The sequence below is a fragment of the Gordonibacter sp. 28C genome (genome assembly GCF_003339845.1).
Taxonomy (GTDB): domain Bacteria; phylum Actinomycetota; class Coriobacteriia; order Coriobacteriales; family Eggerthellaceae; genus Gordonibacter.
Genome location: NZ_PPTR01000005.1, coordinates 1 through 227,471, shown reverse-complemented (window position 1 = coordinate 227,471; position 227,471 = coordinate 1). Strand labels below are relative to the sequence as shown.

The window sequence follows — 227,471 nt, the reverse complement described above, 5'->3', positions numbered from 1 at the left end:
GGATCGCGCTCGCGTAGAAGCTCCCAAAGGGCCTGCGCGCCCCTTTCGCGCGCGATGCGGTCGTAGCGCTCCCGCACGGCGTTGCCCACCTGCTCGCCTTTGGGGAACTCGTAGGCGTCGATGGCCGCGCGCACGTACAAGCCGGTGCCGCCGCAGAGCACGGCGCGCTTGCCGCGCGCGTCGATGTCCCGGAAACAGGCGCGGGCGTAGTCTTGGAACAGCGCGGCGGAATAGGGCTCTCCGGGATCGACGAGATCGAAGCCGTGATGGGGCACGAGGCGCTCGGCGGACGGGAGCTTGCCCGTCCCGATGTCCATGCCGCGGTATATCTGCATGGAGTCGGCGCTCACCACCTCGCCGTCGAGAGCCTGCGCCACGGCCTGCGCGAGCGCCGTCTTGCCCGACGCCGTGGGTCCGACGATGCAGACGACGGGCGATGCGAGAGGGAACGGCTCCGAAGCGGATCGTGCGGGGTCAGCGCCCATCCGCCGCTCCCGAGCGATCGTCCGCATCGCAAGGACCTTCTACGACCGTGCCCGCTAGGTACCAGGTCTTCGCCTCGTCGACGCGCACCCGCACCGTGGTTCCGGCCAGATCGTCGGCCGAGAGGCCGTCGGGCAGCGGGGCGTGCACCGTCTGGTTCTTCGGGCTCTTGCCGGCGAGCAGGCCGGCGTCGCGCTTGGACGCGCCCTCCACGAGCACGTCGACCGTCGCGCCAAGATCGGCTTGGTTGGCCTCGTAGGCCCGCTCCTGCACCAGATCGACCAAGCGGTCGAACCGTTCCTGGACGACCTCGTGCGGCGTGGGGTCGTCGATCGAGGCGGCAGGCGTGCCTTCCCGCTTGGAGTAGATGAACGTGAACACCTGATGGTAGCCCACCTCGTCGACCAGGCGGTACGTGTCCTCGAAGTCCTTGGCCGTCTCGCCGGGAAACCCGACGATGACGTCGGTGGACAGCGCGATGCCCGGCAGCGTCTCGCGCAGCTTGCGCACGAGCTCCAGGTAGTGGGCGCGCGTGTAGCGCCGGTTCATGGCCGCCAAGACGGCGTCGGAACCCGACTGCACGGGCAGGTGCAGAGCCGGCATGAGCGAGCGCAGCGTGCCGAACCTACCGATAACCTCGTCGGTGAGGTCCTTCGGATGGCTTGTGGCGAAGCGCAGGCGCTCGATGCCGGTGGAGTCGAGCGCGTCGAGCACGGCCGCGAAACGCGGACTGCCGTACAGGTCGCGTCCGTAGGAGTTCACGTTCTGCCCCAGCAGCGTGATCTCCTTCACGCCGGAGGCCACGTAACCCTCGGCTTCGGCCACGATGTCCTCGAGCGGGCGCGACTTCTCGCGGCCGCGCACGTAGGGGACGATGCAGTACGAGCAGAAGTTGTTGCAGCCCACGGTGATGGGCAGCCAGGCCGCCCAAGCGTGCTCGCGGGCCGTGGGAAGCTCCGTGGGGAACGACGAGGCGGCGTCGAGCACCTCCACCTGGTGCCCCCCTTCGTCGAGCGCCGCTTCCAGCAGGTGCGGAAGCGACCCCGGGTTGTGCGTGCCGAACACCACGTCGAGGTGCGGAAGCTCGTCAACGAGCCTTTCCCCGTCACGCTGGCCTATGCAGCCCCCCACGGCCACGATGCGCTTCGAAAGCGGCGTTCCGGGGCGCAGCGGCGTGTTTTTGAGGGAGGCCACCTGGCCGTAGAGGCGCGTATCGGCGGCCTCGCGCACGCAGCACGTCATGAACACGACGACGTCCGCGTCCTCGATCGTTTCGACCGGCAGCGCGCCCAGGCCCTCGAGCATGCCGGCGATGCGCTCGGAGTCGTGCTTGTTCATTTGGCAGCCGAACGTGCGGATGCAGAACGCGAGGTTCGTGAAAGGGGTATGGGTGCGCATGGGTGTCCTCAGAGTGTCGAGTCGGACGCGGCGGTTTCGGCCTCCCCGCCCGTCGCGGGCACGGGGACGCCGCGCGTGTAGCGGGGCTCGACCGCGAAGCGGATGGCCGTGCGGTACTCGCCGTCGATGACGATGTCGGCGAACGAGGGGACGCAGGCGATCTCGATGCCCACCGGAGACAGGAACCCGCGCGAGATGGCGATGGCCTTGACGGCCTGGTTCACGGCACCGGCCCCGACGGCCTGTATCTCAACGCTCACGCCGTCCTTCACCATGCCGGCGATGGCGCCGGCCACGGATGCGGGCGATGACTTCGACGATACCTTCAGGCAGCCGATGTCCTGCTTGTGCTCAGGTGCGGTCATGCATATCCTTCGTCGTTTGAGTACGTTGCTCGTGCGTTTGCGTGCGTTCAATATGCGTGCGGCGCCTCGGCGCCGTTTTTTTCGGTACGGCTATTCTAGCCATTAATGGTATGGCTTGCAACCTGCGGATATGGCCGATCTGGGCATATGTTCCCACGAAAACACAGGCGGTCAGTCAAGTTTGCTCACGGGAATGCAGATGCGGATGCCGTCTTTGCCGACGCGCACCTCCGGCTGCACGTCGGGTTCCAGATAGTAGCGCCGCGCGATGTCGCGGTACGCGGCGACGACGCGGTCGGAGAAATCGCCGAGGTCCTCCGGGGCGATCTTGAGGCCGCGCGCGTCCTTGGCGGTGCGGGAAGCCTGCTTGCGCGCATCCGGGGGTTCGGCCGGGTCGCCTTCGATGCGGACACGGTCGAGCAAGGGAGGCAACGGCTCTATCTCCCCGTCCATCACGCGTCGCGCCGAGCGCTCGGACAGGCCGAGCCCCAAGCCGTCGGCGATGCGGGCGAGCTCTGCGGGGTCGGCGGCCAGCGCCAGGCGCTTGCACACGGGCAGCTCCTCGGCGCGCCCGAACGCGCGCGCCACCGCCGTGAGCGACGAGAGGCCGAACGCGTAGAGCGTGGCCACGACGTCGGTGACGGAGCCCAGGTAGACGGTGCAGTCGCGACGGCATTCGAGCGCGAACTCGCATACGGTGCGCAGGATGTTCTTGGGTCCCCGCACCGCCACGGTGCCGGTGTCGGTGCGCTCGAACACGGGGAAGCTTGACTGGTCGGCCTTCTCCCCCACCCGCCCCAGATCGGTCTCCACGACGAACGACGCGCCCTGGCCCTGGTCGGAAGCCGCTATGCGCGCCGTCTCGGCGTTCACGGCGATGGAGTACAGGGCCATGCCGCGGCCGTGCACGCCCCATTTGTCCAGGTGCATGCTGTCGAGCTTGGAGGTGACGCGCGGTTCGAACACGCGCTCGTGCAGGGCCGGCGGCACGCCGTCGCCGTCGTCCACCATGACGATACGGCGGCGGTCGCCCTCGCGCGACACCGCCGCGAACACGCTTTTGGCGTGGGCGTCGCGCGCGTTGCGCAGCATCTCTATGACGATGTCCTCCGTGGAGCGGATGTCGTGCGCGGCTTGGCGCCGTTCGGCCTCGGCGCTCCTCAAACGGACGAAGCCATCTCCGAGGTCGGCCTCGACCCGAAGATGGCTATCGCCGCTGACGTTCTCTATGAATGATTCAAGCGAGCCGTCGGCCATGCCGCAGCGCGCCTTACTTCGCGACGCCGACCGCGCGGCTCTCGCGGATGACCACGACCTTCACCTGGCCGGGGTACTGCATCTCGTTCTCGATGCGGTGGGCGATGTCGTGGGCGAGCACGGTCGTGGCGGCCTCGTCGACCACCTCGGGCTCCACCATCACGCGCACCTCGCGACCGGCTTGGATGGCGTACGTGCGCTCCACGCCCTTGTAGGAGTTCGCGATCTCCTCGAGCTTCTCGAGGCGCTTGATGTAGGCGTCGAGCGTTTCCTTGCGGGCACCGGGACGGGCGGCGGACACGGCGTCGGCCGCCTGCACGAGCACGGCGAGCACGCTCGAAGGCTCCACGTCGTTGTGGTGCGCCTCGATGGCGTGCACGATGTCCTGCTTCTCGCCGAAGCGGCGCGCCAGGTCGGCGCCGATGACGGCGTGGCTGCCCTCGACCTCGTGGTCGACGGCCTTGCCCAGGTCGTGCAGAAGACCCGCGCGCTTGGCCGGGATAGGGTCGAGGCCCAGCTCAGCGGCCATGACGCCCGAGAGGTAGGCCACCTCGAGCGAGTGGTTCAGCACGTTCTGGCCGTACGAGGTGCGGTAGCGCAAACGGCCGAGCGTGCGCACAAGCTCGGGATGGAGGTCGTGGATGCCGGTGTCGAAGGCGGCCTGCTCGCCGGCTTCCTGCACGCGCTGGTTCACGAACGCCTCGGCCTTGCCGAACATCTCCTCGATGCGCGCCGGGTGGATGCGCCCGTCGGCGACGAGGTTCTCCATGGTCACGCGGCCGATCTCGCGGCGAACCGGATCGAAGCACGAGATGGTCACGCACTCGGGCGTGTCGTCGATGATGAGGTTCGTGCCGGTGAGCTGCTCGAACGAGCGGATGTTGCGGCCCTCGCGGCCGATGATGCGGCCTTTGAGGTCGTCGGACGGGATGTGGATGGCGCTCACCGTGTTCTCGGCCGAGTGGTCGGCCGCCACGCGCTGGATGGCCAGGCTCAGGATGGAGCGGGCCTTCTTGTCCGCCTCGGCCTTCGTGCGGGCCTCGGAATCGCGGATGATGGCGGCCGACTCGTGCACGACCTCGTCCTTGAGCGTGTCGAGCAGCTCGGCCTTCGCCTCTTCGGGCGTCATGCCGGCCACGCGCTCCAAGCGGCGGTTGATCTCCTGGGCGGCCTCCTCGAGGTCGCGCTCGCGACGGTCGAGCTGTCCCTGCTGGGACGATATCTGATGCTCTCGGGCGTCGAGCGACTCGACGCGGCGGTCGAGCGACTCCTCGCGTTGGGACACGCGGTTCTCGGCCGCGCGCACCTCGCGCAAACGCTCCTTGTTCTCGGCTTGGGCGTCCTGCTTCAGCTTCAGCACCTCGTCCTTGGCTTCGACGATAGCCTCGCGGCGCAGTGTTTCGGCTTGTCGTTTTGCGTCGGCCACCACGGTCTCGGCTTCTTGCGCCGCGCGTTTGGTAGACGCGTTGACCAGGAAACGGGCGACGACGAAGCCGAGGACGATGCCGATCACCATGCCGACGAACAGCCAAATGATTTCAGGCATGCCTCCCCCTTTCGTTGCGTTTCGATTGTGTGTGGTTCAAATTGCTCGTTTACATGAAAAAACCGGTTCCACGAACCGGGCATGAGCGATGAGCACGCAATACGGGGCTGATCATATGGAGTTTTATCTATATGAAATACCCTATCGGGTACGTCTCACTCAAGCTGTACCACATGATAAGGCTTGTTCGCCATTTGGTGAAGTACCGTCAGAAAAATAGCGGAAATCGAGGTCGCCGACCGGTTTCCCGCATGACGGAACAACGGCGAAGAGCAGGAACCCTGCCAATGGGTGTATTCAGCGCTGCGCTGTCATCGAGCCAAAAGAATGGTTTTGTCGGGCCACTCGGCGCTGACGACCAGCGTCCCTCCGAGGCTCGCGACGTAACGGGAGAGCGTGTCGACTCTCATCGTTGCCAGCCGGCCGCTTTCGAGCTCGGAAACGCGACATTGGGAAACGCCCATCTGCGCGGCCACTTCGCTTTGCGTGAGATCACGCTCCTTGCGCGCCTGCGCCAGACTGTAGGCATCGATCTTGGCCTGAGTGTCTCGATGCGCTTGATCGCGCATTTCCTGGGTAACCCCGCGCATTGAGGCGTACTCGTGAATGTCCATCTTCTACTCCCCCTTCCCCATATGCTCGAAGTATAGTTCTTCTGCTCGGGGAATAGCCGTTTTATACCAACCGCTCCATGTATCCCGATCGCCCTTTCCGGACGACTTGTCGCCGGCGAAAAGCATGATCGCACGCCTTGTTGGATCGAAAGCGAACAAGATGCGCAATTCGGATCTGCCGGGCGAGGCGGGACGCAGCTCTTTCATGTTGTGCACACGCGACCCTTTTATGTGATCGACAAGCGGCCTGCCCAGCTGCGGCCCCTTCCTCTCGAGTTCGCCGATCGCATCTTCGATACAGGCGATAGTGGCGAGATCCTGATTGTCGAGCCAAGGCTTGATAAGATCGATATCAACGATCCAGCTCATTGATCCTCCGTATAAGGCAAAGCTAATAATATAGGGTATTTCAAATATTGTCAAGCGAGCAAGTGCAGCTGTCTGACAACAAACAAGGGAATGCTTTGGGAAGTGAGACAGCCGACTGCGGCCCGGAATGCTTGGAAAGGCTAATCCGGGTGCGCCTCCGTCCACAGGCGCGCGGCGGTGGACGACACGGAGGCTCCGAAGCCCTTTTGCGCGAGCCGGCGGTAGGCGGCGTCGCGCTTGTTCTTCGCACGGGGAGGTTTGCGGTCGAGCAGGGCGAGGGCCCTCTCCACCTCGCTGTCGCGATCGACGGGGAACTCGTCGGGCCATCCGGGCACGACGGCGATGTCGATGCCCAGGCCCTCGAGCTCGGCCGAGATGCCCTGGGCTCCCCGGCCCTGCGAGACGCGGCTGCGCACGAGCACCTCGGCATAGCGCGCATCGTCCACGAGGCCGCAGGCGACCGCCCGGTCGACGGCGGCGGACGACGCTTGCTCCGAGAAGCCGTCGTGCGCAAGGCGCGCCCGCAGCGACGCCGACGCCTGCTCCCGCATGAGGGCGAGCCGCTCGATCTTGCGGAAGGCCCGCTCGCTTTCGGCGGCCTCTCCTTCGCCTGCGGCGGTTCCGTCGAGGTCTGCCGGCGCGTCTCCGACCGGGCTCTCCCCTGCAACGCCAAAGGGTTCGCGGGACTCGCTCCCGCGAGCGGAGGCGGCTCCCTTGCGCTTGGCAAGCTCGTCCAGCCGAGCCGCCGCGGCGGCGACGGGGTCGCTTGGGGAAAGCGGGCCGTCCAGGGTCGGACGGCCCTCCCCATGTTCTTCGACGAGGGGTCTGCGACCCGACTCGATGGCGGCGATCTGAGCGCGCAGGCGCGCCTTCACCTCGCGGGCGTCGGCCATGCTACTTCTTCTTGGTGGGCTTCGCCACGGGCGACATGGCGTCTGCCTCGTCGGCCGAGCGGGTGATGACGGGGATCTCGAACGCCTCGCGCACCTTCAGCTCGATCTCCTCGCGCAAATCGGGATTCTCCTTGAGCGTCTGCTTCGCCGCCTCGCGGCCCTGTCCCAGGCGCTCCTCGCCGTAGGTGTACCACGCGCCGCTCTTCTTGGCCACGCCCGCCTCGACGGCCATGTCGACGATGCAGCCCTCGCGCGAGATGCCCTCGCCGTACATGAGGTCGAACTCCGCCTGCTTGAAGGGGGGCGCCACCTTGTTCTTCACGACCTTGGCGCGCACGCGGTTGCCCACGATGTCGCCGTCCTTCTTGATGGAATCGATGCGGCGGATGTCGATGCGCACGCTGGAGAAGAACTTGAGCGCGCGACCGCCCGTGGTGGTCTCGGGATTACCGAACATGACGCCGATCTTCTCGCGCAGCTGGTTGATGAAGATGCACGTGGTGTTCGACTTCGAGAGCGATCCGGCCAGCTTGCGCAGCGCCTGCGACATGAGGCGCGCCTGCAGGCCCACCGTGGTGTCGCCGATCTCCCCTTCGATCTCGGCGCGTGGCACGAGCGCGGCCACGGAGTCCACGACGATGCAGTCGATGGCGCCGCTTCGCACGAGCATGTCGCAGATCTCGAGCGCCTGCTCGCCGGTGTCGGGCTGGGAGATGAGAACCTCGTCGATGTCCACGCCCAGGCGCGCCGCGTACACGGGGTCGAGGGCGTGCTCGGCGTCGATGAACGCCACGATGCCGCCCATGGCCTGCGCTTCCGCGATGATCTGCAGCGCGAGGGTGGTCTTGCCGCTCGACTCGGGACCGTATATCTCCACCACGCGCCCGCGCGGCACGCCGCCGATGCCGAGCGCGGCGTCGAGCGGCAGCGCGCCCGTGGGTATCACGCCGATGTTGAGGTTCTTCCCGTCCTCGCCGAGCTTCATAATGGAGCCCTGCCCGAACTTCGACTCGATGGAATCGGTCGTCAGCTTGAGCATCTTCGCTTTTTCGTCGTTCATGGTCCTTCTTCCCCCGGCGTAGCGGCTTTTCGTCATTTCCCTATTATGCGTACAAATGTTTGTCTGTCAATACTCGACGCGCATTTTGCCGCGTGAAAAGCATAGCACCGCGACCTTGCGCGCCGACCGTAATCGAGCCGTAGGAAAACCGGCGAAACCTTGCACGCATCTAACGAAACGACCGTCGGTTTTTGAACGGATATCCAACGCGTTTCCAACGGTTCCCCAACGCGAAGCCAACCGACCGTGAAATCGAGCGCGGCGACGTCACGCCTCGACGGCCTCCAGAGCTTCTTTGAGGCGCTGGAGCGCCGCGCGCACCGTTTGCAGGCGCACCTGCGATCGATCGCCCGGGAACTCGTGCAGGCGCGCGTCGACGAGCCCCTCGCTCGCCAATCCGATCCACACCGTGCCAACGGGCTTGCCCGACTCGGCGCCGCCCGGGCCCGCGATGCCGGTGACGGACACCGCCACGTCGACCCCGAGGTCGCGCCGTGCGCCTTCGGCCATGGCCCGCGCCGTCTCCGCGCTCACCGCGCCGTGCCGCTCGAGGGTTTCGAGGGGCACGCCCAGAACCTCGCGCTTCACGTCGTTCGCATAGCTCACCACGCCGCCGCGCACCGTGTCGGAGCTTCCCGGCACGGCGGTGAGGGCGGCTGCCACCAGCCCGCCCGTGAGGCTTTCGGCCGTGCCGACGACCGCGCCCGTCCGGCGCGCCGCGTCGAGCACCTCGCCGGCGAGCGTTCCCAGGGCCGCGGGCTCGATGGCCGCGATCTCCTCGGCGGTGATCTGACGGACGGCGGTTTCACCTTCGCCCTCGGCCGCGACCGGGCGCCGCGCCTTCGGGCCGAAGCCGATGAGGTGGCGCGCCTTCGCTATGTAGTCGAGCATGGACACGACGGTCAGCACGAGCGCGATGAGCATCACGCCCCAGCTCAGCAGCCACAGCCAATCGGAAAAGGCCGCGTTGAAGCTGCCCACCATGTACGATTCCTTGATACAGAACAGCACGATGGCGGCCATTTGGAACACGGTTTTGAACTTGCCGTACCAGCTGGCGGCGATGACCACGCCTTCGGTGGCGGCCACCATGCGCACTCCCGACACGATGAACTCGCGGGCCAGGATGACGAGCACGACCCAGCTGGGCAGCGACCCCAGCTCGATGAGCGCCAAGAGCGCCGCGCAGACGAGTATCTTGTCCGCCAGGGGGTCCATGAACTTCCCGAAGTCGGTGACCTCTCCCCTGCTGCGCGCCAGATAGCCGTCGAGCCAGTCGGTGCACGATATGAGGATGAATATGCCGGCCGCGATGAGGCTCTTCGCGTCGTCTGCCACCTGCGGCAGTCCCAGCCACTGCGGCCAGGGGCTGAGAAGCGCCACCACGAACACGGGCACGAGGCAGATGCGCACGAGGGTGACGATGTTGGCCGGCGTCCACAGCTTGTCGGTCGACTTCGATTTCGCCTGGTCGGATGAAGCCATGGCGCCTATCACGCACCTTCCATCTCGTAGAGCAGTGTGTCCTCTATCCTCACGCGCACGATCTCGCCCACGTCGCCGCGCTCGAGGTACGTGACGCCGTCCACCTCGGGCGCCTGGCACATGGCGCGGCCGAACAGCTGCCCGTCCTCCTCGCGCCCCTCCACGAGCACGTCCAGCTCGCGTCCGATGCGCTCGGCGACGCGCGGGGCGCACACGGCGTCCGCCAAATCGCGCAGGCGCTGCGCGCGGTCGAACTTCTCGTCCTCGTCGATCTGGTTCGGCAGGTCGTGCGCGCGCGTACCCTCCTCGCGCGAGTAGGGGAACACCCCGATGTAGTCGAAGTCGGCGTTCTCCACGAAGGAGCACAGGTCCTCGAACCGCTCGTCGGTCTCGCCGGGAAAGCCTGCGATGAGCGTCGTGCGCAGCGCGGCGTGGGGCATGCGGCGGCGCACGCGGTCCGCGAGCGCCTCGAACTCGGCGCGCGACCCCGTGCGGTTCATGGCGCGCAGGATGTCCGCGTCGACGTGCTGCAGCGGGATGTCGAAGTAGTCGCAGACGTTGTCGTGGGAGGCCACGGCCTCCAGCAGCTCGTCGGTCAGACCCTCCGGCTGGATGTACATGAGGCGGAACCACGTGTCGGGGTGCTCCTCGGCCAGCGTCGACACGAGCGCGGCGAGCGTGGAGGGTTCTGAGAAGTCGGCGCCCCAACGCCCGGTGTCTTGGGCGATGAGCACGATCTCGCGCACGCCGCGGTCCACCTGCTTGCGCACCTCGGCCCGCACTTCGTCGAGCGGGAAGCTGCGGTAGCGGCCGCGAATGAACGGTATCGTGCAGTACGAGCAGAAGCGGTCGCAGCCGTCGGAGATCTTCACGTAGGCCGACACGGGGGCGCACGCCGCGGGAGAGCCTTCGGCCGCGGCGTCTTCGCCGTCTGCGCTCGGGCCGCCGGAAAGGGGCGCGTGCCCGTTGCCCGCCTCTCCTATCGCCTCGGCCAGCACGAGCGCGATGTCGTCCTCGCGGGAGCACGGCACGAAGGCGCCCGCCTCCACGAGCTCGTCCTCGAGGTCGGCTCCGTAGCGCGCCGGCATGCAGCCGGCCACGACGAGCGCCGCGCGGCCGTCGGCGACGTTCGGCAAGTCGGCCGCCTCGAAAACGGCCTCGAGGCTCTCCTCGGTGGCCGCCTGGATGAACGAGCAGGTGTTGACGACGATCGCGTCGGCTTCCTCGGGATCGTCCGCGAGCGCGTAGCCCGCGCACACGACGCGCTCGCGCATGTGCTCCGTGTCGACCTCGTTCTTGGCGCAGCCCAGCGTGACGAACGCCACGGACTTCCGGCTTTCGGCCTGCAAGGCCGCCTTCTCCTCCATCGCGAAGCCTAGCGGTAGTTGACGTACTGAAGCGGCTGACCGTAGTCCTTGTCCTTCAAGAAGGCGATGACCTCCTGCAACGTGTCGCGCGAGGCGCTCGACACGCGCAGCTTGTCGCCCTCTATCTGCACCTTGACCTTGAGCTTCGTGGCCTTGATGTCCTTGTTGATCTTGCCGGCGGTGTCCTTGTCGATGCCCTCGACGACGTTCGCCGTCTGCCGCACGCTCTGGCCCGCGGCCGCTTGGGGGTCGCCCCACTTCACGGCGCCCAGGTCGATGCCGCGCTTCACGAGCTTCGTGGCGATGACGTCGATGACCTGCTTGGCCACGAAGTCGGCCGGGGCGGCCACCGTGATGGATTTGTTCGCCTTGTCGAGCGTGATCTCCGCTCCGGAATCCTTCAGGTCGTAGCGCTGCGCGAGCTCCTTCTTCGCCTGCTGGAACGCGTTGTCGACCTCCTGCATGTCCACGGTGGACACGACGTCGAAGCTGGACTCTTTCGCCATAGGTGGTTCCTTTCCTCGCTGCCCGCCGCATGCGCGGGGGGCCTCGTTTTCAGTTTCCGATCAGCATACCCCATTTCGCGGCGCGGGCCGCGCGATTGCAGGCGAGTTCCACAGAGACGAAAGGGAGTGGTGCCGAAAAAGAACCGCCCGCTGAAGTCGCGGGCGGTTCGAGTGGGGCGCATGCGGCGGAAGATTACGCGCCCGTCGAGGCTCCCGTTCCCGTGCTCGCAGCGCCGGCCGCGCCCGTCGTCGAAGCGGCGGGATGGTCGGCCTTCCATTGTTCGAGGATGACCGGGAAGTCCACCGTGTAGGTGTAGACGCCGATGCCCTCGTCGACCTCCGGCTCGACCTTCGCGCCGTCCACGGTGACGGTGACGGCGTCGGGGTTCGAGGTGACGAGCTTCCACACGGTCGTGACCTCGACCTCCTGCTTCGAAGGGCCGTCGACGGTGCCGCCGGACGTGATCGTGTCGTCGGTGTAGACGTCCATATAGGCCGACTGCCCCGAGGCGACCTCGTACACGACCTTGGCGCTTGTGGGAGCCGTCTCCACCGGGGTGGGCGCCGGCTCTTGCGTGCCCTGGCCCTCTTCGCCCTGCGTGGTGTCGTTGATGCCCGTCACCGGCACGGCGGGCACGTCGTCGCCCCCTCCGCCCTTGTTGCCGAACGCGAACACGAGAACGATGATCAGCAGAACGAGGATGACCGCGCCGGCGATGACGAACGGAAGCTTCGACTGCACGCCGCCCGGGGCCTTGGGTCCCGCATAGAAGTTCGTGTACTGGCCGTTCGGCAGCGCCGTATGGCGGCTCGTGTGCGTGCGGCCCTCGGAGTACAGGCGCCCGCCCGAGCCCGCGCCGCCGCGTTGCTGCCCGTAGTCGGAGCGGCTGTAGGACGTTCGGTCGTCGTAGAGCGTGCGGCCGAACGCGTTCTGGCGCGCCGGGCGCTCCTCTGGTTCCTCGACCTGCGACGCGCAGGGGCTGCGCTTCGTGCGCGACGTGCCGCCCATGTCGAAGCCCGACGGCCTCACGTCCGAGCGCGCGCGGCCCACCTGGTAGGCGTAGGCCTCGTCCAGGTACATGCGCGTGATCTCGGTGGGGTTCAACCCCAACAGGCGCGCGTAGGCGTTCACCATGTTGCGCGTGTAGCCGCGCGGGGGCATGCGCGCGAAGTCGTCGGCCTCGATGGCGCGCAGGATGTCGGGCCTGATGCGCAAACGGCGCGCCGCTGCGGACAGGTCCATGCCCTTCCGCTCCCGGGCATCCTGCAAAACCGTTCCGAATGTCATCTGTGCCACGTCGTCACTCCTCGCTTGAGTCCTGCGCCTCGAACGCCTTCAGCGTTTCCAGCTCCATGGCGTCGACCAGGACCTCGCGGGGCTTGCTGCCGTTCGGCGGCCCCACGACTCCCTTTTCCTCGAGCATGTCCATTATACGCCCGGCGCGAGAATAGCCAACTTTCAAGCGCCGCTGGATGTTCGACGTCGACCCCAGCCCGCTCGAGACCACGATCTCGGCGGCTTCCCATATGAGCGGGTCGTCCGACGTGCACGAGCCCCCGCTGCCGTCGGGCTGAGAGGCCCCCAGCGTGATGAGGTTCGTCTGCAGGATCTCGGAGTGGTACTCCGGCTCGCCCTGCTCCTTCAACATGTCCACCACGGCGTTGATCTCGTCCTCGGACACGTAGCAGCCCTGGATGCGCTGGGGCTTGGCCAGCTCCGGCTTCGAGAGCAGCAAGTCTCCCAGGCCGATGAGGCGCTCGGCGCCCGGCGTGTCCAAAACGACGCGGCTGTCGATGCCGCTGGCCACGTTGAAGGCGATGCGGTTCGTGATGTTGGCCTTGATGAGGCCCGTGACCACGTTCGTGGACGGGCGCTGCGTGGCCACGATGAGGTGGATGCCCGCCGCACGCGCCAGCTGCGCGATGCGGCTGATGGAGAACTCGACTTCCTTGCCCACGTTCATCATGAGGTCGGCCAGCTCGTCGATGATGATGACGATGTAGGGCATCTCCTCGCCGAGCTCCGCGGCGGGCGGCTCCTTGCCGGCGTCCTCAGCCTTCTTTATAGCCGCCTGCTCGGCCTGCACCTTGGCGTTGTACTGCCCGATGTTGCGCGCGCCCACCTTGGAGAACACCTTCAGGCGGCGCTCCATCTCCGCCACGCCCCACGACAGCGCGCTCGCGGCCTCGCGGGCCTCGGTGACCACCGGCACGTAGAGGTGTGGGATGCCGTTGTACGGCGTGAACTCCACGCGCTTGGGGTCGATCATGATGAAACGCACCTCGGCGGGCGTGGCGCGCATGAGGATGGACATGATCATGGCATTCACGGACACCGATTTGCCGGAGCCCGTGGTGCCGCCGATGAGCAGGTGGGGCATTTTCGCCAGGTCCGACACGATGGAACGGCCCTCGACGTCCTTGCCGATGGCCACTTGCAAGGGCCCGGCCGGCGCGTCCTTCAGCACGTCGCCCAAAAGCACGGTCTGGCGCGTGCGGTTCGGCACCTCGATGCCGACGTAGTTCGTGCCGGGGATGGGCGCGAAGATGCGCACGCCGGGCGCGGCGAGCGCGAGGGCGATGTCCTGCTCGAGCGCCGTGATGCGGCTCACGCGCACGCCGGCGGGCAGGTCCACCTTGAAGAGCGTCACCGTTGGTCCGGCCACCCAGCCCACGACCTCGGCCATGATGGCGAAGCTCTCCAGCGTCTCCTGCAGGCACTCCGCCGTCTCGGAGAGCTCGGCGTCGGTGGCCTTGTCCTTTTTGGCCGACGTGCTCGTGGCCAGGATGTCGAAGGGCGGCAACTGGAACCCGTCCTCGGGGCGCGGCGTGGCGAGCGGCGTGGACGCGGCCGACGACGCCTTCGCGGCGGCCGGGGCCTTCTTCCCGGCGTCGGCTTCGGCGCGCGCGCGGCCGAGTTTGCGCGTCAGGGGCTGCTCGACGGCGTCGGGGGCGTCGAAGGGCGCGCGTCGGGTGCCTATGACCTGCGTTTCGAGCGGGGACGAGGCGCGCTTCGGCTTGGCCTTCGAATCGCCGCCGGCGTCCTTGGACGCGCGCCCCTTCTTCGCGCGCGGCAGCAGGTTCGTGACGGCCGCGCCCTCGCCGGCCGTGAGAGGCACGAAGCCGCCCGCCCCCTCGGCGCGCTGCACGCGGGCGTAGGCCGGCGCGCCCAGCACGCCGTCGTCCTCGGAGGACGCCTCTACGCGCTTGTCCTGCACGCGCTCGATGAGCTTGGAAAGCGAGAAGCCGATGATCACCAGCCCGGCCACCACGACGCCGAACATGACGATGCATGAGATGACCTGGCCGAACAGCGTGAAACCGACCCAGGCGACGCCGGCGCCCACATAGCCGCCGCGCGCGGAGAGCTGCGCTGGGTCGAACAGGGCCGCAGGTGCGCCCGTCTCGCCGGGAGCGAACGGCGTGAACAGGGCCAGCAGCACGAGCACCGCCACCAGGATCATGACGAGGCCCACCGCCACGCGTGCGGGCACGCGCTCGCGGTCGAAGCGGATGAGGAAGCTCGCGCCGATGACGAGCAGGAAGAACGGCAGCAGGTAGGCTCCCAGGCCCAGCGTCAGGTGCAGCGCCGTCGACACGAAGGACGTGACCACGGCGTTCGTGGGCATGACGGCCGCCACGAACAGCACCACGGCCGCCACGGCGAACGCAACGCCGGTGATGTCGCGGCGCGCGCGGTCGTCGATGATGCGGTCCCCTTCGGCGGGATGCGCGGGCGCAGCCTTGCCGCCGCCCTTGCGGGCGCTCTTCTCGGCGGGGGACGCCGCCTTGCCCTTCGGCTTCGCGCCGGAGGACGGCTTCGACTTGTTCGATGCGGGTGCTGACTGTCGGGCCACGGCCCAGCTCCTTTATGCTGCGTTTAAAGTGCGTTTCTCGTTCGGTTGGGCGGCCGGAGCGCCGCATGCGCCTGCGCGCATGCGGCCATTATAGCTTAAACCTCCAGCAAGTTCACGATGGCCATGGGGCGCTGCTTCGTGCGCTCCCACAGAAGCGACAGCAGCGCGTCGCGCGCGGCCTTCTTGAGCTCCTTCTGGCCGCCGCCCTTGCCCAGCTGGCGCTTGAGGGCGTTCTTCACGGTGCTGCGCGCGTCGCGCACGAGGTAGTCGTCGTCGCCGCCCGTGATGCCGTGCATCTCCACCTGCACCTCGCCCACCACGTCCTTGCGCTTCGACGAGATGGCGGCCGCGACCGAGGCGAAGCCCTGGGATCCCAGCGCGTTGCGCTCGTCGAGCACGTCCTGCGACGTGTCGCCCACCGACAGGCCGTCCACGAACACGATGCCGCTCTGCACGGTCTCGCCGCGCCGAACGCCCTTGCTCGTGAGCTCCAGGCCCTCGCCGTTCTCGCAGATGAACACGTTCTCCGCCGGCACGCCCGTCGCCTCGGCGAGCTTGGCGTGCGCGCGCAGGTGCGTGGCCTCGCCGTGCACCGGCATGAAGGCGTTGGGCTGCACGATGGACAAGACCAGCTTCAGCTCCTCGGCGCCGGCGTGGCCGGACACGTGCACCATGGCGCGCTTCTTGTCGTAGACGTCCGCGCCGATCTTCGCCAGCGAGTTGATGACGCGCGTGACGGCCTTCTCGTTGCCGGGAACCGGCGTGGCCGAGATGATGACCGTGTCGCCCTGCTCCAGGTCGATGGTCCTGTGCTCGCCGTTGGCGATGCGGGCCAGCGCCGAGAGCGGCTCGCCCTGGCTGCCCGTGCACATGATGACCACCTGCTCGGGCGGGATGCCCTTCAGGTCGTAGGCGTCGACGATGTCCTCGTCGGGGATGTTCAGATAGCCCAAACGCCGCGCGATGTCGGTGTTCTGGATCATCGAGCGGCCCGTGACCACGACCTTGCGGCCGTTGTCGCGCGCGGCGTCGCAGATCTGTTGCATGCGGTGGATGTGGCTCGCGAACGAGGCGATGATGACGCGGCCCTTCGCCTGCGAGATGATCTTGCGCAGTTCCTTGCCCACCTCGGCCTCCGACGGCGTGAAGTTGGGGTTCTGGGCGTTCGTGGAGTCGCTCATCATGAGGTCCACACCCGTCTTGGAGAATTTGGCGAGGGCGCCGAAGTCCGTGGTCACGCCGTCGATGGGCGTCTGGTCGAGCTTGAAGTCGCCCGTGTGCAGCACGTTGCCTGCCGGGCTCTGGAAGAACACGCCCACGGCACCCGGGATGGAGTGGTTCACGGCGAAGAACTCGGCCGTGAAGCAGCCGAGCTTCACCTGGTCGCCGGGCTTGATCTCGATGAGCTTGGCGTTCTTGATCTTGTGCTCGGCGAACTTGCCCTCGATGAGGCCGAGCGTCATCTTCGTCCCGTATATGGGGATCTGGCGGTCGAGGTCTTTCATGAGGTAGGGCAGCGTGCCCGTGTGGTCCTCGTGGCCGTGGGTGATGATGATGCCGCGCAGCTTGTCGGCGTTCTCCAGCACGTACGTGTAGTCGGGCAGGATGAGGTCGATGCCCGGATGGTCGTCGTCCGGGAACATGAGCCCCGCGTCGTCCAGGATCATGTCGCCCTTGCATTCGAACACGGTCATGTTCTTGCCGATGGCGTCCAAGCCGCCCAAGGGGATGATCTTGAGCGTGGCGTTCGGATCCTTCTTGGGCGAATCGAAGTTGCGGCGCGCGTTCTGCTGGCCGCCCTGCTTCTGCTGGCCCGCTTGGCTCTGGCCCGCCTTCGTGAGCTGGGGCCGGTGGTGCTCGATCTGCACGTGCTTGTACGAGCGCGTCTTCTTCTCATCGCCTGAGCGCGCGGCGCCCTTGCCCCCGCTGCGGCCGTTGCCGCCTCTGGACTGCTCCTGAGCGCGACGCTCGGGACGCTGGTTGTTCTGTTGTTCCATAAATTCCTTGTCTTTCCGGTCTTGCGCGATCGGACGCGCATAGACGAAGAGCCGGGTATCCCGGCTTCGCCTCGGCTCCGTTTGCACAGCCCGCGCGTTTCGCAGGGTACTGCGCGCAAGGACGCACCGTATGGGGGCGCGTCCGATCGTCGCGGTTGTCTATCGCAGCGCCGCCCGAAGACGGCGCAACCTTGCATTGTCAGTTCGGACGCTCTTTACGCGTCCAGCACGCCGACTTCCCTCATGATGGCGGCCAAGCGCTCGGACTGCTCGGGCGTGGCGTCCACGAGCGGCAGGCGAACGCCTCCCACCGGGAAGCCCAAAAGCTTGAGCGCCTCCTTCACCAGGATGGGGTTCGACGTTTCGAACAGGCCCTTCATGAGCGGCATGAGCGCCTCGTTCGCCGCGGCCGCCGCCTCGAAGTCGCCGGCCGCGCACAGCTCCACGATCTCCTTCATGCGGGCGGGCGCCACGTTGCCGATGGTCGAGATGACTCCGGTGCCGCCCAGCTTCATGACGTCGAACGTGACGGCGTCGTCGCCCGAATACACGGCGAAGCCCTCGGGGGCGGCGTCGATGATGGCCTTGATCTGGTCCATCTTGCCCGACGCCTCCTTGACGGCCACGATGTTGCCGCATTCGCGGGCCAGGCGCAGCGTGGTTTCGGCCTCCATGTTCACCACGCAGCGACCCGGGATGTTGTACAGGATGATGGGCAGCTCCACCGCGTTCGCGATGGTGCGGAAGTGCTGGTAGATGCCCTCTTGCGGGGGCTTGTTGTAGTACGGCACCACGCACATGAAGCCGTCCACGCCGAGCTCGGCCACCTCGAGCGCGAAGCTCACCGTGTCGGCCGTGCAGTTGTCGCCCACGTTCGCGATGACGGGCACGCGGTCGCCCACGGCCTCCACCACGGCGCGGAACAGGTCGATCTTCTGCGGGTAGAACACGGTCGGGCTCTCGCCCGTCGTGCCGTTGATGATGAGCGAGTCGCTGCCGCCGTCCACGAGACGCGCGGCGAGCGCCTGAACCTTGTCGAGGTCGAGCTCGCGGTTCTCGTCGAACGGGGTGACCATGGCCGGGATCATACGGCCGAAACGGGGCTGCGACATGCTGACTCCTCACCTAACTGCGCGGCGGCGGGTGGAAACGCGTCCACGCGCCGAACCTTGCCTAACGTACAAACGTTTATTATGCCATGGACGCGACCTGCGGGCGCGCTCACGCCATGAAGTTCTCCAAACCTACAATCAGGCCCGATCGCTCCCCTACGCTGCGGATGCCCAGCAGCACGCCCGGCATGTAGGACTCGCGGTCCCAGGAGTCGTGGCGGATGGACAGCGTCTGGCCGAGCGAGCCGAACACGACTTCCTGGCTGGCGACGTAGCCCATCGAGCGCACCGAATGCACCGGCACGCCCGCCACGAGCGCGCCGCGCGCACCCTCGGCCCCGTCGATCTCGGTCTCTCGGCCGGGAGCCTCGCTCGCGCGGCCTCCGCGCGCCTCGGAAATGATCTCGGCCGTGCGCACCGCCGTGCCCGAGGGTGCGTCCTTCTTGTTGCAGTGGTGGAACTCCAGGACTTCGGCCTCCGGGAAGTACGGAGCGGCCGCCTTCGCGAACTCCATCATGAGCACGGCGCCCGTCGTGAAGTTCGGCGCGTAGAACAGGCAGGTGCCCTGCGGTGCCAGGGCCGCGAGCTCCGCGAGCACCTCGTTCGACAGGCCCGTCGTCCCCACCACGCAGTCGACGCCCGCGGGAAGCGCCGCGCGCAGGTTGCCGGCCACGACAGAGGGCTGCGTGAAGTCCACGAGCACGTCGAAGTCCGCGCCCTCGAGCGCCTCGGCCACGCTCGCGAACACGGGGAAAGCCCCGTCCTGCGCATGCGGGTCGATGCCGCAGGCAACCTCCATGCCGTCGGCCGCGCCCACGGCGTCCACGACGGTCGAGCCCATGCGCCCCGCGCACCCCGATACTGCGACTTTTATCATGTTCCAGCCTTTCGCTTTGCGATTCTATTTCCATCCTACCACGCAACGCCGAGCGCCCCGCGCATTGTTGCCCCGACGGCACCGAGGGTCGGAGTGCGGCGGACCGCGCTCGAAAGAAAAGGGCCGCTTGCGCGGCCCTCCCGTTGGTGCTTTCTAGCCTTCGTGACGGCGGCGCGGGGTGCGGTTGTTGCCGTTTCCGCTGCCGTTGCGGTTGCTGCGGCCGGGACGGTTGTCCTTGTCGCCGTGGTCGTCGCGGCGCGGGCGGTCGCTTCGCTCGCGGCTCGGCGCCGAACCTTCGGGGGCGTCCGGCTTGTCCAAACGGTCGAGCGAGATCTTGCCCGTCTTCGGATCCACCTCAAGCACCTCGACCTTGATGACGTCGCCCAGGGTGAGCACGTCCTCCACGGAGCCCACGCGGCCGTTGGCCACGCGGCTGATGTGCAAAAGGCCGTCCTTGCCGGGGGTAAGCTTGACGAAGGCGCCGAAGTCCTTGATGCCCACGACCTCGCCGTCGAACGTCTCTCCCACCTCGGGCTCTTTCACGATGCCCAGGATCATGGCCTTGGCCGCCTCGCCGGCCGGGCCCTCGATGGCGGCGATGTGGATGGTGCCGTCCTCCTCGATGTTGATCTGGGCGCCCGTCTCCTCCTGGATGCCGCGGACGACCTTGCCGCCGCTGCCGATGACGTCGCGGATCTTGTCGACGGGGATATGGATGGTCTCGATGCGAGGCGCGAACTGCGAGAGCTCCTCGCGCGGCGCCTCGATCTCTCCGAGCATGGCGGAGAGGATGTGGGCGCGGCCCTCGCTCGCCTGCGCAAGCGCGCGGGCGAGGATGTCGACGGACAGGCCCTTCGCCTTGTTGTCCATCTGCAGGGCGGTGATGCCCTTCTCGGTGCCGCACACCTTGAAGTCCATGTCGCCTAGGAAGTCCTCGATGCCCTGGATGTCGGAGAGGATGACCACGTCGTCGCCCTCCTTGATGAGGCCCATGGCGATGCCGGACACGGGCGCCTTGATGGGCACGCCGGCGTCCATGAGGGCCAGGGTGGAGCCGCAGGTGGAGGCCATGGAGGACGAGCCGTTGGACTCGAGCACCTCGGACACCACGCGGATGGCGTAGGGGAACTCGTCGGTGTCGGGCAGCACCGGGATGAGCGCGCGCTCGGCAAGGGCGCCGTGGCCGATTTCGCGGCGCTTCGGCGCGCCCATGCGGCCCGCCTCGCCGGTGCAGTACGGCGGGAAGTTGTACTGGTGCATGTAGCGTTTGCCCTCGGCGGGGTCGATGGTGTCCAGGCGCTGCCACTCGTTCAGCATGCCCAGCGTCACCACGGAGAGCACCTGGGTCTGGCCGCGCTGGAACAGGCCCGAGCCGTGCACGCGGGGCAGGTAGCCCGGCTTGATGTACAGCGGTCGGATCTCCTCGGGCGTGCGGCCGTCGGCGCGCTCGCCGGTGGCGATGACCATGGCGCGCATAGCCTTCTTCTCGAGCTTCTTGAGCTCGGCGGAGATGTCACCCTTCCAGGCGGCGCGCTCCTCGTCGGAGAACTGCTCGGCCTTGATGCGCTCCTTGAGCTCCTCGACCTTGCCCATGCGGGAGAGCTTGTCGGCGTCATGCAAGGCGGCGGACATCTCGTCCATGAACGGGGCCACGCGCTCGGCGATGGCCGGGTCGGCGACGTGGACGGGCCACTCGACGGGCTGGATGTTCGCGCGGTCGAGGAAGCGCTGCTGCACCTCGCAGAACGCGGCGATGGCCTCCTGGCCGAACGCCATGGCGGCGAGCATGTCCTCTTCGGAGATCTCGTCGGCGCCGGCCTCCACCATGGAGATGTAGTCGGCGGTGCCGGCGATGGTGAGCTCGAGGTCGGAGTTCTCGGATTCCTCGAACGTGGGGTTCACGATGAACTCGCCCGTCTCGACGTCGCGGCCTATGCGCACGCAGGCGGCCGGGCCGTCGAAGGGGGCCGCGCCCACCATGAGGGCGGCGCTGGCACCCATGACGCAGATGGTGTCGGGCGGGTTGACGCTGTCCACCACGAGCGTCGTGCACACGACGTGCACCTCGCGTTTGAAGCCGTCCACGAAGCCAGGGCGGATGGGGCGGTCGACCATGCGCGCCGTGAGCGTGCCCTTGTCGGAAGGACGCGCCTCGCGCTTCAGGTACCCGCCGGGGATGCGGCCGACGGCGTACATCTTCTCGATGAAGTCGACCGTGAGGGGGAAGAAGTCGTAGTCCTTCTCCTGTCCGATAACCGCCGTGACCAGCACGGTGGTGTCGCCTTGCGTGACGAGCACGGAGCCCGTCGCCTGCTTGGCCAGTTCGCCCGTCTCCAAGCGGTACTCTTTGCCGTACAGCTCGAAGGATTCGACGATTTTTTCCATATGCACGTTCTTTCTCTTCGCCTTGACCGCCCTAGTGCGACCAAGCTTCTTCGGCTCCGTCCGCTCCCTGCGGGCGGGCCGCGAGCAGAAGCGCCCTTGCGCTTCCGACCGCCTCTACGTTTTCAATCCCGTTGTCCGAACGGGATGCGACGCCTATGCGAAAAAGCCCGCCTGAGCGGGCTTTCGTAGCTAGATGTTGTCGCGGATGCCGAGCTTCTTGATAAGGCTACGGTATTCCTCGATGTCACGGCCCTTGATGTACTTCAAGAGGCCGCGGCGCTTGCCGATGAGCATCATGAGGCCGCGCTGCGTGTGCTTGTCCTTCTTGTGCACCTTCAGGTGCGCGGTGAGGTTGCGGATGCGCTCCGTGAGGATGGCCACCTGCACCTCGGGGCTGCCCGAGTCGCCCTCGTTCTTGCCGAACTCCTTCATGAGCTCTGCGGTGCGCTCCTTGGTGATGCTGAGCTTGTCTGCCATGTTCTCCACCTTTCCTGCAGCGCCTTTGCGCCGCCTTCCGCCGCATCCCGCCCTGTCCGGACCGGTGCGTGCTCGTTGCGCTCCCCTCTGGGTGGGCATGCGGTGAAACATGCGGACCAAGCGGGAAGTGCCTGCGTTTTCGCAGCTGACCCATTGTAGGCGAACGCGCGTCTGCGGGCAAGACGGGTCGGGAGCGCCCACAGGTTGCCCACATTGCGGGCGGTCTCGACGCGCGCGGATGCGCCCTTCGCCGCCCCGGCCGAGCGAAACGCACCCCCCCTGTGGCGTCACGCGAGGTCCAGCTCCATGAACACGTCAGCCATCGGATTGTCGTCGTAGCGCTCGATGTCCCGGAAGCCCAGGCGCCGGTAGAGCGCGATGGCGCTCGTGGACGTGGACATGGTGTCGAGGCGCACGACGCGGTAGCCGCGTTCGCGCGCGTGGTCGATCACCCGCTGCGCCAGGCGGCGGCCCAGCCCTCGACCCTGGAGCCGTTCGTACACGAACAGCGTCTTGAGCTCGCACGCCTCCGGGGAGAGCCGGCGGGCCCCCGCGCAACCCACTACTTCGCCGTGGTCGACGAGGCACCAAAAAGCCTCGAAGCTCGCGTCGACGTCGAGCAAGTGGGCGTGACGGCCCTCGGGGTCGAAGGAGCGGCCCGACTCGGGCAGGCAGTTCGCGAGGAACCCGAGAAGCGGCTCGCGGAGGGAGGGACGGTACGGCTCGAGATCGATCATGCGAGGGATCCTTTCTTGCACGGCGGGGCCTTTAGGACGCCGCGTTCGCGGGCGGCACGCTCGGGCCCTGCGGGATCCATACGGTGAACGAGGTGAGCCCCGCGTCGCTTTTCGCGTAGATGTCGCCGCCATGGGCGCGGGCGATCTCCCGGGCGATGGCCAAGCCGAGCCCCGCGCCCCCCTCGCCCGAGCCGCGCGCGGCGTCGGCGCGGAAGAACTTCTCGAAGATGCGCTCGAGGTGCTCGGGGGAAAGCTCCCGGCCCCGGTCGGTCACGGTGAGCTCCCACCACACGAAGCCGTCCGGGGCGCACACCAAGCCCGTCCGCACGCGCACCTCGGTGCCCGCGTCGGCGTAGGCCACGGCGTTCTTCAGCACGTTGTTCAGCACGCGCGCCACGCGGCCCGCGTCGGCGAACACGGAAAGCTCCTCGGGCCCGTCGTAGACGAGGGCGAGCGAGCGCCCTTCGGCCAACGGGTAGAACTCCTCTATCACCTGGTTCACGAACAGCGCGCCGTCGAAGCGAGAGCGCTCGATGGGAATGGTCTGCAGGTTGTAGCGCGTGATCTCGAAGAACTCGTCGAGCAGCTCCTCCAGGCGGTACGCCTTGGCCAGCGTGATGCCCGTGTAGCGCGCCCGCACGTCCATGGGCAGGTCGGGCGACTCCTCCAAAAGCGTGAGGTAGCCGATGATGGAGGTGAGCGGCGTCTTGATGTCGTGGGCCAGGTACACCACCAGCTCGTTCTTCCGCTCCTCGGCGGCCTTCGCGGCGCGCTCGTTCTGCTCGCCCTCGGCCTTGATGTTGTTCAGGAACAGGGCCGTGGGGGCCAGCTCGCTCGGCAGCATGACGGGCCCCTCGCGCTTGGCCAGCACGTCGGTCACGGAGTCGAGCAGCAGGTCGAAGTAGCGCAGCGCCCGGTTGATGCCGGAGCGCACCACGTACACGATGCCCACCACGAACCCCACGGCCACGCACAGCAAAAACAGGTTCGCGATGGTCGTGTGGGCCCAGTAGCTCTGCCCCACGAGGTTGTACACGAAGTTCGAGAGCGGCGAGCCCAGCGTGAACATGAAGCCGAAGAACAGCACGAGGTACACCACCGCAAACATAACGACGTTCACGAGCGTGCGCCGCAGCACGGCGTTCGAGAGCCGCCTCGTCTGGTCTTGCTTCGCCAGGTCGAACCCGTTCGAGTCCATCGCGCCCTCCTCATTAGCCCAGTTTGTAGCCCACGCCCCACACCGTCTCTATGAACTCCTGCGACGAGTCGACGGCGGCCAGCTTCTTGCGCAGATGCCTGATGTGCACCATGACCGTGTTGTTGCTCTGCGCGTTGGCCTTCTCGCCCCATACGGACTCGAACAGGTCGCGCGACGCCACCGGCCTTCCCGCGGCGCGCAGCAGGCAGACGAGGATGGCGAACTCCTTGGGCGTGAGCGCGAGCGGCTCGCCGTGGAGCGTGGCCGAGTACGCTCCCTCGTCGACCGCGACGTCGCGCGCTTCGAGCAGCCCCGCGCGGGCGTCGTCGGCCGGAGCCGCGCTACGCCGCAGCCGGGCGCGCACGCGGGCCAGAAGCTCGCGCGGCTTGAACGGCTTGACCACGTAGTCGTCGGCGCCCAGCTCGAAGCCCACCACCTTGTCGATCTCCTCGTCTTTGGCGGTGAGGAAGATGATGGGCACCGAGCTCGCGCGCCGCAGCTCCCGGCAGCAGGCGAACCCGTCCATGCCCGGCATCATGATGTCCAAAACGACGAGGTCGAACGCCTCGCGATCGTCCGCGGCCAGCAAATCGGCGGCGGCGTAGAACGTGCGCACCTCGAAACCGCTTCCCACGAGCAGCTGCGCCACGAGGTCGGCGATGGCCGCCTCGTCGTCGCACACCGCTATGGTCTTCGCATCCGCCACAGTCCGTCCCTTCGTCCTCGTGCCCTTGCGGCCATTGTATCGGCCTGCCGGGCGCCCGGGTCGCGCACGACGGCAATTTTAAGGAAAACTTAAAGGTTTCGTAGCCGGTTCTTCTGAGACACGGGCCCTCGACATGCGGATACTGGAGGAAGAGGCGGAAAGATAGGTTGCCTGCGTAGGGGCGCTCTCCAGAGTGTCGAACGATGGGGGCTCCTCGCCGTCAAAGAAGAAAGGAAAGCGCCATGACGTACACGAACTCGTATCGCTCGCCGCGTCGCGGGACGGCGGCGCACGCCGCGCGCACTTCCGCGACCGCGCCGATGTCCTACGTTGGGAGCCGCGATGCACGCAGCTACTCGCGCACGTCGTACCGCACTCCGACCGCCTCCGCATCGCGCCGGCGGCGCAGCCGGCTTGCGCGCGCGGCGCTGATCGTCTTTCTCGTCGCAGCGATCGCCGGGGCGGGCTGGTACGCCGTCGGCGCGCTCGCCGCGCTCGGGCACGGCGCCGCGGCCGGATCGACGTCTTCGAGCGCGCCCCAGAGCACGCCCAAGAGCGCCTGGCGTGCCGGCGAGGTGCCCGCGCTGTACCAGCGCGACCCCGCCTGGGCGCAAACGGGCTACGCGGGCGACGCCTTCGGCGAGAGCGGGTGCGGCCCCACGTGCCTGGCCATGGCGTACGTGGCGCTCACCGGGCGGACCGACCTCTCCCCCGCCGACGCGGGAGCGCTCTCCGAGCGGCTGGGATGCGCGACGGCGGACGGCACCGCCTGGGCCTTCATGACCGACGGGGCGGCCGAGCTGGGCCTGGTCGCCGAGGAGATCCCCGCCGACGAGGCGTCCGTGCGCCGGGCGCTCGTGGCGGGACGGCCCGTGATATGCAGCGTGGGTCCGGGAGACTTCACCACCACGGGCCATTTCATCGTGCTCGCCGGCGTGAACGAGCGCGGGCGGCTGGTGATACGCGATCCGAACAGCCCCGAACGCACGGCCGAAACCTGGGATTTCGACACGGTGCTCGGCCAGTGCCGCAACCTCTGGGCCTACTCGGCGGCCTGAGCGGCCCGCAGTCCGCGCACGAGCTGGTCGGCGCACGAGGTGGAGCGGCGGCCGCAGGTGTTGCCCTCCAGCTGGGCGGCTATCTCGTCGACCGTCATGCCCTGCACAAGCTTCGACACGGCCTTGAGGTTGCCGTCGCAACCGCCGACGAACTCGATGCGCGACACGCGGTCTCCGTCGAGCTCGATGTTGATGGCGCGCGAGCACACGCCGCGCGGGGTGTAGGTATGCATGCTGCTTCTCCTTTTCGCGAGCCCCCATTATCGCACAGCGGCGCGGCGGCGATCGATTCGATGCGGCGGGCGGGCCGTTTAGAACAGGCCCGAGGTGAACAGGAAGTTGAGGGACTTCAGGTTCGCGCCCACGTGCTCGCAGGTCCACTGCTGGCAGAAATGGAGCACCGCGAACGACGCGGACGGTTCGACGTCCATGGCTTCGATCTCGGCGAACGTCGAGCCCATGAGGGCCCTGCACCATCCGATGGTGTCCGCGGGCACGGCCACGGCCTCCGTCGAGGGCCGGCAGGCAGGGCACACGACGCCGCCCTCGCGGTAGGAGACGAACGTCGTCCCGTTCGGCGGGGCGGCCGCGACGTCCGCGCCGCAGCCCACACACGCCGCCAGGCTCGGCCGCAGGCCGGAGAGCGCCAGGGCCTTCAGCAGGTGCGCCGCGCAGACGGCGGGCGCCTGCGCGGCATCGACTTTGTCGAGCCGATCGAGCGCCGCCTCGGTGAGCGCGAACAGGCGCGGGCCCTCCAGCCCCGCCTGCGTCACGCGGTCGAGGAGCTCGGCCATGGGGGCCGCGCAGGCGGCGTGCTCCAAGTCGCGCCGCAGGCGCTCGTGGGAGGCCATGATGCGCGCCTCCTTCACGATGTCGAGGCTGCGGCCCTTCGAGCAAAGCACGTCGACGACCGAGTACAGCTCGAGGCGCGCGGCGAACGAGCTCGAGGGCTTGCGCGCGCCTTTGGCCACGGCGCGCATCTGCGAGCCGTCCTCGGCGAGCAGGGTGACGATGAGGTCGCTCTCCCCCAGCTTCGTCTTGCGCAGCACGATGGCGCGCGCCGTGTACGTCGCGCTGGCCACGCGCCTAGGAGATGCTCACGATGTTGTTGGAGTCGTCCCAGACGATGGTGCCGCTCTTCTGCTTGGCCGAGCCGCGCACCGTCTCGCCGTCCAACGTGGTCACGGCGGCCGCCGTGACGGTGAACGACGTCTGGTTGTACGCGGTGTACTCCACGCTGTCCACCGAGATGATCTCGTAGGTCGTTCCGCCGATGGAGAGGGTGCCGGCGCTGGCGAGGTAGTCCTTGGCCGCGGCCACGAGCACGCTCGCGCGCGACTTGGCCACGTTCACGGTCACCATTGAGCCGGAGGCCAGCTTCTCGCCGGCGGCGGGATTCGTGCCGACGACCGTGCCCTCGGGCACGTCCTCGGTGTAGTAGTACGCGACCTCGGGCACGTAGGCAGCCTCCTCGAGCGCGGCCTTCGCGGCGTCGAGGGTCTGGTTGGCCACGTCGGGAACCGTGAAGGGCACGGCGACCGTCACGGTGACGTTCGTGGTGGCCTTCGCCTTCTCGCCCGCGTCGGGGCTCACCGCGAGCACGGTGCCCTCGGCCGTGTCGGACTTCTCGTCGACGAAGGTCACGCGCTCGAAGTCCTCGGCCTCGAGGAGCTTGGCCGCCTCGTCCTTCGGCTTGCCCACCACGTCGGGGATGGTGCGCGCCACGGCCACGTGGATGACCACCTCGGTGCCCTTCTCGGCGCGCCAGCCCGCCTCGGGGTCGGTGAGCAGCACGAGGCCCTCCGTCTCGTCCGACTTCACCTGCGTGGCGCGGACGGTGAAGCCCTTGCCCTCCAGCTGGTAGGTGGCGTCGGCGCGCGTCATGCCCGTCACGTCGGGAACGATCTTGCCACCCCACATCTCCATCTGGTACGTGATGCCGGCTGCCGCCGCGGCGGCGACCGCGAGCAGCACGAGCACGATGACGACCACGCGGCCGCGGCCGTGCTTCTTCTCGCGCGGGTCGGGCGCACGGAACTCCTTTTGCTTCGGGGCGGCCTTGCCCTCGACGCGCGGCATCTCCATGGTGCCGCCCGAGCGCCAGGCCGCCTGGGGCGGCGTGTAGCCGGGATCCACGAGGCACTCGTCGAGACCGGAAAGGTCGGCCGTGACCGCCGCGCTCGGCACGCGGGCGTCCCTGCCTTCGTCCTCGGCGCGCGCGTCTGCCGGGTCGGCGTCGTCGATGTCGCCGAAGTCGAACTCGTTGCCGTCCTCGTCCACGTCGACGCCCGCAAGGCCTATGACCGGCAGGCTCGCTGGATCCAAGGGGCCCGAACCTTGCGAGGAGCGCGCTGCGGCGTCTTTTTTCGGCGCGGGCTCGGGAGCGTCGTCCTCCCCGGACGTTCCTTCCCCTGCCCCAGGGGCCTCGGCGGCCTCGGGGACGCCTTCCCCGTCGGGTCCCTCGTCGACCGAAGGCGCGGCGGCGTCTTCGTCGGCCGGCCCATCGGCAGCTATCGAGCGCAGCGTCGCGTCGCTCGTCGAGGCGGCGGCCACCGCGGCCATGCGCCCCGTCAGCGGAAACCCGCATTCGTTGCAGAATTTCGCGCCCTCTTTGTTGTCAGATCGGCAGTTAGGACAGATCATGCTCATGCGTCTCCCTCGCGAAGTCAGCTTCGCTGCGTATTGTACCGGAAAATCAGCGGATACGGAGGGGCATCCGACCGATAGCCGGTTTCGTGACAATACCTGCAAGAAGAGGGGCGGCGATCTTCGTGAGGGCGTTCCTGGGAACACCCTCACGGTTTCAATCCGAACGCAAAGCTGTGCGATCAGTCCGCAAGCTTCCTAAGCCGCAGAGCGAACACGAGCGCGCACGCCGCAGTGATGATGGACACCGTCAGCGCGACGGGCATGCCGTCGACGACGCCCATCACGCCCAAGATAACCGTATAGATGGCCGTTCCGATGGAACCGCCCAAGTTCTGACCCACCTGGATAAGGGAGTTGCCCTGAACGCGAATGTCGGCTGGCAGCTGGATCTGAGGACCGGCCGAGAACGCCGAGCTCTGCACGCTGTTGTAGCAGCCGGCTACGACCATGATGACGTAGATGACGAATATGTTGGCGTCGGGAGCGACGAACAGCAGAAGCGCGCCCGCGACCACGATGCGCATGATGCAGCCGAACGACAACACGCCTCGCGCGTTGCCCGCCTTGCCGATCATGCGACCCAGAATAGGGCTAAGGAACAGGCCGACGAACGAGTACACGGTGGTGACGAGCCCAGCCTCGGTGGCAGAGTGCCCCATAACTGTGATCACGTACATGGGCAGGAAGAAGAATACCGCCATGTTAGAGAACATGCAGAAGAAGTTCGCGATGCCGAAGCTCAGCGTGTTGCGGTTCTTGAGAGCCGTTGCCGGGATTATGGCGTCGCCCTGCTTCTTGCGGATGACCAAGACGAGAGCGACGAGGGCGACTAGGGCGACGGCGAACAGGGCATTGCTGGCCATGCTGCCGAACGGGGCGAAGCTCGTTCCCAACGAGAGTCCGGAGATCAGCGCCGCCAAGAAGACGACGACGGCGATGGTTCCTGACGTGTCGAATTTGCCACTCGCGCTGGCCATGCCCGCTGCTTCCTCCTTGGTCGCCTTAACGCCAAAGAACACCATGAGCCCGCCCACGAGCAGGATGGGCCAGATGACGTGGCATACGATTCGCCAGCTGGCGACGTCCATGATGAATCCGCCCATCACCGGGCCGGCCAACATGCCAATGGCCATCATGGTGCCGCAGGCTCCCAGGTAGGTACCCGCTCTCTTCTGATCGTACATGTCGCGAATCATCGAGTAGCCGAGTACGAAGATGCCGGCGCTTACGAAGCCCCACAGCGTCGACGGCACGACGAGTGCCATCATAGTCGGCGCAAGTGCACGGGCGAAGATGACCACCGCTCCGACGAGGAGGGAAGCCGTGAACAGCGGCCGTTTGATGGCCGGGTTCTTGGCACCCAGATATCCCCATAGCGGCATGACGGCGACGCTCACGATGCCTGACAATGTGCTTGCCAGCGAATAGTAGTCGAGGCCGCCTATTTCGCTCACAGCCACCGGCAGCAACGTCGACAGCGTCGATGATTGAACGATCGACCCGACAACGGCAATGTAGATGCCGACGAGCGTGAGCGTTTTTTTCGCCGACGATGCCGCCATGAACGGATTCGCGGCCTTTGAAGCTTGGCTTACCTGCTTTGATTCGTTTTCCATTACTCCCCCTCACGTGTAACGCTGGTTGATCCTTCAGGAGCTGAGCCCGCCATCGCGCCTCGTCGACGGAACGGCATCAGCAGCAGCACATTCCCCCATCAACCGATATCGCAGCTCCGTTGATATGGTCGGCATCGTCGCTGCACAGGAAGAGGCAGGCGCGTGCGATGTCCTCCGCATCGCCGAACCATCCTTGCGGCATGGCAGCGACGATGCTCGACAGTCGTTTGCCATCTGCATGGTATGTGCCGCCGGAATGAATGCCGATATCGGTACGAGTCCCCCCAGGATGGATGATGTTGCAACGGATACCCTTGCCCATGAACTCGAAGGCGATGCTCCTCGTCAATCCCTCCAAACCCGCTTTGGCGGCCGTGTAGCTTACGCCGTGGTTGCCGCGCAGGGCGGCGTACGACCCGATGTTGACGATGGAGCCGCCAGTCTCGATCATCAAGGGAACGGCGCAGCGACACAGGCGAAAGGGCGCCTTGAGGTCGACGTCCATAACCTTGTCCCAGCGCTCGTCGTCCGTGTCGACGAGCGGGTAGTTGAGGTCGTTGATGCCGGCGATGTTGCATAGCGCGTCGAGCCGTCCGAAGCGCCTCTTGGTCTCGGCCATCAGCCGTTCAACGTCCTCGGTTAGCGTCACGTCGGCAACCAGCGGAACAACGTCGCGCGCGCCATGCCACTGGGCCAAATCGTCTTCACGCACGTCGACAGCAACCACATGGGCGCCCTCATCCGCGAAGAGCTTGGCCGTGGCGCAGCCCATGCCGTTGCCGGCCCCGGTGACGATGGCGACCTTGCCTTGGAGCCGTCCTCGCGTTCGAGCGCTTTTGACCGCATCGTCCTTTCTCTCGTCGATCAGAAAACCTGCCAAACCTGCCGTTGCCATAAGGAAACCTCCTCGTGCGCTATCGTCTTCGCTCTACCAGGGAATCGGGGTCGCGCTCTCCCGCCTCTCCCATCACCTTTTCAAGCATCGCTTCCGCCTGCTTCGGGAACGTGCGGCCTCAAAGGCTCGCGATGATGGCCTCCACCGAAATCTTGGCGTCTCCGAGCAGCATGTCGGTGTTGTCGTTGAAGAACAGCGGATTCTGGACGCCCGCGTAGCCGGCGTTGCCCATGGACCGCTTGGACACGATGACCTTGCCCGCTTCCCACACGCGCATGACCGGCATGCCGGCGATGGGGGAATCGGGTTCGGTCTCGGCAGCGGGGTTCACGGTATCGTTGGCTCCGATGACCAGAACCACGTCCACCTCGCCGAAATCGTCGTTGATCTCGTCCATCTCGAACACGTTGTCGTAAGGAACCTTGGCCTCGGCCAACAACACGTTCATATGCCCCGGCATGCGGCCCGCAACGGGATGGATGCCGAACCGTACGTCGACGCCTATGTCGATGAGCTTGCGCGTCAGCTCGGCGACGGGATACTGCGCCTGGGCGACCGCCATGCCGTAGCCGGGCGTGACGACGACGCGCTTGGACTCTTTGAGGAGCTGTGCAACCTCATCCGGCGATGTTTCCGTGTGATCGCCGTAATCCCGAGCCTCGCCGGACTTCGCAGGCGCGTCTCCGCCGAAACCGCCGAGGATGACCGAGACGAAGGAGCGGTTCATCCCCTGGCACATGATGTAGGACAGGTACGCGCCCGACGAACCGACCAATGCGCCGGTGATGATGAGCAGGTCGTTGCCCAGCGTGAAGCCGGCCATAGCCGCAGCCCAGCCGGAATAGGAGTTGAGCATCGAGACAACGACGGGCATGTCGCCGCCGCCGATGGCGAGGACCAGGTGGGCGCCGAGAACGAGTGAGATGGCGGTGAGGATGCCCAGAGGCACCAACCCCTCCTCGACTCCGGTGGTGTTGATGGCCCAAGCGATCAACGCGACACAAGCGACGATCATGACCAGGTTGATGGCGTTGCGGCCCGGCAAGGTGAGCGGCTTGCCCGATATTTTCGCCGAGAGCTTCAAATAGGCCACGATGGACCCGGTGAGCGTCACTGCGCCTATGAAGACGGCCAGCCCGACCTCGCCCATATGGAACGCGTTCGACGCGTCCCCCGCCATGCCCGGCTCGGTGAGAAACGAATTGAAGCCCACGAGCACCGCAGCCGCACCGACGAACGAGTGGAGCATGGCGACGAGCTCGGGCATGGCGGTCATCTGGACCTTGGCGGCCTTCCATATGCCGATCGCCGCTCCGATGAGGACCGCGGCCAGAATCAAGGCGATGGTGAAGACCGCGGCCTCCTGATCTTGGAAGACCGACACCGCGACGGTGGCGACCAGCGCGATCGCCATGCCGACGATGCCCATGGCGTTGCCTTGCCGGGCGGTCTTTTGCTTGGACAGGCCGGCGAGAGCCAAGATGAACAGGAGGGCCGCTAGGATGTAGGCCAGCGATTGGAAACGCGTCAAGGCGTCGAGCACTCCGGCGGAGGCGTCGAAGCCCATAAGCAGGAAGGCGTCCATTATTCAGAGCTCCTCTCGAACATCTTGAGCATGCGGTTGGTGATCAGGAAGCCACCGAACACGTTGATGCTTGCGATGACCATGGCAACGAAGGATAGGGCGGCCACGATGGGGTTGCTCGACCCTGCGAGCAGGATGGCTCCCACGACGATGATTCCCGAAATGGCGTTCGTCACCGACATGAGCGGCGTGTGGAGCGTGTGGGTCACGCTCGTGATGACATAGAATCCCACGACGACCGCCAGCTCGAACACGATGAAGTGCCCAGCCATCTCGGTAGGGGCCGTCAGGACGAGCGCCACGCCCAGCACCCCCAGCGCCACCTTCCACCACCATTTCTTCCAGGCGGGCGCCTCGGCCGCTTCAGGCGCCTCGTCGGCGGGCGCCGCCTGGGCAGGCTGCTGAGCGGCAGACACCTTAGCTGGAGGCGGCGGCCACATGACTTTGCCTTCGACGGTCACCAGCATGCCCCGGATGACCTCGTCCTCCGCGTCCCATATGGGGACGCCGTCCTTTTTGGGTGTGGCGAGCTTGAACAGGTTCACGACGTTCTGCCCGAAAAGCTGTGAGGACTGTCCCGGAAGCCGGCTCGGCAGATCGCCGTAGCCGATGATCGTGACCCCGTTCTCGGTCGTGTAGGCCTCGCCAGGCCGGGTGAGCTCGCAGTTGCTTCCCAGCCCGGATGCGCCCATGTCCACGATGACGGAGCCGGGCCTCATGCCGGCGACCGCCTGGGCGGTGAGCAAGAGCGGGGCCGGGCGTCCAGGAACCTGGGCGGTCGTGATGACGATGTCGCTTTTGGCTGCCTGCTCTTTGTAGACCTCGAGAACCGCCTTCTGCTGTTCTTCTGCAAGCTCCTTGGCGTAGCCGTCCGAGGATTCCTGCCTGACGGGGATCTCTACGAAGGTGCCGCCGAGGGACTCGACCTGGTCGGCAACCTCGGCCCGCACATCGGTGGCGGACACTTCTGCCCCCATGGAGCCTGCGGCTCCGATAGCTGCCAAACCTGCGACGCCCACGCCGATGACGTAGACCTTGGCAGGCGGCACCTTGCCGGCTGCCGTCACCTGGCCGGCGAACAGGCGACCGAATCGGTTGGCCGCCTCGATGACAGCGCGGTTGCCCGCCACGTTCATCATCGAGGAACGCACGTCGAGCGATTGGGCGCGCGAGAGGCGTGGCACCATGTCGAGAGCCAGCGCGGTGACGTTTTTGACGGCGAGCCTTCCGATAAGCTCTGGGCTGGCACCCGGATTCATGCGTGCGAGAAGTGTCGCCCCTTTCTTGACCAATGAGAGCTCCTCAGCGGGCGGCGTGTCCAGGCACGTCACGATATCGCTGCCCCACGCCTCTTCTTTCCCGACGATCTCGGCGCCCGCCGCGAGGTATTGGTCGTCGAAGTAGCCGGCACGGGCCCCCGCGCCCTCTTCGACGGCGATCTCGTAGCCCAGCTTGATGAGCTTGGCGACGGTGTCGGGTGACGCGGCGACCAAGGTTTGCCCTTCGAAAGGCTCTTTCGGTATACCGATACGCATAATCATCCTCCTCCTTTTCTTCAGCCTGCGTGCGAAATCCGCAGGGCGTGCATGTTCGTCCGCGTCGACGGCCCTCGTACCACAGGCGATCCATCACGTGGTTCAAGCCAAGCCGACAACCCTATCGGCAAGGGAAGCGGTTGTTTGCCTGATTGTTCGAGAGACCCAGGTACGCTAATAGAGCTGGAAGGGAACGATGCCGGATGGTCCTGCCAGCGCGACCGAGATGCCGGTCTGGATATCCTTTGGGTCTTCGAAGAACGCGACCGGCGCCCCTCCTTCCAAAGCCGCTTCGTCGAGCTCGCCCAGCTCCACAAAGTCGTTGCTCTCGAAGCCGCAGGGCGGCACCCAAACGAGTGCGGGGACACCCAGACGTAAGCCCGATTTCAGCAACGATGCCGTTCGCCGAAGATCGCCTGCGCAGTCCACGAGCACGTCTGCACCCACATGGCCGAGCACGTCGGCGAACTTCGATTCGTCCTCGACGGGAAACCCCGTTGGGCCTATACCCGCCACGATCCCCATGTCTCGATCGTCCCCTCCCCTTCCGACGGCGCCGACCACCAGCACATCGGATCCATCGAGGTTCCGCAGGCTTTCCAGACCCGGCTCCGAGAGGGGCTCTATGAACACTGCAAACAAATTCTGATCGCGCATTGCGGCCCCTTCCCCTTCCGTGGACGCCCGCCGCAGAAGGATTTTTGCTTCTTGGGGAAGGCTCCGCCCCTTGAAGGGACGGAGCCGGTTCGCTTAATCGAGCTGCTTGACGACGGACATGGCGTACTTTCCGCCGTCCATGATGATGTCGCACCCCGTCAGGTAATCGTGGCCGGGGCCCATGAGCTTCACGACGAGGTCCGCCATCTCCTCGGGCGTGCCGAAACGCTTGAACGCGGTCCCCTCGGCGATGCTCGCCTTGTCGGTGCTGCCGCCTTGCAGCATCGGGGTGTCGAAGGAACCCGGGGCGATGGAGAAAATGCGAGCCCCCTTCTTGCCGAAACGAACCGTGTTGGCCATGGTGTAGTACATGACGAAACGCTTAGATCCGGCATAGTACGTGTAGCCGTCGTCGAGGAAGCTCGGCTTCGGATGCTTTCCGGCAGCCACCGCTGCCTTCCACCTCTCCCTGAAATCCTCGGCGGTCGGATCGTTCCAGACGGCAAGGTCTTCAGCGAAGGGAGTGTAGAAATAGCCCGTGATGGAGGAGTAATGGACCATGACGCCTTCGTCAAGATAAGGAAAGAAGGTCTCCGTGGTGTTGACGACGCCCTTCATGTTGACGTCGATGATCATATCGGGAGTGACGCCCTCCCAATCGACGCCCGCCGCATTGACGACGCTGCCGATATCGCCGATGGTTCGGGCGTACTGGGCGAATTCCTCGACCGAGCCCGCATCGGAGACGTCGCAGGTCTTGCCGTAAGCCTCGACGCCCGCCGCCTTCAACTGCTCAAGGGCGCCTTCCAGGCGCTTCTCGCTACGCCCGCCGACGAGCACGGGACCGTAGGCGCCAAGTCCTATCGCATTTGCGAGGCCCATGCCGGAGGTGCCGCCGGTTACGATTTGGAGTTTCCCTATCAGTGCCATTTCTCTTCCTTTCTCGATGATCCGGCATCCCCTCAGCGAGTGATCTCCCCTTGCTGCCGAGGAAGCTGCCGGATCGCTTTAACGGCTACTCGCCGTTCATCCTAAAAATGACCTTCATGCCCTTGTTCTTGTCGCAAGCGGTCTCGAAGGCCTCCATCGCCTGGTCGAGCGTGAACTCCGACGTTATGATCGACGCGATGTCGACGGCCCCGTCCTGGAGCACCTCGATGACTTCCTTGATGTCCTCTGGCGCATAGGCGCGTGAGCCCGTCACCGTGAACTGCTTGCTCATGAACTCGGCAGGGTTGATGGTGATCGGGCGCGAGTCAAGGCCGAGCGTCGCGAACGTCGAGTTGCAGCGGCCGTTCTCCATGTACTCGTTGATGAGAGCCCCGAGGCCGACGTAGTCAAGGTATCGGTCGACGTTGGCGCGCTCGTAGGAGTTGATGCTGGCGATGCCGAATTTCTCGCCGGCGTACTCGATGGCGCTCTTCTCGGTGTTGTCGAAGACATCGGCCCCCAGGTTGCGTGCGAACTCGATGCGCTCGGGCATCTGCTCGGCTATGAAGATGTTCTCGACGCCCTGGTGCCGCATGGCCGCCCATCCCATGAGGCCGATCGGTCCCGCGCCCCACATGAGCACGTTGTCCGTCGCCTGCACGCCGCCGCGGTTCTTCGTGTGCACGGCGACGCCGAACGGCTCGATGAGGGCGGCGCTGCGAAGCGGCACGTTATCGGGGATGACGAAGACCGTCTCGTCCTTGATCGCTTTGTAAGTGCCGCAGTACTCGCCGAAACCGCCCGCCATGCAACAGAAGCGCGGGTCCGTGTTGCTGAAGGTGGGGTCGATCCACACCCGGTCCCCCACGGCCAGCTCCTTCACCTTCGCCCCGACCTCGACGATGGTGCCGACGAACTCGTGCCCGAACTTCGAACCGTCTCCAATGCCGCCATACCTGCCGCCCTTGGTGAATCCGTGCACGTCCGAGCCGCATATGCCGGCGTAGGCGACCTTGATCAGCACGCCGTCGTCCCCGTATGAGGGAATGGGGACTTCGGTCAATTCCACTTCGCCTTTGGTCTTGAAGATCAGTTGCTTCATTGAGCCATCCATGGTGGTACTCCTTTCAGAAAACGTCCTGTCTTGCTTCTCGCATGGTATCCATGCGAAACGAAGGTTCGTAGCGGACGCGGGAGGCCGCATCCGCATACCAGCCCGTCAGCCTTGCTCTTGGCCTTCGAGCTTCTTTAGGAACAGCGAGCACACGAGCGCAACGCCTGCCGCAACGGCGGAGATCGTCAACGCGATCGGCATGCCGGCCACGACGCCGAAGCTTGCGAGGATGATCGTGTAGATAGCCGTGCCGACGGAACCGCCGAAGTTCTGGCCGAGCTGGATTACGGAGTTGCCCTGCACGCGGATCTTGGCAGGCAGCTGAATCTGCGGACCAGCGGAGAACACGACGCCGAAGGTGACGTTATAAAATCCGCCGACAAACAGGATCACGTACAAGACGAAGATGTTCAGGTCGGGCGCCAAGAAGAACATGAGCACGAGCGCGATCAGGATGCGAAGCAGGCTGCCGACCGCAAGAACGCCGCGTGCGTTGCCGGCCTTGCCGATCATGCGGCCCAGTATGGGCCCCATGAACAACCCGACGATGGAGAGCATCGACGTGGTCAATCCGGCCTCGGTGGCAGACAAGCCCATCGCGCTGATGGCGTACATGGGAATGAAGAAGAATATGGCCATGTTGGAAAACATGCTGAAGAAACTCCCCGCTGTGAAGAGCAGCGTGTTGCGGTTCTTGAGCGCGCTGAGCGGAACGACGGCGGAATCCTTCTTCTTGGCTACTATGGCAACGAGCGCAACGAGCGCGACACCGGCCAAGATGAAAACAATATTGCTGGACATGCCGCCGAACGGTAGGAAGCTCGTTCCCAAAGAAAGCCCGCAGATGAGGCAGCCGAGGCACACGACGATGGCGAGCGAGCCGGTTGCGTCGAACTTGCCCGTGGCGGTAGCCATGCCGGCGGCCTCCTGCTTCGTTGCGCCGACGCCGAGGAAAACCATGACGGTGCCCAGGGCGATGATAACCGCGATCAGCACGCAAGCGGCGCGCCAGCTTGCGAAGTCCATGACCAAGCCTCCGACCACGGGTCCGGCGAGCATACCGACGGACTGCATGGTCGCGCAAATGCCCAAATACGTGCCGGCCGTCTTCGAATCGTACATATCGCGCATCATGGAATAGCCAATGACGTAAAGGCCGGCGCTGGGAAGACCCCAGAAAAGCGACACGGCGATCATGAACGTCATGTCCCCCGCGACCGCGCGGCCGATCAGGCAGACAAGGCCGCATGCCATCGAAACGACGAACAAAGGCTTTTTGACAGCGGGGTTCTTTGCGCCGAAAAGCCCCCAAAGCGGCATGGCGATAACGCCGACGGCGCCCGAGAGCGTGTTTGCCAGCGAATAGTAATCGAGACCGCCGATCTCTGTGGCCGCCATCGGCAAAAGCGTCGATGCCGTGGATGACTGGAAGATGCAGCCGACGAGGCAGATGTAAATGCCGACGAGCGTCAACATCTTCTTTCTCTTCGGCGCCATAAAGAACGGGTTGCCCGCTTTCCCCTCTTCTCCCTGCTGCACTTCCGTTTTCTTGGTATCTGTCATATCCATTACCCCTCCTTAAGGTTTTGGATTAACAGGCCCGGGGATCCAGAGATGCCCCGAAGCACGTCACGTGCCCATTTTGCGGAACGGGTCCGACCCGTCCCACCCTTCAGCAAGCTTCCTGCACATGTCGACCAGGTACGGCTGGGGATTGTGTATCTCGACGTAATGCCCCCACAGGTCAAGGCAGTCGACGTAAGCGACCGTCAATCCCCCGCTCGACTTCATGAGCATGGCAACCTCGAATCCTGCTTCTTCGAAGTCTTTGACGGCGCCTTCGAAATCGTCGACCCACACCGAAAAGTGGTTGAAACCCAACCGCCCCGGCACGTTGTAGGGGGTGGGGTCGGTGCTCGTGGGCTTGATGAGCTCGATCTGCAAGTTGCCGTACATGCCGTAGGCCACGTCCACGGTGTTCTTTACCTCCTCGCCTCGGAATATCGTGCTCTCGGGCTCCGGGGCGGAGAAGTGGACGAACGGCCCTGACCCGAAGAGCCTTGAATGGGAAAGGGCCGCCTTTTCAAGGTCGTCCACCACGTAACCCAACTGGTTTATGGCGTACTTGTTCAAAAGCCTCTCGTACATGACGGAGCCTCCGTTCGCAAATTAGTCCGTAGAAGCTAACTCGATTTGTTGTTGTTGATACGTCTCTGTCGTCTCGGCGTCGTTGTTACGGGCGGGGCGCCCCCGGAGCCTTGGGGGCGGCAGGGGCTTTGGGGGCGTTCGGGATTTTCATCGCCGAATCAAGGTTCGCCTGGTCGGCGTCGAAGTCCTTGACCGCATTGTCTAATTCGGCTCCACACGCTTCGCACGTTGTCGCTATGGGCTTGTTGACCTTGCCGCATTGAGGGCATTTTTTCATCGATACCTCAGCTGGTCTGAAACACATGGTTCGCTCCTGCCTCTACCCGCCCGCAACCGCGCATTCGCCTGCCGTTCGGGCGCCTCTAGTTTCCTGTTCGGGCGGCTCCTTTCGAAGCCGCCCGAACAGCATCTTTACGCCAGGGCTACGTCGCCCAGGCCCAGGTCCTTCTCGGTTGTGCTCACCTCAAGCACCTTCTTCTTGCCGCCGGCCTCGATAGTCAGCGTCCAGTCGGCATTCGGCAGGCCTCGCAGCCAGAAATCGCCCCAGTCGTCGGTTTCGGCGGTGAAGGTTCCCCCTTCGCCCGTCGCCGTAACCGTTGCGCCGATGACGACCTCCTTGGTTTCGGGGTCGTACACCGTACCAGCGATGAACTTCTTGGGCAGGCCGCGATAGAACACGCGCGGCTTCGTACCCCACTCGGGGTGCAGCACCTCGGTGCCCTCGAGGTCGAGGTCCGCTTCCTCCCCGAACGTGATAACGTCCACATGGCAGTTGTCCACGCAGCGAGGCACGCTGATGGGATGCCCCCCGTCGAGCAGATGCGCGCAACCCGTGCACTTCTGCGGGATCTGCAGCTCTTCGTTCCAGTAAACGGCGTGGTACGGGCAAGCGTCCACGATGGCCTTCTGGCCTTTCGCCTTCGCCGGGTCGATGAGCACGAGGCCGTCCTCGCGGCGGTACACCGCACCGTCCTTGGCGGCGTCCATACACGGCGCGTTCTCGCAGTGGTTGCACATGACGGGCATGTAGGTGACCTTCACATGCGGGCGTGCGCCGCGCTCGTACTGGTTCACCTTGAGCCAGAACTGCCCCACTTCGGGCTGCGGCTTCGCGTAGGGTGACCAGTCGTTGCCCACGTGCTCGTCCTTGCAGCCTATCTGGCAGTCGTGGCAGCCCACGCATTTATCCAAATCGATGAGAAAAGCCTTCATGATGAGTCTCCCTTTCTACTCCACGACCCAGGAGCTGTAGTTGATGCCGATCGCCGGATCGTAGTCGCGCGCGAAGGCGTCGGGGTAGTCTTGCTTCCACTGGTCCATCTCGGCGTCCTCGACCTTGGCGGCTTCCACCAGATAGCCCGAGACCGCGAAGCCCTTGCAGTGCTTGGACACCTGGTTGTTCGGGCTGATAAGGTTGGCCGCTCCGCCGCGATCCAAGTGCGGGGCGATGGGATCGACGCGCGACCCCTTGTGGATCATGACCGCTCCCGGAATGACGCGCTCGGTGAGGTAGGCGGCCGTGAGGATAGTGCCGCGTTCGTTGTAGATCTTCACGATGTCGCCGGCCTCGATGCTGCGGGCAGCTGCGTCGGCGGGGTTGATCCATATAGGCTCGTAGTCGTAGCCGTCCTTGCCCTTTACCTTCACGGTCTCGATCTCGCGGAACCACTTGATATCGTCGCCCTGCACGTGCACGCGGAAGCGGGCGGGGTTCGCCACTAGTAGCAGCGGGTAGTCGTGGCAGCGCTCGCCCCATAGGGTCTCGTCATGGGACCAGCCGTCCTCCTTGGAGCCGCCGACGACCCACTTCGCCATGGGCTGGCGCTCCATGTCGTCGGGGAAGTTCTCGGCCAGGGCCTCGGACCAGAACTCGAGCTTGCCGGACGGTGTGTCGAGCGGCCAGTTCTCCGGGTCCTCGTAGAAGCCGCGCATACCGGGCAGCACCTGATCTTGGTCGGGGTCCTGCTTCGGAATGTAGAACCGCTTTTCGTTGAGCTCTTCCCAGGTGATCTCTTCGCCGAGGCGTGACTGCTCGAAGCCGTACTTGATCCACTCGTCCTGGGTCATGCCCATGTCGATCTGCTCGCGAACGCCGAAGCGCTCGCCAAGCTCGCAGGCGATTTCGAAGTCGGACTTCGATTCGCCGACGCGCTCGCAAGCCGGAGGCGTGAGGGAGTCGTGGCGCACCGAGACCACCATCGAGCCACCCATGGCGTCGTTGTCTTCGACGCAGGTCGTAACGGGCAGCACCAGATCGGCGAACAGCGAGTCGTTCTCAAGCCATTGATGGTTGGTCACGAAGAACTCGACCTCGTCGGTGCGGATGGCGTCCTGGTAGTTGAAGCCGCCGTCCCAGCAGTTCATATTGCAGGGCTTCTCGGACCACAGCATGTGGATCTTGTCGAACTTGGGCATGTTCTGGAGCTTCTCGTCGAGAGCCGCTTGCAGCTCCTCGAGGGACTTGCCCTGGGAGCGCGCCAGCTCGGGCGACACGGTGCCGAGCGCCGCAGCGTAGGTTTCCGGTGTCGTCGGGTAGCTGTTCATCTGGAACTGCTCGGCAGTCTCGACGTACACGATGGCGGGAGAGCCCCACCATTCCGTATGGCCGTTCTTCAGAGCGTCGGCGATGAGGGTGCGCGGGATCTTCTGCTCGCTAGGGTAGAACATGCGGCACTGGTTGATGGACGAGAAGGGCGCCGATGTCGAGCGGGCGATGGTCTCCTTGCCGATAAGCGACGCGTTCATGAACGCCTGCTGCACGCCGGGCTTGCCGAAACCCTGCATGCCCAACAGGTAGGCATGGGTGCGGCCGGGCTCGTGGGAGTAAGGACCCTTGATGGCGCCGGAGCTGAAGTGAACCGAAGCTGTGACCTTCTTCGCGCGATTGCGCGCGTACGCTTTGATGGTCCATTCAGGGATGCCGCAACGCTCGGCAGCCCAGGCGGGCGTCTTGGCGATGCCCTCTTCGTCCTCGCCAAGGACGTAGGCCTTGACCTTGTCGAACCCGACGGAGTGCGTGTCGACGTACTCCTTGTCGTACAGGCCCTCGGTGATCCACACGTACATAACGGCGAAGTCGAGCGCCGCGTCGGTGTTCGGCAGGATGGGGATCCACTTCATGGTATCGTGGCAGACCGCCGTGTAGTTGCAGAACGGATCGATGATCACGAACTCCTTGCCCACCTTTTCCCAGAACTTGAGCAGGCGCGACCACATCTGGCTGGCGTAGTTCTGCGTGAGCTCCCAGTCTCCTGCGGCGAACGCGATGAGCTCGGAGTTCTCGGAGATGTCCCTCAGGACGTGCCACGGGTTGTAGCCGGTCTGCGGAGGGGCCGGCATGCCGAGCCCCTTGTTGCAGCCCGATCCCCAGAAGTGCTTGGCGCCCCAATACCAGCCTTCGACTGAATCGGGGGTGCGCACCTCTCGCGTGTAGCCGCCCAGCTTGCTCATGAACGTCGAGTGCATGCCGCCGCCAGCATGAAGGTTCTTCGACTCGCGGTGGCCGTCCTCGCCGATGGTGAGCACCGAGTAGGGACCGTACTTCTCGACGATGCGCTTGACCTCGGATTCCATGATGTCAAGGGCCTCGTCCCAGGTGATGCGCTCGAACTTCGACTTGCCGCGGTTGGCGGCGTTGATCTTGGCGGGGTCACCGCCCGGCTCCCAGTCCACGCGCTTCAAAGGATAGCGTACGCGGTTCTTCGAGTACACGCGGTTTTTATAGGCCAATGCGAAGTAGTTTGGAGCCGACTTGTAGCCGGGTGTGAACACCTCGTCCCTCACCTTGATCTTCCACATCGAGGGCTCGAGCTCCTCCTCGGTGTAGGTGTCCAGGTAGTTGATCGGACGGATGCGGACAATCTTGCCGTCCTTGGCGTCAACTGCGGTCAGATCGCCTCCCGTGCCGCCGCAGGCGATGCTCTGCAACGTGGTCGTCTCCGGCTCCCCACATGCGCCGACGGCCGTGCCGCTCTTCTCTTCCTTCATCTGTTCTCCTTCCCACAACAGGAATCTCGACCCCCTCTTAGAGGTTCGCGTGATTGACATTGTAAGAAGGCCGCTCGCCGGCGGTAATCCTCCGCCGGCCCTAAACGGACGGTACCGTTCAGGTCGGATCCGAAAGGAAATGAAAGGGTGCTTGCCCCGATCGGCTCCCTTTGGGGCCGATCGGCCCCATGCAAGAAGGTGCGGTCAATCGACGAGGCCAGCACGAATCGCGTACACGGCGACCTGGACACGATTGGACAGATAGAGCTTCTGCATGAGGGCGCTCAGTTGCTTTTTCACCGTGCCGGCGCTCAGGTACAGCTGCGCGCCGATCTCCTCGTTCGAAAGCCCTTTTGCCACGAGGCGGAGTATTTGAACCTCGCGGTCGGAAAGCTGCGCAAAGGTGCCTTGTTCTCCGTCTTGCGTGGCGGAATAGCGTTGCGCACGGCTCAGCCCAAATTCCCGGAGCACCCGCGCTGTGACCGCATCGGAAAGAACCCCTCCCCCGCGTATGACGCCTTGCAGGCGGTTGCGAAGCTGGCGCGAAGGCATGTCTTTCAAAATATAGCCGCGTGCGCCGTTGTAGAGAGCTCTGAATAGATGCTCGTCATCGTCAGTTACCGTGAGCATGACGATAGCGATCCCGGGATGAGCACCGCAGATGATGCCCGTCGCCTCGACACCGTCCATGATGGGCATCTGGACGTCCATGAGCACGAGATCGGGGGCGATCCGGCGGCAAAACTCCACGGCTTCTTTGCCATTTGAAGCTTCGCCCACCACGTCGAACTCCGGCCAACGGTGCATCAGCTCGCACAGGCCCTCTCGGTAGAGCACCTGGTCGTCCACAAGAAGCACCCGTGCGGGTTTTTCGTGAGCCGCAGTTCCGGTTTTGTCCATGCACCTTATCCTCTCATGCCGTCCAACCTGTTCTTCGGAATGTCGATGCAGACGGTCGTGCCGCTCGCATCCGAAATAATGGTAAGCTTGCCGCCCACCACGGCGGCTCGTTCGTGCATGATCTTGAGGCCGAGTCGCTCTGGCGGCACGGTGTTTGGATCGAAGCCGTGCCCGTCGTCCTCCATCGTCATAGTGAGACAGCGGTTGCTTTCCTCCACCGTTACGACGATATGCGATGCATCGGCATGCTTGAGCGTGTTCGAGAGGCACTCGTTAAGAATACGCGTCAACTGCAGCGACGTCTGCAGGGACACGACGAGCGATTTGCTCAATGTTCTCCGGTGGAAGTCAACAGGAATACCCCAGCTGGACTCAAAATGGGCTAGACAGTCCTCGATGCCCGTGATGAACCCATCTGTGTGCTCGAGGGGGATGCGCAGCGACAGCATCTCGTCGCGCAGGATTCGCATGACCTTTCCGCTCATCGTCTCCAACCGCTCAAGATCGGCTCGCACCGCATCGTCGTCGTCCGCCTCGTAGGATGCAAGAACTGCGGCGACACTCAGGGAAAGCGAACCGACGAGCTGCGATATGTTGTCGTGAATCTCCGAGCTAAGGCGTTTTCGCTCGTCCAGAATCTGCAATTCGCTGGCTTTTTTCGTAATCTGAATCCGTTGGATGGCTACGCCCAGCACACGGCCGATCTGCAACAGGAAGGCAAGTCCGTCCTCGCTCCACTCGACCGCTGTTTCGTATACAATCGAGCACATACCCACCAACTCGTCACCTGCCAGAAGAGGAATGCTTACGGCACTTTTGAGGCCGCTCTCGTACGCCTCGGGCGGAATTTCATCCTCGCAGTTGGGGTGCTCGTAATCCATGACAATAGGTTTGTGTGTCCTCATCATCCATTGCGTACGCCCCGTCGTTGACAACAGCACGCTTTCATGGAATGCCTGTTGTTGTTCGGAGGTATGATAGGCGAGCTTGATGAACTGGTCTCCGTCCACCGTTATGAGGTGCAGGTGCGTCTGGCTGCAGTGCAGGACTTCGGCCACGACATCGGTCATGCGCTGGTAGACGAGGTCGGGCTCGACAGACCAAGCAGTTGCTTCGCAGATGCGCGCCAGACCCTCGCAGCGAAAACGCCATCTGCGAAGATCGATGCCTTCGCAGGTATGGAGCGAAGGCGGTTCCGCATCGTGTCGATTGTCTTCCATCGCGTTACCGATCCCTTCAGAAAGAACCAGCTGGCGAAGAACGCACACCCTCGCCAACTGCTGGTCAAACAGCAGGCAACGTGTCGAATGGCGCGGTGCGACCAGTCGACACGTTGAGCCACGTGCCATCGGCCAGCACATACAACGGTCTGAGCACGATACCCCCTCCGTGCCTTCCCGTTCCCAGATACAACACGTCCGGCACCTCACCCGCAGCCCAGATGTTAGTCTCGACTTCGCGGTATGCGCGATCATCAATTCCGATCAGCAAAGAGCGCTCATGGTCCATGTCGCGAACGGAAACCTCTCCGATCACGCGCTTACGTGCAAATACCCTGGGCTTTCCTGCTTCGTCCATACAAGCCTGCTCTCCCCGTCGCCTTCTTTCGCGCCACCTCTCCATCTCACGAAGCAAGCGATTGCTTCAGCCGATCGCAGCCGCATGCACATCCTGTCGGATGCTTTTCATGCTCGACTGCCGACTCATGCACGATGCATACAAGCTCGATAAAGAAAGTCAGATCGTTGCCGGCAAGCTTATGGTTGAAATCGAGGGTCAACGATCCCTCGTTCGCTTCGACGACCTTAACAGTCAGCGGTCCGGCTGGACTGGATAGTGCGACAATGTCGCCCGCATACAGCCGTTCGGCACCAGGCAGGGAGTCGATGGATACGGTTTGGATCAGAGCTTCGTCGTACGCGCCATACGCCTCGTCGGCCGGGATGCGCACGACGCGCTTGTCGCCGACTTCCATTTCGCTCACGGCTTTCTCGAACCCAGGCAACATCGTTTTCGAACCCACGACGAGTTCGAACGGCTCGCCGCGCCGCACGCTGCTGTCGAACTCGGTTCCGTCATCGAGCGTGCCCGCAAAGCGAAGGCGAACCTTTTGTCCGATGTCAACCACGATCTCCCCTTTCCCCAACGATCCGCCGTCATACGCAATGGCTGATCGCTTTCCCGCTCAAATGCCATTGTAGACCTCCATTTGACCAGAAAGGAAAGGTTCGGCCCAAATGGGCCGAACGAGGGGCGCATCAGGCAAACATGGTGGATCGCCTTTGTGGTTTCAACCGGCGCACAATGAAGGTTTACGCCCCCTCGCCGTAGCCGAAGCGGCGGATCTGGGCGGCGTCGCGGCGCCAGTTCTTCTTCACCTTCACGGACAGGTCCAAATACACGCGCGTGCCCAGCAACTGCTCGAGGTCGGCGCGAGCCTCGGTTCCGATCTGCTTGATGGCGGCGCCCTTCTTGCCGATGATGATGCCCTTCTGGCTGTCGCGCTCCACGTAGACGACGGCGAAGATGCGGTGGAGGTCCTTCTTCTTGTCGTACTCCATCTCCTCCACGCGCACGCCGATGGCGTGGGGCACCTCGTCGTGGAACGAGCGAAGGATCTTCTCGCGGATGAACTCGGACACCACCACGTCGATGGGCTGGTCGGTCTCCATGTCGGCCGGGAACCAGGAAGGGCCCTCCGGCAGCAGGAACACGACCTCCTCCACGAAGGCCTCCACGTTCTTGCCCGTGGCCGACGAGAGGCCCACCATGGCGTCCCATGAGCCCAGGCGCTCGGCGGCCTCGCGCTGGGCCTCGATCTGCTTCGGCGTGGCCAAGTCGACCTTGGACAGCACGCATATCTTCTTGGAACGCACGCGCTTCAGCTGCTCGGCCACCCATTCGTCGCCGCGGCCGATGGGCTGGGACGCGTCGATGAGCATGGCCGTCACGTCCACGTCCTCGAGCGCTTTGAGCGCCGAGGTGTTCAGCTCCTCGCCGAGCGCGTCATGGGGCTTGTGCAAGCCGGGCGTGTCCACGAGGATGAGCTGGAAGTCGTCCCGCGTGAGCACGGCGCGGAAGCGGTGCCGCGTCGTCTGCGCCGTGTCGGACGTGATGGCCACCTTCTTGCCCATGATGGCGTTGATGAGCGTGGACTTGCCGGCGTTCGGCCGCCCCACGAGCGTGACGAACCCCGACTTGAAGTGCTCGGGCGCGTTAGATTCCATTGATCGTTCCTTGTCGTCGAGCCGGTAGCCCCGGCATGCCTTGCTTCCTGTCGGGCGCGCCTCAGCCGAACACCAGCGCCCAGGCGGGCGGGATGAACACGACGCAGGCCACCACCACGGCCACGGCGGCGAATATGAGCACGGCGCCGGCCGCGCAGTCCTTCGCGCGGCGCGCGAGTTCGTGGTACTCGGGCGACACCAGGTCCACCACCGACTCCACCGCCGTGTTCACGCATTCGGCCGCGAACACGGCCGCGATGCACAGGATGACGGCGGCCCACGAGGCCGTGTCGATGCCGAACGCGAAGCCCAGGGCCACGGCGAGCACGGCTATGACCAGGTGTATCTTCATGTTGCGTTGGGTGCGCACGGCATAGGCGATGCCGTCCCAGGCGCACCTGAACGCGCAGACGAGCGGGAAGCGCGAGCGCGCGCCCTTGTCGGCGTCGTTTCGCACGAAGCCCGAGCCGCCGCAGCGGGCGCTCTCGCCCCGCTCGTCCTCGTCGTCCTCGTCGGGAGTGTTCACGAGCTCGTCTTCTATCGCCGTTTCAGCGGCCATGCTACACCGTGCGCTTCGACCACGCCTCGAGGATCTCGGCCTCGCGCTTCTCCATGACCTCGGCCTCGTCGTCCTCGATGTGGTCGTAACCGCACAGGTGCAAAAGGCCGTGCACCAGAAGCAGGCTGATCTCCTCTTCGAACGTGGTGCCGAACTCGCGCGTCTGGCGCCCGGCCACGTCGGGGGCGATCACCACGTCGCCCAGCTCGTAGACCGGATCCTCCGCCAGCGTCATGGCCGACAGGTCGTCGTCCACGCCGTCGCATTCGAAGGACAGCACGTCGGTGGGCCCTTCCTTCTTGCGGTACTTCTCGTTCAGCTCGGCGATGGCCTCGTCGGTGACGAAGCTCACGGAGACCTCCGTGTTGAAGGGCTTGTCCTCGCGGGCGAGCACGAACTGCGCCAGCTCGTGCAGCGGGAGCTTCTCAAGCTCGTCTTTACGGTAGTCGTAGTTGATCTGGATGTCCATGTTCCTAAGCCTTCCTGGTGGCTTCGTCGTAGGCGGACACGATGGCCGCCACGAGCGAGTGGCGCACCACGTCTTTGCCGGTGAAGTCGCAGAACGCTATGTCGTCGATGTTCTCGAGAATGGAGCGCACGCCCTTGAGCCCCGAGATGCCGCGCGGCAGGTCGAGCTGGGTCACGTCGCCCGTGATGACCATCTTCGAGCCGAATCCCAGGCGCGTGAGGAACATCTTCATCTGCTCGGGCGTGGTGTTCTGCGCCTCGTCGAGGATGATGAAGCTGTCGTTCAAGGTGCGCCCGCGCATGAACGCGAGCGGGGCGATCTCGATGACGCCGCTCTCGATGAGCTGGGTGGCGCGCTCCATGTCGGTCATGTCGAACAGCGCGTCGTAGAGCGGGCGGATGTAGGGGTCGACCTTCTCGGTGAGGGTGCCGGGCAGGAAGCCCAGGCTCTCCCCCGCCTCCACCACGGGACGCGTGAGGATGATGCGGCCGACCTCCTTGCGCTTGAGCGCGGCCACGGCCATGGCCATGGCGAGGTAGGTCTTGCCGGTGCCCGCCGGCCCGATGCCGAACGTGATGGTGTGGGTGCGGATGGCGTCCACGTAGCGCTTCTGGCCCGCCGTCTTCGGGCGGATGGCCCGGCCGCGGTACGTGAGCAGGATGTCCTCGCGCAGCGCCTGGGGCGAGAACTCCGCCGTGCGCAAGAGGTCGATGGCGCGCCGCACGTAGTCGGCCGTGGGCTCGTCGCCGCCCTCTGCGAGCTTGATGAGGTCGGAGAACAGCGCCGTGAGCGACTGCACTTCCAGCGGGTCCCCCTCGAGCACGATGGTGTCGCCGCGCACGGTGATGCGCGCCTGGAACGCGTCTTGCACGAGGTGGAGGAGTTCGTCTGCCTGCCCCACGACGAGCGCCATGTTCACGCTCGTGGGCGCCGTGAGGGTGATTTGCGTCTGGTCTGTCATGGCGGGTATTGTACCACGCTCAAGGCTCACCTGCGCCCCTGTTATCGAACCGACAGAGGGAAATGGTGCAGATGCGCAAAAGAAGGTCAGCTAAAGCGGAGACGGCTCGTCCGCTCGCCGAGCCCGCAGGCCGTCGTCAGGCGCGGCGGTAGGCGTAGAGGGCCTGGGTTTGGCCGAGGACTTGGCCGACGTCCCACCCTTTCGCGGAGCGTTCGGCCGAGTACGGGTCGTTGACGACGAGCGAGCCGTCGTCGTTCAAGCCCGCGATGACGAAGAAGTGGCCCGCCGAGGTGAAGTCCCCCGGGCCCACGTTGCAGATGACGAGCCCTCCGCCCGCGAGCGCCGCGGCGAGCGCGTCGGCGTTGACGTCGATCTGCGCGCACGACAAGCCGAGCGAGGGGGCCTCGTTCAGCAGGAACGTCGCGTCGGTTCCGTCGAACTGCGTCTCGTACCCGCCCTCTCGCGCACGCACGCCCAGGTCGTAAGGCGACAGGTCGCTCTTGCCGGTGAGGCTCTGGTACACCATGGAAAGCGACGTGGGGCAGCAGCCCGTGAGCGCGAACGTGGTGGAGCTGTACACCGTGTAGCCCCAGCGCTGGTCCCACTGGAAGAGCAGCGGCGCGCCGCCCTGGGTCCGCTCGCCGCCCGAGGCCTCCCCCGCGTCGGCTGGGTACCTCTCGGGAAAGGCGCGCACGAACGGCACGGCCTCGGGCTCGCTTGCGGCGAGTTTGAGCAGCTTGTACTGCACCGCGTCGCCGTCGACCGCGTACTCGTCGGCATGGTTGGCCACCCAGGCCACGTCGGCGTTGCCCTTGGCGGCTTCCATGAGCGAGGCGGCCAGGTCGGCATCGAGGTAGTCGGGCACCGACACCGTCTCGGGCGCCGGCTCCTGCCCCTGTTCCTCGGCGGTCTGGACGCCGCCGGCGGGCTCCTGCGCGTCGCCGGCGCAAACGCGCACGGCGAACACGACGACCGCGACGAGCACGATCGCGACCACGCCAGCGGCGACGAGCGCGCCGCGAGGGCCGAGGATGCCGAAAAGCCTCGAGGCGACATCGCGCATGACGGAGAAAGCCTTGCCGACGGACGACGAGATCGTCGAGGCGGCGGATGCCGTCCGGGATGCGGCGGGAGAAGACGAGCCGGCGTTTCGCGCGGGGCTCTTCGAAGGTCCGCGATCGACGGGCGCCACCCGGGATCGAGAGGGGCGTTCCTCCTCTTCGTGCAAGCGGGCCCGACGCGCCTCGAGGCGCGCACGTGCGGCCGCGCGTTCGTCCGCAGCCCCGTTTCGATGCTCGCGATCGGAGATGGCCCGCTCCTTCCCATTGCCGCCGATGCGCCCATTCTAGCACGACGGAACGCGCGAAGGCCCACTTGTAACGCAACGTGCTTCGCGCGAAACGCCGGGCTTTGGAGACGTTGTCGCCCGAGACGGTCGGAATTCCGCCCGAAACCGACCGTCTCGGGCGACAACGTCTCGGTGTTGGTTCGATGCGGTGCCTTCGCTCGCTGCGACGGACCGCGAAAGACGATTCCCGCCTAGCCCTTGGGAAACTCGACCTCCACGAGCGAGCCCGCCAGAGCGCCCGCGGGCGCGGGGAGTTCGAAGTAGCTCTCGGTGAGGGCCGTGCCGCCCGGCTCCACGACGGCGAGCTCGCGCGTTCCGGCGCGGCGCGCGAGCTCCTGGGAGCGCAGCTCGCGGCCCAGCTCTCGCAGACGGCGCGCGCGATCGGCCTTGACGGGCGCGGGCACCTGGTCGTCGCGCGCGGCCGCCGGCGTGCCGACGCGGGGCGAGTACGGGAACGCGTGGATCTTCGCGAAGCGGCACCGCCGCGCCGCCGCGAGCGTGGCGGCGAAGTCGTCCTCCGTCTCGCCCGGAAAACCCGCGATGACGTCCGTGGACAGCGAGAGCTCCGGAACGGCGTCGTAGAGCCCGTCCACGAGCGAGCAGAACCGCTCGGCCGTGTAGGGCCGCGCCATCTCGGACAGCACGCGCGTGGACCCGGACTGCAACGGCAGGTGCAGGTGGCGGCACACGCGCCCCCCGGCGGAAGCCAGCAGCGACACGAACGCCTCGTCGACGTCCATGGGCTCCACGCTGGACACGCGGAAACGCGCATCGGGGCCGCCGTGGGACCCCAGCCCGCGCGTCTCGTCCAGCAGGCGTTCCAGCAGCCCCGCGAGGCGCAGGTCCGCATCGTCGTAGGAGCCCAGATTGATGCCCGTAAGCACGATCTCCCGCACGCCCGCCGCAGCCAGGGCGCGCGCCTCCGCCGCCACCTCGTCGGCCGGCCGGCTGGTCGCGCGGCCGCGCGCCACGTGCACGATGCAGTACGTGCAGGCGTTGTCGCAGCCGTCCTGCACCTTCACGCCCACGCGCGTGCGGAAGCCCTCGCCCGCTCGCAACGCGGCGTCGGTCGGCGCGGCCGCCGCGAGCTCGCCCTTGGGCACGACCTCCACGCGCGGGTCCATGGACGAGAACGCGTCCGCGTCGAGCGCGGCGGCGCATCCCGTGACCACGACGCGCGCCGTCGGGTTCGCGCGCAGGGCGTGGCGCACGGCCTTGCGCGTCTTCTTCTCGGCCTCGCCGGTGACGGTGCACGTGTTCACCACGACGAGGTCGGCGTCCTCCTCGGCCGCCGCAACGCCGCCGCGGGCCATGAGCGCGGCGGCGAACGCGTCCGACTCCACGCGGTTGACCTTGCAGCCCAGGTTGACGACGGCGAACCTCATCGCACGCCCCGCATCTCGCCCGTCCCGTGCAGGCGTTCGCCCGCCTCCGCGCCGCATCGCGCCATGCGGGCGAGCTCGTAGAGGACGAGCGTCGGCGCCACGACGCCCGCCGTCTCGGTGCGCAGGATGGAGGGGCCCAGCGTGACGAGCGAGGACCGGGGGTTGCAGCCGAGAAGCGCCTCGACCTCGCGCTCCGCAAGGCCGCCCTCGGGGCCCACCACCACGGCGATCCGTGCGTCCTCGGGAGCCGCGCCCGCACGCATCAGCCCTTGCGCGATGGCCTCGTCTATATGCGCGGTGCGCGGGGCCTCCTCCCAGCACACGAGCAAGGCGGTGGCGTTCGCCAGCAGTCCGCACGCCCCTTCGACCGTCGTCGGCTCCGCCACCTCGGGCACGGCGCGCTGGCCCGACTGCATGGCGGCGCTCTTGGCCACGGCGCGCCACCGCTCGGCGCGCGCGGCGGCCTTCTTGGCGTCGAGCTTCACGATGGAGCGCTCGCACGCGAGCGGGACGAACCCGGCCACGCCCAGCTCGGTGGCGTGGCGCACGACCGCGTCCATCTTGTCGCCCTTCGCGAGCCCTTGCACGAGCACCACGGTGGGCCGGCCCCCTTCGTCGTCGAGCCGCTGCGCTATGCGCACGAGCGGCATCGCGTCGGAGAAATCGACCACCTCGCACTCGAAGTAGTCCCGCACGGCGTCCACCACCGCCACGTGCTCGCCGGGCGCCAGGCGCAGCACGCGCGCGTGCTTGGCGTCGCCGGGCGACAGGCGCAACGGGAACACGCCGTCGGCCTCGTCGGCGAGCACCTGGTCTTCCAGATAGAAATGAGGGAGGGACATGGGAACCTTTTCTCCGGCGGGTGTTGATGCCTGTCATCCTGAGCGCAGGTCGTAGGCCGAAGTCGAAGGATCCCGCGCGGCGTCAGCGGGAAGCGTTACGGCTATCGCCGCACGGGATCCTTCGACTCGCTGCGCTCGCTCAGGATGACATGGGTACCGCCTCGCTCGCTCAGGATGACAGGGGCGCTGCTGCGCTCGCTCGGACATAAAGGCAGCCGAGCGGCAGAGCGCCTACTGGAACGCGTCGCGCAGCTTCTGCAGGGGCGTGCGGGCGTCGGGCACGTCCTCGCCCATGTCGGCGGCCAGCTGCTCCAAGAGCTCGCGCTGCTTCTTCGTGACCTTCTTCGGCACCACCACGTTCACATGCACGAACAAGTCTCCGCGCGACTCGCTGCGGAACTTCGGCATGCCGTGACCCTTCACGCGCACCACCTGCTCGTTCTGGCAGCCCTCGGGAATGCGCACCTGCACCTTCTCGTCCTCGAAGATCCCGTCGATCTCTATCTCGGCGCCCAGCGTGGCCTGCACGATGGACACGTTCGCGCGCGCGTGCAGGCTGTCGCCGTCGCGCTCGAAGAACTCGTGGGGCTGCACGCGCACCGTGACGATGAGGTCGCCGGGCGCGGCGCCTTGCAGGCCGGCCTCGCCGAAGCCGGAGAGGCGCAGCTGCTGCGAGTCGCGGATGCCCACCGGCACCTCCACGGTCACGCGCTGGCGGTCGGGCACGCGGCCCTGGCCCTCGCACTCGGGGCACGGGTTCTCGACCGAGCGGCCCGTGCCTCCGCACGTCTTGCACGTCGTGGCCGTCTGCATGTCGCCGAGGAACGTGTGCTGCACGGTGACCACGCGGCCCTGGCCGCCGCACTCGGGGCAGGTGACCTCGTGGCCGTCGGGGCCGAGGCCCGTGCCGTCGCAGTCGGGGCACGGCGCCAGGCGGTCGTAGACGATCTCCTTCTTGGCGCCCGCCGCCACCTCTTCCAGCGTGACGCGCAGGCCCACGCCCATGTCGCGGCCTTCGCGGCGCTGCGCCTGGCGCCCGCCGCCGCCGAAGAACGAGCTGAAGATGTCGCCCATGCCGAAGCCGCCGCCGAACAGGTCCTCGAAGTCGACGTAGCCGCCGCCTCCGTAGGGGCTGCCGCCGCCGGCCGCGCCGGGAACGGTGCCGAAGCGGTCGTACTGGGCGCGCTTGCCGGGGTCCGAAAGCACGTCGTACGCTTCGTTCAGCTCTTTGAACTGATCCTCGGCGTCGGCGGCCTTGTTCACGTCGGGGTGAAGCTCGCGCGCGCGGCGTCGGAACGCCTTCTTGATCTCGTCTTCCGTGGCGTTCTTCGAAACGCCTAGAACCTCGTACAGATCCTTGGCCATTGCTATTCTGTGCACCTTCCTCGTGAACGGCGCCGCTTCCGCGCGGGCGCCGTGCAGATCCTATACGTCCTGAAGCGCCGCGCTCGCGATGCGCACCGCCTGCAATACCTTCGAGTAGTCCATGCGCGTGGGCCCGATGACGGCCACGACGCCGGCCGAGTCCCCGCGCCCGTAGCGGCTCGCCACCACCGACACGCCCGCCAGCTCCTCCGCGTCGTTCTCGCGTCCGATGCGCACGCTGGGCGTGCCGTCGGCCTGCTGCACCGCGTCGTCCAGGATGTGCAGCATCACCGTGTCGTTCTCGAGCACCTGCATGACGGGCAGCAGCGCCTGGGACTGGCTGAACTCGGGCTTCGTCAGAAGCGAGCTCACGCCCAGCCGGTGCGCGCGGGAAAGCTCGCTCTCCTGCAGGCACGACAGCACCTCGTCGAGCGCCATGCGCACGAGCGGGTCGCGGAACGCCTCGGCCATGCCCTGGCCCAAGCCGTCCTCGATCTGCTGGAGCGACTTGCCCGTGAACACGTCGCCCAGGAACATCTGCACGCGGGCGAGGTCGTCCGGAGCCACCTCTTCGGCGAACTCCATCTGGCGGTTGAACACCTGGCCGTCCTCGGTGACGAGCACGACGAGGGCGCGGTAGGGGTTGAGCGAAATGAGGGAAAGCTGCTTGATGTGCAGGTTCAACACGGACGGCGCCAGCACGATGGACAGGCAGTCCGTGATGCGCGTGAGCGCAGACGACGTCTGCTCCAAGAGCGCGTCGAGCTCGCTCGCGCTGCGGCGCAGCTCGTCCACCACCGGGCGATAGCGTTCGTCGTCACCTGCGAAATCGGTCGTGAGCAGGTTGTCGACGAACGCGCGGTAGCCGTGGTCGGTGGGAATGCGGCCGGCCGAGGTGTGCGGCTGCGTGATGTAGCCCCCGTCCTCGAGCACCGACAGCTCGTTGCGCACCGTCGCCGGGCTCACGCCCAGCTGGTAGCGTTCCGTGAGCGTGCGCGAGCCCACCGGCAGAGCGCGCGCGACGTATTCTTCAATGAGCGCGGCAAGCACCCGCTGCCTGCGATCCGATAGCACGCCTCTCCACCTTCTTCTCTCGCTTCAACCTCCCCGCCTCTCGCATCCAAGCCTTCCTCCGGCCCGTGCGAGCGGCGATGCCCCTCGTCCGAGCGGCACCAAGAAGACATTTTAGCAGCCGATGCAAGAGAGTGCTAAGAAAAGCGGAGGAAATATGCAGAACGGCTCCGAAACCCGCCTATTGAACCGCAAGCGGGGATTACGGCGGGAAAGCGCGCACCCTTTAGGCGCCGCATCGTCAGTCAGTCGCCCTGCGCGCGTAACCCGAACGTTCCACCAGCAACTGGCCCTGCTCCGAACGCGCCCAATCAAGCAAAAACGCGGCCGGCGCAGCGAAGGCGCCTAGCCCATTTCGCATAGCGGCAGCGGCTCTATCCCCTCGATCGATGCGCGGCCGAGGTCAAGGGAATCCCACAGGTCGACGTTGCGCTGGAGGTTCAGCCAGTACTGCGGCGACGTGCCGAAGAGGCGCGCCAGCCGAAGCGCCATGTCCGGGCTGACGGCACGCCGTTCGCGCACGAGCTCGTTCACCGACTGGCGCGACACGGAGAGCCGCTTCGCCAGCTGCGCCACGCTCAGCCCGAAATCGGGCATGAACTCCTCGCGCAGCACCTCGCCGGGATGCGTCGGCTTCCTCGATACGATCAACATGGTCTCAGTTTCTTTCATGACACGCTCACCTCAATGGTAGTCGCACAGTTCGACATCGTAGGCGTCCTCCCCTTCGAACCGAAAGCAGATACGCCATTGGGCGTTCACCGCGATGGCGTATTGTCCGAATCGCTCGCCCTGCAGGCGATGAGGTCGATTGCCCGGCGGAACGCGCAGATCGCCGGCCGTATGCGCCGCATCGATCATATCGAGTTTTCGAAGCGCGCGAGCCGTCACTTCCGAGGGAAGTTTCTTCGAAACGCCGTCGCAAAACAGCGCCTCCGTGTTGCTGTCGGCGAATGACTTTATCATGTCGATATTGTAACGCATAACGTGACGCGCTACAAGCCCTCCTTAGGGCGCCAAGTCGAACAGCGCGCCGTACAGGTCGTTGCCGCAGAGCCAGCCGCGCTCGGTGGGGCACCAGCGCGCGTCCTCGTGCGCGACGAGGCCCTCCCCCGCGAGCTCGTCCAGCACGGCCGGCGCGTCGGGAAGCAGAGCCGTCGCGCGCGCCACCTGCTCGTCGGACACGCCGCGCGTCATGCGCATACCCAGCATGAGGTCCTCGGCGGCCATGCCGCGCGCGTCCAGGTCGTCGGTCACCTGGCCGTCCTGCACGCGCATGCGGCGCTCCGCGTTCTGGGTCATCGTGGCCGCCGAGCGGCCGAGGCCCAGGTACGGCACGCCCGTCCAATAGGCGATGTTGTGACGGCATTGGAAGCCGGGGCGCGCGTAGCTCGCCACCTCGTAGCGCTCGTAGCCGGCCCCGGCCAGCACGCGCGCCGCGATCTCCATGTGCTCGGCCTCCACGTCGTCGTCGGGCTCCGACAGCTTGCCCTCCAGCACGGCCCGGTAGAAGGGCGTATGCTCCTCGATGGTGAGCGGGTACACGCTCACGTGCGCCGCTCCGAGCGCCACGGCCTCGCGCACGCCCGCCTCGAAGCTCGTCGCGCTCTGGCCGGGTATGCCGCACATGAGGTCCACGCTCACGTTCTCGAACCGCGTCTGCGCGGCCGCCACGGCGCGGCGGGCGGCGTCGGCGTCGTGAGCGCGCCCAAGCGTCGCCAGCACGTCGTCGTCGAAGCTCTGCACGCCGATGGACAGGCGGTTCACCCCGAGCGCCCATACGTCGCGCACCATGCGCTCGGTGAGGCTCTCCGGGTTCGCCTCCATCGTGCACTCCACCTCGGGAGTGAGGTGCATGGACAGGGAGAGCGTGTAGAGCAGCATCGACAGGCGCGCAAGGCCGATGTGGCTCGGCGTGCCCCCGCCCACATACACCGTCTCGAGCGCCCCGAGCTCGCCCTCCTTCGCCTTGCGGCGGATCTGCAGGCTCAGGTCCTCCACGTACGCGTCGATCTCCGACGAATCGGCGGGCACGGCCGACGTGGCGAAGTCGCAGTACCCGCACCGCTTCACGCAGAACGGCACGTGCAGGTAAAGCGCCTTGTAGGGATCGTGGGGCATGGGTGCAACCTTTCCGAGGGTAACCGTCATGCTAAGAAGCGTATCCGATCGTCAGCCGTCGGAACGCCCTCGTGCATCTTTTTCCACGCACCGTGCTCAAACGCTTCGTAAGAGGCGAAGGCGCACGGAAGGCCGGCGGCGCGCGTCAAATCAGGGTCGTCCATGAGCTGGAAATGCAGATGCGGGTAGTAGGAGTTGCCCGAATGCCCGACGGCGCCCAACGGCTCGCCCTGCGCCACGACCTGGCCGAGCTCCACCTTCACCGTGGAGGGACGCAAATGGCAGAAAGCAGCGTACACGCCTTCCCGGCAGCGCAGGATCACGTGGTTGCCCGCCAGCTCGCGCACGTCTCCGACCTCTGGGTCGAAGCCGCTGTTCCTGGCAGCCCGGCGCGCGTCTGAGAGCAGGCGCGCATGCCTGCGCTCGGGCCAATCGGCCTCCACCCCCACCACCGTGCCGTCGCAGGGGGCGTACACCGTCTCTCCGTAGCAATAGCAGGAATCGATGGGAACGCCCAGCAGGAGGTAGCGTAGGAAGCTGGCGCGGTAGCAGGGCCTGCCCGCGCGCCGCCAGTCCACCTGCAGGAAATCGTAGGCGAAGCGCGAGCCCAGCGCGTCGGTGCCGTGGCTGGGAACCCGCGTTCCCGGCGTGTTGGGAACCGCCCACTCACCCCTGAGCGGGAACTCGACGACGATCGGGTCGTCTGCGTCGTGCACGCTCAACGCCTCTCTTTCCACCGCGCGGGCGATCACTCGGCGTGCTCGCGTGCGCACGCGAGCAGCTCGTCGAACACCGCGTCGAAATCCTCCACCGACACGCAGGCGTTTATCCTCGCCCGCGCGGCGGCGGCTCCCGGAAGGCCGGCCAGGTACCACATGGCGTGCTTGCGCATGCGCACGATGTTCTTGCCCTCGCGCTCGGAGAGCAGGCGCGCGTGGCGGCGGGCCATGGCCAGGCGCTCCTCCACGGCGGGGGGCGCGGGTTCGGGCTCGCCCGCGAGCGCCGCCTTCGCCTGCGCGAACACCCACGGGTTTCCCTCGGCGCCGCGCGCGATCATCACGGCGTCGCAGCCGGTGCGCTCCGTAAGCGCCACAGCATCGGCACCCGTACGCACGTCGCCGTTGCCGATAACGGGCACGCCCACGGCCGCCTTCACGCGCGCGACGGCGCCCCAGTCGGCGCTGCCGCGGTAGAGCTGCTCGGCATAGCGCCCGTGCACGGCCATGGCGCACGCGCCCGCATCCTCCATGCGGCGCGCGAAGTCAACGCACGTCTCGTCCCCCTCGGCCCAGCCGCGCCGGAACTTCACCGTCACGGGATGCTCCACGGCCGCGCGAACCGCGCGCACGATAGCGGCGGCCAGCTCCGGGTCCTTCATGAGCGCCGACCCGTCGCCCTTCGACACGATCTTGCGCGCCGGGCAGCCCATGTTGACATCGAGGTAGGCCAGCGACGGGCCCATCTCGTCCTCGATCCACGCGGCCTGCGCGGCCATCGTGTCGGGTTCGTGGCCGAACAGCTGCACGGCCACCTGGTCCTCGCCGGGTGCCAGGCGCAGCAAATGCCGCGTTTTCTCGTTCGCGTAGGAAAGCCCTTTTGCCGAAACCATCTCGGTATACGTGAGATCGGCGCCCTGCTCGCGGCAAAGCGTGCGGAACGCCTCGTCGCTCACCCCCGCCATGGGGGCGAGCAGGAGCCTGTGCTGCCGGAAGAAGTCGAACATGGCGATGAGGGCCTAGGAGGCCAGCACGTCGATCATGTTGACGCCGACGAAGATCAGCAGCACCACGAAGCCCACCACGGCCACGAGGCAGCCGCACCCGAGCGCGATCTTCGTGCCGCCCGACGTGGCGGCCTGCACCTGCTCGCGCGCCGCCTTCTTCTCGTCGAACGGATCGTCCAACCAGTCGAAATCGTCTTTCTTGCCCATGTCGTTGCACCTATCAATCGCATGCCGGGAGCATCGTCCCGAAATCGTCTACACAGTCGCTCACACAATTCTCAACAGCACGTAACCCAACAGCATCGCAGCGGCCGCTATGGCCAACGAGCCAACCACGCGACGCTTCAGAAGGCTCCAGCCCTCATCGTCCAAGCTGCCCAAGTCGCGAGGAAGAGGCTTGCCCCACTGCCTGCCGAACAGGAACACCGCGAGCGCCAAAAGGGCCGCGATGGCAAAAACGAGTACGATGAGCATGCCTCTGTCCATTAGTCGTCCACCTTCAGAATGGCCATGAACGCCTCCTGGGGCACTTCCACGTTGCCGATGTTCTTCATGCGCTTCTTGCCGGCCTTCTGCTTCTCAAGAAGCTTGCGCTTGCGGCTGATGTCGCCGCCGTAGCACTTCGCCAGCACGTCCTTGCGCTTGGCCTTCACCGTCTCGCGCGCCAGCACGCGCCCGCCGATGGCGGCCTGGATGGGCACCTCGAACATCTGGCGCGGGATGATGGCGCGCAGCTTCTCCGTGAGCACGCGGCCGCGGTCGTAGGCCTTGTCCTTGTGGATGATGAACGACAGCGCGTCCACCGGCTTGCCCGACAGCAGGATGTCCAGCTTCACGAGCTTGCTGGGCTTGTACCCGTCGAAGTCGTAGTCGAGGCTGGCATAGCCCTTCGTGTTGGACTTCAGCTTGTCGAAGTAGTCCATGATGAGCTCCGAGAGCGGGATCTCCCAGAGCATCTCCACCGTGGTGGGCGACAGGTAGTTCATGGTGACGAACGTGCCGCGCCGCGCCGTGGTGAGCTCCATGACCGCACCCACGTAGTCGGGCGGGATGAGTATCTTCGCCTTCAGGTAGGGCTCCTCGATGTGCTCGATCTCGCCGGGGTCGGGCATCTCCTGCGGGGAGTGCAGCGACAGCATCTCGCCGTTCGTCTTGTACACGTGGTACTCGACGGACGGGGCCGTGGCCAGCAGGTCCAGGCCGAACTCGCGCTCGAGGCGCTCCTTGATGACCTCCATGTGCAGAAGTCCCAGGAAGCCCACGCGGAAGCCGAAGCCGAGCGCGTGCGACTTCTCCGGCTCCCAAGCCAGCGCCGGGTCGTTGAGCGAGAGCTTCTCCAGGGCCTCCTTGAGCGGCTCGTACTGGTCGCCGTCGATGGGGAACAGGCCGGTGAACACCATGGGCTTGGCGTCGCGGTAGCCGGGCAGCGGCTCGTCGACGCCCCGCGCGACGGCGGTGACGGTGTCGCCCACCTTCACCTGCCGCACGTCCTTGAGGCCCGTGACCAGGTAGCCCACCTCGCCCACCGACAGCTGCGGCATGGGAGTCTCGGCGGGGCGGCGCGCGCCCACCTCCTCCACCAGCACCTCGGTGCCCGTGGCCATCATGCGCACGCGGTCGCCCTTCTTGAGCGAGCCGTCCACCACGCGGATGAGCGCCACCACGCCGCGGTAGGGGTCGAAGTACGAGTCGAAGATGAGCGCGCGCAGCGGCCCGTCGGCGTCGCCCGTGGGCGCGGGGATGTTGTACACCACGGCCTCGAGCAAATCGTGCACGCCCTCCCCCGTCTTGCCGGAGGCGAGCACCGCGTCGTCGGCGGGGATGGCCAGGCCCTCCTCGATCTCCTCGCGCACGCGGTCGGGCTCGGCCGCGGGAAGGTCGATCTTGTTGATGAGCGGGATGATGTCGAGGTTCGCGTTCATGGCCATCATGGCGTTGGCCACGGTCTGCGCCTCGACGCCCTGCGTGGCGTCCACCACCAGCACGGCGCCCTCGCACGCGGCCAGGCTGCGGCTCACCTCGTAGGTGAAGTCGACGTGGCCCGGCGTGTCGATGAGGTTGAACTGGTAGGTCTGGCCGTCGTCGGCCGTGTAGTCCACGCGCACGGCCTGGCTCTTGATGGTGATGCCGCGCTCGCGCTCGATGTCCATGCTGTCGAGCAGCTGCTCCTGCATGTCGCGGTGCGCCACGGTGCCCGTGAGCTCCAGGATGCGGTCCGAGAGCGTGGATTTGCCGTGGTCGATGTGCGCGATGATGGAGAAGTTGCGGATGAGGGTGGGATCGGTGGTCATAGTCGCTTTCTTCTATATGGGCGGTGCACGAGCGAAAAACGTGTTTTCGGGAATTTCCTCGTGAAAACGTACTCAACGTTTGGTATTCTATCGCATTGTGTATCCAGCGATACGTGCGTGCGATGATCTTATCGCCAAATCTGCAGACGTGGCTGCATTACGGATTCGTCCCGCTGGTGACCGGTTGGTCTGCGAAACAGAGAAATCCCGCCTGTTTCCACATGCATCGTCAACGACCCGCGCGCTTGCCGCACGGGCGGCTCCTCCGGGGCCTTGTTGCGAGGCGATCGGTTACCGTGCGACCGCAGGGGCAGGCATCGCCCGCCCGTATCGCTGGAAGCGCAGCGCGATTAGTTTCGCATAAGACAAGGTATTCGATTTTTGGAGGAACAAAGCACATGGCGAACATCAAAAGCCAGAAGAAGCGCATCATCACCAACGAGAAGGCCCGCATGCGCAACCGCGCGGTGAAGAGCGAGCTCAAAACCGCCATCCGCCGCGTGAAGGACGCCGTGGCCGCCGAGAACGGCGCCGAGGCATACGCCGCCGCGCTGGCCGCCTGCCGCCTTCTGGACAAGGCCGCCTCGAAGGGCGTCATCCACAAGAACCAGGCCGCGAACCGCAAGAGCGGCGTCATGCTGCTCGTCAAGGACGTGGTGACCGACGCCGACCGCGCCGCCTACGTGAAGCCGGCCAAGAAGGACCAGAAGACCGGTTCCAAGAAGGCCGCCGCCAAGGCCGAGCGCGAGGCTGCGCTGAAAGCCGCCTCCGCCGAGAAGGCGAAGCGCCGCGAGAAGACGCAGAAGGACGAGGCCGCCGCTGCGAAGCGCAAGGCCAAGGAAGCCGAGGAGGCCGCCAAGGCCGAGGCTGAGGCCGCTGCCGCCGAAGGCGCCGAAGAGGCCGCCGAGTAGTTCGATGCAACGGGATCGCCCGCGATCCGTCCGCATATCAAGGAAGAGGAAGCCCCCGTTTTCGGGGGCTTCCTCGCGTTTGGGGAAGGGAAATGTCCCAAATGGGGACTGTCCCCATTTGGGACATTTTCGCAGCGAAGGCGATTCCCGTAGGGGCGATCTCCTGATCGCCCGTTCCGGCGCAGCCGGAAAAGCAACCGCGGGCCGCATTTTCGCGCTTCGCGCGAACAGGCGATCAGGAGATCGCCCCTACGGGAATCGCCGGGCTCGCGAAACCGGCCTCGGTTCAGCCGGCTTTGCGGACGGTCACTTGCAGCACCCAATCCAAGAAGGCGGCGTCCGGATCCGCGCCGCTTTTCATGGCGCGCTCGGTGTCGCGGGCGGCGACGATGGCGCGCCGCAGCTCCGCCCCGCTGAAACCGCGGGCCCAGGTGGCGTGGTTCTTGCACCGCCAGTCGGGCATCTTGAGGGCGGCGGCCACCCCGCGCGGGTTGCCGCGCTCGATGAGGGTGCGGGCGCATACCAGCTCGCGCAGACGCGACGTGCACATGGAGAGCAGCGCGTGGGGCGACACCGACTCCATGCGGCCCAGGTACAGCAGGCACTTGCCCGCGTCCCGCGCGGCGAACGCGTCGACGAACTCCCAGGGCTTTACCTCGGCCGTGCGCGTGACCAGCCCCATGATCTCGTGCTCGTTCACGGCGTCGGCCCCGCGGTGCGCAAGCGCTATCTTCTTCAGCTCGTTGTCCAAGTGGACGGTGTCCTCGCCCACCAGGTCGACGAGCTTGTTCGCCGCGCCCTCCGTGAGCGTGACGCCGTGGCCCACGGCCATGGCGCGCACCGTCTTGGGCAGCTCGTAGCGCTTGAGCGGGGCGCAGTCGATGACGGCGGTCTTGCCATGCGCGGCCACGGCCTTGTACAGCCGCGTGTTCTTCGCAAGCTTCTCGGCCACGAGCGCGAGCACGGTCGTCTCGCTCGGCGAGGACAGGTAGGACACGAGCGCCTCGGCGTCGGCCTTCTTGAGCTTGTCGGCCGCGCGCACCTCCACGAGGCGCACGGGGCTGGCGAAGGGGACGGTGTTGCACGCCGCGACGACGTCGTCGCCGACCGCCGTCTCGCCGTTAAACTCGTCGGAGTTGAACGAGAGGTCGCCCATCGCGGCCAGGCGGGCGCGCAGGCGCTTCATGACGGCGTCCCGCTTGAGCGCGTCCTCCCCCACGACGAGGTAGACGGGCAAAAGCGGCGCTTCTTGTTTCTTGTTCGTTGGCATGCCCCGCATTCTACCCCAGGGCTTTAACGACGATGCCCTGCGCGCTCAATTTGCACGAAACATCCCCCTCCTCGTCGGTGCGGCGCACCTGCGCGCCGGCATCGGCCAGCTCCTGGAGCGTCTTGTCCGCCGGATGGCCGTAGCGGTTGCCCGCGCCCGCGCTCACGAGCGCGATGCGCGGGGAGAGCGCGGCCGCCAACTCGGGCGTGAGCGCGTTCTTCGACCCGTGATGGCCCACCTTGAGAATGTCCACGCGGCCGACGAGGCCCTGTTCCTCCATCGCGGCCAGTTGCTCGTGCTCGGCGTCGCCGGTGAAAAGCGCCGTCCAGTCCGGGGTCCCGTCTCCGTCGGGGTCGGCGCGGGCCAGCAGGCACACGCTGTCGGCGTTGCCCCCTTCGTCGACGAAGGCGCGCGGCCACACCACGTCGAGCGAGAACGCGCCCACGCGCAGCTCGTCGCCCTGTGCGAGGCCCAGCACGCCCTCGTCCCCCACGAGGACGGCGGCGTCGGACCGCAGGTTCGCGCAGGCCTCGCACGGGCAGGAGAGCGCGTCGCCCGCCAGCAGCACGCGCTCCACCTGCACGACGCCCTTCAGCGAGGCGAGCGAGCCCATGTGGTCGTCGTCGCCATGGGTGACGACGACGGCGTCGAGCCGGTACACGGCGTGGCGGGCGAGGGCCTCGCGCAGCAGGCGGTCCTGGTTGCCCGTGTCAACGAGCACGGCCGCACCTTCGCTGCGGACGACGAACGCGTCGCCTTGCCCCACGTCGAGCATGATGATCTCGTCTCCGGCGAGGCGGGGCACGACGACGGCGCCTGCGAGGGCCGCCGCCAAGGCCGCGCCCGCGACGAGCGCCGCGGCGCGCGGGTTCGGGGCGGGCCAGACCGCCCACAGCAGCGCGGCGAGCACGGCCGCGCAAGCGAGCGCGGGAACGACGGGGACGTCCACAGGCACGCTCGCGTGCGGCAGGCCCGCGCACAGGCGGGCGACCGAGCAAAGCCCCTCGGCCGCGAAGGCCGCCGCCGCCAGCAAGGGCGGGCCGGCAGGCGGCACGGCGAGCGCCGCGACCGTCGCCGCCAAGCCGCCGGCGCAGGCGAGCGGGAACAGCGGCGCCGCGGCCACGTTCGCCAGCGGGGCCACGAGCGGCACTTGGGAGAACAGGGCGGCCGACAGCGGCTGGGCGAGCACGCTCGAGGCGACGGTGAGCCCGACGGCCTCGGCGGCGAAGCGCGGCAGGCGCGGTGCGAGCCGCCCGATCCAGGCCGCGGCGAGGCCCGCGAACAGCACGATACCCAGGGTCGAGAGCACCGAGAGGGCGAACGAGGCCGAGAGCGCCGTGACGGGGGACGTGGCCACGACGCCCGCCGCGCACAGGCCGACGGCGTTCAGGCTGGCGGGCCGGCGGCGCGCGAAGAACGACGACATGCCGGCGAACGTCATGAGAGCGGCCCGGACGGCCGACACCGGTGCGGCGGACAGGGCGAGGTAGCACAGCAGCAGCGCCGCCTGCGCGGCCACGGCCAACGCCCGCGGCGCGCGCAGCGCCTTGAACGCCGCGCCCGCAAACGCGCACACGAGGACGAGGTGCGCGCCCGACACCGCCACGAGATGCGCGAGGCCGGCCGTTTTGAAGGAGTCGTACACGTCGGTCCCGTCGAGCGCGGTGCGGTCGCCGCACACGAGCGCCCGCAGCACGGCGGCCCCCTCGCCGCCCGTGCCGGCAATCACCTCCACGGCGCGAGCCCGCATGCCCAGCAGCATTCCCAACGCGTCGCTGCGCTCCGCCGGAACCGCATGCCGCACAGTGGCCGTCGCGGCGATGCCGCGCTGCCAGCACCAGTCCGCCGCGCGCTCGTCCGGCGCGGCCAGCGACACGTCCGCCTCGAACACGTCGCCGTAGCGCGGCACGGCGGCTCCGTCGGCGAAGCGCAGCCGCACGTCCACCGCGCGCCCTCCCGAAAGCCGCGTGCGCCCGACGCACTGGGCGCCGTAGAGGCCCGCGTCGGCATCCTCCATCGCCTCGAACCTTAAAAGGCCGGAAGGCTCGCCGGCAGCCTCCTGCCAGGCGACGAGCAGGGAGGCGCCGCCCGCGCAACCGCAGGCGGCGCCCGCGAGCGCTCCCAGAAGCGCGCACCAAGCGAGCACGCGCCCGCCCCTTCGCAGCAGGAGCACCGACGCGACGACGGCCGCCGCCAGCGCCGCTGCACCGACGGCCAGGCACGCCCCGACGCCCCACCCCCGCGCCGCGGAGTACGCGGCGGCGCACGACGCCCACAGGCCCAGGCCGAACGCCAGCACCGGCGGCACGGCCGGACGAGGGGGCAGCCCGGGCGGCGGTCTGCGGGCCATGGGTCAGCCGACGCAGATCGCGTCGGCGAGCGCCGCGAACTTCTTGTCGCCGATGCCCGACACGCGCTTGAGGTCCTCGATCGTCTTGAAGGGGCCGTTCGCCGCGCGGTCGGCCACGATCTTGTCGGCCGTGGAGGCTCCCACGCCGGGAAGCGCGTCCAGCTGGGCGGCCGACGCCGTGTTGATGTTCACCTTGGCGTTAGCCGCTCCGGCTGCGGCGGAGCCGGCCTCCCCCACCGCAGCCGACGCCGCCGCGGCGGCGTCGGCCTCGCTCGGAACGACCACCTGCTCGCCGTCGGAGACGGCGCGCGCCAAGTTGAGGGCGTCGCGCGCGGCCCCTTCGGCGAAACCTCCCGCCGCCTCGACGGCGTCGAGCACCCGTGCGCCCTCGACCAGCTCGTACACGCCGGGCGCCGCCACCGCGCCGCCCACGTGCACGCGCATCGACGCAGCCGGAGCCGCTTCGGCACCTGCGGCCGCATCGTCGCGAACCGCCTGCTCCGCGCTCTCCGACCTCTCGACCGCGAAGCCCTCCGACGACGCGGCGTCCAGCAGCAGCTTTCCCGCCCCCGCGAGCACGACCAGCGCCACGGCGGTCACGCCCACCAGCACGGGCAGCCGCGCCCCCGACAGATGCATCCGCGCGCGCCACGACTCCGCGCTCCGTTGAAACGACATGGCCCCTCCCGTTCCCCACCCGTCAGATGCAGGCGGGCGGCGCCCGAGTTAGACCGCCGCGACCGCCTTGCGCCTCGATCATAGCTCCGCGACCTTGCACGGCGACCGTCGGAGTCCCAACGCGCAGCCAACGCGGACCTTGCGCGAATCCAGCGCCGCGACCGGCAAAACCTTGCACGGATCCAGCGCGCATCCAACGCGGGTCGAATAAAAGCCGAACGCCTGCGGAGTTTTCCACAGGCGTTCGGGCGGACCGAAGAGGGGGCCTTCGAGCGGGGCTTCGCAGGGCCTCCCTTTACGCCGGCCACGTGGCGAGGGGCCGCAGAACGACGAGCTTGGAACCTGCAGGTGCGTTCGCCGCATGGGTTTGCGAAGTCGGAGGTCGGGGCGCCGGGCGGGCGGCAGCCCGCCCCTGCGGCGACGATCGCGCATGCCGCTCAACCGTTCCGCAGGCAACCGGAATTTTCGGTTAGGCTGATCGGGCGGCTAGCGCGCCTTGGGCTTGTAGGCCGGGCAGGCGTAGTCGCGCACTTCGGCGGCCTCCGCGATCTCGGCCACCCAGCGCTCGATGGGCAGCGCGGCCTCGACCTCGCGCACCACCGGCAGCTTCGCGTGCGTTTCCGGGCTGCGGGGCATGAACAGCGTGCAGCAGTCCGGCGCGTCCTGCGAGGATATCTCGTAGGTGTCCAGCCGCTGGGCCTCGCCGATGATCTCGAGCTTGTCCGTGCCGATGAGCGGGCGGAACACCGGCATGTCCACCGCGTCGTCCGTCGCGCGGATGTTCTCGAGCGTCTGCGAGGCCACCTGCCCCAGGCTCTCCCCCGTCACGAGCGCCCCCGCCCGCTCGCGGGCGGCCAGGACCTCGGCCACCTTGAACATGAGGCGGCGGTACATGATCACGCGCAGCTCCGGCGGAACGGCGAGGGCGATCTCGCGCTGGTAGTCGCCGAACGGCACCGTGTACACGCGCGCGATGCAGCCCGTGCGCTCCAGAACGCGCGCGATGTCGTCGACCAGGTACTCGCTCGCATCCGAGGTCTGCGGCCGCCCGGAGAAGTGCACGCCGATGCACACCGCGCCGCGGCGCGCCAGCTTCCATGTGGCCACCGGCGAGTCGATGCCGCTCGACAGCAGGCACACCACCTTGCCCGAGCTGCCCACCGGCAGGCCGCCCACGCCCGGCACGGAGCGCGCGTACACGTACGAAGCATTCTGAACCACCTCCACGCCCACGGTGACGTCGGGGTTCTTCATGCGCACGCCCTTGTCCGGGTAGGCCTCGCAGAGCGCGCCGCCGATGATCTGGTTCATGTCCATGGAGTTCACGGCGAAATCGGTGTGGTTGCGCCGCGCCGCCACCTTGAACGTGGAGAATTCCCCGGCCTCGGAAAGCGCGAGCACGGCCGCCTCGGCCATCTCGTCGAGGTCGCGCTCGCATTTGAAGCCGCTCGAAACGCGGGCCACGCCCGGCACCTTGCCGGCGACCTCGGACGCCGCGACGGCCGTGTCCCAGTCGGCGCCCTCGCGCAAAAACACGCACAGCCGCCCCGATATGCGGTGGATCGTCACCACAGGGAAGCCGGCCAGCAGCGCTTCGAGGTTCTTCAAGAGCCGCGTCTCGAACGAGGCCCGGTTGTGCCCCTTGAGGCCGATTTCGTGGTAATGGACGAGGATGATGCGTTGGAAGTCAGTCATGGGAGTCTCTCGTATCGAACGGTTCGCGCGAAGCGCGAAAATTACCGCCCAGGTTGGCGTAGTAAGTCAGCGAGAAGCCCCACGGTCGCCCAGCTGCTCGCTCCAAGCAACTTTCACGTGCAGAAGCACGCTTCAAGTTGCTTTCGCGGCATCTGAACGACCGTGGGGCTTCGCAGCGTCGAGAGGTTCCGCTGGCCGAAGGCCAGCGGAACCTAGTGGTTCTTGATGTCGATGGAGTTCGGGTCGTACGACACTTCGCCGCGCGCGATCTCGTTGAACGCGAGCGACAGCGGCTTCTTGTCGGCCGCGCGCGCGATCTCCACGGCCGTCTGCAGCTGGATGGCGCGATCGCGCTGACCGCGCATCATGTCGTTGATGTCGTGCGCGCGCTTCGACGCCAGGGCGCACAGCAGGAAGCGGTCGTTGTCCGTCTTGTTCAGCAGCGCGTCGATCTTAGGTTCGATGATGCTCATATATCGTTTAACCTCGTGCTTTCTCAGCTTGCTCGTTGACGTAGCCCACCAGCGCGGCGGTCGCTTCGTCAAGGTTGTCGTTTACCAGCCGCATATCATACTCCATTTTGCGCGAAAGCTCCACTGCGGCCGCCCTCATGCGCTTCTCGACGACCTCGTCGGTCTCGGTGCCGCGCCCGCGCAGGCGCTCTTCGAGCACCTCGAGCGAAGGAGGCTCGATGAACACGAGGTGGGCCGAGGGCATCTTGTCGCGCACTTGGAAAGCGCCCTGCACGTCGATCTCGAGGATGACCTGCTCGCCGCGGGCCATGTGCTCCTCGACGGTCGCGCGCGGCGTGCCGTAGCGGTTGCCGGCGTAGGTGGCCCATTCCAAAAGCCCGTCGGTGTCCACCAGGTGCTGGAACTCCTCGGCGGTGGCGAACCGGTAGTGCACGCCGTCGACCTCGCCCTCGCGCGGGGCGCGTGTCGTGACGGAGCGGGACACCCAGGCATCGGGCACCTCGCGCAACAAACGGGCCACCAGCGTGCCCTTGCCGGCACCTGATGGCCCTGAGATAACGAACAGATTGCCGTGTCGCATACGGGGGTTTTAACCCAGACGCTCCAGAAGGGCGGTCTGCTGGCGCTCGCCCAAACCGCGCAAACGACGGCTCTCGGCGATCTGCAGCTCCTTCATGATCTTCTCGGCCTTGGCCTTGCCGTAGCCCGGCATGGTCTCGATGAGCGTGGACACCTTCATACGGCCCACCACCGGGTCGTTCTTCATTTCGAGAACCTTGGCCAACGTGAGCTTGCCGCTCTTCAGCTCGTCGCGAACCTCAGCGCGCTTGATGCGAGCCGCCTTCGCCTTCTCCAGGGCCGCCTGACGTTCTTCCGGGCTGAGTTGAGGAATAGCCATCGTGTTTCTCTCCTTCTTCTCCAAAGCGATTCCGTGATACTATCACGCATTTATCCGTCTTGCCTTGTCAATCGCTGTAATTCCAAAAAATTCTAACGCGACGCCACACATTGTATGAGCAGCTTCGCGAGAAAAGCCTTTTTCGTCGCCTAACCGTTACATTCCGTCCCGCCCGAGGTCGGAAGCGGGAAACAACCGAAGTGAACCCGCGCTCAGGTTACAGTTCCGCGACAATGGCCTCGAACGCGGCTGCCGGGTCGGGCGCTTGGGTTATAGGCCGGCCGATGACGAGATGCGACGCGCCGTTCGCGAACGCCTGGGCAGGCGTGGCCGTGCGGCTTTGGTCGCCCTTGTCGCTGCCCGCCGGCCGCACGCCGGGCGTGACGATGTAGGCGTCGGGGCCCAGGATGTCGCGCAGGCGCGCGGCCTCCTGCGGCGACGCCACCACGCCGGAGATGCCGGCGCGCTTCGCCTGCTCGGCCAGAACCACCACCTGGTCTGACATGGCGCGGCTCACGCCCGTCTCGGCCAGCGCGGCGTCGTTCATGCTGGTGAGCACCGTGATGCCGAGCGTGGCCGGCACGTCGTGGCCGTACTCGGCCGCCGCGCGCTCGGCGCCTCGCTGGGCCGCCTGCATCATGTCCACGCCGCCCACCGTGTGCATGGTGAGCATGTCGGCCCCGCTGCCCGCAGCGGCGTAGGCGGCACCTTCCACCTGATGCGGAATGTCGTGGAACTTGAGGTCGAGGAACACCTTGAAGCCGCGCTCCTTGAGCGCATAGACGATGGCCGGGCCGTTCGCGTAGAACAGCGTCATGCCCACCTTCATCCACGCGGCCTTCCCTTGAAGCTGGTCGGCAAGGTCGAAGGCTTCCTCGATGCCGCAGTCGAGCGCCACGATCACGCGGTCGCGCGCGGGGACCTTCTCGAACGAACTTAGCATTCCAACGCTCCTATCAGCTCGCGCACGTCCTGTACGCCCTGTTCCTCGCAATACTGCGCTATCCCGTCCGCGATTTCAACCGAAGCGCGCGGATTCACGAAATTCACCGTTCCCGCCGCCACGGACGTGGCTCCGGCCAACATGAACTCCACGGCGTCGATGCCGGTCGAGATGCCGCCCATGCCGAGCAGCGGGACCTGCACGGCTTTGTGCACCTCCCACACCATGCGCAGCGCCACGGGCTTCACGGCCGGGCCCGACAGGCCGCCCACCACGCGGGCGAGCTGGGGCCGGCGGCGCTTGGCGTCCACGGCCATGCCCAGAAGCGTGTTGATGAGCGAGAGGGCGTCCGCGCCGGCGGCCTCGGCGGCGCGCGCGATCTCGGCCACGTCGGTGACGTTCGGCGTGAGCTTCACGATGAGCGGGCGCTTCGTGGCGGCGCGGCAGCGCGACACCACGGCCTCGACGCTGTCCGTGCACGTGCCGATGGTCATACCGCCCGCGTCCACGTTCGGACACGAGATGTTCACCTCGTACGCGTCGACGGGCGAGTCCTCCAACGCCTCGATGACTTGGACGTACTCGTCGAAGCTGTGGCCCGACACGTTCACGATGACCGTGGCGCCGCGCTCGGCGAGCCACGGCAGGTCGTGCTCCTTCAGGTGGGCCACGCCGGGGTTCTGCAGGCCGATGGAGTTCAGCATGCCGCTCGGCGTCTCGGCGATGCGGGGGCTGGCGTTGCCCTCCCAGCCGTTCAGGGACACGCCCTTGGTGGTCACGGCGCCGAGCGAGGCGACATCCACGAAGTCCCCGTACTCCCGCCCCGCCGCGAATGTGCCCGACGCCACGGTGACGGGGTTCTTCATCTCCAGCCCGCCCAGGTTCACCGCCATGCCCACCTTCGTGGGGGCCGTCGTCTGCGGCAGCGCGTTTTCTATCTCGCCCATCTACCAAACCACCTTTCGCGCGTCGAACACGGGGCCGTCGACGCAGGCGCGCTTCTTGCCGTCCACCGTGTCGACCACGCACGACAGGCACGCGCCTACGCCGCAGGCCATGCGCTTTTCCAGGGAGACCTCGCAGGGCACGTCCGCTTCGGCGGCCATGCCGGCCACGATCTTCATAAGGGGCTCGGGACCGCATACGGCCAGGTAGTCGTATTGCCCGCCCGCTTCGGCGGCTTCCGCCAAAGCCTCGGCGACGAGCGAGGTGCAGAAGCCCTCGCGCCCGAAGCTGCCGTCGTCGGTGGCGCAGCGCGGCGGCGCGTCGAGCAGCGCCTCGTAGCGGGCGCGGCACGTGAGCGCTTGCTCGGTCTGCGCGCCCAGCACCACGTCCGTGCGCGCACCTGCGGCCACAAGCGACTCGGCCAGCATGAACAGCGGGGCCGCGCCCACGCCGCCGCCCACGAGCAGCGCGCGTTTCGCGCCGGCGGGATGCCAGGCACGTCCGACGGGGCCGATAAGCTCGGCGTCGCCGCACTGCCCCGGCACGAGGCCCGTCATGTGGTCGCTGCCGAAGCCGACCGCCTGGTAGAGGATCTCCAGCGTGCCGGTGCGCACGTCGCGCGCGTACACCGAGAACGGACGGCGCAGAATGTGCGCCTCCATGCCCGGCACCTTCATATGCACGAACTGCCCCGGCTCGATGGCTCCCGCGATGTCGGGCGCGTCGAGCGTCATGAGGTAGAGGTTCGGGCCCGCACACACGTTCTCGCGTATGCGCGCCCGTTCGTTGACCAGAGCCACGTAAGGACCTTTCCTCTCGCCGAACCGCCGCTTCGCCTGCGGCGGCGTGACCGTCTCTTCGGCGCTGATTGTAACATCACCGCTGTTGAGCGAGCGCCTAGCAAGCCGGAATGCGAAAGAAAAGACTACAGATGCCCCCGTTTCAACGTCGCGTGGAACCCCGGCGAAGGGAAGCGGGCCCATGGCGCCCTCGCTCCGTTCGGCGCGCTTCGATCAGATCGAGCGTTTTCGTCACGAGTAGCCATGCGACGACGGCCGCGAGCGCGCCCACGAGGAAGCCGGCCAGCACGTCGGAGGGATAGTGCGCCACAAGATAGCAGCGCGCCGCGCCCATGACCAGCATGACGAGCGAGCCGCCGAGCACCGTTTTCCAATTCCGATACGCCAGCATGAGCGCCACCATCGCCGCCGAGGCCGCGGTCATGTGGCCGGAGGGGAACGAGAACCCGTCCTCGGGCACGGCACCGACGAAGCGCCACCAGTCCAGGTAAAGCGCGGACGACTCGAACGGCCTCGGTCGCGCGACGAGGTCCTTGAGCACGATGTTCGTGGCAAGCGCGCCCAGGCAGACGGCGACGAACATGACCGCCCCCGCGCGTCGCGTGCGCTTGAACGCCATGAGCACGATTGCCAGCGCGAAGAAGCACGCGCCCTTCTCGCCTGCGAAGCTCACCGCCTCGAACAGCGGTGTGAACGCGAATCCCCCGTATTCGGCAAGCGCATGGAGCGCTCCCAAGATCGTCGTGTCGAACGCGGCGAACGCAACGTTGAGCCACGCGGCCGTCAAGGTCGTTTCCATCGAGCTGTCCTTTCGTCTCACGGATTACGTGGGCCCTTGCGAGTCCCGAGCTTCCATGAAACGATCCGTGCCGCCCGACGGCAAGCCACGATGCGTCGCACGGGCGACACGGTGCGTGGCAAAGCCGGCCACCAGGGGTTACGAGCGCAGGATGCGGTAGCCGATGACGGCCTTCGCCACGAGCAATGCGAACATGAGCGTGGCGGCGTAGGGTTGCATGGTCGCCGTGAACCCGACCACGGCGACCGCCTGCGCCGCGAATCCCGCGAGGGCGACGAAGCGCGAGCCCCTTCGCACGGCGGCTAAGGCCGTCGTCGCCTCCGCCGCGCCCACGAGCGCGAGCGCGGCGACGGTCGTCGCCATGACGGCGAACGACACGCCGAAGCCCACGGACGCGCCGTACTCGGCCAAGCCGGCCATGCGCACGAACGAGCCGTCGTCAACGCCGTACAAAGGCAGGAACGCGAACGCAATCGCCAGCATGTCGAGCAGTCCGAACGACAGCAGGCCGTTGCTGCGCGCCGACGAGCGCCGCTCGTCGCGCGCGAGCACGATGAGGTCGTCGGCGGACAGGAGGTCGTCCACCGACACGTCGAACAATCGCGCGACGGCCTGCAGCGAGTCGAGGTTGGGCGAGCCGCCTCCCGTCTCCCACTTCGACACGGCCGTGCGCGACACGTACAGCTTGGCGGCAAGCTGCTCCTGGGTCAGGCCGCGCTCGGTGCGCAGCGCCTTGAGCTTTTCTCCGAAATCCACGGGACGCGCCCCCTTTCAGGCCTCCAAGATGGCGGAGCCGCGGCGATCCGGCAAGACACGATTCGTGTCATCGCCCATCCGCGCTGGTTGTAGGCTTGCGCGCGACTGCGGCGATCGTCGGGCTCGCCTCGTCGAGCGGCGCGCCCGCCGCGTCGCCGACCAGCTCCGCCACCTCGAAACCGGCCTCTTCGAGCTCTTCCGAGAGCGTCTCGGGGGTGAAGTACGTGTTCCATAGATGGTAGGACGTCGCGCCCCCGGGTGCGATCACCGCGATCTGCTCGAGCGACACAGCGTCTGCGAAACGGCTGCAGCGCTGCACCTCGAAGTGAGGGCCCGCGTTCCAGAACCCGCCTGCGGGGTGCTCCTCCCACGTCGTGCGCTCCTCGAAGGCCTCGAGCTTGCGCCGCGAGAAGACGTCGAGCACGAGGGCACCGCCAGAACGCAGCCGCTCGAGGATGCAGCGCAGCACGACGCGACGCTCGCCAGCCGACAGCGCGCCGAAATCGCAGTAGATCATGACGGCGATGTCGAAGGTGCCGTCCAGGTCGAGCTCGAGATAGTTCTGGCGCCGGTAGTCGATGGCGAGCCCCTGCTCGCACGCGGAGCGGCGGGCGTGGTCGAGCGAGCGTGGCGAGAGGTCGACGCCCGTCACTGCGTAGCCTGCACGCGCGAAGCGCTCGGCGTACAGCCCCGGGCCGCAGCCCAAATCGAGCAGGCGCGGATGCGTCGCCGGAGGCGCCGCGGCGCGTATCCAATCGACGGAGCGGTCCATGAACGCGAAGCTACGGCTGGCCCCCTCGAATTCAGGGTCGAGATGCGCCGCCAACATGCCGCGCGATATATGCTCGTCGTCCCAGAACGCCGCATCGGTCCGCTCGTACAGCGCAGAAGGTTTCATCAGGTCGTGCAGATCGTCGTAAAGCGTCACGGGCGCTCCTTCTTCGACGGTTCGTCAGCATTCATGGCGATCATTCTACCATCTGATATCATGCCGTCTCTGAGCATGACGCCGCAACCGAAGGAGCACCGTGGAGAAGCTGCCGCCCATCGAGAAAGTGCACGAAGCATGGTCAGCCATAGCCGACGGGCGCGTCGAGCCGCATCCCGACGAGCAGCGCGCGACGGTCGCGTCCTCGAACGGCGCGAAGGCGTACACCGTGACATGGAGCGAGGACGGCTCGGTCTACTCCTCGAACGACAACGCCACGTACTGGCAGGGCTATGCGGGCTACCCCGTCATCGCCGTGCTCATGCTGCAGGGCAGGCTTCCGCTCGACCGCGCCGTGGCCGACGAGTTCGCGCACGTTGACTGGACCGAGCTCAACGAGCGCTTCCGGCGCGACTACGCGGCCGCCGTGCGCTCCGTCGTCGAAGAGCGCGGCCTCGACACGGCGCAGGTCGAAGCCGCGGCGCACGAGGCTTACGCCGCGCTCGGAGCGCTGGAGATCGCGATCAAGCGCGGGTCAGCCAGACCGCCGAAATCCCCAAAGCCGCAAGGCGAGACGTCGGCGAAGCAGGGTTCGTAAGCCCGTCCGTCGATTCCGTGATCGCCGGACGCGGCCGTCCCATCTGCGCAGCCGCGCATCTCACATGGGCTTCAAGTTGCGGTCGAGCCGATCCGTCATCCAGGCGAGCCGGCTCGCGCGGCCAGCGTCCGTCTTTGCGTCGAAGTACGCGCGGGCGTACGTCTTCCTCACCGAAGGGGGCATGGCCAAAAAGTTCGCATGGGCCGGCTCGCGTCCTTCGAGCAGCGACTCCAAGGCCGCGATATGCTCCTCGGTGACGTCCGGCGCCTTCGGGGCGTCCCAGCAGCCGTTTTCCTTGGCGGCTTTCACCGCCCTTCTGCCGGGATCGGCCATCTCGCCGCGCCGTTCGAGCTTATCGACGAGCGCCTTGTTCTTTTCCGACCACGCGCTGTTTTTCCGGCGCGGCGCGAAGTACTTGCGGTAGGAGCCCTCGTCGATGCGGCGCATCTGCCCGTCGATCCACCCGAAGCACAGCGCCTCCTCGAGCGCCTCGGCCGCCTTGAGCGTGCACGGGCCGCCGGGCTTGCCGAGCAGCAGCCAGACGCCGGAGGACGACTCGCCGTTGGCCTGCAGCCATGCCCTGAACTCGTCCCTGGTAGCGAACTTCAGCGGTTCGTCCATGCGATGCACCTTCCCCTTCCGTCAAAGTCAAACGCCGTTAGAACAAGGATGCGCCTGAATCGGCTCGCATCCATTATGGGCCATCGAGGCGCCGACGGGCGCGGGAGAGTCGACGTCTCCACGACTTCGCCGAGGCCGGGGCGGCACTCCGATCGCGCCGCATCTTGCTAGGAGCCGTCGTGCACGAGCTTGAGGCCGATGACGCAGGCGATGAGGCCTGCGATGAGCAGCACCTTCGCCACCGAGACCGGCTCGGTGCCCGAAAACATGCCGTAGACGACCGTAAGCGAGGCGCCGATGCCCACCCAGACGGCGTACGCGGTGCCGGTCGGCAGCGTCTTGACCGCGTAGGACAAGCCCGCCATGCTCAGCGCCAGCGCGACCAGGAACACGATCGAGGGCGCCAGCTTGGTGAACCCCTCGGCGCGTCCGAGCGCCGTGGCCCACACCGCCTCCAAAACGCCCGACACGATAAGAACGACCCATGCCATGAGAAGACTCCCTTCCGCAGGTTGCGCGCCGTCTTTGCGTTCCTGGTACGGCTGCCCTCGTCAGGGAATCATGGAGAATCACGAAACGCATCCAGTGTAGCAGACCGCCCGCCCTGAAGGAGAACCGTAACCTTCCGGTTGTTGCGGCTGGCCATTTCGCCGCGCCAAGGGTATGCTTGACCTCTGGTTTCGACGCGATGGGAACAGGGCGCGATGAGGGACGACATATACGTGACTTCGCTGTCAATCGATTGGGAGGGCGTCTCCGAGAGGGACGGCTACCCGTTCGACGTCCCGGCCATCGCCAGCATTGAAACGATTGACCTGGCCCAGTCCATCACGTTCTTCTGCGGCGAGAACGGCACGGGCAAGTCGACGCTGCTCGAGGCCTTGAGCATCGCCTACGGGCTGAACCCTGAGGGCGGCACGCGCAACTACACGTTCTCGGTGCACGACGACCATTCGGAGCTCTGCGACCACGTGCGCCTGCTCAAAAGCATCTTCCGGCCACGCGACAGCTTCTTCGTGCGCTCGGACACGCTGTTCAACCTCATATCGGAGATGGACGTGCTCGAGGACGACCGCCGCTACTTCGGCGGACGCTCGCTGCACAGCGTGTCGCACGGCGAGGGCATCCTCGCGCTCGTGTCGCGCCGCTTCGGCGGCGGCGGGTTCTACGTGCTGGACGAGCCGGAGACGGGACTCTCGCAGCTGGGGCAGGTGGCGCTTCTGGCCGAGATCGTACGGCTTGCACAGGCGGGCTCGCAGTTCGTCGTGGCCACGCACTCCCCCATCCTGCTCACGGCGCCCGGCGCGGTGATCTACCAGTTCGACGACGAGGTACGCGAGGTGGGCCTGCGCCAAACCATGGAATGGGACGCCCTCAACCGCTTCCTGAACGACCCGGAGGGCATGCTCGCGGAATTCCTGGAAGGTTGACGGAGGGAGCGCCGAACGTCGTTTGCATCCTTCTCGCAATCTTGCTACTATGTTTATACATAGTTTAGACGGAAAGGAGGCGGCATGGTATCCGCGACTCTGACGAAGTGGGGCAACAGCCAGGGAGTGATCATTCCAAAAAACCTGTGCGATAAATACGGACTGTCCGTTGGCGACAAGCTGATCATCGAGGAAGGAGCTGCGGGCATCGAGCTGAAGCCGCAGCGCCGAAAGATCGCGACGCATCCGGTCGATCTCGACGAGCTGTTCGAAGGATGGACGGGCACGTATGAGCCGCCCGAGGATTGGCCGTGCATCGGCGACGAGATCGACTGGGGAGAGCCCGCGGGCAAGGAGATATGGTGATGATCTGCGAGCAAGGCGACATCGTTGCCGTCGACTTCGAACCGTCGGTGGGACATGAGCCGAACAAGTACCGTCCCGCTCTCGTGGTCAGCTCGAACACGTTCAACGCGCGCTCCAGCCTGACCGCCGTCTGTCCCATCACCTCCGTGAACAACGGGTACCCCCTGCATGTGGGCATCGACCACGAAGAGGTGCGGGGCTTCGTATGCGTCGAGCAGGTGAGGACGGTCGACCTGTCGAACCGAAGGTGCAAGCGCCTCGCGCAAGCAAACGCGGACGACATGGAGCTCGTGCTGTCGTACGTCGCCTCGATATTCGGAGTGTAAAAAGCGGCGGCGTTCAGGCACGCGACGGCGACGGGAGAGCGAGCCGCCGCCCCCGTCGCCGTCTTTCCTTATCAGACTCCCTACCCCCACTGGGGCAGGTCCTGCAGGGCCACCACGGTCAGGCCGTTCTCGCGGGCCATCTCCATGCCGGCCACCATGGCCTGGGCGCCGGCCAGGTTCGTCACGTGGGTCACGCCGTGCTTCACGGCCTCCAGGCGCAGCTCGTAGCCGTCGGCGCGCGTGGCGTGGCCGAACGGGGTGTTGATCATGAGGGCGATCTCGCCCGAGGCGATGCGTTCGAGCACGTTGGGCGAGCCCTCGTGCACCTTCTTCACCTCTTCGCAGTCCACGCCGGCCGCGCGCAGGGCCCGGGCGGTGCCGGCGGTGGCCACCACCTTGAAGCCCAGGCGCACGATGTCGCGCGCGATGGACACGATGGAGCGCTTGTCGCGGTCGCACACGCTGATGAACACCGTGCCGCCCTCGGGCAGCGCGTAGCTGATGGCCAGCTGCGTCTTGGCGAACGCGGCCGGGAAGTTGCCGGCGATGCCCATGACCTCGCCCGTGGACTTCATCTCGGGGCCGAGCACCGTGTCGGCGCCGGGGAAGCGGCCGAACGGCATGACGGCCTCCTTCACGCTGTAATGCTCGAGGCGCCGGTCGTCGGGCGGCAGGTTCAGATCGGCAATCCTCTCCCCCGCCATGACGCGCGCGGCCATCTTCGCCAGCGGCACGCCCGTGGCCTTCGACGTGAACGGCACGGTGCGGCTGGCGCGCGGATTGGCCTCGATGATGTAGATGACCTGGTCTTTGATGGCGAACTGGATGTTGATGAGGCCCACCACGCCCAGGCGCAGGGCCAGCTGGCGAGCTATGGAGCGCAGCTGCGACACCAAGGCCTCCGACAGCGCGAACGGGGGCGTGCAGCAGGCCGAGTCGCCCGAGTGGATGCCCGCCATCTCGATGTGCTCCAGCACGCCGCCCACGTACACCTGCTCGCCGTCGCAAAGCGCGTCGAGGTCCACCTCCACGGCGCCTTCCAGGAACCGGTCGAGGTACACCGGGTGGTCGGGCGATATCTTGGCCGCCTCGGCCATGTACTTCTCCAGCTGCGCGCCGTCGTACACGATGCCCATGCCGCGCCCGCCCAGCACGTAGCTGGGGCGCACGAGCAGCGGGAAGCCTATCTGGTCGGCCACGACGCAGGCCTCTTGATACGTGGAGGCCATGCCGGCGGCCGGGTAGGTTATGCCCATCTCGTCGAGGATGGCGGCGAAGCGGTCGCGGTCCTCGGCCAGGTCGATGGCTTCGGGCTGGGTCCCCATGATGGGCACCCCCGCCTCGGCCAGCGCCGTGGCCAGCTTGAGCGGCGTCTGCCCGCCCAGCGTGACCACCACGCCGTCGGGCCGTTCCACGTCCACGATGTCCATGACGTCCTCAAACGTGAGGGGCTCGAAGTACAGCTTGTCGGACGTGTCGTAGTCGGTGGACACCGTCTCGGGGTTGCAGTTCACCATGATGGTCTCGAATCCCGCCTCGGCCAGCGCGTAGCTCGCGTGCACGCAGCAGTAGTCGAACTCGATGCCCTGCCCGATGCGGTTGGGGCCCGCGCCCAGGATCATGGCGCGCTTGCGCGTTTTCGGGGCCACCTCGGTTTCGGCGGCGTCGTAGGTCTTGTAATGGTAGGCCGTGGAGCTGGGGAACTCGGCGGCGCAGGTGTCCACGGTCTTGAACGCGGGCTTCACGCCCAGCATCTTGCGGCACGTGCGCACGGTGAGTTCGTCGGAGTTCGTGAGGTGCGCGATCTGCGCGTCGGACAGGCCGAAGCGCTTGAGCACGCGGAACGCGTCGGCGTCGAGCTCGTCCAGATGCGTGCCGCGCAGGTTCTCCTGCACGCGCACGATGTCGGCCATGCGGGAGATGAAGAACGGGTCGATGCCCGTGGCCTCGCACACCTCGTCCACCGTCCAGCCGCGGCGCAGCGCCTCGGCCAGGTAGAACACGCGCTCGGCCGTGGGACGCGCCACCAGGTCGGCGAACGCCTCGCCGTCGGGCAGCTCGCCTTCCTTCCCGTCGGCGCCCAGGCCCGCGCGCCCGTTCTCCAGCGAGCGCATGGCCTTGCCGAGCGACTCCTCGAACGTGCGGCCGATGGACATGATCTCGCCCACGGCCTTCATGCGCGTGGACAGCGTGTCGTCGGTTCCCTGGAACTTCTCGAACGCGAAGCGCGGCACCTTCACCACGCAGTAGTCGATGGACGGCTCGAAGCACGCCGGGGTGGCCTTCGTGATGTCGTTGACGATCTCGTCGAGCGTGTAGCCCACGGCCAGCTTCGCCGCCGCCTTGGCGATGGGAAAGCCCGTCGCCTTCGACGCGAGAGCCGAGGAACGCGACACGCGCGGGTTCATCTCGATGACGATCATGCGGCCGTTGTCGGGGTTGACGGCGAACTGCACGTTGGAGCCGCCGGTTTCCACGCCGATCTTCTCCAAGATGGCCAGCGACGCGGCGCGCATGCGCTGGTACTCCACGTCGGAGAGCGTCTGGGCGGGCGCGACCGTGATGGAGTCGCCCGTGTGCACGCCCATGGCGTCGAAGTTCTCGATGGAGCACACGATGATGCCGTTGCCGGCATGGTCGCGCATGACCTCCATCTCGTATTCCTTCCAACCCTCGATGCTCTCCTCCACCAGCACCTCGCCGGCCGGGGAGAGCTCCAGGCCCTGTCCCACGATCTCGTGCAGCTCGCAAGCGTCGTGCGCGATGCCGCCGCCCGCGCCGCCCATGGTGAACGAGGGGCGCAGCACCACCGGGTAGCCGAGCTCCGCCACGATGGCCTCGGCGTCGGCCAGGGAGTAGGCGTAGCCCGAACGCGAGGTCTCTATGCCCAGCTCCGCCATGCACTCGTTGAAGAGCTTGCGGTCCTCGCCGCGCTCGATGGCGTCGAGGTCGCAGCCGATCATCTCCACGCCGTACTTGTCCAGCACGCCGGCGCGCGCCAGTTCGACGGCCGTGTTGAGGCCGGTCTGGCCGCCCAGCGTGGGCAGCAGCGCGTCGGGGCGCTCCTTGGCGATGACCTGCTCCACGAACTCGGGCGTGATGGGCTCCACGTAGGTGCGGTCGGCCAGGCCGGGGTCGGTCATGATGGTGGCGGGGTTGCTGTTCACGAGAACCACGCGATAGCCGTCGGCCTTGAGCACCTTGCACGCCTGCGCGCCCGAGTAGTCGAACTCGCACGCCTGCCCGATGACGATGGGGCCAGAGCCTATCACGAGGATGGTTTGGATATCGGTGCGCTTCGGCATGGCTACCGCCCCCCTTCGGTCGCGGACGCGTGCGGCGCGGCACCCGCCACGGTGGCGGCCTGCTCGCCGAACGTCCAGCCGGCCAGGCGGTCGGCGGCGATGTCGATGTCCAGGTAGTCCTCGCGTCCGTCCATCAGGCGGCCGAACGCGGTGAACAGGTAGTGCGCGTCGGTGGGGCCGGGCGAGGCCTCGGGGTGGTACTGCACCGAGAACGCCGGGATGTCCAGGAAGGCCACGCCCTCGGCGGTGCCGTCGTTCAGGTTCACGTGCGTGAGGCGGATGCGGCCGAACCGCTCGTTGTCCGCGACCGGCGCGATACCGGCGCGCGCCCAGAAGCGCAGGTCGTCCTCGTGCCCCTTGAAGCCGCCCGACAGCTCGGACACGAGCGGCCCCAAGCTGGGGAACAAGAGGCCGAAGCCGTGGTTCTGCGCCGTGATCTCCACGCGCCCCGTGAGCAGGTTCATGACGGGGTGGTTGCCGCCGCGGTGGCCGAACTTGAGCTTCTCGATGCCCGCCCCGGCCGCCTTGGCGATCATCTGGTGGCCCAGGCAGATGCCGAACACGGGCACCTTCCCCAGCAGCTTCTCCACCTGGGAGTACGTGCCCTCCACGGCCTCGGGGTCGCCGGGGCCGTTCGACAGGAACACGCCGTCGGGGTTCGTGGCCAGCACGTCTTCGGCCGGCGTGTCCCACGGCACGGCGACCACGTCGCAGCCCGAGCGCACGAGGTTCTGCAGGATGGAGCGCTTCGCCCCGCAGTCGTAGGCGACGACGCGACGGCGCTTGGACGCGGGCGCGGCCACGGCGAACGCGTGGCTCTTCGGCAGCGACGAGAACGGGTGCGCGCCCGCGCACGACACGGTGGCCGCCAGGTTCTGCCCGACGATGGACTCGCTCGCGCGCACCTTGGCGAGGAGACTGGCCTCGTCGAGGTCGACGGTGGAGAGCACCGCGCGCTGGGCGCCATGGTCGCGCACGTGGCGCACGAGGGCGCGGGTGTCGACGCCTTCGACGGCCACCACGCCGTGCTCGCGCAGGTAGTCGGGCAGGCTCATGGCGCTGCGCCAGTTCGACGGAGCGGCGCACATATCGCGCACCACCAGCCCGCGCAGCGCGGGCTGGTCCGCCTGCGCGTCCTCGGGGTTCACGCCGTAGTTGCCGATCTGGGGGTACGTCAACGCGCAGATCTGCCCGGCGTAGGACGGGTCGGTGATCACCTCGAGGTAGCCCTCGAGCGACGTGTTGAAGCATATCTCGCCGTACACCTCGCCGGGCGCCGCGCACGCCGTGCCGCGGAACACCGCGCCGTCCTCCAGCACGAGCGCCGCCGGCGCGGGCGTGGGCTTCGAGGTGCCTTCCAACAGCTTGTTCGCTATCTCGCTCAAAATCTTCCTTCCGTTCGGGCAGCATATACGAAAAAACGCCTTCGTCGGGGACAAAGGCGCACGTGGTCCTGGGAAAGCTATGCTGCGCACCTTGTCGGTCTCTCCGTACCGCCTTAAAGGCTGCAAGCTAGTATACGACTATTTAGATGATTATGCCCGCTATTTGCATTATTTTCGGTGTTTAGATAATAAATATGCAGTTTTGCACTTGACAGGTCTCGAAGGACGGAACGGCTTCGGCATGTCCTTGTTGTTCTTTTGTTGCTGTCTCTTCCTTACCATAGGGCCCATATATCCAAACGGCTGGCGCACGAAGCGCCGATGAGGCCGGATATGGTCTTCGTCGTTTTCGAGGAATGGAGAGGCAACACGATGGAAACTGTTAGGAAAATCGGGTCGTTCGCCTGCGCGGGGCTGTTGACGTTCTCCCTTGGCGTCCCGCTCGCATGGGGCGATCAAACGGAACCGCGCGAACCGGGCGGCGAGCCGCCGAAAGCCGAGCAGGGGGCGCTGTCCGACAGCGCCGCCCCGAGCGAGAACAAAGCGGAAGAAGCGAGCGGCATCTCGGGCGATAGCGGTTCCACCGTCGAAACGACGTCGGTTCCCGCATCGAACGGCATCCGAACCGAGAAGCTGGACGGCGACGCGGACAAGGACGCCTTGGCCCCCAACGATGCGGGCTTCGACCCGTCGGCGATTCCGACCGCGACCAAAGAAGACACCCGGGACGTATGGGTGCACGTGGCCCAAGATCCTGACGATGCCTCCGCCGTAATCGTTTCGGCGATGCTTGCCGACGAAGCCCCCGCAGATTGGACCGAAGCCGTCGTCGTCACCAAGGAAACGGGTTTGGCGAACGCCGACCCCGCAACCCCTCTTGGCCGCAACCTGCACCTCGTGGTCGATGCCGTCCCGTCGAAAGCCAGCGAATCGAATGAGGAATCGGTCTCGCACGCCGTCGAGCTATACTTCGGCACCCTCGACTTGTCGGGCAAAACGATGTCCCTCGCGTTGAACGCGACCTTGCCCGAAGGAGAGGATCCAAGCCTCTCCTTCAACGCCGCGGGAGCGGGAACCGTCCAGATCGGGCGCCTCGAAGGGTTCGGCGGCGCCGGCGTCATGGTGGGCTGCTCGCTCGTGCTGGGCTCCGGCCTTGCCGGAACAAGCGAGATCGGCCAGCTCATAGTTATGGACCTCGCCGGCATGACGGACGCGATCAAGGACATGATCGGTGGCGCGGGCAGCACCGGTGGGGGCGGCGGTTTGGGCGACCTTGGCGACCTTGGCGGCTTGGGAGGTCTCGGCGGAGGAGACGGGTCGGGAGGCCTTGGCGATCTGAGCAGTATGTTCCCCGGATTCTCCGGCTCGCTCGCCAACAACGGGGCCCTGAACGTCGGTTCGGCCATATTCCTCGGCTCGCCGCTGGTGAACAACGGTTCCGTTGTCGTAAGCGGTGCCTGCCAGGCCATGATGGGCGGCAACATCGAAAACAGCCAAAACGCCCATTTCGTATGCGAGGAAGGCTCGCAGTTCCAAGCACAGCTCGCCAAGATAAGCAACAGCGGCACCATGCGGTTCTCCGGCAACGTGGCGCAACTCATGTACGCTCCGGTCGTCAACAACGGCGATCTGCAGTTCGCCGCGCAGATGCAATCGTTCGGCAGCGCGTCCTCGGGCGACATGACCACTATGCCGGAAGGATTCATGACGAGTATCCAGAACAACGGCATCATGACCGTGTCGGGCAAGACCAGGTTCATGAAGGACGCTCCGGTGACGAACGCCGCCGGAGCGGACCTGACGCTTGAAGGCGCCCCCTTGGACGTGTACTCGCTCCATTTCGCGAACAACGGCACGCTGCGCAACGCAGGCGAGATGAACCTGTACGGGCCGCTCGTTAACGCGGGCTCGTTCGACAACGCAGGGCTCATAACCCTCAAGCAGAACATCGACGACGAAACCGGCGCGCTCGACTCCGTCGGCTCCATCATCGACCAAGGCGGCACGTACGGCAACGGCGAAGGGAGAGGCCGCGTGGTGAGCGAGGTGCCGGTGACCGACGCCGAGCGCGCCATCCTCGAGCGCCTGGGCGCGTTGACCGCGCCCGCCGCCGAACCTGTCGCCGCCGCGAAGAAGCTGGCCTCCACCGGCGACGACACCGCCCCGTTCGTCGCCGGCGCATCCGCCGCCGCGGCCCTCGTTTGCGCGACCGGCGCCTACTTGCTCTCGAGAAGGAGCACGGGACACCTGCAAAACACGCGCCGATAACGGGCATCCTCCCACGCCTTTCGACGGAGCGGACGCCTTCGCGATCGCTCCGTCGGCGTTGCGGCGTGTTCACGCTGCTACAATAATGCCGGCAAAGGAGGTGGGATGAACCAGTTCAACATAGCATTGGACGTTTACAGCGCCCTTTTGTGCCTAGTGCTGGGAGCTTATGTGCTGGTCAGCGGAAACCGGCACGATCGAGCGAACCTCTGCTTCGCCGGCATCTGCGTCTGCAACGCCGTCATGGCCCTTGGCGACATGACGGCGTGGATGTTCGCCGCCCCGCTCGACGGCGTCGAGTATGCCGTGATGCTGGTAGGCACGTTCGCGTTCTACGTGGCGCCCGCTCCCCTGTTCATGTTCTTCACCGGCTACATCCAAACCTACCTCTCGAAACGCGCCCCGCTCGCGCGCAGCTACCTGCCCCTGTCGGTCGCGCTGTTCACACTCTACACGCTCGGCTGCACGGTCTCCCTGTTCAACGGCATGTTCTTCCTGGTCGACCCGGCAACCGGCTACGAGCGCGGGCCGTTGTTCTGGTTGGCGCAGGTGGTGCCCGTGGCGCTGCACCTGCGCAACGCGGGGATAGTCGTGCGCCACCGCAGCTGCCTCGAGCGCAAGGAGCTGCTGGGCTTCGCCAGCTACATCGCGCTGCCCATCGTAGCCGAGGTCGTGCAGGTGGCCTTCTTCGGCATCGCGCTCATGAACACGGCGGTGGCGCTGGCCATCCTGCTGGTGTTCCTGAGCATCCAATCCGAGCGCAAGGCGCTTCTGGCCCAGCGCGAGCGCGAGCTGGCCGAGGCGCGCTCCGACATCATGTTGAGCCAGATCCAGCCGCATTTCCTGTACAACACGCTTGCCGCCATACGCGAGCTGTGCGCGAGCGACCCTGCCGAGGCGGCTCGCGCGGTGACGGACTTCTCCTCGTTTCTGCGCGAGAACATGGCCTCGCTCACCAGCAAGCAGCCCATACCCTTCGAACGGGAGCTTCGGCACACGACGACCTATCTCAATCTGGAGCAGCGGCGCTTCGGCGGCCGGCTGCGGGTGGAGTTCGACATCGCCTCGCGCGACTTCGAATTGCCGCCGCTCACCGTGCAGGCTCTGGCCGAGAACGCCGTGCGCCACGGCGTGTCGCCGCGCGAGGAGGGCGGATGCGTGCGCGTGTCCTCGCACGACGACGAGGGCGGGCACGTGGTGGAGGTGCAGGACGACGGTGTGGGCTTCGACCCGAGCGCGGCGCCGGACGACGAGCGCATCCACGTGGGCATCCAGAACGTCCGCGTGCGGCTGGCGGAAGGCTGCCAGGGAACGCTCGACGTGCGCAGCGCACCGGGCGACGGCACGGTGGCCACCATCCGCATCCCCTGTGCGCAGGACGAATCCGACCGGCCCGACAGGAGGCTTCCGTGAACGTCATCGCCATCGACGACGAGCCGCTTGCGCTCAAAGACCTCGTCCGAACCCTGCAAAGCGTGCTGCCCGACTGCGAGCCCCGCACGTTCGCCACGCCCCGCGCGGCGCTCGAGCACGCGCGCCGCGAACCCGTGGACGTGGCGTTTCTCGACATCGAGATGCCGGGTATGAGCGGGCTTTCGCTGGCGAAGGAGCTCAAGGACCTGCAACCCGACCTGCACGTCGTGTTCGTGACGAGCTACGACCAGTACGCGGTGGACGCGTTCGCGCTCCACGCCACCGGCTATCTACTCAAACCGGTCCAGGCCGAAGAGCTGGCGCGCGAGTTGACGTTCATCTACGAGCACCGTGCGAACAGCCCGCGCAAGCTCGTCCGCGTCCAGACGTTCGGCGGCTTCGAGGTGTTCGCGGGCGACGCGCCGCTCACCTTCAAGCGATCGAAGTCGAAGGAGCTGCTGGCGCTTCTGGTCGACCGCCACGGCGGCAGCGTGTCGGCGCGCGAAGCCTGCGCCCTGCTGTGGGAGGACGCCCCGTACAACGCGTCCCAGCGCAGCTACTACCAAACCCTCGTGGCCGACCTTCGCTCCACGCTCGCAGGTGCACACGTGGAAGGCGTGCTGGTGAAGGCGTGGAACAGCCTGGCGGTCAACCCCGACGTCCTCGATTGCGACAGCTACCGCTTTTTGGAAGGCGACCCCGTGGCGATCAACGCCTACCGCAACGACTACCTGCCGTCGTACTCGTGGGCCGAGTTCTCGGTGGGAGCCTTCCGCAAAGGCGCGCGGCTGGGCATCTGACCCGCCTGCGTCCGGTTTGCAGCCATCGAGACGCCGCGCCGCTTCGCCGTCGTGCTGTGTTGCACTTTTGTTGTTCTCCGTTCTGTATAGTTGAGTCCGCGCATTAGACGAACAAGAAAGGAGACGACAATGAGAGAGCTTTCAGGAGCGGCGAAGGCAGGGTACTTCCTCATCGGTTTGTTCGGGAGCTTCCCCGGCGTGCTCTTCGCCTGGCTCGTGGGAAAAGACGGATGGGGCTGGAGCGAGGGCGGCAAGATGTTCGCCTGGATAGGGTGCCTGTTCTTCGTCATCCTCTCCATCATCATGATGCTGACCGGCGGCTTGGTGACCGCCTTGGCGCTGCTCACGGGCAACGGCACCGTGACTGTATCGTAGATCGGGTCCGTGCCGCCCCGCTACGGTATCGCGAAGGGGGGCAAGGGCGTGTGGCTCACCGGTCTTTTCCGATAGAAAAACCGTCCGCGAATCGGATTCGCGGACGGTTTTTTGCATAAGCACGCTGTGCGGGGCGGGCTGCAGGGCGGGCGGTCTCCAACCGCTCGCCCTGTTTGCGATGCGGTTACGCGGACTTGTCCACGCCGGACTGGAAGGCAACGCGCTCCATGGCCTTCCGGTAGTCCTTCGTGTCGGTGAACATCTCGTTGAAGTACGGGTTCTTCTTGAGCTTGACCGACCGATAGAGCACCGTGATCACGCAGCCTACGTTGGCGGCGAGGGCCAAGGCCGAGACGACGGTCATGGGCAGCACGTTCACCGCCCCGTTGGTCATAACGCCGTCGGCGTACATGGCCGGCAAGACCGCGAACGGGGAATCGCCTTCCATGAACAGGGGAAACACCTGGGCGAACATGCACCAGAACAGCAGCGTATGACCGCGGTTGGGAATCCAGGAGCCCTTGTTCCACACGAACGCCAAGACGGTGGGCGCCAGCAGCAGGGCCAGGCCGCAGTACCAAGCATGCGTGGGAAGGTTGTTGTAGGTGTAGGCGAAGTTCCACAGGTCGTAGGCGATGATCCATACCCAGATAAGGTCGGCCCAGATGAGGTCGCGGCCGTCCTTGCCGATGGGCTTGGAAACGTAGATGTGGTTCCATGCGGTGGTGCCCGCGATGCACAGCAGGCCGGCGATGGCGTTCATGACGTTGTGCCAGCCTCCGTAGAGCCACACGCCTTCGGACGACAGCTCCCATGCGTACCAAGCGTTGAGGGCATGCTCGACGTCGCTGGCGACGGCGATGAGGATGTTGATGTTCAACATGATCATGACGTTGTAGGCGAACCACTTCTTCTTACCCACGCCCCATTGGAAGCGGACCATGATGATGCCGATGCAGCTGCAGGTCGCGGCGTAGAGCTTTGCGTAGTGGAACCAACCGTTCATGTAAAGGTGGGTCTGGTTCCGCAGTGCCCAGTCAGCCCCCATGGCCGCCCCCACGTTCACTGCGACGCAGTACACCGTGACGAGCGCCGGCATGACCAGCAGCAAGAAGATGCCCGCCTTTTTGCTCTTGATGGAATAAAAGTTCAAGATCATGAGGATGGCGAAAACGGCGATGAGGCCGAGCCATTGGAAGATGGCGTTTTCACCGTACACTTGAAACAGCATAGGGTCCCCTTTCTTGTTTTGATCCGACCGGACTCCCCTAAGTCGTCCAGTCGTCCAACCGTCCCGCTCCGCGCATATGCTTTTCGGTATTACCACTACTGGTAATACCAGAAGTGAATATACCATAGAGGACTGACAAAGGAAAGAGTATTCTGCTCTTAACGTCGCATGTGCTTCCTGCTCTTTTATTTAGGGGCAGTTTGTGGTATTACCAATAGCCAGAGACACGCGAAAGGATCGTGCTACCATGGAATTCCAACCGCTCACTTCACCGAGCTTGAAAAAACTGTTCGTAAGCCAGATCGAGCGCATGATCTTGTCGGGAGAGCTCCAGCCGGGCACGCAGCTTCCCGCCGAGCGCGAGCTTGCCGAGCAGATGGGCGTAAGCCGCCCGGTGGTGAACGCCGGCATCACGGAGATGGCCTCGAAGGGCTTTCTGGAGATACGGCCGCGCAAAGGCGTGTTCGTGACCGATTATCGGCGGACGGGCTCGCTCGCGACCCTGATCTCCATCATGGAGTACAACGGCGGTCTGCTGCCCCAGCGCGAGATACGGTCGCTGCTCGAAGTGCACCTGGCCATCGAAGGGCTGAGCCTGCAGCGAGCCATATCCGAAATGAGCGACGAGGATACCGAATCGCTTCAGGAGAAGCTGGACGAACTGGAGGCGAGCACCACGCCCGAGGAGGTGGCCGCGCGATGCTATGCGTTCGACCACGCGGTGAGCTGCATGAGCGGAAACTCGATAACGCCGCTGCTCGTTAACTCGTTCAAGCAACCGAGCATGTCCCTTTGGGCAGAGTACGGGCGCAAGCACGGCGTCGAGCTGCTCAAGGAACATCGCAACCGCATCATGGACTACATAAGAAGGCGCGACGGCAAGGCGGCCCTTGCCTACCTGCGCAGCGTGTACGACGACACCATCGAAGGCGCCCACCAGATCTACCGCGAGCGGTGAGAGACGGCCGGGCGGCCATTTCGAAAGGCTCCGTACGCTCGAGTTCGCTCACTCGTATTTCGCAGGCAAGCCCAGTTGCCGTCGAAGCCGCAGCTTCCGCGCATGGTGATCAGGCACGCGCACCTGAGCGCGCTTTCCCAAGTGCCGACGTATCGTGTTCGCTATCGCATCGGTGGCGGCAAGGCTGTCGAGCTCGTCGTTGGTGATGCAGACGACCTTCCATCCCATGGCCGCGAGCGCGTTCGTCCTGCGAGAGTCTTCGAGACGCTTGGCCTCGCCTTCGTGCGCCCAACGGCTCTGATATTCCACGTCCAATTTCGCCTCCGGCCAGCAGAGGTCGCATCGGAAGAACGACTTTCCCGTAAGCGCCCGCGCCGCCGGGTTCGCACGCACCTCGTAGTTCATTCGGGGAATGCCCAGCCCGTAGCCGCCGCGCGCATGCGGCAACCCCAGCACGAGCGCCTGCTTCGTTTCCCGCGGAGAGGCGGATCCGTCTGCGACGTAGCGCAGAATGCGCGCAACCTTGCGCGCGCCGTCGAGCGACGTGTTGCGCGACATGAAATCCCGCACGTCGCGAACCGATGCGAGGGATGCCACGTCGTAACCTGAATCGACTCCCGTTCGGCGCGTTTGGTACGTTCCGCATACCTCGTATGTCAACTCCAGCAAGGCAACCGGACTCTGCTCGCGTGCGGCAAGATGCACGAGGGCAAAAGCAGGTGCCGCTACGAACACGCCTTCCATGAGGCGACAGAACGATCTGCCCGCCAAGGGAGCGGACGCCACATGCTCCCTGCATGCACTTGAAAAGCGACGGCGCTCGCTAGAGCCTACTAGAACATGGACAGGATGATCGATGCGAATGCTCGGATATGCCACCCTCAACCGTTCGACGATTTCAGCAAGCTCTTCGTCGCTTGGCACCTGGTCGGGCAGCTTGATCGAGCCGCTCCGCACCGCGAAACGAGAATCGCGCCGCACCGCGCGCAGGATTTGGAATGCCGTTCGATGGCCGAAATAGACTCGCGGACCGTTCATGGGCACAGGACTCCCCTCGCACGCCCTTAGGCTGAGAGGATCTTGCAAGCGTGGGAGGGGGAAACAAGGACGTCGGTTTCCACACTGGACAGCTTCTTGATACGAAGAGCGCCTGCATTGGCTCTTTGACGACAACATAGTAGCACATGCATCCGAAGCCGGGTCGAAGTCACGAAAATCACCGCTGTGAAGCTTCCGAACGGCATGAGAGGCATGGAAAAGGACAACTGAAGCGCCAACAGCGAAAAGCAACATGAGCTTTTCGAAACCGCAAGGCTTTGAGCTGGCATTTTGCAAATAGGAAGACAACAGGTTTTTCCATACGTCGCATCACAGCTTCACAGTGGTGATTTTCGTGCATTTCGAGGAGAAAGAGCTGCATGAAACCCCGCGAGACCGCATGGAAAGAGACGGTGAGGAAAAGAGGGGCGCGTCGAGGACTTAGGAGCGCATCAGCCCCCGGGTGCGCGAGAGACGGAGACGTGTGCGAGGACTGAACGAGCACGAGGACCGAGTATGCATGAGGGACGGAGGGAGCGCGAGAATGCAACGAGGCGGGTTTCGGGACCGCACGGCCCGACACCCGCCTCTATGAATCGCCATTCGATTTCGGGGCTTATGACCCATCCCCCTTGTCATGCGGTCGAACCGCGCCTCTACTCGACGATCGCGCCGTCCTCCATGGTGGCGTAGCCGGCCACGTAGACGTCGGTGGCGCGGCCCTTGAGCTCGGCGCCGATGAAGCCCGAGTTCACGGCCTTCGACTGGAAGTCGGCGGCGTCCACCGTCCAGGCGGCCTCCGGGTCGATGACCGTGAGGTCGGCCGTCGCGCCCGGTTCGAGCGCGACGCGCTCGACGCGCAGGATCTCGCGGGGCTTCGCTGCCATGAGCTCCACGGCGCGCTCCCAGGTGATCTTGCCCGGTGCGACCAAGTTCGTGATGACGAGGGCCAGCGACGTCTCCAGGCCGATCATGCCGAAGGGGGCCAGCTCGAACTCGGCGTTCTTCTCGAAGTCGTTGTGCGGCGCGTGGTCGGTGACGATGGCGTCCACCGTGCCGTCCACGACGCCCTCCACCAGCGCGGCGGCGTCCTCGGCCGTGCGCAGCGGCGGGTTCACCTTGAGGAAGGTGTTGTAGTCGTCGCCGATGGCGTCCTCGGTGAGGAACAAGTGGTGCGGCGTGACCTCGCAGGTGACGGGCAGTCCCTCGGCCTTTGCGGCGCGCACGAGCTCCAGGCCGCGGGCGGTCGTCAAATGCTGGATGTGCAGCGGGCAGCCGGTGAGGCGGCAGATGGCGATGTCGCGGGCGATCTGGATCTCCTCGCCCTCCGCCGGCCAGCCCAGCATCCCCAGGCGCGTGGACACGACGCCCTCGTTCACCTGGCCGGCGCCGACGAGGTCCTCGTCCTGGCAATGGCTCATCACCACGCGGTCGAACTGCGCGGCGTAGTCCATGACGCGGCGCATCATGCCCGCGCCCTGCACGCCGCGGCCGTCGTCGGTGAAGGCGACGGCGCCGTGCGCCACCATGTCGCCCATCTCGGACAGCGTGTCGCCCTTCAAGCCCTGCGAGCAGGAGCCGGCCACGTGCACGCGGCACTTGCCGACGGCCGCAGCGCGGGCCTTCACGTACTCCACGCCCACGGCGTTGTCGATGACGGGCTTCGTGTTCGGCATGCAGCACACCGCCGTGAAGCCGCCGTGCGCAGCGGCGCGTGTGCCGGAGGCGATGTCCTCCTTCAGCTCGTAGCCGGGCTCGCGCAGGTGCACGTGGATGTCCACGAGGCCGGGCACGATGATCTTGCCGCCCAGGTCGCGCTCGACGCCCTTCTCCATCGCGAGGTTCTGGCCGATCTCGACGATCTTGCCGTCGCGCACCAGGATGTCGGCCGTTTCGTTCAGACCGACCTGCGGGTCGATCACATGGGCGTTCTTAAGCAGTAAGGCCATCTTCGCTCCCTCCGAGCAGCAGGTACATTTCGGCCATGCGGGTGAGGATACCGGCATAGACCTGATCGAGAATGACCGAGCGCTTCGGGTGGTCGGCCATGTAGCTATCCAGTTCGACGCCGCGGTTGATGGGGCCGGGGTGGCAGATGAGGGCGTCGGGCCTCATAAGGGGCTCGCGGTCCTTCGTCAGGCCGTACAGCATGTTGTACTCGCGCAGCGACGGGTACGGCGCGCCCTCGAGGCGCTCGCGCTGGATGCGCAGCATGTACACCACGTCCAGGTCGGGCAGCACCTCGTCGAGCTTCGTGGTCACATGGTCGGCTCCCAGGACGTCGGGACGGGCGGGCAGCAGCGTCGGCGGCGCGACCACCGTCACCTCGCATCCCATGATCTTCAGCGCAGGGATGAGCGAGCCGCACACGCGGGAGTGGCCTATGTCGCCCACGACGCCCACCTTGAGGCCGGCGAGGTCGCTTTTGACCTCCCAGATGGAGTACAGGTCCAGCAGCGCCTGCGTGGGATGCTGGTGCTTGCCGTCGCCCGCGTCGATGACGTGCGCGCCGGAGACGTCGGCGATCTTGCGCGGCACGCCGGCGTGCTTGTCGCGCACGATGATCATGTCGATCTTGTAGGCGCAGAGCGTCTCCACCGTGTCCACCAGGCTCTCGCCCTTCACCGTGGAGGTGGAGCTGCCGCCGAAGTTCAGGCTGTTGGCGGAGAGGCGCTTCTCGGCGATCTCGAACGAGGAGCGCGTGCGGGTGGACGGCTCGTTGAACATGTTCACGACCGTGACGCCCTTGAGCGTGGGCACCTGCTTGATGCGGCGCTCGTTGACCTCCTTGAAACGGACGGCCGTCTCGAGGACGGTCATGATGTCGTCGGCGGAGTACTCCGTGATGTCGATCAGATGCTTGTGGTTGAAGGCCATGCCCTATTCACCTCCCAGCGGTGCCGAACCCGCACGGGAGCCCGGAGTCATTTCCAGAATCTCAACTTCGGACTTGCCGTCCGTCTCCTCAAGGAACAGGCGCACGTTCTCGTCGGCGGACGACGGGACGTTCTTGCCCACGAAGTCGGCGCGAATGGGCAGCTCGCGATGCCCGCGGTCCACCAGCACGGCCAGCTGCACGGTGGCGGGGCGGCCGATGTCCATGAGGGCGTCGAGCGCGGCGCGGATGGTGCGGCCGGTGTACAGCACGTCGTCCACGAGCACGACGTCCTTGCCGTCCAAGTCGAAGAAGATGTCGGTGGAATGCACCTCGGGGGCGAGATGCGTCGCGAAATCGTCGCGGTAGAAGCTGATGTCGAGCTTGCCGAGCGGCACCTTCGTGCCCTCAATGGCCTCGATCTTCTCGGCCAGGCGCTTGGCGAGCAAGTCGCCCCGCGTCACGATGCCGACGAGCGCGATGTTGCCCGCGCCCTTGTTGGTCTCGAGTATCTGATGCGCTATGCGCGTCAGCGACCGTTCGATCTCGTCCGCATCCATGCAGACGGTTTTGACCGTGCCTGCTTCGGTCATGCACCCACCCCTTTCGTTCGGGATGGTACAGGCGACCCTCACCCCGCCTCGCCGGTTCGCGCCCTCGCGCTCCCCGCCGTGCGGGCGTCCGTCGCCGGGCATGAAAAAAGCCTCCGCGACAGACAAAGGCTTCGACTCGTCGCGCCCTTGTTCGGGTGGGCGCTTGGGGTTCTACCTTGTCGGTCTCTCTGTACCGCTTTTAAAGGACTGAGGGCAGTATATGCGCTTTGTTGCCGTTTGGTAACCCCTTTTATGCAGAAATCTTTCGGAATATGCAAAACGGCGGCGGACTGCACGAGGTAGGGCATGCGACCCGAAACGAGCACCCCGCGCTGCGGCGGCTTGGGAACGGCTAGGCGTCCAGCTCGGCGAGGCGCTCCTGCGCGGCGGCAACGGCGGGCAGGCGGTTTCCGTGCTCCGCGACGAACCGCAGGCACTCGCGCTCTTGCGCGACGTCGCCGCGCCGCCGGTGCACGGCGGCCTCGTCGGCGGCGGCCAGCACGCGCATGCGCAGCGGATAGGCGGCTTGGGGGCGCACGTGCGCGAGCTTCTCCGCCAGCGCGCCGTCGTCACCGGCCAGGCGGGCCTCCAGAACGCCGCGCTCCCACGCCAGGAAGTTGCGGCGCTGGGCGCTCTCGGCGTCCTGCGCGCCGGCCAGCAAGCGCTCGGCCTCCTCCACCGCGCCGAGCGCCGCTTGGGCACCCAGCAGCCTGAGCACCACGGGCTCCATGTTCACGAGCAGCGCCGCCCGAACCTTCGGATCCTGCGCCTGCACGGCGCTCAAACGCATGCTCTCTCCGATGCGCGCCGCCTCCTCCGCCCGATCCTCGTCGGCCAGCGCGAGCGCGTAGAACGAGAGGAACCACGAGCCCGCCTCGGTGTACGGTGTCTTCACGGCGCCTGCGGGTTTCTCGGCCTGCTCCAGGAAGGCCGGCGGGTCGCAGGCGTCGTTGTACAGCGACACGAGGGCGTCGGCCTTCCTATCGGCCATCTGGCCCATGATCCGCGGCATGGCGTACAGGCAGGCGACGAACAGCATGAGCGACGAGAACAGCCCCGGCAGCGTCTTGACCACGTTGCCGCCCATGACCACCGAGAAAGCGGCCAGGGAGGCCACGGGTATCAGCACGGACAGCGCGTAGGCGGCGAACAGGTACTTCTTGAAATACGGCAGCATGGCTCTCCTCAAAAGCGGTTAGGAGCCAGTATAGCGGATGCGCAAACCGTTCGGCGAGGAGGGCGCGCCGCGCAGTCGAGCGCAGGCAGTGCGCCGCCTCAGCAGTTGCCCAGCAGCACGTCGTTCAGGTGGCGGCGCGCGACGGCGGCGAGCTCGCGCAGCGCGGGCACGGGCGTGGGCGCGCGGTCTGCCATACGATGGCAGGGGAAGAAGCGCGTGAGGTGGTACGGAACGAAAGGATCGAGCGAGGCGAGCCAGGAGGCCGCCGCGTCGATCTCGGCGGGATCGTCGTTCAAGCTGGGGACGACGAGCGTGGTCACCTCCACATGGCAGGTAGGGCAAGCGACCAGGGCCGCTATGGTCGCCTTCACCGTGTCCAAGTCGCCGCCCACGAGATCGTAGAATTCCCGCGTGAACCCCTTGAGGTCGATGTTGGCGGCGTCGATGAACGGCAGCACCTCGGCGAGCGGCCCGGGGTTGATCATGCCGTTGCTCACCACCACGTTCGCCAACCCGGCCTCGCGGGCGAGCCGGGCGGTGTCGCGCACGAACTCGAAGCCGACGAAGGGCTCGTTGTACGTGTAGGCTATGCCGACGCATCCGCGCGGCCGCGCCTCCGTCGCCAACGCCACGAGCTCGGCCGGCTCCAGCGCGCGCCATGACACGTCGTCCTCGCCCGCGCAGGCTATCTCGGCGTTCTGGCAGAACGGGCAGCGCAGGTTGCAGCCGTAGGAGCCCGCGGACAGCACGAGCGTGCCGGGGCGCCAGCGCGCGAGCGGCTTCTTCTCCACGGGGTCGAGCGCGAGCGACGTCACGCGGCCGTAGTTCTCGCAGGCCACCTCCCCGCCCCGCGCGACGCGGGCGCGGCATATCCCGCGGGCGCCCTCGGCGGGCGCGCAGGCGTGCGGGCAGACGCGGCAGACGGCACGGCCCTTGCGCCGCGATGCAGGCGCAGCCTCCTCGGCCGCCGCGTCAACGCTATCCACGCCGGGCCCCGCCTCCGCGGTCGTGGCGCACGACTTCGAAGCGCTCGAGCCGCACGCCGTCCTCGTCTGCGGCGATGCCCGCCTTGGCGCGGGCGATGGATACCTGCTCGGCCACGGTTTCCACGCCTTCCAAGCAGGGCAGCAGCAAGCCTCGCCGCCAACCCTTCGTGACGATGACGCCGTAGCGCGCGGGGTCGAGCTGCGCCTCGGAGTCGACGGGCTCGGGCGGGAACAGCACGTCCACCGAGTACGAAAGGAAGTCCAGCTCCTCCTCGCCCACCGGCGGGAAGCGCGGGTCCTCGCTTGCGGCGGCCACGCCGTTGCGGACGATCTCGTCGGCCACGGAGCCGGTAACGGGCTCTATGGTGCCGATGCACCCGCGCAGGTCGCCGCCCTCGTGCAGCGACACGAACACGCCCGCCCGCGTATCGGCGAGCTCGATGGGAAGCCCCTCGGGGCGCGCGATGGGACGCCCCGTGCGCACGAAGCCCTCCACCGAGGCGCGAGCCAGTGCGACGAACGGGTCGGCGCCGTTCTCGCCCACCGCGTCGTCGGCACCCCGCCTGTCGGCCGCCGCGTCCACCGCCGAGGCCACCGCTCCGTCGCCATCCGCTCCCTGAACCTCGAAAGCCGCCACCGCGTAGCCCACGCCGAACGGCCCCTCGTAGCTCAGCAGCTCATGGGTGCAGGCCACGCCGTCCAACGCGCCGGCCATGATCTGGAACGAACGAAGCCCGCACTCGGCAGCCTCTTCGAGGAACGCCTCGTCGAACGTGAACAGACCCTCGAGGTCGCCCGCATCGAGCAGGGCCGTGACGTTGCGGTCGAACACGGGGCCCTCGGGCGCGAAGCCGTAGGGACCGCTTTCCTTGAGCTTGTGGGAGAGGTCGCCCGAAGCCACGAGCACGCAGCTCCGATCCAGGTCGCGCGCCGCTTCGGCGATGCAGCGGCCGATCTCCCGGTGGTCGGCCGGCGGCAGGCCCGCCAGGCCCACGCGCACGAGCCGGTAATCCGCGTAGCGCTCGTTCACGAAGTGGAGCGGCACGAAGGTCGCATGGTCGAGCTCGCCGTCGCGCATGCCGCTGCCGCAGATGGGCACGCCGCGCGCGCGGGCGCAAGCCGACACCGCGGCGGCGAACGAGGGGTCGTAGGGCACGTTCATGGCGGCGTCCCAAGCCCCGAACTGCCCCATGTCCCCATGGGCGGCGTCGCCGGTGGAGATGTGGAAGCAATCGTAGTAGAGCGGGGCATGGGGAGAGACGACCACGATGGTGTCGGGCGCGTGGGCGGCGATGCGCCGGGCCACCTCCTCGTAGGCGTCGACGGTGCGCTGGATGGCGCGCTCCTCGCCGTGCCCGACGGCGGGCACGATGAGCGGCGGATGGGGTACGACGTAGGCGGCGACGATGCTCATGTGCGGCTCCTTCATGCAAGATCGGCCCGGAGCGCGAAGGCGACTGCACCACGCGAAGCGGGCGTTTTCCGCCATTGTACACCGCTCGGGCCCGACCCGCGAGCCGTGCCCGCCCCCGCCGCCGATCCGGCACGCAAGCGTTGCCGGGAACGCGGCGAGAACCCGCTGGAAAAGGCTCCCCGCCCGGCCCCTACCCCGCGATGCGGTCGGGGCAGGAGAGCACGCGCAGGCGGCCGTCGCGGCAGTGCGACACCAGCGTCACGCCCAGCTCCTCGGCGCGGCGGGCGGCCTCGTCGGTGGCGGACTTGCGCGACACGAGCACGGGGCAGCCGGCGCGATGGGCCTTGAGCGCCATCTCGCAGCTGATGCGGCCCGTGATAAACAGCGCCTTGTCGCCCACGCCCGCGCGGTCGAGCCACGCCTGGCCGATGAGCTTGTCCATGGCGTTGTGCCGGCCGATGTCCTCGCGCACGAGCAAGAGCCCGCCCGCACGCCCGTCTCCCAGGCCGCACCCGTGCACGCACTCGCCGGTGTTGCGGCGCGGGCTGCGCTCGCAGAGCTCGTCCATCTGGGCCAGCAGCGCGTCGGCGTCGAAGCGCGCGCTCGTTTCGAGCCGCGCGGGGGCCGGCACGTCGCCGCCGCCCGAGAGCAGCGCCGAGCGGGCGCAGCCGGCCGAGGTCACGCGGTGCAGCGGAACGTAGCCCTCCGCGGCGCGCTCGCCGCTGGCCACGTACACGGCAGCCGCCTCGGGGTCGGCCGTGACCTCCACGAAGCGTTCGCGATCGGCGATGAGGCCCTCGGACAGCAGGTAGCCCACGGCCAGTTCCGCCAAGTCGTAGGGGCTGCCCTGGCTCACCGCCACGGGGGCGTCGTTCAGGAATATGCGTATGGGCCGCTCGGCCGTGGTGCGCGGCGCGGATGCCCGGTACTCGATAACGGCCATGCGGCCTCCTTTCCTCGTAGGTTCTGCGGCGGCGCCTTCCCGCGGCGCCTTCTTTCTCCCGATGCTAGCGTTCAAGCGGCGGGAGCGCGGGGCTATTCGGCGGACGCGCCCGCTCCGCCGGCGAAGGCCGGGTCGGCCGCTATGGCGTCGAGGCGCGCCATGACCACGTCCTCCACTTCGAACGAGAACGGCGCGAGCGCGTCGTCGGCGTACACGGTGCGCAGGTAGCCGCCGCACTCGTCGCACGTGGCGATGCGGTGGGCGTCGTCGCCCTCCACGTTGAAGTAGTGCAGGCGCGCCTGGTTCTGCGTGCCGCAGCGCGCGCAGCGCACGCGCTCGATCTCCCACGTCGTGCCGCACTGCGCGCACCAGAGCGTCTTGCCGCGCCCCTGGGTGGAGTTCTCGCCCCCCACGCGGCCCGCGACCGGCGCGCCGCCGCACACCGGGCAGGCCAGCGGATGCGGAAACTCGCATCCGGCCTCGTCGAGCGCGCGGGAAACGGCGCGTGCGGGAGACTCCAACTGGGAGCGCAGCGCGAGCGACGCCACGAGCGCCGCCGTGCGGGCCTGGCCCTCCGTCATGCCGTCGTCCGCCAGCAGCCCCGCCAAAGCGTCGAGGTAGGCCGCCGGGTCCTTGCCGGCTTCGTCGAGCGGGCTCGCGGCCACGATGCGATCCCATTTCACGCGGCCGAGCGCCTCGACCGTGCCGCCTTCGAAGCCGCCGTGCTCGGCCGCGCAGGCGGCCGCGCGCTCGAGGGCCTCCGAGAACGAGGCGCTGTCGATCGCGGCCGGCGCATGCGCGAGCACGGGCTCTCCCGCCGCGTACCAGGCGCGCAGGTCGGCCTCGGAAGGGACGTCGTAGCCGGCGCCGGGCGCCGCATCCGCGCTCACCGCGTCCCACAGCTTGCGGAAGAACTCCAGACGGGCGGCATCGCCCTCGTCGAGCTTGCCGCGGTAGGCGGCCAGGGCCGCGTCGATTGCTTTCAGGTTCATAGGGTTCCTTGTCGTTTGGTCGTGTCGTTCGGTCGTTTTCCGATCGGCGTCAGCACCCCCGGGTGCTGGCCGTTCGCAGGGGCGCTTGCGGGAGAGCTCCTGCGAACGGCCAGCGGAGCCGCCGGCGCGCAAAGCGCCAGGCGGTCCCGCGTTTTTTTTGGTGCCTTACGCCTTCTTCTCGACGACGTTCTCGCCGCTGGCGATCTCCTCGCGAGCCCAGTGGCCCCAGTGGTACAGGGCGTCGGACTCGGAGACGGTGCCGTCGCCGAACATGAGCTTGTGCGTGCCCCGGTACGGCTGGAAGATGCCCGCGCCCAGGAAGATGTGAGCCAAGCCGAACACGGCGATCAGCAGAAAGCCGATGTCGTGCAGGAACAGCGCCACGCCGTGCACGCCGGAGCCGAAGTCGACGAGCGTCGTGCCCAAAAGCAGGATGACGCCCGTGACGCCCATGAGCGCCCCGGCAAACCACAGCATGCCGTCGGCGAAGCGCTGGCCGCTCTTGACCTCGCGCTGGTCGGGCATGTGGATCCACTTGGCCATGAACAGGTACGGGAAGAACAGCGCCATCCACTTCTTGTCGTCGGAGTCCCACCGGTCGAACAGGTTCTTGAAGATGTGGGCCACGCCCTTGGGTGCCGCGATGGCGCTGATCAAGGGCACGAGCACGAAGATGACGCCGAGCACGCGGTGGGACATGCGGATGACGAACACCGTGTCGGCCCCGGCCGCGGCGGCAAGCTGCGGCACGAACACGAACAGCCCCGAAATGCACAGCAGGATGCACGCGACGATGGTGATGCCGTGCGTCCAACGGGCCTGCTTGGAGTGGCGCTTGATGTAGCGCTCCGTGCCGCGCGCGGACATCTGCTCGAGGAACGCCTGGTTCTTCGCGGTCTCCTCGGCGGAAACCATGACTGGTCCCTTACTCATCACGGCCTCCTTTCTTGCCGCCCAGGTTCTCGGTGATGTGCTCCATCACCGACTCCTCGTCTTGGCCGTCGCCGTGCTTGACCACCTCGCCGGTGGTCACGGAGACGGTGTCCTCCGTATCCGGGTTGTAGGCCAGCTTGTCGCGCTTGTACCCGATGCCGAGCGCGAACATGGCGGCGAGGCCGGCCACGGTCACGCCCGTGGCGACGCCGGTGATCGGCTTCATGATCTGCGTCAGACCCACAACCGGGTTCGCCTGCGGGTTCTCCACCTGGCCGTGCGCGGCCACGCCGTACTTGAGAACCTGGATGACGTGCAGGCCGCCCATCTCGTCCTCGCCGTAGACCACCGCGTCCTCGTAGCCCTTGGCCTTGAGGAAATCGACGCGCTCGTGGGCGATGGCGATCATCTCGTCGCGGTCGCCGAACAGAAGCGCGTCCGGCTGGCACGTGGTGACGCAGGCGGGCTCGAGGCCCTGCTCGATGCGGTCGACGCAGCCCGTGCACTTATTCACCGTCGTGCGCAGGCCCTCCTGGTAATGCGGCACGTCGAACGGGCACGCCGTGGAGCAGTACTGGCAGCCCACGCACTTGGAGTCGTCTACCGTGACCAGGCCGGTGGCCTCGTGCTTGGTGATGGCGCCGGCCGGGCAGACGGTCACGCACCCGGCGTCGGTGCAGTGCTGGCACGCGCGGCGGCCGAAGGCCCACTTCACGCCCTTGCTTCCGCCCGCCTCCTCGTTGAAGGAGATGAGCAGGCGCGTGGTGGCGTTCAGGTCCATGGGGCTTTGGTACGAGCCCGTGGACGGGTTGCCGTTCTTCTCGAGCGTCGAGGGCAGGTCGTTCCAGCATTTGCAGGCCACCTGGCAGCCGCGGCATGCGCTGCAGCGCGAGGTGTCGAACAGTATGGCTTTGTCACTCATCATTCAACACCTCCCTAGATCTTCTCGATGTCGACGAGGAACGCCTTGTACTCGGGCACCCAGCAGTTCGGGTCGCCCACGTTCGGCGGCAGGTCGTTGACGATGTCGCCCGTGGCGTACTCGCCCGCCCAGCCGAAGTGGTGCGTCATGCCCACCTGGTGCACGGTCTTGCCGTCCACCGTGAACGGCTTGAAGCGCGGCGTGACCAAGGCCATGACCTCGACCGAGCCGCGGTTGTTGCGCACGCGGACCTTCTCGCCGTTCTTGATGCCGCGCTCCTCGGCAAGCTCCAGCGACATCTCCACGAACTGCTCGGGCATGGCCTCGACCAGGGCCGGGCACGTGCGGGTCTGGCCACCGGTCTGCCAGTGCTCGGTGACCGAGTAGGTGGTCACCGCGATGGGGAACTCGGAGCGGTCGCCGCGCTTGACCGACTCGAACTCGGCGAAACGCACGCACGGCGAGTTCTGACGGCCGTTCAGCTGGTTGTCGGCCGGGCTCTCGAAGGGCTCGAAGTGCTCGGGCAAGGGCCCGTCGCCCATGCTGTAGCTCTCCAGGCGCGCGTGCTGCTCCCAGAGCATCATGAACGCCTTGTTGTTCGGCGGCACGGGGGTTCCGTTGGACACGGCCACGAAGTCGCCCACGTCGTTCTGCACCCACTTCTCGCCCGTCCATTCCACGAGCGCGCGGTCCGGGTTCCACGGCTTGCCCTCCATGTCGGCGGAGGCGCGGTTGTAGATGATGCGGCGGTTGAGCGGCCAGGCGAACGAGAACTTCGGGTAAAGGCCCAGCCCCGAGGGATCCTCGGTGTTGCGGCCGCCGGCGGCCTGCTCGGCCGGATCGAGCGGCGCGTCGTTGTTGGCCCAGAAGCCGGTGTAGATCCACATGCCGCAGGCCGTGGTTCCGTCGGCCTTCAGGTTCGCGAACGAGGAGAGCAGCTCGGTCTTCGGGGCGGCCGAGGTCGTGTCGCACTCGGTGCCATCGTACACGTAGCCGTTGAGGGCCCAGTTCACGGGACGCGGGTCGATCTTGCCGTCCACGTAGTAGTCCCACTTCGTGTTCACGATGGGTTCGGGCGCCACGCCGCCTTCCTTCTTGTAGAGGTCGACGATGGCCGTCCACAGCACGTCGCAGATCTCGTAATCGGGCTTGGCCTCGTCCCACGGCTCGACGGCCTGGTTGCGCCACTGCAGCCAGCGGCCGGAGTTCGCGATGATGCCGGGCTTCTCGTAGATGAGCGCCGCCGGCAGGAAGTACACCGTGGTGTCGACGTCGGCCGGGTTCATGTCGGGGGCCTTCCAGAAGCAGGCCGACTCCGTCTCCACCCAGTCGGCCACCACGAGCCAGTCGAGGTTCGCCATGGCGCGGCGCACGTTGCTGGCGTTCGGGGCCGAGTGGCAGGGGTTCATGCCCCAGTTGAAGTAGCCCTTGATGATGCCCTGGCTCATGAGCTCGAACGAGCCGATGATGGAGTAGTCGGGGCTCTTCGGCACCTTCGGCCACCAGTCGTAGCCGTAGTCGTTGTCGACCGTGGCCGCGTCGCCGAACCATTCCTTGAGCGCGGACACGACGAACTTCGGCTTGTTGGTGTAGTAGCCGTCGGAGTACGTCTCCTTCTCGCACCACGCGCGCAGAGACGGCGTTCCGTACTCGGTGGGCCAGTTCAGGTAGCCGGGTTGGTTCGCCACGAGCATGCCCATGTCGGTGGCTCCCTGCACGTTGGGCTCGCCGCGCAGCGCGTTCACGCCGCCGCCGGCCACGCCCACGTTGCCCAGCAAGAGCTGCAGGATGCCCATGGAGCGGCAGTTCTGCGCGCCGTAGGTGTGCTGCGTCTGGCCGAGCGCGTACAGGATGGTGCCGGACTTGTCGGGGGCGCCGGTGGAGGCGTACGTGGCGTACACCTTCTCCAGGATCTCCTTGTCCATGCCGCACACGCTGGACACGGTGTCCAGGTCGTAGCGGGAGTAGTGCTTCTTCATCTGCTGGAACACGCACATCGGGTCCGTGAGCGTCATGTCGCGCTTCGGCACCTCGACGACGGGCGGCGTGAACTCGGGCACGCCCTCGGCCGCGGCCCAGGCGTAGGCTCCGCCCTCGGAGGTGTCCCATTCCTTCGTGGACTCCACCTGGTAGTGCCAGGTGTGGTTGTCGTAAGTGGCGGTGTCCTCGTCGAAGCCCGAGAAGATGCCCTCGTTCACGTCGAACGAGTACTGCTCGTCGAGCAGGTACGACGCGTTCGTGTAGTTCAGCACGTACTCGTGCTGCCACAGGTCGTGCTCGATGATGTAGTTGAACAGGCCGCCGTAGAAGGCGATGTCGGTGCCCGAGCGGATGGGGCAGTAGATGTCGGCCATCTCGGCGGAGCGGGTGTAGCGCGGGTCCACGACGATCCACGTGGCGCCGCGGTCGAGCGCTTTTTGAACCCATTTCGACGAAACGGGGTGGTTCTCAACGTTGTTGGAGCCGATGGTCATGATGACGTCGGCGTTCTGCATGTCGCAATAGTGGTTCGTCATCGAACCGCGACCGAAGGTTGCTGCCAGACCGGCAACGGTGGGGCTGTGTCAAACACGCGCCTGGTTGTCGATGGCGATGACTCCCAGCGAGCGCATCATCTTGTTGATGAGGTACTCTTCCTCGGAGTTCTGCTGGCTGCCGCCCAGGCTGGCTATGCCGTGGCAGCGGTTCACCGTGATGCCGTTGGCCACCGTCTCGAACGTGGCGTCGCGCGTTTTCTTGACCCAGTTCGCGATTTCGGCGACGGCGTCGTCCCAGGTGATGTCCTCCCACTCGGAGGCGCCGGGACGGCGGACCATCGGCTTGGTCTTGCGGTTGGTGTTCTTGATGATCTCGCGCGTGTCGGGGTCGACGACGTTGCGCAGCTGGAACATGGTGGCGCCCTTCGGGCACAAACCGCCCTCGTTGATGGGATGGTCGGGATCGCCTTCGATGTTCACGAGCTCGCCATCGCGCGTGGAGCAGATCACGCCGCATCCGCCCGAGCAATAGCAGCAGATGTTCGTGTACTCCTCCGTGTTCACGAGCTTCCAGTCGGCGGACGGCTCAACGGCCAGCGCCTCCGACTGCGAGGACAGTTCGAATGCCATGCTCGTTGCGAACGCTGCGCCGGCGGCTTTGAAAAAGCCCCTGCGTGACAGGTTCATGGTCCTCAGTTCCTTCCTACTCGTCTGATAGGGTTCCTGCATGGGGACCGTGCGCAGAGGCGAGGCGACCGAGGGCCGGAGGGTACGGCTCGTTTCGCGACGCGGTCCGGCCCGCAGCGGGCCGCCGGCACGGCGCCCTCCGCCGTCCGGTGCGAAAAGCGTACCATGGCAGCTTGAAGGAGGCTCCGCAGGGCGGAGCATGCTCTTCGTAAGGTTTTCGGCGAAAGGCTATCGATTGGGTTTCCTTTGCCGTGAGCGGTATGTTTTCGCAGGTGAAAGACAGTGTGAGGCGGCGAGCGGTCAGGAGAGCAAGCCACTGGGCGGCGGCCGGGTTTCGGCCTGCGCGCCCAACGGGTCGGCCACCGGCGCGGCGGCGCAGGTTCTCGCACCGACGGTAACCGCGAGGCCCCGGCTCGGCACCGCCCGTTCGCGGCGAAGCGCCGTCCTGCTATACTGGCTGCGGACGAGGAGCCGACCGCAGCCCACGCGTCGAAGACGCGGACGTGGCGAAGCGGCGAAGGCGGAACGGAAGGGAGGCTCCGTGGGCGAGCTCGAGCGCATCAAACTGACGAGGCTCACGTCGAAGGGCGGTTGAGCGGCGAAGTGGGGTCCGGGAGACCTCGACGACATCTTGGCGTCGCTCGCGGCGGCGACCGGCGCGGAAGGCGGCGGTCGGGAGGGAGTGCCGGGGGCCGACCGGCTGCTGCTGGGTTTCGGCACGTGCGACGACGCGGCCGTGTGGAAGCTTTCCGACGACGCGGCGGCCGTGCTCACCGTGGACTTCTTCACGCCCATCGTGGACGACCCGTACGAGTTCGGGCGCGTGGCGGCGGCCAACGCGCTCTCCGACGTGTTCGCCATGGGGGCCGTTCCGCACGTGGCGCTGAACCTGCTGGCGCTGGACTGCACGCTGGGACCCGACGTGGCCGGCGCCATCCTGCGCGGCGGCGCGGACGCCGTGCGCGAGGCGGGCGCGGTGGTGGCCGGGGGGCACACCATCGACGACGCCGAGCCGAAGTACGGCCTTGCCGTGTTCGGCACCGTGCATCCCGACCGTATCGTGCGCAACGCCGGCGCGCTTCCGGGAGACGCGCTGTACCTGACGAAACCCCTGGGAACCGGCATCATGGTGGCCGCGCGCGCCTGCGATTTGGTGGACGACGCGGGCCTGCGCCCGGCAGTGGAGTCGATGATGGAGCTGAACGCCGCAGGGGCCGCCGCGCTTGCGGAATCCGGCGTGCACGCCGCCACCGACGTGACGGGCTTCGGCCTGGCAGGGCACCTGCACGAGCTCTTGGAGGCGAGCGGCTGCGCCGCCGCGCTCGACTTCGCGGCGCTGCCGCTGTTCGACGGCGTGTGGGAGCACGCGAGCGCCTATTGCCGCCCGAACCGCCTGTTCACCATCATGGACCAAGCCGAGGGCTACGTGGCGCAGGGCGCGCTGGACGACGAGGAGTACGACAACCGCCTGGCCGTGATCTGCGATCCGCAGACCTCCGGCGGCCTGCTCGCCGCCGTTCCGCCCGAGGCGATGGACGCCTTCGAGCGCGCCTTCGAGGCCCGCACCGGGCGGCCGCCCGCGCTCATCGGCCGCGTGGAGGCCGGCGAGGCGGGCGCGATCCGCTTCGCGGGGTAACAGCGCGACGAGCGCCGGCTTCCCGGCGTCTCGAGGCCCGCGGAGGGCGCGCGGCGATTACCTTTCCCGTGCGCTTGGGCCGACTCCTTCGCGTCGGGTCTCACCTGGCACGCGTGGCGATTCGTCGCGTTTTTCGACCGCGAATCGCCACGAGTGCACCCGCAAGGTCGATTCCTGAGCAGAATTGACGGTAGGTACGGATTCCGCACGCCCAAACCCTCCCGAACGGTGTCTTCGGCTGCCTTTTCGCTCGCTTCCCCTATGCTTAGATTTCGCGAACTGGGAAAACGCGCTTCGATGCGCTCCAGCCCCTTCCATCTCGCGTACCCTACCGTCAATTCTGCTCAGAAAACGGCGTCTCTTTTGCTTTGAGACCCGACGCGAGATCTGCAGGCGGGCTTTCGCACGCCGGATAGCCGCGCGGAGGGGAAATCGCTACAACCTCTCCAGCAGACGGTACTCCCCCGCCTCGTCGGCGTAGAGGGCGGCCAGGCCGCGGGCCTCGTCGACGGTGGCGGCGAGCGCGGCGGCCGCCCTCTCGTCGTCGGCCTCGAAGCGCAGCGTCATGCCGCAGCTCGCGGTGATGGCGCGCGGCGTGGGGATAACGGCGGGACGCGCGGCGGCGAGCGCTTTGTTGGCGGCCATGGCCGCGTGGGTGGACTCGAACGCCAGAAGGAAGCGGGGCACGGGGCGGCCCTCCTACAGCGTGATGACCTTGGCCGCCTCCTGCATGCGGCCAAGGATGTCGTACATGTTGGACACCTCGCCCACGGCCAGCTGGTCCTTGCAGCCGTAGAAGTCCAGGCACGTGCCGCACACGAGCACCTCGGTGCCCTTCTCGGCAAGCGCGCTCACATGATCTGCCACCTGCTGCTCGCCGCCGGCCACGAGCTTCACGCCGGAGTTCATGAACAGCAGCGACGCGGGCACGTCGTCGGACTCGGACAGGGTGTACAGCGCCATCTTCATGAGGTTGTAGCCGAGCTCTCCGTCGCCCTCCCCCACGTGGTCCTTGCCCACGAACACGGCGTAACCGCAACCCGCGCCCGGCGCGCAGGCGGTGCCCGTCGGCGCGGGGGCCGGTGCCGGGGCTTCGCCGTCGCCTTCGGCGAACGAGACGAGCCAGCCGCCCTCGATGTCGTCCACGGACACGGCCAAGCCCGTCTTGCCGCCCAGGCGCGTGAGGTTCTTCACGGCCGTCTCGTTGTCCACCTGCACGGACAGCTCGCGGCAGCCCGCGTCGATCTCCTTCTTCGCCAGCACGAGCGGCTTGGGGCACTGCATGCCGAATGCGTCGATGACCTTCATGATCGGTTCCTTTCGTCGTGCGATTGAATCATCGTCAGTTGTTTGCCACATAGGGGCAGCCGCTCGCGACGGCCGCCAGCGCTTCCAGGCCCTCGTCAATCTCGTCCTCGGTGGTGAAGCTGGAGAAGCTGAAGCGCACTGCGCCCCGCTCCTCCGTGCCGAGCGCGCGGTGCATGAGCGGGGCGCAATGGGCTCCCGCGCGCGTGCAGATGCCGAACTCGTTGGACAGCCGGTCGGCCACGAGCGCCGAGTCGGCCCCCGCCACGTCCACGGCCACGATGCCGCAGCGGTCGACGCCGCCGTGGCCGCCCAGCACGCGCACGCCCGGAACGGCGAGCGCGCCGGCCTCGAAGCGCTCCGTGAGCGCGCGCAGGCGCGCGGCCACGTTGTCCACGCCTTCGCGCTCCAGGTAGGCCACCCCGGCCGCCAGGCCCGCCAAGCCGTGCGCGTTGAGCGTGCCGGCCTCCAGCGCCTCGGGCATGAAGCGCGGGTGCCGCTCGTCGAAGCTGTGCGTGCCGGAGCCGCCCTCCAGAAGCGGCGGCACGTCCACGCCCTCCGCCACGCAAAGGCCGCCCGTGCCCTGCGGGCCGTACAGTCCCTTGTGCCCGGTGAAGCACACGACGTCGGCGCCGAGCTTCCCCTGATCCAGCGGCAGCGCGCCCGCCGTCTGGGCGGCGTCGAGCACGAAGAGCGCCCCCGCCTCGTGGGCGAGCCGCGCCATGCGCGCCACGTCGTACACGTCGCCCGTGAGGTTCGACGCGTGCGTGGCCGCCACCACGTCGGCCCCGCCCTCCAGCAGCCGTTCGTAGGCCGCGAAGTCGAGCGCCCCATCCGGCCCGACGGGCGCGACGTCCACCGTGCAGCCCCGCTCGTCGCGGGCCTTGTACAGCGGCCGCAGCACGGAGTTGTGCGAAGCGGCCGTCGTCACGGCGCGCCCTCCCGCGGGCAGCAGCCCCGCGAGCGCGATGTTGAGCGCCATCGTGGCGTTCGCCGCGAACGACACGCGCGCCGCCGAGGGCGCGCCCAAAAGCCGCGCCACCTTGTCGCGCGCGTCGTACACGGCCATGCCGGCGTCGAGCGACGCCTCGTGCACGCCGCGCCCCACGCCGCCGAACGAGCCGATGGCCGCGGCCACGGCCTGGGCCACCTCGGGCGGCTTGCGCCGGGTGGTGGCCGCGTTGTCGAAGTAGATCATGTGCGAGCCTTTCCGTTTACTCTCCGCATCATAGCATCTCCCCGCGCCGCGTCCGCGATCGTTCCCGCGCGGCGCGGAACCGACAGCGAAGCGACACCTGCCGCGTCACGGCATCGCACTGAGCGCCGCGCCCAGGGCGCCGGCGAAGCGGGCCTCGGGGCAGGTGCCCACCGGCTTTCCCAGGTGCGCGGCCAGACGCTCCACCACGTAGCCGTTGTCGCACAGCCCTCCGGTGAGGAAGTACGCCTCGCCCGGCATCTGCGCGGCGAGCGTCGCCACGCGCGCCACCACGGACTCGACGACGCCGTTGGCTATGTTCTCGCGCGGCTCCCCCTTGCCCACGAGCGATATGACCTCGGACTCGGCGAACACGGTGCACATGTTCGAGATGGCGGTGGGGCTGCCGGCCCGCGCGAGGCGGGCGAGCTCGTCTTGGTCGACCGCCAGGCGGTCGGCCATGATCTCCAAGAAGCGCCCCGTGCCGGCCGAGCACTTGTCGTTCATCACGAACTTCTTCACCGCGCCGCCCTTCAGCACGATGACCTTCGTGTCCTGGCCGCCCACGTCCACCACCGTGCCGTCGCGTCCGAACAGGCGCGCGGCGCCGCGGCCGTGGCAGGTGATCTCGGTCACCACCTTGTCGGCGTACGGCACGGCCACGCGCCCGTATCCGGTGGCCACGCAGGAGCCGTCGCGCACGTCGATGCCCGCGTCGTCCAGCAGCGCGCGCACGCGCCGGGCGGCGTCCACGCTGCTGAAGCCCGTGGGGCACAGGAACGTGCGCGCAAGCGCGCCGTCGGCGTCCAGCACGGCGACCTTCGTGGCGGTTGACCCCACGTCGATGCCCACGTAATGCATGGTTCTCCCTTTCCTTGCGAGGACAAGGGCCCGGCTTTCGCGTTGCCGGACCCTTGCCGCGCTTCTTAGCAGTAACGGTCCCGGTCGGGACGTATCTGGCGCGCGAGGCGCGCCACGCCCTCCACGTGGGCGCCGCATTCCCGTGCGACGTCGCGGATGCGCGCCTCGTCGTCGCACGACACGAGCAGGCTCATGCCGCAGGTGGCTCGCGCAGCGCGCGGCGTGGGCGCGATGCGCGAGTCCACGCCGGCGTCCTTCAACGCGGCGAACAGCGCGAGCCCGTCGGTGTGGCCGCGGAACAGCACGTAGCAGTCCACGGGCCCCTCCGGCGCCCCTTCCGCAGGCGCCTCCGCCCGCCCGCCTCCGCGGCCGCCCGGACCGAGCGGGCCCGCATGCGCGCTGGGCTCGGCCCCCTCGCCGCGCTCGCGGCCTTCTCCGGCGGGTTCCACGGGCCTATTCCCCCAGCATTTCCACGAACGCGCCCACGCGCGTGCGCAGCTGCTCGGCGTCGTTGTCGGCGTAGTCCGTCTCCAGCGCCAGCACCGGAATGCCCTCGGCCTCGAGCGCCGCGGCCAGGCTCGGCTTCTCCACGTTGTAGAGCGTGCAGAACTTCAGGTTCGCATCGATCACGCCGTCCACGTGGTACTCCTTCGCCATGCGCACGACGTCGTCCACGCGGCCGGGGTTGGGCGTGAAGCAGGCGCAGTTATTCTTCATGTAGCGTTCGCTCAGGGCTTTGAACTGATCCTCCAGCGTGTCGGCGCGCTCGTCCACCAGGTTCTCGAAGTAGCGCGTGCCCGTGCACATCTCCTCGCACACCACGGCCGCTCCGCTCGTCTCGACGATGTGGTGCAGCTTCCAGTTCGGGATGGCCAGCGGCGTGCCCGTCACCAGGATGCGCTTCGTGCCCGCCGGGAACACGCTCACGCCGTCGGCGACGCGCTGCTCCAGCTCGTCGGCCAGCTTGTTCGCCATCTCGGCGCAGCGGGCCGGGTCGTCGAAGAACGCGATCTGCACCATGAGCAGGGCGTCCTTGCCGCTGATGGGAATGCAGTTCCTCGCCTTGCGCACCTCGAACACCCGCGCGAGGGCGCGGCGCTTCTCGTTGACCAGCTTGATGGCCGCACCCAGGTTCTCGGCCGTGAGCGCGCGTCCCGTGACGTCTTCCACCTCGGCCGCGAAGTCCGCGATCTCGTCCGTCCACTTGTCGACGTCCTTCTGCCGCTTCATCTGGGGCATGTCCATGACGTAGGTGCGCTTGTCGGCGCCGAGTATCTCGTAGGCCTTCTTCTTGGCGTCGCACGTCGTCTCGCCCACGTACATGTCGGCCACGCTGAAGTAAGGGCAGGTCTTGCCGAAGTGAGCGCCCAGCGACGCCTTCACCAGCGGGCACGTGTCGCTCGGCAGCACCTTCTCGCCCGCGGGCACCCAGAACTGCGAGCCGCCGCAGAGCCCCGTGACGGCGCCGCCGCAGGCGATGACCACCTCGTCGGGCACGAACACGCAGAACGTTCCGAACACCTTGTCGCCCTGCTTCTGCAGCTCGATGAGCTCGGCAGGGCGCACGCCGTGTATCTCGGACACGACGAAGTCGTAGAAGGCCATGTTCTCGGGGCGGTTGTCCTGGCTCAGGTACGTGTCGCCGAACGCGTCGGGCAGCACGGCGCACAGCTGGTCGTGCGTGTCCAGGTCCATGTCCAGGTCGGTCCACATCTGGCGGTAGTCGGTCATAGCGTCCTCCTCGCAGGGGTCTGCGTCTCGTCTTCTCGTCTTTCGTTGCAAAGCCGCTCGCAGGCATGCGGAAGCGCCGCCCGGAACGGCGGTGCAGAACGGGCGGGCGCGGGGCAGAGACGCGCTCGCCGGCTTCCCTTGAAGCACGGTGATGGGGCCGAACGTCCCTTTGCGCAGAAACGGGAGGTGCGCACGGAGGCAGAAGCGCGCACCGGGATCGTGGGGCCGTTAACGCAGATTATAGCGCGCTTCGGCCGCCTGGGCCATGACGTCCGCCATCGCGTCGGCCACGTGCTCCCATGACAGGCCGCTCGTGTCGCACGGGCGCGGCGGCAGCGCCAGCGCCTCCTCGACGGCGCGGGCGAGCCGGCGCTCGAACGCGGGCAGCGCCGCCGGGTCCGGCTCGTCGACGCCGAGCATGCGCGGCGGCTCCACGTAGACGACGGGCGCGGCGGGGACGCTCTCGGCGAGCCACGGGCGGATGCCCGGCAGGTCGGTCGCGACCACCTTGCAGCCGCAGGCCAGCGCCTCCACCACCACGAGCGGCAGGCCCTCGAAGAACGACGGCAGCACGAACACGTCTGCGCGGCGGTAGGCGCGGGCCAGCTCGCCTTGCGGGAGCTTGCCCAAAAACTCCACCGGGTGCCGGCACGCGCGGGCCCGCGCGCGGATGCGCTCGTACTCGTCCGCCGCGCCCGCGCCGCCTGCCAGGCGCAGACGCAGCCCCGCCGGCCCCGCGTCCATCCGGTCGATGGCCGCGAGCAGGCTCGCCACGCCCTTCTTGTCCGCGATCTTGCCCGCGTACACGAGCTCGGCCGGGCGCGGGCGCGTCTCCGCCGAAGCGGTCGGGCGCGCTTCGGGCCCTCGCGAGAACACGTCTTTGTTGTAGCCCGTGCCGATCACGTGGATGCGCGCCGGGTCGGCGCCGTAGGCGCGCTCGATTTGGTGCTTCTGCTCGCCGTGCAGCGCGAACACGGCGTCCAGGCCGCGCACGCCCGCCACGATGCGCTCGCGCGCGAGGTCGTGCGAAGCCATCTGGCGCAGGTCGGTGGAATGCGACACAGCGCCCATGGCCCGATGCGGCAGGCGCTCTCGCGCGACGGCGGCCAGCAGGTACAGGTGGTGGCAGACGACCGCGTCGGGCCGGAAGGCGGCGTCCACCTCGGCCAATGCCGCCGAGAACGCCGCGTTGAAGCGCGCCGCCATGTCCGGCGTCAGGTCGCGGTAGCGCGTGGAGCGGTACGGCATCTCGTCGGACATGCCGACCACCGGGAAGGGCAGCTCGGCCGTCTCGAAGCGCACGGGGCGCACGAGCACGCCCGGCGGCAGGGCCGGCTCGTCGTGCGGTCCGACGCCGCACACGACGGCGGCCTCGTGCCCGGCGGCCACCTGGCAGCGCACCGTTTCGGCCAGGTACACGCCGCTGCCGGTGCTGTCGGGTTTCTGCGCGGTGACGTTGAGGATTCTCATAGCGCCATAGTAGCGTCTTTCCGGCATCCGGTCTATCGCGGCTTGGTATAATGGCTCGCAATCGACGACCATGAGAAAGGCCCCGCCCATGCCCACCGAAGCGTCCCGAGAACTGCTCCGCTCCCTCCCGCAAGTGGAGGAGGTGCTGCGCGCGCCGCGCATCGAGGCGCTTCTGGCCGACCTCCCCCGCCCCTTCGTGGTGGAGGCGGTGCGGGACGCGGTGGATGCGCTGCGCCGGCGTATCCTGGACGGCGAGCGCTGCGACGTGTCGGCAGAGCGCGTGGCCGAGGACGCCGCCGTGCGCGCGCTCGCGCTCACGCGCCCGTCGCTGCGGCGCGTGGTGAACGCGAGCGGCGTCATCGTGCACACGAACCTCGGGCGCAGCCCGCTCGCCCCCTCCGCCGTGGAGGCGGCGCTCGGCGTGGCGGGCGGCTACTCCACGTTGGAGTACGACACGGACCGCATGGCGCGCGGCAGCCGCCACGCCCACTGCGAGCACCTGATATGCGCGCTCACCGGCGCCGAGGCCGCCATCGCCGTGAACAACAACGCCGCGGCCGTCATGATGGTGCTCTCCGAGTTCGCAAGCGGGCACGAGGCCGTGGTGTCGCGCGGCGAGCTGGTGGAGATAGGCGGCTCGTTCCGCATCCCCGACATCATGGCGCTCTCGAGGGCCGCCATGGTGGAGGTGGGCACGACCAACAAGACGCACGAGGCCGACTACGAGCGCGCCTTGGGGCCCGACACGGCCATGCTGCTGAAGGTGCACCCGTCCAACTACCGGCTCATCGGCTTCACGGAGAGCGTGGGCGTGCGCGAGCTGCGCGCGCTGGCCGACGCCGAGAACGCCCGGCGCGAGGCGGCGGGCGCGGCGTCCGAGGCCCCCGACGTGCTCGTGTACGAGGACCAGGGGTCGGGCGCGCTCGTGCGCCTGGACGCGTTCGGCGCCTACGCCGAGCCGGCCGTGGCCGAGTCGCTGCGCGCGGGTTGCGACCTGGTGTCGTTCTCCGGCGACAAGCTGCTGGGCGGCCCGCAGGCCGGCATCGTCGTGGGGGCGAAGCGCCACATCGACCGCCTGAAGAACAACCCGCTCGCCCGCGCGCTGCGCCTGGACAAGATGACGCTCGCGGCCCTCGAGGCCACGCTGCGCCTGTACCTGGAACCCGAGCGCGCGCTGGCCGAGATACCCACGCTGCGCATGCTGGCCGAACCGGCCGAGGACGTGCGCGTGCGCGCCGACGCGCTGCTCGGCGCGGTGGAAGCCGCGCTGCCGACCGGATGCGCGGAGCTCGACGTGGTGGACGAGGTGGCCCGCGCCGGCGGCGGGGCGCTGCCCATGTGCGACATCCCCACGTTCTGCGTGCGCGTGACGTTCCTGCGCGGCGACGCGCTGGGCTGCGAGCGGCATCTGGTGAGCGAGCGCGCCGTGCCCGTGGTGGGACGCCTGAAGAAGGACGCCCTGCTGCTGGACGCGCGCACCGTGCTCGGCGAGGACGAGATGGCCGAGATCGCGGCGGGGCTCGCCGAGTACTTCGCCGAGGTGGCGGCGTGACGGGGGCCGCGGGCGCGCCCGAGCGCCACGTCGTGCTGGGCACGGCGGGGCACATCGACCACGGCAAGTCGTCGCTCGTGCAGGCGCTTACCGGCACCGACCCCGACCGCCTGGAGGAGGAGAAGCGCCGCGGCATCACCATCGAATTGGGCTTCGCGCAGCTCGACTTGCCGGACGGATCCTCCATGGGCGTGGTGGACGTGCCGGGCCACGAGCGGTTCGTGCGCCAGATGATAGCCGGTTCCACGGGCATCGACCTCGCGCTTCTGTGCATCGCGGCCGACGACGGCGTCATGCCGCAGACCGTGGAGCACCTGGCGGTGCTGGAGCTTCTGGGCATCGACCGCTGCGTGGTGGCGCTCACCAAGACCGACTTGGCGGACGGCGACTGGGCGGCGTTCATGGCCGACGAGGTGCGCGAGCGCCTGGCCGGCACCCCCTACGCCGACGCGCCCGTCGTCGCCGTCTCGGCGCGCACGGGCGCGGGCCTGGACGACCTGCGGGCCGAGCTCGCCCAGGCCGCCCAAGGACTCGCACGCGCGAAAGAGGGGTCGGCGGCCCGCCTGCCCGTGGACCGCGCGTTCACCATCAAGGGGTCCGGAACCGTGGTCACGGGCACGCTGTGGAGCGGTTCCGTGTCGGCCGGCGACGAGCTGGAGATACTGCCCGAGGGAACGCGGGCGCGCGTGCGATCCGCGCAGATCCACGGCCACGCGGTCGAGCGCGCCGACGCGGGCAACCGCGTGGCCCTCAACCTGGGCGCCGTGGGAACCGACGACGTGCGCCCCGGCACATGGGTGGCCACGCCCGGCGCGGTCGAGCCCACGGACCGCTTCGACGCGCGCCTCACGTACCTGGGCGCCGAAGGCGTGCCCGGAGCGCTCGCCACCGGCACGCGCGTGCGCGTGGCCCACGGCACCGCCGAGGTGGCGGGGCGCGTGCTGTTCATGGACGGCCGCCAGGAGCTCGCGCCGCGCGAGAGCGCCTACGCCCAGATCAGGCTGGACGAGCCGCTGCCCGTCTGCGGGGGCGACCGCTTCGTCGTGCGCTTCATGACACCCGTGCGCGTGATGGGCGGCGGCCAGGTGCTGCACGCGCACCCGCGCCGGCGCACGAACCTGAAGCCCGGTGAGGAGGCGCTGCTCGACGCGCTGCGCGCTGGCGACGAGGACGCGGCCTGCGACGCGGCCCTCGCGCTGGCCGGGCGGCCCGTCACGGCCGAAGAGCTCGCGCGCGCGGCCGGCATTCCCGCCGCCTCCGCCGTCCGGCGGCTCGAGGAGCGGTGCGCCGCGGGCGGGCTCGAGCGCCTGGGCGCGGGAGCCGGCGGCCACTTCGCCGAGCGCGCCGTGCTGCAGAAGCTCGACGCCGCGCTGGAGAACGCGCTCGTTCGCTTCCATGCCGAGCAGCCGGCGGCCACGGGCGTGTCGAAGAAGGCGCTCGCCGCCCGCCTGCCCGGCGCGCTCTCGGACGCGTGCGTCGACGCGCTGGTCGAGCGCGCCCGCGCCGACCAGCGCGTGGTGGTCGACGGCGGCCTGATCGGCCACCCCCGGGCCGGCGGGGGCGCCCGCAAGATGGAGGAGCAAGCCGCCGAGGCGCTGGCCGAGGCGCTGGCCGCAGCCGGTTCCGCACCGCCGAGCGTCCCGGAGCTCGTCGCGCAGACGGGCGTCGACTCCTCGGCGGCCCACCGCGCGCTCGGCGCGCTCGAGCGGGCCGGGCGCATCCGGCGCGTGAGCGGCGACTTCGCGTTCGACGCGGCCGCCTACGAGGCGCTCGAGCAGGCCGCCGTGCAGCTGCTGCGAACGCGGGAGGGCGCCACGGCGGCCGAGCTGCGCGACGCCATGGGCACGACGCGCAAGTACGCCATACCCCTGCTGGAGCACTTCGACGCCCAGGGCGTCACGCGCCGCGACGGCGACGTGCGCACGCTGGGCCCCAAGCGCGCGTGAAGCGCGATGGCGCGCGGACGAGGGGTTCCGCGCGCCATCCGAGCTGCAAGATGACGGTTTTTCGCATTTTGCGGCGTTTCGGGCATTTTTACCGTATTATGTTCAACGTTGCATTTTGCTCGATGGAGATGGATGGGTCCTGGTGGGCCCCGCGGCCTTCAAAGCCGTTGTGAGGCGCGCAGAACGTCTCGGGTGTGTTCGATTCGCACGCATCTCCGCCACTTGCACCCCTCGGGCCCTGTTGCCGCCGGAAGCCGGGCGACGCCCGCCCCGAAGCTCATCCCCCTATCTTCACCTCGCGCTTGAACCCGTAGCGCAGCACCAGGTAGTACACGATCCCCGCCGCCATCCAGATAAGGCCGAGCACCTTGGCCGGCACGTCGAGGCTCCACCACGTGTAGCCGATCACCGCGATACCGCACAGGGGCGACAGCAGGTGCGCCGCCCAGCGCCCGTCGCGTTTCTTCACGAAGAAGTACCCGATGACGGTGACGTGCAGCATGAGGAACGCCGTGAGCGCGCCGAAGTTCACGAACAGCGAGATGGTGTCGGTTCCCAGCCGCCCGAACGTCAACACCAGCACGAGCGTGAGCGCGCCCACGAAGAGCGACGCCACGTAGGGCGTGTGGTACTTCGGATGGATCCTCGCCAGCGGCTTCGGCAGCCCGCCGGCACGGCCCATGGCGAAGAGTATCCGCGACACGGCCGTCTGCGCGGCCAGCGCGGTGAAGATGCCCCAGGCGAGTGCCGTTGCAACCGCGCACACGATGTAGAGCCAGCGCCCGCCCACGACCTGCGCCACGAGGTAGAACGCGTTGCCCGAGTCGCCGGCGAACGCGGCTCCGTCGGGGCTGATGCAGCCCGCGACGTAGGTTTGCAGCACGAACAGGCTGCCCACGATGGCCAACGACGCCATCATGGCGCGGCCCGGGCCGCGGCGGCCGTCCTTCGCCTCCTCCGACAGCGTGGCGATGCCGTCGAAGCCCAGGAACGACAGCACGCCCAGGGACACGGCGCTCATCACGAGGTTCGGGTCGAACGTTGACGGGTTGAAGAAGGGGTCGAGCGTGAACCCGCGCGAAGCTGGGTCGGCGAGCAGCCACCGCACGCCCAGCACGACGAAGACGAGCAGCACGAGGACCTCCAGCACGAGCGCCACGCGGTTCACGATGTCGGTGAGACCGACGCCGCGCACGTTCACGAACGTGTTGGCCACCACGAACACCACGGCGAACGCCCACGGGGGCACCTCGGGCACGAGCCCGGACAGCGCCGTGGAGGCCACCACGTACATGAGCACGGGTATCAGCAGGTAGTCGAGCAGGAGCGTCCAGCCCGTCACGAAGCCGATGCCCTTGCCGAGGCCGCGCGAGGTGTAGGCGTACACCGAGCCCGCCACCGGCCACTCGCGGATGAGCATGCCGTAGGACAGCGCCGTGAACACCATGGCCAGCGTGCCCACGAGGTACACGAGCGCGGGCATGCCGCCCGACTCGGAGAACACGCCGCCGTAGATGCCCATGGGCGCGATGGGCACCATGAAGATGAGGCCGTACACGACCATGTCCGGCACCGTGAGCACGCGCTTGAGCTGCTGCGTTCCAGAGGCGGACGACTCGACGGAAGCGGCGCTCGATCCGGAGGAGGCCGCGTTCGCGCCCGAGGAACGCCGATTCGCTTCGTGTGCGGCTTTTGCCATGGGGCGGCTCCTTTCGGGAAGGGAGAGAGGCGCGTTGCGCCCGCCGGCCCCGGCGGCCGGCCGTCCGTCCCACTCTATCCCTGCCTCGACGACTGCCGAAGCGCAAAAGCCCATCGTCAACGGCCCGAAGCGCTTCCGTTGCCAGCACCCCGGGCGTGCGGCAGAATCGCCCGACGACACCTGCGGAAGAAAACGGCGAAGGCGATGAAGGCCCGCCTACCCGGCAGCCAGGTTCACGTCCACCGGAGGGAAGAACTGCCCCGTCACCATGAACACCGCCAACCCTGCAAGAAACACGACGAAGCACACGGCCATATCGCGCTCTATGGGAATGCTCAGCAGCCGCGGGACGAAGCGCCCCAAGGGGCGGCGATCCGAAACGAGGTAGAGAACCGGTCCCACCACGAGCAGCACGAGGCTGCCGTACGAGAGGGCTCGCAAGCCGAGCGGCGCCGCCGCGTACTGCGCCGACCCTTGGGCGGGATCGATCGTCTGGATGACCGCCACGACGCACAGCAGCGCGAAGAACGCAGCCAGCAGCACGTCCCAGACGACTCCGAGCGCAAAGGGCACGCGGGACAGCATGCGCCCGAGCGTCGTGTGGGGGACCCTGCGCTTCTCCACGGAGCCCGTCCGCGGATCGCCGGTCGCCGCCTCTCGCAAGGGATCCTGCATAGGCGCGGGATCTGCGGCCTCCGAAAGCGCGTCCGCGATACCCGAGCACCTGGCCGCCGCGTGGAAGGCCCGTTCCAACTCGACGACGCTCCCGTAGCGGTCGGCCGGATCGAATGCGGTCGCCCTCACGATGACCGCGCGCATCGGCTGGGGCACGCGCGCATCGTGGAATCCGTTTTTGCGCGCCTTCGCATCGGGGGTTTTCTCCGTCAAGCAGAAGTACAGCAGCATCCCCAGTGCGTAGACGTCCGAGCGCACATCGGTCTGTCCGTAGCCGAACTGCTCGGGCGGCGCGTAGGCGCGGGTGCCGAAGCGGCGCGTGTCCTCGTCGGCTCCGTCGTTGAACGTGCGGGAAATGCCGAAGTCGATGACGGTGAGGCTGCTGCTCGTCAACATGATGTTCGACGGCTTGAGGTCGCGGTGAATGATGGGCGGGTCGAACCCCTCGTGCAGCTCGCTCACCGCTTCGCAGAGCTTGGGGAACACGTCGCACGCCAACTCGACGGAAGGGTCGCAGCGGTACACCACGTCTGCGAGCGTCTCGCCTCGCACGTACTCCATGACCACGGCTCGCCGCTCCCCCGCCGTATAGCAATCGACGATAAGCGGCACGTGGAGGAACCGGCGGCCGGAGCGCTGCGCTTTCATAATGCGCTCGTACGCCAAACCGAGCCCCGCATCGCCGTCGAGGTACTTGCGCACGTACGGGCCCTGCTCGGCGCCGTTCGCGCCCACGAAGAAGACGCGCTGGGTCGTCTCGAACGCGCTGTCTTTCAAGACGGCGTCGACACGGTAGCAATCGTCGCGCGCAAGGGCATCGAGATGTTCGGTAAGTTCGTCTGGCATAGTGGTGTCCATGGTACCAGATGATGTCGAAAGCGCTCTTGAACGATGCCGATTCGCTTGCGGCATCAGCAGATCGTGTCTTCACCGAACCGGTAAAGCTCCTCGTCGGTTTTCTGCAGCCCGTATCCGCGGTCGAGGCAGAAGATGATGATGGCGTCGCGCCGGTTCTTGCAGTACAGCTCGTTGACGCCCGCCGCCTGCAGCAACCGATCGGCCTCTTTGAGCGAGAGGCCCATGGCGAAAACCAACTGTAGCACCTTGTTGCGCGAAGCGCCGCGCTGCCCCATGAATATCTGGTACCCGAACGTCTCGTTGAGTCCGGCCTTTCGCACGACCTCGGCGCGTTCGAGCCCCTTCTCGTCGAGAAGCTGCTGCAGGTAGCTGGACAAGCTGCGCCCCTTGATGCGGTGATCGTCCGCGAATGTTTTGGGATCGGGAGCATCCAGCAGCTCTTGCAGCAACTCGTCGGTCAAGGGTTCTTTCACGCGGCGCTTCCTTTTCCTTTGCTTTGTTTTCCGACTCATAGTATCAAACTATGCCTAAACGGGGTTTTCCATAAAGAGGCGAATGCTGAACCCACGAGAAGACGTCACCAACCGCTCACATCAGTGAGCTTGTACGACGCCACTTCTACACCGTCGTTGACGAAGCCGGACGCCTCGAAGTTCCATGAATCTCCGTCTGCAAGGGTGCCGGTACTCGCCCAGGCATCTCCCACCTTCGTTCCATTCCCATCGTAGAGGGCGTATTCAAGCGAGACGTAGTTCATCTTCTTGCCCGACGTGTTCTGAAACGTGCCTGCGACCGAGGCAATTCCATATTCGTCTGTGGAGCCGCTTTCGTTGGTTACGACGTACTTCTGGGTCGGAGCCTCCATCGCGGCACCGGGCGAAGCCGATGAGCTTTGCGGGCTGGATTCTTGGTTCGAAGTAGAACCGCTTGATCCTTCTTCGATCGACACGCTGTTAAAACTCTCTTCGATAGCAGCGCTGTATATGCTTTGGGATGCCAACACAATGACAAAGGCGAGCGCGCTCGTCACCAATCCGGCTATCGCAAAAGCCCTTCCCTTGCGCGTTTCGCGCACGGTGGCGTGCAATCCGACAATACCGAAAACTATACCTAAAATAGCGAGAAGAAAGGAGAAATTGTTGATGATGGGTATGGCCGACGTGACCAAAGCAACAACACCCAGCACCAAGCTCGTCACGGCCATCGCCGAGGTAGAAAGCGCGGTATTCCGAGCAGGCGGCGCGTAAGGAAGATTGTTTCCTCCGCCCGGATAAGGATATTCGCTCATGTGGTTCCTTTCGTCGTATAGGCTTACGGCCTCTTTGTTGGAAGTACCATGCCTATGCTAGGAAAACCTCCCATCAAAAACATTAGCTGCCAGCTAAATAATGTGAGACTAAGAAAAAGGCCCGCGCAAGCGGGCCTGAACGAAGCGGTTTCGTGACGCGACGTATCCTAGAAGTCTATGGTGTCGGGGTCCAGGCCGCTTTGGCCCAGGGGGTCCAGCTCGTCGATGCGCTGCAGGTCCTCGTCGGTGATGTTGAACCAGAACACGCGGGCGTTCTCGGCGATGCGGCCCGCGTTCGTCGACTTCGGCAGCGGGATGGCGCGGCGCTGCAGGCACCAGCGCACGCACAGCTGCGCGACCGTGCAGCCGTAGGAGGCGGCGATGTCGATGAGCAGCTGGTTCTCCAGCACGCGGCCCGAGCCGAGCGGCGACCACGCCTCCACCACGATGTCGTTGCGGTTGCAGAAGTCGCGCGTGGCCTGCTGGTTGCAGCCGGGATGCAGCTCTATCTGGTTCACCATGGGCAGGATCTCGGCGGCGTCCATAAGGGGCTCCAAGTGGTGCGGCTTGAAGTTGCTCACGCCGATGGCGCGCACCTGGCCGTCGAGGTAGAGCGTCTCGAGGGCGCGCCACGTCTCCTGGTTCGTGCGCTGCCAGTCCTCGTCGGAACCCTGCGCGGCGGGCCAGTGGATGAGGTAGAGGTCCACGTAGTCCAGGTGCAGCTTCTTGCGCGACTCCTCGAACGCCTTGAGCGCGGGCTCGTAGCCGCGGTCGGTGTTCCACACCTTCGTGGTTACGAACAGCTCCTCGCGCGCGAGCCCCGACGTGGCCAGCGCCTTGCCCACCGTGTCCTCGTTGTCGTAGAACGCCGCCGTGTCGATGTGGCGGTAGCCGTCCTCGAGCGCCTGGTGCACCGCGTCGACGCCCACTTCGCCGTCCGGCATCTTGTACGTGCCGAAACCGACGCAGGGCACGCCGTAGCCGTTGCGCAGGGTTATCCGGTCTTGCTGGCTTTGCAGGTCTGCCATGAAATGCCTCCTCGTTCGCAGGCGGCGCCACCCCGAGCGCGCGGATCGCGTTTCGCCTTCGCTTTGTGTATGCGCACCACGATACCCGTTTGCCGCCGCCGCGTCCTCCGTGCTTCCGAATCGTCACGCGCCCGTAGGCGGGAGGTGCGGAAACGGGGCCGAGCGCTTTAGAGGCTCGCCTTGAGCACTTCGACCACCTCGGCGCGGTCGAGCGCGTGGTAGCCGCCCTCCATGATGAAGGTGGCGTCCGCTATGCCGTCGACCATGTCGTCGGTCACGCCCAGCTCGGCCAGTCTCATGACGCAGCCGATCTCGCGCATCCACGCCTCCAGCGCGTCGACGCCCGCGGCGGCCAGCTGCTCGTCGGACTTGCCCGACGCGTCCACGTCCCACACCGTGCGCGCGAACCGGGCGAACTTCTCCAAACCGTACGGCATGATCAGGCAGTAGTACGCCGGCGACACCGCCGAGAGCGTCATGCCGTGCGTGGCGTCGGTGTAGGCTCCCACGGCCTGGCCTATCATGTGCACCTCCCAGTCGGTGGACTTGCCCTTGGCCACCAGCGTGTTGAGCGCCCACGTGGCCGTCCACATGATGTTGCTGCGCGCCTCGTAGTCGCGCGGGTCCCGCACGGCGATGCGCGACGAGTGCACGAGCGAGCGCATGAGCCCCTCCATGAGGTAGTCGGAGGTGTTGTCGTCCTCTCCCGAGAAGTACTGCTCCAAAAGATGGGACATAACGTCGAAGATGCCCGCGACCATCTGGTAGCGCGGCACCGTGTAGGTGAGCTCGGGGTTCAGGATGGCGAACCTCGGCATCACCTCGTCGCCGAACACGTGGCCGATCTTGAGCTTGGCCTCGTGGTTCGTGATGACCGCGCCGGCGTTCATCTCGGACCCGGTGCCCACCATGGTGAGCACGCTGCCCACGGGCACGATAGCGCACTCCGGCTCCTCCATGCGCAGGTAGTACTTCTCCCATGGGTCCTCGTCGCAATGCACCGAGACGGACACGGCCTTCGCGTAGTCGATGACCGAGCCGCCGCCCACGGCCAGGATGAGGTCGACCTTGTTGGCGCGGGCCAGATCGCGACCCTCGAGCAGCTTCTCCACCGTGGGGTTCGGCATGACGCCCGCGTCCTCCACCACGGTTTTGCCGCAGTCCTCGAGGATGGCCGTCACGCGGTCGTACAGCCCCGTCTTCTTGATCGAGCCGCCGCCGTAGGCCAGCTGGACGGTCGGGCCGTGCTTCGCCAGCTCCTCGCGCAGCCCCTCGAGCGCGTCGGGGCCGAAGTGGAGCCGGGTGGGGTTCGCGTATTCGAAATTTCCGAGCATGTTCGCATCTCCTTATCATTGGTTCGCTTTGCGTTCCGCGCCATCGTAAGTCTTGAAGTTAACTCGAAGTCAAGCGGTGGGCGGACGGTTTCTCGCACTCCACATCTCCGCGCCCGCCTTCAGATGCGCAGCGTTCTCGGTCGCGGCCTCGTCTACAGCGGAGCATCTGCCGAGCTGCGTCGTCATGCCCAGCCCGGCGGCTCCCGCCACGAACGTGCGGCGGTCCAGCAAGCGGCCGCGCCTCAGCATCTCGTCCATCGCCCTCACGCCCGCTCGAACGTCACGCGGACGCTCGCCGCGTCGGCCACGGATGCCAGCGCGCTTGGATCGTCCACCCGCCCGAGGCGCGTGTAGCTGTACGAGCTGGAGAACGACTCGTAGAACAGCACCACGCCGTCGTCGCCGTACAGCATGAGATCGCCCGCCTCGATGCGGCCGGGAGCGGAGGCGTGCGAAGGCAGCGGGTCGGCCAAGGCGGCGAACTTCTCGTTGCCGTTGACGTCGAGCATGTCGAGCTCGAGCGGCAGCAGCGCGGCGAAGGCGCGCGCCGTCTCGTTGTCGTCGAGCGTGACCGCGATCTCCTGCCCGTCGATCGTGACCAGCATGCTTCCCACCGCTTCTCCTTCCGCGCCCTCGACGCCTTCCTGCGTGCCCGTCGTCGGCTCCTGCACGGAAGCAGCCCGCTCGCCGCCGGGCGCTTCCTCCGCCGCCGGCGCATCGCCCTGCGGCGCGGGCGCGTCGGACGCGGCGCAACCGCCCAGGGCAAGCCCCGCCGCGAGCAGCAGGGCAAAGGTCGCGGCCTTGCCGGCATTCGCCATATTCGTTCGCATCCTCGCGACCCCCCCCCTACAGCGCTTCGCCGAAGAACGAGGCCAGCTTGTCGAACGGAATGCGGTCCGTGCGGTCGTACAGGTCGATGTGCTCGGCGTCCTGCACGGTGTAGAGCTCCTTGGGCTCGGCCGCGGCAGCGTAGGCGTTCTCGCTGAAGAACCTGCTGTGCGCGCGGTCCCCCACCACGAACAGGATGGGGCGCGGGGAGATCTCGTCGACGAAGTCGAGCAGGCGGAAGTTCAGAAACGGGATATCGCTCGTGGTGGTGAAGCCGCCGCGCGCACGGGGGTGGTGCCCGCGCTCTACCGCGTAGAAGCGCATCCACTCGGCCGCCGGCTCGTCGACGTCGGCGGGCACCTCGTCGAGGGGCTGTTCGGGGAACGCCGGCACGTACTCGGGATACCCGTTCTCCGCGTCGATCCATCGCTGCGCGGCGAGCCGCTCCTTCGCCTGTTGCAAGGCGTCGCCGTCGAGCATCCCGCGCGCCGCCGCCGACATGTCGTACATGCTGCACGTCGCCACCGCCTTGATGCGCACGTCCACCTGCGCGGCGGACAGGGCGAACCCGGCCGATCCGCAGATGCCGATGGCGCCGATGCGCTCGCGGTCGACGAACGCCTGCAAGCCCAGGAAGTCGACGCCGGCGCTGAAGTTCTCCGAGAACAGCTCCGGCGACGAGATGCGGCGGGGATACCCGGCGGACTCGCCCATGAAGGACTGGTCGAAGGTCAGCACGACGAAGCCGCGCCGCGCCAGCTCGTCGGCGTACACGCACGGACCCTGCTCCTTCACCCCGCCGTAGGGCGCGCCCACGATCAAGGCAGAGTGCTGCACGGCGCGGTCCAAACCCTTCGCCGTGTAGAGGTCGCCTGCCAGTTCCAAGCCGAAGCGGTTCTTGTACACGACGGCCTCCCGCAGGACGTCGTCGCCGAGCGTCGCGATGTAGTTATCTCCCATAATGCTCTCCTATCTGCGGATTTTCTTTTCTGCGGAAGAACGTTCCGACGAGCGCCCGAACCCTGCGTCCACCCGGCGCCGAACGCGGCGCGCCGGGTCGTTCCCGCATCCTCCGCACATCCGTTATAGAGGCTGGAGCGCACTTCAGGTCAAAGCCAAAACGCTGCGCATCACGAAACCTCCACGTGCTTCGCAAGGCATCTCGCGCGGTTTTTCAACCTATACGTTTCAGGCATAATGAACGTTTCAATATAGGCATTGGCTATTATCAGGCACGCATAGTACGGTAGCGGAGGAAAGAATCATCGCTCGTCAGAAGGACCGCTGCCATGCACACCGCATCGAATTCCCACTCAACACTCGTCGCCGCGCTGCTCGTGGCCCTGGCGTTCGCGCTCGGGTTCGCCGAGTTCGTGCTCATCGGCATCACGCCGGACGTGGCCGAAGGGCTGGGAGAGCCCCTCACCCTCATCGGCGATATCGTGGGCTACTACGCGCTCGCCTGCGCCGTGGCCACCCCGGTGGTGGCTCTCGCCACGGCGCGCGTCAACCGCTTCAAGCTCACGGCCATGCTGCTCGTCGTGTTCAACGCCGGCAACCTGCTCACCTTGTTCGCGGACGGCTACGCCCTGCTGCTGGTGTCGCGCCTGCTGCCGGCGGCCACGTCCGGCACGCTGCTGGCCATCGCCCTCACCTACGTGCCCGAGATCGTGGACGCGGGGAAGGTGGCGCGCGTGCTGTCGTTCGTGCTGGCCGGCTTCTCGGTGTCGAGCGTCATCGGCGTGCCCATCGGCACCGCGCTCGCCGACGCCTTCGGTTGGAAGGCTGCCTACGCCTGCGTGCTCGCACTCGGCCTGGCGGTGAGCGCGGCGCTGCTGCCGACCCTTCCCCGCAAGGCGCACGCGGCGCACGAGACGGTAACGCTTCGCTCCCAGCTGCGGCTCTTGGGCGACGGGCGTGTGCTGGCCAACATCGCCATGATCTTGGCCGGCGCGGCGTCCACCTACGTGTTCTACACTTATCTCACGCCCGTCCTCGAGGACGTCATGGGCTTCGGCGGCGTCGCCGTGAGCGTCATCCTGCTCGCGCTGGGCGCGGCATGCGTGGTGTCGAACCTGCTGTCGGGGTGGGTGGCGAACCGCTTCGGCATGCGCGCCCTGCCGCTGACCTTCGCCTTGCACGCGGGCCTCTTGGCGCTGCTGGCCGTGACCGTGCCCCTGGGCGGCGCGGGCCTCGCCGACATCGCGTGCGTGTGCCTGCTCATGTACGTGATGAACTCCACCGTGCAGATGCTGTTCCAGGACGTGGCGCGGCGCGACTACCCGAGCGCGCTCACATTCTCCGCTTCGCTGCACCCCATGTCGTTCAACGCCGGCATCGCGCTCGGCTCGTTCGCGGGCGGCGTCGTGGTGAACGCGGGCGGCCTTCTGGCCACGGGACCGATCGGCGCGCTGTTCGCCTTGGTCGCCGCCGTGCTTGCGCTCGCGCTCGTGCGCTTAACGGCGCGAGGTGGCGCGCGGAAGCCCACGACCGTCGAGCATGGGGCACGTGCAACCGCGCCCACTGAAACCAAATAGACCAACTCTTTCACCCGCCGCCTGCCAGCATCCCTCCCTACTGCGGCAGGCGGCGCGGGAACCCCTTGGACGATTGAAACCGACCTTGAAAGGAAACGCCATGCAGATCGCCGAAGTTGCCAAGCGCTACGGGGTGTCCGTGGACACCATCCGCTACTACGAGCGCATCGGCCTCGTCCCCCGCGTCCACCGGCTGCCCAGCGGCATCCGCGACTTCACCGAGCACGACTGCGGCTGGGTGGAGTTCATCCGCTGCATGCGCGACTCGGGCGTGCAGATCGAGGCGCTCGTGGAGTACGTCGCCCTGTTCCAGCAAGGAGAGCACACGGCGGCGGCGCGGCGCGAGATACTGGTGGAGCAGCGCGAGAAGCTGGCCGCGAAGGCCGAGGAGCTGGCCGCCACCATCGAGCGCTTGGACCACAAGCTTGAAAGCTACTACGGCGAGGGCGAGTGCGGCGACGCGGGAGACGAATGGCTCCGCTAGCCGCGGCCCAAGGCGCCACACGCGCTCGCCGCATGGCATCGGTTCTTGCGATTCCTCCCACCGGGCGGGCGGCAGCCCGCCCCTACGGACAACCGGCACCCGCGAACCGCTTGACTTGGAGTCCGCTCTAGGGAATACCATGGTGCGGAATCGAACTTCAAGCGAGACGGCCAAACGAAAGGCAGCACCTATGACCATGAAATACCGCACCTTCCCCCACGGCGGCGAGCGCGCGAGCGTCATCGGCTTCGGCATGGGGTCCATCCACGAAGCGGCCGACGCGCGCGAGATCGAGGCCGCGCTCGAACTGGCGCTGGACGCGGGCGTGAACTTCTTCGACCTGGCGCCCTCCGAGGCCGCCCCCTATGCGCCCTACGGCCGCGTGCTGGCGCTGCGGCGCGACGACGTCCTCACGCAGATGCACCTGGGAGCGGTGTACGGCGCGAACGGCCAGTACGGCTGGAGCCGCGATCTGGACGCCATCAAGCGCCAGTTCGCGCGCGTGCTGGACACGCTGCAGACCGATCATACCGACTTCGGCATCATCCACTGCATGGACGAGGACGACGACTTCGACGCCATGCAGGAGAACGGCATCTGGGACTACGCGCTCGAACTCAAGCGCCAGGGCGTGATCCGCAACCTGGGCTTCTCCTCGCACAACCCCTCCGTCGCCCGGCGCTTCCTGGACACGGGCCTGGTGGACGAGTGCATGTTCAGCGTCAACCCGGCCTACGACTACTCGAAGGGCGCCTACGGGCGGGGCCGCGCGGACGAGCGCATGGACCTGTACTGCGCCTGCGAGCGCGACGGCGTAGGCATCGCCGTCATGAAGGCGTTCGCCGGCGGGCAGCTCTTGGACGCGAAAACCTCGCCGTTCGGCCGCGCGCTCACGAAGGCGCAGTGCATCGCCTACGCGCTGGACAAGCCGGGCGTGGTAACGGTGCTGCCGGGCTTCCGCGACGCCGCCGACGTGGCGGAGATGCTCGCGTTCTGCGACGCGTCCGAGGAGGAACGCGACTACAGCGTCATCGGCACGTTCGCGCCGCAGGAGGCCGAGGGCCGCTGCGTGTACTGCCACCACTGCCAGCCCTGCCCGGAGGGCATCGACGTCGGCATGGTGAACAAGTACTACGACCTGGCCCGCGCAGGCGACGACATGGCAGCCGGCCACTACCGCAAGCTCGCGCTGCACGCGGGCGACTGCGCCGGCTGCGGCCACTGCGACGACCGCTGCCCCTTCGGCGTGCGCCAAAGCGAGCGCATGCGCGAGATCGCCGCGTACTTCGGGGAATAGCTTTCCCCGCCCGCGTCCCCTTTCGGCACGGTCGCGGCGGCAGGTGGAAGGGGCGCGTCCAAGGTAGGAGAAAGCGGAGGGGGCAGGGACGCGCCCTGTGGTTCACCCCGCCAAGGGGGCAACGGATCGGCTTGTCGGCGCACGGCCCCTCGAAGCTTCCCGCAGCCGAGAACGCCGCCGGCCGGCCCGCCATCGGCAAGCCGGCCAAGCGCGAGGCTTCCTCGCGATTCAGGATTGCGCCTACCGGCACATCTTGTAGATGCTCACCACGTCGTCGACGCTCAGGCTGCGCAAACCGGGGATCTCGCCTCCGGCGCAGGCGTGCTTCGCCATGTCCTCGAAGTGCTCGTCATCGATGCCGAAGTGGGAAAGCGTGCTCTCCAAGCCCAGCGTGTCGAAAGCGAATTCGCTCACGCACGCGATCGCCTGGCGGGCGCCTTCTTCGGGGGCGAGACCCTCCTCCACTCCGAACACCGCAGCGCCCAGTCGGTAGATGGCGGGTGCGGTCTGCTCGTTCAAGATGTACTCGAGCCAACGCGGGGTGAGAATGGCCAAGCCGTGGCCGTGCGTGATGTCGTAGTACGCGGACAGCTCGTGCTCCATGAAATGGCACGGGCACGCATGCACCGTCCCCGCGTCGAGGATCGTGTTGAGCGCCAAGGACGACGCCCACATCAGGTTCGCGCGCGCCTCGTAGTTCTCGGGCTCGGCCAGCGCCACCGGCGCCCATTTCACCACCGAGCGCATGACGGCCTCCTGCATCTCCAGGACCACATCGAAGGTGGCCTCGCCGGCGAGGTAGTAGTTGTCCAGAACATGGCTGAAGATGTCGAACGCGCCGCATGCCGTCTGGTACGCCGGCAGCGTGTAGCTGAGCTCCGGGTTCTCGAAGGCGACGCGAGGGATCAGCGCGCTTCCGCCCAGGCCGATCTTCTCGTTGGTGTCCATGTTGGAGATGACGCCCCAGGCGTCCATCTCGGAGCCGGTGGCGGCGTTGGTGAGCACGGCTGCCACAGGCAGGGCGTCGGTCACCCACATGCCGCCCGCCACCAGGGGCCACACGTCGCCGTCCTCGGTCTTCGCCGCGGCGGCGACGCCCTTCGCGCAGTCGATGGCGGACCCGCCGCCCACGGCGAGCACCACGTCGATGCCGTTCTCCTTGCAGATGGCGGCACCCTTGTTGGCGGTCGTGTGACGCGGGTTGGGCTCCACGCCGGCGAGCTCGAACAGCTGCATGCCGGCGCCTTCTAAAAGACCGCGCACCTCGTCGTACAGGCCGCTCTTCTTGATGGAGCCGCCCCCGTACACCATCAGCACCTTCGTGCCGAATGCCGCGAGCTCTTCGGGAAGGTGCTCCAGCTGGCTCTTGCCGAAGTACACCTTATCGGGATTGTGGAAGATGAAGTCGTTCATGTTCTGTGCCTCCTATTGGTTGTCGTTGCTTTTCTTTTCGCCTGGTACCAGCCGAACAGCGATTTGCCGCCGTCGAGGGAGGCGATGTCCGCCATCTCGTCGGCTGACAACTCGAAATCGAATACGTCCCGGTTCTCGCGCATGCGTTCGCGCCGCGCGGTCTTGGGGATCACGCCGATGCCGTTCTGCACCAGGTAGCGCAGCGCAACCTGGCCGGCCGTCTTCCCATGCCCCGCTCCGATGCGGCTCAGCACCGGGTCGGCGAAGATGTCGCGACGGCCTTCGGTGAACGAGCCCCATGCCTGCATGCGCGTCCCGTGTGCTCCCAGATGGCCGCGCAGGCCCATCTGGGAGAAGTAGACGTGCGATTCCACCTGGTTCACGGCAGGGACCACGCTGCACTCGCGCACGAGCGCGTCATAGCGGCGCTCGTCGAAGTTCGACACGCCGATGGCGCGCGCCTTGCCGTCGCGTAGGGCCTCTTCCAACGCGAGGTACATCTCCGCTGCCTGTTCGTAAGGCTCGTGGATCAGCAGCAGGTCAACGTAGTCAGTTTGCAGCAGCTCGAGCGCGCGCTCCACCCCCGCCTTCGCCTTCTCGTACGACGCACAGGGGCGGTTGAGCTTCGTGGTGACGAACATCTCGCTGCGGTCGGCGCCGCTTCTGCGCAGGGCGTTGCCCACGATCTCCTCGTTGTCGTACATGCGCGCGGTGTCGATGAGCCGATAGCCCTCGTCAATCGCGTCGAGAAGGATCCGCTCGCCCTCTTCGCCGCGCACGTCCCACGTGCCGAACCCGACAAGCGGCATCTCCACGCCGTTGTTGAGCTTGATCGATTGCACTCGTGCCTCCTTTCGCGCGGCGCGCCTCTTCATGCGACGAGCCGGGCACTCGAGACGGTCGATGCGCCGCCGGTCGTTCATGGGCTATTCCTCTTTCTTGTTCAGCTCATGCAGCAGGTAGTCCAGACAGTCGATCTTGCGCTGCGCTTGGTGCAACTCGTCGAGCAGGGCGCTACGGTGCCCTTCCAACAGGCGATGCGCACTGGACACGTTGCACGCGCGCACTTGGGACATGCACTGCGAAACAAGCTCGGGGGCGCATCCGGCATCCATCAGGTTCTGGCGCAGGATGCTCTCAACGTCCGATGCCTCGACCATTCCACCACCTCCGTCACGTCGGCCTTGCATTCAACAGTATGTTTTCCCTCTCCAGTAATAGCAAATACTTGTTTTCTATCTCTGATTATTACAAAATGGAATAACTTTGAAATCAAGAGCGAGGAGCAGCCATGGAACTGCGGGTGCTGCGCTACTTTTTGGAAGTCGCGCGCGAGAAGAGCATGACGCGGGCGGCCGTGTCGCTGCACGTGTCGCAGCCCACGCTGTCGAAGCAGCTGAAGGAATTAGAGGACGAGCTGGGACGCAAGCTGTTCGTGCGCAGCAACTACGGCATCAACCTCACCGACGAGGGCATGCTGTTGCGCAAGCGCGCCGAGGACATCCTCGACATGGCGGACAAGACCGCCGAGGAGTTTCGCGCACTCGACGACATCGCCGGAGGCGACATCCGCATCGGGTGCGCCGAGTCCGATTCCATCAAGCACCTCGCCCGCTGCTTCAAGGCGCTGAACGAGCGCTGCCCGAACGTCCGCTACCACCTGTACAGCGGCGACACCGAGGAAGTGGCGTCCCGCCTCGACCGGGGGCTGCTCGATTTCGCCATCGTCGCGCAGGACGTCAACCTGTCCCGTTACAACCATCTGGCGGTGCCCGACCCCGACGTCTGGGGCGTCGTCATGCGCAAGGACGACCCGCTTGCGGCCAAAGAGGCGATCCGCGTCGACGACCTGCTGGACCTGCCGCTCATCTGCTCGCGGCAGGCCTTGACGGAAGACCTTCCCGCGTGGTTCGGCGAGAAGCTCGACCAGGTCAACATCGCGGCGACCATCAACCTCGTGTACAACGCGACGGTCATGGTGCGCGAAGGGCTGGGCTACGCCCTCAGCTTCGACAAGCTGGCGAACACCGGTGCGGACAGCGACCTGTGCTTCCGACCGCTCGAGCCCGCCCTCCGCACGGGCATGAACATCGTTTGGAAGCAGTACCAGCAGTTCACGCCGATTGCGCGACTTCTTCTGGACGAGATGACGAGCCGCTACGCTCCGGCAAGGTAATGGAAGCATCGTCGGCGCATCCCTGCGCTAGAGGTCACCGGCGCCCAGCGCCACACGGGCGAGGCCGGAATCGCCATGGTTGGCACCGCACGAGATCCTTCGGCTTCCGCAGCTCCGCCGCCAGCGCTCAGGATGACAGACTGGTCGACCGACTCGGAAGCAACCGCGCACCTCATAGCCCCTGTCGCGTGCAGGGCGGGGCGTTATCTTGTAGGATGGCATCAGGTTGTTTTTCCTCGAGAGAATCGACGTGACCATGCTTGCCGACAAGACCGCCCTGCCCCGCCCCGACCTGACGAAGAAGTCGTGGACGCTCATCATCCTGCTGTCGTTCTTCGGGCAGGTGGCCTGGGCTCTCGAGAACAACTTCTTCAACCTGTTCATCCAAGATGTGTTCGGCGCGTCGCTGTCCGACGTGGCGCTCATGGTGTCGGCCTCGGCGCTGACCGCGACGGCCACCACGCTGTTCGTGGGCGCATGGTCGGACCGCGCGGGGAAGCGCAAGGCGTTCATCGGCGCAGGCACGATCCTCTGGGGCCTGTCCATCATCGTGTTCGCCTACTTGCAGACCATCTCGTTCGCGCTGGCCGGCTCGACGGCGGCGGCGATGGCGTTCGGCGTGACGCTGACCATCGTGTTCGACTGCGTCATGACGTTCTTCGGCAGCCTGGCGAACGACTCGTGCTTCAACGCGTGGGTCACCGACATCACCACCGAGAAGAACCGCGGCAAGGTGGAGGGCGTGAACTCGGCCATGCCGCTGCTGGCGATGCTGGCGGTGTTCGGCGGCGCGATGTTCCTCATGATCGTGCGGCCCGACGGCACGGTGACCTACGACTACCCGCTGTTCTTCATCATCATAGGAAGCGCCGTGGTGGTGCTCGGCATCGCGGTGCTGCTGCTCATGCAGGACTCCGCTCCCGAGCGGCGCGAGGAGGGCGGCTACCTGGCCAGCGTGCTGTACGGCTTCCGGCCGCGCGCGGTGACCGAGAACAGGATGCTGTACCTCGTGCTGCTGGCCTACCTCGTGTTCGCCACCGCGCTGCAGGTGTTCATGCCCTACTACGTGCTGTACCTGCGGCTCCCCTACATCCTAGGCGAGAACTACGTGTTCGTGATGGCGCCGGGCATCGTCATCGCCGCCGTGTTCACCATCCTGTACGGCAAGCGGGTCGACCGGCACGGCTTTTTGCGCTCGGTGATCGTGCCGTTGGCGCTGTTCGTGGCGGGGTGCCTCGCGCTCACGCTGCTGACGAGCGCCGCGGGCGTGTTCGCGGGGTCGGTGCTCATGCTGTGCGGCTACCTGGGCGCGGTGGCGTGCTTCGGCGCCGAGGTGCGCAACAACACGCCCGCCGGCCACGTGGGGATGTTCCAAGGCGTGCGCATCTTCATGGCGGTGCTCGTCCCCATGCTCGTGGGGCCGTGGATCGGGTCGGCCTTGAGCGCGACGTCGGACGTCATCGGGTTCGGCGTGGTGGGCGACGGGTTCACGCCCTCGTCGCTCATATTCCTCGGGGGCGCCGTCGTGGCGCTGCTGACGTTCGCCGTGCTGCCGTTCGTCCGCGCGCAAAGGCGGCGCGAGCATCGGGAAACGTCCTAATTGGGGACTGTCCCCCATTAGGACGAAGACAGCGCGAGGGAGGAGAAGCGGCCATGCTGGACATCAAGCGCGTCATCGCGAGCGCGCCGCGCAAGCCGGAGCACGCGGAGCTGCGGCCGCTGACCACGCCGTGGAGCGAGCAGGCGGCCGCGGGCGGCGGGCGGGAGGGGCTGCATCCGCACCCGCAGTTCGCCCGCGCTACGTTCGAGACGCTCGACGGATGGTGGGACTACGCCATCGTCGGCGCCGGCGACGCCGCGGAACAGGCCTGGCGCGACGCCGCACCGCCGGACGCATGGGACGGGCGCATCCTGGTTCCTTTCTCGCCGGAGGCGCCGCTGTCGGGCGTCGGTCGGCAGCTTCAGCCGGATGAGCTTCTGTGGTACCGCCGCACGTTCGCCGCACCGTCCGACACGGACGCAGAGGGCGGGCGGCGCTGCATCCTGCACTTCGAAGCGGTGGACCACGCGTGCGCGTGCTACGTGAACGGCGTGCGCGCGGGCGAGCACGTAGGAGGCTACCTGCCGTTCGCGCTCGACGTCACCGATGCGATGGCCCCCGGCGAGAACGAGCTGGCCGTGTGCGTCTGGGACCCGAGCGACGCGGGCATGCAGCCGCGCGGCAAGCAGCGGATCGAGCGCGGGGGCATCTGGTACACCGCGCAGAGCGGCATCTGGCAGAGCGTGTGGCTGGAGGCAGTGCCGGACGCGCGCATCGAGCGCGTAGACATCGACGCGAGCGCCGAAGGACGGCTCGCGATCAAGGCAGAGGTGCGCGGCGCGGCGACGCACGGTGGCGAGCTGGCCGTGTGGGTGCTCGACGGCGGCGCGGAGGTGGCATGCGCGTCCGCAGCGCCCTCGACCGACGGGACATGCGAGCTTGCGCTCGACGTGGCGCGACCGCACCTGTGGAGCCCCGACGACCCGCACCTCTACGACCTGGAGCTAGCGTACGGCAGCGACCGCGTGGATAGCTACTGCGCGTTTCGCACGGTGAGCGTGGAAGCGGACGGGCGCGGCGTGCCGCGGCTGTTCCTCAACCGCGAGCCCGTGTTCCTGCGCGGCGTGCTGGACCAGGGCTACTGGCCCGACGGCCTCATGACCGCGCCGTCGGACGAGGCGCTGGTCTTCGACGTCCAGACGATGAAAGACCTCGGGTTCAACCTGCTGCGCAAGCACATCAAGGTCGAATGCGACCGCTGGTACTACCATTGCGACCGGCTGGGCATGCTCGTGTGGCAGGACATGGCAAGCGGCGGCGCGACCCCGAGCCCGTGGCACTCCAGCTACAAGCCGACGTTCTTCCGCGGCTCGTGGGGGCGCTACGCCGACGACGACCCGCGCCACTTCCCCGGGCTCGCCTCTGACAGCGCGGCGTTCCGCGCCGAGTGGACCGACGCGTGCGCGGGCACGGTGCGCCGCCTGGCGAACCATCCCTGCATCATGACCTGGGTGCTGTTCAACGAGGCCTGGGGGCAGTTCGACGCGCGCGCCGCCGTGGAGCTGGTGCGGGGGATCGATCCCTCGCGGCCCGTCGACGCGGTCAGCGGATGGTACGACCAGCACTGCGGGGACTTCCTGAGCGTGCACAACTACTTCCGGCCGCTCGAGGTGTACCAGGACGCGGCGCAGCCCCCGCGCGCGTTCGTCATCTCGGAGTTCGGGGGGCTGTCGTGCCACCTTGCCGACCACAGCTCGCTGGCCACGTCGTACGGTTACGCCGCCTGCCCCGACCTCGCGTCGTTTCGGAAAGCCGCACGGGAGACGCTCGCCCAGGCAGACGCGCTCGAAGCAAAGGGGCTCGCGGGCTACGTGTACACGCAGCTGTCCGACGTCGAGGAGGAGACGAACGGGCTGCTGACCTACGATAGGCGCGTGAACAAGCTGGCGAAGGAGGAGGATGCGCGATGATGGGCGCTCAGGAAGCAGGAGACCGGGTTCCCGCCCTCCTGCGCGAGCGGTTCGCCGAGCGCTTCGGAGGCGGAAGCGCCGATCCCCTCGTGTTCGCGTCCGCCCCCGGACGCGTGGAACTGGCGGGCAACCACACCGACCACCAGGGAGGACGCACGATCTCGGCCGCCATAGACCGCCGCGTCCGCGCGCTCGCGGCGCCGAACGGCACCGACGAGATACGCGTGAGCATGGAGGGCTTCGGCGACGTCGCCTTGCGCTGCGACGATCTGGATGCGCGCGGCGGCGAGCGCGGCACGTCGCTCGCGCTCGTGCGCGGCATGGCGGCGGCCTACGCGCGCGCGGGCGGAACGCTCGCCGGGTTCGACGCGGCCACGTGCTCCGACATCCCCGCAGGCGGCGGCCTTTCGTCGTCGGCAGCGTTCGAGGTGCTGTTCGGCGTGCTGCTGCGCGCGCTGTGCGACCCGGCCGGCTCCGCGCCGCCCGACCCCGTGGCGCTGGCGTTGGAGGGAGCTTGGGCGGAGCGGACCTACTTCGGGAAGCCCTGCGGCGTGCAGGACCAGCTGGCGAGCGCACACGGCGGCGTCGCGGCGTTCGACTTCTCCGATGCCATGCCGCGCATCGAGCCCATAGCCTTCGACTGGGACGCATGCGGCTACGCGCTCTGCCTGGTGGACAGCCGGTGCGACCACGCCGCCTACGCGGACGAATACGCGGCCGTTCCCGCCGACATGCGCGCCGTCGCGCGACGCTTCGGGCGCGGCCGATTGGAAGACGTCCCCTATCCCGCGTTCCTCGCACGGCTGGCCGACGTGCGCGAGCGCCTGGGCGACCGCGCGGCGCTGCGCGCGCTCCACTACTTCGAGGAGACGCGGCGCGCGGCCACTCAGAGGCGGGCGCTCGAGAGCGGCGATATCGAGGGCTTCCTCGATGGAGTGCGGCAATCGGGCGCGTCGTCGGCGCAGTTCCTGCAGAACGTGTCGGCGCGCGGCGACGGCTCGGGCGCGCGACAGCCCGCCATGACGGTCCTCGCGCTGTGCGCGCACCTGCTGGACGGGCGCGGTGCGTACCGCATCCACGGCGGCGGGTTCGGCGGCAGCGTGCTGGCCTTCGTGCCGGTCGGGGACGTCGACGCGTTCTGCGAATCGATGAACGGGCTGCTGGGCTACGATGCCTGCCTGCGCGTGAAAGCGGGCGGCCGCGGCGCGCACGCCGAGCGGATCGCCCGATGAGCGCGACGCTTCCTCCGCCCGACGAGGTGCGCGGCACCTTCGACCGCCTGCTCTCGCGCGACGCCGAAACGGCCGTCGCCTACCTGCACGATCTGGGCACGGCCAGCGGCTACCTCAAGACGGAAGCCGTCGCCCGCAACATCTGCTGGACGGGCGAGAGCGCCTACGGCGAGCTCGAGTGCACCGTCAACCTCTCGAAACCCGAGAAGGACCCGCGCGCCATCGCCGCTGCGGCGTCCTCCCCCGCTGCGGGCGCCAAGGCGCGAGCGAACGCCGACGCGCACGCGGGGCAGCCCCCGGCCTGCGGCCCTTCGCGCGTTCCGCAGTGCGACCTCTGCTGGGAGAACGAGGAGTTCCCCGGCGCGCCCGGGCACCCCGCCAAGCCCGGCCTGCGCATCGCCGCCGTCGAGCTGGGCGGCGAGCGGTGGGGGCTGCAGTTCTCGCCGTACGCGTACTTCCCCGAGCACTGCATCGCGCTTTCCGAAGAGCATCGGCCCATGAAGATCGACTCCTCCTGCTTCGAGCGGCTGCTCGACTTCGTCGACCTGTTCCCGTTCTACTTCGTCGGTTCGAACGCGGACTTGCCCATCGTGGGCGGCTCGATCCTCTCGCACGACCACTTCCAGGGAGGGCGTCACACGTTTCCCCTGATGCGCGCGCCCGTCGAACGCACCGTTGCGATTCCGGGATGTCCTGAGGTGCGCGGCGGCGTCGTGCGCTGGCCGGCGTCGGTGCTGCGCCTGGCCTCCCGCGACCGCGCCGCCCTCGCGCGCGGCGCGGCGCGGGTGCTGGACGCGTGGCGGGACTTCTCGAACGAGGCGTGCGGCGTGCGCGCGTTCAGCCGGGGCGCCGACGGCGCGCTCGTGCGCCACAACACGCTCAACCCCATCGTGCACCGCGAGGGCGGCTGCTACGTGATGGACCTCGTGCTGCGCAACAACCGCACGGACGCCGCGCATCCCTGGGGCATCTTCCATCCCGGCGAGGAGCTGCACCACATCAAGAAGGAGAACATCGGCCTCATCGAGATCATGGGGCTGGCCATCCTCCCGCCCCGCCTCGCCCGCGAGCTGCCGGCCGTGCAGCAGGAGCTCGCCCGCGCCGCACGCGAGGGGCGCACGCCGCAGAAGGTCGAAACGCGTCTGACGGCCTGCGAGGCCACCGCGCCCCACGCCCTTTGGGCCGCCGACGTCTACGCCCGCCGCGCTGCGGAATTCGCCGACGAAACGGCGACCCCGTCGCTCTGCCCCATCGTCAAACAGGAGGTCGCCGAAGTATTCGCCGCCGTGCTCGAATCCACCGGGGTTTTCAAGCGCGACGCAACGGGCGCCGCCGGCTGGAGCGCGTTCATCGACGAGCTAGGTACGACTTAGGCGTCCAAGTCCACCAGCTCGTAGCTCTGGCTGCCCAGGCCGATGGCCTCGGCGTGCTCGAGGACGTGCGCTCCGTTGCGCGACTCCATGCGACGCACGAGCGACGCGCCGTCGGGCGCGGCGTACACGAGGTCGACGCAGGCGCGGTCGAGCGCCACCGGGTCCGTCGAGGCCAGGACGCCGATGTCGGCCATGTCCGGCTCGACGGGGCTTGAGTCGCAGTCGCAGTCCACCGACAGGCGGTTCATCACGTTCACGTAGCTCATGCTGCCGGCCATGTGGTCGGCGACCGCCTTGGCGGCCTCGGCCATCGATTCCAGGAAGTCGTCTTGGGCAGGGCTTCCCCAGCTCGTGGTGGACGCGCCGGCGCTGTGGATGAGCAGCTTCCCTTCGCGCGAGGCAATGCCTATGGAGCAGTTCTTGAGCGCGCCGCCGAAGCCGCCCATGGCGTGGCCCTTGAAGTGCGCGAGCGACACCACGTGGTCGTAGTCCGCCAGGTGCGCGCCCACCAGGTCCTCGGTGAGGTGCGCGCCGCCCGCCACCGGCAGGCTCATCGAGCCGTCGGCGTCCATGATGTCCACCTCGGCGACGGCCGTGAAGCCGTGCTCGACGGCGGCCTGCCGGTGGCTCTCGGTGGTGCCGCGCCGCCCGCCGTAGGCCGTGTTGCATTCCACGATGGTGCCGTTCACCCGATGCACGAGGTCGGCTATCAGGTCGGGCTGCAGGAAGTTGCGTCCACCCGGCTCGCCGGTGGAGAGCTTCACCGCCACGTTGCCCTGCGGCTCGACGCCCAGCGCCTCGAAGGCGCGCAAGAGGCCAGCGGCGCTGATGTCGGCCGTGAAGTACACCTGCGGCGCGCCCTCCGCGGGCTGCGTCGGCTGCGGCGCTTCCTCTGCCAGCTCGGATGTGGCCTCTTGCGACTCCTGGGCAACCGGGGCCGGTACCGGCTCATCTTCGGCGGCGCACCCTGCGAGTGCTCCGCCCGCCATCGCGCTCAAGCCGAGGCCCGCCGACCCCATCAGGAACGTGCGCCTATCAAGTTCGTCCAACATAGTTAGAACTCCAATCTCCCAATCCACGGTTGCACCTTCTCGAGCGCGCCGGGAAGGCTGCCGCGCGTGAGCGCGAGGCTTTCCCGAAGGTCGGCCTCGGGGTACAGTTCGCGGACGTCGGCCAGCGCGCCCTCGATGCCGCTGCCGCCGCTCGTGCAGAACGGTGCGACCGCCTTGCCCGCCAAATCGTGCTGAAGCAGAAACGCGCGCATCACGTTGGGAAGGCGGCCCCACCAGATGGGATGGCCCAGGTACACCGCGTCGTACTCGTCCCAGTTCGGCACCGCACCCGCCAGCTCGGGCACGAAGCCCTCGGCGTTCTCGCGCCGCACCTGCGCGGTGAGCTCGTCGTAGTCGCTCGGATAGGCGTTCGTCGTCTCGATGCGGAACAGATCGGCGCCGGTCGTCTCCGCGATGCGCTCGGCCACCGAGAGCGTGTTCCCCGAAAGGGAGAACACCGCCACGAGCGCGCGCCCGCCGCCCGCTTCGGGCTCGAGTGCCGCCTCGGGCGCTTCGACCGGGCTCTCCGCACCGTCCGATCCCGGCGCTTCGAGCCGATCGGGAGCCTCGGGCGCCGCCGCCGACTCCTCAGCCGCGGCGCATCCGGCGAGCATCCCGCCTGCGAGCACCGCCATGCCGAACCCGACCGACCCCATGACGAAGGTTCGCCGGTCCAACTCGTTTCGCCTCATGTTCGCTTCTCCTCTCGCTTCCGTTCCTTGAGTCTACGACTTTGAGCTGGCTTCAAGTCAAATGGAGATCGTGCACAGCGCGCTCAGCGCAGGATGCGGACGAGCTCGATGCCCTCCGCCTCGCCGCGGTCGCGGCTGTACAGGCGCTCGATCGCGTTGTTCCAATGCTCGTGCACGCCGAGGCTCTCCACCGGGTTGCCCGCTCCGTCGCGGTAGGCGGCGCCCGATGGCGGCGCGGACGCAAGCGCGGCCTCGTGCAGGTAGTTCTCCACGCCCAGATTGCCGTCGAGCGCGGCGTTGCGGCTCGTGACGGCCGGCTGGTTGATGAGGAAGTCGGCGCCCACCGAGTCGATGGCCACCGGGTCCTGCGACATGAACAAGCTCGCCGCGAACCCGCCGTCGAAGGGCGCGCCCTCCCACAGTGCCGCCTCACGCGTGACGCTGGCGCCTTCGGAGGTTGCCGTCACCAGGCCGTCCAGCATCCACAGCACGGTCTTGCCGCCCAGCAGGTGGTTGGCTATGAGGTCGACGAGCACGGTGTAGCTGCCCATGGTCTGACCGGACACGTAGCGGTGGATGCCGGCCGCCTCGGGCGGGCGCAGGCGGCTGGAGTTCACGAGCGACCCGAAGTGGTTCTTCCCGCAGAGCGTGAGCCCGTAGCTGTGCCCCTTGAGGCTCGCGAGGTTCACCAGGTAGTCGGCCTCGGACACGCAGGCGGGCACGACGTTGGCCGCACCGGACACGTCGGCCGACCAGTTGACAGGCGCGGCCTCGTCGCCCGCGGCGTCGTTCGGGCCGCCCTGGTCGTTGTAGCGGAACCGCACGCCAGCAAGCGCGCCCCCTGAGCAGAGCTCCATCATATGCGCCGGGAAGATGCGGCACACGTCGTACACCGCGATATCGCCCGGCGCCACGCCCGCGTCCTCGACGAGCGACAGCAGCAGCGCCCGCAAAAGCACCGGCGTCGTGTAGCTCATGGCGCTGTCCTCGTCGGATCCGAAGGTGCCCGCGCCGTTCATGTTCGCCTTGACGGCGATCCTCTGTCCCGCCCGGTAGCCGCCTTCGCGCCCGACGCGCGCGTTGTACGCCTCGAACAGCCTGCGCCATCCGGCCGCCGCGTCGTCCGCGCCCGCCGCGGCGGCGACGCCGTCGGCCACCATCCGCCGCACCGCGACCTCGTCGAAGTGCTCGCGTTGCCACCAAAAGCCCGATCCGTCCCAGGTCACGGCCGCCGCGTCGCGCACCCACGCCACGCGCCCCGGCATGGCGCCCACCCCGCGCCCCAAGGGCTCGTGCGGCGGAAACGCCGAATCGTAAGGAAGATGCACGGCGCCCGGATCCTCGGGCCCGGGCGCCGGCGCGGCGGAGGCGCCCGGCTGCTCGGGCAGCGGCTCGGGCTGTTCCTCACCGCCCGCGCATCCGCCCATGGCCCCTGCCAGCGTCGCCGCGCCGAGCGCGGCCGCGCCCATGACGAACGTGCGGCGATCCATGCTCGCCGCCTTGCGCATGCCCTTCGTCTCGTTCACCGCGACCTCCTTCATCGTCGTTTCTCTGATACCATACCCATTGGAGCGCGCTTCAAGTCAAGCGGGAAAGGACGGCTCGCATGGAGAGATTGCTGCTCGTATCGATGTTCCAAAACGCCACGGGCCTCTTGCAGGAAATCGAGCCCGACCTCAAAGGCAAATCCGTCGCGTACATCCCCACCGCGAGCCGCGTCGAGCGCCTGGGATTCTTGGCGCGCATGACCCGCTGGGTGCTCCGCGGCATGGGCCTGCGCGTGAACGTGGTCGACGTGTCAACCGCGTCCCGCGAAACCGCGCGCCGCGCGCTGGCCGACTGCGACCTGGTCTTCGTCGCGGGCGGCAACACCTTCTACTTGCTGCAAGAGCTTAGGAAATCGGGAGCCGACGCGCTGCTCGTCGAAGCGGTGCGCGCCGGGAAGCTCTACGTCGGGGAGTCGGCCGGAGCCATCGTCGCGGCTCCCGACATCGCGTACTCGCGCGCGATGGACCATCCCGGCCAAGCGCCCGATCTGCACGACTTCACCGGCCTTGGCCTCGTGGACTTCTACCCGGTGCCCCACGAGCGCAACCCCGAATTGGGTCCCGCCGCCGACCGGATCATGCGCGAGCACGGCGGCACCCTCGACGTGCGCCCCTTCGACGACAAGCAGGCCATTTACGTGGAAAACGGCGTCGCGCGCATCCTAGGCGCGTGAGCGACCTGCCCAAAATGTCCTGAAAGGGGCCCGACCCCTTCCAGGACACCGAACGCTACAGGATGCTCGCGGCGTAGAAGGCGTAGCGAGCCACGGCCACGCCGACGAGCAGGCACGCGAACACGACCGGCGCCGCGGCCTTCCCGGACAGCTTCCCCTTCCACGCCAGCAGCGCGCACGCCGCGCCCGCAACCGCCAGCACGGTGCCGACGACAAAGGGCTCCATGCCGTGGCCGAGGCCGACGAAACGCGCCGCCACGGCTACCATGCCCGCTGCTGCGAGCACCGAGAGCGCGGCAGACGCGAAAGCGAACGCGCCCTTGCGGTACAGCCCGCTGTCGAACAGCGCGAAGAGCGCCGCGCCCATCCCTAAGTCGCCCGCAACGAACAGCACGAGCGTCGGCCACGCGGCCCAAGCCGGGTTGCCGTAGGCCGTGAAGTAGGCCCAGCCCATGATACACATGAGGCCGAGGGCCGCCACCGCGCCCAAGACGCCCACCGCGCGCGGGCTTTCGCCCTTGCGCGCCCGCAGCGCCAGATCGACCAGCAACAGCACGCCGAACGCTATGGACCAGTAGGCCTCCTCGGCGATCATGGAGGAGAGGTTGGACAACGCGAGCAGGAAGCGCTCGGGCCGCCCGAGATGGCCGAGCACGCCCAGCAGGCCCGCGCCCAGAAGCACGATGCAGGCGAGCGGGAACAGCCAGGAGCGCTTCGCATCGCGTCCGGCGCTCGGGAAGAACGCGCCCACCACGTACGCGCCGGCCGCCAGGCCGCCGAGCGTCGTGAACGCGAACAGGGGGAATTCGGAGATCATGTCCATCACCTTCCTTGCCCTGGATCCGCGCACGGACGCAAGGCCTCAAGTTCGTAGTCCTCGATGCCGAAGGGGCGCATCGCCTCGAGCGACGCGAGCGCGCCGCCCACTTCCGCGAACGCCGCGACCTCGGGGGGATCGATCGGCGCAGCCTCAGCCTGCTCGCCCGCCCCGTCGGTCCGACCCTCGGCCCAGTAGGCCGCCTCGGCCAGAAACGTGGCGTCCACGGCGCAGAACGCCGCCAACGCCTCGACCGTCTGCGGGTAGAGCACCGCCGTCTTCGACGCGCGCAGGCTTTTCGCGAACGCCGCCAGCCACGTGTTCATGTGCCCCTCGACGAACGCCCGCTCGCCGCGCAGCTCTGCGGAGAGCGCGGCGGCCTCGCCCGCCCGGAAGGCGCCCAGCGCCTCGCCCGCGCGTCGAGCCAGGTACGCGCACATGAGCGCCACATGGTCGTCGGGAACGCGCTGGACGCGCTTCGGCTGCAGGCCGTGCGCCCGGTAGGCCGCGCGCACGGCAACCGTGTTTTCTTGGAACAGCGTCATCTCCCGCGAGCGGTACGGCGACTCCCACGTGGGGGCCGGCAGCGCTCCCGGCCCCACGAACAGGCGCGTGTACTCGTCGCGCGCCGCGTCGAGCAGCCCCGCTCGGTCCTCGCGCGCGGCCAAGGCGGCCAGGAAGCGACCGAGGCCGCGCAGCGATTCGTCGTCGGCGGCGTACTCGTCCACCACGTCGGCCGTCGCCGCGCCCAGAAGAACGTCCAGCAGTTCCGCGTCCGGCGCTGCGCCGAACAGCTTGTGGAACAGCGTGTACAGATACGCGCGGGAGAGCAGCAGTCCCTCGAGCTCCAGCGCCTCGGCGCGCGCGTCGCCCAGATCCGCAGCTGCGTCCAGGGTCCCGGCCGCAGCCGGGACCGCGCCCTTCGCGCTCACAGCTCCACCCGGTTGAAATCGTCGCGCAACGAGGCGGGCGTCGGGTCGAGCAGCAGGTTCGGACCCGTGATGCCGGCGCTCGGAAGCACGGGCACCTCGCTCGCCGCGTCGCCGTGCTTCGCGCGCAGCTCGTCCATGTCGCCGAACTCGATGGCGCGCATGGGGCACGCGTCCACGCACACCGGGTTGCGGCCGTCCTCGCGCAGCGCCTTGCAGGCGTCGCATTTCACGATCATGTTCTCGGCCTCGTCGAGCTGCGGCGCGCCGTACGGGCACACGATCATGCAGTTGCGGCACACCACGCACCTGTCGTCGACGTGCTGCACCGTGCCGTCGTCGGATTTGAACATGGCGCCGGTGGGGCATCCGGCCACGCAGGCCGGCTTCTCGCAGTGGTTGCACGACACCGACACGTGGAACATCGCCACGTCGGGGTAGGCGCCGCACTCGAACGTCTCCACGCGGCGCGTGCGGGGGCCGGCGGTCTGGAGGTTGTGCCGATCCTTGCAGGCCACCTGGCAGGTCTTGCAGCCTATGCAGCGCTGCACGTTCACGTAGAATCCCAAGCTCATGGTTTACGCCTCCTTGCCTTCGTAGATTCCCTCGACGGTGTAGGCGGGCGTCCCCTCGGCGTCGACGCCGGGTGCCAAAAACGGCCCGCGGTCGCAGTCGGCAGGGATGGGCTCGCCGTCGTACTTCGCGATCTCGATGAGCAGGCTGTTGTAGCCGTCCACCTGCGGGAAGTAGTTTGACTGCCGGCCGTCGGAGAGCATCTGCTCGGACCCGCCGCGGTCGACGATGTTCTCGGGGTCGCTCTCGTCGAGCAGCGAGCGCACGCCGTGCGGAATGGCAACCGTGCCGGGCATCATGGACTGGAGGGGCTGGGCATGGCGCAGCATGCGTCCGAAATCGTTGTAGCACACGACCGTGTCGCCGGCCTCGATGCCGCGGACGGCGGCATCCTGCGCGTTCATGAACACCGGGTTCTTGAACGCCTCCTGAGTCCATGTCATGTTGTCGTAGCAGGTGTGCGCGCGGCGCATGTAGTGCGGCGTGTAAGCCTGCAGCGGATAGGCGCCCTTCACCTTGTTGTCCCAGTCGGCGAACGTCTCCTGGTAGCCGCGATAGGGAACGAAGTAGTTCGCGTAGGGCTTGATGGGCTCGGGGTTGAGGCCCGTGCGGTTCGCGTTGTCGGCCTTGAACTGGCAGTATATCTCCAGCTTGCCCGAGAGCGACGGGCGCGGCCACGCGGTGTCGGCCACAACGACCTCGCCGTTCTCGCCCATGCCCAGCTTGTCGTTCAGGTAGCCGATGTAGTTGCGCGCATCCCCCTCGGAACGCTGCGCCACGTAGCTTCCGTCGGCCATGAACCGGTCGAACGTCACCTTGCCCTGCTGCTCGGGGTAGTCCGCATGGTATTTCTCGTTGTCGGCGGCCGTCCAGGTGATCACCGGGTCCCAGCGCGACAGGTCGCTCGACAGCTCGCGCATCCCCAGGAAATAGCCCAGCCACTGGTCGTAGTTGCTCTTGGGGTACGCCTCGTCGGGGTCGAAGCCCATGCGCTCGACGATGTCGCGGCAGATGCGCTTCTCCTCGCGCGCCTCGTACATCGGCTTCACCAGCGGGCGCCAGGCCACCAGCGCGTCCTTGCGCTGCTTCTGCCCGTTGCCGTCGCCGAAGGGGCTTGGCCAGCAGAGCTCGCCCCACGCCTCGTCGTCGTTGCCCTCCCAGTGCGTGGCCACCGGCAGGATGACGTCGGCGAACGAGGCGGTCAGCGAGAACTTGATCTCCAGGGAGATGCAGGTGTCGGCGGCGCGCATCACCTCGATGGCAGTGGACAGGTCGCCGCGCGTCTGCATAAAGTTGCTGCACGTGGCGAACATGAGGCGCGGGTTGACCGGCATCTCGCGCGCCTCGTGGTAGGTGGGCGTGTTGGAGCGCAGCTTCGCAGGGTCGTCGCCCGAACCCAGGTCGTAGGGGCCCTCCGACGTGGAGAGGTACTTCCCCGCGGCAAGCGAGCTCCACCACGAGTTGCCCTCGATGCAGCGGTTCGGCCCGGTGGCCGCGGGAGCCGCCACCAGGTTGTCGATGTAGCCGTAGTCGCCGCCCGCATGCTGGATGATGCGGTAGCCCGAGTCGCCGGCGTCCCACGTGTAGATGGCGGCCGAGCCGTGGCCCGACTTGCCGTAGTGGCCTCCGAGCGCGCTCACGGTCATGAACGCCTGCGGCAGGTTCTCCGCGCCCAGAACGCGGGAGGCCGCGTAGCTGTGGAAGAACACCACCTTGTTGTCCTTGCCGGCCAGCTCGGCGTACCACGTGATGTCCTCCACGGGCGTGCCGCAGATCTCGCTCGCCCACTCCGGCGTCTTCGGCTGCCCGTCGTAGGCGCCCAGGATGTAGTCGCGGTAGTTCTCGTCGGTCGTCGCGTCCTCGGGCATGGTCTCGGGCGTGAAGCCCACCGTGCGCTCGTTCACGAAGTCCCAGTCGATGACGTTCCCGCGCTCTTCGTCCAGGCGGATCATCTCGTAGACCACGGCCAACAGGAACGCCGTGTCGGTGCCGGGGCGCACGCGGATCCACCGCGCGCCCAACTGCGAGGCGGTCACGTTGTAGCTGGGGCCCACGTACACGAACTCGGTGCCGGCCTCCTTGGCGTTGTTCAGCCAGTACATGCTGGAGTGCTGCGCCCACGCGGGGTTGCAGCCGTACAGCACGATGGTGTCGGCGTTCGGCAGGTCGTACTTGTCGGGGCCCATCATGATGTCGGGATGGTCGCCCCAGGAGTACAGGCCCAGCGCCTCGGTCTGGAAGGCCCAGCAGCCGAACGACTCGGTCTCGGTGTTGTACACGGCGCCGCCGATGACGGGGAACATGGCCGAGCCGGGCGCCCAGCGCCAGCCGTTGCAGATGACGGCGTCCTGGCCGTACTCCGCGTACACGCGCTTCAGCTCGCCCACCACCAGATCGAGCGCCTCGTCCCAGCTTATGCGCTCCCACTCGTCCTTGCCGCGCAGCTCGCCGTGGGCGTTCGCACCGCCGCCGGGCTGCCAGCTCTTGCGCTTCATGGGGTACTTGATGCGGTCGGCGTTGTACACCTGCTGGCGCAAGCTGCGGCCGCGCAGGCAGCCGCGCTGCTGCGGGCGGTCGAAGCTGTCCTCGCGGGCATCGTCGGTCTTCTGGCGCACCACCACGCCGTCCACCACGTAGCCCATGTTCAGGCACATCTGGTTGCAGTTCTGATGGCAGTGGATGGGCATCCACTCGCCCCTTCCGCCGACGACGCTGGCATCGGACGCCACGACGTGCGCGCCGTCGCCTTCGGCCGCCTGAGCGCCCGCAGCGCAACCGGACAGCCCGAAGGCCGCCGCAGCCGCCGTGGCCGCCGCCGTCCCTTTCAGGAAATCGCGCCGCTTCAGGCTTCTGTCGAGCAGTGACATATGCTCCCCCTTCTCCTCGATGTCAGAGGTTTCTCTCTAGCCCAGATGGTAAGACGCCTGCTACAATATGAAAAATGCCTATAGTGAAATGTTCTGTATGCATGTTTTGCATAGCTGGGCAACAGCCCGCCCCCACGAAATACCGGCGACGCGTCGCCTGGGGCCGCTCCGGGCTACAGCAGAAAGGGATCGACATGGAACTGAGGACGCTCGAGTACTTCCTGGCCGTCGCGCGCGAGGGCAACATCTCGAACGCGGCGAAAACCCTGCACGTGACCCAGCCGACGCTCTCGCGCCAGCTGTCGTCGCTCGAGAAGGAGTTCGGACGCGAGCTGTACACGCGGGGCCCCAAGGGCATCGAGCTGACCGACCAAGGGGCCATCCTGCACCACTACGCCGAGTCCATCGTGGAAATGGCGCGGAAGGCCGAGAGCGACATGATGCCGCCCGAGCGCTCCATTGGCGGCACCGTGCATATCGGGGCGGGCGAATCGCAGGCGATGGCCCTCATCGCCCAGGCCATGGACGAGACGCGGCAGAGCTACCCCGCCGTCGACTTCGCCATCCACAGCGGCACCACCGCGGAGTTGAAGGACGGGCTGGTGCGGGGGTTCTACGACGTGATGCTGGAGTGCGAGATGCGCGACCACGCCAAGATGAACACCATGCCGCTGCCGATCACCGACACGTGGGGCGCGATCGCGCTGCGCGACAGCGCCGTGGGCCGGCTCGAGGGAATAACCCCTTCCGACCTGGAGGGGCAAAGCATCGCCGCCTCGCGCCAGGCGCTCGCGGGAACCCTGCGCGATTGGGCGGGCGACGCGCTCGACCGGATGCACGTCGTCGCCACGTTCAACCTGCCCTTAAACGGCAGGTACCTCGTGCGCCAGGGCATGTGCTGCATGCTCACCTACGAGGGCCTCTTCGACACGAGCGAGGGCAGCGACCTCGTCTTCGTCCCCTTCGTCCCGCGCTTCGAGGCGCACCAAGGGCTCGTCTGGCGCTCGACGATGCCCAACCGGCAAACGCAGGTGTTCCTCGACGCCATGGAGCTGGTGTGCGAAGAACGCAGATGATCGGGCTGTTCTCACTTGCCCGCCGAACACTTGCCGGAACGGCAGAAAGACGGCCTTGCAACCGCCCTCGCCCGTCCGGTTGAACGGACCCGCCCTTGCCGCCTCCCAGCATCGCAGCCGCCCGGCCGCGAACGCTTCGCCGTTCTAGCGTCCCTCGGCGGCGCGCTTGAGCTCGTCGCGGCGGGAGCGGAACTCTATGACGGGACGGTCGCCGCGCAGCAGGTTCTCGCCCATCTGCAGCTCGGTCTTCTTCGGTCGCTGCGTGAGCACGACGCGGCGGTCCTGGTGCAGGATCACGCCGTTCGCCACGTTGCCGAGGGCGCACACGAGGCCGAGCAGGACGGGCACGCGCACCATGCGCTGGTAGAGGCGCAGGTATATCTTCACGTGGTCGTCGTCGATAGGCGCGAACGCCGCGAAGATGCGCAGGTCGTCGGAGATGCGATTCTGCCAGAGGTTCGGCACCCGGTACTGCAGGCTGTTCAGCTGCTCCCAATCCTCGATCTCGTCGGCCGTCTGCGGCGTCTGGCCGCGGTCGGGCTCGTTCTTCACGTAGAACGTGAGCGTGTCGGCGTCCCATTTCGTCACAGGTCCGTTCACGACCGTCTTATGGCCCCGCCCGATGGTGTTCGGATGCACGAACGGCAGGTGGATCACGTCGAGCTGGTTCTCGATGGCGCGCGAGTAGTGCACGTCCCACACCTCCGAGCGCTCGGCGTACGGGAAGCCGTGGCGAAGCTCCTGGAACATGGGCAGGTCGTCGGGGGCGTCGGCGGGCTTGCCGTAGAACACCCAGATGAAGCCGAACGCGTCCACCGCCAGCCACGGCCGCACGCGGAAGTTCTCGGGCACCTCGGCCCCAAGGCCGTTGGCCGGGATGGCCACGACGCGCCCGTCGGCCGCGTAGCGCAGGCCGTGGAAGGGGCAGTGCACGTGCCCGCCCTCCACGCGTCCCGCCGCGAGGTCCGCGCCGCGATGGCAGCAGGTGCCGTCCAAGCAGGCCACGTCGCCCTCCGCGTCGCGCCACAGCACGAGCCGCCGCCCGAAACGCACGACGCCCACAGGGCGGCCGGGCTTCACTTCGGAGGATGCCATGACGGCGTACCACTGGTCGGGGATCATGAGGGCCTCGCTTCCTCGCGCGCGGGACCGGGCCGCACGCGTGCTTGTCGTGGCCTTCATTGTCACGCCCTCGCAGCGCCCCGCGCAACCAACGGCTCGCCAGCCGCTGCGCAACGCGCCGGCAACGCGGGAACCCGTGGCTGGCGCGCCGACGATCGAAGACGGCCGCCACGGACGCAACCAGAACCCTTCCGCCTCGGTCGGGCGGCCGCAGCCGCGCCGCCTACCTCGATTCGGCCGAGCGATCCGCTCAGTCCCCTTCCACGCGCCGACGCTTGGCCTTCGTCTCGGCGCGGCGGCGCTTGTCGGCCAGGCGCGCCTCCTTGGCCCGGCGGGGAATCTTCGTGGCGCGGCGCACCTTCGGCGGGCGCGCCTTGGCCTCGAACAGGCGGCGCAGCTTCTGCAGGCAGAGCTGCCGGTTGCGGAACTGGCTGCGCGACTCGCGCGACGTGACCGCGAGGCCGCTCGGCAGATGCGTCATGCGCACGGCGGAGTCGGTGGTGTTCACGCACTGGCCGCCCGGCCCGCTCGCGCGGAACACCTGCACGTCGCAGTCGCGCGCGATCTCATCGAGCGGCTGCTGCGCCCAACGGGCGAAGTCCCGGTATGTCGGCTGATCGGAATCCATGGCAGGTATCATACCATTGCGGCAGGAGATCCTTCGACCTGCGCTCAGGATGACATGGGGCGAGCCCTTTCGGACTGCGCTCGGGACGACGCGGGGCGGGCCCCTACGGCGGCAGAGCCTATCCTACGATCCGCCGATAAACGGGAAGAAAGCCCTCCTCCAAACGGCGGCGGAGCAGCAGCTTGTGCGAAGATCGCACGCCCTCCGTCATGAGCGGTCGACCGAACGCCTCGGCGGGCACGCCGTCGATGACGGCGAAGACGGCGTCCAGGTCCACCGCTTCGACGAACCGGACCACGGCTGCGTCCAAATCGGGGTTGCGCGTGGAGGCGAGGTACTCGAACGGATGGATGGCGCGGCCCCGGCCGTCCTCGGTCGGCAACCGGTAGCACGACACGTTCGTGCCGAACGCATCCTGCTCGATCTCGTCCTCGTCGGACAGGCGGCTCTCGACGAGGGAGGGGCTTCTTTTGCTGAACAGCGAGCTGCCCAAATCGTACACCGGTGCCAGTTCGTAGGAGCGCGTCGCGTCCATGAGCAGGCCCCAGTTGCCGTTGTTGCGGTCGGGGTTCTTGATGAAGGCGTCCGTCACGAACATGTCCCAGAAACGCTCCCGCACGCCCGGCACCGCTCGCAGAAGCTCGGATGTCTCGATAGCGGCCAGCACGTCGCCCAAATACACGCTCTCGCCGTCCGACGGCGCCGAGCTGAAGCCCGCATCGTCATCCGAAAGCGCGTTCTTGATCTCCCTGAACTCGAACAGGCGCTTGTCAGGATACGTGAAGTCCTTGCATGCGCACACGACCTTGCCCGCCCGATAGCCGAGCATCGTCTCGTGGACGGGAATGCCGAGCGACGCGTAGATGCGCGCGCCCACGTATTCGGAAACAGGGCTCGATGTGTAAGGAGGCAGATGCCTGCCCTGCAAATCGCGCGTGGTGCGCGGGTACTTCGCGATCCACGGCTCGCCGTCGATGAGGATGCCCTCTTTCTGCCCTGCGCGCCCTCCGTAGAAAAGGCCGCTTTTCCCGCAATCGCGCAGATCGACGATCTCGACCATGCCTCGCACCTCCCGTCCTGTCTACACTGCACGCAATGTGCTTGATTGTACCAGAAGCAAGTTAAACGCGGTTGCCATGCGGAAAGAGCGGGGAGGTTGGTGCCCGCCGGAGGGTTCGCCGTAAAGCAAAAACGCCTTCGAAGAGCAACCCGGGGAACCTCAGTAAGGGCGGGCTGCTGCCCGCCCGGCGCGAACGGTCGCAACAAAAAAAGAAACGCGGCAAGCGCACCGTGCGCTCGCCGCGTTGTCGATCTGCTTTTGTCGTTTCGGCGTCGGGCGAGCGGCAGTCCGCCCCTGCGGGCAACCGGCGAGGTTTTCCGTCAGTCCTCGATGCCGTCGTTGTTGCGGATGAGCTTGCGCTTGATCTTGCCGCCGATGGTCTTGGGCAGCTCGTCCACGAACTCCACGATGCGCGGGTACTTGTAGGGCGCCGTCGTGTGCTTCACGTGGTTCTGAAGCTCCTTGACCAGCTCGTCGGAGGGCTCCCAACCCTTCGCCAGCACGACGGTGGCCTTCACCACCTTGCCGCGGATGGGGTCGGGCGCGGCCGTAACGGCGCACTCCACCACGGCGGGATGCTCCACGAGCGCGCTCTCCACCTCGAAGGGGCCGATGCGATAGCCCGAGCACTTGATGACGTCGTCGTTGCGACCCACGAAGAAGCAGTAGCCGTCGGAGTCGCGCCACGCCATGTCGTGCAGGTTGTAGTACTCCCCGCCCACGGCCTCGCGCGTGCGCTCCTCGTCGCGGTAGTAGCCCGTGAACAGACCCGGCGGGTACGCCTCCTTGAGGCCCGTGACGCAGATCGCGCCCTCCTCGCCGTCAGGAACCTCGTTGCCGTCGTCGTCCAGAAGCTTGATGTTCAAAAGCGGCGACGGTTTGCCCATGGAACCGGGGCGCGGCTCCACCCACGGGAACGTCGCCAGCAGCACCGGGCCCTCGGTCTGGCCGAAGCCCTCGCGGATGTTCTTGCCGGTCAGGCGCTTCCACGCGATGGTCACCTCGGCGTTCAGCGGCTCGCCCGCCGTGGCGAAGTTGTGCACGCTCGACAGGTCGTAGGACGCCACGTCCTCCTGCAGCATGAAGCGGTACATCGTGGGCGGGGCGCAGAACGTGGTCAGCCGGTAGTCCTGGATCTTCTGCAGCAGCTTCGCGGGCACGAACTTGTCCATGTCGTAGGCGAAGATGGTGGCGCCGGCTATCCACTGGCCGTAGATCTTGCCCCAGCCGAACTTCGCCCAGCCGCTGTCGGTCACGCTCATGTGCAGCGCATCCTCCTCCACCTGCTGCCAGTACTTCGCCGTGATGATGTGCCCCAGCGGGTGCGCGAAGTTGTGGCGCACGGCCTTCGCCATGCCCGTGGTGCCGGAGGTGAAGTAGATGAGCATGGTGTCCTTGCTCGTGACGCCGGCCTCTCCGCACGGACGCTCGAACGTCTCGGACTCACCCGCGATGAGCTCGTCGAACGGGGTCCAGCCGTCGCGCTCGCCCGCCACGATCACACGGTTGGCGATGGAGGGCGAGTCGGGCAGCGCCTCCTCGGCCTGCGCGCACACGTAGTCGTCGTTCACGCACACCATCATCTTCACCTGCGCGTTGTTGGCGCGGTACGCGATGTCCTTCTTCGTGAGCTGCAGCGACGCGGGGATGATGGTGGCGCCCAGCTTGCACAGCGCGACGGCGCACACCCAGTACTCCCAGCGGCGGCGCAGGATCATCATGACCACGTCGCCCTTGCCGATGCCGAGCTTCGCGAACGCGTTGGCCGCCTGGTTCGACAGGCGCGACAGGTCGGTGAACGTGAACGTACGCTCGCCGTCGTGGTCGTCGCACCACACGAGCGCCCGCTTCTCGGGCTCCACGCGCGCCCACTCGTCCACCACGTCGAACCCGAAGTTGAACGCCTCGGGCACGTCGATTCGAAAGTTCTCGAAGAAGTCCTCGTAGGAGTCGAACTCGATGCGGGGACAGTATTTCTTGAGTATGTAATCCACGTGCAGCGCTTTCCTCTCGTACCGATACCTGCAATTTCCCGGCTCCGCCGGAACGGGCGATCAGGAGATCGCCCCTACGCTCGACCTGCAAAACCCCGCAGGTTGGACTTTCTCACCCGTCGTCGCCGACAAGTTCGTCTCCCCCGGTCGCTCCTCGTCCAGCAAGAGAGCCTGCGGGCGGTGGAGGCGGCTCGCGCGCAGATTCCGCACGAGCCGAACAGCCCAGCGGGCTGTTCGTGCGAGCTCAGGACTGCCCGAGCACGAGCCGCCTCCACCGCCCGCAGGCCCGAACTCGCAGGTCGAAACTTACTCCGCGATGATGGTGACGAACTTGGCGGGCACGTCCCCCTCGCAGCGTTGGCCGTGCGGATGCTCGGGGTTGAAGTAGATGCTGTCGCCCGCGCACAGCTCGAACTCCTTGTCGCCCCACGTCACCACGACGCAGCCCTCCAGCACCAGGTTGAACTCCTGCCCCGAGTGCGTCACGAGCTTCGCGGGCTCGTCGGAGGGGTCCAGCACCACCAGCAGCGGCTGCATGATCTTGCCGCTGTAGCGCCATGCCAGGTCCTCGAAGTGGTAGCCCGGGTAGCGGTCGACCTCGCGGCCCTCCCCCCAGCGCACCACCTGGTAGGTGTCGAGCTTGGCGGCCGTGCCGGTGAGGATCTCGGTGAACTCCACGCCGAACTTGTGGGCCATGTGGTAGATGGCCGAGATGGGCACGTCCTCGCCCGTCTCTTCCCAGCGCTCGTAAGTCTCGAGCGGCACCTCCAGGTCGCGCGCCATCTCCTCGCGCGTGACGTCGCACGCCTCGCGCAAGCCTTTGATGCGCAGCCCTATCTCGTGCAGTACCTCAACCATGCGGTTCCTTTCTTGCTCTCGGCGACGCCGCGGGGTTTGCGTCGTCGCGTTCTCGCGCTGCGCGCGAGCGGGCGCTCCGGAGAGCGCCCCTACGGGTTCAACCGGCGAATCCGTCCCAATCGGTTCGTCCTGCGAATCCGCCTTGCTTACGCTTCCATTCCCAGGCGCAATGCCTTCTTGTTCATCTCCAGCATGGCGGCTTTACCGGCCGGCACGCATTTCTCCATGGCCTTCCAGAGCGTGTCCTCGGCGCAGAACCGCGTCTCGGCGTACAGCTTGCCGGCCATGATGATGTTGGCGAGCTTCTTGAAGCCGGCCTCCTCGGCCATGGCCGTGGCAGGGATGGCGCACATCTTTGCTCCGGGGATGTCCGGGATGTCGGCGATGAGCGTGGAGTCGGCCACCACGACGCCGCCCTCGGCCACGGCGTCCGCGAACTTGTCCAGCGAGGGCTGGTTCATGGCGATGAGCGCGTTGGGAGAGAGCACGAGGGGGCTTCCGATGGGGTCGTCGGACAGGCACACGCTGCAGTTCGCGGTGCCGCCGCGCATCTCGGGGCCGTAGGAGGGCAGCCACGACACCTCGCGGTCCTCCAGCAGGCCGGCGTAGGCGATGAGCTTGCCGGCGAACAGCACGCCCTGCCCGCCGAAACCGGCGAGCACGATGTTCAGGGAGCGGCTCATCGCGCACCTCCTTCCGCCTGCGCGGCAGGGTTCGCGATCGGGCAGTCGGCCGCGCGCGCCGCGGCGGCTTCCGACGCGTTGGCGAAGCCCTCGGCGCGCACGTCCTTGTACACGCCCAGCGGGTAGTACGGCAGCATGTTCTCGCGCATCCACGTGAACGAGTCCTGCGGCGTCATGCCCCAGTTCGTGGGGCACGTGGCCACCACCTCCACGAGCGAGTAGCCCGCGCCGTCGATCTGGGTCTGGAACGCCTTCTTGATGGCCTTCTTCGCCTTGCGCACGTTCTTCGGGCAGTCGGCCGTCACGCGCTCCAGGTACGCCACGCCGTCGAGCGAGCTCAGCAGCTCGCACACGCGGATGGGGAACCCGGCGGCGTCCGTGTCGCGGCCGTAGGGGCTCGTTTGCGTCACCTGGTTCGGCAGGCTCGTGGGAGCCATCTGGCCTCCCGTCATGCCGTAGATGGCGTTGTTGATGAAGATGACGGTGATGTTCTCGCCGCGCGTGGCCGCGTGGATGGTCTCGGCCATGCCGATGGAGGCCAAGTCGCCGTCGCCCTGGTAGGCGAACACCACGCCGTCGGGATGCACGCGCTTCACGGCCGTGGCGACCGCCGGGGCGCGCCCGTGGGCGGCCTCGATCATGTCGCAGCCGAAGAAGTCGTAGGCCATGACGGAGCAGCCCACCGGGGCCACGCCCACGGCGTCGCCCTCCACGTCCAGCTCGTCCAGGCACTCGGCCACCAAGCGGTTGATGATGCCGTGCGTGCAGCCCGGGCAGTAGTTCGTCACCACGGGCAGCAGGGCGTGCGGGCGCTCGAACACGGTCTTCAGTTCCTTCTCAGCCATGGGTTACTCCCCTCCCTTCGTCATGCGAGCGTTCAGGTCCTCGATGCGGGCCAGCACCTCCACGGGCGTCGGGATGACGCCGCCGGTGCGGCCGAAGAACTCCACGGGGCGGCGTCCCGCCACCACGAGGCGCACGTCGTCCACCATCTGGCCCATGTTCATCTCCACGTCCAGGAACGCCTTGGCGGTGGGAACGACGGCTTCGATGGCGTCGGTCGGGAACGGCCAGAGCGTGATGGGGCGCACGAGACCGGCTTTCACGCCCTTCGCGCGGGCCTCGACCACGGCGCTGCGCGCCACGCGGGCGCTCGCGCCGAAGGCCACGACCACGATATCGGCGTCTTCCGTGAGGAACGTCTCGGCGCGCTGCTCGTCGCGCTCGATGGCCGCGTAGCGCTCGTAGCGCTCCACGTTCAGGCGCTCCAGCTCGTCGGCCGTGAGGTACAGCGAGTTCACCACGTTGTGGGCGCGCTGATGCTTGTGGCCGGTCGTGGCCCAGGGCTTCTCGACGGAGCCGCCGTGCGGCTCGGGCATGACCACGGGCTCCATCATCTGGCCGAGCATGCCGTCGGCCAGGATCATGACGGGCGTGCGGTACTTGTCGGCTACGTCGAAGGCCGTGAACGCGTAGTCGGCCATCTCCTGCACCGTGGAGGGCGCGTACACCACCACGCGGAAGTCGCCGTGTCCGAGCGCGCGCGTGGCCTGCCAGTAATCGGCCTGCGAGGGCTGGATGCCGCCCAGGCCCGGACCGCCGCGCTGCACGTTGATGATGACGCCCGGAAGATCGGCGCCGGCCATGTAGGAGATGCCCTCGCCCTTGAGCGAGATGCCCGGCGACGAAGACGACGTCATGACGCGCGCGCCGGCCGCAGCCGCGCCGTACACCATGTTGATGGCCGCGATCTCGCTTTCGGCCTGCAGAAACGTTCCGCCGACCTTCGGCATGCGCTTCGACATGTAGGCCGCGAGCTCCGTCTGCGGCGTGATGGGATACCCGAAGAAGAAGCGGCAACCGGCGCGCATCGCGGCTTCGGCGAGCGCCTCGTTGCCCTTCATGAGCACTTTCTCTGCCATGTTCCCCTACCTCTCTACCGTGATCGCAACGTCGGGGCACATCGTCGCGCAGGACGCGCAGCCCGTGCACGTGCCCAGGTCGGTGCAGTACGCGGGGTGGTAGCCCTTCGCGGTGATCTTGTCGTTGTCGAGCTCCATGATGTGCTCGGGGCACGCGTCGACGCACAGGCCGCACCCTTTGCAGAAGCGGTCGTCTACGCTGATTCTCGCCATGATCCGCCTTCCTCGTCTCGTCCGTATGCTCGCGCCGGCGGCGGTTGGCGCCCGCGCGCTGCTCTCTCGTCTTATTGCCAGGGAGTTCTTACATATACTTGCACAGGATAGAGCGCTTGGCTCCCCCCATTCGGCGCAAGGTGGGTGATTTTCCGGTCGGCGACCTGCCCCGTCGCGCCGGCCGGCACCGTGGTGAAGGCGAGCGGCAGGCCCGCGAGCCGCGCCACCTCTTCCGCGAACGGGATGCCCGCGGCCACTACGGCCTCGTCGGTGCATTCCTGCAAATGCGTGTTGTTCGCAACGGCCGTGGCGGAAAGGTGCGACTTCGCCTCGATCTCGCGCAGCACCTCGGCCGCCTCGGCGGGCTCCTGCGTGAGGTTGCGGCTGCGGTTCACCACGTAGAGCATCTCGTAAGGCCCCGCCGCCACGGCGTGCGCGAAGCGCCCGAGCGCCGTGGCTCCCACGTCGTCGCCCCCCGCGTCGATGACGAGCAGGCGCCCCTCGTGTGTGCGCGCCTGCTCGATGGCCGGCAGGATGGTGCCCGACAGGCTCGGCCCGTCCAGGTTCGTGCCGGCGAACACGGGCGCGATCACGCGCACGCCCGCCTCGTCGAGCAGCCCCGCGTAGTCGCTCGAGCGGAAGAACGGGTTCACCACGTCCAAGTCGACGATCGTCGCCTCGAGGCCGCGCGCCGCGGCGTCGAGCGCCAGGTTGAGCGACAGGTTGGTCTTGCCCACCCCGTAATGCCCGCACACCACGAGGACGGGCGCGTTTGTCATCCTGAGCGCAGGGAGCGAAGCGACCGTAGTCGAAGGATCTTCGGCCAAGGGGGTCTCCCGTTCTGGAAGATCCTTCGACTCCGCGCCTGCGGCGCTCCGCTCAGGATGACAAGAGGCGCCCATCACACCAGCCCTTCCGGGGCGGCCTTCTCGTCCACCTCGCGGATGGCGGCGCGGCGGATCTTGCCGTTCACGGTCTTGGGCAGGGCGTCCACGTACTCCACGATGCGCGGGTACTTGTAGGGCGCCGTGCGCTTCTTCACCCACGTCTGCAGCTCCTTGGTGAGCAGGTCGCTTCCCGCGAAGCCGGGAGAGAGCACCACGGTGGCCTTCACGGCCTTGCCGCGCACCGGGTCGGGCACGCCCGTGACGGCGCATTCCTGCACGGCCTCGTGCTCCAGGAGCACGCTCTCGATCTCGAAGGGGCCGATGCGGTAGCCGCTCGACTTGATGACGTCGTCGTTGCGGCCCACGTACCAGAAGTAGCCGTCCTCGTCGCACCAGGCGGTGTCGCCGGTGTGGTACCAGCCGTCGTACACGGCCGCGGCGGTCTTCTCCGGGTCGCGGTAGTACTCCAGCATGATGCCGGCGGCCTTCTCGTGCACGTCGATGCACACCTCGCCCGTCTCGCCCGTGTCGCAGCGGGTGCCGTCGGCGCGCTGGATCTCCACGTTGTACAGCGGCACCGGCTTGCCCATGGAGCCGGGGCGCGGCGTCGACCCCGTGAGGTTCGCGATGGTGAGCGGTGTCTCGGTCTGGCCGAAGCCCTCGTAGATGGTGAGCCCCGTGTGCTCCTTCCAGAAGTCGAACAGATCGGGGTTCAAAGCCTCGCCCGCCGTGGTGGAGTACGCGAGCGTGGACAGGTCGTAGGCATCCAGGTCCTCGGCCATCATCATGCGGTACATGGTGGGCGGGCAGCACAGCGTCGTGATGCCGTGCTTCCCGATGAGCGACAGGATCTCGGAGGGGTGGAAGCGGTCGAAGTCGTACGTGAACACGCACGCCTCCATGAGCCACTGGCCGTAGTACTTGCCCCACACGGCCTTGCCCCAACCGGTGTCGGCGATGGTGAAGTGCAGGCCGTCGGGCTGCACGTTGTGCCAGTGCTTGGCCGTGACCAGGTGCGCGATGGCGTACTCGGAGTCGTGCAGCACCATCTTGGGGTTGCCCGACGTGCCGGAGGAGAAGTACATGAGCATGGGGTCGGCGGCGGCCGTCTCGCGGCGTGCGAAGTCCTCGCTCGCGGCGCGCACGCCCGTGTTGAAGTCGAGCCAGCCCGCGCGCTCGGCAGGGGCGGCGCAGACGCCGTCCGGGCCCGAGAGGGCCGCGCCCAGCGGCAGGCCGTCGTCGGGGAACACGAGGTTGCCCTCGGCGTCCTCGGGCGTGAGTCCGCCTCCCGCGCCGTTCACCAGCATCTTCACCTGCACGGTGGGGCACGCCTCGGCCACGTTGTCCATCACGCTCGCGATATCGCCGAGCGACGTGGCGATGACGGCCTTGATGGAGGCGCCGTTCAGGCGGTACTCCAGGTCGTGCTCCTTGAGCATGAACGTGGCGGGCACCATGACGGCGCCGAGCTTCGCAAGCGCGGTGGCCACGAACCAGAACTGGTAGTGGCGGCGCAGGATGACCATCACGTAGTCGCCCCGCCCGATTCCGGCTTCGGCCAGGTAGTTCGCCGTCTTGTCCGACCACCTCTTCATGTCGGCGAACGTGAACACGTGCTCCTCGCCCTCGGGGTTGCACCACACCATGGCGCGGCGGTCGGGATCGAACGCGCCGATGTCGTCGACCACGTCGTAGCCGAAGTTGAAGCCGGCGGGGCAGTTGACGGCGAAGTCGGCGAGCAGGCCGTCCTCGTTGTAGCGTTCGGTGACGAAGCGAAGGTTGATGTTTCTCATGGTTTCTCTTCCTTGGGAGCAATGCGGCAGGCAATCCGCCGCGAGACGGATACGATCATCGGTGCGTCGGCGCTCGACCGCGGGTCCTCCGGCCCCGTCGCGCAGCGGCGGGCCGGCGGGCGGCGGCAGCGCCTAGATAATCGTCTCCCCGTGGGGCTTCATGACGACGGCCAGGAACACGCACGGCTCGCCGCCCGTGGCGATCATGCCGTGGCCGCGGCCCGAGTCGTACATGAGCAGGTCGCCGGCCTCCAGCTCCTCCACGTGGTCCTCGTAGGCGAAGCGCATCTTGCCGGAGATGATGTAGTCGAGCTCCTGCCCCACGTGGTAGGACAGGTGGATGGGCTTGTCCTGCTCTTCCGGAAGGTACGGTGCGGTGACCAGGAACGGCTCGGCCAGCTTGTTCTTGAAGTGGGGCGCCTTGTGCAGGTACTCGAAGCCCGCGCGCCGCTTGATGGACAGCCCGTCGGCCGCGCGCGTGAGCGAGTAGCCCGACAGGTGCGGGTTCTCGCCCGTCAGAAGCTCGATGACGTCGACGCCCAGGCGCTCGGCGCACTTGTACAGAAACGTGAAGGACAGGTCCTGCTTGCCCGACTCCTGGGCGGCGTACTCGGCGACGGAGCGGCCCGTGGCGTCGGCCATCTCCTGCATGGTGATGTCGAGGTCTTCGCGCAGCGCCCGAATGCGCCCCGCCACCTCTTCGATGTTCGGCTCCATAGAAGTCGCAAGACCTCCTTCTCAGGTGAAGCGGCATCGCCGCGAAGGCGGTGCCCGACCGATAAAAGTCCTCATATTGTATAGCACTTTAGTCGGTTGCAGTGCGAGAAGGGGGAAATCTTCGCAGGCGGCCGCGAGGCCTCGCGAGAAAGCGGCCCGCCTTCCCCGCCGGGGAGCACCGCCCCGCGCGACGATCCGGACCGCGCAGAAGCGGGCCTCGAAAACGCTCCCATCGGCGGACGCTCCCGTTCGAAACAGCGAAACGAGCCGCAGGCATTGCAGCCCGTCCCCCTTTCTGATACCTTAGTGCGAACATATTATTGTGTACGTTTACAATAAGCTGATGATTACGAGACGACGAATGATGAACGAGAGCACACACGGCGACCCCTCGAAGTACAGGAGCCACCAAAGGAGGACAACCCCCTCCGGCGCACGGAGCCGAGCGGGAAGGCGGGCGCTGCTCGTAGCCGCCGTCCTGCTCGTCGGCCTCGTTTCCGCCCTGCTCGTGTTCAACACCGCCCAACTCCAGAAGGCCGCGAGCCTGACGACCGAGCGGTACGAAAGCGACGTTTCCGCCCAGATAGCAGCCAACGTGGAACAGCGCCTCAAAAAGATCACCGTCGACCTCGACTCGGTGGCGGACAGCCTCGTCCGGCTCGATCGGGAAGACGAGCGGGAGGGGTTCCTCGACCGCAAAGCTGAGATGCTGGGGTTCACACGGATTTTTGAAGCCGACGCGGAAGGCAACGTGGTCGGACGCGCGGGCGACACGTCGAACATAGCCTCCCAAGCGGGCTTCCGAGCGGCCATGGCGGGCGAACCGGGCGTCACCGTGCTCGACGGCCAGAGCATCTCATACACGGTTCCCATCGTCCGAGACGACGCGGTGTGCGGTGTGCTCGTCGGCCTTAAGGACAAAACGAGCATGCAGAAGCTGATGCAGAACGGAAGCTTCGAGGGAGCCAGCGTCTCGTGTATCGTCGATTCGCAGGGAAACGTCGTCATCTCCCCCGTTGATCTGCACTTTTTCATGGAGCTCGACGACGTGTTTCAGGAACGGCGCGACGAGGCCGCCGTCGCCGACATCGAGCGCATGAGAACCGACATGCGCCAAGGCCGCGACGGAACCTTATCCTTCACCACGGTGGACGACGAGGACGTGGTCATGGCCTACAACCCCCTCGACCGATACGGGTGGGTGCTGCTCACGCTCGTGCCGGCGGATATCGTATCGGCGCCCATGAACCGCTACATCACCCAAACGTTCGCCATCGTCGGCATCGCGGTGCTCGCCTTCGCGGCCATCCTGTTCGTCATGCTGGCCTTGGAGCGGAGCCATCGTCGGAACATCGAGGAGATCGCTTTCGTCGACCCCCTGACCGGCGGCATGTCCGCGTCCCGGTTCCGCATCGTCTGTCAGAAGCTCGTCGAGGACGCCGGTTCGGGCGCATGGAGCATCGCCTCCTTGAACGTGCGCGACTTCCGCCTCATCAACGAGAGCTTCGGGAACGAAAAGGGCAACGACGTGCTCCGCCATATCCTGCGCGTGGTCGACGGCTGCCTGGGTGCGGACGAGGCGGTCGCGCGGGGCGAAGCCGACCACTTTTACCTGCTATTGAAAGAAAGCGACCGCACATCCATCGAGAAGCGCATCGAGCGCATCGCCGAAGACGCGAACGCGTTCAACGAGCGCCGCGAGCATCCGTACTACCTGGTTTTGAACTGCGGCGTCTACGTCGTCGAGGACAGGGGGCTTGACGTCGCCGCCATGATCGACCGGGCGAACGACGCGCGCAGGGGCTCCTCCGACCGACCGGGCGCGCTGTGCCGCTTTTACGATGCCGAAGCCGTAGAGCGCCTCAAACGCGAGAAAGAGCTGGCGAATCTGCTGGACGGCTCAATAGAGAAGCGCGACTTCGTCGTCAACCTGCAACCCAAGGTGCGCCTTTCCGACGGCAAGGTTGTCGGAGCGGAGGCCCTGGTGCGCTGGCACCACCCCCGATGGGGCGCCGTCAACCCCGTCGAGTTCATTCCCGTTTTCGAGAAATCGGGCGACATCGTTAAAATCGACCTGTTGATATTCGAGCAGGTATGCGAACTCCTGGCCCGCTGGATCACGGAGGGGCGCGAACCGGTCCCCGTGTCGGTCAACCTGTCGAGACGGCATTTCGAGAACCCCGGGTTCCTGCAGCCGTTCGTCCGCATCGCCGACGAGCACGCAGTCCCCCGCCACCTCGTCGAGATGGAGATGACCGAGTCCATCTTCTTCGACAACGAGGCCATCGGCAACGTGAAGAGGGCGGTCGACGCCATGCACGAGTTCGGTTTCACCTGCTCGCTCGACGACTTCGGGTCGGGCTATTCGTCGCTCGGGCTCCTCAAGGAGTTCGACGTCGACGCGCTCAAGCTCGACCGCTGCTTCTTCCAAGACTATTCGGAGCGTGCCCGCGACGTGGTCGAGGCCGTCGTGCGCCTTGCGGGCAAGCTGGGCCTGACGACCGTCGCGGAGGGCATCGAGGACGACAGATGGCTACGCTTCCTCCGCGCCGTCGGATGCGACTCCGTACAGGGCTACGTGTTCTCGAAGCCGCTGCCCCGCGAAGAGTTCGAGCGCTGGGCCGACGCGCGAAACGCCGCAGCCCTACGGAACGACGACCCGCTTCAAACCTGACGCGCCCGCCCGCTCGAAGAAGGCCGGAACGGCGGCGAGCAGAACCCGGTAGTAGGAGACCATGGCGAGGGCGAAACCCTCGGCGTCTCCCGCGCGCACGCAGGCGAGCCCATCGAGGCCCAGAGAACGCTGCTCCTCCGTGGAGGCTCCCGGGTTGAAGAACGCGAAGAAGCGGCCCCAGAGCAGCAGCTCGCTCAATTCGTCCAATACGACCCGGAACGACGGAAGGGGCACGCAGTCCACGAGCGCCCGCAGGAGCGCGTGCGGCACGGCCCACTCTTCCGCGTCCCGCGCAAGGAGCCCGTCGACGTCGCGGGCGACGGCGTCCATGCGCCCGGACACCGTGCCCACCGCAGCGGGCAGGACGACGCACAGCATCTGCAGGGCGTCAACGAACACTTCGACGTCGCGCCTGAAGGAGCCGTCGCCGAGCGTGCGGCGATCGAAGGAGATGTCGGTCAGGCAGACGCGCGTGCCGCGGCCGTTCACGGTGCGCACCACGCCGATCATGTTGAGGATGCCGAACGTCTTCTGCACCGTCGACGGCGACACGCCGTAGGCGTCGGCCAGCTCGGCGATGGACGGCAGGTCGTCGCCGTCTGAGAATTCGCCGTTGTAGATGCGGAGCACCAGGTCGCGAGCCACTTGGGCGTAGACGCGCTCCCGTCCGGCCCGCGCGCTCCACGCGAAGGCCGGCTCGCTCGACCGCACGTCCGGATAGGCGTCGGCCAGCTCGGCAAGGTACGCTTCCACGTATTTCGCCGTTTCCCGGTACATCCGACCGAACCTCCGCTCGACCTCCACGGCGTCGCCGAGCGCAAGAGAGTCGACCGCCCAGGCGAACGTGCCGTCCATCTCCTCCATCGCCTTGGCGTAGGGAGCCGCGAACCCGGGAAACGTCGGCACCGTGCACGCGCGCTCGATGCTCGCGTAGCATTCGGAAAGCAGCGGGTTCCCCGTTTTCCCCAGCAAACGGTGCAGCAGGGCCGACGACTGGCGAAGCCGCCAATCGCCCTTGTTGGGAGCCTCCCCCACCCGCGAAGCAGCACGCTCGAAGGATCGGAAGTCGTCATCGTCGCAGAACCGCGCGGCGAAGGCGAACAACGGCGGCATGACAAGCTCGAACGTGCGGTAGCAGTCGAGGATCCCGTCTTTGCGGGCAAGAAGGGACCGGATACCCCGTTCGTCGGCCTCGGACACCTGATAGGTGACGACCGCCCGCTTGCGCTCCTCGGTGGCGATGTAGCCGTCGGTGCGCAGTGCCGCCAGCACGTCGCGAATCGTCCTGATGCCCACGCCGTAGCGTTTGCACAGGTCGTTCATGGAAGGAAGCGTGTCGCCGTTGCGCATCGTGCCGTTGGCTATCTGGCCCGCCAAGTCGCCGTACACGTATGCGAACAGCGTAGTTCTCTCTTCCATGGGCTTCTCTCTTCTCGGGTGCAGGGCCAGGCGTCGCGGAAGAACCCTCGGACGATCAGGAGGGCGCCCCGAACTCGTTCGCCCGCCCGAGGGATCGGGCGGGTGCGGCCGCGTTCCGCCGCTAGTCGAACCGGACGCTGCCGTTCTCGCCGCGCCGGCACGTTTTGATGAAGCGGACCGTCTGGTCGGCGGCGTTCATGATGATGCTCTCGGTGGTGACGCACCCGTGGGCCTTCGACACGCCGGACACCATCTCGCCGTCGGTCACGCCGCAGGCGAGGAAGGCCGCGTCGTCGGTGCGCACGAGCATGTCCATGGTGAGCACGCCGTCCAGGTCGACGTCGGCGGTCTGCTCGGCTCGGCAGCGCTTCTCCTCGCCGTCCCTGTCCAGATCGAAGCGCAAACGGCCCATGAACACGCCGCCGATGGCCTTGAGGCCGACCGCCGCCAGCACGCCCTCGGGCGCGCCGCCGGCCCCCATGTACAGGTCGATGCCCGTTCCGGGAACGGCCGTGGCGATAGCGCCGAACACGTCGCCGTCGCCGATGAGCCGCACGCGCGCGCCGGCGTCGCGCACGGCTTGGACGAGATCCTTGTGGCGGTCGCGGTCGAGAATGCATACGCTCACCTCTCCCACCGGCTTGCCCAGCGCCTCGGCCACGGCCGCCACGTTTTCGGCGGGGGTCTTGTCGATGTGCACGGCGCCGGCCGCCGCGGGACCGGCGGCGATCTTCTGCAGGTAGGTGTCGGGGGCGAACAGCAGCGCGCCGCGCGGGGCTATGGCGATGGTGGTGAGCGCGTTCGGCTTGTTGAAGGCGCACAGGTTCGTGCCCTCCAGCGGGTCGACCGCGATGTCGATCTCCTCGCCGCCGCGGCCCACCTCCTCGCCGATGTAGAGCATGGGAGCCTCGTCGCGCTCGCCCTCGCCGATGACGATGCGGCCCGCGAAGTCGATGGCGTTGAGCGCCTCGCGCATGGCCGTGGTGGCCGCCTGGTCGACCGCCACCTTGTCGCCCTTGCCGTTCCATTCCGCCGAGGCGATGGCCGCCTTCTCGACTACGTCGAGAATCTCCATGATGCGTGCTGGTTGCATGTCCCTGCCTTTCTGACTTCTTGCCTGCCGGACGCGGCGCCGGCCGAGGCAGATCCACCCGATTCTAGCATCTATGCAACCGGAGGGGGCTTCGCGTCACCGCTTGCGCGCGAAGCGCACGGCGAAGTGCGCGTCGGAGGTTCCGGGAGCGAGCCTCGTGGCCACGCACGACCGACCGGCGATGGGCGCCAGCTCGAACCCCGCGCCCTCCGGGCTTTCAAGGAAGCGCTTCACCACGGCGTTGTTCTCCACGTGCGCGACGGTGCACGTGGCGTACGCCAGCTGTCCGCGGGGGGACACGTGCCCGGCGGCCGAGCGCAGGAGCGCCAAGCCGAGCGCGGCGAGCTCGCCCATGCGCTCCTCGGTGAGGCGCCAGCGTATCTCGGGATGGCGGCGCAACGTGCCCAGCCCCGAGCACGGCGCATCGATGAACACGGCATCGAAGCAGCGCGCTCCCAGCACCTCGTCCAGCTCGGTCGCATCGCCCGTCAAAGCCTCGGCCACGTGCACGCCGTACGTCCGCGCGCGCTCGCGCAGAAGGTCGGTCTTGAAGGCGTGGTTGTCGAGCGCCACCAGCTCCATCTGGCTGCCGTAGGCGCGCAGGGCGCCGCTTTGCAGCAGGATGGTCTTCGTGCCGCGCCCGGCCCCCACCTCCAAAAACGAGGCGGGCATGTGCGCGGGCAGGACGCTTTCGGCCACCAGCTGCGAGGCGGCGTCGGACACGAGCACCTTGCCCTGCGCGAACAGGCGCTTGACCCGCGCGTCCTGCAGCACCCGCGGGTCGGGGACCCGCAAGCAGCCCGGCACGCGCGCGCCGTCGATCTCCACCGGCTCCACCGCCGAGCCCGCTTCCGCGAACGTCGAGCGCACCTCGTCGAGGGTCGCCTCTATCTCGTTCACGGCCACGAACAGCGGGGCGGGCTCGTTCGAGGCGCGCATGAAGTCCACGGCCGCCCGCGGGCCCAGATCGGCGATGAGCCGCTTGGCCAGCCACAGGGGGAACGCGTGCAGGCGCGCGAGCGCCGCCACGTCGCGGGTGGGGTCGCCGAAGGGGAACGCCTCCTTCATGGCCACCACGCGGCGCAGCACGGCGTTGCCGAGCCCCGCCGCGCGGGGCTGCACGGAGCGGACGAGCTCCACGCCCTGGTCGACGGCCGCATGGGGGCTCTTGTTCAGGAACAGGATCTCGTAGACGGCGATGCGCAGGGCGTCGCGCACGTCGTCCTGCACGTCGGCGGGATTGTTGAGCGCGCGGTCGAGCACCTCGTCGAGCGTGCCCACGCTGCTGGCCACGCCCAGCGCGAGGAGCGTGGCGAACGCGCGGTCCTCAGGCGCCATGCGCGACTCGTCGACGCGCGCGGCGATGAGGTCCTGGGCGTAGGCGTCGCGCCGCCGCACCTCGCGGCAGACGTCGAGAGCCGCGAGGCGGGCAGGGCTCGCCTTCGACGATCGCTGCTCCTCGCGCGCGGGTTTCGCGGAGCCGCCTTGCGGCCGGGAGGAATCGCCGCGCGGTTTGCGAGGACGGTCGCCGCGCGGGCCGCCCTGCGCGTCCGATGCGGGATCGGGCATGCCGGCCGCCGAAGAGCGCTTGGGCGCGCGATCGTTACTCATGGACGGCCTCCCATGCAAGCGTTCCCTGCTTTATGCCCTGCACCCCGGCCGCGAACGCCTTGGCGTCCATGTCCTGCTTGCCGTCGGGCTTGACCGCCAAGACCTCGGCGGCGCCGTCGGAGAAGCCGAGGAACAGCCGCTTCCCGACGAAGCGTACCTCCCCCGGCGCCATGCCGTCCGCCAGCTCTCGGGCGCGCGCGTCGTCGACGGCGCGCAGCGAGCGCACCGTCACGGGACGTCCGGCCACGACCGCGCGGGAGGGATGGGCGGCGCTCGAGGCGCGCACCTTGCGCGCCGCCATGGCGGCCTCGTCCTCGGGCGCCAGGTTCAGCTCGCCCTTCTCCACCTTGGAGGCGTAGGTGACCAGGGACTCGTCCTGATCCGTCCACTCGGCCACGTCGCTGGCCACGTGCACGAGGGCCGTGAGCAGCGCGTGCGAGCCCAGGTTCGCCAGCTCGTCGGTCAGCTCCGGCGCCGTCTTGGCGTCCACGCGGGCCGTGCGGCACACGCAGAAGGCGCCCGTGTCCAGGCCCTCTTCCATGCGCATGACGCACACGCCCGTCTCGACGTCGCCGGCCAGGATGGCCCGCTCCACCGGGGCCGCGCCGCGCCAGCGGGGCAGCAGCGACGCGTGCACGTTCAAGCAGCCGAAAGCGGGTATGTCGAGCACGGCCTTCGGCAGGATGGCGCCATAGGCGGCCACGCACACGACGTCGGGCTCCAGGGCCGCCAGCTCCGCCTGCGCGGCCTCGTCGCGCAGCGTGCGCGGCGTGCGCACGGGCAGCCCCAGGCGCTCGGCGGTGCGCTTGACCGGCGAGGCCTCGAGCGCTTTGCCGCGCCCGCGCACGGCGTCGGGGCGCGTGTACACGGCCGCGACCTCGTGCTGCTGGGACAGGTCTTCCAAGATGGTGGCCGCGAACTCCGGCGTGCCCATGAACACCACGCGCATGATCAGCGCACCCGGGGTTCAAGCGACGTCTCGCCCGGCTTCGCGCCGGCCGCCCGCGCCAGCTCGTAGTCGCGCAGGGCCTGGATGCGTGCGACGGGATCGCAGCGCTCGAACATCGTGACGCCGTCCAGGTGGTCGAGCTCGTGCTGCAGGCAGCGGCCCAGAAGCTCGTCGCCCTCGATCTCCCATTCCTCGCCGTCCAGATCGAAGTAGCGCACGCGCGCCCACGGGGGCCGCGCGATGGGCACGGAGATGCCAGGGCACGACAGGCACCCCTCGCCCTCCACCACCGGGTCGCCCTGCGTCTCCACGAGCACGGGGTTCACCAGCACGATGGGGTTCTGCTCGCCGGAGTCGTCCTGGTCGCAGTCCACCACCACGAGCCGCTTGGCCACGCCCAGCTGAGGCGCCGCCAAGCCGCACCCGTCGTTCTTGTACATGGCCTTGGCCATCTGCTTCGCCAGCTTGCGCAGGTTCTTGTCGTCGAAGTCGCACGGTTCGCACACCGTGTTCAATATGGGGTTGGGTGATTGCACGATGGTGATCACGTCGGCACGTCCTTTTCGTTCTATCGCAGGCGTCCCGGCGCAGGCCGGGACGCGGAAAACTCCTTATGGATGCCATTGTGCGGTTTCGATGGTTCTTTGTCCAGTAGCATGCGGCAAACATCCACAAGCCCGAGATGGGAACGAAGACAGACAGCGATGCCGCCCGGAGCGAAGGCCGCAGGCCGTCCCCCTCCCGTCATCCTGAGCGGAGGCCGCAGGCCGGAGTCGAAGGATCTTCGACTTGGAAAACCTTCCCTTGCCGAAGATCCTTCGACTCCGGCGGCTTCGCCGCCTCCGCTCAGGATGACAGGGGTCGGCCTGCTTCGACCCCGCGCTTCGCTCTCCGCTCGCGCGCGACGACGAACGGAAAGGGGCTCTTACTTGTCCACCACGATCTCCTTGAGGGAGGCGGCCAAGCCGGCCATGCCCTGTATCTCGGAGGGGATGATGAGCTTCGTGGCCTGGCCGTCGGCCACCTTCTTCAGGGCCTCGAACGCCTGGAGCGTGAGCACGGCGTTGTCGGCGCCGGCCTCGCGCACCATGCGGATGCCGTCGGCCGTGGCCTGCTGCACGTTCAGGATGGCCGACGCCTCGCCCTCGGCCTCGCGGATCTGCTTCTCCTTCTCGGCCTCGGCGGCCAGGATCACGCGCTGCTTGTCGGCCTCGGCGGCCAGGATCTGGGCCTGCTTGTTGCCCTCGGCCACCGTGATGGCCGACTGCTTCTCGCCCTCGGCCAGAAGGATGGCCTCGCGCTTCTCGCGCTCGGCCTTCATCTGCTTCTCCATGGCCTGCTGGATGGCGGCGGGCGGCGTGATGTTCTTCACCTCGACGCGGTTCACCTTGATGCCCCACGCGTCGGTGGCCTCGTCCAGGATGGAGCGCATCTTGGCGTTGATGGTGTCGCGCGACACGAGCGTGGTGTCCAGCTCCAGATCGCCGATGATGTTTCGCAGCGTGGTGGCCGCCAGGTTCTCGATGGCGATGAGCGGGTTCTCCACGCCGTAGGCGTAGAGCTTCGGGTCCATGATCTTGAAGAACACGACCGAGTCGATGGACATGGTCACGTTGTCCTTCGTGATGACGGGCTGGGGCGGGAAGTCGGCCACCTGCTCCTTGAGGGTGATGCCCGAGCGCACGCGGTCGATGAACGGGATCTTGATGTGCAGCCCGTTGTTCCACGTGGTGAGGTACGAGCCCAGGCGCTCCACGATGGCGGCCTGCGCCTGCGGCACGATCTTGATGCAGGTGACCGAGAACAGCACCACGAGCACCACGATCACGATGATGGCGACGGTGAGCGGATCGAATCTGATCATTGGGAAGCCTTCCTCTCGACGATGAGTTTGACGCTTTCTTGGCCGACGACGCGCACGACCGCGCCGACGGGGATGACGGAGCCGTCGGCCGAGCGCGCGGCCCAGGTCATGCGGTCGTCCGTCTCGACGCGACCGGTGAGGCCCTTGTCGTCCAGCTCCTCGCACACCACGGCCGTGCGCCCGACGACCGTGGGCTCCTCCTGCTTGCCGCGGTCGCGGTACTTCACGAACACGGGCCGCAGGCCCACGAGGCACGCAACCGACACGATCAGGAACACGACGATCTGCACGAACAGGTCGGCGCCGAGCAGGTTCGCGGCGAACGCGACGAGGGCGCCGATGAAGAACCACATGGTTATGAGGCCGAGCGACGCGATTTCGACGATGCCCATCAGGGCGGCGACACCCAGCCAGACGAAGGGGCTCATAGCGGACTCCTTTCTCTTCGTTCGAGTATACCATTCCGCACGTCGCCGCCGAAGCGGGGATGCGGGGTCTTGCGGGCAATTTGCGAATACGTTACTCGGAGACGAACGGCTTGTGGGCCAGGCGGCGGCGGGTCAGGTCCTTCTGCATGGCGGTGACGCTTTGGAAGAGCATCTCGTACTCGTCGGCCGGCATAAGCGTCGGGTCGGACAGCTGAGCGCGCAGGGCGGCCACGGCGTCCTCGGCGTCGCCGATGCCCAGCTCCTCCACCAGGAAACGTGCCACCTCCCCGGGATCCGCCGAGCCCGTCATCGAGCCCGAGGTGAGGACGCCCGGCGCCTGCGGGAGCGTGCGGGCCGCGTCGCCGATGACGCGCGCGGCGGGCGCGGCGGGATCCTCGGCGAGCGTGGCCAGCATGCTCTGCGCGAGGGCGGCGTGCGCCGGCTCGTGCCACTGCGTCTGCGCGAGGGCGTCGGCATGGGCAAGGGCCATCTCGGGATGCTGCGCCGCGAGGCTGAGGAACTCGCGCTCGAAACGGCGGCGGTTGAGCTCGGGCTGCGACAGCGCCGCATGGCGGGCCGAGCCGGCTGCGTCCTGCAGGGTGCCGGGCCCGCCCGTCTCGGGAAGCGCCGCCGGACCGCGGCGCGGCTCCTCGTCGCCGTCCGCCTCGCCCGCGCGGCGCGGCGGCTCGAGGCGCGCCAGCTGGTCGAGCACGTCTTCCTCGCGGGCGCGGCAACGGCTGGCTATCTGGACGGCGTAGTCCTTCGCCAGAAGCGAGTCCTTAATGGGCGCGAGCACCGAGAGCGCGTCGACGAGGGCCCGGGAGCGCCCCTCGGCGCCGGTCAGGTCGTGCGCGGCCAGGCGGCGCTCGATGCCGTACTTCAACAAGGGCCGCGCGTCGGCGATGAGCGCGCGCAGCGCGTCGGCCCCGCGCGAACCCACGAACTCGGCGGGGTCGAGGTTGTCGGGCAGCGTCACGGCGGCCAGCTCGACCTTCGCCCGCCCCGCCTCCGGCGTCATGGAGTCGTCGATGAAGCCGAGCGCGCGGTCGGCGGCGCGCTGGCCCGCCTCGTCGCCGTCGAACAGGTACACGATCTTGTGCTGCGCGTGGCGCGAAAGCAGCCGGATATGGCGCAGCGTGAGCGCCGTGCCGAGCGTGGCCACGACGTTGGCGATGCCGGCCTCGGAGAGCGCGATGACGTCGGTGTAGCCCTCCACCACCACGGCCACGCCCGTGGCCGCCATGGCGGCCTTCGCGTGGTCCAGGCCGTAGAGCACCTGCGACTTGTGGAACACGGGCGTCTCCTGCGAGTTCAGGTACTTCGGCTCCCCTTTGCCTATGACGCGGCCGCCGAACGCGATGCACTCCCCCTGCGCGTCGTTGATGGGGAAGATCACGCGGTTGAAGAAGCGGTCGCGCAGCTTGCCGCTGCGGTCCTTCATGGCCACGTTCGCTTCCACCATCTCCTCGGCGTTGAACCCCTGCGCCGACAGGTGCCGCACGAGCTTGCCGTGCCCCGGCGCGAAGCCCAGCTGCCAGCGCTTCGGCACGTCGCCGCCCAAGCCGCGCCCCGCCAGGTAGCTGCGCGCGGCGGCGGCGTCGGGCTCGGGGTTGCGCATGAGCTGGGTGTGGTAGAACGCGGCGGTCGCCCCGCACACGGCCTTCAAGCGCGCCTTCCTGCTGTTCGCCACGCCGGGGCGCCCGCCCGTCTCGGCGATGTCGATGTGCGCGCGCTCGGCCAGCTTGCGCACGGCCTCGGGAAACGAGAGGTCCTCGGTTTTCATGAGGAAGCCGAACACGTCGCCCCCCTCGCCGCAGCCGAAGCAGTGCCACAGCTGCAGCACGGGATCGATCTTGAAGGAGGGGGTCTTCTCGTGGTGCAGCGGGCAGCAGCACCAGAAGTCGCGGCCGCGCTGCTTCACGGGCGAGCGCTCGCCGATGATGGCCACGAGGTCGCTCGCCTCGCGGACCTTCTGGATGTCCTCCTCGCTGATGGTGCCCGCCATGGCCCGCCGCTACCTCCGCTTGTTCTGCTTGGCCAGCACGAGGTTCACCAGGAACAGGGCGCCGAACAGGATGGCGGGGACGAACTCGCCGAGCTCCGGCTGGCCCTCGCCCGCGTTCATGTACGTGAGCACCAGGCTACCCGCCATCAGGACGAAGCTCGCCACCGCTATCGCCGCGTACACCCATTCCCTGTTCCTCATGCGCCGCCTTCCCGATTCGTCGTTTCGCACAGTATAGCGCAAGCGCGGCCGCCCCGAGCCGCCAAGGAAGCGGCTTGCCAACCGGACGCTTACAGAGCCGTGCAAACCCGGCCGCGGATGCGCGGCGTTGCTATGCTTTCGGTGTTTCACGCCGGCCCGTTAAAGCCGGGGCACGCAAGCGATCACGGAGGTTTTCACATGGAAGACGGCATCTCGGTACTTACGGACTTCGACGCGGCCCTTTTCGAGCCCGCGGAGCCTCCCTTGGTATCGCTCTACCTGCCCACGCACGGCCGCGCCGGCGCCGAGGAGGACCGCATCGAGTTCAAGAACCTCGTCGAAGAGGCGCGCGGAAAGCTGGAGCAGGAGTTCGAGCACCGCGAGCACACGGACCTCGACGCGCGCCTCGACCAGGTTGCCACGCGCTTCGAGGAGCTGGCCAGCCCCGCTTCCGGCAGCAGCCTGGCCGTGCTCGCGGGCAACGACCGCACCTATATCTACCAGCCGGGCTACGAGGTAGGACCCCTCGCGTTCGTCGGCGAGCGTTTCTACGTGCGGCCGCTGCTGCGCGACTTCCGGTTCGGCTCGCATTACTTCTTGCTGGGGCTGTCGGCCGACCGCTTCGCCCTCGTGCGCGGCGACTTCGACTCGCTCGAGCGCGTGAAGCTGCCCGCCGACGTGCTGAACGAGTTCAGCGAGGAGTTCCCCCTCGTGTACGACGGCCGCGAGGGCGCGCTGGACTACTCGTCGCTCGAGAACCATATGCCTCCCTACCACGGCTACAAGTCGCGCAACGACGTGCGGAAGGAGGAGGCCGGGAAGTTCTTCCAACACGTGAACAAGGCGGTGACGGACTACCTGGCGGCCGGCACCGAGCTGCCGGTGATCCTGGTGAGCCTGCCCGAGCACCAGACCGCGTTCCGCCGCATCTCCACGGTGCCGAACCTGCTGGACGAGGGCATCGAGAAGGACATCGGCGGCGTCGACGCGCCCGAGCTGCTGGACGCCGCGAAGGCCGTCATCGAGCATGCGCGCGAGGCGCGCGCGGACGCACTGCTGGAGAAGCTGGGCGACGCCGAGCCGCACGGCGGCGGCTCCACCGACCTTTCGGCCATCGGGCTGGCGCTCGTGGAGCGCAAGGTGCGCGCGCTGTTCATGGCCGAGGGCGCCTACATCCCCGGCGGCTTCGACGAGACGACCGGCGAGGTGCGCCTGTTCGAGCGCGAGCCCCATGGCCGCTTCCAAGGCCCCGAGCTGGCCGACGCCTTCGCGCGCGCCGCGCTCGCCCAGGACGCGGAGGTGTTCGAGCTTCCCGCCGAGAAGATCCCCGGCGACTCCGGCATGGCCGCCCTGTACCGTTACTGAGACGGCCGCTCCGCCTTTTTCTTCTGGACCCTCCTCCCAGAGGAGGGTCCACCCTTGCCTTCGTCATCCCCTCGAACGAAGGAGCCCCGCATGACCCCCTGCCCCGAATGCTACAGCGACCGTCCGCGCATCACGCCGCTGCTCAACCCCCGCGCCTGCCTCGAACGGCACGAGCAGTACGTGTGCGGCACGTGCGGCCGCTGCATCTGCATCGCGAAGGACCCCGTGCGCGGCCTGCAGCGCTGGCAGTTCCCCTTCAAGTCGGCGCCCATCGCCCTGCTGTACCTGCGCGCAGCCGAAGCCAGCACGCGACGGTCCTGCGGCGTCTACGGGCTGCGCAGCGAGTCGGGGCGCGCGTCCTTCAAGATATTCCCCGGCCGCGACGCCCTCGAGGCCTACCTCGCGCGCAATCCCGGCAAGGCCTGCATCGGCCGCGTCGCCAACGCCGCACGCGAAGGCTACCGCGCCTTTCCCGACGCTCAGGTTCGCATGCTCGCGGCCGACGAAGTCGAACGCTACCTTGCCGAGCAGGCCGCTGCGAGCGGGAGCCGCTAGCGTTCGCGCGGGCTCTCGCCCATGCAGCAGGCGCGCCGAGCGCGGCGACGGCGCCTTCGACGCGCCTCGCGGCCGATGTTTCACGTGAAACATTTGTACGGGGTTTATCCATGCGCTACAATGTCCCCGAACAACACGAAAGAGGACGCGCATGGAACACGAGAACATCCCCTACCTCACGCTCGATCCCGACATCGAGCAGGCCATCCGGGCCGACCGCGCCGCCGGGCGCCGGAACCCGCACGCCTTCGACGACGCGAACGTCACCCGGCGCGACTCGAAGGCCCACGACGAGGCCACGCTCACGCGGCCCGCGTTCGCGCGCGACATCGAGAAGATACTGAACGTGCCCGCCTACAACCGCTACGCGGACAAGACACAGGTGTTCTCGTTCGTGGAGAACGACGACATCTGCCGGCGCGGGCTGCACGTGCAGCTGGTGAGCCGCGTCGCGCGCGGCATCGGCGGGCTGCTGGGCCTGAACTGCGAGCTCATCGAGGCCATCGCGCTCGGGCACGACGTGGGCCACACGCCGTTCGGGCACGCCGGCGAGCGCTACCTCTCCCAGTGCTACCACGAGCGCACGGGGCGCTACTTCAACCACAACGTGCACTCCGTGCGCGTGCTCGACCGGCTGTACCGCCGCAACATCAGCCTGCAGACGCTCGACGGCGTGCTCTGCCACAACGGGGAGTTCGCCCAACAGGTGCTGCGCGTGGGCGAAACGACCGACTTCGCCGCGCTCGACGGCCTGGTGGAGGCATGCACGGCCGACGAGCGCGCCATCAAGAGCCTGCGCCCCTCCACGCTGGAAGGCTGCGTCGTGCGCGTGGCCGACATGATCGCCTACGTGGGCAAAGACCGCTACGACGCCATCGACATGGGCGTGGTGCCCTCGCTGGACGTGTTCGAGTCCGACGTCATCGGCCGCGACAACGCCCGCATCATCAACAACCTCACGGTGGACATCGTGAACAACAGCTACGGCACCGACCGCATCGCCCTGAGCGAGGCCGTGTTCCAAGACCTCAAGCGGGCGAAGCGCCAGAACTACGAGCTCATCTACAGCCGAGAGGGCTTCGCGAACGGCGCGGGCAACGTGGTGGAGGAGATGTTCGAGGAGCTGTACGCCCGCCTGCTCGACGACCTCGAGCGCGGCGACGAGCGCTCGCCCGTGTTCAGGCACCATGCATCGAACCTGGCCGCGCGGTCGCTGTCCATCAAGCCCGCCGACTACCTGGCCGGCGAGCCGAACCAGATCGTCGTGGACTACTTGGCGTCCATGACCGACAGCTACTTCATGGCGCTCTACGCGCACCTGTTCCCGCAAAGCGGACGCCGCGTCTTCACGCGCGGCTACTGCGCCGACTTGGACGAGGAGGGTCTCCGCCGATGAAGCTTCTCATCGCATCAGACCTGCACGGGGCCGCGCCGGCCGTGCGCGCGCTCGCGAAGCGCGTGGAGGCCGAGGCTCCCGATCGCGTGGTGCTGTTGGGAGACCTGCTGTACCACGGGCCCCGCAACGACCTTCCACCGGGATACGCGCCCAAGGAGGCGGCTTCCGTCCTGAACGGCTGGGCGAGACGGATCGTGGCGGTGCGCGGAAACTGCGACGCCGAAGTCGACCAGATGGTGCTGGACTTCCCCTGCATGGCCGACTACGCCCTGGCGGAGGCCGACGGGCACGTGTTCTACCTCACACATGGCCACGTGGCTCGCATGACGCCCGACGACCCGCCCCCGCTCTCCCCCGGCGACGCCTACCTCTCGGGCCACACCCACGTGAAGACGCTCGAGGTGCGCGACGGCGCGCTGTTCGTCAACCCCGGAAGCACCTCCATCCCCAAGGACGGCTCGGCGAGCTACGCCGTGTACGAGCGCGGCGCGTTCGCGCTCAAGTCGTTGTCCGGGGAGACACTCCAAGAGGGCGGCTGGTAGGCGCCTTCGGCCCTCTCGAAAAAATCCCGACGTTTTCGTCACACGCGCGGGCCTTCGCTTGTCCAATGCATGAGAGGGCATCGGACAAGTCCCGTACAGAACGGCCGGAGAAGGCCCTGCGCGACTCCATGCCCGCGAACGGCCGACGAAGAAAGAGAAGAGGACCGCATGACCGACGAGAACGCATTGATCGACGCCGCGCTCGCAGGGGACGAGAAGGCCCTGGGCGAGCTGCTGGCAAGCGTGCAGGACCAGGTGTTCAACCTGGCGCTGCGCATGCTGGGCACCGTGCCCGACGCCGAGGACGCAACGCAGGAGGTGCTGGTGAAGGCGTGCACGCGCCTGTCGGGATTCCGCCGCGAGAGCGCCTTTGCCACCTGGGTGTTCCGCATAGCGCTCAACCACCTGGCCACGTACCGCAAGGGCCTGTTCGCCCAGCGCCCCGTGAGCTTCGACGTGTACGGCGAGGACATCGCCTCCGGCCGCGAGCGCGACGTGCCCGACCTGTCCGGCGGCGCGGACCGCCGCTTGCTGGAGCGCGAGCTGAAGGTGTCGTGCATGCACGGCATGCTGCAGTGCCTGGACGTGGAGGGGCGCAGCGCGTTCGTGCTGGGCACCATGTTCAAGATGGACAGCCGCGCGGCGGCCGACGCGCTGGGCATCACGCCCGAGGCGTACCGGCAGCGGCTCTCTCGCGCGCGGGCGCGCATGGCCACGTTCCTCACCGCGTACTGCGAGGCGGCCGGAGGCTCCTGCCGCTGCGCGCGGCGCGTGGACTACGCCATCGCCACGCACCGCATCGACCCCGCCCGTCCCGGCTGGCAGACGCTCGAAGTCCTCCCGGACGGCTCGGCGAACGCGCAGGACGCCGAAGCCGACGCCGGCCCCTCCGTCGATGAGCGGGCCGACGCCATGGAGGCGCTGGACGACGCGTCGGGCGTGTTCGCGTCGCTGCCGCGCTATCGCTGCCCCGCCGACGCGGCCGCGTTCGCCCGCAGACTCGTGGCGTCCGACGTGTTCGCGCGGGCGGTGTCCGAATGACGGCCGCGCAGGGCGCCGGGACGGGCATGGGCGATGCGCTCGCTTACCTGGCCGAGCTCGAGGCGCACAACGACCGCGCCTGGTTCGCCGACACGAAGGGGGAACGGATGCGGGCGCTCGCGTCCTTCGACGCCCTGGTGGCCGAGGTGCAGGGACTCGTGGGCGCGTTCGATCCGGCCGTGCTGGGCCACGACCCGAAGAAGCTCACGTTCAAGCTCACCCGCGACACGCGCTTCTCGAACGACAAGTCGCCTTACAACCCGTCCCTGCGCGCCCATGTGGGCCCGGCGGGCAAGCTGCCCGTGCCCGTGGGCTACTACCTCATGGTCAAGCCGGGCGGGCGCTCGTTTCTAGGGGGCGGGCTGTTCGCCGCGATGTTCAAGGACGCCACCGAGCGCGTGCGGCGCGCCATCGCCGCGAACGGCGGCGAATGGGAGCGGATCGTGGCCGGCCTCGCGCCGCTGCAGGTGGAGGGCGAGGCCCTCAAGCGCGTGCCGCAGGGCTTCGACGCGGCGCATCCTCAGGCCGCGTGGCTCAAGTTCAAGAGCTGGTACGTGGAGCTGCCCGTGTCCGACGAGGACGTGGCCGCGCCCGGCTTCGCCGCGCAGGCCGCACGGGGGTTCGAGCGCATGAAGCCGCTGAACGACTTCCTCAACCGGGCGCTCGAAGGATTCGAGATGCCCGCGCGCTAGCCCGCCTCGGCCCGCGCGGCCTTCTAGGGAGCCCTTCGGGAAGGCTACGCCGACGCGGCCCCGTCCCCCGACGCCCGTGGGCGGCCTTTGCGGCTGCGGGCCTTCTCCTCGTACATGCGCTCGTCGGCGCGGCGATGGACCTCCCGAAGGTCCTCGCCGTCGCCGCGCAGCGCCCATCCCACCGAAAGCGACAGCGGGCGCCCCTCGACGACCGTGCCCGCGCATGCCGCATGCAGGTCGTCGGCCATGCGCTGGGCGCCTTCCGCATCGAGTTCGAAGCAGCAGACGGCGAACTCGTCGCCGCCCACCCGGTACACCGGGCCCGCGCCCTCGCAGCGCGCGGCCACGACCCCGGCGGCCGCGCGGATGAGGTCGTCGCCCGCCGCATGCCCCAGCTCGTCGTTGACCGCCTTCAACCCGTCGAGGTCGACCACCAGGACGCCGGCGACCTCGACGCCCGAACGGCTCCAGTTCGCCATGTCCACTTCGAACGCGTTGCGGCTCTTGAGCTTCGTCAGGTAATCGGTGTTCGCGAGGTCGCGGTAGGCGGGGTTCGAGATGCGCCGGAACAGCACCACCGCCACCGCAACCGCCACCAGGCAGAACAAGCCCCCGATGACGGGCGTGCCGATGCGCACGACGCGGAACGCCTCGAACTGGCGCTCCGCGTCGAACTCGATGCCCACCACGCCCACCACGCGCCCTTCGTCGTGGATGGGGTAGTACGACACGAAGATATGGCCCCAGTCCGTGGACTTGATGTCGGTGGGGTACACGATCTCGTTGGCCAGGGCCCGCTCCATCTCGTCCACGATCTCGGGCTCGATGGGATCGCCGGGGTAGCGGAAGTCCTCGCTTTCGGAAGGGAGGCCGTCCACGACGTAGATGAGCGCGCCGTCGGCGGCGCGCTTCGCCGTGTACAGGTAGCGCACGCCCGTGGCGGCTTTGACGCGCTTGAACGCCTCCTTCATCTCGCGGTAGGCCCCGTATGCGGCGTCGTCGGGATCGTCGACGTCGGCCGCCTGGTCGATGGTGACGAACGTGGATTTGTCAAGCGAATCCTCCACGTACGAGTAGATGCTGTCGGAGCGCTCCTTGAGCGTCTCGATCATATCGCGGTAGGTCACCTGGTAGTTGAACGCGTACACGCACAGAAACGACAGCGCCACCACCGCGGCCACGATGACCGACACTTGTACGTCGACCCGGCTCCAGCGGCCCGATCGCAATTTGCCGTGCTGCATGCCCGTGACCGCCTTCGCCCCGCCGAAGGCGCGCCGCGCCGTCGGCCCTTTGACCTTCAACCTTTTCATTGTATCGCAAAATGCTCTGCGCGAAGCGCGCGAGCGAACCCCTGGGACCTGCGGTTCAGCTTCCCGACAGGCGGCGTTCCGTACGCTCCCCCAGGTCGATGAGCTCTTGACGACCGTGCACGCCGCATTTCGCGTAGATGCGGCGCAGGTGGGTGTCCACCGTGCTTTTGGAGATGAAGAACTCGGCGGCGATGCGCTCGCCCGTGCGGCCCTTGAGCGCGAACGGCAGGATCTCCGCCTCGCGTTTGGACAATCCGTATTCGGAGGCGATGAGCCCGCACGCGTCGTCGAAGCGGTCGGCCTCGCGCGCGATGACCGACAGCGCGCGGAAGTCGCGCTCGGTGAACAGGAACAGGCAGGCGTAGAGCGCGGCGAGTCCGGCGCAGGCCACCACGACGTAGGGCGTCTGCTCCGTGCCGGACACCACGTCGATGACGTTGCCGAGCGCGATGCCCGCCACCTCTCCCGCGAACAACGCCGTGAAGCCGCGCGCGAACGACAGCGCCGCGTCCTGCCCCGTGATGCGCGCCATCACCAGGAACAGCGACTCGAGCACGGCGGATAGCCCCAGGTAGCCCGCCAGCACGATGGCCTCGCCGGGCACGCCGAACTCGCCGAGCACGGGCACGAACAGAAAGCCCGCCATCATCACGAGCACGGCCAGGCGGTACACGCCGTCGAGCGGGCCTTCGGGTTCGGCGGGCGCCGAGCCTTCGGACGCCGCGGCCCCCGGGCCGCCCCCGCCGACCGGGCCGCCCTCGGAGTCGAGGCCGCCCGTGGCGAGCAGCTGCAGCGCGGCGACGCAGAACAGCACGAACAGCAGCAGCGTGGCCGGAAAGGCGGGCGTGGAGGCCATGCCGGGGTCGGACCCGTACGTTTCCATGAAGCCGGCTGCCAAGCCGAACAGCACGGTGCCCGCCGCCATCTTCAGCGAGAGGCGCGCCGTCTTCTCGCGCTCGGCGGGCGTGGCCAGCAGGGCGCGCAGCGACAACGGCGCCGGCTCGACGGCGGCAGGCCCCTCCGCGCCGGCGGAGGGAGCCGGCGCGCGGTCCGCGGTGCCGGAGGCGTCCGCGACGCCCGAGGAACCGGGAGCCCGGCTCTCTGCGGACGGACGGGAAAGGGCCTTGAGCGCCCACGCGCTGCCGAGCGGCAGCAGCTTCAGCACGAGCTCCGCGCCGCCCACCGGGACGGTCGCCACGGCGAAGCAGGCCGTCGCCCCCACCGCCGAGCCCACGAACACGGCGGGGAGCGCGCGGGCCAAGGGCAGGCCGCCCAATGCGCGGCCCCATGCCGCCAGCATGAGCCCGGCGGGAAGCCCCACGAGCGCGGCCTCCAACGCAAGGCTCGCCGAATTCGCGCCCCCGGACAGCGCGGGCACGATGGAGCCCAGCACGAGCAGCACCGCGTAGCACCACAGAAGCGGGCGCGCGAGCAGGGCCCCGCGCGCCTTGGGCGACGCCACGCGCAACAGGCCGAACGCCGCCATCATGAACAGCAGCGTGCCGAACAGATCGGCACGCTCGAACGACAGCACGCCGTCGCCGAAAGCCCGGTTCGCACCCATGTAGAACAGCGAGAACACGAACCCTTGGTTGCAGGCGAAGCCCACGACGGCGCGCAGGGAGGCCCTGCCGCCATGACGATGCGCGCCCATGCGGGCCCCCTTTCCGTCGACGTCGAAAGCCCCATGATACCGCAAGGAGCCGAGCGCGTCGGGCGGAACGGAAGCGCCCCTGCAAAACCCGCATGGTCCGGGATGCGCGCGCCGACCCCCCCCCCAGCAAGAATGTCCCAAATGGGGACTGTCCCCATTTGGGACATTCTTGAGCACCTCGAGCAGGGTGAAAACGGACACGCGCCCGTGCGGGAAGCACGGGCGCGTGTCCGAGCGCGAAGAGGGAGTTCGCGCTCAAGGGAGGGAAGCGCGTGCGCACCGGGGCGCGCAGCGCGGGGAACGGCTGGCTAGGCGGCCTTGCGGGCACGCACCTTCTTCGTGGACTTGGGCTCGTCGCCCTCGACGTCGTCGTCCTCGACTTCCTCGGACTCGACGATTTCGGCGTCGTCCTCGGAATCCTGGATCTTCTTGTCGCCACCCAGGCCGTCGCGCAGGTTCTTGACCGTGGAGCCCAGGGCCGAGCCGAGCTTCGGCAGGTTCTTCGGGCCGAAGATGAGCAGGATAACGCCGAGGATGATAAGCAGTTCGGGCATGCCCATACCGAGGATCTTCATTTAGTACGCCTCCTATGCGTTGGGGATGGACCCCATCGGTTTCAACAGCATCGGAGTATGGGCCACGGGTCGCCGCGCGGCTATCGTGCAGACGGCTGATTTTTGTCATGCAAGCACCCCGCGCCTTGTCATGCAAACGGCGTACAAGAGCGTTTCCGCAGGTCTATTCGCCGACAAGCTCGCGGCCGGCCAAATACCCCATGACGCTGGCCATCATGAGGCCGCGCGTCCAGCCGCTCGAGTCGCCCAGGCACCGCAAGCCGCGCACGCTCGTGCGGAAGCGCTCGTCCATCTTCACGCGGTTGCTGTAGAACTTGAGCTCGGGCGAGTACAGCAGGGTCTCGGGCGCGGCGAAGCCGGGCACCACCTCGTCCACGGCCAGCATGAAGGCCAGGATGTTCGTCATGGAGCGGTACGGCATGGCCGCCGTGATGTCGCCCGCCACCGCGTCGGGCAGCGTGGGCGCGACGTTGGAACGGCGCAGCTCCTTGTCCCACGTGCGCTTGCCGTCCAGGATGTCGCCCAAACGCTGCACCAGGATGCGCCCGTCGCCCAGCATGTTCGTGAGCTCGCCCACCTTCTGCGCGTAGGCGATGGGCTGGTCGAACGGCTCCGAGAAGTTGTGCGAGCACAGGATGGCCAGGTTCGTGTTCGGCGACTTCCGCTCCTTGTAGGAGTGCCCGTTCACCACGGCCAGGCCGCCGTCGTAGTTCTCCTGGCTCACGAACCCGCCGGGGTTCTGGCAGAACGTGCGCACCTTGTTCTTGAAGGGCTTGGGATAGCCGATGAGCTTGCTCTCGTAGAGCACGTCGTTCACCGTGCGCATGACCTCGTTGCGCACCTCCACGCGCACGCCGATGTCAACGGGGCCGGGGCCGTGGGCTATGCGGTGCTCGCGGCACATGCGCTCGAGCCAGTCGGCGCCGCGCCGTCCGGTGGCCACCACCGTGTGCCCAGCGCGTATCTCCTCCACGCCGCCCGGCCCCTCCACGACCACGCCCTCGCAGCGGTCGCCCTCGACGACGACCTGCGTGCACGCGGTGCGGAAGCGCAGGTCCACGCCCGCATCCAGCAGATGGCGCTCGAGGCGCGCGTACAGGGCGCGCGCCCGCTCGGTGCCCAGATGGCGCAGCGGGCAGTCCACGAGCTTCAGGCCGGCCTTGATGGCGCGCAGGCGTATCTCGTCGACCTCGGGCCGGGGCCCCGCGCCCTCCACGCGCCCGTCGGCGCCGAACGCCAGGTACACCCCGTCCACCTCGGCGATGGCCGCCTGCACCGCCTCGTGCCCCAGAAGGTCGGGCAGATCGCCGCCCACCTCGCTCGACAGCGAGAGCTTCCCGTCCGAGAACGCGCCCGCCCCCGAGAACCCCGTGGTGATGCGGCACGGGTCGCAGTTCGCGCAGGGGCCGCCCGCCTGCTTGGGGCAGGCGCGGTCCTCCACGGCCAAGCCCTTGTCCACCATGGTGATGCGGCCCGCGAAGCCGCGCTCGATCAGCGCCAAGGCGCAGAAGATGCCGGCGGGTCCCGCGCCGACGATGACGGCGTCCGTGTTGCGAGCGCTCATGGCGCCTCCTTCGCTTCGTGTGCGCCGCAGAGCGCGGGCGCTTCACCGCATTGTAGCGCATCGCCGCGCACTCGGCCGCACCGAACAGGGCGGTGCAACCGCGCCGTTGGCTTCGTCCCCGGGCGCGCCGGCCCGCTCCCGGCGGGCTGCCGCATTGCGCGATTCCGCAGGCGGCAAGGGCGTTCATGGAGAATCGTTGCAGGACCTGTGGGGACGGCGTGCCCTCCTTGTGTTGGTTCGGCGGGATTCGCCGCCCTCTCTCATCTCGGGCGTTGCCGTTTCGTTACCATCGTGAGCCGACGGCCGCACACCCACTCGAAACGCACCCGACACGGCCGTGGAAAGGATGCTGATCCATGGCATCGCGCGCCCTTCCGGCGGCGCTCGCGCATCTCGCGGCGCTCGCCCTGCTCTTTTCGCTCTGCCTGCCCGTCCAGCGGGCCGCGGCCGCGCCGCTCTCGACCCCCGCCGGCGCCCCTCCCCTCGCATCGACCGCCCTGGCAGCCCTCGGCGCACCCTCCGCTTCCGCGTCGGCGGCTGCGGGCGCTGCCGCCCTGCCCGTCGCCGTCAAGGGGAACGATTCCTCCGACCTGGACGTCCTTGCCACGGCGCAGGCCGTGTACGAGCGGCAGCAGGCCGAACGGGCGGCCGCCGCAGAGGCCCAGCGCACCGACAAGACGCTCCCCTACGACCCTGCGCTCATCGCGACCATAGGCAACCAGGCGGGCGGCGGCCACACGGTATGCTGCCCCGGCTACGCGTGCGCCTACGGCGACGCCGTGCTCACCGGACAGGCAACGGACCACGCCGCCTACGGCTGCGGCTGCTGCACATGGCCGGGCTGGGGCGGCGGCAACTCGTCGTTCCGCTCGCTCGGGTCCGACGCGGCGCTTTTGCGCGAGGCCTACGACGAGATCGCGGCCGGACGCCCCACCGTCATGCACGTGTCGGGCCCCTACGGCGAGCATTGGATCTGCATCGTCGGCTATCGCGACGCCCAAGACCCCGACACGCTCACGCTGGACAATTTCGTGGCGCTCGACCCCGCGAACGGCCAGGAGGTCGTCGCCTCCTACCGCTACGTGCCCTACGGCGACGCCTGCGAGCATGTGAGCGACCTGCGCTAGAACGCAGGTCGCGGCAACAGCGGCACGTCTTGGCACGCGCGCCGTCGCATCGAGCTTTTGCTGCGCCGAACCATCGGCGCAGCGCGCCCCCAGCGGGGATCGAGTTTCGCCGATCGCGCCTCAGAACAACGGCAGCGTGGCCTTCGGAAGCGCGGGCATGGCGCGCTCGGTCACGACGTCGTCCGGCCCCAGCGCGTCGCAGAGCATCGGCGAGGCCGGGTCGTAGCGCGCCAAACGCCACGGCGCTCCGTCGCGGGCGGGCCGGACCCCCGTCCCGCCCGCTCTCGCTCCCGGGTTCGCGTAGCAGTAGACGCAGCCGTTGGCGCACGTGTCGTACGTCCCCACGTCCACGCTCGGCGCGCAGCGGCACGCCCCCGCCTCCGCCGGCGAGCCTTGGCGCACGTCGACCCCGGCCACGCGCGCGACGAGCGCCGCGTCGATGCAGCCCGCACCCGCAAGGCCCGCCTCCGCGAGCGCGGGATCGCCGCACCCTCCCACCTCCATGCCGTGCGCGGAGCCGATCTCGGCCAACCGCAGGGCGAGCGCCGCCTTGCGCCCCTGCGGCACGCCGTGCAGGCCGAGCGCCTCCAGGCGCGGGGCGATCTTGGGGTACGCGTCAAGGAAGCTCAGGCGGCACGCGCGCGTCGAACCCTCGAGCTTGCGGGCGAACGTGTCGAAGTAACGCAGATGGTGCTCCTCCGTGTAGCGCCCTCCCGCCCCGCCCAGCAGGATGGGGCTGTAGCGCCACACGACGCGCTCGGGGCCGACAGCGTGGGCCAGGTCGCGGAACGTGTCGACGAGCGCGGCCTTGCGCGGCAACCCGGCCTCCACGTCGGAGCCGTAGGCGTTGAGCGTGAACTGCACGAACCACGGCGCGGGCGAAACCCGCTCCAACCGGTCGAGCCGCGCCAGCAGCGGCGCGGGGTCCTTCGTCCAGAACGCGACGCAGTCCACGGCGCGCCCGTCGAGCGCCACGCGGCTCACCTGCGCGCGGTTCACGGGGTTGCGCACGAGGGCGTAGCCCTCTTCCAGGCGGTTCAGCATCCAGTCCATGAAGAACCGAGGTATGTCCGTGCGTCGCGACGCGCTGACGATCACGCGGCCCCCCCTTCCGACGACGCGCCGGCCGAGGGCCCTTCCCTTCAGCGCTTGGCGCGCCGCAGTTCGCGGCACTTCGCACAATAACATACATTTGTTCGCTAAACAAGAAAAGGACCCGATGTCAGCCTTCCAGCGACCCCGGAACGCAGACGAGCCGTCGCCCGACGCGTTCGACGTTGACTTCTATGCCGTAAAGGTCGTGCAGGTTCTCGGCTGTCACCACCTCGCGCGCGGGACCGATGTGCTCGATGCGGCCGCCGTCCATGACGGCCGTCGTGCCGCCCAGCTCGAGCGCATGATCGGGAAAGTGCGTGGTCATGATGACGCCCACGCCCTGCGCGCACAGCTGCTCCACCAGCTTGACGAAGCGGTACTGGTTGCCGAAATCCAGGTGCGCCGTGGGCTCGTCGAGCACGAGCACGTCGGGCTCCTGAGCCAGCGCCGAGGCTATCATCACCAACTGGCGCTCGCCGCCGGATATCTGGGTGTAGGGCTTGTCGCGCAGATGCGCGATGCCCAGGAAGTCCAGCTTCTCCAGCGCGCTGTCCCGGTCGGCGGCGCTCGGCGTGGAGAAGCGCCCGATGAGCGACGTGCGCCCCATGGTCACCACGTCGATGACCGGGTACTCGAACGCGGGCACGTGCGTCTGGGGGATGTAGGCCATGCAGCGTGCCAGGTCGCGCGCCGAGTACGCGCCCACGGGCTTGCCGTCGACGCGCACTTCCCCGCCCGTTGGCTTGAACGCCCCGATGACGCATTGCAGAAGCGTGCTCTTCCCCGTGCCGTTCGCCCCGAGGATGCACAGCGCCTCGGGCGACTCGTAGCGAAGCGTCAAGCCGTCCACCACGGGTCGGGCGCCGTCGTAGGAGAACGACAGGTTGTCGATGTCCAGACGCATCACCAGGCGACCTTCCGCCGATAGATGAAGTACAGGAACATGGGCACGCCGATGATGCCCGTTATCACGCCGATAGGTATCTCGAACGCCGACACCGTGCGGCACACGTCGTCGATGGCTATGAGGTAGCACATCCCCAACGACACGGACGCCGGCAGCAGGCGCCGGAAGTCGGGTCCCACCAGCATGCGCGCAAGATGCGGCACCACGATGCCCACCCAGCCGATGATGCCCGACATGCTCACCGTGAGCGCGGTGACCACCGAGCACGAGGCTATGATGATGCCGCGGTCGCGCCCGACGTCGATGCCGAACGAACGCGCCTCCGCATCGCCCAGGCTCAGCACGTTGGCCTTCCAGCGGAACAGGAACAGCACCGCCATGAACACCAGGTACAGCGGCAGCACCGCGAGGATGGCGTCGTATCCCACGCCGGAAAGCGACCCCATGAGCCAGTAGACGATCTGCGGAAGCTTCTCGGTGGGGTCGGCCACGAACTTCAGCAGCGACACGAGCGACGAGAACAGCGACCCGATGAGCATGCCCGACAGGATGAGCGTCACCGTGGAGGCGCGGCCGCGCGACACGATGGCGAAGGCGAGCCCCACGGCCACCAAGCCGAACGCGATGGCGCCCATCTGGATGCCGAAGCCCGACAGTCCCAGCACGATGGCGAGCGCCGCGCCGAACCCGGCGCCGTTGGACACGCCGAGCGTGTCGGGGGCGGCGAGCGGGTTTTTGAAGAGCCCTTGGAACAGGGCGCCCGTGGCCGCGAGGCCCGCGCCCACCATGGCGGCCGCCAGCACGCGCGGCATGCGCACCTCCCACACGAGGCTCGCCGCCATCGCGTCCACGCCCAGGTCCCGCCCCGTGATGCGGGCCAGGATGATTTGGCACACCTCGAGCGGGCTGATGGCGTAGGCCCCCAGCGCGAGCGACCCCACCGCGAAGGCGAGCGGGAGCGCCACGAGCGCGCCCACCGTCAGCGCGCCGAGGCCGCGTTCGACCTTCACGTCGCCCATTCCCTATACGGTGCCCGTGAACGCGACGCCGTAGAAGTCGCGGTAGAAGCGCTCCGCGTAATCGCGTACCGTGTCCGCGTCCACTTTCTCAGGGTAGAACTGGTTCGCCAACCACAGCTCGCCGAGCGCTATGGAGTCGGTGTCGGGGTTGCCCCACGGCTTCGTCCAGTACGGCGCCAGAAGCACCTTGCCGTTCTTCACGGCGGAGAGCTCCTGGTACTTCGCATCGGTGGTGATGGCGTCGTACACGTCCTTATAGCGGTCCTGCACGATGATGACCTCGGGATCCCACGCAGCCAGCATCTCGAAGGTGTAGGGCTTGTAGCCCTGGATGTCGGCGGCGGCCACGTTCACCGCGCCGGCGCGCAGGAGCTGGCAGCCCACGTACTTGTCGTTGCCGTAGGTCTGGTCCTTCGTGTTGGCCACGAACACGCGGACGCGGTCGGCGTCGTCCATCCGGCCGATGGCCTCGTCCACGATGGCGCGGCTGTCCAGGCACATCTTCCAGATGTCGGCGGCCTTCTGGTCGGCACCCACCAGCTTGCCAAGGGTCTCGATGGCCCATCGGCACCCCTCCGTGTAGGCGGCGTCGGCGTCGGAGAGGCGCGGGTTCTGGGCCTCCTCCTGCTTGCCCTCGCCGCGCAGCGACACCATCACCACGGGGATGCCCAGGTCGGACACTTGCTTCATCGCGTCGGCATTGGCCTGCGAAGCGGCTATCACCACGTCGGGTTTGAGCGCCGCGAGGGCCTCCACGTTCCAATCGGTCAGATCGCCCGGCGTGGGCACGTCGTCGATGCCGGGGAACACGTCGCGCATGTAGGCGCCCAGGTCGCCTTCCCAGTTCTTCTCGGTGCCCACCACCTTGTCCTGCGCGCCCAGCTGCGCCAGCATGTCGAGCGAGTGGTGTTGCATGACCACCATGCGCTGCACGGGCACGCTCACGGTGACCGTGTTGCCGCCCTGGTCCTCGAACGTCCACTCCTCTTGTTTCGGGGCCTGGCCCCCTTGGTCGGCCGACCCCTCGGCGGCAGGCGCCTCGACCTTCGGCTCGGACGCGCAGCCCGCGATGCCGAAGGCAGCCACGCTGCCGACGCCCACGAGCGCGCCCTTCAGAAACGTGCGACGTGTGAACAACTCCATAGATCCCCTTCTTCCTGCCAGACTCCCTTTATGCGTTCAGCCGGCCCTTCGCCGGTCGAGCGTTCCGAAACGCTACTTGCACGCGCAGACGACGAACAGCGCGGCACGCTCCTGCGCGCTCGCTTGGGCGGAGAAGCGGTCGGCGGCCTCGATGCCCAGCATGCGCTCGGCATCTTGGAAGCAGCGCACCTCCGATGCGCCCAGATCCAGCAGCACGGCCAGATCCCAAGCCGGACGCTGCGCGCGGGTGACGGGCAGGTCGGCCACGATGGCGTTGCGCTCGAGCAGCTGCGCCGTGCTCTGCGTGGGATGAACGGGCTCGTTGCCGGCCGCCGCGGCCGCGTTGAAGGCGTGCCCGTAGTTCGCGTCGACGTTGACGAGCGTGCCGCCCGGACGAAGCGCGCGCAGCACTCCCGCGTAGGCGGCCGCCGCGTCGGGCAGCACCCAGAAAACGTTGCGCGAGACGGCGAAGTCGAACGAGCCTTCCTCGAACGCGAGGTTTTGGACGTCCCCTTGCTGGAACGCGATGCGAGCGGCACCCGCGCGATCGGCGTTGCGCGCGGCCTCGGCCAGCATGTCGGCGGAGAAGTCGACGGCCGTGACCTCGCAGCCGAGCTCTGCCAGGATGAGCGACATGAAACCCGAGCCGCAGCCTGCGTCGAGCGCTTGCACGGGCCGTCCTTCGACGCGCGACATGAGGTCGCGCAGGACCGAGCGGAGCGCGTCGCGCAGCGCCTCGTGGCGCGTCGCGTCGTGCAGCTCCGAGTACTCCGGGGCGCGTTGCGACCAATAGGCGCGCGACCGTTCCAAAAGCTCTTTCGCGGCATCGTCCATAGCATCCCTTTCGACTAAACCAAGATTATATATATTTAGAAATATTCTTGTTTAGTATAGATTAGATGCGGACGAAGTCAACTGGGTAGCTTCGGGAGCTCAGTCCTAACGCAAGCAGGCCCCGGTTTCCCGGGGCCTGCAAGAGCGCTTTTTGTCAACCGGTTCGGCTTAGAACAGAGCCTGCACCGCGATGAACATCGGGGCGAACGTCAGCGACACGATGGTCATGAGGTTGATGAGGATGTTCATGGACGGACCGGACGTGTCCTTGAACGGATCGCCCACGGTGTCGCCCACGACGGCGGCCTTGTGGGCCTCGGAACCCTTGCCGCCGTGATGGCCCTGCTCGATGTATTTCTTCGCGTTGTCCCATGCGCCGCCGGCGTTGGACATGAAGATGGCCATGAGCATGCCCGTGGCCACGGCGCCGGCCAAGAAGCCGCCCAGCATGGCCGGGTTGAAGCAGCCGATGGCGACCGGCACCACGATGGCGAGGCAACCCGGCAGCATCATCTCGCGCAGCGCGGACGAGGTGGAGATGGCCACGCACTTGTCGTACTCGGGCTCGGCCTCGTAGGTCATGATGCCCTTGATCTCGCGGAACTGGCGCCGCACCTCCTCGACCATGGCGTGGGCCGCACGCGACACCGCGCCCATGGTGAGGGCGGCGAACATGAACGGCATCATGGCGCCGATGAAGATGCCGGCCACGATGAGCGGATCGGTGAGCGTGAGCTCGAACGAGGGAAGAGCGTGGTGCATCGTGGCCTGGTAGGACACGAACAGCGAGATGGCCGACAGGCCCGCGGACGCGATGGCGAAGCCCTTCGCGATGGCGGCCGTGGTGTTGCCCACGGCGTCGAGGGCGTCGGTGCGGTCGCGCACCTCTTCGGGCAGGCCCGCCATCTCGGCGATGCCGCCCGCGTTGTCGGCCACGGGGCCGTAGGCGTCGACGCCGATGGTGATGGCCGTGTTGGACAGCATGCCGGTGGCGGCCAGGCCCACGCCGAACAGGCCGACGGCGATGCCGCCCTCGGCCGACGCGAGCGGGAACGCCATGTTGCCGAACGTGTACGCGCCGATGATGGCAAGCGCCACGAGCACGATGGGGGCGATGGTGGACAGCATGCCCGTGCCCAGGCCCTCGATGATGACGGTTGCCGCGCCGGTGTCGGCGGCGTCGGCTATCTTGTGCACGGGGCTGTACTTGTCGGAGCAGAAGTACTCGGTGATCTTGCCGATGGCAAGGCCCGCCACCAGGCCGCACAGCACGGAGCCGAACAGCCACAGCGGCTGCGCCTCGACGGACTGCGTGCTCCACACGTAGAACAGGCAGAAGATCACGACGATCTCGATGGCGGCGGCCACGTACGTGCCGCGGTTGAGGGCCTTGTGCAGCGCCGCGCCTTCCTTGGCGCGCACGGCGAACAGGCCGATGATGGACGTGATGATGCCGCAGCCCGCGATGATGACCGGGGTGACGAGCGCCCACACCAAGTCGCCCGTGGCGAAGTAGCCGCCCAGCGCGCCGAACGTGGCCGCGAGGATGGTGGGGGCCAGGATGGCGCCCGTGTAGGACTCGAACAGGTCGGCGCCCATGCCCGCGACGTCGCCCACGTTGTCGCCCACGTTGTCGGCGATGGTGGCCGGGTTGCGCGGATCGTCCTCGGGAATGCCCGCTTCGACCTTGCCCACGAGGTCGGCGCCCACGTCGGCCGCCTTCGTGTAGATGCCGCCGCCCACACGGGCGAACAGCGCCACGGCGGACGCGCCGGTGGCGAAGCCCTCGACCATGCCGATGTTCGTGTGCATGAGATCGGCGAGCTCGCGGTTGATGTCCACGCCCACGGCCATGCCGAACACCATGGCGATGAGCCACAGCGACAGGCCCAGCAGCGCGAACGAGGCCACGCACAGGCCCATGGTGAGGCCCGACTTGAAGCTGATGTTCAGCGCCTTGGCCACCGACTCCTCGGCGGCGTGCGCGGTGCGCGTGTTGGCGCGCGTGGCCACGTGCATGCCCGCGTAGCCCGCAGCGGCAGACATGACGCCGCCGGTGACGAACGCGAGCGCCGTGATGGGAGACAGGAAGATCGCCATGACGATAGCCACGACGACCATGAAGATGACGAGCAGCTTGTACTCGCTCATGAGGAACGCCTTGGCGCCCTGCTGGATCTTCAGCGAAATGTTGTTCATCTTGTCGGGGCCCGGGTCCTGCTTGAGTACCCAGGAACCGAGGTAGCCGGCCATGCAGATGCCTATCAAGGCGCACACGGGGGCCATCCATGCGACTGCGGTAGTCACGTGTTTCCTCCTTGGTTCGTCCGTTACTGACGATGCGGCCTTCTCACCGGGCATTGTGGTGGGAAGATCGCAACTGCCTCATTTTAGGGGATTCGAAGATAATGTGAAGGGGAAATCGAGGTTTTTTGGAGGTGCGCCCGTATCGGCCCGTTCGACGGTCGCGCTTCATGTGTTGGCTTGCCGTTTGCCGGCCCATGGAGCCAAGATCGTCGGAAACTCGGTTATGATAGAACATTCTTTTGCATGGGATTTGTTTTGACTAGGTATGATCGAGGAGTGTTTTTATGATCTTGAGCCGGCCCCGCACCCCTGCGCCGTCCCGGCCTTGTTCCCCCGCAGGCCCCTCCCCTGCAGCCCCCACGCGCCCGAAGGCCGTCGAGATCGTCGGCGCGCTGCTCGGCGCCGCGGTTGCCCTGGGGCTCTGCCTGTACGCGGCCGCCGGATTCGCGGACGCCCCTTGGCAGGCGGTCGCGGCGACCGCCCTCGCGATAACGGGCTGCTCCTGCGCCCCGCTCGCGCGCGGACGCCTGGCCGAACGCGGCCTGCGCTTCGTCGCGGCCGTTCGGCCCTTCGCCGTCGCCCTTGCCGTGCCGGCAGGATTCTACCTGCTCGAGCGGCCCTGGAACGACGGGTTGTTCGCCATGGATCCTTATTATGCGGCTGCGAACCTGTGCGTGCTCGCGCTGCTTTTCGCCGTCGTGTACTTCGCGGGGCAGCGCTCGCGCGCATCCGTGGCGGCGTTTTTGGCTATCTGCCTCGCGGTCGGCGTCGCCAACCATTTCGTCATCGCGTTCAAGGGCCAGCCCATCGTGCCGGCGGACGTGTTCGCGCTCTCGACGGCGGCCTCGGTCGGATCGGGCTACACGTTCGCGCTCGACGCCCGGCTGCTCCAATCCTTCGCGGCGTTCGCCGCATGCTGCGCGGTGCTCGCCTTCCTGCCGAAGGTGCCGGCCACGCCGCGTCGTGCGGCGGCGAACGCCGCGTGCGCCCTGGCCGTTGCGGGGTGCTTCGGCTGGTGGATGGGGTCCTACGACATCGAGGAGGCTTACGCCTGCCCCGTGGACGTATGGGGCGTGAAGGAATCCTACGCCGAGCGCGGATCGACCCTGTGCTTTTTGAAGCGCGTCCAGGACCTGAGCCCCGCAGAGCCCGACGGCTACGCCGCCGCGACGGCGGACGAGCTGCTCGCCCAGTACGCCGACGCGGCGCTCGAGGACCGCGCGGACCGAACCCAGGCGCCCACCGTCGTGGCCGTCATGAACGAGACGTTCTCCGACCTCTCGCGCTATCCCGGCCTGGCCGACACCGACGCGAGGCCCGCGTACTACCACGACATCGCGGCGAACGCCCTGGAGGCGGGCAACGCCTACGTGTCGGCGTTGGGAGGCGGCACGTGCAACAGCGAGTTCGAGTTCCTCACCGGATCGAGCATGGGGCACCTGGGCGGCGGCGTGTACCCGTACGTCCTCTACGACCTGGACGGCTCCGAGAGCCTCGTATCCTACTTCTCGTCGCTCGGCTACGCCACGCACGCCATCCATCCTGCCGAAAGCGCGAACTGGCGGCGCGATCGCGTGTACGAGCAGCTGGGCTTCGACGACTTCGCCGACGGACAGGCCTTCGCCGACGCCGAAACGTTGCGCGGGCTGGTCACCGATCGGGCGACCTACGACCACGTGCTCGACCTGCTCGCGGCCGACGAGGACCCGCAGTTCGTGTTCGACGTGACCATCCAGAACCACGGGGGATACGACGTGGGCGGCATCGCCGAAGAGGACGCCGTGAGCGTGCCCCTGTCCGACGGCTCGGCCTCTTCCGAGCTCGACGAGTACGCGAGCTGCATCCAGCAGGCCGACCGCGACCTCGCCTACCTGGTGGAGCGGCTCGACGCGCTCGAGCGCCCCGTGGTGCTGTGCTTCTTCGGCGACCACCAACCCGGCTTCAGCGACTGGCTGTTCGAGGCCACCTACGGTGCCGAGGCCGACGAGCTGGGGTTGAGCGCCGTGCAGGAGCGCTATACGGTTCCCTATCTCATCTGGGCGAACGAGGCTGCGCGCGAAAGCGGCGTCCGAGCGCCGGCGTCCGAAGGCGACGCCATGGGGGCGCCTTCGAGCCTGAACTACCTGGGAGCCAAGGTCGTGGAGGCGGCGGGGCTTCCCACGACGAGCTACCAGCGCTTCCTGCTGGCCGCGAGCGAGAGCGTGCCGGCCGTCAACCTCAACGGCTACCTTGCCTCAGACGGCGTTTGGCGCTGGTTCGGCGAGGACGGCGGGGACGACGCCGCGGCCGACACGCTGCGCTCCTACGCCATCGTGCAGTACGACAACCTGTTCAACAAGGAAGCGCGATCGGCGCTCTGGGGCCTGGTCGGGGCATAGGGGCTGCGAACGGCGATGAGCCGCTTGGATGAGGAGGACTCTCCCGAGCGGCAAGGTCAGAGCCGTTGCCCTACAGGTTGTCCCGCACCCACTGGATGTTGCCCTTGACGGTGGCGACGAGCTCTTCCACGTCGTCGAACTTGCGCATGGGACGCAGCCAGTGCAGGAACTCCACCTTCACGGGATGACCGTAGAGGTCGCCGTCGAAATCCAGCAAATGCACTTCGCAGGTGGCCGTGGCGCGGTCGGCGAACGTCGCCGCCACGCCCACGTTCACGGCGGCCTTGTAGCGCGCGCCGTCCACGTCGGCCCAAGCGGCGTACACGCCGTCTCCCAGCGCGCGCAGCTGGTCGCCCACCGCGAGGTTCGCCGTGCGGAAACCCATGTCGGCCCCTTCGCCGCGGCCCGGCTCCACCGTGCCCGTGATGAAGTACGGGCGCTCGAGCAGGCGGTTCGCCTCTTCGATGTCGCCGTCGGCCAAAAGAAGGCGGATGCGCGTTGCCGTGATAGGGGCTCCATCGGCGCCCTTGAGGTCGTGCGGCACCACGCGCGTGCCGGCGGTTCCGCCCCACGCCTCCAACTCGCGCACGGTGCCCGCCGCGCGCGCGCCGAACTTGAAGTCGTACCCCACGTGCAGATACGCCGGGGCCGTGCCGTCGAACGTGGCCTCGAGGAACTCCTCGGGGGAGAGCGCCGCGAACGCGTGCGTGAACGGCAGCACGACCACGGCGTCCACGCCGGTGGACGCGAGCATGGCCAGGCGCTCCTCGTTCGTCATGAGCTTCTTCAGGCGATCGGGGTGGAACACCTCGTCGGGGTCGATGTCGAACGTGAGCGCGACGCTTTCGCCCCCGCTCCGCCGCGCCGTCTCCCGCGCCTGCGCCAGCAGGTACCGGTGCCCGGCGTGCACGCCGTCGAACACGCCGAACGCGCACGACGTGCCTTCGAAGAACGCGTGGTCGAAGCCTTCCCCCACCTCATAGATCTCTGCCACGAGACACCCCCGTCTGAAACACGCACCGCGCCCGGTAGGCGGCGCGGCCCTCGTCGTAAGCGTACAGCGCCACGAGCTTGTTCTCCGCTATCACGGCCACGACCTCGTCGGCGCGCGGTCCCTCGCAGCTCTCGCGAACGCCCGCCGTGCAGGCGCACAGCTCGGCTTCCATCGTGCTTCGCCGACGCTCGAACAGCGCGGTGGAGCCGGGAAGCGCGCCTCCGTTGCGCACGGTTTGCGCCAACCCCTCGTCGGCGAAGACGAAGCGCGTCCCCAGCAGGCGCACCGGGTCGAGCGCCGCGCGGTCCTTCGCTTCGGCCAGCGTCTCCAGCGTGACGCACTCCTCCAGGCGCAGCAGGCCCAGCTGCGTGCGCTCGAGCGCCGCCACGTGCGCGGGGCATCCCAGCGCCACGCCCGCGTCGCGGGCGAGCGCGCGGATGTAGGTGCCCTTCGACACGTGGAACTCCACGTCCCACGAGGGCAGCTCGCAACCGTCGCCCGCCTCGTGCACCGCCAGAAGGCGCGCCTCGTGAACCACGATGTCGCGCGGCGCCAGGTCGATGATGGTGCCCCGGCGCGCCTCGTCGCACGCCTTCTTGCCGTTCACCTTGATGGCCGAGTACGCGGGCGGCAGCTGCTTGCGCGCGCCCGCGAGGCCCTCTGCGAACGAAGCGGCGAAGGAAGGGTCCAGCACGCGCTCGGGCACGTCGCCCGTGCGCACAACCTCCCCTTCGGCGTCGTCGGTGGTGGTTGCCGCGCCGAGCGCGATGCGCACGCGGTAGCGTTTGTCATGTCCCACGAGGTAGGCGTCCAGGCGCGTGGCCGGCCCCACGCAGATGGGCAGCACGCCCGTGGCCATGGGGTCGAGCGTGCCCGTGTGCCCCACGCGCCGCTCGTCGAAGATGCGCCGGCAGCGGTTGACCACGTCGTGCGAGCTCATGCCCGCGGGCTTGTTGACCCCTACGACCAGGGAGAGCCCCGAAGTGCCTCGTTTCACGCCTCGCGCTCCCCCGTCTTCAGCGCGTCGTCCAAAAGCGCGCCCACGCGCTCCACCGCCGCGTCCACGGATCCCGACAAGGTGAAGCCGGCCGCGGCCTTGTGGCCGCCGCCGCCCATCGTGCGCGCGAGCGCCGCCACGTCCGTGCCGTCCTTCGCGCGGAAGCTGCCGCGCACCGAGTCGCCCTGGTCGCGCAGCATGCACGCCACGCGCACGCCTCGCAGGGAGCGCAGCGCGTCGATGATGGGCTCGGCGTCGGCCTTGACGGCCCCCGTGGCCTCGAAGTCGGCGCGCTCCACCCAGCTGAGCGCGTAGGCCCCGCCGGCGCCGAAGCGCATGCGCTCGACGGCCAGCGCTTCGAGCCTCACCGAAGGGAGCGAGCGGTTCTGGAAGATGTGCCGCGCGACGGCTGCGGGGTCGGCCCCCGCCTCCACCATGGCGGCGCCCGCCGCGAGCGCGGCGGCATCGGTGTTCTGGTATTGGAAGCGCCCCGTGTCGGTGACGAGGCCCGTGTAGCAGCACGTGGCGAGCTCGGGGCCGCGCTCGGCGCCCATGAGGCCGGCGAGCTCCCATACGAGCATCGTCGTGGCCGCGGTGTCCGGATCGACGTAGGCGAGGTCGCTCATGCGCTCGTCGAACGCGTGGTGGTCGATGGTGACCGAGAAGTCGCACGCGTCCAGAAGGCGCGCGGCAGCGGAGTTCATCCTATCGCGCATGGGCACGTCCACCGCCACGAACGTGGCGGCAGGGCCCGCGTAGGACGCGGCTGGCGCGAGCTCGTCGGCGCCCGGCAGGAACGCCAGACGCACGTCGATGGGCTCGTCTTTCGCCAGCAGGCACACGGCCCGCTTGCCGAGCGACCGCAGCGCGTGCATGAGCCCGAGTTGAGAGCCGATGCAATCCCCGTCGGGGCTCACGTGCCCGCAGATGACGAAGTCGTCGCGCTCGATCAGCGCGGCGGCCAGGTCGGGCAGGGTCGTGTTCGTTTGGGGCGTGACGCTCATGCGCCCTCCCCGTCCTCGGCGCGCTCCTGTTCGAGCGCCTCGCGCTCGGCGAAGGCGTCGGCGTCGGCCGGCACGTCGGCGTCCGTCGGCTCCGTCACGGCGCTGCGGCGCGCGTCGGCCGCGAGCGCGGTGGCGATGCGCTCGGCCTGGTCGACGCTCTGGTCCAGCAGGAAGCGCAGCTCGGGCGCCACGCGCCACGAGAGCTTCCGCGCCATGAGCGAGCGGATGCGCCCCGCCGCCTTCTGGAAGGCGGCCGCCACGTCGTCGTAGCGCTCGGGCTCGGTCGTGTAGAACACGTTGCACACGCTGCGGTCGTAGCTGACCTCGCAGCCCGTGACGGTCACGAGCTCCAAGCGCGGATCGGATATCTCGAACAGCAGGATGCTCGCGATGACCTCGCGCGCCTGCTCGTTGACCTTGCGGTTGGAAGAACCCTGCTTCATGATGCCGCCTCCTTAATCGTTGCCGGTAGGACGCCATTATCCGGCTTCGCCGGACCGGGCGATCGGAGAATCGCCCCTGCGGTTTCCCCTCATTTAAAGAGAGGGCTACTTTCGTAGATTACCGCACTCCAGAAATCAGAAAACGCGCCTGGACGAACGGTAGCCATACAGTTTCTATAGCAACAGGGGGCGGTGCAGTGTCCACCAAGCGAGTTCCGCACGAGCCGAAACGTCCGGCGGACGTTTCGCGCGAGCCAGGACTGCCGAGCGACTGGACATTGCGCCGCCCCCTGTTGCGGGCCGGGTTGGAGAGCTCGAACCCTCCAACCCGCGTTACGCTCCCAATTACTCGGTGCGCTCGACTTCCTTCACCACATAGCCCTCGATGGTGTCCCCCACCTTCAGGTCCTGGTAGCCGTGGATGCCGATGCCGCACTCGTAACCCTGCTTCACGGTCTTCACGTCGTCCTTGAAGCGGCGCAGCGACTCCATCACGCCCTCGAAGATCACGGTGCCGTCGCGCACGATGCGCACCTTGTCGTCGCGGTTGATCTCGCCCTCCGTGATGTAGCAGCCGGCGACGGTGCCCACCTTCGGCACCTTGAACGTCTCGCGCACCTCGGCGATGCCGGTGTCCTCTTCCACGATGTCGGGAGACAGCAGGCCCACGCGCGCGGCGTTGATCTCCTCGATGGCCTGGTAGATGACGCGGTACAGGCGGATGTCCACCTTCTCCTTCTCGGCCTGGGTCTTCGATTTGCCGGTGGGGCGCACGTTGAAGCCGATGATGATGGCGTCGGAGGCGCTTGCCAGCGTGACGTCGGTCTCGGTGATGCCGCCCACGGCCGAGTGCACGATGTTGATGCGCACCTCGGACTGGTCCATCTTCTCGAAGGCGTCGCGCAAAGCCTCGATGGAGCCCTGCACGTCGGCCTTCACAATGAGGTTGAGGTCGGTCTGCTTGCCCTCTTCGATGCGGCTGAACAGGTCGTCCAGGCTCACGTGCGACTTCGTCTCCTGCTCGGCCAAACGGGCGCGCAGCGCACGCTCCTCGGCGAGCTTGCGGGCGTCGCGCTCGTCCTCGAACACGCGGAACTCGTCGCCGGCCGTGGGCACGCTGTTCAGGCCCAGGATCTCGACCGGGTCGGCGGGCAGCGCGGCATCGACGTGCTTGCCGCGCGGGTCCACCAGGGCGCGCACGCGTCCGTAGGACGTGCCGGCCACCACGATGTCGCCGGGGTGCATGGTTCCGCGCTGCACGAGCACGGTGGCCACGGGGCCGCGGCCCTTGTCGAGGTTCGCCTCGATGACGAAGCCGGAGGCCTCGGCGTTGGGGTTGGCCTTGAGCTCGAGCACGTCGGCCTGCAGGATGATGGTCTCCAGCACGTCGTCGATGTGCAGGCGCTGCTTGGCCGACACCTCCACGAACATGTTCGAGCCGCCCCACTCCTCGGGGATGACGCCGTACTCGGTGAGCTCCTGGCGCACGCGGTCGGGGTTCGCGCCCGGCTTGTCTATCTTGTTCACCGCCACCACGATGGGCACGTTGGCCGCCTTCGCGTGGTTGATGGCCTCGACGGTCTGCGGCATGACGCCGTCGTCGGCGGCCACCACCAGCACGATGACGTCGGTGATGAGGGCGCCGCGGGCACGCATGGCCGTGAACGCCTCGTGGCCCGGCGTGTCGATGAACGTGATCTGCTTGCCGTCGATCTCCACGACCGACGCGCCGATGTGCTGGGTGATGCCGCCGGCCTCGCTGGCCACGACGCCCGTGTCGCGGATGGCGTCCAGAAGCGACGTCTTGCCGTGGTCGACGTGGCCCATGACGGTGACCACGGGCGGGCGGGACACGAGGTCCTCGTCCTTGTCGTGGTACACGACCGCGTACTCCTCCTCGGGCGACACGACGCGCACCTTGCGCCCCATGTCGTCGGCGATGAGCTCCACCAAATCGTCGCCCATGGATTGCGTGAGCGTGAGCACCTGGCCCAGCATGAACAGGCGCTTGATGATGTCGTTGGGCTGCACGCCCAGAAGCTCGGCGAACTTCGCTACGGTCGCGCCTTGGGGGATCTCCACGACGGAGTCGTCCAGCACGAGCGTGGGGTCGAGGCCCTTCTCGATGGCCTCGAGTTCGAGGCGCTCGCGGTTCTCGGCCTCGCGCTTCTCCTTGCGCTTCTTGCGGCGCCCCTCGCCCTCGTGGGACGTGGCGGCGGCTACGGCGGCGCGGGCCTCGGCCAGCACCTTGTCGCGCTGCAGCTTCTCGGCCTGCACGGCCATCTGGGCGTAGCGGTCTTCGCCGGAAGGCTGCTGCTGCGACTCGAGCTCGGGCACGATCTGCTCGAACGAGCCGCGCTTGCCCTTCTTCGGGCCGCGCTCCTGCTTGCCGCCCTTGCGGCCGGCGTCCTTGGCGCCGCCGGCCGGAGCCGCGGCCCCCTGCTTCTTCTGCGCCTCGATGCGCTGCTTCTCGGCCTCGATCTGCGACAGCAGCGAGTCGAAGCCGGAGGCTTTCTTCGCGCCGATCACCGGAGCGGGCTTAGGCGCGGAGGCCGAAGCCGAGCCCTTCTGCTTCTTGCCGCTGCGCTGGCGCAGCGCCTCCTCCACGGCCTGCTTCTTCGCGACCTCGGCCATGGCCTTGGCCTGGCGGGCGCGGGCGCGGGCTTCGGCGGCCTCGCGGGCCACGCGCTCCTTCTCGCTCTCGATCTGGCTCGCCAGGTTCTCGAACGGCGAGGGAGCGGGAGCTTTGGCCGGCTTGTCGGCCCCGTCGGCCTGCCCGGCCTCGGAAGCCTCGGCCTCGGCGGCCTCGCGGCGGGCGCGCTCGGCCTCGCGGGCGGCGCGCTCCTGCTCCACGGCTTCGCGGCGGGCGCGCTCCTCCTCGACCTTCTTGGCTTCGGCCTCGGCGCGCTCTTCGGCGAGCTTGCGGGCCTCTTCGTCCTCCAGCTGGCCCGCACGCTGCTTGATCTCGGGCTCCAGGTTCTTCCTGATCTTCGTCACGTAGGCGTCGGCGAGCATGCTCGCGTGGCTCTTCGCGGGTATCTTCATCTCGTGCAGCTTGTCGAGCAACTCCTTGCTCGTCATATCGAATTCCTTCGCCAACTCATGTACGCGCATGCTGGCCATATACCACTCCTCTTCCTTTACGCCTTGCGCAGCGCCGAAGACACCTCGGCTGCGATTCGTTCCAACTCATCGTGATCGAGCTTCGTCTTCAGCGCCCGCTCAAGCTTTCTGGTCTTGCATGCGGCGGCGAAGCACGCCTCGGAGCATACGTACGCCCCCCGCCCCGGCGCGCGGCCGGTATCGTCGAACGCCACGGAGCCGGACGGCGTGCGCACCACGCGATGCAGCTCGGCCTTGCCGGCCAGCTTTCCGCATGCGATGCAGCTGCGTTGCCGCTTGCTCGTCTCCGTCGCCATCCGTCGCCTCGCTCGCTTCCCTTTGCCGCTATTCCCCGTCGAGGTCGGCGTGCACGCCGCAGTACCGGCTGCCCGGGCGGGCATGGTTGCGGCAGCGGGCGCCGTCCTCGCTGACGTAGGCGCACAGACCCGCCTCGTCGTCGGCTTCCACGTCCTCGTCGATGAGCATGTTGTCGCCCGCGGCCATCGGCTCGCCGGCGAACGACGCGCTCTTGATGTCGATGTGCCAACCCGTGAGGCGCGCGGCCAAGCGGGCGTTCTGGCCCTCTTTGCCGATGGCCAGCGACAGCTGGTCGTCGGGGACGATGACGGTGGCGTAGTGGTTGTCCTCGTCGATGATGACGTTCGTCACCTTCGCGGGGGAAAGTGCGTTCGCCACGTAGGTGCCGGGGTCGTCGTGCCACTGGATGACGTCCACGCGCTCGTTGCGCAGCTCCTCCACCACCATGCGCACGCGGCTGCCCTTCGGCCCGACGCAGGCGCCCACCGGGTCGAGGTTCGCCTCGCGCGAGGATACCGCGATCTTCGAGCGCGCGCCCGGCTCGCGGGCGATGGACTTGATCTCCACCATGCCGTCGTAGATCTCCGGCACCTCGATCTCGAACAGCCGGCGGATGAGGTCCGGGTGCGTGCGCGACACGACGATGGCCGGGCGGGCCTGCTCGCCGCGCATCTTGGGCGCGTCGGAGTTCGGATCGCGCACCTCGATGATGAGCACCTTCAGGCGCTGGTTGTGGCGGTAGTGCTCGTTGGACGGGCGCTCGTTGCGCTCGTTCGGGTTGCGCTTCTGGTCGTAGTGCGGAAGCTCCGCCTCCACGCCGTCGCGGATTTTGATGATGGTGAAGTCAGGCGTGCCCTGCAGCACCGTGCCCGTGACCAGATCGCCCACGCGGCCCGAGAACTCCTCGTAGATGGACTGGCGGCCGGCCTCGCGCACGATGGAGGCGATGACGCCCTTCGCGTTCTGCGCGGCGATGCGGCTCACGTCGTCCGGCGTGACGTCGCGCTCCTCGAACTCGCTGTACTCGCCGGTCTCCTCGTCGGGCTCGCCCACGGGCACGAGCTCGTACACGTAGATGTGCCCCGTCTGGCGGTCGATGGTCACGCGGGCGTCCCACTCGAGGTCGAGGATGCGCTCGTAGCTCTTGGCCAGCGACTGCTCCAGGCGCTCGATGAGGTAGAACTCGTCTATCTTGCGCTCGTGGGCCAGCGCCTGCAAGGCCTCGATCAGTTCTGAAGTTGCCACGTCTGAAGTCCTTTCCTATGAGCTGAAATCGATCGCGCCTTTAAGGTGGGCGCGCTTGATGTCGGATACGGGGATGAGCACCGTCGCGCCGTCGACGTCGAGCTCCACCGCGTCGCCTTCCACGCGCACGATGGTGCCGGTGAAGGCGCTGCGGCCGCCCTGCGGCGACGCCGTCTTCACCACGGCCGTCTCGCCGGCGAACCGGGCGAAGTGCTCCGGCGTGCGCAGCGGGCGGTCGATGCCGGGCGACGAAACCTCCAGCGTGTACGCGCCGGGGAATGGGTCGAGCTCGTCCATGATCTCGTTGATCCACGCCTGGGCCGCCGAGAGCTCGTCGAAGCTCACGCCGTCGGGCGTGTCTATGTACACGCGGATCGTGGGGGCCTTCTTCGCGCCCACCACCTCCACGGTGACGATCTCCACGCCCTCCGCGTCGGCACGGGAAGCCAGCGCGTCGAGCAGCTGCTGTTCTTTCTTGCTGAGCACGTCCGTCTCCTCTCGCCCCGGCGCGCCTTCTCCCGCGCGCCGTCGTGCCGTTTCCCTGGGATCGAGCGCCCTCCCGCTTGGCGGTGAAGGGCGAACCGACCCCCTACAAACAAAGAAAGCGGGAACAGGCCCACTTTCTCATGCTTCGAAAGTATGGTGCGCACGTACCTCTCACCCACTTCGTGCGCGTTTGCTTTGATGTTTATACCACAATCTGCGGCTCTTGCCTAGTGCGGCCATCAGGCCAATCGCAATCTCCCCATATTTGGCGGGACGCGGGGCGACGGAAAGCGGCGCTGTGCCGTCCGCCCCGAAAAAGGAAGTCTGCGTAAGGGGCGGCCAGCAGGCCGCCCCTTACGGGAGGAAGGTCGCACCGGAGCCGTCCGCCGTTCGGAATCCGTCGCGGACAGGTTGGCTAGCGTCGGGATTTGCGGCGCGCCAGGACGACGAGCGCGCCGGCGGCGACGGCGGCCATGCCGCAGGCGACCAGCGTCGTCGCGAGGTTGTCGCCCGTGGTAACCAGCGGGGAGTCGGTGCCGGACGGAGCTCCCGGACTCCTGTTCGCCGAGCCGTCGTATCCCGAGTCGCCGCCCGAACCCGAGCCGTCGCCCGTGCCGCTTCCCGTGCCGGACCCGTCGCCTTTGTCGGCATCGTCGTCGCCGGCGGGCGGCGTGGGCGGATTCGGCGAGACGCCCGCCCCCACCTCGACCGACACCGGTTCGGAGAAGTACAGCTCGGGCGTGGACGCGTCGTGCGCGGCGTTCACCACGCTCAGCTGGCCGGCACCCACCTGAACCGTCGTGCCGTCCGGCGCCGTCACGTGAACGGCGCCCAGCTTCAACGGAGAGGTTGCGAACAAGTCCACGTTGCCTGCCAGGTACAGGTTGAGGCGGCCCTCTCCCCCTTCGTGGCGGTAGCGCGCCTCTTTGACCGCAACGCCCTTCAGGGAATCGTCGAAGGCGAACTCCGCTTTCACTTCGTCCAGGCTGTCGCCCTTCAAGGTGATCGCCAGCTGGAGCGCGTTCACCTGGTCGCGCGCCCCGTCGGGCAGGACGATGGCCACGGACACGTCGTCCGAACCGTCCACCTTCTGAAGGACGGCCTCGGGGTCGACGTCGGCCCAGGCGATGCCCGGCGCCAGCGCAAGGCAGAGGGCGAGCGCCGCGAACGCGCCCGCGGCAAGCTTCTTCATCGTGTCAGTCATATCTCCAACCGTTCCTCTCGCGGTGCGGGCTAGTGGTTGCTCGGGGCGGATGCGGCGCTTTTGAACTCGACGTCGGGCAGCGCGTCCGGCACGCTCGCCAGCAGCGAGTCGCTCGTCAGGCGCTGGCCCTCGTTCGTCAGCGCGTCGTCCACGCGGTAGAGCTCGGCGCGCACCTGCTTCGGCAGCTGCATCTTCCCGAGCGCCGCGGGCTCGATCCAGTACACCCAACGGCCCTCGGACGTCTCGCCGAGCAGCGCGTCGCCCGGATCGGGCGCGAGGATGATCTGGCTCGCGACCAGGTTGCCGTCGGCGTCCGCACCGCCCACCACGTTGCCGTCGGCGTCGTAGAGCACCACGACGTTGTAGGCCGGGTTGCCCTTGTACGAGCCGGTGAACACGAGCGACCCCTGCGGAATGGACCGCGCGGCCTGGCCCTCCACGGCCTGCTGGTACACGAAGTCGCTCTTGAGGATGCCGATGGCCGGAACGCCGTCGGCTTCGAGCAGCTCCACGTTGTCGCCGGAGGGGCCGAACACATCGATCTCGCCGACGGACAGCTCCTTGCCCGCCTGGCCCGTGCCCGTGATGCGCAGGTAGCGCGCGTCGTAGGTGCAGACCCACGGATCCTCGCCGTTGTCGAAGTAGAGCGTGGCGGCGCCGTCGTCGCCCAGCTGCAAGCTCCCCTCCTTGATGGCGGTGTAGGCCGCGCCGTCCAGGCTCGTCTCTATGCGGTAGGCCCCCAGCGCCGCGCCTTCGCCCTTGAGCGTGTAGCGCACCGCCGTCACCGGCGTCGATTTGCCCATGTCGATGGTCAGGTAGGGGTCGCCCTCGGCAGACGCGCCCGTGAACGCGGTGGCGGCGTCGCCGTCCACGACGAGCGCGGAAGCCGGCTGCGGCTCGGGCGCGTCGGGGTCGTCCTCGGTCGCGGGAGGTGCCGCGTCCTGCGCGGAGACCATGTTCGTGTCCACCGTCCAACCGGCCTTGTCCTGCAGTCCGTCGCCGGAGAGCTTCACCGCGTCGAGCGTCGTCGGCGCCGAGCGGTTGAGGAACTTGTCCACGGCCGTCACCTCGTAGGCCACGGCGCGGTTGCCGAGCGACGAGGCGTCGTCCTCGTACGTGCCGTCGGTGGAGAAGCCCACCACCTCGCGCTGCGGCTGGCCGCCCGCGTAGGTGATGCGGGCGATCTCGTAGCCGAGCACGGAATCGCCTGCGGAAGCGTCGGCGCCCAGCGTCAGCGCGACCTTGCTGCCGCTCGCCTCGGCCGAAGCCTCCACGACGTCCTTTCCGGCCACGGCGCCGGCGTCTTCGTGGGCGCGCGCCCAGCCGCGGGCGTCGTCGTTCGCGTAGCAGATCGCGCGCTTCTCGGCGGGGAACTGCCCCACGTACGCGGCCGTGGTCGCGTCAGGCGCGATGCCCCAACGCTCGAAGAACTCCGTGAGGTCGCGCTCGGCTGCGGCGCTGGCCAGCCGCATGATGTTCTGGCTCTCGCCGCTGTCCAAGACGAGCGCGACGCCGTCGGGCGCGGGCGCGGTTCCCGGGCGCCGGGCGTAGCCGTCCACGCGGGCGAAGAAGTTGTTGTCGAACGCCTCCTGGTAGGTGCCGTACAGCTGGTAGGGCTCGCCCAGGTCGTAGGCCAGCGCGAGCTGCCAGTACATGGCCAGCTGGGTGAACACGCTGCCCGCGCGACCCTCGTCGCCCGAGGTCACGCGTTTGTACACGTCGTCGTACGAGAAGCGGGTCGAGCCGTAGGGGCTTCCCTCGGAGCCGTACGTGTCGATGGTGCGCGCCAGCTGCGCGAAGTAGTTGTTCGTCACCTCGGCGTAGGCGTACTGGGACTGGTTGATGTTGTGGCCGATCTCGTGCGCGATGCCCCAGCCGAACAGGTTGCCGGACACCTTCGCGCCGCCCTCGTCGAACACCGCCGGATTGGCCTTCGCGAGGCCCGGCACCGAGCCCCATTCGATGCCGATGTGGTTGCCCGCCGCGTACATGAAGGCGCCCGCCCCCATGCGCGTGTAGCGGATGTTCAGGTGCTGCGAGGGCAGCGAGTTCGCCGTGACCACCGCGGCGGGCGTGCCGTCGGCGAACGAGCTCGCGAGGCCCTTGCGCTGGTAGAACAGCTCCATCATCTGGTCCATCGCGTCGAGCGAGCTGAGCAGCTTCCGCGCCCGCGCGTCCGTGGTGCCCTCGCCCAGGCCCGCGAGGATCTGCTGGGCGGGCACCGAGTACATCATCTGGTCGAGCAGGACGTCGGTGGCGTTCAACACGCAGTTCTGCGCGTCGTAGGCGTACTTCACGGCGGCGTTGCCGCCGCCCGCGTGCGCCTCGTCGTGGCGCGCCTGAAGCTGCGGCACGTAGGCTTCCAGCGCCTGGACGTACGCCGTCGCGCGCGCCAGGCGCTCGGCCGGGTCGTCCACTTGGTACAGGTCGAGGGAGGGCGTCGCGGAGGCCCCGCTCACGCGCACGCCCCAGTCGTCGGCGTTCGAGTCGCCCGTGTACTCCACGTAGAGCTGGCCGCCCTTCTCGAAGTCGAGCGTGGAGAGCTGCGGAACGGTCACCTCGTTGCGGCCCGCCTTGAGCGTGGCGAGCACCTTCGTGGCGCCGCCTTCGGCATGCTGCTGCGACAACACGAGCCGCAGCGGCGCGCTGGCGCCGGTAGCCTTGCCCGGCGCGCCCGCGTAGACGACGATCTCGTCGCCCGCCGCGGCCGCCGCGCCCAGCGGCTGCCAGGCGTTCAGGCCACCGATGCCGAGGCTGCGCGAACTGTCGCGCTTGGCGGAGATGGCGTTGTGCACGCGCACCGTGCCCTCGAGGCCCTCGGTCGCCAGCAGCTTGCGGGCGGAATCGAGCTCGGTTTGGAGCGCCGTGCGGTACGGATGGAACTCGCCGCTGGTCTCGTCGGGCGTGTCGAGGCGCCGCTGGAGCGCGTCGAGAGTCGCGGCGGTCACGCTGTCTTTGAGCTCGAGGTGCAGGTCGTCGGCGTAGAGCGCCATGATGTCGGCCTCAAGGCTGTCGTAGGCGTGGAAGCGCATCTCGGCGATGACGACGTTCGGCGCCCACCAGGCGCGCCCGGTTGCCACCTTGACCTTCTTGGCGGTGACGGGGGCGGCCAGCTTCGCCAGCGCGTATTTGCGGCCGTTTCCGTCGAAGCGCATCTGCACGGTGGCGTCCGTCGTTTTCCACGCGCCGGTCTCGTCGACGTAGCTCACGTCGACCTTGCCGAACGGCACGCCGTCCTGCACCTCGGCGAACGAGATCATGCCGAGCGTCTGCGACTCGTCGAACTCCACGGTGACGCCCTTGTTCGATCCGGGGTAGTATCCGCCCTCGTCCCAGTCGTTCACCTGCAAGTACGACCCGTAGCTGTCGTCGAACAGGCCGAGCGCGCTCTTGGCCGTTCCGCTCGCGGCATCGAGCGGGCTGTCCACCATGGAACCGCGGCCGTACGTGGCCGAGACGATGTGCGAAAGGTAGGTGCCGTCGACGCCCCTCGCGTTCACCAGACGGTATTCGGGAAGCTGGGCCGGGTTGACGTTCGTGGTGCGCGCCGTCGCCGCAAGCGACGCGCCGCTTTCGCCCATCTCGTTGACGCCCGTCACGTACACCTGGTACTCGGTGTCGTCTTTCAAGCCCGTCACCTGGTACGATGCCGATGCAATGCCGTCGATCCTCGTGTAGGCGCCGCCCTCGTCGGCCCTCTCGCGGTAGAACAGGTTGTAGGAGTCGGTGTCTTCCATGTTCTTCCAGCTGACGGACAGGCTGCGGTACGCGCCGACCGCCTTGAGGCCCTCGGGCGCGTCGGGTTTGCTGGCGGTTTTCGGCGTTACCTTGGCTTCGGTCGACCACGGGCTGCGCCATTCGCCGTTCACGGAGCGCACCTTGACGGCGAACTCGGTGCCGTTCGTTATCTTCTTGTCGCCGAACGAGGTGACGGTGAGCGAGACGGCCGTGGTGCGCTTGACCTCTTCCATGCCGTTGGCGCTGATGGAGAGCTCGTAGCCCGTCACGTTGGCGGCCTTATCCCACGAGACGGTGAACTTCTTGCTGCCGGGCTCGGCCTGCAGGTTCTCCGGCACGCTCATATCGGGCTCGGGAATGCGTTCGGCCATGTCGTTCAGGAACTCGACCTTGGAGATCTCGGCGAGGTTGGTGCCGCCGGACGTCTTGGTGATGGTGAGCGTGACCTTCTTCACGGCGATCTGGCCGCCGAAATCGATGACGATGGTGCCGTCCTTGCCGATCGTTGCCGTGGGAGCCGCCGCGCGCGAGCGGAAGAAAGCGGCCGGAACCGGCGACGACGATATCCTCGCCTGCCCGGTAAGCTCTTGGTCGCCTTCTAGGTAAACGAAGTCGACGAAGCCCTCTTCGATGGCGTTGCCGCTCGGCGCAGCGACGGTCATGCCGCCGACGGTCGGCGCGACACCGCTCACGGGCGCGAGTTCGAACTCCACCGCAACGGGATGCTCGCTCGAAAGGACCTCCGCTTCGGACGCGAGCGTAACGGGCGCGGAACCGTTGACCACGTCGACCACGTCGCCGTGGCCTACAACGGCGCCCTTGGCGGCAGAGGCCGTGGTCGCCGCAGCCGAAACCGAACGGGTCAGCGTGGCCTCGGTCGAAGCGTTGCCGATGTTCGCGGCGGCTATCTGGAGGTCGGCGAGCATGACGGAGCCGTCGCCGTCCATGTCGCAGGAGGGGTCGTAGGCGGACGATTCGAGCACGTCGACGATGGCCGCGGCGTCGAACTCGTCGACGACGCCGTCGCCCGTCGCGTCGCCGGACAGCATCAAGCCGGGGTGCGCCGCGTTCTCTTTCACAGACAGATCGCCCGTGCGCAGCTCCAGGGACACGGCATCGGCCTTGACCTCGATCTGTTGACGGTAGGACAGGAAGCCGGGCGCGCTCACCGTGAGCTCGTAGACGCCGTCGACCAAATCGTCGAAGCGCACGGTGCCCTGAGGATCCGCCGCGGAAAGCTCGACCGTCTCGGTGCGGTTGTAGCCGTCGGGTCCCGCAAGCAGAACGGCGTACGAAGTGGAGGGCGCCGTCTCGCCGCCTGCATCTGCGTCGAGAACGGCCGTGCGGCCCTCGACCAGCGTCGCGCGCACGGAACCCGCGTGCACGGGGGCAGTGGAGGCTTCGTCATCGATTGGCGCGGCCTCCTCGTCGGGAGACGGCGGCGACGCCGGCTGGAACGCGGGCGTCTCGGGCTCCTCGAAAGGAACGGCGGTTTCCTGGGTCTCGTCCGGTTGCGGGTCGTCGCCGTCTGCGGCGTAGGCCGGGACGGCGCACAACGAGGACGCCAGGACGACGGCAAGCGCCGCCGACAGTGCGCGGGAACTGCGTTTCATGTTCGTTTTCCGTTTCTCGCCAGCTATTACGTAGGTGCGGGAAGGTCCCGCGAAATATGCGAGTGGAATAATACCATAAAAGGTAACGAGAAGGTAACGGAAAGTCGCAAACAAGCAGCCTGACATGGGACGCGAGGTGGAAGCCTTGCATAAGGATGTAGACGCATGGCGAATACCCTTGCTTTATACGTAATTTTCGATGTATTATTTACTGTATATTTGACGTAATAAGCGACAAGGAGAACAGCATGGTGCAATTCGAGAAGATATACCCGGTGTCGGCCATGCAGCGCAAACAAGGAGAACTTAAGCAAGCAGCCCAGGAGGGAATCGTTCGCATCACGGAAAACGGCTCCGCAGCCTATGTTTTCTGCTCGGAAGAGGTGTTCCTGAACACGCTCGACCAAACCGCCCGCGAAGCGGCCTATGCGGCGCGGCTCGACGAGGTGCTCGCCCGCGGACGGGACGACGTCGCCTCCGGCCGTTACCACACCGACCCTGATGCGGCTTTAAGCGCTATCGAGGCCATGCGCTCGTCGATGGGGCTGGCAGATGAAGAAGGCTAAGGTTGTTTTCACCCACGGGTTCGAACGGGACGTGGCCGCCAAGGTGGGGCGCGCCTCGAAGCGAAAGGAAATCGTCGACGTCGCCATGCTCGTTGCCGACATGCCCGCCCTCGGAAGCACGAACGTTCCGGCCTCCGTCATCGACAAGTACGGAGACGGCGTGAGGAAGGCGGTCGTATCCCCCTTCCTCATCGTGTACGAGCTGCAAGACGGCGAGGCGCGCATGATGGGTCTTCTGCACGAACGGGAAGCCTACTGAGAGTCCCCGATAGCGGCGCAGAGCGCCTCGGCCACCTCCACAATGCCCAAGTAGTAACCGTCCGGCGCGCTTTCGGCCACGCGCTCGCGGAACGCCGTCGCCCACGATGCGGGATGCTCGCGCGCGAACGCGCGCAGGCGCGCCTCGGCTCCACAGCGCTCTCCCTCGGCCCCGTCGCGGACCGCATCCCGAGCCGACCCGCCCGCGACATGAGCGGTCGCCCTGTTTGCGGAGCCCGGATCCTCGCAAGCGGAAGCCTGCGCGGAGATGCGGCGGCAGAGCTCGGCGGCGTAGAGCAGCTCGATGCCCATATGGTCGGCGTACTGGTTGCTGCCGCCCGCCAGCTCCAGGCCGGCCTCGCGCAGCAGGTCCTGCATGGCCACGGTGGCGCGGCCGAAGCCCACCTCCCCCACTTCCCCGCTGCGGGCGTACATCGTCTCCCACGGTGGAGCGGCGGGTTTGGGCGGGCCGATAAAGAGGCGTGCGTGCTCCACGTTCGCGCGCCTCACGGCCGCATCGATCTCCGGGCTCGCAACCCGGAGATCGTGCACGCGGGCCTTCATGCGCGCGAGAGCGCGCTTCGTCGCCTCGTCGCAGACGGGGGCGCCGGCGGCGACGGGCTCGCCGCACGCCGCGAGCCCCGCGCCGAACTCGTCCCAAAACGCCTCGTCCAACCCGAACGCCGTCTCGACCGTCAGGGGCGAGAGCAGGCTGTTGCCCAGAAACGCGAGCCGCTCCGCCAGCAGCTCCCACCGCTTCGGCGCGTCGGCGCACTCGAGCGCCCCGCCTTGCACGGTCGTCATTTCGCGGGCGCCGGGGTCGTTTTGCCCGCAGGGACGGAAGGGGCGCACCCTGCGGCCGCCGGAGCGCCGCCCACCGTCGGCGCCGCGTCGGCCGGGGCCAGCCCCGCCGCCACGTCGTCGGCCAGTGCGGGAGCCGGGTCGTAGCTCAAGAACAGCTTGGTGAGCACCAAGAAGGCCAGCACGCCCAGCGCGAACATGCCCACCACGATCATGAACTCGGGCAGCGTGGGCGCGTACGAGCTGGTGACGGCCCAGGCGTCCATGCCGGCCGCCCCGTGCGAGGACGACGATCCCGTGATGAGCCCCGGCGCGCCCGCCACGTTCGGATAGAGGAAGCTGGTGAACAGGAGCCATACGCGCTTGCAGAACACGCCCACGACCACGCCGGCCGACGCCAGCGCCACGAGTCCCATGCGGCGGCGGTTCTTCGCGAACACGAGGATGCAGAACGGGATGAGCACGCCCACGACGACCTCGGTCCAGAAGAACGGCGCGGTGGCGCCCGTGAACAGCGCGGCGAGCTCTTCCATGCCGTGCTCCGTGCCCGGGTACGCCATCGTCAGGATCTCGCAGCCCACCATGTAGCCGTCCACGGCGATGCACACGGCCAGAAGGCCCGCCAGGTTCGCGATGAGCTTCTTCGACGTGGCGAACACCTTGGCGCGGTTCATCCACAAAAGCCCCAGCAGCAAAAGCGCCAGGCCCGAGTCCATGGCCGAGGCCACGAACAGCGGCGCCATGATGGTGGAGTACCAGCCGGCGCGCGCGATCTGCAGGCCGAAGATCCACGCCGTCACGGAGTGCACGAGGATGGCCACCGGCAGGGCGAAGCGGCTCACGACGGCCACCTTGTCCTGCGCGCCGGGCTTCTTCGACGTCATGAAGTACAGGTACACGAGGTTGATGACGAGGTACGTGGTGATGACGCAGATGTCCCACAGAAGCGGCGACATGAAGTTCGGCGACGCGAACAGGTTCAGTATGCGCACGATGCCGCCCAGGTCGATGAGCACGAACGCGCCGGCGATGCAGATGCACACGAGCGACACGAGGATGGCGGGCAGCGCCACCTTCTTGTACTCCTTCACGTGGAAGATGGACGCGGACGACGCCACGATGAGGCCGCCGGCAGAGAGCCCGACGAAGAACATGAAGCAGGCGATGTAGAGGCCCCACGACGTGCCGTTCGACATGCCGGTGACGCCCAGGCCGCCCATGAACTGCCAGACGTACGCCCCCGCGCCGGCCAGCACGAGCACGGCCAGCACGGCGAAGGCGACCTTGTACCCGGTCGAGAGGTTCTTGAGATTCGAGAAATTCATAAGGGTTTTCCTCCCTGTCATTGGTTCGGAAAAGTCAGCGAGAGACGTTGAGGTGCCCGAGATTGGCGCGTTTCGCGGCCGAGCGTGCTTCGCACGTGAGGGCAAGCGAAAAAGCGCCAAGATCGGGTGCCTCGACGTCTCGCAGCGTCGAGCTGTTCCGCTGTTCGACAGAACAGCGGAACCGTCAACCGATGTAGAACAATTGCGGGCGGGTGCCCTTCTCTTCCAGCAGATGGTGGACGTCGACGGCGCGCTCGCGGGCGAGCTTGGAGATGTCGCTCTCGGGATCGTCCAAATCGCCGAACGTGCGGGCGCGGGCCGGGCACACGCGCACGCACATGGGCACGTCGCCCGAGTCGGTGCGCTCCTTGCACAGCGTGCACTTCTCCATGACGCCCTTGTTGCGCACGGGCACGCGCGCGTCGCCGTAGTTGACGTCGGGGTCGCGCACGGGCTCGTCCCAGTTGAACACGCGGGCGTTGAAGGGGCAGGCCGCCATGCACATGCGGCAGCCGATGCACTTGTCGTAGTCGATCTCCACGCGGCCCTTCTCGTCCTTGTACGTGGCGCCCGTGGGGCACACCTTCAGGCACGCCGCGTTCTCGCAGTGCTGGCACTGCACGGGCAGGTACGTGCGCGTGAGGTTGGGGTACTCCCCCACGGCGCCGTCCATGGTGTCCACGCCCTCGGTGAGGATGCGGTTCCAGAGCATGCCCATGGGCACGTTGTTCTGCATCTTGCAGGCGTTCGCGCAGGTGTGGCACCCCACGCAGCGCTCCTTGTTGATGGCTATGGCCAGTTTCGTCATGGCTGCCCCCTTAGGCTTTCTTCACTTGGACGAGCGTGTCCGAGAACGGTATGACCGGGCCCGTGGCCAGCTCGTAGCCGCGCTCGATCATGGTGTCGTTCGTCACGCTCTGCAGGTTGCCGGACGCGAGGTAGTCGGCCGAGGCGCCCTCGATCATGCGCGCCGAGCCGGGCCGCACGGCGGGGTTCGCCTTCACGCGGCACTGGAAGCTGCCGCGGTCGTTGAACACCTCGACCGTGCCGTCGGCCTCGATGCCGCGCGAGGCGAGCTCGGCGGGGTTCAGCTCCACGTAGGGCTCGTAGTACTGCTGGATCCACGAGGCGTCGGCGAACTGGTTGTGGATGCGGAAGCGCGAGCGCACGTTCGCCAGCTGCAGCGGGTAGCTCTCGCGCGCGGGGTTGCCGTCGTAGGCCTCGGACGGATCCTCGTAGGTGGGCAGCGCCTGGCCGAAGTCCACGAGGTTGTCGTAGTACACGTCCATGCGGCCGGACGTCGTGCCGAACACGAGGTCGGGGAACTCCTGGCGGGGCTTCTCGATGCCCTCGAGCGGGTAGGCGCCGTTGTTGGCGTTGATCGCCTCGACGGTGAGAGCGCTGGTGTAGGGGTCCTCGGAACCGCTCAGCATGGCGTCCACCCATTCCCGCGAGGTCTTGGGCAGCGCGTCGGCCACGCCCAGGCGCTCGGCCAGCTCGCGCTGGATGCGGAAGTCGGTGCGCGCCTCGAACAGCGGCTCGATGACCTTGTTCTGCAGCACCAGCTGGTTGTAGCCCACCTTCAGGTTGCCCACCTCCTCCTCGTTCTCGAAGCGGGTGGCCGCGGGCAGCACGATGTCGGCCCACTTGGCGCCTTCGGTGAAGTAGGGGTCGATGGACACGATGAAGTCGAGGCCGCGCGCCCACTCGGTCGTGACGTTCATGTTGGCGTAGTGCTGCTGGAAGAAGTCGCCGCAGCAGATGAAGGCGCGCACCTTGTTGGCCTTCGTGCGCATGTCGTAGGCCGCCATCTCGTCGTCGGCGGACGCCAGGTCCTCGGGCAGCTCCCAGCTGGCGAGGTTGCCGGTGTAGCCGTTCCACGCGCCGCCCACGAACACGCCGACGTTCGCGCCGGGCTTGCAGATGTTGCCCGTGAGCGCGGCGAGCACGGCGGCCGCGTGGCCGGCGATGTCGGCGTTGGCCATCTTGTCGTTGCCGCCCCACCCGAGCGCGATGGACGCGGGGCCGTCCTGCGCGTAGGCGCGGGCGAGCTCCTCGATGCGCTCTGCCGGGATGCCCGTCTTCTCGGACGCCCAGGCGAGGGTGTGGGGCTTCTGGTTCTCTTTGAACAGGGTGAACACGGTGGCGTAGGTCGCGCCGCCCTCGGTGTAGCGGCCCTCGAGCGCCGGTTGCGTCGCGGCCGTGTAGGCCGTGCGCGCGTTCGCCGCCTTGTCCCACACGAAGAAGGGGTTCTGCTCGCCGGTCTCCGGCTCATCGGCGGTCGGATCCTCGGCGTGGTCGCGCACCAGCTTGCCGGTCTTCTCGTTCACCAGGTACGGGAAGGCGGTGTGGGCGGCCATGAACTCCTCGTCGCACCACCCGTTGTCGACGATGGCGCTGGCCATGCCCAAGAACAGCGCGGCATCGGTGCCGGGTGCGATGGGAATCCACTCGTCGGACTTCGACGCCGTGGTGGAGAAGTGCGGGTCGACGGTGATCATCTTCGCGCCGGCCTCCTTGGCCTCGAAGAACAGGCGCACCTGCGGCAGCGTGGACTCGCAGAAGTTGCTGCCCACGGTGAGCACCATGTTGGCGTTGACCCAGTCGCGCGCCTCGCCCGTGGCGTAGGCGTATCCGCCGCCGTGGCCGATGGCCGGGTCCAGGCCGTTGCCCGTGCCGTTGTCGATGCCGCCCATGCCGCCGGTCTGCGCGCCCAGCATGGGCGCGAGGAACGGGAAGCTGGCCTCGGTGGTCGCCCCCACCATGACGCAGTCGCGGCCGTGCTCCTTCTGCAGCCGGGCGAGGTTGTCGACGATCTCGTCGTAGGCCTCGTCCCAGCTGATGGGCTCGAACTCGTTCGCGCCGCGCTCGCCCACGCGCCGCAAAGGCGTCTGGATGCGGTGCGAGCCGTAGATGTGCTGCACCTCCGAGATGCCCTTGAGGCAGATGGTCTCGTAGCGGTCGTCCACGCAGTCGTTCGGCTCGACCTTCACCAGGCGGCCGTCGCGCACGGTGCACTTGAGCGGGCACATGCCGCCGCAGTGCCCCTGGTGGTACGTGCAGGCCGTGCGCTCGTCGCCCGCACCCGACGCCTCGGCTCCGGCCGGCCCGATGCCCGCGTAGGCCTTCGCCGGGGCAAGCCAGCCTCCCGTCGAGAACATGCCCGCCGCCGCGGCCGCGCCGCAGACCGCAGACCCTTTGAGGAACCCGCGCCTCGTCAGCTCCATACGGTCCTTCCTCTCTTCGTTCGCTCTTCGTTTTTCCTAGAATGGATGTTTTTCGACGGCGCACAGTGTATGGAGGCGACGGGGGGCCGTCATCGTTCCGTCAGCCGAAATCTGGCCCGCCGATTTTGTGCATTATGTACAATGCCGTAAGATATACCTGATGAGATAAGTAATTGTCATATGAGCGAAGCGCTTGCGCCGCCGGCATGTCGCCGAGTGCTGCAGGCCGCCCGCGCCGTTCGCGGGCCGAAAGCCGCACCTCGCGGCCTTGGGGAGGAGCAACCGTGAACTTCAACCTCGACCTCGTGCTCGCCGAGCTGGCCGACCTGGCCCCGGCGGCGCGCCACTCTCACGATTCGCGGCTCGACCTCGACCGCATCGAGGTGTTCGGGCCCCTGAGCGTTCCGCGCGCCGAGAGCCTGTTCGTGATCGACGCGGACTCGTTCGCCGCGCTGGACGCCTCCTTCGCCGAGGCGGGGTCCTTCCTCGTGCTGGGAGCCGACGCCCCGCCGGAGGATGCGGAGGAAACGTGCGCGCCGCCCGCGCTGTACGTGCCCGCCGGCAGCGCGCCGCCCGCACCCGGCGAGATGCTCGCGCGCCTGCTGGAGATGCGCATGCGTTTGGACGCGTGGTCCGAGGCCCTGCTCACGGCCATGGCGCGGGACGCCTCTTTGCAGGAGGTGTTCGACATAGCCGCGCAGCGGTTCGCGAACCCCCTCATGCTTTCCGACGCCACGCTGTACTTCGTGCTGGTGGCGGGCAAGCTGCCCGAGGAGCTGGACGACAGGCTGTGGACGTCGGCCATCGCGACGGGCGCGTGCCCCATCGAGCTGTGCATGGAGGCGTGGGCAGCGGGCTCGTCGGACCCCTGCGCTCAGGATCGGGCGTTCCTCATGGACAACGCCACCGGCGCCGTTCCAGCCGGCCGACTTCGCACTCGTGGACTACTTCGGAAACCTGCTCTCGCTCGTGATGCCGCACCAGAGCCGCCCGCAGCCGGCCGAGGAGGCGCTCGGGCCGCTGCGCGATTTGCTGGACGGGCGTTCGGTGCGCCCGCAGGTGCTGGAGTGCGCGCTGCGCAAGGCGGGCTGGCACGTCGACGACCGCTTCTTCGTCGCGCGCTTCAGCGCCGCGGAGCCCGCCGAGGACGCCGGCGCGCGCGGCCAGACGGTGCGGCTCATCGCCGAGGTCTACCCGCTGGCCCGCTTCTTCGACGACGGGTACGCGGCGGTCATGGTGGCGCGCGACGCCGACTACCCGCTGGCCGCGCTCCGCGCGCGGCACGCGGCCCGCGATGTCGACGCCGGCGCAGAGCCGCGGTTCCGCGCGGGGTTCTCGTCCCTGTTCGCGGACTTCTCGCTCGTGCGCACCGCCGCCGACCAAGCGGCGCTCGCCTACGACCTCGTGGACGACGCGGAGACGGGCGGCGCGTTCGGCTCCACGCTGTCGTGCTTCTACGACGATTGCTGGTTCGAGGACGTGCGCGTGCGGCTGGGCCTGGACACGGACGCGGCGTGGCTGCTCGACCACGCCGCCGTGGCGCTCGCGCGCGCCGACGCCGAGGACGGCGCCGCGTACGTGGAGACGGCGCTGGCCTACCTCGAGCACGGCCTCAACGCCACGCGCACGGCCGAGGCCCTGTTCATCCACCGCAACACGCTGGCCTACCGCTTGAAGCGCATCAAGGCCCTGTCCGGCATCGACCTCGAGAGCCCCGCCGGCGGCAACGTCGACCTGCTGCGCGTGTTCCTGTCGTGCAAGCTACTGGCCCGCGCCGGTCGAATGGCCTGACGAGCGGGAAACCGGGAAACGGGGCTCGGAGAGCGCCTCCTTCGATCCTTGGCGCGCTGCTTCCTCCCCTCGGCACAATAATCACCGATTCTCTGCACGTAACCCGTCGCACCGCTTAGCCTTGAAATGCGCGAGCTGGGCAAACGCTCAACGCAGAAGGCCGTGACCAAGCGGCAGAGCCCTTTTCGGTCCGCCGCACGCAGAGAATCGGTGATTTTCGTGCCATGCCGGCCGGACGCGAAGCCCGAAAAGAGCGCGTCGAAGCTCGAACGCGCTCCGCAGCCTGCCCGCGGTGCGAAACGCCCCAAAAGGTACCTGACCCCTTTTGGGACACTCCCTACTTCCCCGCGCGCACCAATTCCTCGGCCATCTCGCGCAGCTTGAACTTCTGCACCTTCATGGAAGGCGTCATGGGGAAGTCGTCCACGAAGAACACGCGCTTGGGAACCTTGTAGCGGGCGATGCGCGGGATGGACCACGCGCGCACGTCGTCCTCGGTCATGTCCTCGTGGCCGGGACGCACGCGGACGAACGCGCCCACGATCTCGCCCAGGCGCTCGTCCGGGATGCCCACCACCTGCGCGTCCAGCACGCCGGGCATGGTGAGCAGGAAGTTCTCCACCTCGAGCGGGTAGATGTTCTCGCCGCCGCGGATGATCATGTCCTTGATGCGGCCCGTGACGCGGTAGTAGCCGTCCTCGTCCACCGTGCCCAGGTCGCCCGAGTGCAGGTAACCGTCGGCGTCGATGGCGCGCGCCGTCTCCTCGGGCATCTTGTAGTAGCCCTTCATGACGTTGTAGCCCTTGCAGCACAGCTCCCCCGGCTCGCCCACGCCGCAGACGTGCCCGTCGGCAGGGTCGATCACGCGCACGTCCACCGGCGGATGCTTGCGGCCCACCGTCTCGCACTTGTGCTCGATGTCGTCGTCGGCGCTCGTCTGCGTGAACACGGGACTCGTCTCGGTGAGGCCGTAGCAGATGGTGATCTCCCTCATGTACATCTTGTCCATGACCTCGCGCATGGTCTCGGGCGGGCAGGGGCTGCCGGCCATGATGCCCGTGCGCAGGCTGGAAAGGTCGAACGTGTCGAAGTCGGGGTGGTTCAGCTCGGCGATGAACATGGTGGGGACACCGTACACGCTGGTGGCGCGCTCCTTGTGGATGGCCTGCAGCACGAGCCCCGCGTCGAAGTCCTCCACGATGATCATGGTGGAGCGGTGCGTGAGGTTGGCCATGACGCCCAGCACGCAGCCGAAGCAGTGGAAGAACGGCACCGGCAGCGTGACGCGGTCGTCGGGACCGAGCTTCTGCCCCTCGCCGATGTAGAAGCCGTTGTTCAGGATGTTGCGGTGCGTGAGCATGACGCCCTTCGGGAAGCCCGTGGTGCCGGACGTGTACTGCATCATCACCACGTCGTTGTTGTCGAAGTGGGTCTCGGCCTCCGCCAAGGCGTCCTCGGGCACGTGCTGGCCGAGCAGCACCAGCTCGGGCACGCTGTAGCAGCCGCGGTGCTTCTCGGGGCCCATGTAGATGATGTTCTTGAGGTGCGGGTACGTTTCCGACTCCAAATACCCGCGCTGCTGCGTGAGCGTCTCGGGCACGAGGTCGCGGATGATCTGCAGGTAATCGACGTCGCGGTAGGCGTCGATGACGCAGAGCGCCTTCATGTCGGACTGCTTCAGCACGTAGTCCAGCTCGTGGCTCTTGTACACGGGGTTCACCGTGACCATGACCACGCCGATCTTGGCCGTGGCGTACATGAACGTGAGCCAGTCGGGGATGTTGCGCGCCCACACGCCCAGGTGGTCGCCCGGGCGCATGCCGATGGCCAGAAGGCCGCGCGCCAGGTTGTCGGTGCGCTCGTCGAAGTCGCGGTACGTCCAGCGCAGGTCGCGGTCGGGGTACACGACGAACTCGTGGTCGGGGTCGACGGCAACCTGGTCGCGGAGGTAGCGGCCGATGGTCTTCTCCGAATGGAGCGGATAGTCGGGGTCGCCGGGGACGGGAGCGGTGGTTTCGGACATGGGGACCTCTTTCTCGCAGGTTTGGCCGGGCGGGGCGGAACGACCCGCCCATGCGCCCCGAGGGCGCATGATGGCCGCGCAGGTTGGCGCTAGTAAGTCAGCGAGGGCGCCTGCGGCACCCGAGATTCGCAGGATCGCGGAGGCGAAGCGTACTTTGGTACGCGAGCCTCCGGGATCGTGCGAAGATCGGGTGCCGCAGGCGGCCGCAGCGTCGAGTGTATACCCCGATCGTCAGATCGGGGTATACACGACGGCCAGGAACTTCGCCTTCTGGCCGTCGTGGGCGCGCACCTGGTGGGGCACGATGGAATCGTAGTAGATGCTCTCGCCGGGATGCAGCACGTAGACGTCCTTGCCGTACTCGATCTCGATGCAGCCTTCCATGCCGTAGAGCCATTCCTCGCCCTCGTGGCCCACCAGCTCGTGGTCGGTCTCGCCGGTGGGATCCACCGTGATGACGAACGGGTCCATGTGGCGCGAAGGCCGCCCGGCGGCCAGGCTGAAGTAGGAGAGGTCGCCGCCCGAGGTGGTTTCCAAGCTTTTCACGCGCTCGACCTCGGCCATCTGCTCGCGGTCGATGTAGGCGGGACCCAGGTTCTCGTCGTCGTCCATGAGCGTGCCCAGGCGCACGCCCAACGCGCGAGTTATCTTGATGAGCGGTGCCAGGGACGCCGGCACGTCGCCGGCCTCCAGCCCCTCGACGACGGACACGTCGCTTCCGCAGCGGTCGGCCAGGTCTTGCTGCGACAGGTGATGGGCCTCGCGCAGCGTGGCTATCTTCTTCCCGAGCTTGTTCTCTTCGTCCATGGCATGGTCCCCCTCGTTGTTCGAAGCTTCGAATCGTATGCCGGCCATTATCCCCCGAGAGCGGGCGCAAAGCACCCCTTGAAAAGGCGTTTGAGGGCGCAGCGGCGGCGAAGGGCGGCCGCGCGACTAGCGCAGATGCTTGAGCATGGCCTTGTCGAACGTGACCACGCGGTCGCCGGCGAGCACGTTGCGAGCTATGAGCCAGCAATCGACGAAGTCGAGCGAGCTTATGGCGTACATGCGCAGGGCGCTGCGCATGATCTCCTCGTCGAACACGAACACGTCGTCCAACAGGTTCTCGAGCGCGATGTCGATCTCCGAGCGTGAAAAACCGTACACACCGAAGAGCACGTACACCACCTCGGCCAATACGGGCAGGTAGAGGCACGCGCCCTCGATCACCGCCTCCTTCGCCCGCTCCGCCTGCTCTTCCACATCCCAAAGCAGGTACCGCAGGACGGCGTTGGCGTCAAGGACGCAAACCATGCTTCGCCTCCATCGCCCTACGCCAGGCATCCGCCTCCTGATCGCGCAGCTCCGGTCGAGCCCCGTGAGCGAGGATGCCGGCGGCGTGAAGCTCGCCTTCGGGTGCCGCCGGCCGAGTATTGGCTGGGAAGGGCAGCGCGCCTCGGTCCACGCTTTCCTGAACGAACAGGCGAACCGCTTCCGAGAGCGTCGTTCCCCGCCGCCGGCACAGCGCGTCGGCCCGCTCCTTCAACGAACCGTCGATGCGCACTTGCAAAACGGCTTCCTTCGCCATCGCGACACCTCCTGAAACCGCATTTCTTTGTAGTACATTGTACTACAATTTCGAAAGAAAATGACAACGGAGACGCTTTGCGCAGCGGCGTTCTTCGGGGAGGCGGAAGCATGGAGACGTCCGCGTCGACAGGCGGTGCTATACTTTCGGACGGCCTGCGGTTGCGCGGGTCGTCCGAACTTCGAGGGGAGAGAGTCAATGCAGCTGGTGCATCCGCAGAAGCGTTTGGGGCCGCGCTCGTTCTTCGCGTGCGCGCTGGCCATCAACCTGATGCTCATCCTGTCCATAGACTTGTACGTGCCGGCCCTGCCCAGCATGCAGCGCGCGTTCGCCGTGTCGGAGGCCTACCTCAACCTCACGGTGTTCGCGTTCTTCGCGTTCTCGGCCGTGGGCGTGGTGCTGGCCGGACCCCTGAGCGACCGCTTCGGGCGCAAGCCCGTGATGGTGGCGGCGTGCGGGCTGTTCGCCGCGTCGTCGCTGGCCTGCACGCTGGCGCCGTCCGTGGAGGCGCTCGTGGCGTTCCGCATCGGGCAGGCGCTGGGCTACGGCGCGGTCATCACCATCGAGACGGCGCTCATCAAGGACGCCTACGCCGGCAACGACCTGAAGCTGGCCATGACCACGCTGCAGTCGCTCATCATCATCGGCCCTGCCGCCGCCCCGTTTTTGGGCACGTTCATCCTGACCTTGACGGACTGGCGTGGCGTGTTCGCGTTCCTCACCGTGTGCGGCGTGCTGGCCTTCGCGCTGTCGTTGCTGATCTCCGAGACGCACCCGCGCGAGGAGCGCCCCGAAGGCGGCGTGGGCGCGTCGCTCGCCGCCATGATGCGCGGGGTGCGCGTGTTGGTGCGCGACCGGCCGTTTATGGCGCTCGCCCTGTTCATGGGCGTGGCGGGCATGCCGTACTTCGCGTTCATCGCCGTGGTGAGCTACGTGCTCATGGACTTCTTCGCCGTGTCGTACCTCACGTACAGCCTGGTGTACGCCGCAGCGTGCGTCGTGACCATCGCGGCGCCCTACGTGTACGTGGCGCTGTCGAAGCGAATGAGCGTGCGCGCCATCCTGAAACTGTGCGTGGTGCTGACGGCGGCGTCGTTCGCATGCATGGCGCTGTTCGGCACGGCGGGACCGTGGCCGTTCCTCTTGGCGTTCGTGCCCTACGCGCTGGCCGAGGGCATCGTGAGGCCCATGGCGTTCGTGGTGCTGCTGGACCAGCCGCCCGACCGCGTGGGGGCCGCCTCGTCGTTCTCGAACTTCTCGTACAGCATCCTCACGTCGGTGGCCACCGTCATAGCCACGCTTGCCTGGCCGAACTTCATCGTGGGGATAGCGGTGCTGACCGCCGGCACCGCCGTGGTCATGGTGGCGCTGTACCTGTGGGGATTGCGGAAGCAGGGGAAGCGGCCTGCTTGAATGCTGGTGCGCGCGAAAGCGCCCTCCCCTGCCCCGGGTTCGCGAGGAGCGGGAGGGCGCTTGGAGTTCGGGGCTATAGAATGTCCCAATTGGGGACAGTCCCCAATTGGGACACCCAATTGGGACATTTGCTGGCGAAGCGCAGCGCGGATAAGCGAGAGGCCTCGTCGTCGCCGAGTACCTAGTTCTTGAAGAGGGCGTGCTTCAGCTCTTCCTCGTCCTTGACGGAAAGCGACGTCTGCAGCACCTCGCCGCCGAACGGGCGGATGGCTTCGATGAACTTGTCGGTGGTCATCTCGTCGACCACCATGAACACGGCCGCGCTGTCGTCGGAGGAGAGCAGGTTGCGCACGCGGTCCTGGAAGTCCTTGTCAACGCCGTGCTTGACGATGGCGCCCGTCAGCGCGCCGATGCCGGCGCCCAGGGCCGCTCCGAACACGGGCACGAAGAACAGCAGGCCGAACAACACGCCCCAGAACAGGCCCCACACCGTGGAGGTGCCCACCTTGGAGCCGGGCGTGACGACGTCGTACTTGCCGTCGGCTCGCCGGGCCACGACGGCGACGGATTGCAGGCTTACGATGAGGTTCTTGTCGAGGTCGAGGATCTTCTGGTAGGCGGACTTCGCTTCCGCCTCGCTCGGGTATCCGAGCACGATGAGGGTGCTCATGCTGAGGCTCCTTTCGATGGTTTGCTTCGAAGCCCCACTGTAAAGCCCTGCTGCCGGGAAAAGGCGGGAGGGGCCGCGTTTGCCTCCCGTTCGACACCGTCGCGTAAGCAAGCCGCCGCACGGATGGAAAGCGGGCGCTTGTCGATGCGGTTGCCTCGTAAGGGCGTACTGCGCCCTCGAGGCAACCGCTGCCGGAAAACGAGCGGCCGGCCCTGTGCGCACGGGGCCGGCCGAAAAGAAAAGAAGGGTGCGCTCGGATCCTAGCCGAAGCGGTACTCCACGCCCATGGTGGGCTGGGGGTTCTCCCACTTCCTGACGATGGTGGAGCCGCAGGCGATGCGGCAGGTGCCGCACTCCAGGCAGCCCGCGTAGTCGAAGGACTTCTTGCCGTCGGCGTCGACCTTGTAGAGCGCGGCCGGGCACACGCGCACGAGCTTCAGGAACTCCTCGTCGTCGGGGTCGTCCACGAGCTCGACGTGCGCGCTCTCCTCGTCCACCTCGTACTTGTCCAGCGCCAGGTACTCGTCCACGTTGACGGTGATCTCGGCTATCTTGCTCATAGGGACTTCACCGCTCCTCTCATCTCACGGGCGAGCTTCAGCAGCCCGCGCTTCTTCACGATGGGCATCATGCGCTTCATGAGCGGCTTCTGCGGCGCGCCGTCCACGCTGAACATGGCGTTGAAGATCTCCCTCGCCATGACCGGGTAGTCGGTGAACATGGAATCCCACCCCTCCATGACGCGGGGCCACTTGGAGAAGGTCTTCAGGTCCTGGATGACGAAGGACTCCTCCATCTTGGCCTTGTAGGAGGAAAGGCCCGCCTCGCTGACGTCGCCCCTGTCGATGGCCTCGACGGCCGCCTGGCCGGCCATCTGCCCGGACGCCACCGCGAAGTCCATGCCGCGCACCTGGTAGCCCATGTTCATGCACAGCCCTGCCGTCTCGCCCGCCACGACGCAGCCGTCGAACACGTACTTGGGAACCATGTCGTAGCCGCCCTCGGGCACCATGTGGCCGGAATGCTCCACGAGCTTGGCGCCGCGGATGATCGGCGCCACGGCCGGATGGTTCTTGAAGTCCTCGAGCATCTGGTAGACGGGATGGGGGTTCGAGGCGTCGGCCGCCGTGGAGATGGTGGCCACGAGTCCCAGGCTGACGGACTCCTTGTTCGTGTACAGGAAGCCGCCGCCCACGTTGCCGTGCGTGCAGTCGCCCACGAAGAGCATGGCCGCGCCCTCGCCCTCTGCGCAGAGGAAGCGGTCCTCGATCTGGCCCGCCGGCAGCTCGAAGACCTGCTTGATCCCGACGGCCATCTCGCTGGCCTTGGGGCGCGGGTTGCCCAGGCACTTCTCGGACAGGATAGGGTTCACGCCCTCGGCCAGCACGACCACCTGCGCCGTGATCTCGTCCTCGCCCGCGCGCACGCCGACGACGCGGCCCGCGTCGTCCTTGATGAGCTCCTCCACGGCGATGCCGCAGATGTACTCCGCGCCGGCGTCCTCGGCCTTGGAGGCCAGCCACTGGTCGAAGGGGGCGCGCAGCACGCTGTAGGAGTCCTTGCCCTCGCAGGCGAGCTCCGGGCTCGTGAAGTCGATCGCCATCTGGGAGGCGGGGTCCATGAGCGCGATGCGCTCGTGGGTGATCCTGCGCTCGAGCGGCGCCTCCTGCTCGAAGTCCGGGAACACCTCCTTGAGCGCGTGCGAGTAGATGCGCCCGCCGGTCATGTTCTTCGCGCCGGCGAAGTTGCCGCGCTCCACGACGAGGACGGACTTGCCGGCCGACGCGGCCGTGTAGGCCGCCACGGCCCCGGCGCAACCCGAGCCCACGACGATGACGTCGAAATCGGTTTCAGACACCGTGGTTCCTTTCTCGATGAGCTTGCTTCCGGCATCGCGTCGATGCCGTGACCTGTTTCGCAGGCTGCCATCCCGAACGGGCAGGTGCGTGCCGGTTTCGGCAGGGTGCCGACGGGCTGGCGAGGGTCCCGTCGGAGAAGAGGAGGGGCGGCGCGCGGCCTGCCTCGCTCGGGATGGCAGCCTGGCCCGGTCCCGGTGCGCTTGGAAACAGCGCACCGAAGACTCGGACCGTGAGGTTCTTCCTACAGCGCCGCCGCCAGGGCCGGCAGGACGTCCTTGACGTCGCCCACCAGACCGTAGTCGCACTGCTTGAAGATGGGGGCGTTCTTGTCCTTGTTGACGGCGAACATCGTGCCCGCGCGGTTGCAGCCCACCATATGCTGCATCTGGCCGGAGATGCCGCAGGCCACGTAGGCCTTCGGCGAGAGCATGAGGCCCGACACGCCCACGTAGAGCTCGGTGGGCAGCCAGTCCACGCCCTCGGTGAGGGGACGCGAGCAGGCAAGGCCGGCGCCGATCTTGTCGCAGAGCGCGCGGGCGAGGTCGAGCTCGGCCTCCTCGGCGAAGCCGCGGCCGGCGGCCACGACGACGTCGGCCTTGTTGAGGTCCACGCCGCTCAGCTCGCGGGGCTTGGAGTCGACGAGCTCGAGCGCGACGGCCGGAGCCACCCAGGCGGCGTCCTCGACGGCGTTCGAGCCGGAGGGCTCGGCGCCCTCGAACGCGCCGGCGGCCACGGTGTACACGGCCACGTCGGTGACCGGCTTCTGCACGCGCTCGGCCACGCCGCCGAAGTACAGGCTCTTCGCGCCGTCGGCGGCGAACTCCATGACGTCGGTGATCACGGCGGTGCCTGCGTGCGCAGCCACGCGGCCGGCGATGGACTTCAGGTGGCGCGTGGGCTCCACGAGCACCACGGCCGGGGCCTCGGCGTCGAACACGGAGATCACGGTGTCGGCGGCATCGTCGTACACGGCGCCGGCGGGCAGGGCGATGCGGACGATCTTGTCGGCCGTTCCGTCGGCCACCTCCAGGCCGTCGACGGCCACGAGCACGACCTCGTCGGCCATGGTGCGCGCGCCTGCGGCGAGCTCGCGGGCGACGTCGGAGCGTTCAGCGAGAACGAGTGCTTTCATTGCGGTGTTCCACCTTTCCCTTAGAGAGCTGCCTTGATGGCGGCTGCGAACTGTTCGATGGCGCCGTCTGCGGAGGCGTCGAGGATCTCGAGCTTGCGGTCGGCCTGCTCGGGGGCCAGCGTGGACACGACCTCGACCGCGCTCTCCACGGCGCAATCGGCGCCGCCCACGTCCATGGGCTTCTTGCCCGCGGCCAGGATGTCCTTCATGCCGGGGATGCGCGGCACGGCCACGTCCGGCGTCACGGACACCACGGCCGGCAGCGGCACGCGCACCGTCTCGACGACGCTCTCCAGCGTGCGCTCCACCAGAAGCGAGCCGCCCTCAGGCGTGATCTTCGTCACGCCGTTGACAGAGGGCACGCCCAGGCGGGCGGCCAGCTGCACGTCGACCTGCTGCGCGTAGTTGTCGGCGGAGCCGTCGCCGCAGACGATGACGTCGTACTCGCCCACGAGCGCGGCCAGGGCCTCGGCCGTGGCGCGGGCGTCCATGCCCTCGCAGGCGTCGTCGGCGCACATGACGAGCTCGTCGACGCCGCGGGCGAGGACGTTCTTCTTGAGCTTGGAGTCGTCGATCGACGCGGGGCCGGCCGTGACGGCCGTGACCTTCGAGCCCTCGACCGACGCGGCCAGCCGGGCCGCGGCCTCGATGGCGTTCAGGTCGTACGTCGACACGGTGCCCTTGGCCTTGGAGTAGTCCAGGGTGCGGTCGGACGCCACCTGGATGTCCTGGTCGTCGGGGACGATCTTGCACGAGACGATGATGTTCACCTTTATGTGCCTTTCTCTTCGGATTCGGAGGCGCTTGCTGCTGCATTCCGCCCCGTCGCGCCCAAGGCTGACGACGGGGCGGGCTTGATGGGTCGCAGTGTGCGCCGCCAGCGAAAAGGCCGCATCGCAAAATCGCTGCTAAAACATCATTACTCAAAAACTGACGATACTTGAACAGGGGTTTTGCGATGCTTTATCGCATGTGCGAGACGGCGCGGCGCCCTGCGCCTCAAGGAAGGAAACGCGACGGAACCTGCCGACCCGCAAACCGACGGAACGAAACCAACCCTCCGCAGCCTCATGGGATCGGCACGGATCCGTTTCGATCCTCGCGGCATCGAGGCGCGTCGGGCAACCATGCGGCGAACGCGCCGGTGCCTCGACGGGGGTGGCGGATTCTGCGTCGAACCGCCGTCGACACAGCCGAGCAGGTGCGCGGCGGCTCTGATCCTGCGGCAAAACCACCTCCGAAAGCACGAAAATCACCGCTGTGAAGCGCCTCGCGTGAACAATAAGCACGCCGGCATCCCGCTATCTGGGAAAACGCGCGTGACTCGAGGAAGGGGCGCGTCCGGAGAACGCCCGAAAACTCTTGAAGCTGCAAAAGCGCTTCACAGAGGTGATTTTCGTGCTTTCAAGACGGAGTTTCACGCACGTTGCCTCCTAACGTAGCGAAGTGCATCGAAACCCGTTGCGCCGCTTACCATACCGCCAATGTTCGCCTCACTTCCTCAAGCGCCGCCGTTCCAAAACCGCTTTCCCCTTCGGAATAAGTCGGTACTTCCGTCGCATCGAAAGGGTAGACCGCTCAAGGGCAGCGGTTTTCATCCACCCCATTACAGTTAGACCCAGCTCTTGCTGGGTCTAACTCTTTCCTTTGATCCCCTGTGCGGATTACGATGGGAGTTGACCCTGCGGGGTTGCTGGCCGACCAGCCCCGGATGGCCCTTCGCCCTTG

Annotated in this window: 205 protein-coding genes, 1 tRNA gene and 1 pseudogene (1 of these 207 running past the window's edge); 38 read left to right on the top strand and 169 right to left on the bottom strand. The window is 67.5% G+C overall.

The genetic code is table 11. The features are described from left to right. The 22 genes from miaA to C1878_RS08525 form a co-directional block, all read right to left on the bottom strand. Positions 1-485, bottom strand: the beginning of a protein-coding gene (gene miaA / locus C1878_RS08630; RefSeq protein ID WP_114601198.1) for a tRNA (adenosine(37)-N6)-dimethylallyltransferase MiaA. 499 nt of this gene lie to the left of the window's left edge; the window shows 485 of its 984 coding nt (coding positions 1-485); its start codon is at positions 483-485; the stop codon falls past the left edge of the window. Further along, positions 475-1,881, bottom strand: a complete 1,407-nt coding sequence (miaB, locus tag C1878_RS08625; RefSeq protein WP_114601197.1) for a tRNA (N6-isopentenyl adenosine(37)-C2)-methylthiotransferase MiaB — start codon at positions 1,879-1,881, stop codon at positions 475-477. Before miaB ends, miaA begins: the two co-directional genes overlap by 11 nt. Positions 1,882-1,889: 8 nt before the next feature. After that, the gene (locus C1878_RS08620) at positions 1,890-2,219 is read right to left on the bottom strand and encodes a stage V sporulation protein S (RefSeq protein WP_241963673.1); all 330 of its coding nucleotides are present in this window, start codon (positions 2,217-2,219) and stop codon (positions 1,890-1,892) included. A gap of 198 nt (positions 2,220-2,417) precedes the next feature. Then, on the bottom strand, positions 2,418-3,503 hold the full coding sequence (locus C1878_RS08615; protein ID WP_114601195.1) for an ATP-binding protein: 1,086 nt from the start codon (positions 3,501-3,503) through the stop codon (positions 2,418-2,420). 13 nt (positions 3,504-3,516) lie between these two features. Next, a complete protein-coding gene (gene rny / locus C1878_RS08610) occupies positions 3,517-5,049 on the bottom strand; it encodes a ribonuclease Y (protein WP_114601194.1) in 1,533 nt (510 codons plus the stop codon). A gap of 311 nt (positions 5,050-5,360) precedes the next feature. After that, positions 5,361-5,663: an XRE family transcriptional regulator gene (locus tag C1878_RS08605; RefSeq protein WP_114601193.1), complete on the bottom strand. Its 303-nt coding sequence runs from the start codon at positions 5,661-5,663 to the stop codon at positions 5,361-5,363. Between the two features lie 3 nt (positions 5,664-5,666). Then, positions 5,667-6,032, bottom strand: a complete 366-nt coding sequence (locus C1878_RS08600; RefSeq protein WP_114601192.1) for a type II toxin-antitoxin system RelE/ParE family toxin — start codon at positions 6,030-6,032, stop codon at positions 5,667-5,669. A gap of 140 nt (positions 6,033-6,172) precedes the next feature. Beyond that, complete coding sequence (locus C1878_RS08595) at positions 6,173-6,925, bottom strand: regulatory protein RecX (protein WP_114601191.1); 753 nt, start codon at positions 6,923-6,925, stop codon at positions 6,173-6,175. Position 6,926: 1 nt separating this feature from the next. After that, positions 6,927-7,985, bottom strand: coding sequence for a recombinase RecA (gene recA / locus C1878_RS08590; RefSeq protein WP_114601190.1), 1,059 nt, complete (start codon positions 7,983-7,985; stop codon positions 6,927-6,929). Between the two features lie 267 nt (positions 7,986-8,252). Further along, positions 8,253-9,470 (bottom strand): CDP-diacylglycerol--glycerol-3-phosphate 3-phosphatidyltransferase, encoded by a 1,218-nt coding sequence (pgsA, locus tag C1878_RS08585; RefSeq protein ID WP_114601264.1) that lies wholly within the window; start codon positions 9,468-9,470, stop codon positions 8,253-8,255. An 8-nt stretch (positions 9,471-9,478) separates the two neighbouring features. After that, positions 9,479-10,837, bottom strand: a complete 1,359-nt coding sequence (gene rimO / locus C1878_RS08580; protein WP_114601189.1) for a 30S ribosomal protein S12 methylthiotransferase RimO — start codon at positions 10,835-10,837, stop codon at positions 9,479-9,481. Positions 10,838-10,845: 8 nt separating this feature from the next. Continuing rightward, complete coding sequence (locus C1878_RS08575; protein WP_114601188.1) at positions 10,846-11,343, bottom strand: YajQ family cyclic di-GMP-binding protein; 498 nt, start codon at positions 11,341-11,343, stop codon at positions 10,846-10,848. 193 nt (positions 11,344-11,536) lie between these two features. Next, positions 11,537-12,631 (bottom strand): RodZ family helix-turn-helix domain-containing protein, encoded by a 1,095-nt coding sequence (locus C1878_RS08570; RefSeq protein ID WP_114601187.1) that lies wholly within the window; start codon positions 12,629-12,631, stop codon positions 11,537-11,539. 13 nt (positions 12,632-12,644) lie between these two features. Next, positions 12,645-15,200, bottom strand: coding sequence for a DNA translocase FtsK (locus tag C1878_RS08565; protein ID WP_114601186.1), 2,556 nt, complete (start codon positions 15,198-15,200; stop codon positions 12,645-12,647). A 95-nt stretch (positions 15,201-15,295) separates the two neighbouring features. After that, positions 15,296-17,197, bottom strand: a complete 1,902-nt coding sequence (locus C1878_RS08560; protein ID WP_114601185.1) for a ribonuclease J — start codon at positions 17,195-17,197, stop codon at positions 15,296-15,298. Positions 17,198-17,412: 215 nt separating this feature from the next. After that, positions 17,413-18,309 (bottom strand): 4-hydroxy-tetrahydrodipicolinate synthase, encoded by an 897-nt coding sequence (dapA, locus tag C1878_RS08555; protein WP_114601184.1) that lies wholly within the window; start codon positions 18,307-18,309, stop codon positions 17,413-17,415. A gap of 109 nt (positions 18,310-18,418) precedes the next feature. Next, positions 18,419-19,186: a 4-hydroxy-tetrahydrodipicolinate reductase gene (gene dapB / locus C1878_RS08550; RefSeq protein WP_114601183.1), complete on the bottom strand. Its 768-nt coding sequence runs from the start codon at positions 19,184-19,186 to the stop codon at positions 18,419-18,421. A gap of 153 nt (positions 19,187-19,339) precedes the next feature. Next, positions 19,340-21,571, bottom strand: coding sequence for a polyribonucleotide nucleotidyltransferase (gene pnp, locus C1878_RS08545; RefSeq protein ID WP_114601182.1), 2,232 nt, complete (start codon positions 21,569-21,571; stop codon positions 19,340-19,342). 189 nt (positions 21,572-21,760) lie between these two features. Then, on the bottom strand, positions 21,761-22,048 hold the full coding sequence (rpsO, locus tag C1878_RS08540) for a 30S ribosomal protein S15 (protein WP_114601263.1): 288 nt from the start codon (positions 22,046-22,048) through the stop codon (positions 21,761-21,763). Positions 22,049-22,335: 287 nt separating this feature from the next. Next, the gene (locus tag C1878_RS08535) at positions 22,336-22,785 is read right to left on the bottom strand and encodes a GNAT family N-acetyltransferase (protein WP_158539768.1); all 450 of its coding nucleotides are present in this window, start codon (positions 22,783-22,785) and stop codon (positions 22,336-22,338) included. A 31-nt stretch (positions 22,786-22,816) separates the two neighbouring features. Next, positions 22,817-23,983: a sensor histidine kinase KdpD gene (locus C1878_RS08530; RefSeq protein ID WP_114601180.1), complete on the bottom strand. Its 1,167-nt coding sequence runs from the start codon at positions 23,981-23,983 to the stop codon at positions 22,817-22,819. A 13-nt stretch (positions 23,984-23,996) separates the two neighbouring features. Continuing rightward, a complete protein-coding gene (locus C1878_RS08525) occupies positions 23,997-24,689 on the bottom strand; it encodes a response regulator transcription factor (protein ID WP_114601179.1) in 693 nt (230 codons plus the stop codon). A 242-nt stretch (positions 24,690-24,931) separates the two neighbouring features. Here C1878_RS08525 and C1878_RS08520 point away from each other — a divergent pair, with 242 nt between their 5' ends. Next, on the top strand, positions 24,932-25,747 hold the full coding sequence (locus C1878_RS08520) for a C39 family peptidase (protein WP_241963668.1): 816 nt from the start codon (positions 24,932-24,934) through the stop codon (positions 25,745-25,747). Here the strand turns inward: C1878_RS08520 and C1878_RS08515 are convergent. From C1878_RS08515 to lepA, 36 genes are all read right to left on the bottom strand, one after another. Then, entirely contained in the window at positions 25,732-25,980 is a 249-nt protein-coding gene (locus C1878_RS08515) for a TIGR03905 family TSCPD domain-containing protein (protein ID WP_114601178.1), read from the bottom strand. The two genes, C1878_RS08520 and C1878_RS08515, sit on opposite strands and share 16 nt — an antisense overlap. A 78-nt stretch (positions 25,981-26,058) precedes the next feature. Beyond that, positions 26,059-26,829: a DNA repair protein RecO gene (gene recO / locus C1878_RS08510; protein ID WP_114601177.1), complete on the bottom strand. Its 771-nt coding sequence runs from the start codon at positions 26,827-26,829 to the stop codon at positions 26,059-26,061. 4 nt (positions 26,830-26,833) lie between these two features. Beyond that, complete coding sequence (locus C1878_RS08505; RefSeq protein ID WP_241963667.1) at positions 26,834-28,396, bottom strand: PASTA domain-containing protein; 1,563 nt, start codon at positions 28,394-28,396, stop codon at positions 26,834-26,836. A 179-nt stretch (positions 28,397-28,575) separates the two neighbouring features. Continuing rightward, positions 28,576-30,012 carry an MFS transporter gene (locus tag C1878_RS08500; RefSeq protein WP_114601176.1) on the bottom strand — a complete coding sequence of 479 codons (1,437 nt, stop codon included), beginning with the start codon at positions 30,010-30,012 and terminating at the stop codon, positions 28,576-28,578. A gap of 76 nt (positions 30,013-30,088) precedes the next feature. Next, positions 30,089-30,907, bottom strand: a complete 819-nt coding sequence (locus tag C1878_RS08495) for an SDR family NAD(P)-dependent oxidoreductase (RefSeq protein WP_114601175.1) — start codon at positions 30,905-30,907, stop codon at positions 30,089-30,091. Between the two features lie 118 nt (positions 30,908-31,025). Next, entirely contained in the window at positions 31,026-32,492 is a 1,467-nt protein-coding gene (locus tag C1878_RS08490) for an NAD(P)(+) transhydrogenase (Re/Si-specific) subunit beta (protein ID WP_114601174.1), read from the bottom strand. Next, positions 32,492-34,027 carry a Re/Si-specific NAD(P)(+) transhydrogenase subunit alpha gene (locus C1878_RS08485; protein ID WP_114601260.1) on the bottom strand — a complete coding sequence of 512 codons (1,536 nt, stop codon included), beginning with the start codon at positions 34,025-34,027 and terminating at the stop codon, positions 32,492-32,494. Before C1878_RS08485 ends, C1878_RS08490 begins: the two co-directional genes overlap by 1 nt. A gap of 174 nt (positions 34,028-34,201) precedes the next feature. Then, a complete protein-coding gene (locus C1878_RS08480; protein ID WP_114601173.1) occupies positions 34,202-34,684 on the bottom strand; it encodes a hypothetical protein in 483 nt (160 codons plus the stop codon). 93 nt (positions 34,685-34,777) lie between these two features. Further along, positions 34,778-35,614 carry an SDR family NAD(P)-dependent oxidoreductase gene (locus C1878_RS08475; RefSeq protein ID WP_114601172.1) on the bottom strand — a complete coding sequence of 279 codons (837 nt, stop codon included), beginning with the start codon at positions 35,612-35,614 and terminating at the stop codon, positions 34,778-34,780. A gap of 85 nt (positions 35,615-35,699) precedes the next feature. Further along, the gene (locus tag C1878_RS08470; protein WP_158539767.1) at positions 35,700-36,728 is read right to left on the bottom strand and encodes a zinc-binding dehydrogenase; all 1,029 of its coding nucleotides are present in this window, start codon (positions 36,726-36,728) and stop codon (positions 35,700-35,702) included. Between the two features lie 105 nt (positions 36,729-36,833). Then, complete coding sequence (locus C1878_RS08465; RefSeq protein WP_114601170.1) at positions 36,834-38,297, bottom strand: MFS transporter; 1,464 nt, start codon at positions 38,295-38,297, stop codon at positions 36,834-36,836. 60 nt (positions 38,298-38,357) lie between these two features. Continuing rightward, on the bottom strand, positions 38,358-38,876 hold the full coding sequence (locus C1878_RS08460) for a VOC family protein (protein ID WP_114601169.1): 519 nt from the start codon (positions 38,874-38,876) through the stop codon (positions 38,358-38,360). An 85-nt stretch (positions 38,877-38,961) separates the two neighbouring features. Continuing rightward, complete coding sequence (locus C1878_RS17090) at positions 38,962-39,153, bottom strand: zinc-ribbon domain-containing protein (protein ID WP_369833677.1); 192 nt, start codon at positions 39,151-39,153, stop codon at positions 38,962-38,964. Between the two features lie 134 nt (positions 39,154-39,287). Continuing rightward, entirely contained in the window at positions 39,288-40,088 is an 801-nt protein-coding gene (locus C1878_RS08450; protein ID WP_114601167.1) for a 4Fe-4S dicluster domain-containing protein, read from the bottom strand. A gap of 15 nt (positions 40,089-40,103) precedes the next feature. Further along, complete coding sequence (locus tag C1878_RS08445) at positions 40,104-42,863, bottom strand: molybdopterin-dependent oxidoreductase (protein WP_158539766.1); 2,760 nt, start codon at positions 42,861-42,863, stop codon at positions 40,104-40,106. 204 nt (positions 42,864-43,067) lie between these two features. Further along, positions 43,068-43,763 (bottom strand): response regulator transcription factor, encoded by a 696-nt coding sequence (locus C1878_RS08440; protein WP_114601165.1) that lies wholly within the window; start codon positions 43,761-43,763, stop codon positions 43,068-43,070. A 5-nt stretch (positions 43,764-43,768) separates the two neighbouring features. Continuing rightward, positions 43,769-44,983 carry a GAF domain-containing sensor histidine kinase gene (locus C1878_RS08435; RefSeq protein WP_158539765.1) on the bottom strand — a complete coding sequence of 405 codons (1,215 nt, stop codon included), beginning with the start codon at positions 44,981-44,983 and terminating at the stop codon, positions 43,769-43,771. A gap of 64 nt (positions 44,984-45,047) precedes the next feature. Beyond that, the gene (locus C1878_RS16605; RefSeq protein ID WP_158539764.1) at positions 45,048-45,341 is read right to left on the bottom strand and encodes a hypothetical protein; all 294 of its coding nucleotides are present in this window, start codon (positions 45,339-45,341) and stop codon (positions 45,048-45,050) included. Between the two features lie 46 nt (positions 45,342-45,387). After that, on the bottom strand, positions 45,388-45,891 hold the full coding sequence (locus C1878_RS08430) for a peptidylprolyl isomerase (RefSeq protein ID WP_114601163.1): 504 nt from the start codon (positions 45,889-45,891) through the stop codon (positions 45,388-45,390). Positions 45,892-46,075: 184 nt separating this feature from the next. Next, positions 46,076-46,990 carry a GTPase Era gene (gene era / locus C1878_RS08425; RefSeq protein WP_114601162.1) on the bottom strand — a complete coding sequence of 305 codons (915 nt, stop codon included), beginning with the start codon at positions 46,988-46,990 and terminating at the stop codon, positions 46,076-46,078. A gap of 61 nt (positions 46,991-47,051) precedes the next feature. Continuing rightward, a complete protein-coding gene (locus C1878_RS08420; protein ID WP_114601161.1) occupies positions 47,052-47,549 on the bottom strand; it encodes a diacylglycerol kinase family protein in 498 nt (165 codons plus the stop codon). A 1-nt stretch (position 47,550) separates the two neighbouring features. Next, a complete protein-coding gene (ybeY, locus tag C1878_RS08415) occupies positions 47,551-48,018 on the bottom strand; it encodes an rRNA maturation RNase YbeY (RefSeq protein WP_114601160.1) in 468 nt (155 codons plus the stop codon). A gap of 4 nt (positions 48,019-48,022) precedes the next feature. Next, positions 48,023-48,979 (bottom strand): PhoH family protein, encoded by a 957-nt coding sequence (locus C1878_RS08410; protein ID WP_114601159.1) that lies wholly within the window; start codon positions 48,977-48,979, stop codon positions 48,023-48,025. A 136-nt stretch (positions 48,980-49,115) separates the two neighbouring features. Further along, a complete protein-coding gene (locus C1878_RS08405) occupies positions 49,116-50,042 on the bottom strand; it encodes a C39 family peptidase (RefSeq protein ID WP_147272922.1) in 927 nt (308 codons plus the stop codon). 476 nt (positions 50,043-50,518) lie between these two features. After that, on the bottom strand, positions 50,519-51,712 hold the full coding sequence (locus C1878_RS08400) for a MiaB/RimO family radical SAM methylthiotransferase (protein WP_114601157.1): 1,194 nt from the start codon (positions 51,710-51,712) through the stop codon (positions 50,519-50,521). After that, on the bottom strand, positions 51,709-52,554 hold the full coding sequence (locus C1878_RS08395; protein ID WP_114601156.1) for a 16S rRNA (uracil(1498)-N(3))-methyltransferase: 846 nt from the start codon (positions 52,552-52,554) through the stop codon (positions 51,709-51,711). Before C1878_RS08395 ends, C1878_RS08400 begins: the two co-directional genes overlap by 4 nt. A gap of 231 nt (positions 52,555-52,785) precedes the next feature. Continuing rightward, positions 52,786-53,919: a molecular chaperone DnaJ gene (gene dnaJ, locus C1878_RS08390; protein ID WP_114601155.1), complete on the bottom strand. Its 1,134-nt coding sequence runs from the start codon at positions 53,917-53,919 to the stop codon at positions 52,786-52,788. A gap of 60 nt (positions 53,920-53,979) precedes the next feature. Next, the gene (gene hrcA / locus C1878_RS08385) at positions 53,980-54,993 is read right to left on the bottom strand and encodes a heat-inducible transcriptional repressor HrcA (protein WP_114601154.1); all 1,014 of its coding nucleotides are present in this window, start codon (positions 54,991-54,993) and stop codon (positions 53,980-53,982) included. Between the two features lie 342 nt (positions 54,994-55,335). After that, positions 55,336-55,662: a HigA family addiction module antitoxin gene (locus tag C1878_RS08380; RefSeq protein ID WP_199519314.1), complete on the bottom strand. Its 327-nt coding sequence runs from the start codon at positions 55,660-55,662 to the stop codon at positions 55,336-55,338. Positions 55,663-55,674: 12 nt separating this feature from the next. Continuing rightward, positions 55,675-55,956, bottom strand: a complete 282-nt coding sequence (locus C1878_RS08375) for a type II toxin-antitoxin system RelE/ParE family toxin (RefSeq protein ID WP_114601259.1) — start codon at positions 55,954-55,956, stop codon at positions 55,675-55,677. A gap of 42 nt (positions 55,957-55,998) precedes the next feature. Then, positions 55,999-57,111 (bottom strand): radical SAM family heme chaperone HemW, encoded by a 1,113-nt coding sequence (gene hemW, locus C1878_RS08370; RefSeq protein WP_114601152.1) that lies wholly within the window; start codon positions 57,109-57,111, stop codon positions 55,999-56,001. A 26-nt stretch (positions 57,112-57,137) separates the two neighbouring features. After that, positions 57,138-57,827 carry a M23 family metallopeptidase gene (locus tag C1878_RS08365; RefSeq protein WP_114601258.1) on the bottom strand — a complete coding sequence of 230 codons (690 nt, stop codon included), beginning with the start codon at positions 57,825-57,827 and terminating at the stop codon, positions 57,138-57,140. Positions 57,828-57,859: 32 nt separating this feature from the next. Beyond that, positions 57,860-58,834, bottom strand: a complete 975-nt coding sequence (gene dusB / locus C1878_RS08360; protein ID WP_114601151.1) for a tRNA dihydrouridine synthase DusB — start codon at positions 58,832-58,834, stop codon at positions 57,860-57,862. Positions 58,835-58,846: 12 nt separating this feature from the next. Then, the gene (locus C1878_RS08355) at positions 58,847-59,041 is read right to left on the bottom strand and encodes a hypothetical protein (RefSeq protein ID WP_114601150.1); all 195 of its coding nucleotides are present in this window, start codon (positions 59,039-59,041) and stop codon (positions 58,847-58,849) included. Positions 59,042-59,101: 60 nt separating this feature from the next. Then, the gene (locus C1878_RS08350; protein ID WP_114601149.1) at positions 59,102-59,320 is read right to left on the bottom strand and encodes a hypothetical protein; all 219 of its coding nucleotides are present in this window, start codon (positions 59,318-59,320) and stop codon (positions 59,102-59,104) included. Then, entirely contained in the window at positions 59,320-61,125 is a 1,806-nt protein-coding gene (gene lepA, locus C1878_RS08345) for a translation elongation factor 4 (RefSeq protein ID WP_114601148.1), read from the bottom strand. Before lepA ends, C1878_RS08350 begins: the two co-directional genes overlap by 1 nt. A gap of 398 nt (positions 61,126-61,523) precedes the next feature. On the opposite strand from lepA, the gene rpsT reads away from it, so the two are divergent. Beyond that, a complete protein-coding gene (gene rpsT / locus C1878_RS08340; RefSeq protein ID WP_114601147.1) occupies positions 61,524-62,036 on the top strand; it encodes a 30S ribosomal protein S20 in 513 nt (170 codons plus the stop codon). A 286-nt stretch (positions 62,037-62,322) separates the two neighbouring features. Here rpsT and holA read toward each other — a convergent pair whose 3' ends face one another. From holA to C1878_RS08275, 13 genes are all read right to left on the bottom strand, one after another. After that, positions 62,323-63,306: a DNA polymerase III subunit delta gene (gene holA / locus C1878_RS08335; RefSeq protein ID WP_114601257.1), complete on the bottom strand. Its 984-nt coding sequence runs from the start codon at positions 63,304-63,306 to the stop codon at positions 62,323-62,325. Positions 63,307-63,316: 10 nt separating this feature from the next. Continuing rightward, complete coding sequence (locus C1878_RS08330) at positions 63,317-65,656, bottom strand: ComEC/Rec2 family competence protein (RefSeq protein WP_114601146.1); 2,340 nt, start codon at positions 65,654-65,656, stop codon at positions 63,317-63,319. Positions 65,657-65,659: 3 nt separating this feature from the next. Beyond that, positions 65,660-66,334, bottom strand: coding sequence for a ComEA family DNA-binding protein (locus C1878_RS08325; RefSeq protein WP_114601145.1), 675 nt, complete (start codon positions 66,332-66,334; stop codon positions 65,660-65,662). 486 nt (positions 66,335-66,820) lie between these two features. Next, positions 66,821-68,029, bottom strand: coding sequence for a tRNA uracil 4-sulfurtransferase ThiI (thiI, locus tag C1878_RS08320; protein WP_114601144.1), 1,209 nt, complete (start codon positions 68,027-68,029; stop codon positions 66,821-66,823). A gap of 212 nt (positions 68,030-68,241) precedes the next feature. Further along, positions 68,242-68,502, bottom strand: coding sequence for a DNA-directed RNA polymerase subunit omega (locus C1878_RS08315; RefSeq protein ID WP_080143130.1), 261 nt, complete (start codon positions 68,500-68,502; stop codon positions 68,242-68,244). A 7-nt stretch (positions 68,503-68,509) separates the two neighbouring features. Beyond that, positions 68,510-69,082: a guanylate kinase gene (gmk, locus tag C1878_RS08310; protein ID WP_114601143.1), complete on the bottom strand. Its 573-nt coding sequence runs from the start codon at positions 69,080-69,082 to the stop codon at positions 68,510-68,512. Between the two features lie 9 nt (positions 69,083-69,091). After that, a complete protein-coding gene (gene mihF / locus C1878_RS08305; RefSeq protein WP_041239777.1) occupies positions 69,092-69,400 on the bottom strand; it encodes an integration host factor, actinobacterial type in 309 nt (102 codons plus the stop codon). A gap of 217 nt (positions 69,401-69,617) precedes the next feature. Beyond that, positions 69,618-70,343, bottom strand: a complete 726-nt coding sequence (gene pyrF / locus C1878_RS08300; protein ID WP_114601142.1) for an orotidine-5'-phosphate decarboxylase — start codon at positions 70,341-70,343, stop codon at positions 69,618-69,620. Next, positions 70,337-71,290 carry a dihydroorotate dehydrogenase gene (locus C1878_RS08295; RefSeq protein WP_114601141.1) on the bottom strand — a complete coding sequence of 318 codons (954 nt, stop codon included), beginning with the start codon at positions 71,288-71,290 and terminating at the stop codon, positions 70,337-70,339. The genes pyrF and C1878_RS08295 overlap by 7 nt, the downstream gene beginning before the upstream one ends. Further along, entirely contained in the window at positions 71,291-72,088 is a 798-nt protein-coding gene (locus C1878_RS08290; RefSeq protein ID WP_114601140.1) for a dihydroorotate dehydrogenase electron transfer subunit, read from the bottom strand. 142 nt (positions 72,089-72,230) lie between these two features. Continuing rightward, the gene (locus C1878_RS08285; RefSeq protein WP_114601139.1) at positions 72,231-72,887 is read right to left on the bottom strand and encodes a phosphatase PAP2 family protein; all 657 of its coding nucleotides are present in this window, start codon (positions 72,885-72,887) and stop codon (positions 72,231-72,233) included. A 138-nt stretch (positions 72,888-73,025) separates the two neighbouring features. Next, positions 73,026-73,643, bottom strand: coding sequence for a helix-turn-helix domain-containing protein (locus C1878_RS08280; protein WP_114601138.1), 618 nt, complete (start codon positions 73,641-73,643; stop codon positions 73,026-73,028). A gap of 67 nt (positions 73,644-73,710) precedes the next feature. Continuing rightward, positions 73,711-74,571, bottom strand: a complete 861-nt coding sequence (locus C1878_RS08275; protein ID WP_199519313.1) for a class I SAM-dependent methyltransferase — start codon at positions 74,569-74,571, stop codon at positions 73,711-73,713. Positions 74,572-74,671: 100 nt separating this feature from the next. On the opposite strand from C1878_RS08275, the gene C1878_RS08270 reads away from it, so the two are divergent. Beyond that, positions 74,672-75,169: a hypothetical protein gene (locus C1878_RS08270; protein ID WP_114601137.1), complete on the top strand. Its 498-nt coding sequence runs from the start codon at positions 74,672-74,674 to the stop codon at positions 75,167-75,169. A 60-nt stretch (positions 75,170-75,229) separates the two neighbouring features. Here C1878_RS08270 and C1878_RS08265 read toward each other — a convergent pair whose 3' ends face one another. Together C1878_RS08265 and C1878_RS08260 are read right to left on the bottom strand one after the other, a co-directional pair. Then, on the bottom strand, positions 75,230-75,790 hold the full coding sequence (locus C1878_RS08265; RefSeq protein WP_114601136.1) for a YdeI family protein: 561 nt from the start codon (positions 75,788-75,790) through the stop codon (positions 75,230-75,232). 167 nt (positions 75,791-75,957) lie between these two features. Continuing rightward, the gene (locus C1878_RS08260) at positions 75,958-76,281 is read right to left on the bottom strand and encodes a multidrug efflux SMR transporter (protein ID WP_114601135.1); all 324 of its coding nucleotides are present in this window, start codon (positions 76,279-76,281) and stop codon (positions 75,958-75,960) included. Positions 76,282-76,494: 213 nt separating this feature from the next. Between C1878_RS08260 and C1878_RS08255 the strand changes: the two genes are divergently transcribed. The 3 genes from C1878_RS08255 to C1878_RS08245 all read left to right on the top strand — a co-directional run bounded on the left by C1878_RS08255 (position 76,495) and on the right by C1878_RS08245 (position 77,912). Beyond that, positions 76,495-77,220, top strand: a complete 726-nt coding sequence (locus tag C1878_RS08255) for an AAA family ATPase (RefSeq protein WP_114601134.1) — start codon at positions 76,495-76,497, stop codon at positions 77,218-77,220. Between the two features lie 84 nt (positions 77,221-77,304). Next, complete coding sequence (locus tag C1878_RS08250) at positions 77,305-77,586, top strand: AbrB/MazE/SpoVT family DNA-binding domain-containing protein (protein WP_114601133.1); 282 nt, start codon at positions 77,305-77,307, stop codon at positions 77,584-77,586. Next, positions 77,586-77,912, top strand: a complete 327-nt coding sequence (locus tag C1878_RS08245) for a type II toxin-antitoxin system PemK/MazF family toxin (RefSeq protein ID WP_241963666.1) — start codon at positions 77,586-77,588, stop codon at positions 77,910-77,912. The genes C1878_RS08250 and C1878_RS08245 overlap by 1 nt, the downstream gene beginning before the upstream one ends. An 80-nt stretch (positions 77,913-77,992) precedes the next feature. Here C1878_RS08245 and carB read toward each other — a convergent pair whose 3' ends face one another. Beyond that, positions 77,993-81,217, bottom strand: coding sequence for a carbamoyl-phosphate synthase large subunit (gene carB / locus C1878_RS08240; RefSeq protein WP_114601131.1), 3,225 nt, complete (start codon positions 81,215-81,217; stop codon positions 77,993-77,995). 2 nt (positions 81,218-81,219) lie between these two features. After that, positions 81,220-82,602, bottom strand: coding sequence for a glutamine-hydrolyzing carbamoyl-phosphate synthase small subunit (carA, locus tag C1878_RS08235; protein ID WP_114601130.1), 1,383 nt, complete (start codon positions 82,600-82,602; stop codon positions 81,220-81,222). A gap of 372 nt (positions 82,603-82,974) precedes the next feature. Here carA and C1878_RS16600 point away from each other — a divergent pair, with 372 nt between their 5' ends. The 4 genes from C1878_RS16600 to C1878_RS08210 all read left to right on the top strand — a co-directional run bounded on the left by C1878_RS16600 (position 82,975) and on the right by C1878_RS08210 (position 87,458). Continuing rightward, positions 82,975-84,870 carry a hypothetical protein gene (locus C1878_RS16600; RefSeq protein WP_158539763.1) on the top strand — a complete coding sequence of 632 codons (1,896 nt, stop codon included), beginning with the start codon at positions 82,975-82,977 and terminating at the stop codon, positions 84,868-84,870. Positions 84,871-84,975: 105 nt separating this feature from the next. After that, positions 84,976-86,283 carry a sensor histidine kinase gene (locus C1878_RS08220; protein ID WP_114601128.1) on the top strand — a complete coding sequence of 436 codons (1,308 nt, stop codon included), beginning with the start codon at positions 84,976-84,978 and terminating at the stop codon, positions 86,281-86,283. Continuing rightward, entirely contained in the window at positions 86,280-87,083 is an 804-nt protein-coding gene (locus C1878_RS08215; RefSeq protein WP_114601127.1) for a response regulator, read from the top strand. Before C1878_RS08220 ends, C1878_RS08215 begins: the two co-directional genes overlap by 4 nt. Positions 87,084-87,212: 129 nt before the next feature. Next, positions 87,213-87,458, top strand: a complete 246-nt coding sequence (locus C1878_RS08210; protein ID WP_114601126.1) for a hypothetical protein — start codon at positions 87,213-87,215, stop codon at positions 87,456-87,458. A gap of 184 nt (positions 87,459-87,642) precedes the next feature. Here the strand turns inward: C1878_RS08210 and C1878_RS08205 are convergent, their stop codons facing one another. Next, a complete protein-coding gene (locus C1878_RS08205) occupies positions 87,643-88,689 on the bottom strand; it encodes a DUF5692 family protein (RefSeq protein WP_114601125.1) in 1,047 nt (348 codons plus the stop codon). A gap of 247 nt (positions 88,690-88,936) precedes the next feature. Here C1878_RS08205 and C1878_RS08200 point away from each other — a divergent pair, with 247 nt between their 5' ends. Continuing rightward, positions 88,937-89,647 (top strand): FadR/GntR family transcriptional regulator, encoded by a 711-nt coding sequence (locus tag C1878_RS08200; protein ID WP_114601124.1) that lies wholly within the window; start codon positions 88,937-88,939, stop codon positions 89,645-89,647. Positions 89,648-89,695: 48 nt separating this feature from the next. Here C1878_RS08200 and C1878_RS16880 read toward each other — a convergent pair whose 3' ends face one another. The 12 genes from C1878_RS16880 to C1878_RS08140 all read right to left on the bottom strand — a co-directional run bounded on the left by C1878_RS16880 (position 89,696) and on the right by C1878_RS08140 (position 104,684). Then, positions 89,696-90,316, bottom strand: a complete 621-nt coding sequence (locus C1878_RS16880; RefSeq protein ID WP_241963665.1) for an endonuclease domain-containing protein — start codon at positions 90,314-90,316, stop codon at positions 89,696-89,698. A 1,025-nt stretch (positions 90,317-91,341) separates the two neighbouring features. Beyond that, a complete protein-coding gene (locus tag C1878_RS08190; protein ID WP_114601122.1) occupies positions 91,342-92,634 on the bottom strand; it encodes a dihydroorotase in 1,293 nt (430 codons plus the stop codon). Beyond that, on the bottom strand, positions 92,618-93,562 hold the full coding sequence (locus C1878_RS08185) for an aspartate carbamoyltransferase catalytic subunit (protein ID WP_114601121.1): 945 nt from the start codon (positions 93,560-93,562) through the stop codon (positions 92,618-92,620). Before C1878_RS08185 ends, C1878_RS08190 begins: the two co-directional genes overlap by 17 nt. Positions 93,563-93,565: 3 nt before the next feature. After that, entirely contained in the window at positions 93,566-94,153 is a 588-nt protein-coding gene (gene pyrR / locus C1878_RS08180) for a bifunctional pyr operon transcriptional regulator/uracil phosphoribosyltransferase PyrR (RefSeq protein ID WP_114601120.1), read from the bottom strand. Positions 94,154-94,505: 352 nt separating this feature from the next. Next, the gene (locus C1878_RS08175; protein ID WP_114601119.1) at positions 94,506-95,330 is read right to left on the bottom strand and encodes a hypothetical protein; all 825 of its coding nucleotides are present in this window, start codon (positions 95,328-95,330) and stop codon (positions 94,506-94,508) included. Positions 95,331-95,428: 98 nt separating this feature from the next. Continuing rightward, positions 95,429-96,316, bottom strand: a complete 888-nt coding sequence (gene amrS / locus C1878_RS08170) for an AmmeMemoRadiSam system radical SAM enzyme (RefSeq protein WP_114601118.1) — start codon at positions 96,314-96,316, stop codon at positions 95,429-95,431. Next, complete coding sequence (gene amrA, locus C1878_RS08165; protein ID WP_114601117.1) at positions 96,309-97,730, bottom strand: AmmeMemoRadiSam system protein A; 1,422 nt, start codon at positions 97,728-97,730, stop codon at positions 96,309-96,311. Before amrA ends, amrS begins: the two co-directional genes overlap by 8 nt. A gap of 190 nt (positions 97,731-97,920) precedes the next feature. After that, on the bottom strand, positions 97,921-98,673 hold the full coding sequence (locus C1878_RS08160) for a formate dehydrogenase accessory sulfurtransferase FdhD (RefSeq protein WP_114601116.1): 753 nt from the start codon (positions 98,671-98,673) through the stop codon (positions 97,921-97,923). 92 nt (positions 98,674-98,765) lie between these two features. Further along, positions 98,766-99,665 carry a formate dehydrogenase accessory protein FdhE gene (locus C1878_RS08155; RefSeq protein ID WP_114601115.1) on the bottom strand — a complete coding sequence of 300 codons (900 nt, stop codon included), beginning with the start codon at positions 99,663-99,665 and terminating at the stop codon, positions 98,766-98,768. A 165-nt stretch (positions 99,666-99,830) separates the two neighbouring features. After that, positions 99,831-100,598, bottom strand: a complete 768-nt coding sequence (locus tag C1878_RS08150) for a cytochrome b/b6 domain-containing protein (protein WP_114601114.1) — start codon at positions 100,596-100,598, stop codon at positions 99,831-99,833. Further along, complete coding sequence (locus tag C1878_RS08145; protein WP_241963664.1) at positions 100,591-101,523, bottom strand: 4Fe-4S dicluster domain-containing protein; 933 nt, start codon at positions 101,521-101,523, stop codon at positions 100,591-100,593. The genes C1878_RS08150 and C1878_RS08145 overlap by 8 nt, the downstream gene beginning before the upstream one ends. A gap of 11 nt (positions 101,524-101,534) precedes the next feature. Further along, positions 101,535-104,684: a molybdopterin-dependent oxidoreductase gene (locus C1878_RS08140; RefSeq protein ID WP_369833649.1), complete on the bottom strand. Its 3,150-nt coding sequence runs from the start codon at positions 104,682-104,684 to the stop codon at positions 101,535-101,537. Between the two features lie 541 nt (positions 104,685-105,225). On the opposite strand from C1878_RS08140, the gene selD reads away from it, so the two are divergent. Further along, on the top strand, positions 105,226-106,320 hold the full coding sequence (gene selD, locus C1878_RS08130; RefSeq protein ID WP_114601111.1) for a selenide, water dikinase SelD: 1,095 nt from the start codon (positions 105,226-105,228) through the stop codon (positions 106,318-106,320). Between the two features lie 435 nt (positions 106,321-106,755). Here selD and C1878_RS08125 read toward each other — a convergent pair whose 3' ends face one another. The 7 genes from C1878_RS08125 to C1878_RS08095 form a co-directional block, all read right to left on the bottom strand. Then, the gene (locus C1878_RS08125; RefSeq protein WP_114601110.1) at positions 106,756-107,007 is read right to left on the bottom strand and encodes a putative Se/S carrier-like protein; all 252 of its coding nucleotides are present in this window, start codon (positions 107,005-107,007) and stop codon (positions 106,756-106,758) included. 12 nt (positions 107,008-107,019) lie between these two features. Beyond that, positions 107,020-107,628 carry a sulfurtransferase-like selenium metabolism protein YedF gene (gene yedF, locus C1878_RS08120; RefSeq protein WP_199519312.1) on the bottom strand — a complete coding sequence of 203 codons (609 nt, stop codon included), beginning with the start codon at positions 107,626-107,628 and terminating at the stop codon, positions 107,020-107,022. A gap of 34 nt (positions 107,629-107,662) precedes the next feature. Further along, positions 107,663-108,823 (bottom strand): aminotransferase class V-fold PLP-dependent enzyme, encoded by a 1,161-nt coding sequence (locus tag C1878_RS08115; RefSeq protein WP_114601109.1) that lies wholly within the window; start codon positions 108,821-108,823, stop codon positions 107,663-107,665. Between the two features lie 105 nt (positions 108,824-108,928). Then, entirely contained in the window at positions 108,929-109,681 is a 753-nt protein-coding gene (locus tag C1878_RS08110) for an acyl-CoA dehydratase activase (protein ID WP_114601108.1), read from the bottom strand. 65 nt (positions 109,682-109,746) lie between these two features. Then, on the bottom strand, positions 109,747-110,130 hold the full coding sequence (locus C1878_RS08105; protein ID WP_114601107.1) for a DUF3343 domain-containing protein: 384 nt from the start codon (positions 110,128-110,130) through the stop codon (positions 109,747-109,749). Between the two features lie 4 nt (positions 110,131-110,134). Then, the gene (locus C1878_RS08100) at positions 110,135-111,412 is read right to left on the bottom strand and encodes a double-cubane-cluster-containing anaerobic reductase (RefSeq protein WP_114601106.1); all 1,278 of its coding nucleotides are present in this window, start codon (positions 111,410-111,412) and stop codon (positions 110,135-110,137) included. A gap of 228 nt (positions 111,413-111,640) precedes the next feature. Beyond that, positions 111,641-112,882, bottom strand: coding sequence for a glycosyltransferase family 4 protein (locus C1878_RS08095; RefSeq protein WP_158539762.1), 1,242 nt, complete (start codon positions 112,880-112,882; stop codon positions 111,641-111,643). A gap of 88 nt (positions 112,883-112,970) precedes the next feature. Here C1878_RS08095 and selA point away from each other — a divergent pair, with 88 nt between their 5' ends. The 3 genes from selA (at position 112,971) to C1878_RS16595 (ending at position 116,601) form a co-directional block, all read left to right on the top strand. Continuing rightward, positions 112,971-114,434 carry an L-seryl-tRNA(Sec) selenium transferase gene (gene selA / locus C1878_RS08090; RefSeq protein ID WP_114601104.1) on the top strand — a complete coding sequence of 488 codons (1,464 nt, stop codon included), beginning with the start codon at positions 112,971-112,973 and terminating at the stop codon, positions 114,432-114,434. Next, positions 114,431-116,380, top strand: a complete 1,950-nt coding sequence (gene selB, locus C1878_RS08085) for a selenocysteine-specific translation elongation factor (RefSeq protein WP_241963663.1) — start codon at positions 114,431-114,433, stop codon at positions 116,378-116,380. Before selA ends, selB begins: the two co-directional genes overlap by 4 nt. Before the next feature lie 124 nt (positions 116,381-116,504). Further along, positions 116,505-116,601: transfer RNA gene (locus C1878_RS16595), tRNA-Sec, on the top strand. A gap of 56 nt (positions 116,602-116,657) precedes the next feature. Here C1878_RS16595 and C1878_RS08080 read toward each other — a convergent pair. The 9 genes from C1878_RS08080 to C1878_RS08040 all read right to left on the bottom strand — a co-directional run bounded on the left by C1878_RS08080 (position 116,658) and on the right by C1878_RS08040 (position 125,050). Continuing rightward, complete coding sequence (locus C1878_RS08080) at positions 116,658-118,079, bottom strand: APC family permease (protein WP_114601103.1); 1,422 nt, start codon at positions 118,077-118,079, stop codon at positions 116,658-116,660. A 216-nt stretch (positions 118,080-118,295) separates the two neighbouring features. Continuing rightward, positions 118,296-119,600, bottom strand: a complete 1,305-nt coding sequence (locus C1878_RS08075; protein ID WP_158539761.1) for a serine/threonine-protein kinase — start codon at positions 119,598-119,600, stop codon at positions 118,296-118,298. A gap of 65 nt (positions 119,601-119,665) precedes the next feature. After that, complete coding sequence (locus C1878_RS08070; protein WP_114601101.1) at positions 119,666-120,085, bottom strand: XRE family transcriptional regulator; 420 nt, start codon at positions 120,083-120,085, stop codon at positions 119,666-119,668. Positions 120,086-120,189: 104 nt separating this feature from the next. Then, on the bottom strand, positions 120,190-120,900 hold the full coding sequence (locus C1878_RS08065) for an FxLYD domain-containing protein (RefSeq protein WP_114601100.1): 711 nt from the start codon (positions 120,898-120,900) through the stop codon (positions 120,190-120,192). Positions 120,901-121,067: 167 nt separating this feature from the next. Continuing rightward, positions 121,068-121,928, bottom strand: a complete 861-nt coding sequence (locus C1878_RS08060) for an aldo/keto reductase (protein ID WP_114601099.1) — start codon at positions 121,926-121,928, stop codon at positions 121,068-121,070. A gap of 167 nt (positions 121,929-122,095) precedes the next feature. After that, positions 122,096-123,262 carry an iron-containing alcohol dehydrogenase gene (locus tag C1878_RS08055; RefSeq protein ID WP_114601098.1) on the bottom strand — a complete coding sequence of 389 codons (1,167 nt, stop codon included), beginning with the start codon at positions 123,260-123,262 and terminating at the stop codon, positions 122,096-122,098. A gap of 69 nt (positions 123,263-123,331) precedes the next feature. Further along, positions 123,332-123,520: a hypothetical protein gene (locus tag C1878_RS08050; RefSeq protein WP_114601097.1), complete on the bottom strand. Its 189-nt coding sequence runs from the start codon at positions 123,518-123,520 to the stop codon at positions 123,332-123,334. Between the two features lie 5 nt (positions 123,521-123,525). Next, entirely contained in the window at positions 123,526-124,080 is a 555-nt protein-coding gene (locus C1878_RS16735) for a cyclophilin-like fold protein (RefSeq protein WP_199519311.1), read from the bottom strand. Between the two features lie 28 nt (positions 124,081-124,108). Then, positions 124,109-125,050, bottom strand: a complete 942-nt coding sequence (locus C1878_RS08040; RefSeq protein WP_114601096.1) for an alpha/beta hydrolase — start codon at positions 125,048-125,050, stop codon at positions 124,109-124,111. Between the two features lie 329 nt (positions 125,051-125,379). On the opposite strand from C1878_RS08040, the gene C1878_RS08035 reads away from it, so the two are divergent. The 3 genes from C1878_RS08035 (at position 125,380) to C1878_RS08025 (ending at position 128,408) form a co-directional block, all read left to right on the top strand. Continuing rightward, positions 125,380-126,627, top strand: coding sequence for an MFS transporter (locus tag C1878_RS08035; RefSeq protein WP_114601095.1), 1,248 nt, complete (start codon positions 125,380-125,382; stop codon positions 126,625-126,627). A gap of 100 nt (positions 126,628-126,727) precedes the next feature. Further along, entirely contained in the window at positions 126,728-127,111 is a 384-nt protein-coding gene (locus tag C1878_RS08030; RefSeq protein ID WP_114601094.1) for a MerR family transcriptional regulator, read from the top strand. Positions 127,112-127,301: 190 nt separating this feature from the next. Further along, positions 127,302-128,408, top strand: a complete 1,107-nt coding sequence (locus C1878_RS08025; RefSeq protein ID WP_199519310.1) for an aldo/keto reductase — start codon at positions 127,302-127,304, stop codon at positions 128,406-128,408. A 240-nt stretch (positions 128,409-128,648) separates the two neighbouring features. Here C1878_RS08025 and C1878_RS08020 read toward each other — a convergent pair whose 3' ends face one another. The 3 genes from C1878_RS08020 to C1878_RS08010 form a co-directional block, all read right to left on the bottom strand. Continuing rightward, positions 128,649-129,821 carry an iron-containing alcohol dehydrogenase gene (locus C1878_RS08020; RefSeq protein ID WP_114601093.1) on the bottom strand — a complete coding sequence of 391 codons (1,173 nt, stop codon included), beginning with the start codon at positions 129,819-129,821 and terminating at the stop codon, positions 128,649-128,651. Further along, complete coding sequence (locus tag C1878_RS08015; protein ID WP_114601250.1) at positions 129,818-130,663, bottom strand: aldo/keto reductase; 846 nt, start codon at positions 130,661-130,663, stop codon at positions 129,818-129,820. Before C1878_RS08015 ends, C1878_RS08020 begins: the two co-directional genes overlap by 4 nt. Before the next feature lie 84 nt (positions 130,664-130,747). Next, positions 130,748-130,981, bottom strand: coding sequence for a hypothetical protein (locus tag C1878_RS08010; RefSeq protein ID WP_114601092.1), 234 nt, complete (start codon positions 130,979-130,981; stop codon positions 130,748-130,750). A gap of 131 nt (positions 130,982-131,112) precedes the next feature. Between C1878_RS08010 and C1878_RS08005 the strand changes: the two genes are divergently transcribed. From C1878_RS08005 to C1878_RS07985, 5 genes are all read left to right on the top strand, one after another. Further along, entirely contained in the window at positions 131,113-131,997 is an 885-nt protein-coding gene (locus C1878_RS08005; RefSeq protein WP_114601091.1) for a LysR family transcriptional regulator, read from the top strand. 256 nt (positions 131,998-132,253) lie between these two features. Continuing rightward, positions 132,254-133,597, top strand: a complete 1,344-nt coding sequence (locus C1878_RS08000) for an MFS transporter (RefSeq protein ID WP_167510324.1) — start codon at positions 132,254-132,256, stop codon at positions 133,595-133,597. Positions 133,598-133,650: 53 nt separating this feature from the next. Continuing rightward, positions 133,651-135,507, top strand: a complete 1,857-nt coding sequence (locus tag C1878_RS07995) for a glycoside hydrolase family 2 protein (protein ID WP_114601089.1) — start codon at positions 133,651-133,653, stop codon at positions 135,505-135,507. After that, positions 135,504-136,739, top strand: coding sequence for a galactokinase family protein (locus C1878_RS07990; protein ID WP_114601088.1), 1,236 nt, complete (start codon positions 135,504-135,506; stop codon positions 136,737-136,739). The genes C1878_RS07995 and C1878_RS07990 overlap by 4 nt, the downstream gene beginning before the upstream one ends. Beyond that, positions 136,736-138,112, top strand: a complete 1,377-nt coding sequence (locus C1878_RS07985) for a UDP-glucose--hexose-1-phosphate uridylyltransferase (protein WP_114601087.1) — start codon at positions 136,736-136,738, stop codon at positions 138,110-138,112. Before C1878_RS07990 ends, C1878_RS07985 begins: the two co-directional genes overlap by 4 nt. Here the strand turns inward: C1878_RS07985 and C1878_RS07980 are convergent. The 3 genes from C1878_RS07980 to C1878_RS07970 form a co-directional block, all read right to left on the bottom strand. Next, the gene (locus tag C1878_RS07980) at positions 138,109-139,164 is read right to left on the bottom strand and encodes a DUF362 domain-containing protein (protein ID WP_241963662.1); all 1,056 of its coding nucleotides are present in this window, start codon (positions 139,162-139,164) and stop codon (positions 138,109-138,111) included. The genes C1878_RS07985 and C1878_RS07980 overlap by 4 nt on opposite strands. A 2-nt stretch (positions 139,165-139,166) precedes the next feature. Continuing rightward, positions 139,167-139,856, bottom strand: coding sequence for a flavodoxin (locus C1878_RS07975; RefSeq protein WP_114601086.1), 690 nt, complete (start codon positions 139,854-139,856; stop codon positions 139,167-139,169). 83 nt (positions 139,857-139,939) lie between these two features. Continuing rightward, positions 139,940-141,382 (bottom strand): DUF362 domain-containing protein, encoded by a 1,443-nt coding sequence (locus tag C1878_RS07970; RefSeq protein ID WP_241963661.1) that lies wholly within the window; start codon positions 141,380-141,382, stop codon positions 139,940-139,942. A gap of 80 nt (positions 141,383-141,462) precedes the next feature. On the opposite strand from C1878_RS07970, the gene C1878_RS07965 reads away from it, so the two are divergent. Beyond that, positions 141,463-142,077, top strand: a complete 615-nt coding sequence (locus C1878_RS07965) for a Type 1 glutamine amidotransferase-like domain-containing protein (RefSeq protein ID WP_114601085.1) — start codon at positions 141,463-141,465, stop codon at positions 142,075-142,077. A 55-nt stretch (positions 142,078-142,132) separates the two neighbouring features. On the opposite strand, the gene C1878_RS07960 is transcribed toward C1878_RS07965, so the two are convergent. The 4 genes from C1878_RS07960 to C1878_RS07945 are packed head-to-tail and all read right to left on the bottom strand — an operon-like array spanning position 142,133 to position 147,263. Beyond that, positions 142,133-142,900: a DmsC/YnfH family molybdoenzyme membrane anchor subunit gene (locus C1878_RS07960; protein ID WP_114601084.1), complete on the bottom strand. Its 768-nt coding sequence runs from the start codon at positions 142,898-142,900 to the stop codon at positions 142,133-142,135. Further along, complete coding sequence (locus C1878_RS07955; protein ID WP_241963660.1) at positions 142,900-143,826, bottom strand: molecular chaperone; 927 nt, start codon at positions 143,824-143,826, stop codon at positions 142,900-142,902. The genes C1878_RS07960 and C1878_RS07955 overlap by 1 nt, the downstream gene beginning before the upstream one ends. After that, a complete protein-coding gene (locus C1878_RS07950; RefSeq protein ID WP_114601083.1) occupies positions 143,823-144,398 on the bottom strand; it encodes a 4Fe-4S dicluster domain-containing protein in 576 nt (191 codons plus the stop codon). The genes C1878_RS07955 and C1878_RS07950 overlap by 4 nt, the downstream gene beginning before the upstream one ends. A 3-nt stretch (positions 144,399-144,401) precedes the next feature. After that, positions 144,402-147,263, bottom strand: a complete 2,862-nt coding sequence (locus C1878_RS07945; protein ID WP_114601082.1) for a molybdopterin-dependent oxidoreductase — start codon at positions 147,261-147,263, stop codon at positions 144,402-144,404. 194 nt (positions 147,264-147,457) lie between these two features. On the opposite strand from C1878_RS07945, the gene C1878_RS07940 reads away from it, so the two are divergent. Next, positions 147,458-148,339, top strand: coding sequence for a LysR family transcriptional regulator (locus tag C1878_RS07940; protein WP_114601081.1), 882 nt, complete (start codon positions 147,458-147,460; stop codon positions 148,337-148,339). A 144-nt stretch (positions 148,340-148,483) separates the two neighbouring features. Here C1878_RS07940 and C1878_RS07935 read toward each other — a convergent pair whose 3' ends face one another. From C1878_RS07935 to C1878_RS07880, 12 genes and pseudogenes are all read right to left on the bottom strand, one after another. Continuing rightward, positions 148,484-149,521: an aromatic ring-hydroxylating dioxygenase subunit alpha gene (locus tag C1878_RS07935; protein WP_241963659.1), complete on the bottom strand. Its 1,038-nt coding sequence runs from the start codon at positions 149,519-149,521 to the stop codon at positions 148,484-148,486. A 190-nt stretch (positions 149,522-149,711) separates the two neighbouring features. Next, positions 149,712-150,017: pseudogene (locus tag C1878_RS07930) on the bottom strand (peptide chain release factor-like protein); the annotation flags it as partial. A gap of 190 nt (positions 150,018-150,207) precedes the next feature. Beyond that, entirely contained in the window at positions 150,208-151,149 is a 942-nt protein-coding gene (locus C1878_RS07925) for a HipA domain-containing protein (RefSeq protein ID WP_114601078.1), read from the bottom strand. Positions 151,150-151,469: 320 nt separating this feature from the next. Further along, complete coding sequence (locus tag C1878_RS07920; protein WP_114601077.1) at positions 151,470-153,143, bottom strand: AMP-binding protein; 1,674 nt, start codon at positions 153,141-153,143, stop codon at positions 151,470-151,472. A 306-nt stretch (positions 153,144-153,449) separates the two neighbouring features. Next, positions 153,450-154,001, bottom strand: a complete 552-nt coding sequence (locus tag C1878_RS07915; protein WP_114601076.1) for a helix-turn-helix domain-containing protein — start codon at positions 153,999-154,001, stop codon at positions 153,450-153,452. 146 nt (positions 154,002-154,147) lie between these two features. After that, on the bottom strand, positions 154,148-154,684 hold the full coding sequence (locus tag C1878_RS07910; RefSeq protein ID WP_114601075.1) for a 2-oxoacid:acceptor oxidoreductase family protein: 537 nt from the start codon (positions 154,682-154,684) through the stop codon (positions 154,148-154,150). Further along, on the bottom strand, positions 154,681-155,529 hold the full coding sequence (locus tag C1878_RS07905) for a thiamine pyrophosphate-dependent enzyme (protein WP_114601074.1): 849 nt from the start codon (positions 155,527-155,529) through the stop codon (positions 154,681-154,683). The genes C1878_RS07910 and C1878_RS07905 overlap by 4 nt, the downstream gene beginning before the upstream one ends. A 3-nt stretch (positions 155,530-155,532) precedes the next feature. Beyond that, a complete protein-coding gene (locus C1878_RS07900) occupies positions 155,533-156,606 on the bottom strand; it encodes a 3-methyl-2-oxobutanoate dehydrogenase subunit VorB (RefSeq protein WP_114601073.1) in 1,074 nt (357 codons plus the stop codon). Positions 156,607-156,612: 6 nt separating this feature from the next. Further along, positions 156,613-156,819: a 4Fe-4S binding protein gene (locus tag C1878_RS07895; RefSeq protein WP_114601072.1), complete on the bottom strand. Its 207-nt coding sequence runs from the start codon at positions 156,817-156,819 to the stop codon at positions 156,613-156,615. A 71-nt stretch (positions 156,820-156,890) separates the two neighbouring features. After that, on the bottom strand, positions 156,891-157,646 hold the full coding sequence (locus tag C1878_RS07890; protein WP_241963658.1) for a ParA family protein: 756 nt from the start codon (positions 157,644-157,646) through the stop codon (positions 156,891-156,893). Positions 157,647-157,720: 74 nt separating this feature from the next. Next, positions 157,721-159,499 carry an AMP-binding protein gene (locus C1878_RS07885; RefSeq protein WP_114601071.1) on the bottom strand — a complete coding sequence of 593 codons (1,779 nt, stop codon included), beginning with the start codon at positions 159,497-159,499 and terminating at the stop codon, positions 157,721-157,723. Between the two features lie 132 nt (positions 159,500-159,631). Continuing rightward, a complete protein-coding gene (locus tag C1878_RS07880) occupies positions 159,632-160,216 on the bottom strand; it encodes a helix-turn-helix domain-containing protein (protein WP_114601070.1) in 585 nt (194 codons plus the stop codon). 361 nt (positions 160,217-160,577) lie between these two features. Between C1878_RS07880 and C1878_RS07875 the strand changes: the two genes are divergently transcribed. Beyond that, positions 160,578-162,890, top strand: coding sequence for a GGDEF domain-containing protein (locus C1878_RS07875; protein WP_199519309.1), 2,313 nt, complete (start codon positions 160,578-160,580; stop codon positions 162,888-162,890). On the opposite strand, the gene C1878_RS07870 is transcribed toward C1878_RS07875, so the two are convergent. The 9 genes from C1878_RS07870 to C1878_RS07830 all read right to left on the bottom strand — a co-directional run bounded on the left by C1878_RS07870 (position 162,861) and on the right by C1878_RS07830 (position 172,460). Further along, positions 162,861-164,309, bottom strand: coding sequence for a FadR/GntR family transcriptional regulator (locus C1878_RS07870; RefSeq protein ID WP_114601068.1), 1,449 nt, complete (start codon positions 164,307-164,309; stop codon positions 162,861-162,863). The two genes, C1878_RS07875 and C1878_RS07870, sit on opposite strands and share 30 nt — an antisense overlap. Before the next feature lie 121 nt (positions 164,310-164,430). Then, complete coding sequence (gene glpX / locus C1878_RS07865; RefSeq protein WP_114601067.1) at positions 164,431-165,402, bottom strand: class II fructose-bisphosphatase; 972 nt, start codon at positions 165,400-165,402, stop codon at positions 164,431-164,433. Between the two features lie 96 nt (positions 165,403-165,498). Continuing rightward, the gene (locus tag C1878_RS07860; RefSeq protein WP_241963657.1) at positions 165,499-167,013 is read right to left on the bottom strand and encodes an RsmB/NOP family class I SAM-dependent RNA methyltransferase; all 1,515 of its coding nucleotides are present in this window, start codon (positions 167,011-167,013) and stop codon (positions 165,499-165,501) included. After that, entirely contained in the window at positions 167,006-167,962 is a 957-nt protein-coding gene (fmt, locus tag C1878_RS07855) for a methionyl-tRNA formyltransferase (RefSeq protein WP_114601066.1), read from the bottom strand. The genes C1878_RS07860 and fmt overlap by 8 nt, the downstream gene beginning before the upstream one ends. A 2-nt stretch (positions 167,963-167,964) precedes the next feature. Continuing rightward, entirely contained in the window at positions 167,965-168,510 is a 546-nt protein-coding gene (def, locus tag C1878_RS07850) for a peptide deformylase (protein WP_114601065.1), read from the bottom strand. A 377-nt stretch (positions 168,511-168,887) separates the two neighbouring features. Further along, positions 168,888-169,826 (bottom strand): SPFH domain-containing protein, encoded by a 939-nt coding sequence (locus tag C1878_RS07845; RefSeq protein WP_114601064.1) that lies wholly within the window; start codon positions 169,824-169,826, stop codon positions 168,888-168,890. After that, positions 169,823-170,254 (bottom strand): NfeD family protein, encoded by a 432-nt coding sequence (locus C1878_RS07840; protein ID WP_114601063.1) that lies wholly within the window; start codon positions 170,252-170,254, stop codon positions 169,823-169,825. Before C1878_RS07840 ends, C1878_RS07845 begins: the two co-directional genes overlap by 4 nt. Before the next feature lie 91 nt (positions 170,255-170,345). Next, entirely contained in the window at positions 170,346-172,259 is a 1,914-nt protein-coding gene (dnaG, locus tag C1878_RS07835) for a DNA primase (protein ID WP_114601062.1), read from the bottom strand. A gap of 9 nt (positions 172,260-172,268) precedes the next feature. Further along, on the bottom strand, positions 172,269-172,460 hold the full coding sequence (locus C1878_RS07830; RefSeq protein WP_114601061.1) for a hypothetical protein: 192 nt from the start codon (positions 172,458-172,460) through the stop codon (positions 172,269-172,271). A gap of 198 nt (positions 172,461-172,658) precedes the next feature. Between C1878_RS07830 and C1878_RS07825 the strand changes: the two genes are divergently transcribed. From C1878_RS07825 to C1878_RS07800, 6 genes are all read left to right on the top strand, one after another. Beyond that, the gene (locus C1878_RS07825; protein ID WP_114601060.1) at positions 172,659-173,825 is read left to right on the top strand and encodes a hypothetical protein; all 1,167 of its coding nucleotides are present in this window, start codon (positions 172,659-172,661) and stop codon (positions 173,823-173,825) included. Between the two features lie 90 nt (positions 173,826-173,915). Beyond that, entirely contained in the window at positions 173,916-174,380 is a 465-nt protein-coding gene (locus tag C1878_RS07820) for a hypothetical protein (RefSeq protein ID WP_114601059.1), read from the top strand. Between the two features lie 151 nt (positions 174,381-174,531). Further along, entirely contained in the window at positions 174,532-175,776 is a 1,245-nt protein-coding gene (locus C1878_RS07815) for a deoxyguanosinetriphosphate triphosphohydrolase family protein (protein WP_114601058.1), read from the top strand. After that, the gene (gene yfcE / locus C1878_RS07810) at positions 175,773-176,318 is read left to right on the top strand and encodes a phosphodiesterase (RefSeq protein WP_114601057.1); all 546 of its coding nucleotides are present in this window, start codon (positions 175,773-175,775) and stop codon (positions 176,316-176,318) included. The genes C1878_RS07815 and yfcE overlap by 4 nt, the downstream gene beginning before the upstream one ends. Positions 176,319-176,486: 168 nt before the next feature. Continuing rightward, positions 176,487-177,359: an RNA polymerase sigma factor gene (locus C1878_RS07805; RefSeq protein WP_114601056.1), complete on the top strand. Its 873-nt coding sequence runs from the start codon at positions 176,487-176,489 to the stop codon at positions 177,357-177,359. Continuing rightward, positions 177,356-178,051, top strand: a complete 696-nt coding sequence (locus tag C1878_RS07800; protein ID WP_241963656.1) for a DUF2461 domain-containing protein — start codon at positions 177,356-177,358, stop codon at positions 178,049-178,051. Before C1878_RS07805 ends, C1878_RS07800 begins: the two co-directional genes overlap by 4 nt. A 44-nt stretch (positions 178,052-178,095) precedes the next feature. Here C1878_RS07800 and C1878_RS07795 read toward each other — a convergent pair whose 3' ends face one another. From C1878_RS07795 to C1878_RS07780, 4 genes are all read right to left on the bottom strand, one after another. Further along, a complete protein-coding gene (locus C1878_RS07795) occupies positions 178,096-179,364 on the bottom strand; it encodes a GGDEF domain-containing protein (RefSeq protein ID WP_199519308.1) in 1,269 nt (422 codons plus the stop codon). A gap of 55 nt (positions 179,365-179,419) precedes the next feature. Continuing rightward, entirely contained in the window at positions 179,420-181,018 is a 1,599-nt protein-coding gene (locus tag C1878_RS07790; protein WP_114601055.1) for a helix-turn-helix transcriptional regulator, read from the bottom strand. Positions 181,019-181,326: 308 nt separating this feature from the next. After that, positions 181,327-181,593, bottom strand: coding sequence for a twin-arginine translocase TatA/TatE family subunit (gene tatA, locus C1878_RS07785; protein WP_114601054.1), 267 nt, complete (start codon positions 181,591-181,593; stop codon positions 181,327-181,329). A gap of 163 nt (positions 181,594-181,756) precedes the next feature. Then, a complete protein-coding gene (locus tag C1878_RS07780; RefSeq protein WP_114601053.1) occupies positions 181,757-183,157 on the bottom strand; it encodes an NAD(P)/FAD-dependent oxidoreductase in 1,401 nt (466 codons plus the stop codon). Between the two features lie 356 nt (positions 183,158-183,513). Here C1878_RS07780 and C1878_RS07775 point away from each other — a divergent pair, with 356 nt between their 5' ends. Further along, positions 183,514-184,284, top strand: coding sequence for a hypothetical protein (locus C1878_RS07775; protein WP_241963655.1), 771 nt, complete (start codon positions 183,514-183,516; stop codon positions 184,282-184,284). A gap of 120 nt (positions 184,285-184,404) precedes the next feature. On the opposite strand, the gene C1878_RS07770 is transcribed toward C1878_RS07775, so the two are convergent. From C1878_RS07770 to C1878_RS07745, 6 genes are all read right to left on the bottom strand, one after another. Continuing rightward, the gene (locus C1878_RS07770; RefSeq protein WP_114601052.1) at positions 184,405-185,382 is read right to left on the bottom strand and encodes a DUF1848 domain-containing protein; all 978 of its coding nucleotides are present in this window, start codon (positions 185,380-185,382) and stop codon (positions 184,405-184,407) included. A 124-nt stretch (positions 185,383-185,506) separates the two neighbouring features. Further along, positions 185,507-186,283: an ABC transporter ATP-binding protein gene (locus C1878_RS07765; RefSeq protein WP_114601051.1), complete on the bottom strand. Its 777-nt coding sequence runs from the start codon at positions 186,281-186,283 to the stop codon at positions 185,507-185,509. Then, entirely contained in the window at positions 186,283-187,296 is a 1,014-nt protein-coding gene (locus C1878_RS07760) for an iron ABC transporter permease (protein WP_199519307.1), read from the bottom strand. Before C1878_RS07760 ends, C1878_RS07765 begins: the two co-directional genes overlap by 1 nt. Positions 187,297-187,308: 12 nt before the next feature. Beyond that, positions 187,309-188,448, bottom strand: a complete 1,140-nt coding sequence (locus C1878_RS07755) for an ABC transporter substrate-binding protein (protein WP_114601049.1) — start codon at positions 188,446-188,448, stop codon at positions 187,309-187,311. Between the two features lie 72 nt (positions 188,449-188,520). Then, entirely contained in the window at positions 188,521-189,282 is a 762-nt protein-coding gene (locus C1878_RS07750) for a class I SAM-dependent methyltransferase (RefSeq protein ID WP_114601048.1), read from the bottom strand. A gap of 168 nt (positions 189,283-189,450) precedes the next feature. After that, positions 189,451-191,568, bottom strand: coding sequence for a sodium-translocating pyrophosphatase (locus tag C1878_RS07745; protein ID WP_199519318.1), 2,118 nt, complete (start codon positions 191,566-191,568; stop codon positions 189,451-189,453). 305 nt (positions 191,569-191,873) lie between these two features. Here C1878_RS07745 and C1878_RS07740 point away from each other — a divergent pair, with 305 nt between their 5' ends. After that, positions 191,874-193,967: an LTA synthase family protein gene (locus tag C1878_RS07740; RefSeq protein ID WP_114601046.1), complete on the top strand. Its 2,094-nt coding sequence runs from the start codon at positions 191,874-191,876 to the stop codon at positions 193,965-193,967. A gap of 70 nt (positions 193,968-194,037) precedes the next feature. On the opposite strand, the gene ribF is transcribed toward C1878_RS07740, so the two are convergent. The 10 genes from ribF to C1878_RS07690 all read right to left on the bottom strand — a co-directional run bounded on the left by ribF (position 194,038) and on the right by C1878_RS07690 (position 209,111). Next, positions 194,038-194,961 carry a riboflavin biosynthesis protein RibF gene (gene ribF, locus C1878_RS07735; RefSeq protein ID WP_114601045.1) on the bottom strand — a complete coding sequence of 308 codons (924 nt, stop codon included), beginning with the start codon at positions 194,959-194,961 and terminating at the stop codon, positions 194,038-194,040. Beyond that, positions 194,945-195,958 carry a tRNA pseudouridine(55) synthase TruB gene (truB, locus tag C1878_RS16875; RefSeq protein ID WP_241963654.1) on the bottom strand — a complete coding sequence of 338 codons (1,014 nt, stop codon included), beginning with the start codon at positions 195,956-195,958 and terminating at the stop codon, positions 194,945-194,947. The genes ribF and truB overlap by 17 nt, the downstream gene beginning before the upstream one ends. Further along, entirely contained in the window at positions 195,955-196,962 is a 1,008-nt protein-coding gene (locus C1878_RS16870) for a bifunctional oligoribonuclease/PAP phosphatase NrnA (protein ID WP_114601044.1), read from the bottom strand. Before C1878_RS16870 ends, truB begins: the two co-directional genes overlap by 4 nt. After that, complete coding sequence (gene rbfA / locus C1878_RS07720; protein WP_114601043.1) at positions 196,959-197,405, bottom strand: 30S ribosome-binding factor RbfA; 447 nt, start codon at positions 197,403-197,405, stop codon at positions 196,959-196,961. The genes C1878_RS16870 and rbfA overlap by 4 nt, the downstream gene beginning before the upstream one ends. A 345-nt stretch (positions 197,406-197,750) precedes the next feature. After that, positions 197,751-200,528 carry a translation initiation factor IF-2 gene (gene infB / locus C1878_RS07715; RefSeq protein ID WP_114601042.1) on the bottom strand — a complete coding sequence of 926 codons (2,778 nt, stop codon included), beginning with the start codon at positions 200,526-200,528 and terminating at the stop codon, positions 197,751-197,753. A 17-nt stretch (positions 200,529-200,545) separates the two neighbouring features. After that, the gene (gene rnpM, locus C1878_RS07710) at positions 200,546-200,824 is read right to left on the bottom strand and encodes an RNase P modulator RnpM (protein WP_114601041.1); all 279 of its coding nucleotides are present in this window, start codon (positions 200,822-200,824) and stop codon (positions 200,546-200,548) included. A 28-nt stretch (positions 200,825-200,852) separates the two neighbouring features. Continuing rightward, entirely contained in the window at positions 200,853-202,070 is a 1,218-nt protein-coding gene (gene nusA / locus C1878_RS07705) for a transcription termination factor NusA (protein WP_114601040.1), read from the bottom strand. Positions 202,071-202,085: 15 nt separating this feature from the next. Beyond that, entirely contained in the window at positions 202,086-202,556 is a 471-nt protein-coding gene (gene rimP, locus C1878_RS07700; protein ID WP_114601039.1) for a ribosome maturation factor RimP, read from the bottom strand. Positions 202,557-202,971: 415 nt separating this feature from the next. Further along, positions 202,972-203,760 carry a hypothetical protein gene (locus C1878_RS07695; protein WP_114601038.1) on the bottom strand — a complete coding sequence of 263 codons (789 nt, stop codon included), beginning with the start codon at positions 203,758-203,760 and terminating at the stop codon, positions 202,972-202,974. Between the two features lie 29 nt (positions 203,761-203,789). Further along, complete coding sequence (locus C1878_RS07690; protein WP_114601037.1) at positions 203,790-209,111, bottom strand: fibronectin type III domain-containing protein; 5,322 nt, start codon at positions 209,109-209,111, stop codon at positions 203,790-203,792. A gap of 248 nt (positions 209,112-209,359) precedes the next feature. Here C1878_RS07690 and C1878_RS07685 point away from each other — a divergent pair, with 248 nt between their 5' ends. After that, on the top strand, positions 209,360-209,677 hold the full coding sequence (locus C1878_RS07685) for a hypothetical protein (RefSeq protein ID WP_199519306.1): 318 nt from the start codon (positions 209,360-209,362) through the stop codon (positions 209,675-209,677). Then, complete coding sequence (locus C1878_RS07680) at positions 209,664-209,936, top strand: type II toxin-antitoxin system RelE/ParE family toxin (protein ID WP_080143242.1); 273 nt, start codon at positions 209,664-209,666, stop codon at positions 209,934-209,936. The genes C1878_RS07685 and C1878_RS07680 overlap by 14 nt, the downstream gene beginning before the upstream one ends. Here the strand turns inward: C1878_RS07680 and C1878_RS07675 are convergent. The 5 genes from C1878_RS07675 to C1878_RS07655 form a co-directional block, all read right to left on the bottom strand. Continuing rightward, complete coding sequence (locus C1878_RS07675; protein WP_114601036.1) at positions 209,930-210,739, bottom strand: molecular chaperone; 810 nt, start codon at positions 210,737-210,739, stop codon at positions 209,930-209,932. The two genes, C1878_RS07680 and C1878_RS07675, sit on opposite strands and share 7 nt — an antisense overlap. Then, positions 210,736-212,061 carry an NrfD/PsrC family molybdoenzyme membrane anchor subunit gene (gene nrfD, locus C1878_RS07670; protein ID WP_114601035.1) on the bottom strand — a complete coding sequence of 442 codons (1,326 nt, stop codon included), beginning with the start codon at positions 212,059-212,061 and terminating at the stop codon, positions 210,736-210,738. Before nrfD ends, C1878_RS07675 begins: the two co-directional genes overlap by 4 nt. 184 nt (positions 212,062-212,245) lie before the next feature. Further along, the gene (locus C1878_RS07665) at positions 212,246-212,869 is read right to left on the bottom strand and encodes a 4Fe-4S dicluster domain-containing protein (protein ID WP_080143244.1); all 624 of its coding nucleotides are present in this window, start codon (positions 212,867-212,869) and stop codon (positions 212,246-212,248) included. 10 nt (positions 212,870-212,879) lie between these two features. Further along, entirely contained in the window at positions 212,880-215,288 is a 2,409-nt protein-coding gene (locus C1878_RS07660; protein ID WP_114601034.1) for a molybdopterin-dependent oxidoreductase, read from the bottom strand. A gap of 349 nt (positions 215,289-215,637) precedes the next feature. Beyond that, positions 215,638-216,114: a hypothetical protein gene (locus C1878_RS07655; protein WP_114601033.1), complete on the bottom strand. Its 477-nt coding sequence runs from the start codon at positions 216,112-216,114 to the stop codon at positions 215,638-215,640. 113 nt (positions 216,115-216,227) lie between these two features. Here C1878_RS07655 and C1878_RS07650 point away from each other — a divergent pair, with 113 nt between their 5' ends. Continuing rightward, complete coding sequence (locus C1878_RS07650) at positions 216,228-217,079, top strand: CdaR family transcriptional regulator (RefSeq protein WP_114601032.1); 852 nt, start codon at positions 216,228-216,230, stop codon at positions 217,077-217,079. 337 nt (positions 217,080-217,416) lie between these two features. Here C1878_RS07650 and C1878_RS07645 read toward each other — a convergent pair whose 3' ends face one another. The 4 genes from C1878_RS07645 to C1878_RS07630 form a co-directional block, all read right to left on the bottom strand. Next, on the bottom strand, positions 217,417-219,102 hold the full coding sequence (locus C1878_RS07645; RefSeq protein WP_114601031.1) for an AMP-binding protein: 1,686 nt from the start codon (positions 219,100-219,102) through the stop codon (positions 217,417-217,419). Positions 219,103-219,333: 231 nt separating this feature from the next. Beyond that, positions 219,334-219,909: a helix-turn-helix domain-containing protein gene (locus C1878_RS07640; protein WP_114601241.1), complete on the bottom strand. Its 576-nt coding sequence runs from the start codon at positions 219,907-219,909 to the stop codon at positions 219,334-219,336. Between the two features lie 126 nt (positions 219,910-220,035). Further along, positions 220,036-220,395 carry a PIN domain-containing protein gene (locus C1878_RS07635; protein WP_158539760.1) on the bottom strand — a complete coding sequence of 120 codons (360 nt, stop codon included), beginning with the start codon at positions 220,393-220,395 and terminating at the stop codon, positions 220,036-220,038. Beyond that, positions 220,379-220,669, bottom strand: coding sequence for a type II toxin-antitoxin system RelB/DinJ family antitoxin (locus C1878_RS07630; protein ID WP_114601240.1), 291 nt, complete (start codon positions 220,667-220,669; stop codon positions 220,379-220,381). The genes C1878_RS07635 and C1878_RS07630 overlap by 17 nt, the downstream gene beginning before the upstream one ends. Before the next feature lie 198 nt (positions 220,670-220,867). Between C1878_RS07630 and C1878_RS07625 the strand changes: the two genes are divergently transcribed. Further along, on the top strand, positions 220,868-222,082 hold the full coding sequence (locus C1878_RS07625) for an MFS transporter (protein ID WP_158539759.1): 1,215 nt from the start codon (positions 220,868-220,870) through the stop codon (positions 222,080-222,082). A 181-nt stretch (positions 222,083-222,263) separates the two neighbouring features. Here the strand turns inward: C1878_RS07625 and C1878_RS07620 are convergent, their stop codons facing one another. The 5 genes from C1878_RS07620 to C1878_RS07600 form a co-directional block, all read right to left on the bottom strand. Beyond that, on the bottom strand, positions 222,264-222,752 hold the full coding sequence (locus C1878_RS07620) for a DUF1269 domain-containing protein (RefSeq protein ID WP_114601028.1): 489 nt from the start codon (positions 222,750-222,752) through the stop codon (positions 222,264-222,266). A gap of 260 nt (positions 222,753-223,012) precedes the next feature. Further along, positions 223,013-223,312: a ferredoxin family protein gene (locus C1878_RS07615; RefSeq protein ID WP_114601027.1), complete on the bottom strand. Its 300-nt coding sequence runs from the start codon at positions 223,310-223,312 to the stop codon at positions 223,013-223,015. Beyond that, positions 223,309-224,610, bottom strand: coding sequence for an FAD-dependent oxidoreductase (locus tag C1878_RS07610; RefSeq protein ID WP_114601026.1), 1,302 nt, complete (start codon positions 224,608-224,610; stop codon positions 223,309-223,311). The genes C1878_RS07615 and C1878_RS07610 overlap by 4 nt, the downstream gene beginning before the upstream one ends. 242 nt (positions 224,611-224,852) lie before the next feature. Further along, positions 224,853-225,743, bottom strand: coding sequence for an electron transfer flavoprotein subunit alpha/FixB family protein (locus C1878_RS07605; RefSeq protein ID WP_114601025.1), 891 nt, complete (start codon positions 225,741-225,743; stop codon positions 224,853-224,855). Between the two features lie 20 nt (positions 225,744-225,763). Next, a complete protein-coding gene (locus C1878_RS07600) occupies positions 225,764-226,513 on the bottom strand; it encodes an electron transfer flavoprotein (RefSeq protein ID WP_114601024.1) in 750 nt (249 codons plus the stop codon). Between the last annotated feature and the right edge of the window lie 958 nt (positions 226,514-227,471).

What these genes read in the sequence shown, in the direction of transcription:
- miaB (WP_114601197.1), bottom strand. Translation starts at nt 1,881, where the DNA reads ATGCGCACCCATACCCCTTTCACGAACCTCGCGTTCTGCATCCGCACG.
- C1878_RS08615 (WP_114601195.1), bottom strand. Translation starts at nt 3,503, where the DNA reads ATGGCCGACGGCTCGCTTGAATCATTCATAGAGAACGTCAGCGGCGAT.
- rny (WP_114601194.1), bottom strand. Translation starts at nt 5,049, where the DNA reads ATGCCTGAAATCATTTGGCTGTTCGTCGGCATGGTGATCGGCATCGTC.
- C1878_RS08605 (WP_114601193.1), bottom strand. Translation starts at nt 5,663, where the DNA reads ATGGACATTCACGAGTACGCCTCAATGCGCGGGGTTACCCAGGAAATG.
- C1878_RS08600 (WP_114601192.1), bottom strand. Translation starts at nt 6,032, where the DNA reads ATGAGCTGGATCGTTGATATCGATCTTATCAAGCCTTGGCTCGACAAT.
- C1878_RS08595 (WP_114601191.1), bottom strand. Translation starts at nt 6,925, where the DNA reads ATGGCCGACGCCCGCGAGGTGAAGGCGCGCCTGCGCGCTCAGATCGCC.
- recA (WP_114601190.1), bottom strand. Translation starts at nt 7,985, where the DNA reads ATGAACGACGAAAAAGCGAAGATGCTCAAGCTGACGACCGATTCCATC.
- pgsA (WP_114601264.1), bottom strand. Translation starts at nt 9,470, where the DNA reads ATGGCTTCATCCGACCAGGCGAAATCGAAGTCGACCGACAAGCTGTGG.
- rimO (WP_114601189.1), bottom strand. Translation starts at nt 10,837, where the DNA reads ATGGAGGAGAAGGCGGCCTTGCAGGCCGAAAGCCGGAAGTCCGTGGCG.
- C1878_RS08575 (WP_114601188.1), bottom strand. Translation starts at nt 11,343, where the DNA reads ATGGCGAAAGAGTCCAGCTTCGACGTCGTGTCCACCGTGGACATGCAG.
- C1878_RS08570 (WP_114601187.1), bottom strand. Translation starts at nt 12,631, where the DNA reads ATGACATTCGGAACGGTTTTGCAGGATGCCCGGGAGCGGAAGGGCATG.
- C1878_RS08560 (WP_114601185.1), bottom strand. Translation starts at nt 17,197, where the DNA reads ATGGAACAACAGAACAACCAGCGTCCCGAGCGTCGCGCTCAGGAGCAG.
- dapA (WP_114601184.1), bottom strand. Translation starts at nt 18,309, where the DNA reads ATGTCGCAGCCCCGTTTCGGCCGTATGATCCCGGCCATGGTCACCCCG.
- dapB (WP_114601183.1), bottom strand. Translation starts at nt 19,186, where the DNA reads ATGATAAAAGTCGCAGTATCGGGGTGCGCGGGGCGCATGGGCTCGACC.
- pnp (WP_114601182.1), bottom strand. Translation starts at nt 21,571, where the DNA reads ATGGAAAAAATCGTCGAATCCTTCGAGCTGTACGGCAAAGAGTACCGC.
- rpsO (WP_114601263.1), bottom strand. Translation starts at nt 22,048, where the DNA reads ATGGCAGACAAGCTCAGCATCACCAAGGAGCGCACCGCAGAGCTCATG.
- C1878_RS08535 (WP_158539768.1), bottom strand. Translation starts at nt 22,785, where the DNA reads ATGATCGATCTCGAGCCGTACCGTCCCTCCCTCCGCGAGCCGCTTCTC.
- C1878_RS08530 (WP_114601180.1), bottom strand. Translation starts at nt 23,983, where the DNA reads ATGGACTCGAACGGGTTCGACCTGGCGAAGCAAGACCAGACGAGGCGG.
- C1878_RS08520 (WP_241963668.1), top strand. Translation starts at nt 24,932, where the DNA reads ATGACGTACACGAACTCGTATCGCTCGCCGCGTCGCGGGACGGCGGCG.
- C1878_RS08515 (WP_114601178.1), bottom strand. Translation starts at nt 25,980, where the DNA reads ATGCATACCTACACCCCGCGCGGCGTGTGCTCGCGCGCCATCAACATC.
- C1878_RS08505 (WP_241963667.1), bottom strand. Translation starts at nt 28,396, where the DNA reads ATGAGCATGATCTGTCCTAACTGCCGATCTGACAACAAAGAGGGCGCG.
- C1878_RS08500 (WP_114601176.1), bottom strand. Translation starts at nt 30,012, where the DNA reads ATGGAAAACGAATCAAAGCAGGTAAGCCAAGCTTCAAAGGCCGCGAAT.
- C1878_RS08495 (WP_114601175.1), bottom strand. Translation starts at nt 30,907, where the DNA reads ATGGCAACGGCAGGTTTGGCAGGTTTTCTGATCGACGAGAGAAAGGAC.
- C1878_RS08490 (WP_114601174.1), bottom strand. Translation starts at nt 32,492, where the DNA reads ATGGACGCCTTCCTGCTTATGGGCTTCGACGCCTCCGCCGGAGTGCTC.
- C1878_RS08485 (WP_114601260.1), bottom strand. Translation starts at nt 34,027, where the DNA reads ATGCGTATCGGTATACCGAAAGAGCCTTTCGAAGGGCAAACCTTGGTC.
- C1878_RS08480 (WP_114601173.1), bottom strand. Translation starts at nt 34,684, where the DNA reads ATGCGCGATCAGAATTTGTTTGCAGTGTTCATAGAGCCCCTCTCGGAG.
- C1878_RS08475 (WP_114601172.1), bottom strand. Translation starts at nt 35,614, where the DNA reads ATGGCACTGATAGGGAAACTCCAAATCGTAACCGGCGGCACCTCCGGC.
- C1878_RS08470 (WP_158539767.1), bottom strand. Translation starts at nt 36,728, where the DNA reads ATGGATGGCTCAATGAAGCAACTGATCTTCAAGACCAAAGGCGAAGTG.
- C1878_RS08465 (WP_114601170.1), bottom strand. Translation starts at nt 38,297, where the DNA reads ATGGATATGACAGATACCAAGAAAACGGAAGTGCAGCAGGGAGAAGAG.
- C1878_RS08460 (WP_114601169.1), bottom strand. Translation starts at nt 38,876, where the DNA reads ATGTACGAGAGGCTTTTGAACAAGTACGCCATAAACCAGTTGGGTTAC.
- C1878_RS17090 (WP_369833677.1), bottom strand. Translation starts at nt 39,153, where the DNA reads ATGAAAAAATGCCCTCAATGCGGCAAGGTCAACAAGCCCATAGCGACA.
- C1878_RS08450 (WP_114601167.1), bottom strand. Translation starts at nt 40,088, where the DNA reads ATGAAGGCTTTTCTCATCGATTTGGATAAATGCGTGGGCTGCCACGAC.
- C1878_RS08445 (WP_158539766.1), bottom strand. Translation starts at nt 42,863, where the DNA reads ATGAAGGAAGAGAAGAGCGGCACGGCCGTCGGCGCATGTGGGGAGCCG.
- C1878_RS08440 (WP_114601165.1), bottom strand. Translation starts at nt 43,763, where the DNA reads ATGGACAAAACCGGAACTGCGGCTCACGAAAAACCCGCACGGGTGCTT.
- C1878_RS08435 (WP_158539765.1), bottom strand. Translation starts at nt 44,983, where the DNA reads ATGGAAGACAATCGACACGATGCGGAACCGCCTTCGCTCCATACCTGC.
- C1878_RS16605 (WP_158539764.1), bottom strand. Translation starts at nt 45,341, where the DNA reads ATGGACGAAGCAGGAAAGCCCAGGGTATTTGCACGTAAGCGCGTGATC.
- era (WP_114601162.1), bottom strand. Translation starts at nt 46,990, where the DNA reads ATGGAATCTAACGCGCCCGAGCACTTCAAGTCGGGGTTCGTCACGCTC.
- C1878_RS08420 (WP_114601161.1), bottom strand. Translation starts at nt 47,549, where the DNA reads ATGGCCGCTGAAACGGCGATAGAAGACGAGCTCGTGAACACTCCCGAC.
- ybeY (WP_114601160.1), bottom strand. Translation starts at nt 48,018, where the DNA reads ATGGACATCCAGATCAACTACGACTACCGTAAAGACGAGCTTGAGAAG.
- C1878_RS08410 (WP_114601159.1), bottom strand. Translation starts at nt 48,979, where the DNA reads ATGACAGACCAGACGCAAATCACCCTCACGGCGCCCACGAGCGTGAAC.
- C1878_RS08405 (WP_147272922.1), bottom strand. Translation starts at nt 50,042, where the DNA reads ATGCGCGATGTCGCCTCGAGGCTTTTCGGCATCCTCGGCCCTCGCGGC.
- C1878_RS08400 (WP_114601157.1), bottom strand. Translation starts at nt 51,712, where the DNA reads ATGAGGTTCGCCGTCGTCAACCTGGGCTGCAAGGTCAACCGCGTGGAG.
- C1878_RS08395 (WP_114601156.1), bottom strand. Translation starts at nt 52,554, where the DNA reads ATGTCCCTCCCTCATTTCTATCTGGAAGACCAGGTGCTCGCCGACGAG.
- dnaJ (WP_114601155.1), bottom strand. Translation starts at nt 53,919, where the DNA reads ATGGCCAAGGATCTGTACGAGGTTCTAGGCGTTTCGAAGAACGCCACG.
- C1878_RS08380 (WP_199519314.1), bottom strand. Translation starts at nt 55,662, where the DNA reads ATGAAAGAAACTGAGACCATGTTGATCGTATCGAGGAAGCCGACGCAT.
- C1878_RS08375 (WP_114601259.1), bottom strand. Translation starts at nt 55,956, where the DNA reads ATGATAAAGTCATTCGCCGACAGCAACACGGAGGCGCTGTTTTGCGAC.
- hemW (WP_114601152.1), bottom strand. Translation starts at nt 57,111, where the DNA reads ATGCCCCACGATCCCTACAAGGCGCTTTACCTGCACGTGCCGTTCTGC.
- dusB (WP_114601151.1), bottom strand. Translation starts at nt 58,834, where the DNA reads ATGTTCGACTTCTTCCGGCAGCACAGGCTCCTGCTCGCCCCCATGGCG.
- C1878_RS08355 (WP_114601150.1), bottom strand. Translation starts at nt 59,041, where the DNA reads ATGGGCAAGAAAGACGATTTCGACTGGTTGGACGATCCGTTCGACGAG.
- C1878_RS08350 (WP_114601149.1), bottom strand. Translation starts at nt 59,320, where the DNA reads ATGGACAGAGGCATGCTCATCGTACTCGTTTTTGCCATCGCGGCCCTT.
- lepA (WP_114601148.1), bottom strand. Translation starts at nt 61,125, where the DNA reads ATGACCACCGATCCCACCCTCATCCGCAACTTCTCCATCATCGCGCAC.
- rpsT (WP_114601147.1), top strand. Translation starts at nt 61,524, where the DNA reads ATGGCGAACATCAAAAGCCAGAAGAAGCGCATCATCACCAACGAGAAG.
- holA (WP_114601257.1), bottom strand. Translation starts at nt 63,306, where the DNA reads ATGCCAACGAACAAGAAACAAGAAGCGCCGCTTTTGCCCGTCTACCTC.
- C1878_RS08330 (WP_114601146.1), bottom strand. Translation starts at nt 65,656, where the DNA reads ATGGCCCGCAGACCGCCGCCCGGGCTGCCCCCTCGTCCGGCCGTGCCG.
- C1878_RS08325 (WP_114601145.1), bottom strand. Translation starts at nt 66,334, where the DNA reads ATGTCGTTTCAACGGAGCGCGGAGTCGTGGCGCGCGCGGATGCATCTG.
- thiI (WP_114601144.1), bottom strand. Translation starts at nt 68,029, where the DNA reads ATGACTGACTTCCAACGCATCATCCTCGTCCATTACCACGAAATCGGC.
- C1878_RS08315 (WP_080143130.1), bottom strand. Translation starts at nt 68,502, where the DNA reads ATGAGCATCATCGAACCTAAGATCGACGCGCTGCTGAACAAGACGGAC.
- gmk (WP_114601143.1), bottom strand. Translation starts at nt 69,082, where the DNA reads ATGCGACACGGCAATCTGTTCGTTATCTCAGGGCCATCAGGTGCCGGC.
- mihF (WP_041239777.1), bottom strand. Translation starts at nt 69,400, where the DNA reads ATGGCTATTCCTCAACTCAGCCCGGAAGAACGTCAGGCGGCCCTGGAG.
- pyrF (WP_114601142.1), bottom strand. Translation starts at nt 70,343, where the DNA reads ATGCTAAGTTCGTTCGAGAAGGTCCCCGCGCGCGACCGCGTGATCGTG.
- C1878_RS08295 (WP_114601141.1), bottom strand. Translation starts at nt 71,290, where the DNA reads ATGGGCGAGATAGAAAACGCGCTGCCGCAGACGACGGCCCCCACGAAG.
- C1878_RS08285 (WP_114601139.1), bottom strand. Translation starts at nt 72,887, where the DNA reads ATGGAAACGACCTTGACGGCCGCGTGGCTCAACGTTGCGTTCGCCGCG.
- C1878_RS08265 (WP_114601136.1), bottom strand. Translation starts at nt 75,790, where the DNA reads ATGGACGAACCGCTGAAGTTCGCTACCAGGGACGAGTTCAGGGCATGG.
- C1878_RS08260 (WP_114601135.1), bottom strand. Translation starts at nt 76,281, where the DNA reads ATGGCATGGGTCGTTCTTATCGTGTCGGGCGTTTTGGAGGCGGTGTGG.
- C1878_RS08255 (WP_114601134.1), top strand. Translation starts at nt 76,495, where the DNA reads ATGAGGGACGACATATACGTGACTTCGCTGTCAATCGATTGGGAGGGC.
- C1878_RS08250 (WP_114601133.1), top strand. Translation starts at nt 77,305, where the DNA reads ATGGTATCCGCGACTCTGACGAAGTGGGGCAACAGCCAGGGAGTGATC.
- C1878_RS08245 (WP_241963666.1), top strand. Translation starts at nt 77,586, where the DNA reads ATGATCTGCGAGCAAGGCGACATCGTTGCCGTCGACTTCGAACCGTCG.
- carB (WP_114601131.1), bottom strand. Translation starts at nt 81,217, where the DNA reads ATGCCGAAGCGCACCGATATCCAAACCATCCTCGTGATAGGCTCTGGC.
- C1878_RS16600 (WP_158539763.1), top strand. Translation starts at nt 82,975, where the DNA reads ATGGAAACTGTTAGGAAAATCGGGTCGTTCGCCTGCGCGGGGCTGTTG.
- C1878_RS08220 (WP_114601128.1), top strand. Translation starts at nt 84,976, where the DNA reads ATGAACCAGTTCAACATAGCATTGGACGTTTACAGCGCCCTTTTGTGC.
- C1878_RS08210 (WP_114601126.1), top strand. Translation starts at nt 87,213, where the DNA reads ATGAGAGAGCTTTCAGGAGCGGCGAAGGCAGGGTACTTCCTCATCGGT.
- C1878_RS08205 (WP_114601125.1), bottom strand. Translation starts at nt 88,689, where the DNA reads ATGCTGTTTCAAGTGTACGGTGAAAACGCCATCTTCCAATGGCTCGGC.
- C1878_RS08200 (WP_114601124.1), top strand. Translation starts at nt 88,937, where the DNA reads ATGGAATTCCAACCGCTCACTTCACCGAGCTTGAAAAAACTGTTCGTA.
- C1878_RS08190 (WP_114601122.1), bottom strand. Translation starts at nt 92,634, where the DNA reads ATGGCCTTACTGCTTAAGAACGCCCATGTGATCGACCCGCAGGTCGGT.
- C1878_RS08185 (WP_114601121.1), bottom strand. Translation starts at nt 93,562, where the DNA reads ATGGCCTTCAACCACAAGCATCTGATCGACATCACGGAGTACTCCGCC.
- pyrR (WP_114601120.1), bottom strand. Translation starts at nt 94,153, where the DNA reads ATGACCGAAGCAGGCACGGTCAAAACCGTCTGCATGGATGCGGACGAG.
- C1878_RS08175 (WP_114601119.1), bottom strand. Translation starts at nt 95,330, where the DNA reads ATGCTGCCGTATTTCAAGAAGTACCTGTTCGCCGCCTACGCGCTGTCC.
- amrA (WP_114601117.1), bottom strand. Translation starts at nt 97,730, where the DNA reads ATGAGCATCGTCGCCGCCTACGTCGTACCCCATCCGCCGCTCATCGTG.
- C1878_RS08160 (WP_114601116.1), bottom strand. Translation starts at nt 98,673, where the DNA reads ATGGCCGTTATCGAGTACCGGGCATCCGCGCCGCGCACCACGGCCGAG.
- C1878_RS08155 (WP_114601115.1), bottom strand. Translation starts at nt 99,665, where the DNA reads ATGAACCTGAAAGCAATCGACGCGGCCCTGGCCGCCTACCGCGGCAAG.
- C1878_RS08150 (WP_114601114.1), bottom strand. Translation starts at nt 100,598, where the DNA reads ATGAGTAAGGGACCAGTCATGGTTTCCGCCGAGGAGACCGCGAAGAAC.
- C1878_RS08145 (WP_241963664.1), bottom strand. Translation starts at nt 101,523, where the DNA reads ATGATGAGTGACAAAGCCATACTGTTCGACACCTCGCGCTGCAGCGCA.
- yedF (WP_199519312.1), bottom strand. Translation starts at nt 107,628, where the DNA reads ATGAAGGTCATCGACGCATTCGGCATGCAGTGCCCCAAGCCGCTCGTG.
- C1878_RS08115 (WP_114601109.1), bottom strand. Translation starts at nt 108,823, where the DNA reads ATGATCTACTTCGACAACGCGGCCACCACCCGGCGCAAGCCGCCCGAG.
- C1878_RS08110 (WP_114601108.1), bottom strand. Translation starts at nt 109,681, where the DNA reads ATGCATTACGTGGGCATCGACGTGGGGTCAACCGCCACGAAGGTCGCC.
- C1878_RS08100 (WP_114601106.1), bottom strand. Translation starts at nt 111,412, where the DNA reads ATGACCGACTACCGCCAGATGTGGACCGACCTGGACATGGACCTGGAC.
- C1878_RS08095 (WP_158539762.1), bottom strand. Translation starts at nt 112,882, where the DNA reads ATGAGAATCCTCAACGTCACCGCGCAGAAACCCGACAGCACCGGCAGC.
- selA (WP_114601104.1), top strand. Translation starts at nt 112,971, where the DNA reads ATGCCCACCGAAGCGTCCCGAGAACTGCTCCGCTCCCTCCCGCAAGTG.
- C1878_RS08080 (WP_114601103.1), bottom strand. Translation starts at nt 118,079, where the DNA reads ATGGCAAAAGCCGCACACGAAGCGAATCGGCGTTCCTCGGGCGCGAAC.
- C1878_RS08075 (WP_158539761.1), bottom strand. Translation starts at nt 119,600, where the DNA reads ATGCCAGACGAACTTACCGAACATCTCGATGCCCTTGCGCGCGACGAT.
- C1878_RS08065 (WP_114601100.1), bottom strand. Translation starts at nt 120,900, where the DNA reads ATGAGCGAATATCCTTATCCGGGCGGAGGAAACAATCTTCCTTACGCG.
- C1878_RS08060 (WP_114601099.1), bottom strand. Translation starts at nt 121,928, where the DNA reads ATGGCAGACCTGCAAAGCCAGCAAGACCGGATAACCCTGCGCAACGGC.
- C1878_RS08055 (WP_114601098.1), bottom strand. Translation starts at nt 123,262, where the DNA reads ATGCTCGGAAATTTCGAATACGCGAACCCCACCCGGCTCCACTTCGGC.
- C1878_RS08050 (WP_114601097.1), bottom strand. Translation starts at nt 123,520, where the DNA reads ATGGACGAGATGCTGAGGCGCGGCCGCTTGCTGGACCGCCGCACGTTC.
- C1878_RS16735 (WP_199519311.1), bottom strand. Translation starts at nt 124,080, where the DNA reads ATGGCGAATGCCGGCAAGGCCGCGACCTTTGCCCTGCTGCTCGCGGCG.
- C1878_RS08040 (WP_114601096.1), bottom strand. Translation starts at nt 125,050, where the DNA reads ATGGGAGATAACTACATCGCGACGCTCGGCGACGACGTCCTGCGGGAG.
- C1878_RS08035 (WP_114601095.1), top strand. Translation starts at nt 125,380, where the DNA reads ATGCACACCGCATCGAATTCCCACTCAACACTCGTCGCCGCGCTGCTC.
- C1878_RS08030 (WP_114601094.1), top strand. Translation starts at nt 126,728, where the DNA reads ATGCAGATCGCCGAAGTTGCCAAGCGCTACGGGGTGTCCGTGGACACC.
- C1878_RS08025 (WP_199519310.1), top strand. Translation starts at nt 127,302, where the DNA reads ATGACCATGAAATACCGCACCTTCCCCCACGGCGGCGAGCGCGCGAGC.
- C1878_RS08020 (WP_114601093.1), bottom strand. Translation starts at nt 129,821, where the DNA reads ATGAACGACTTCATCTTCCACAATCCCGATAAGGTGTACTTCGGCAAG.
- C1878_RS08010 (WP_114601092.1), bottom strand. Translation starts at nt 130,981, where the DNA reads ATGGTCGAGGCATCGGACGTTGAGAGCATCCTGCGCCAGAACCTGATG.
- C1878_RS08005 (WP_114601091.1), top strand. Translation starts at nt 131,113, where the DNA reads ATGGAACTGCGGGTGCTGCGCTACTTTTTGGAAGTCGCGCGCGAGAAG.
- C1878_RS08000 (WP_167510324.1), top strand. Translation starts at nt 132,254, where the DNA reads ATGCTTGCCGACAAGACCGCCCTGCCCCGCCCCGACCTGACGAAGAAG.
- C1878_RS07995 (WP_114601089.1), top strand. Translation starts at nt 133,651, where the DNA reads ATGCTGGACATCAAGCGCGTCATCGCGAGCGCGCCGCGCAAGCCGGAG.
- C1878_RS07990 (WP_114601088.1), top strand. Translation starts at nt 135,504, where the DNA reads ATGATGGGCGCTCAGGAAGCAGGAGACCGGGTTCCCGCCCTCCTGCGC.
- C1878_RS07985 (WP_114601087.1), top strand. Translation starts at nt 136,736, where the DNA reads ATGAGCGCGACGCTTCCTCCGCCCGACGAGGTGCGCGGCACCTTCGAC.
- C1878_RS07980 (WP_241963662.1), bottom strand. Translation starts at nt 139,164, where the DNA reads ATGTTGGACGAACTTGATAGGCGCACGTTCCTGATGGGGTCGGCGGGC.
- C1878_RS07975 (WP_114601086.1), bottom strand. Translation starts at nt 139,856, where the DNA reads ATGAGGCGAAACGAGTTGGACCGGCGAACCTTCGTCATGGGGTCGGTC.
- C1878_RS07965 (WP_114601085.1), top strand. Translation starts at nt 141,463, where the DNA reads ATGGAGAGATTGCTGCTCGTATCGATGTTCCAAAACGCCACGGGCCTC.
- C1878_RS07960 (WP_114601084.1), bottom strand. Translation starts at nt 142,900, where the DNA reads ATGGACATGATCTCCGAATTCCCCCTGTTCGCGTTCACGACGCTCGGC.
- C1878_RS07950 (WP_114601083.1), bottom strand. Translation starts at nt 144,398, where the DNA reads ATGAGCTTGGGATTCTACGTGAACGTGCAGCGCTGCATAGGCTGCAAG.
- C1878_RS07945 (WP_114601082.1), bottom strand. Translation starts at nt 147,263, where the DNA reads ATGTCACTGCTCGACAGAAGCCTGAAGCGGCGCGATTTCCTGAAAGGG.
- C1878_RS07940 (WP_114601081.1), top strand. Translation starts at nt 147,458, where the DNA reads ATGGAACTGAGGACGCTCGAGTACTTCCTGGCCGTCGCGCGCGAGGGC.
- C1878_RS07935 (WP_241963659.1), bottom strand. Translation starts at nt 149,521, where the DNA reads ATGAAGGCCACGACAAGCACGCGTGCGGCCCGGTCCCGCGCGCGAGGA.
- C1878_RS07925 (WP_114601078.1), bottom strand. Translation starts at nt 151,149, where the DNA reads ATGGTCGAGATCGTCGATCTGCGCGATTGCGGGAAAAGCGGCCTTTTC.
- C1878_RS07915 (WP_114601076.1), bottom strand. Translation starts at nt 154,001, where the DNA reads ATGGTTGAGGTACTGCACGAGATAGGGCTGCGCATCAAAGGCTTGCGC.
- C1878_RS07910 (WP_114601075.1), bottom strand. Translation starts at nt 154,684, where the DNA reads ATGAGCCGCTCCCTGAACATCGTGCTCGCCGGTTTCGGCGGGCAGGGC.
- C1878_RS07905 (WP_114601074.1), bottom strand. Translation starts at nt 155,529, where the DNA reads ATGGCTGAGAAGGAACTGAAGACCGTGTTCGAGCGCCCGCACGCCCTG.
- C1878_RS07900 (WP_114601073.1), bottom strand. Translation starts at nt 156,606, where the DNA reads ATGGCAGAGAAAGTGCTCATGAAGGGCAACGAGGCGCTCGCCGAAGCC.
- C1878_RS07895 (WP_114601072.1), bottom strand. Translation starts at nt 156,819, where the DNA reads ATGGCGAGAATCAGCGTAGACGACCGCTTCTGCAAAGGGTGCGGCCTG.
- C1878_RS07885 (WP_114601071.1), bottom strand. Translation starts at nt 159,499, where the DNA reads ATGAGAAACATCAACCTTCGCTTCGTCACCGAACGCTACAACGAGGAC.
- C1878_RS07880 (WP_114601070.1), bottom strand. Translation starts at nt 160,216, where the DNA reads ATGGAGCCGAACATCGAAGAGGTGGCGGGGCGCATTCGGGCGCTGCGC.
- C1878_RS07875 (WP_199519309.1), top strand. Translation starts at nt 160,578, where the DNA reads ATGATGAACGAGAGCACACACGGCGACCCCTCGAAGTACAGGAGCCAC.
- C1878_RS07870 (WP_114601068.1), bottom strand. Translation starts at nt 164,309, where the DNA reads ATGGAAGAGAGAACTACGCTGTTCGCATACGTGTACGGCGACTTGGCG.
- glpX (WP_114601067.1), bottom strand. Translation starts at nt 165,402, where the DNA reads ATGCAACCAGCACGCATCATGGAGATTCTCGACGTAGTCGAGAAGGCG.
- C1878_RS07860 (WP_241963657.1), bottom strand. Translation starts at nt 167,013, where the DNA reads ATGAGTAACGATCGCGCGCCCAAGCGCTCTTCGGCGGCCGGCATGCCC.
- fmt (WP_114601066.1), bottom strand. Translation starts at nt 167,962, where the DNA reads ATGCGCGTGGTGTTCATGGGCACGCCGGAGTTCGCGGCCACCATCTTG.
- C1878_RS07845 (WP_114601064.1), bottom strand. Translation starts at nt 169,826, where the DNA reads ATGATCAGATTCGATCCGCTCACCGTCGCCATCATCGTGATCGTGGTG.
- C1878_RS07840 (WP_114601063.1), bottom strand. Translation starts at nt 170,254, where the DNA reads ATGAGCCCCTTCGTCTGGCTGGGTGTCGCCGCCCTGATGGGCATCGTC.
- dnaG (WP_114601062.1), bottom strand. Translation starts at nt 172,259, where the DNA reads ATGGCGGGCACCATCAGCGAGGAGGACATCCAGAAGGTCCGCGAGGCG.
- C1878_RS07830 (WP_114601061.1), bottom strand. Translation starts at nt 172,460, where the DNA reads ATGAGGAACAGGGAATGGGTGTACGCGGCGATAGCGGTGGCGAGCTTC.
- C1878_RS07825 (WP_114601060.1), top strand. Translation starts at nt 172,659, where the DNA reads ATGGAAGACGGCATCTCGGTACTTACGGACTTCGACGCGGCCCTTTTC.
- C1878_RS07820 (WP_114601059.1), top strand. Translation starts at nt 173,916, where the DNA reads ATGACCCCCTGCCCCGAATGCTACAGCGACCGTCCGCGCATCACGCCG.
- C1878_RS07815 (WP_114601058.1), top strand. Translation starts at nt 174,532, where the DNA reads ATGGAACACGAGAACATCCCCTACCTCACGCTCGATCCCGACATCGAG.
- yfcE (WP_114601057.1), top strand. Translation starts at nt 175,773, where the DNA reads ATGAAGCTTCTCATCGCATCAGACCTGCACGGGGCCGCGCCGGCCGTG.
- C1878_RS07805 (WP_114601056.1), top strand. Translation starts at nt 176,487, where the DNA reads ATGACCGACGAGAACGCATTGATCGACGCCGCGCTCGCAGGGGACGAG.
- C1878_RS07800 (WP_241963656.1), top strand. Translation starts at nt 177,356, where the DNA reads ATGACGGCCGCGCAGGGCGCCGGGACGGGCATGGGCGATGCGCTCGCT.
- C1878_RS07795 (WP_199519308.1), bottom strand. Translation starts at nt 179,364, where the DNA reads ATGAAAAGGTTGAAGGTCAAAGGGCCGACGGCGCGGCGCGCCTTCGGC.
- C1878_RS07790 (WP_114601055.1), bottom strand. Translation starts at nt 181,018, where the DNA reads ATGGGCGCGCATCGTCATGGCGGCAGGGCCTCCCTGCGCGCCGTCGTG.
- tatA (WP_114601054.1), bottom strand. Translation starts at nt 181,593, where the DNA reads ATGAAGATCCTCGGTATGGGCATGCCCGAACTGCTTATCATCCTCGGC.
- C1878_RS07780 (WP_114601053.1), bottom strand. Translation starts at nt 183,157, where the DNA reads ATGAGCGCTCGCAACACGGACGCCGTCATCGTCGGCGCGGGACCCGCC.
- C1878_RS07775 (WP_241963655.1), top strand. Translation starts at nt 183,514, where the DNA reads ATGGCATCGCGCGCCCTTCCGGCGGCGCTCGCGCATCTCGCGGCGCTC.
- C1878_RS07765 (WP_114601051.1), bottom strand. Translation starts at nt 186,283, where the DNA reads ATGCGTCTGGACATCGACAACCTGTCGTTCTCCTACGACGGCGCCCGA.
- C1878_RS07755 (WP_114601049.1), bottom strand. Translation starts at nt 188,448, where the DNA reads ATGGAGTTGTTCACACGTCGCACGTTTCTGAAGGGCGCGCTCGTGGGC.
- C1878_RS07750 (WP_114601048.1), bottom strand. Translation starts at nt 189,282, where the DNA reads ATGGACGATGCCGCGAAAGAGCTTTTGGAACGGTCGCGCGCCTATTGG.
- C1878_RS07745 (WP_199519318.1), bottom strand. Translation starts at nt 191,568, where the DNA reads ATGGCCCCCGTGTGCGCCTTGATAGGCATCTGCATGGCCGGCTACCTC.
- C1878_RS07740 (WP_114601046.1), top strand. Translation starts at nt 191,874, where the DNA reads ATGATCTTGAGCCGGCCCCGCACCCCTGCGCCGTCCCGGCCTTGTTCC.
- C1878_RS16870 (WP_114601044.1), bottom strand. Translation starts at nt 196,962, where the DNA reads ATGAGCGTCACGCCCCAAACGAACACGACCCTGCCCGACCTGGCCGCC.
- rbfA (WP_114601043.1), bottom strand. Translation starts at nt 197,405, where the DNA reads ATGAAGCAGGGTTCTTCCAACCGCAAGGTCAACGAGCAGGCGCGCGAG.
- infB (WP_114601042.1), bottom strand. Translation starts at nt 200,528, where the DNA reads ATGGCCAGCATGCGCGTACATGAGTTGGCGAAGGAATTCGATATGACG.
- rnpM (WP_114601041.1), bottom strand. Translation starts at nt 200,824, where the DNA reads ATGGCGACGGAGACGAGCAAGCGGCAACGCAGCTGCATCGCATGCGGA.
- C1878_RS07695 (WP_114601038.1), bottom strand. Translation starts at nt 203,760, where the DNA reads ATGACTGACACGATGAAGAAGCTTGCCGCGGGCGCGTTCGCGGCGCTC.
- C1878_RS07690 (WP_114601037.1), bottom strand. Translation starts at nt 209,111, where the DNA reads ATGAAACGCAGTTCCCGCGCACTGTCGGCGGCGCTTGCCGTCGTCCTG.
- C1878_RS07685 (WP_199519306.1), top strand. Translation starts at nt 209,360, where the DNA reads ATGGTGCAATTCGAGAAGATATACCCGGTGTCGGCCATGCAGCGCAAA.
- C1878_RS07680 (WP_080143242.1), top strand. Translation starts at nt 209,664, where the DNA reads ATGAAGAAGGCTAAGGTTGTTTTCACCCACGGGTTCGAACGGGACGTG.
- C1878_RS07675 (WP_114601036.1), bottom strand. Translation starts at nt 210,739, where the DNA reads ATGACGACCGTGCAAGGCGGGGCGCTCGAGTGCGCCGACGCGCCGAAG.
- nrfD (WP_114601035.1), bottom strand. Translation starts at nt 212,061, where the DNA reads ATGAATTTCTCGAATCTCAAGAACCTCTCGACCGGGTACAAGGTCGCC.
- C1878_RS07665 (WP_080143244.1), bottom strand. Translation starts at nt 212,869, where the DNA reads ATGACGAAACTGGCCATAGCCATCAACAAGGAGCGCTGCGTGGGGTGC.
- C1878_RS07660 (WP_114601034.1), bottom strand. Translation starts at nt 215,288, where the DNA reads ATGGAGCTGACGAGGCGCGGGTTCCTCAAAGGGTCTGCGGTCTGCGGC.
- C1878_RS07655 (WP_114601033.1), bottom strand. Translation starts at nt 216,114, where the DNA reads ATGGGGCACGCGCCCGTCGCGATGGCCGACGTCCACAGCCTGTCGTCC.
- C1878_RS07645 (WP_114601031.1), bottom strand. Translation starts at nt 219,102, where the DNA reads ATGTCCGAAACCACCGCTCCCGTCCCCGGCGACCCCGACTATCCGCTC.
- C1878_RS07640 (WP_114601241.1), bottom strand. Translation starts at nt 219,909, where the DNA reads ATGGACGAAGAGAACAAGCTCGGGAAGAAGATAGCCACGCTGCGCGAG.
- C1878_RS07635 (WP_158539760.1), bottom strand. Translation starts at nt 220,395, where the DNA reads ATGGTTTGCGTCCTTGACGCCAACGCCGTCCTGCGGTACCTGCTTTGG.
- C1878_RS07630 (WP_114601240.1), bottom strand. Translation starts at nt 220,669, where the DNA reads ATGGCGAAGGAAGCCGTTTTGCAAGTGCGCATCGACGGTTCGTTGAAG.
- C1878_RS07625 (WP_158539759.1), top strand. Translation starts at nt 220,868, where the DNA reads ATGCAGCTGGTGCATCCGCAGAAGCGTTTGGGGCCGCGCTCGTTCTTC.
- C1878_RS07620 (WP_114601028.1), bottom strand. Translation starts at nt 222,752, where the DNA reads ATGAGCACCCTCATCGTGCTCGGATACCCGAGCGAGGCGGAAGCGAAG.
- C1878_RS07615 (WP_114601027.1), bottom strand. Translation starts at nt 223,312, where the DNA reads ATGAGCAAGATAGCCGAGATCACCGTCAACGTGGACGAGTACCTGGCG.
- C1878_RS07605 (WP_114601025.1), bottom strand. Translation starts at nt 225,743, where the DNA reads ATGAAAGCACTCGTTCTCGCTGAACGCTCCGACGTCGCCCGCGAGCTC.